This window comes from Ferroplasma sp. (assembly GCF_031200575.1).
Classification (GTDB): Archaea; Thermoplasmatota; Thermoplasmata; order Thermoplasmatales; family Thermoplasmataceae; genus Ferroplasma.
The window spans coordinates 1,495,979-1,726,664 of sequence record NZ_CP133597.1 but is presented as its reverse complement, the minus strand read 5'-3'; the positions used below and the strand labels follow the sequence as shown (position 1 = coordinate 1,726,664).

Below are 230,686 nucleotides of genomic sequence, written 5' to 3'. Positions count from 1 at the left end.
ACCCTCCACGTTGTCATGATGTACGGAAAAAATGCCCATCATATTACCGAAAATATCTTTAAATCACTGGGGACGGCAATGGGAATTGCCATTCAGGAAAATCAGTATTTAAAAAGCACAAAGGGGACAATATGATTGCCATTATAGATACCGGAACAGGAAACCTTTCCACAATAGAAAGGGTTACTGGCGGGAAAATTACATCGAATCAATATGATATTGAACGTGCTGAGAAGATCATATTTCCCGGTGTTGGATCATTCCAGTATGTGGTGGAAACCATAGACCCCCTTAGGGATACACTGATTGACAGGATTATATCGGGAATACCATATCTGGGAATATGCCTCGGCCTGGAAATCTTATTCGATTCCAGTGAGGAAGGCCCCGGAAAAGGTTTTGGAATCATTCCCGGCAGGGTCAGGAAATTTTCAGGGATTAAAACCACACATATGGGATGGAACCAGGTGAGAAATATAATCCATCTTCCAATAATGCAGGGAATACCTGACAATTCATTCTTTTATTTTATGCATTCCTACTATGTGCCTGATATAGAGTACCGGGCAATGGAAACTGATTATATGGGATATTTCACTTCAGGAATAGCATATGAAAATATAATAGGGGTCCAGTTCCACCCGGAAAAGTCAGGCGATACAGGAATCAGACTTCTAAAAAACTTCAGGGTGATTTCATGATAGACATATACCCTGCCATAGACATTTACAGGGGACAGGCAGTGTCTCTTATCCGGGGTGACATATCCACAAGAGAAGAGTATGGAAACCCCCTTCCATTTGCAGAAAAATTCTCGAAAATTTCAGGCAAACTCCATATAATAGACCTTGAAGGTGCATTTACCGGGGTACCTGTAAATATGAATGCGATCAGTGGAATAAGGGCATCAGTGCCGTCCTTCATACAGGCAGGTGGTGGATTCAGAACTCAGGAATCAATAAAAACCGGATATTCTGCTGGTCTCGACAGTGTAATTATAGGAAGTGCAGCACTTGATAGAAAATTTCTGGAAGACATAGCATCAAAATTCAAAAATATCACTGTAAGCATCGACGCGTATAACGGCCTAATCAAATACGGTGGATGGAACAGGGTAACCACCATAGATTACAGGGATTTCTACTCGGAGGTTAGCGGATTGGCAGATCGCTTCATATTTACATCCATTGATAGGGACGGAACAGGGAGCATCAGCAATATACAGAGGTTCTGGGATTCTGGTTATTTTATATATGCCGGGGGTGTGGGTTCTATCCATGACATATACCGGATCGAGAAGGCCGGATTCGATGGCGTAATTATAGGCAAGGCCCTCTATAGAGGGGACATAGATGTTGAGGAATTAATATGCTTGCAAAAAGAATAATTGCTGCACTTGACATAGCTAATGGAAGGGTTGTAAAGGGAGTAAATTTTCAGAACATTCGGGATTCTGGAGATCCTGTTGAACTGGCAAAACGATACGTATATGAGGGCATGGATGAAATCGTGTTCCTTGATATAATGGCAACCAATGACAGAAGGAAAATTTTATCTGATCTTGTAAAAAGTGTGGCTTCTGAGATAAGCATACCCTTCACTGTTGGGGGTGGTTTATCAGACCTGGATGACATGATATCAATTATCAGAAACGGTGCAGATAAGATTTTCATAAATACTTACGCTGTGAAGCATCCTGAGATCATAGGTAATATCTCTGATCGCATAGGGTCAGCCAATACTGTAATAGCAATAGATGCCATGTACAGGAATGGAAAGTACAGTGTATTTATAAATGGCGGTTCTAAAGACACGGGAATGAATGCCCTTGAATGGGGAAAAACTGTGGCATCGCTGGGTGCAGGTGAATTGCTTGTTACATCTATTAACACAGATGGCACAATGAGCGGATTTGATACTAACCTGATAAGGGATATGGCTGCAAATGTGGACATACCCGTAATAGCATCGGGTGGCGCCGGGGGCCCAGAGGATTTCCTTGGTGCATTCAATGCTGGGGCTGATGGCGCGCTGGCAGCCTCAATATTCCACAGAGGAATGTACAGTGCGATGGATATAAAGAAATATTTACGTGAGCATGGTATAAATGTTAGATTATAATTTTAATTTTGATGGGGTAATCCCTGTGATTGTGCAGGATTACAGTACGGGAGAAGTCTTGACATTGGGATATATGAACAGGGAAGCATATCAAAAAAGCATTGAAACAGGATTAATGCATTATTATTCCAGGAGCAAGGGAAGAATAAGAATGAAGGGAGAAGTGAGCGGAAATATCCAGAAAATTCACGATGTTATGGTTGACTGTGACAGCGACTCACTTCTCTTCAGGGTAGATCAGAAGGGAAATGCATGCCATCTTGGAACCAGAAGCTGTTTTAGGAAAATCGGCACCATTGAACAGGGAAAAAATATTGACTACTCCATGGAGGTTCTCCTGGACCTGGAGGAACTTGTAAACCAGACAAAGACCCATCCAAGATCCAATTCATACACAACCGAACTTTTTAACTCTGGCGGTGAGAACATAAGGAAAAAGGTCGGTGAGGAAGCGGTGGAAACTGTGCTGGCACAGGGAAAGGAGAGGATAATTTATGAAACTGCCGACCTGATGTACCATCTTGCTGTATATCTTGCATATGAAGGAATAAAATTTTCTGATATCATGAAGGAACTTTCAAGAAGAAATAAAAAAAGTTTATGATACGGGGTGTCCCTTTCTAGGGGATACTCCTGATTTTTTGACGTGCTTTCCAGATAATGAATCCATGGCCTTCTTCAGGCTATCAAGGAATAGGTCTGCCATATCCCTGCTGAAGCTTTCCCTGACAACCACTCTCATGAGAACTGTTTCAGAAGCATCTGCAGGAAGGGCATATGCAGGAACTATCCATCCATAGCTCCTGATTGCAGAGGACAGTTCAAACAGATCGTACGTATCCCGACTTTTCTGCTTGAATGTAACCACCGGTATGTGATCTGCATTGCTTATAACCTCTAAATTTTTAATTTTCCCCAGATTCTCACCAAGGTATCTTGCATTTGACATCATATTTTCAGCTATGCGCCTGTACCCTGACTTCCCAAGCCTTATAATGTTGTAGTACTGCGGCGCAATATTTGATGAACTTTTAGAGAAATTCAGCGTGTAAGTGGGCATATCATTTCCAAGATAGTTCACATAAAAAACGAGGTCATCAGGCAGATCAGATTTATCCTTGAACAGAAGCCATCCTATTCCGGGGTAGACCAGGCCAAATTTGTGGCCTGATACATTTATGGATTTAACATGGCTCAGCCTGAAATCCCATTTCAGATCAGGTTCAATAAATGGCGTAATAAATCCTGCAGAGGCGGCATCCACGTGTACAGGAACATCTATGCCCTTCTCCTCTTTCAGTTTTTCAAGCAACGCATTGATTTTCCCGACATCGTCAAAGGCACCTGTAAACGTTGTTCCCATAACGGCGCCTACCGCAATAGTATTTTCATCAACCATGGAAACCAGCCTCTCAGGGTCTGCAACCAGTGTCTTAGAGTCAAGTGGAACAACACGGGGCTCCACATCAAAGTACTTTGCAAATTTGTCCCAGACCACGTGCGTGTCGGCACCGAATACTATGTTTGGCCTTGATACATCCTTTTTCTGCTTTTTCATTTTTTCCCTCCAGTTCCATTTATGGGCCAGGAGGGCAAGCATGATTGATTCAGAGGATCCAATAGTAGAAGCTCCTGTAAATTCTGTGTTTTCAGGTGCGTTATAGAGCCGTGAGAGTATATTTACAATTCTAATTTCCTCTTTTTTTATCTGCGGATACTCAAAGCTGTCAATAAAATTTTTGTGTGCATTTTCCATGAATAGTGCCCTTGCCTCCGGTTCCATATAAGTGGTAACAAAAGTGGCAAGATTTAGCTCAGGAATCCCATCAAGATTTAGCTCTTCATGTATCATTTCATATGCGGCCCTGGCAGCCATTCCCTCCTCAGGGAATTCAAATTCTGGAATTGGCCTGTTAAAGTCCCTGTTGCTGTATGTTCCATAAACCTTCCTATCTGGGTTCATTTTTTCAGTTACCATATAAATGGATCGGGGTATACTATAAATAGTCTATTCAACTTCCTCTGGCGCTATTATTTTGTATGTGTTAATTTGAATAGCTGTAATTTTCTGGAAATCTGTATTCCTGGCTTTATGAGAAGCTGTATACTCGCCACTATGAACAGATAAACGCCCAGCATGTAGGTGTTATGGCTTATGAACAGTATGCTTCCTGACAGGAACTCAGATCCTATGGCCATATCATTGGCTATGGCGGCCCAATCATACAGTTTTTTTATTCTCTGCCTGCGAACTTTTCTGTATTCATAACTGGCTATGGCATTGTTTACCATTTTGTCATGCAGAAACTCGTTCATATGAAGCATCATATACTGAATCTTACCGGACTTTATTGATTCCTCCAGTAAATTCAGATAATCAGGATCACCTGTTTCCAGCGGTCCCTGATAAATAACATTATTGTTTTCATTGAGCCTTGCCAGCATAACTATTCTAATAAACCAGTCTTTCTGGAGGTCTATCCGGTAACTGTCCATGGGGATTGAATAAGCATCCAGTGTGGATTTGCAAATATTTTTCAGTGTTTCTGAATAATAAAATTCGGCTGATAGCAGCATTGCCATGGTTATTCTCAGGTTTATATACCTATCTTCAAATCTGTTTACAGTTATATTAAAATTTATGGATTCCATAATCAATATGCCGGTTTTCCGGGATGCGTAAACTGTCTCCATAATTCCCATGGAAAATAAGTCCCGTTTCAGAATATTTACAACACTTCCATATAGTATTTCCCTATCGTATCTTGAAAGGCTAAAACTTATATCATTCAGATTGGTAATTTCTAGAAATTCGTTATCAGAACAGGTTTCAACAATTTCATTTTCAATCAATTTCTGGCAAATTTTATCACCGAATATCCCTGTAAGCAGGCCTTTTATTTCCTTCCATTTGAACTGAATGCCTATCCTGTTGTCCTGCAGCATGTGGAGAAAATAAACCGGAAAACTTAAATTATCAGAATCTGGCATCATGGATTATCAATACAGGTTTAAAATACTTTTTACGGAATATTACAGGGGACTCAGGCATTTATACAGTATCCAAATTGCTGCATTTGTAAAGCCCTGATTATGCATGATAAAAGTAAGCATGGTAACTATATAAAATACGTGCGCAATGTTTATATTTTTTCATAATACAGAAAATGCCCACTGACAGCAGTTCTCACATATGGCATGTGCACAATTTTTAAATAGTACAGTTTTATGAAACTTAAATGAATAGTAATAATTCTGAGAATCAGATGAAAATTCCAGGCAGATCTGTAATTACAACACTCTCTGCCATGGGATATTTTCTGGATGGCTATGATCTGAGTGTGATATCTGTATTCACACTGGTTCTGGTAACCTATAAAATATTTCAGTATAATGCCTTTACTGAATCTTTTGTGACCGGATCTGCCCTTCTGGGTGCATTTGTTGGCGCAGTCCTATTCGGGCATTTTGCTGATAATATTGGGAGAAGATACCTGTATATATTCGATCTTATCTTCTTCGCAGTATTTGCAATACTTTCGGCTGTGTCTACTAATATTTATGAGATGATAATATTCCGGTTCTTTGTTGGATGGGGCGTGGGTGCTGACTATGCCTTGAGCCCTGTATACACAACCGAAATGTATCCTGATAAAAAGAGAGGTGCAGGGTATGGCTGGGTATGGACATTCTGGAGCATAGGGGCTGGAGTTGCATTTGGGATCGGGTACCTGTTCTATCTGATAAATCCGCTGACAGGCTGGAGATGGACACTGGCAATAGGTGCTATACCTGCCATTGTCACCGTTATTCTCAGGACAAGGATGCCTGAATCTGTAAGGTGGGATATTATAGAACCAGGAAAGTCTAAAATATCAGAAAAAAACCTCAATACAGTGGCAGAGAAGATAGGCATAACAAAGGAGGATATAAAAGCAATAATCGCAGAACGGGAGAAGGAGGAGACAATAGCCGCCGGGTCCTTTACTGCCCTATTCAAGGGAGAATACGGAAAGCGTACAGCAATTATATGGTTCCAGTGGATACTCTATGATCTTGCAGGATATGGAATCGGCCTTTATTCTCCTTTAATACTTACAAGCCTTGGAGTTAAGGGTAGCACATCCCTATTATTCTCCCTGATATTCTATATGCCTGTAGGGTTTCTGGGCGCATTCGGGGCGGTTATGCTGAATGACCGTATGGGAAGGAGGCCACTTCAGATTATAGGTTTCGGCGGCATGGGTATTGCCATGGCAATGTTTTTCCTGGCATCCAGTGCTGTTGCCAGCGTAGCAATTGTTGTTGGGATAGCTGCCTTTGTAATAGATTATGGAATAGGAAATCTCGGTCCTGGAGATACAATGGGGCTTTACGCTATTGAGCTTCTTCCAACAAAATTGAGGTCTTCATCCATGGGAGGGGCCACTGGAATAACAAGGATTGCATCCTTCCTCTCTGCATTCCTGTTCCCATTTATAAGTGACACAATAGGAAAACCCTCGTTCTTCTTCATACTCCTGGCTTTAATGGTACTGGCATTCGTGTTTACAATATTCTTCACACCAGAAACCAAGGGATTGACCCTTGAGGAAATTGCAGTGGCTTCCTACAAACACGTTCATGGAATGCCCAGGCTGGTAATGCCAGAGGTGAAAAAGGATTAGTTATATAATAAATCCCATTGATATCCATTTATTAATTTTATTTTTATAACTGTTTATACAGTTAGTTTTTTCAATATCACGGGACCTGTTTTTTATATTATCTATGGAATTTGAAACTTCAATATTCTCTGTTGTTTCCCTGATAATATCCAGTATGGCCACTGCAATGCACTCATATTCTGGCTGTTTGTCAACCCAGTATCCGGGAAATTTGAATTGCAGGATGGTCTTCAATATTCTGGACAGTTTTGGCACTGTAATCTCATTGATTATGGCTGTGTCCCGGCTTTTCATAATAGAATAACGGTCAGGTGGTATAATCAATAAAAAATCCAGAAATCCTATAATGGCATCGGCCAGTTCCCTATCAAGTTTCTTGTAAATAAATCCACTGTTGAATTTTACAGTTATCAGGGCGCCACTTCCAACTAAATTATTAATGTTTTCAACGAAAATTGAATATGCCCCGCTGAGTTTGGGATAGTCCCTGTTTGCCCTGTAATATATTACCTTTCTGTTTATATATAACGTTTTTATTGCCTGTGCAATATTTGATTTCAGAAGGGCAGATGCATTTTCAGTCGGTCGTTTCTTCGTCATTATACGATCTGTGTATCAATAGTCTTTATTAAAACTTTCCAGGTATAAAACCCAAAATTCAATATTATCTGACAAAAACTGTAAAAATCAAGATGTGAAAGTCAGCCATAGATTTAACTATGGCCTTACTGCTTGCTTGCCCTTCTTGCTCTCTTTAATCTTCTTATCTTTTTCTTTCTCCATTTCCAGCGCATGTTTCCTCTTTTCTTCCAGTCTCTTGAACTTCGTTTCACTATGTCACCTCAAGTGTAAATGTATGTTTGGTATTATTTTTTAATATAAATACCTATTTTATAACATGGTTATTATTATAAAGAAATAGAAGCATATTAATTGAAATCCATGGGTATTTTGGAATTTAATGGCAATGCGGTTTATCTTTTAAATTCAGTTATAGTATGGCCGCAGGCAACTGGATACCTGGCATTGCAAAAACTATCTGAAGTAATACTAGATTTAAATAAATTTATATAATCCTTTTGTATCATTTATTATGAAAATTTTGGTTTCATACGATGGATCAGAGGGTGCAAAAGAGGCTCTAAAATATGCTCTCGAACTAAAATGCAATTGTGATGAGTATTATGTATTATACGTTATTCCAACCATAGTTGGTATAAGTGCCAGCTTTGATTCCTATATACCGCAATCCGTGTATGAAGGCCAGGACAAAACAGCCAACGAAATCCTTGAAAAGGCCAAGAAAGTCTTGGAAAAGGAGGACGTAAAATATGAATTAATCAAGGGTAGCTCCAACGGAGAGGAGATCCCGAAAATAATACTTGAAACAGCCACAGAGAAGGGAGTAGATCTGATCGTCACAGGAACAAGGAAACTGCATGGATTCAGCAAGCTCCTCCTGGGTTCTGTGAGCTCTGGAATTATAGCACATGCTGAAATACCTGTAACTGTTGTACCACCTAAATAAAGGTACGTTAAATTTTTATAAACCACGAAAAATGAAATTCTTTATATATCCTTATAAAATAATGTGCCAATGGGAAGCATAAGACCGTCAAATATAAAAAGAATATCAGAAGAATTAGTTGATAATAATAAAGATCTGTTTAATGAGGACTTTAACCATAATAAGGAAATCCTGCACAGTTTCATAGAGAAGACTGTGACCAAGAAAACTGCAAATGCCATAGCAGGTTATATAACAAGGTATATACTGAAGAAAAAATCCAAGGAAAAGAACGAACTTGAACAGCTCGGGCTTGCATAAATAAATATTTTTGCATACAATAAATTATTATAAACTTAGAAATTATTTTTCTTCTGGAAGCTTTTCTGCCCTCCATTTATTCATGCCGCCTTCAAGATGGTATAGCTTTGTATATCCTTTCCTGACAAGCCTGTTGGCCGCAGCACGGCTTCTATGGCCTGTCTTGCATACAAGTATAATCGGTTCCTCCCTGGGGAATTTCTTCTCTATTTCATCTTCATTGCCAAGTTTGTAATGCACTGCCCCCTTAATATGGCCATGCCTGTATTCAAACCCGGTACGCACATCCACCACTGAATACTTCTCCTTCAATTCCAGCAACTGTTCAGGCGAAAGATTTTTCAATTCGTCCGGCTGGTTAAAATAATCAGCACCCCTAAAATAGTCTTTTATCCCCATCTTAAATCACCAGTTCATCTCCATTGTATATGCCTACAAATATTGGTGCTTCATTAATTATCCATTTCCTTGCCATGACCTCTCTCAATTTTTCTGTAACGTGGGACCATGCACTCAGGTCATCAAGCTCGTAGAGCACCACAAATTCCTGGTCCCCCAAACCGAAGGAATATGTTGTATAGGATATTATTCCCGGGCTTTCCTTATCACTTCTTGCTGTGCCTATATGCCCTGCAAGTATCTTTTTTCTTTCCTCATAATTTATGAGATACCATTCGCGATCCTTGCTCATGGGATATGCAACAAAATATTTTTTCGGTTCGGTTTTAAGCGTATCCTCCAGGCTCTTGCTGGCATTTGTATATGGTGAGTGCTCGTAAAGAGAAAACATGCTATATTCTGTTTTCCCATAAATCCCGAAAGCAGAGTTCAGCCCTTCCTTTAATTTTTCCAGTTTAATTGGCTCCTCTGAGGCAGCCCAGAATAATACATCGTTGTCATGCCTTATGGATTTGTAGTACTTTATGCTGATGAGGTTTTTTTTATACCCCTTTATAAAATCTATTATATTGCCGTTGATATTCGCCCTTTCCTCCATGGGAAGTGACCAGAATCTGCCGTTCAGCTTATATGCCAGAACATATGTATATATTGTCATTGATACCGGCTTAATAATCAGTTCACTGGATATAACTTTTATTAATCAAGTGTTTTCTGATTAGTATTTACGACCATATATTTTCTCAGGTCATACTCACTGGCCAGTATATAATTGAGGAGTTTGGTGATGCCTGTCTTGTCGAAGTCTACTGGCTCCAGGAGAACACTGCTTACAGGTATTTTAATATCGGCTTCCCCAAGCTTCTTCACATAATCATTCCTGTACTGGGAATTTATTGTTCTGGTATTTTTAGTGGGGATATTAACGCTGCATCTTTCAAGTTCTCTTGTAAAAATCGGCCTTTCGAATAGATAGTAAAGCACCTGAAGTGCATTATATCCAGCATTTTCTTCATCAAATTTCCTCATGCTGGATCCAACGACGCTGTATATATCGTGCTTGTTCTGCCCTGCTGCAGAAAATATCCTTGCCGGCTTAATCTCCTTCTCCTTCAAAATGCCAAGTTCTACCATGGCATTGAGATATCCGGTGAGCACGAGCCTGTGCATATTTATCCCTTTCTCCTCCAGGGACTTTTGTATGCCGGTTATTGATTTTTCCTCTCCGTTGATTTCGTTCAGTATAAGTTTGTATTTCTGTGTTTCCTCAAAATTTTCAATCATATATTTCACCTAATAGAAATTTTTCAAAATTTTCTGAATTTTTTATTGCATCTTCACAGATTTGCCGAGAACTGCCGGTAAATCCCTTCGGGTCCATGGCATCTTCCAGATCTTTTTCTGAAAGAAACCGGAGTATGCCATTTTTCAACAGCGCCTCTTTGAATGTTAATTTATTTTCGTAGGCAAGCATGGATGATCGCCTTACAAATTCATGGGACTCCTGCCTTGGCATGCCTTTCCTGGTCAGTGCCACGGTTATGCTTTCTGACATTATGAACTGGTCTTCATATGCTCTTTTCCTCATCTCTTCTTTATTAATAAACAGGTGTGAAAATACTCCTGTCATTTTGGTTATTATGTCGTCTAAAAGTATGGAAGCATATGGAATGGTAAACCTTTCAAGGGCACTGTTTGTAAGGTCCCTTTCGTGCCACTGCACACCGGCTTCATATTCAGGTATTATAAAGGACCTGGTCAATCTTGAAAGGCTCACAACGTTCTCTGACACTACCGGATTACGCTTTGATGGCATGGAACTTGAACCTACCTGCTTTTCACTATCAAAATACTCTGAGAGTTCATATATCTCCGGTCTCTGCAGGTTCCTAACCTCAGTTGCAAATTTCTCCATTGACACTGATATATTGTTGATTATTGATAAATATTCTATGTACCTATCCCTGCCTACTATCTGGGTTGATGCAGTTTCATGGGTGATTCCCAGTATATCGCATGCTTTTTCCTGTATTTTAAGTGCCATGGGCCCCAGCGCAGCGCCTGTACCCACCGGGCCAAGAATTTTTCCGGCAATTATTCGCCTTCTGGCCTCCATTATGCGTTCAAGATGCCTGTTGACCTCGGCAAGATAAACCGAAAACTTCAATCCCAGTGTTATGGGTGACGCATGCTGTCCGTGTGTTCTTCCAACCATAATTGTTTCCATGTTCTCCCTTATTATTTTTATCAGGGCCCTGTTGAGGCCTACCAGGTCTGATACAATGATATTTATTGCTCTCTTTATCTGTACTGCTGAAGCAGAGTCATTTATGTCATTTGATGTAACACCGAAGTGGACATAATTCCTCCCCTCTTTGCATTTTTCTGTGAGCGCCTCAACTATGGACATCACATCGTGGTTTATGGAACTCTCAATTTCCTTAACCCTTGAAAGCTGCACTTCATTGGAGTCCACCACTTTTTTAATATCAAGATACGCCTTCTCAGGTATAAGCCCATAATATGATTCTGCCTGTGCAATGGCGCTCTCCACGTTAAGCATTATATTTAATCTTGTTTTCTCTGAAAATATGGATTTTACTTCTTCCCTGCCATATCTGTAATCCAGTGGTGAAACTATCATGTAAGACTATTACATTTAGTTTAAAGTTTTTTTTGTTGCCATGGCGATCTGGTAGAATATACATGTGCCATATCATTAGATAAATAATGAATTCATCTAGGCTTCCGGGAATTTATTTTTCCAAAAAGGATTGTAACCATTGTAATTATAATGCCTGCACCTGTAAGAAGTGCTCCGGCCGCAGCTATATAGCTGGCATCTGTAACATTTCTGATTTCTGAATGCGAAATAAAATTGTAGTCTAATGTGGGCCTGCTGCCAGAAACCACTACATACCTGTAGGATCCATTAAGGTTTTCATACATGGGTTCTCCATCAATCTGCCTTGCGGGCGATACAGTGTAATTATGAATACTGGAAGAGTTAAATTTACCGGCGTCGGCTTTGAAAGCTGTACAGTTGACCAGCCCTGCTGAGGATGTATCAGAAGAAACCATTATGAGAATTTTGTTTTCTGTAAAATTGAATTCAGGCGATGTATAAATATCTCCTGAGTAATGTATTACAGTATTTCCAGATGGCTCTGAAGTAATAACCACAACTCCTGGTATTACCAGTGCTATTCCAGCTATTATTAGAACAATTCCCACCAGGACTTTCCTGCTTACCATTTATTTCACATTTAAGATTGTTATTTAGTCTTTTGTTAGAGCGACAGGTCTATTTTATTCTGATTGATTTCCTCCTCCATCTTCTCCACCCGTTTATTCACTTCATCCTCTGTGAGGCCGCATTCAAGGAGCTCCATGTAGAGTTCATAATTATCCTTTTCCGGATCAATCTCACCGGCGAATATCCTTATTGAGCCACATGCCTTATCCTCATAATTGAGCCTGTAGCTTATTTCCAGAGTCAGGTTTTTTTCCTCCATGAATTTTAATTTATGTATATAATCAGACATAATCCAGTATCGACTAATAGTATTATAAATTTCCATGGATGCTGATGCTACACCATACAACATTCACTTTCATACTTTATGGTCATGGGCATGTGCATCAAATGCAGAAACCAAGCACATAATAGGCATTACAGATTTCTCAGGGCGACAATTATTTTCACGTGGTTCTCATACCTGTGAGATTGAATCTAAAATCAACTTGTTTTGCCTTACCACTGTAATGTACGAAATTTATTTCATAAACGGGTGTTATGCTGAAGCTTAAGTTTATGCTATTATTTCCATACCTGGGCAAATTGAAGCCAATAGGTTGCTGTATGGAATAATTGCAAATATGTGTGGAGCTTATGTAACTGGTTTTATTATTATTTATGTGCATATTTATATTGTTAATAACAATTGATGTATCACTTACAGGAAAATTCAACTTTTGCCCAATTTTATAAGTCGAGATTGTGAGGAATATCTGAACTTTAGGGTGATAGTACCTGCTTGGGATATGTGCTATTATAAGGAATTCAGATTTGATACCGTGCTGCGTAATATTATCATAGAATTTACCCATTATGTATTGATCTACCTCCATAATTTTGGGTATATTATTAGAATTAACCGTCTTTATATTACTTGGTTCTGTGCTTAAATTATATCCTATATAGGTTATAGTAATACTTATTATGATCAATACCGTTAATATTTTCATAAATTTTTTTGTTTTTTTATCAATCAAGCAACCACCTCCAGTTTATAGATTATACACTATCATCTGGAATATTAAATTATTTCTTTATTTAAGTTGGGGAAACATAAGGAAATTGAGGAAATAGATGTAATATATTCATTGCTCTTTCTAGTATACTTTATATTGCCCAAGCTCAAACGCCTCACTTATTTGAATTTCGTACTTACCATTTTCAAATTCTGTCAGCTTTAGGTCACTATCTGTAATTTTGAATGTACTGGAATACTGTATCCAATTGTAAGGGGGATTTTTAATAGTGCCACCCTCATTTTGTTCAAAGTATTGATCAAAGCAGCTTCCAAATTCATGGACATTTTTTAGGTGATATTCCAGTATGAATCCCCATAAAAATGTCCAGTAACCATAAGAGATTGATGGCCGGTATACCCGGGCTTTAGCGCTTGTTACTCTTCCTGCATTTACTGTTATTTCATAGCCATTACTTATTTTATTTGCGGCAGTCTCCTGTGTTGTTGAAAATAACCATGACAGGTTGGGTATTGATATAACTGTTACCGCAAGTATAGTATTAAGGAACAACGTTGTCGCATTAACTGCATTTATCATCTTACTTATACAATTTTTCTGATGATTCTGAAAATAATTTTTATACATTGAATTATAAAATACCTTTCCCTAGGATTAACATCAAACACGTATTCAGTAATATTTACAGTTGCAGCATATGATGGACTTCTAACTACCTGACTACTGCTGCCTGAACCGTTAACAGTAATATTAAATCCTGGTGCTATAAATATTGCTGACATAACTATCCCTAAAATTGCCTTTTTATTTATAATGAAATCATTGCATGACTATATATATTTCGGTAACAATATTAGTGAATATTTTACCGGTTAATTATGTTGATAAGTATTGCACTAATCATCTTTCTCTCAGTATTGTATATTTCATTGGGATACCTGCCATTCCACTCATTCTTATACTAATTGAATTTGGTCATTACCTTTTCTTTCTTGCTAAATTTAAACATTTTACTGTTACACTTATCTATCATTGGCAACTCCTTTTCTTTTATCTTAGTATAAGTTTAAAGTATCTATAACCAATATTACATATTTTATTACCTCCTTGTTGTTCAAAAGAGGTATTTCTACCTGTTATTTAATGATCATTTCATTATTAACAGGGGATTTATATTTACACATAATATAGTACACAACCTTTGTTATGATGGTTTTCAAAAATAACATTATTTTCTACCTATTTATACAAGCTAAAATTGTGAAATTTCTATGTACAATGTAACAATACCCGTTAAAGAAAATTATTTATTATTATAAATCGCTTAATACAATCACAAATATTTATCCAGCCCGGTTTCCCATAACCTCCTCAGTGTTTCAATCTCCTCTGAAAGTATATATCTGCCCTTTTCTTTCAATTTTATTCCATTTTTTGAAGTCCTGCCTATCTTTCTTAATTGTATTCCAGAGAAAGACTTCAGGAATTTTTCCTCCTGTTCTGAGGCCACCTCAATCAGCATTCCTGTGCCCAGTTCTGAAAATAGTTTTTCATTGGTCCTTCCCGGCATTTCGGTAATATCAACATCAATGCCGAATCTACTTCCGAATGCCATTTCCAGCAATGCAACTATTAACCCACCTCCAGATATATCATGCATCGATTTTATATAACCCATTGATTTAATCACACTATCACGCAATGCCATTAGCTCCTTTATATTCGCTTCAGGAAGCATGGTATGTACTGTACCCATTTCATTTGAATACTGGCTTCCGGCAAGGTCCGGTATAACTGTACCTGCAAGATATAGTGGATTTCCTTCCCCTTTAATTTCCACGGTTTTAGAATCCCTGATATCCTTTATTTTACCAAGTAATAGCATATTCGGCGTGGGAAGTATTTCCTTTTCCGCCTCATTGTAAAAACTGACATTGCCTGAAACAAGTGGAATCCCTGTGGCCCTGCAAAAGTCTGATATTGCCCTGAGAGTCTCCATAAATCTGTACATTGTCTCAGGATTTTCAGGATTCCCGAAATTCAGTGCATCAACAATAGAATGTGGAATTCCGCCGCTGCTCAGTATATTTTTATAACCCTCGAAAAGTGTGTGCATTGTTCCGTTGTATGCGTCTATACCCACCATTTCAGGTTTAGACCCTGATGTTATGCACAGTCCCTGGTAGGAGCTTTCCAGTGGCTTGATTATTGTGGCATCGGAATGCGTCTCACTGTTAGGCATGCCAGTAAAGGGTTTAACAATAGTAGACCCCCTGACAGTAAAGTCATACTGCCTGACTATGTTGAATCTGGCACATATATTCGGCTTTGAAAGGAAATCCAGGATAAATTTCCTGTAATTATCGGGCTCCCTATCCATTACGTTTTTTTTCTCTACCTCAGGTTTTTTGAAATTTCTGGCATAAACAGGGCCGCCAGTGAGGAAAGAAAGCTCCATGTCAAGTATTTTTTCATTCCTGTATTTTATTACAAGGTTAGGGCTTTTCACTGTTTTGCCTATTATGGAGTACTCTATTCCCCATTTGTTGAATATAATGTCAAGTTCCTTCAGCCTTGAGGGGTTTATTGCAAGGAACATCCTCTCCTGCGATTCACTTACCCATATCTCCCATGGCTCCATGTTGGTATCCTTAAGAAGTACCCTATCCAGTTCTATAATGCCAGACATTCCACCTGCAAAAAGCATCTCACTTACAGCACTGGATAAGCCACCACCGCCGAGGTCCTTCATTCCGTCTATAATTCCTGCATCGTTAGCCTCCAGTATTGCATGTATAAGTGGCTCCTTTATGATCGGATTCCCCAGCTGCACTGCGTTTCTATTTGATTCGTCACCGGCATTTAGTATTTTAGATGCAAAATTGACACCATGTATCCCATCCCTCCCGGTCCTGCCACCGCAAACAATAAGGAAGTCTCCTTCAATGCCTATCCTGCTCCTGACAACATGGTCTTTCCTTACAATGCCTACACATCCTGCGTTCACCAGCGGAACGCCGTTATATATGCTGTTGAAGTTCACAGAACCTGCAACCGTGGGTATCCCAACCCTGTTTCCATAATCCCTGATGCCGGCTACAACACGGTTGATTATAAAACGTTCAGTAAGCTGCCCTTTCCTGTTATCGGGGTTGCCGAAATAGAGGGAATCTACAAGTGCCACAGGCTGTGCACCCATGCACAGTACATCTCTTATTATGCCCCCAACTCCTGTTGCAGCACCACCGTACGGCTCAATGGCACTTGGGTGGTTATGGCTCTCCATCTTAACCACATATGCATTTTCATCGTCAAAGGATATGACACCTGCATCATCCTCCATGGTTAGTATGGTATAATCGCTTTTCAGCCCGGAAAGATATTTTTTCAGGTAAAGTTTAGATGATTTATAGCATGAATGCTCGCTCCATCCCTGTGCTATTGCCTGAATCTCTATGTCTGTAGGATTTCTGCCAAGGCCTGTAAAATAATTTCTCAGCATAACCATTTCATCGTAGGTTAATCCCAGGCTGGAGGCCATATCCTTAAGTTTTTCCGGTGTACCGTCAATAATACTGTACATTTTATTCACTTATTTCCTCTATCTTATATTCCTGTATCACAGGATTTGTAAGCAGTTTCTCTGTAATTTCCCTTATTTCATCCATGCTATCCTTTTTATCCAGCGTGGTTTCAAATTCATAGGTTTTATATGAATAAACATTCTTTATGCCCCTGTAACCAGTGAGCTCGAGATTTCTCTTAATGCTCAAAGCCTCCGGGTCCTCTACATTTGGAAGGTATCTGATCTGAACCTTGATCCTCATAAAACTGTATTTTAATTATGAAATTAAATTTATTGTTTATCCTCACAAAATATCTTGGGGCAAAGCCTGCACAAAATTTAATATTTCATATCATCTTTAACCTTCATGGCCAGACTGGACAGAAGGGAGGCAGTTAGACTTTTCCGTATAAGGCTTGTTTCGTTCTCGCTTTCACTGGCATTTATAGTAGGATTCTTTATCTTTACATATTTTACCCTTAACACAGGGTATGCGGACAGGCATCTCCATATTTTCATTACGGGATTTACAGTGCTTATAGTGGCAGCACTTGGAACGGGAGTGGAAACTATTATACTTACCAGAACAGCAATATCACTCTTTACCGGGAAAAATATAAATGAGCTGAAGCCGGATGAAGCATCACAGGCCATAGCCAGGCTCAGGATACTCATAAAGAAATAGTTTCATTTCTCCCTGTGGAGTATCAGTATGTGTACCCTTCTTGCTATGTTTATCATGGGTCTTATAAGCAGCTGGGTACTGCCAACAATGAAGAGGTACACCCCAAGAGTGGCGTACTTTGACTCACTGGGAAGGAAAAATATACTTCCTATTACGAATTCGAGACCAACCATTATATCGTTTGCAATTGAAAGCCAGTCATAGAACCGCCTGACCTTTTTCTCCCTCACCGATTTCGAAGCGTAATTAAGAAGAGAATTGTTAACATCCCTGTTGTTCAAAAAAGAATCCAGGTTTACTATGATCTGGGAAAGGTAATCATTTTCCACTATTTCTTTCAGTCCTGATATGAAGGACTCTTCATTATTTTCCATGGCCTTTGAGAAACTGCTGTTGAATGATCCATCCCGCAGTATGATTATCAGGTGGGTAAACCATTCCTTTCCTATATATGGCCTGATTCTATCCATATCCAATTTAAAGTTCTCTATGTATGGTTTGCAGTAGTCAGCAAAAGCGTTTGAGTAATAAAAGTCAGGGGAGTTTATAATAGGGAAATCTGCGTAGAGGGTGAAATCATCCTCAGTTTTTTCTGCATCCTGACTCAATATGTCCATTATGAACTGTGCAATCTTCCTGTCAAGGTACATAACCTTAAGTATGCCTTCAATTAGGCGGTTCTTAACAGCATATCCTATAAATTTATTGAAAAGTGCTTCCTTGTCTGAATCACTTATATTGTACCTCACATCAGGCACATTTATGATCTCCAGAATGTTTTCATCAGAATATGTGCTTATTATCCTGTCATCCAGGAGTTTTTTGTAGATATCATCCCCGAACATGTAGGATACCAGGGGCTTTATGTTTTTCCACTTTAAATTGAATCCATAGGGGCTTCTCTGAATGGCATAAAGAAAATACAGTGGCCTGGCAAGTTCATTATCCATTATTCAGCATTTTCTGCACCCTAATATAATTTAGGTAGAAATGGCAGATGGCAATCTTATAAAATAAAAAATCTATATTGCATTGATAATATCCTTCAGGGCACTATACGGATTTTCATGTTTTTCAACAACTGTGCCTGTAACAATTATGTCTGCACCTGCATCCAGCACAGACCTGGCCTTTTCGTAATCCCTTATGCCTCCGCCTACTATAACCGGGATGTTTACAGCCTCCTTTATTCTGGTTATGACATTACATCCAACAGGTTCTGGAGCCCCTGACCCTGCTTCCAGGTAAAGCAATTTAAAACCAAAAAATTCAGCAGCAACAGCATAGGAAAGTGCAGTGTTCTCATCCTCCCTGCCTATGAGCTTTGCATTTCCAACCCTGCCAACTGTCATGCCCGGCTCAAATACCAGATACCCCATGGGGATTGTCTCTATTCCCAGTTTTTTCAGGACCGATGCTGATCCTATCTGATGGCCTACTATGTAGTCAATATTGGTTGAATTCATCAGCATCATGTAGTATATTGCATCAGCATACCTGCTGATCATGGTCCTTGATCCGGGGAAAATAATAATCTGCTTCTCTGTTTTTGCCCTTATTTTCTCAATGGTTATATCCATTAAATGTGAATTTATGTCTGTTGAACCTCCTATAAGAAAGAAATCGGTGCCAGCCCTGTCTGCTTTCTCCGCCAGGTCTCCTGATTTTTCAGGGGATTGTGCTGCCGGGTCTATCAGCGTCATATGCACTTTTTTGTATTTCAGGATTGACATGATATTCCTGTAAACATTCACTATTATTCACCTTAATTTATCAGTTACAGGTATTGCTATAGTAAACTTACATATAAACTCATCTAAATATTTTTTTAACGTTCAAAACAAAAGGTTTAAAAATTCGTAATTTTGAAAAGAACAATATTTAATAAATTATATGTAATACACCATATAATGTTAGACCCAGCCCGCAAATATTTTCACTGCACAGATAGGGAAAGGGCAATATTCGAGGCGGGCATAAAACTGGGTGGCATATTTCATCAGTATATAGGTGTGCCTGTAAATGAGGGCAATATAAAGGAAATTTCACGGGCAATAGAAAAAAGTGTATCAGTACAGCCCTTTGTTAAGCATGTATCCGTAGAAATTAATTTGGGAGGCCAGAGCACATCGTTCCAGTATACATCTCTCTCAGGAGAAATGATGGATGTAAGGTTGACCGTTGAATATAATGGTCAGGTGGTAAGGGCAGGGATGCATTATGTGCAGGACCTGAATTACCCGCTGATGTATTTGGAGGAATAATAATGGCAATAAAAGTAGGGATAACCGGACCAATCGGTTCTATAAAGACTGAGGCATTGAATAAGATTATGGATATGCTTAGAAACAATGGAAAGTTAATAGAGGGTACGCTTGTATCTGAAAAAATTGAGCACGGAAAGGTTCTTGCCTATTATATTACGGATATTCTTACAAAGAGAAAGGTTGAATTTGCCAGAAGCGATCTTGTATCAAGGGTAAAGGTGGACAAACTTGGTGTGGATACAAAGGCGCTGGAAGAACTCCTGGTTCCTAGCCTCCAGAAATCCAGAGAGGAGGCAGATGTTATAATAATAGATGAGCTTGGGAAAATTGAAAATACAACCAAGCAGATAAAGGCTGAGATAGAGGAAACAATGAAATCTGACAAATCAATAATAGTGACTCTCCATAAAAAATCCAGAAATCCTGTACTGCAGGAATTCCGTGGTTATGAAAGTGTGAGGGTTTTTGATATTACCCCTATTAACAAGAATATACTGCCATTTAAAATTTTAAAGGTATTGAATGGAGAGGAAGAATCAATTTAAGACGTTATCAGAGGGTTCCGTAAGGATAATGGCCCCTGATAATTTTTACATAAAAGGTCCTGGCGCCAGGACTGCAGGTTTTTATAATCTGGACCAGAAACTTAACAGGGATATTACAGTTTCATTTCTAAGGACAGTAAAGCCAAGGGTGGCACTGGATGCTTTCGGCGGTACCGGCATCAGGGGCCTGAGGATTAACAGGGAAGCTGGCATAAAGACCGTTATTTCTGAGATAAATAAAAAATCATTCCAGTATATTAAAATCAACAGGGACCTAAATGGGTCTGATGTTGAGGTATACAACAAAACGTTCCAGGCAGTACTGAACGACTTCCTTTTCGATTACATAGATATAGACCCTTACGGGTCAGTGCTTCCATATATTGATGATGCCATGCTTAATCTCAGGAATAAGGGATACATAGGAATCACCCCCACGGACCTTACTGCCCTTACCGGGTCCATGGAGAGGAAAACATTCAGGCGCTACAGGGCGTCAATAATCAACGATACCTACAGGCACGAATCAGGCATACGCCTGCTAATAGGAGAAATTGTCAGGCGTGCAGCTGCCATGGATAAGGCCGCAGTACCCATGATATCCCTCTGGCACTCCCATTATTACCGGGTCATATTCCAGATAATTTCATCATCTTCCATGGCAGACAGGCAGCTGGAGAAAATAGGCACATTCAACCGGCACACAGGGCTGGCAGCAGAATACCGGGAATCCAGTGAAGGCCCAATATGGCTGGGCAATCTTAATTCGGATGTGGTTAAAAACCTGAATATAATTGAAAATCCTGATAAATTGTTTTTAAAATCACTGGATGCTGTAAAGAACAATGACCTTTCACTGTATTTCGCAGATATGGCAGATTTTGCAAGAATTATACACCGCGATTCCATAGGAGTGGAATCAAGCATGGAAAAACTGGCTGCAAATGGCATACAATGCGGGAGATCCCAGTTTTCAGATACAGGCATAAAAGTTTTAGTCCCGGTAAGCGATGCCCTGCATCTGATTTATTGAGAGTATCCGGAGTTATTTTCCTTCTCTGCCACGAATGAGGATATATCTATTCCTGCATCTGAAAGGACAGTGACCATTGCAGTTTCAAAATCTATAAACTGCATGCCTGATAGCAGATCCCTTGCCTTTATTATAGCCTCCTTTTTTGTCATTTTTCCTGAGGCTGATGCTGCCTCCAGCATTCTGTCTATCAAAGGTTTTTCAGCCGCCTCTGAGAAAAGTTCATCAACATCAACTGAAAAATCCAGCGGCACTATAACCCCTTCAGTGCTGAAATTTGGAACGTACTTTCCATCCTTTTCAACTATGAGTTTCTCATTAAGGGAAGCTTCAATAAAACGTTCCACAACATCTGGGGGAAGCAGAGCACGTTTGAATGACAGTGTATTGATAAAATCTGACCTGCTATAACCTACGGCCTTTTTCATGGCCACCAGGGCTATGAGTTTTCTTGCCATATCCTTATTCATGCCGGTAAATCATTTATTTACTTATAATTATTCTGCATTGCATTTTCCTTTATCTGTTCCAGTATGGAATCAGCCAGTTTTTCTATCTCATCCCTGTTGTTTCCCCATGCAGATACCTCCACCTCAACCCACGGCTCTCCATTCTCATCTACTTTTGGGTGTGTTTTTATGTATGCATTGCTATCATATTTTTTCATAAGGTCGGCTATTAAAGGTGCTATTAGGCTTTCCTTTACACCATACAGGTTTTCAGATCTATCAGTATACTGGAATCCGGGTACTTTTATCCTGTTTCTTATCCCCTCCATGATGGATTTTACCTCCCCGGGAACACCAGGGACTATTATAAATGTCTTACCGGAGATTTCCATGTAAATTCCAGGGGCTGTTCCAGCCCTGTTTTCCAGTGGTTCTGACCCTTCAGGCAGGATGGACATTTTTTCCCTGGCAGGCGTCATATACTCTGTCTTCTTGAGTATCATATCCATAGCTTCCTGATTTTTTACAAGATTCAATCCAAAGCATCTGGAGAATCCCTTCAGTGTCATATCGTCATAGGTGGGTCCCAGGCCACCGGAAGATACAATTATATCGCCTGCCTCAAAAGCCTCCCTGAATGCATTAGATATCTCGTCAAGATTATCCCTGACAATTATCCCTTTTACAACATCGTATCCTGAATACGTGAGCAATTCTCCTATATACGAAAAATTTGTGTTTACAGTCCTGCCCTTCAATATTTCGTTTCCAACTGTAATTATAACGGCTTTCATAATTTAATATAATGCAATAATATAAAAATAATGTGCAATACACCTACTTTCACATGCGAACATATCCGGATATAGATTTAATAATAATCAAACGTTAAAAATGTGATTATATGAAAATTGAAAGCGTACGGGTAATCAGCAGGGAAAAGGTGGAACAGCCAGTTTACAGATATGTCAAACCTACAGATTATTACAAAAGCATACTGGGCGAAGTATCGCCTACTGAGGCCGCCATGATCAACGAGGTTTGCACCCTTGAGATGAGGGCAGGAGATTATGCAGCGTATTATAACACAACATCAGATGTCGCAGATTTCGCAGTTGACCTCTCAAAAAAATTGAATGGGCTAGACGTTTCTGAAATTAATATGGCCTGGGATATGCTTTACAGGCTCTCGCTTCCCCTGGGAAGAGCCGGTGTTATGATGCATGCCCTCAGTGCAATCAACATTCTTATGTATGACCTTTATTCAAGGTATCTCGGCGTTCCGGCTTACCGTATAATGGGTGGACCCACACGGAAAAAAATAAGGGCTTATGCCTCACACCTGCATCCGACAGCCATACCAGAACTGCAGGAAGAGGCCAGGAAGTATGTATCAGAGGGCTATAAAACCATGAAGATGAGATTTATTTCTGGTCCATCCGATATCAATGGGATAGATAAAAACATAGAACTTGTGAGATCCATAAGAGATGCCGTAGGATACGATGTTGAGCTGGCCGGTGACGCCTGGATGTCATGGAATTATAGCTTTGCACTTAAAATGGTAAAGAAGCTTGAAAAATATGATATGGCATGGGTAGAGGAACCATTTATGCCTGATGATTTCGAGTCCATGAAAATGCTAGCACTGAAAACAGATATACCCATATCAGAGGGGGAGCACCATTATCATATATATGATTTTAAAAGATTGCTGGATGCTGGCATAAGGATACTGCAGCCAGATGCTGTCTGGACGGGCGGCATAACACCCATGAAAAAGATAGCCGCGCTTGCCGAAACCTATGGAGCCATAATTGTTCCGCACACGGGAAATGTTTACAACCTCCACTGCATAATATCCGAACCGGAAAGCGTAACTCCTGTTGCAGAGTTTCTGACCAAATACAGGGAGTGGATGGAGCAGGATATGGAAGGCATACCATTCCCTGTAAAGGGTTACATTGAACTTAGTGAAAACCCCGGGTTCGGGATAGAATACAAAAAATCAAATTAATTAAAATATTTCATATTTTTACAGACAAGTAGTAAGTAAACTATGGTGAGACAAATGGCAGAAAATATTTTCAGGGTAAAAATTATTAAAACAGGCGAATCCTGGGTTCCTGGCCCAGAGGTGTACAGAATGACCGGATGGAATTCCTGGGAACTTCTGCATTTCCATATGGTCCTGGCCTACAATGGGGATACCAACTTTTTGATAAATACAGGGCTCCCAGAGGATCTAACGGAGAGAAACAATGCAATGGTGCAATTTGCCGGAGAGCGTGCAAAATTTATCTCACTGGATTCAATTGATATCCTAAAAAAGATGGGATTCCCTCTAGGCAGCATAGAAAATATATCATTTACGCCACTGCAGGACTATACAACCGGAAGAGCAGATATGTTTCCACAGGCAACATACCATATACTGAAAAAAGGCTGGATAGATGATATCGTTGTACCGGGAGAACATAATAAAGAGAGGAATCTCTTTGTGCCTGAAAGGATTCTCCGGTATTTTGAATTTGCGGCCCGCAGTAGGATAAAGTATTTTGATGCAGAATTAATCACCGAACTGGTACCGGGAATAGGTGCATTATGGGTAGGATGCCATCACAGAGCATCCCTTGCATTTGTGATAAATACATCAGCTGGAAAGGTTATATTCACGGATGCAGCATTCAAGGTAGGCAATATCACTAATAAAATTCCCATGGGCATTGCAGAAAATATATTCGAATGCTACCGGGCTTACAGGTTTATGGAACATTATGGAAGGATACTTCCGGCCTATGATCCGGAAATAACAGGTATGGAATTCTGATTCTGTTCCCTTTATATTCAGAGAATTTAAGTTATTTATATTAATAATTATATAATAGATTCACAAAAAATTATTGAGTAAGTACTGGTTAATTATATGGTAATATTCATGCCAGATAGGTTAAGAGAATGGTACGTACCAAGATCGGGGCCACTTCATATACGGGCGGTAATTGGCCTTACATTCTATCCATATACACTTATGGTAAGCTCTCTGGTATTTTTCGGCAGCTTCTTTTCCCATAACATCCATATAATGAGGACTATATATCTGTTCATAACATTTGCCATATGCCTCGGGATTTCTGCCCATTGCTTTGATTCTTCCCTTAAGAAATCTCCCGGCCCATGGGCGAATTATATCCCGCGTAACATATTGATAATTGCAGGGATTGTATCCCTTATTGGGGGGCTTTCCTTTTCCTTTTATTTTGCATTTTTTGTGGTCCATTTTCTAATACTGGCCGGGCTGGTGGAGATTTTCTTTGTATTTGCTTATAACCTCGAACTCTTTGGGGGATTTTTCCATAATAATATATTTCTTGCTTTCTCAACAGGTTCAATGCCAATTGCATCCGGTTATATTGTTCAGGGAGGAAATAATTTCTTAATAATATTGATAATGTTAGCAACAGGATATTCTCTGCTCCAAATACAGATTCAGGCATCAAGGCCCTACAGATCACTGATCCGTGGTGAGCTTATTGATGCCAGCAAACTGGTAAAGTACTATGAGAAGATATTAAAATCTGTAGTGATTTTTTCTTTATTGCTGGCATTGCTGGTAGTGATAACAAATACCGGGCTTTAAATATCCATAATATTTTTATATATTACGCTGGTATGAATTGTTTAAATAGTCCATATACAATATCTACAGCTAAATCTATCATAGAACGTTAAATATTATTAAAATTTTTTTGTACATTTAGATGTGATATATGGAATAGTCTGGAAATTACTATATATACAATAGTAAAGATATATTCAAAGGTGAATTTATGGTTGAAAGCAGGACTTATGATGATGCGGCTCTTTCAGGTACACATTTTAAATGGACGCTGATAGCTTCCCTTGGGGATTTTCTTGATGCAGGCATGCTTGCGGGAACTGGTATTACGCTCCTGGCAATAGGAACCCTTCTAAATTTTACGACACTGGAAGATGGACTTCCCGCACTGATAACACTTCTTGGTGCCGCTTTTGGGGCACTAACTTTCGGAAGGCTTGGTGATAAATTTGGAAGGAAGTTCATTTATCAATTGGATATGCTAATATACGGGGCTTCATCAATACTTTTAGCAATTACCGGGGTCTTTCCATCAAGGATATTCAATATCGTTTGGGCAATGGTTTTCTATGCCATGGTAGGGATCGCTGTTGGAGCTGATGTTCCGACCTCATGGAGTTTAATAACTGAATTCTCGCCTAAAAATTATCGTGGAAGATTGATGAGTATAACTACAATAATGTGGTATGTTGGAGTTTTGGTAGAGCTGGGGATAGCAATTGCCCTATACAATACGGGAATGATACTGTTCAGAACCATATGGATATTCTTGGGTTTACTTGCATTTGTCAGCTGGATATTAAGAAGGGACCTTACGGAATCTCCAAGATTCGATATGATGCGCGGTAATAAAACTGACCTTGAAAAGTCTGCAAAGAAACTGCATATAAACATCAGTGAAGAGGAAAATAAAAAATTTACCATAAAAAAATATAAGGAACTTTTCAGGAATTATGGCTGGTTCATGTTACTTGCCTGGTTTCTTTACCTTATGTGGGGAATTCCTGCATCCACATACGGTGAATTTTTCCCTTATATATTCAGCTCACTCCATCTTGTCAGCCTGAGGGATACTTATGCCTTTGAGGCAGTATATTTTGGAAGTGCCATAGTACCAGGACTTGTTATTTTCTATTACCTATCAGACCGTGTAGGCAGGGTGCCGTTATATCTAACAAGTGCAGTTATGGCAGCAATATCGTTTTTCCTCCTAATATACCCCCCGTTTCTCAAAAACGTTTACGTACTTCTGATTTCATTCCTCCTCTTTGGAATAGGCCAGGGGCTTGGTATATGGCCCACAACAAGATTACTGTCCCTAGAGCATTTTCCCACAAGCCTAAGAAATTCTGGGCAGGGTTTTGTCTGGTTTACTATGAGATTCGAGGCAGGGATATTCGGGCTTTTTACGCCAATGATTGTCGCCTTCGGCATTGGATATATAGGATGGATAGCCGGTATTTTCTTCGTAATGGCATTTGTAGTGGTACTGTTCCTGTATATGTTTAAACCTGAATATGTGAGAACTGAGAGAAAATCTCTTGAGGAAACTTCCCGGGATGAGGTTTTATGAAATTATAAATTTTAATTGTATAGGTACCTTAAATTTCATTTTTTGTTATAGATTATTTTAAATTCTCTGCTCTTAGGTATTGACATTATCAAATCCTGTTATAGCAGGTCGAATTAATGTTTTTGCAAATCATTGCAGATTGACCAGCATTCCACCATCTACAAGGAGTTCAGATCCATTTACATATGTATTTTCATCTGAAACCAGAAACAGTGCAGGTGTGGCAATGTCAGAAGGTGTACCGAGCCTTCCCAGCGGTATCCTCTTTTCCATGTAACTTTTCTTTTCCAGATTAGATAAATCCTCACGGTTTATATCAGTAACAATGGTTCCAGGTTCAAGAGAATTTACCATTATTCCATGCTCCCCTAATACGATTGCCAATGAATGCATTAATCCATTCATTGCAGATTTTGTCGTTGTATAATGTGCCTGGTATTTCCCGCCCACTATGGCACTTATAGAACTGATAAAAAGTATTCTCCCTCTGGTACCTGCCTCAATCATCATTTTCGAAATTTCCTGGGTTATAAAGAAGTGGCTTTCCACATTAACCTTCCATACCATATCGAAGAGTTTCATATCAATATCAAAAAAATCCCTAAATGGGCATATGCCTGCATTGTTAACAAGTATGTCTACTGTGCTGAATTTAGTTTTTATATATTTAATCAATCCATCCAGTTCTTCCATATTGGACTGATCTATTTTGTATTTTTCTCCGGTAACACCCTTACCCCTTATATAATTTAATGTTTCTTCAGCCGCTATATCATTGCTTGCGTATGTAATTATCACATTCGCACCCCGGTCTGCAAGGGCAGTGGCAATAGCACTTCCTATTCCCCTTGACCCGCCTGTTACTACAGCATTTTTATTTCTAAAATCCATCAAAATCACCCATTATACTGTCTAATTCCTGATTTAATAATAACGTTAAAAATATAAGTATTACTCAGGACATGTTTTAATTATAATGTTATTTCTTGAATTTTTTGGATAAAAAGAACCTGTTCTTTTCCGCCCATTCTCTTATAATTTTTCCTGTGGCTTTTCTCATATATTCTTCAAGGGCTGATTTTGAAAGTCCTGTTACAGCAGATAGCTCTGTTAAATACTTCTCACGAGGAATATTGAAGTAACCATTCTGATAGGCCATGTATAGTGCAAAAGCCTCCTGTTCCGTTAGGTTAAACGCACCGTCTATACGCTCTGTCCTCATGGTGTTCTTCATATAGAAATATGGCATCTCCCCAATATCAGAAAGTCTTGTTCTTAGATCCCTCACATTTTCTCCCGGTACTATGGCCATAATATATTCGAAGTTTTCAGAAATAAGGTCATTGTGGTATATAGCACCGTTTTCATAGAGAACTGATGCAATCATACTTTCATATTTTTCCCGGAATGTAACATCATACAGATTTCTTCTGTAAGGGCTAACTGAAACCCTTAGCAGCTCTTTCACTGCCGCAGAATGTTTGAAATTTCTTATAAAATTCTTAAATTCATTCTCGGATTCAGACTTAACCTCTATGGTTCCAAAAATATAGTTTCTATCCCTGTACACACTGCTACTTACAGTATGTATATTCACCTTCAAGTTTTCTGTGACCTCTGTCCAGCATTGTGGATGGTGCATCTGGAAATTCACCTCCACGTATTGTTCACTGCCGTCCTCCATGAGAACCATAATTTATTATGGACAATACTATATTTAAACTTTTCCTATATCTATTAACTCTTATTAAAAGTATATTTCCTAAAAATTACATGTTTTTGAATATGGAATCATATATGTTTTTTATCTCATCCTCTTTCTTTTCCGTATTTGCCAGTTTCTTTATCTTAGCCTTATCAAGATACCACTGGTTAACGCGCCATGTTTTTCCATGCACTATATTTATTTCCTCCCTGAAAGTTGTCACTATGCCGTATTCCTCAAGGTTATAAAACACGTCCCGCTCAGAGGCCGACAGTACATTATCAAGCACATAATCCTCGTACCCGAAAAATGATAGAATAAAATCGCAGAGATCTTCAGAATCCTTAGATGACATACCCTTATTGCCGTATATGTTTGATATGGCCTTCAACAATTCCTCCCTGCTTACAGTCATGCGCTTATTATTAATAACCTGTTATTAAATATTATCACTATATTTTAAATAGTATTATAGTTTTTAGTATTATTCAGCCTATATAACCATTTCTTCTATACTTGAATTCTCGTAGGCTGAAATCCTGCTTCCTGGAGATATATCCATAACAGAACCTGGCTTGTACTTTACCGGTATTTTTCCATCAATGTAACCTGTGCCGGCATCAACCTTGATTATGCTTCCTGATTCTACTTCTATGCTTTCACCCGCCCTTACATAATGCTCTTTTACTAACTTTCCATCTGCACTGTATAGTGTTTTAGAATAACCATATGCAGTATCTTCCCTCCCACTGTAAAGTTCCCTGATGGTTTTCAGGTCCTTCTCACTATCAACGCCCATCCAGAAAGCGTCTTCACAGTATACACCCATCTGGTTATTGCTCACCAGGTATGGAAATGCAGATTTCTCGACGTCTTTTTCCATATATTTCATGAAAAATACAGGAAATGCAGATTTTTTAATGTAATACATGCCCGCATTTATATAGTGATCCAGCAATGGCTTTTCCCTGAAGTTATCCACCTTGTCACCGGAAAACTCAACTATGCCGTAGGGACTCTGCATTTTTGTTACGTACATAATCATGCTGTAATCCCTGGACTGGGAAAAGCTCACAAAGTTTTTGAAATTTATATCTGTCACAGTATCTCCGTTCCTGACAATTACATCCTGATCAATATGGTTCATGAGATTTGAAAGAGAAAAGAGTGTTCCCATGGGTTTTTCCTCTTTGAGGTAATGAATGTTAATATCTTTATAATCTTTATACCGGTCCTCTATTATCTCACTCAGATAACCGGAAAGTATGTAAACATCCGTAATGCCAATGTTTTTAAAATCAAAAAGCTGCCTGTCCATTATTGTATAGTTGTCTTTTATTTCCACAAGGGCCTTCGGTATATGGTCGGTTATTGGTTTCAAGCGTTTGCCGTATCCACCGGCAAGAATAGCACCTATCATAGGAATGTGATTAAAACCTTTTATAATTAATTTTGCGGTATGATTTCATTATAATGTTGTACTTCTAATCGCTTGAATATATTATTCCAGGCATTAAGATTACCACCTTATACATTTATACATTATTCGTTATATATCTATTTAGATGTGTATAAGTTTAAACTATACACAATCATATGTGCCATTTATGTGTATCCGTTCAGTTCGAATTGCCTTCGTATGCCATCTCCATTGAGTGGTTTTTTCTCTTTGAATACATTTTCATGGGAATAATAAAGCATGCCTGCAATATCATTAAATATCTTCTTCTAATATAACTCAGTACTGCCTATTTCAGATGTAAAGCTATTTGAGTTCTGAACTTTGCAAAGAGTTTTTAATTAATTAAATTTTATTCTGCTTAATCGATCCTTATATTTTGCTATTACAATTCCTACCTCATATGCCTTTATTGTTAATATTATAATATGAAGTTATTATTTTTATGTCAATATAAAATTCATTTTAATTCCCAGTTTTCTATTTGAAAGCCTTCCAATGCAGCAATTTCATTGAAATCACTATCGTGTGTAATTAATATTCCTTTGACACCTATTGTATAAGAGGCAGTCAAGATATCTACATCATCTGGACCGTGTTTACTTTTAGGTCTGGATTTCAATTCCTTATATATTTTGGAGCCTATCTCCGATATTTCATAATTTATTGGTCCAATTTTAATACTTTTTCTAAAATATTGTTTTATTTTACTAACAGCAGGGTTGCTAATAACTGAAAGACCTCTTGCAAATTCATAATAGTTTAAGACGGTTGTAATAATAGGATCATCATTAAGGACATGGTTATTGAATCGACGCATAAAATTTTCATTATTTTTTGACAAAGCTATTAAAGCATTGGTATCAAGAATGTATTTTACCAAACTTTGAACCTCTTAATGCTTCATCTTCAATTTTACGCTTTTCCTTTGCATCAATTTTGCTGTACGCATCCTGGATTATTAATATAGAAATCAGTTTAACTAAACGCTTAGAAATTTCCTTATCTGTGAGTCTTGATGCACTATTTATGAATTCTTTATTGTTTGATATATTTTCCATTAGCATCTCAAAGATATTATTTATATTAGAAACGTCGTTGTATTTAGAAATGACGTTCTTTCCTATATTTTTTATGCGTTTAATAATTTCATTATCCTCTAATTTAGAATGGATCTTTGATACCGTATTTATGTTTTGAACAAGGCTAGTTAGATTATCGGTTCTATTCAATGTATTGATTTCATTGTGTGTTTTGAATTGGTAGGTATCATTTCTACCTGTGAACTTTAAATCCTCTACAAATTTATTCGCAATTCGAGGACGTTCATTTATGGATGTAAATGTATTGGTGCGTATTTTATACATTTTTATCACACAGATTTACTTATATTTATATCCCCATTCTTATTTATAGTTATTTTCCATTTAGAGCTGACTTGATATAGTTTTCCATTTTCATATGAAGTTGAAATCGAGACTATGTTTGAGTAGATTTCAGGCGACTCTTTCTGTTCTTCAGTTAGCCTGGCACTTATCTTCTCCGTAATTTCATTGGGGACACCAAAAGTTACCTGACATCTTGGTTTACCCGTAACTAAATCTATAACTCTTTGTACAGATAAAACTTCCACTTCATATTCCATAATGGTTAATGGTTAATTATAGTATAAATATTTACAGTTTGGCATACACTATTGCCATGTCATGATAATAATGGTAACCATACTTAAGAAACTTCGTTGTTGCTGTTTATACACACATGAAATGTTGGTATTACTTCATTTTTTCGGGATACCACAAAAATAAAATAGCACTGCCATATAGTAACATATGGAAATCACCACATTCAACCCCTATACAGGATCAGAGCTCGGGAAATATAAGGTTACAGCTATAGACGGAGTAAAATCTGCCATATCTGAATTGAAGAAGGTCCAGCTGATATGGAGAGATAATTTTGATAACCGGATAGATATGCTAGGGGAATCCAGAAAAAATTTTGAGAAAAATGCAGAAAATCTTGCCAACCTAATGTCTTCAGAAATGGGAAAGCCTCTGAGCCAGAGCCTGGCAGAGGTGAAGAAAACACTCTGGCTCTTTGATTATTACCTTGAAAATGGGAAAAAATTCCTCTCAAATGAATATGTGCAGACAGAGGCAAGAAAATCGTATATTAGATTTGACCCGCTTGGCGTTATTATCATTATCATGCCGTGGAATTTCCCCCTATGGCAGGTGGCAAGGGCAGCCATACCTGCACTTCTGGCCGGGAATTCAGTATTGCTTAAGCATGCGTCAATTGTGAGTGGCACATCACTGAAAATACAGGAGCTGTTTAACCTTGGTGCATTTAAATCAGTTATAACTACAGGAAAAATAATAGATGAGGCAATAAAATACTCGGATGGTGTTTCGTTTACGGGGTCTACTGCTGCGGGGTCAATAATAGCAGCAGAGGCAGCCAGGAATATCAAGAAGTTTGTTATGGAATTAGGTGGTTCAGACCCATACATAGTACTGGATTCTACCAATCTCGATGAGGCAGTTAAGAACAGTGTGTACGCCAGGCTTCAGAATAATGGCCAGAGCTGCATAGCATCCAAGAGATTCCTTGTAAACCAGGATATTTACGATGAGTTTACAAAACGCATGTTCGAGGAATATAGCTCAGTAAAGGTAGGCGATCAGCTGAATAAGGATACGTACATAGGCCCGCTTTCATCAACGTCACAGAAAGAAATTATAGATAAACAGATGGATGATCTCAAAACCATGGGGACAGTGATGGCAACAGGAGAAAATTACGGAAATGTTGTCAGGCCCACCATAATAAAAATGAATAGGGACTATGGCGAGGAGGTTTTTGGGCCTATTGCCATGGTCAGGAGCTTTAAAACCATTGAGGAGGCTATAAAACTTGCAAACGATACACCATACGGACTTGGATGCTCCATCTGGGGCGACTCTGAAAAGGGGGAATACATGGCCCCATACATAGACAGTGGTACGGTATCCATAAACAAAATCGTTGCATCAGATCCCAGGCTTCCATTCGGGGGAACCAAGAAAAGTGGAATAGGGAGGGAACTTTCCCGATACGGAATACTTGAATTCACAAACGTAAAGACTGTATGGGTTAACTGAATTCAGGATTAAAATGAAGGTTCAGAGCTATTTCATTTCGTTTTCAAAAGCATCGAGATCGTTTATACTCTCCATGCTGGCAGTTATAACGCCGTTTTACCTTGCAAAGTTTGTAGATGTATTCGACGTTGGAGTAATAGTGCTATTCAGCATAGCATTCTCAACATTTATCATATACCTGTTTCCGGCCATGAATATTAAAAACAGCTATAAGATGTATATAATCTCTGCTGCTCTGGCCATAGCATTGCTTCTGAATTTTATCTTCTATGACTTTTATGTCTTCATAATATCGCTCATGCTCGGGTCAATATCACTTTCAGGAAGGGATATAAGCCCTAACCAGCCCATAGAACAGTATGCCATGAGCTATTATGAAACGGACCAGAAGAGCAAGGGAAGGGCATTCTCTGTATACAATTTCTTTTCATACGGCGCAACAATAATCGCATCCATATTCCTGTTTCTTTACACCAATATAAATTATCGAATAGTATTCCTCATACTTACAGTTGTGGCACTGTGCCAGTTTATTCTGTATATGTTTATCAGGTTTCCTCAGCATAAAAAAATACCGGCAAAAGACCTCAATCCGGAAACTAGGAAGCATGTCTTTTCATTATCATATCTTTTTTCCATGGATGCCCTGGCCGGCGGATTCGTTACGGTCTCTATGATATCACTGTACTTCAAGTACGTTTATCATATTTCCCTGAGCACCGCCGGGCTTATATTCGTAGGGGTGAACGTCATAACCACCATATCAATACTGATCTCTCCCTTGATATCAGAGAAAATAGGCCTTATCAGGACAATGGTGTACACACATTCCGTTAGCAATATATTCCTTATGCTGGTCCCTGTTATTCATATACTGGCAATAAGCGAAATCTTCCTGTTCCTAAGGCAGACCACAAGCCAGATGGATGTTCCAGCAAGGGATACACTGATAAACACAATAATAGAGCCTGATTACAGGGTAAAAAGCAATTCTATATTCTCGGCTGTGAGGAACGGTTCTATGATACCCGGCCCAGGTATTGTAGGCGCACTTATGTCAATTTTTCCCCCTTTCATGTTCCTGGCCGGAGGCGGATTGAAACTTTCCTACGACATAATATTCTTTATAAAATACAGGAAGATCAGGATCTGACAGTATATTAAAGGCCATCATAACAGATAAATGCCTGTTTAGGTGCAGAAATTGCACATTTCTGGAATTTATTATACGATCCAACCATTTTCATTTATGGGCAGAAAGGATGAAATAAACGGAATCAAATTATCCAGTTTAATGCTTTTATCGCTTTTCATTGATGAATGGAATATATTCTCTGTACCCATGATCAGTATATTCATGGAGCGTAGTTTAAATTTTGGCACCGACTACCTTGGAATAATAACCGGGGCGACAGTTGGGGGAGCAGCATTTGGATCAATTCTTGGTGGGGTTCTCACGGATAGGGCAGGGCGAAGGAAAGTTTTCCTTTTTAACGTTATTTTATTTGCAGTTTCCTCTGTTATGTCTGCACTTTCTCCCAATGTTTTATACCTTTCCATTTTCAGGTTTCTTGCTGGTATTCCGGCAGGTTCAGATATAGCAAACGTGTATTCATATATAATGGAGTCTGTTGAACCCGGAAAGAGGGAGGTTACTGGATCATATAATACACTAATGGCCACCCTGGCAATTCTGGGAATCAATACAGCTGTTATTCTCCTTGCCATATCCGGGTCCACATCATATTACATATGGAAAATAATATTGCTCCTGCCAGTTTTCCCTTCAATAGCATTGCTCTCATATTACAGGCATATTCCGGAATCCACTGCCTGGAAGAGGAGGAAACATACGTATACCGATTTCTTCAGAAAACTGAGAGGAAGCACTGTAACATGGCATACATCCCTGTATTCATGGCTCTCAGGAATAGCAAGTGGCATAGAGGTGGGGACATTTGCATTTTTCATACCATATATTATACTCAGGTTTGGTGTGCCCGGTCTTCTGTATGAAAGATTAGTTATAATAGGAATATACATGATAGGCGTCCCGGCGGGTTATCTAGGGCCCAGGCTTTTGCCCATGCTGGGTATGAGGCGTGTGGGTTATACAGGATTTTCCATGTCCTTAAGCGGTTTAATTCTCTCAGGCATATCCCTCATAATGCATTTTTTCATTTTGCTGCCTGCCGCCATGATGATATTTGTATGGGGCAACCACTGGAACAACCAGCCTATTATTACATCCCAGGCCCTCACTGCAGGCACTGAATTCCGTGGAAAGGCTACAGGGTTCTCAAACTTCCTTTACATGCTTCCATCGTTCCTAACAATCACCGTGTTTCCCCTAATGTTTTCACGGATAGGCATAGGATACTCTACCCTGGTCATTGCACTGGCATCTCTATTCGGGATTGTTATAACACTTAAGTTATTTCATGAAGTATACGGTTATACTGGAGACATGCTGCCTGAAATCTGAACCGCTGAAGCATGATAACTTTAAATGTTTTACTGCAATTATATACAAGGAAAAGCCCGAGGGCAACTGACGCCGAAAGGTGAGGAAAGTCCCCCCTCCACAGCTGGCTGCAACCGGTGAAAGCCGGTATGCCGAGAGGCATGGTAAAGAGACAAGAAATAAACGGCTCCGTGCCAAGGATGATTTGAAAAGATGACGTTTCACGGAGGGCCGATGAGAACTCTCCCTGCAGGGAGCAAGTCTAAATTGAATCGTTGAATACAGCTGCCAGATTCAGGTAAGACGCATAGTCGAATGTTGCCAACCGAAAGGCTAACAGAAGGAGGCTTACTCCGGGCATTTCCACCATTTCAATATAATTATATACAATCTAAAAATCCAATTTTATGGACTGCATGGCTGCTGTGGCACTTATATGGAACAGTAATGAATTTCTTCTGATAAAAAGGGCAGATCAGAAGGGTGATCCCTGGTCAGGCCAGATGGCCCTCCCCGGTGGACACAGGGAGCCAGGTGAGAGCTGCATGGATACTGCAGTCAGGGAAACAATGGAGGAAACCGGCTTACCAATATCAGTTAAAAAATCCCTTGGAATATACCATACCCTGAACGGCCATGTGAGCGTGGCTGCATTTGAATGTACCACCGATCGCAGGGACGTCTCGCCTGACAGTGAGGTTGCAAAGTTTTTCTGGGTATCCCAGAATAGCCTCTCACATGGAGAAGAAAGTTATACATACTCAGGATACGTCATATTTGGATTGACATACAGAATTTTAAAGGATTATTTCCATTGAAATGCATAATTTTCAAGGGCCTTTTCCAGATACTGCCCAGTAGAATTGCCCCAAAAATTCTCATAGACTAGGTTTGAAACTGGTATCCGCTTCTCCCAGCCCTTCTCCTCCAGTTCGGGTATATCATGGTCTTCATTCAGGTAACCCACTGCAAGATATGCAATTATCTTTATATTCTCCGGAATTTTCAGCACGGGTTTGATATCCTCTGGATCGAAAAAACTTATCCATCCCATACCTATCCCCTCTGCCCGGGCAGCCAGCCACATATTCTCTATGGAAAGCACAACACTGTACTCAGATGTTTCCGGAATGGTAGCCCTGCCAAGGATATCGGGCCCCTTCCTGGTGCTGTCACAGGTAACGCATATGTTCAGATCAGACTCCAGTACGCCCTCAATCTTGATATTCCTGAACTTCTCTCTCTTACCATCAGGCAGGGACTCGTAAAATTCTCCCCTTTTGGCTTCCACTATGCTTTTTATTTTCTTCCTCGTTTCTACATCCCTGATTATTATAAAGTTCCATGGCTGTGAAAGGCCTACTGAAGGTGCACGGTTTCCCGCATCAAGAATTCTTGAAAGAACCTCGTTTTCTATATGTTTCCCTGAAAACCATGATCTGACATCTCTCCTCTTTCTTATAGCCTCGTAAACATCCATGGCGACCATAATATCTCTATGGTTAATAATGTTTCATCGTAGCCTGTTAACTGTTATCAATTTTTATTAGTATTTTCGTTATATTTAAATACAAATTACAGTTTTATTCCCATGGAAGATATAAATTCAAAATCAGGGCTTGCCACGAATACCCTGAGTATGTGGCAGGCGCTTGCACAGGGTCTTGGGACGAATGGCCCGGCTGCGGTGACAGCACTGTTTTTTGTTGGAATAGCGGGTGCAGTGGGCGGGTCAATGACGCTTGTAATAGTTCTTGCATTTGTCATTTACTGTGGAATGACACTTATTACCTACGAATGGTCCAAGGAGGTTGCATCGGCATATTCATGGGCAGCGTTTCATAGAAAGGCCTACAAAAAAGCCGGGAGGTTTCTCTCATTTTACGGCGGGATTTCTTATTATTATTACTACCTTCTCGGGTACACAGGATTTGCAATGCTGGGCCTGACTGCATTCCTTTACGCTCTTGACCCTGCACTGGCAGTTGCATATCCATGGATTTGGATTCCACTTACAGTCATAGTTATTGGTGAAACAACTGCACTGAGTTATTTCGGGGTTAAACTGTCATTGAAATACGTCCTGTATACTGGAATGGCTGAGTTTATATTTCTCATGGGAACATCAATAGCACTTATAATAATTGCAGGTCCAAACAACTCTGTTCTGCCGTTTACAGCCTCTGCAGTCCATTTCAACTATACGGACATTGCAGTGGAAATGATTCTGGGAATTGCCACCTTTGGCGGACTCAACTCTGTAGTTCCAGTAGCCGAGGAAACTAAAAATCCAAAGAAGAATATACCCTTAGCACTGGGAATACTTGCAGCAATGATAGGGGCGGTTATAATAATAAGCTCCTATGCACAATCTGTAGTGTATGGATTTGGCAACATGTTCAATTACGCAAATCTTTCGGACCCGGGAATATATGTTTATACAAAATACCTTGGCCTTGCAGTGGCTGCAATCTTTGCATTGTTTATAGTTAACAGTTTCAATTCTTCCGGAGTGGGATTTATGAACAGCACAGTGAGAACTTCATATGCCTATTCCAGGGACAAGCTTCTGTTTCCCGAGGTATTTACAAGGATAAACAAGCATAAAGTTCCGGGAAATCTTGTTATATTCACCGGATTATTCAGCATAACCATTGCAATTGTTTCCGGGCTGATCCTTGGGCCACTCACTGCCAGCCTGTTTCTTATTATAAGCAATTCTATCTTCAGCTTTTCGAACCACGCCATAGCAGGCATTGGCCTTGGATTTTACCATAAACGCAAGGGAACCCTGAAAATAATAAGGCATCTGGTGATTCCATGGGCTGTGGCCATAGCCCTTGTTGTTGCCATAGTTTATGTGGTTTATCCGGCTCCTGCGCCTCCACTTAATTACGCATCATACATATCGGGTCTGTACTTTGTGTTCATAGTTGCATCGTATTTCTACTACAGAGCCAGGAAACCGAAAGTACTGGATGATGTGGGGCAGTTCACACTTTAATTTTTTATGTATATAATTATATACAAATTATTTTCTAATCACATTAAAGAAATCCTGCCTGTAGAAATTTTATGATTTATCTATCAAAGCACGAACAGCTGCTTATCTTTTCCTCTATTTGCTCCTTCGTGACGTTGCCTGTTATGTTTATAACAGTCCTGCCATTGAGCTCATACACACCAACTCTGTTTTCACTGAGAAAAATCAGTAGAACAGCATGAATTTTTACCTGAAGCACATGACCTTATAACATCATTAACTTCTTTAATATCTGTATTTTCGGGCATTATAACTTCCACTCCATTATCTCTCTGTATTACTTCCTTTTCATTCATTTCCCATCAGTTAATGTATGCATCCATCTTATTTATTGACTAATTTGTTCATGTGTACAGCAAGCGCTGGCACTGCCTTCTGCGCACTTATAGCCATTACTGGATTTTGATATGCCACAATCATCATTTATTCTTATCAATACCCTTGAAAGGATTTCCTGATGGAGGCCACTTATTTTCTTGATATCAGAAAATCTAATTTTTTCAGAATCACAGATTATTCTGCAAACAGTTTTTTCTCGTTCAGTGAATTCCATAACTCATATATATTGTTGGAATATTTATTGATTTACATTCCAATATCATACTTTGGTGGTGTGCAATATTTTTTGTAAATATTAGCAATATTAACAATAAAATTATCAGTAAATTCAAAATTATTTTTTATCCAGGTTTTTCACAGCTCCCTCCAGCACCTCCAATCCTCTTTCAACATCTTCAAAATCAGTCCATTCGAGAGGCGCATGGCTCAACCCCTTTATACTGGGCACAAATATCATGCCAGCTTTCGATATTTTTGAAATTGGTATTGTATCGTGGCCGGCACCACTGGGCATGTCCATATAGCTGAATCCAAGTGATTTCACTGATGACCTTATTGCATCCATGACCTCTGTGGACATGATAGATGGCTCTACCTCAGCAACAATAGTATACTTAATATTTATACCGTTATTCGTGGTTTCCAGCTCAGAGATAACATTCTTTTTCATATACGCAAGGCTATTGCTATGCTCACTTCTTAGGTCTATCTTCATTGAAACGTGCCCAGGTATTACATTAAATCTGCCTGGGTCAACAGAAAGCTCACCCACAGTTCCTACACTGTGGTTTTTATATTTAGCCGATGCTTCCCTGGCAGTTCTGTCAACCAATTCAATAATTTCTGCAGCCCTCACAAGAGCATCGCTTCTCATCTCCATTGGAGTTGTGCCGGAATGCCCCTGTATGCCATTTATCTCGACAGATAATACACACTGCCCTGTTATTGATGTAACTATGCCAATCTGTTTTTTCTTTTCCTCAAGCACCGGACCCTGCTCTATATGGTACTCCAGATAATATTCCGGTTTCCCGGGAAATTCAGAATCTCCCAGGTATTCTATCCTCTGCATTGCCGATTTGAAGTCAACCCCATCCCTGTTTTTTATTGCCCATAATTTTTCCCTGGAAATGTTTCCGGTAAAACCATTGCTGCCCAGCATGGGCTGGTGAAATGCAGATCCCTCCTCTCCGGTAAAGGCTGCAACAACAAGTGTTTTCTTATTTTTGTATCCAGATTCCTTTAATCTCAGCAGGACTTCAAGTGAACTGAATACGCCCATGGCCCCATCGAACATTCCTCCATGGACCACAGAATCCAGATGTGATCCCATCATTATAATTCCCGGATCTGTACCCTGAAGTGTCACAAATATATTGCCGAAAACATCCACGAAGGGGTCGAATCCATTTTTTCTGCAGAGTTCAGTGAAATAATCCCTGGTCTTTTTGTCAGGGTCAGTACCGGCAGGCCTTGTAACGCCATCATCTGCCGTCAGGTCAATATATCTGGATATTTTTTTGCCATTTTCCCGACCTATGGAACCCTGTTCTATAAGAATTTCCCTGATTCTTTCTCTGTTTTCCATTCATATCGCCTCCTTGCCAAGAAATTTTCCTCTCCTTCCAGTACCGGTGAAGGTGTCATCCCGGGCAACTATTTCGCCTCCTGCCACTGTTAGGACAGGCCATCCCTGTGTTTTCATATGGCTGTATATAGCTATGTCGGTGCCCATATGGAGGTCTTCAGCCCTTAATCCATGTTCCATATTCTGGTCTATTACTGTTATGTCTGCATCACTGCCAATGGAAATGATTCCCTTTCTGGGATAAAGATTGAATATTCTGGCAGGTGATGTGCTTATTACATTAACGAACTGATCCAGTGTAATTCTTCCTTTCTGGACTCCTTCAGAAAACAGGAGTGGCAATCGTGTTTCAATACCCGGAATTCCATTTGGCACCTTATTAAATGGCAGGTCTTTCTTCTGATCTGAAAGGAAAGGAACATGGTCAGACCCGACTGCCTGTATTTTCCCGGAAGATATAGCCTTCCACATCAATTCATTGTCCTCTTTCTTTCTCAGAGGCGGGCTGCATATGTATTCATTTCCATTCTTCCCCTTTAGGAAACTGTCGTCCAGTATGAGGTACTGTGGGCATGTCTCTCCGTATATGTTAATTCCGTGCTTTCTGGCGTTGTCGATAATTTCCGGGGAATTTCTGGTAGAAAGATGTACACAGTATATCTTTACGCCTGAATCCCCTGCCATTACTGCAGAGTCCGCAACGGCAACATCCTCGCTAACCGGGGGCTTGCTCAGAGCATGATATTCTGGATCTGTCTTCCCCTCTTTCAGCAGCGCCTCCATGTTTCCCTCTAGGAAATCGTTGTTTTCCGCGTGTATCTGCACCATTATACCATGTTTTTTTGCTGTATTCATCCCCTGAAGTATCTGGTAATTATTGGCATACCTACCAAGATTCTTATATGTTGTGAATATTTTTACAGCCATAACTCCAAGCTTCGATAATTCAGAGAAAATGGTTTCCAGCCTCTCAGGGGAACTGAAATCCTCTGTTACCATCATGGGTTTTATTGTAAAATCCAGCGGGCTGCTATCTGAAAACCTCTTTATCTTGGATGCTGCTGCAGCAACAGTATCCTCATTCTTATTAGCCTGTGAAAAGTCAAGCACACTTGTGGTGCCTCCTATGGCGGCTGATTCTGTCCCATTCTTAATGGTACCAGCCCTTGAATATCCCTCTATATGGGTGTGCGGGTCAACACCTCCAGGTATTACTAATTTGCCGGATAGATTAATCTTTTTATCATGGCCAGAAAATTCTGATATGATTCCAATAGCAGCTATCTTACCATCCTTTATTCCTATGGAAGTCCTCCTCAGTTCACCGTCGAGAAAAACGTTTCCATCCTCCAGCACAAGGTCAAAGCTCATGAAAATAAATATGTTATAATTATATAATACTTATTTATAGGAAGCAGTGCAGGTTAGATTTATGTTGTACAATACCGGATAAAATTATTTTTATGTTAAAGCATAAATATTGATAAAAATTCAAAAATAATTTAAACAACGACTAAATATTAAATTATGGCAACTGTGGCAGATATAATCGTAAAAACACTGGTAAATTTCGGAGTAAAAAGAATCTATGCTATACCCGGGGATTCTTTGAATCCTATTGTGGATTCTATCAGAAGGAATCATGACATTGATTATATCCAGGTACGGCACGAGGAAGGCGGGGCACTCAGTGCATCATTTGAGTCTAAATATTCTGGCAGGCTATCTGCATGCATGGGAACCTCAGGGCCAGGGTCTGTGCATCTTTTAAATGGCCTTTACGACGCAAAGATGCAGCATGTACCGGTTATAGCACTAACCGGCCAGATAGAGACAGACCTCCTGGGGCATGAGTACTTTCAGGAAGTGGACCTTGTGAAGCTATTTGATGATGTATCTGTTTTCAATGCACGGATAGTGAACCCAGATAATGCCCAGTTTCTTGTGTGGAAGGCATGCAGGGAGGCAATTATCAGGGGAGGGGTTGGACATATAGACATGCCCGTTGATATCCTTAAGAAGGAATGCAGGGAGGAAGAATTATCCTACTACATAAATCCTGTTTCATATAGTCCCGATGGCATTGAGGAGGCAGAGAAACTGATTAATTCCAGCAACAGGCCTTTAATATTCATAGGTGGAGGATCCAGGCAGTACTCAGATGAAATCAATAAATTTGCGGAAAAAATCGGTGCCCCTATTGTCTATTCGCTGAATGGCAAGGGAACCCTGCCAGATAATGACGAAAAGGTCATGGGGGGAATCGGGCTGCTTGGCACCAAGCCATCTGTAAAGGCCATAAACAATTCTGATCTGATAATATTCCTAGGAACTGTGTTTCCTTATACTGCTTTCCTGAAAAAGGTGAAAAATATACAGGTTAACAATAGAATAGAGGACCTAAACAGAATTATGAAGGCTGATTACTCTTATCTATGCGATATAAAATATTTCCTTGACAAAATAAATGTCCAGGCTAAAGAAGACAAATATTATTCTAAAATGAAGGATGAAAGAGATAAATGGTCCAGGGAGATGCAGAAAAAGGTATCAGACATGAGAAAGCCTCTACGGGCGGAGGTGGTTGCAGATGCCATATCCCGGCGTTTGAAGGATGACGATATCATAATTGGCGATACAGGCAATGTTACGCTGTGGGTCAACAGGTTTATAGAGGCAAAACATAACAATAAATTCTTCTTCTCATCATGGCTGGGCACCATGGGTGCTGGAATTCCCGGATCAATAGGGTTGGCCCTGGCCTCCGGTAAGACAGTATACGGAATAATAGGTGACGGCAGTTTTGCCATGACCTCCATGGAAATTATAACGGCAATGAAGTATAAACTTCCTGTCAAGCTGGTTGTTTTTGATAATAACATACTCGGTATGATCAAGCTTGAGGAAGAGGTTATGGGATACCCTGAATACGGCGTTGCACTCTACAATCCTGACTTTTCTAAACTGGCAGAAGCGTCAGGGGCTACCGGCATAAGGCTGGAAAACCCTGAGGACCTGGAAAGTAAAATGGATGAATTCTTTGTTTCAAAGGGTCCAACAGTGCTTGATGTTATAACAGAGACAGATGAAACTCCCATGCCACCCAAGCTCGAATTCAATGTAGCAGCAAAATACATAACTTCAATACTCAGGGAGAGGCTCAAGCCAAAAGATGACTAAGTTTTCATTATAATTCTCATTATAATAATGTTATTTTTGAACTGTGGCGTAGTTTAATATATTATCTGGCATTATAATTATCATGATTTACATTGATGGAAACAGCCTTAGCATAGAGGATGTAATTGCAGTTGCTGATAACGGGGAAAAGGCAGGGATAGCAGATTCTGCCATGGAACAGATAAGAAAATCCAAGAGATCCTTAATGAAAATACTGGAATCTGGAAAGCCCGTATATGGTGTGAATACTGGGTTCGGGTCGCTTCTGAATGTAAACGTGGAAAAAAATAATACAGTACAGCTTCAGATAAACCTGATCAGGAGCCATTCCGCAGGAACCGGGGAGCCACTGGATGAAAGAACAGTGAAGTCAATTATGCTTATAAGGGCAAACACACTTGTAAAGGGCTATTCTGGCGTATCAGAGGAGCTAATAAATTTCATACTCTTCATGATAAATGAAAGTATAATCCCGGTTGTTCCCAGATATGGGTCTGTGGGTGCAAGTGGGGACCTTGCGCCACTGGCGCATATAGGCCTTGCAATAATGGGGGAAGGCGATGTATTCTACAATGGGAAAAGAATGAATTCAGGTGAGGTGTTCAGGCAGCTTGGGAAAAAGCCATACAGCTATGGAGAGAAGGAAGGTGTGGCACTGATAAATGGCACTTCCGTCATCTGCGGCATACTGGCACTGGAGGTGAAAAAATCTGAGAGATTAATAGGTGAAGCTCTGGGTTCATTTGCCCTCGCCTTTGAAGGCCTTTCTGGTACTGACAGGGCATTCACGGAATGGGCGCTTGCATCCAGGCCCCATGAGGGTCAGCAGCTTGTTGGAAGGGCCCTTAGAAAACTCTTCAGGGGCAGTGCCATAGTTGAAAATGCAAGGAAAGTAAAGGTTCAGGACGCATATTCCCTAAGGTGCACCCCGCAGGTGTACGGAGCGGTATGGGACACAGTAGAATATGTCAGAAAGGTGTTAACCACAGAAATAAATTCCGCAACCGATAACCCGCTGCTCATGGATGATGAGTATATTTCCACCGGAAATTTTCATGGAGAGCCCGTTGCAATGGCATCTGACTTTCTTGCAATAGCCATGACTGATTTCGGGAATATGGTTGAGCGGCGCCTGGCCCGTATTGTGGACACAAACCTCAGCGGGCTTCCCCCGTTCCTGGTCAGGGATTACGGCCTGAACTCAGGGTATATGATACTCCAGTATACGGCAGCCGCCCTGTGCAATGTCAATAAAACCCTGGCACATCCCAATTCGGCTGATACTATACCCACATCAGCAAATCAGGAGGACCATGTGAGCATGGGTACAAATGCGGCATTGAAGCTTGTGGAGATCAACAGAAATGTGGAAACCATAGTTGCAATAGAATACCTTTTAGGTGCACAGGCACTGGAGTTCAGGAAACTTGAACCCTCAAAGGCCACAATGGATATTTATAGCAAAATAAGGGAAATAGTGAAGCCACTGGATCATGACCGCCCCTCAACAGAGGATATAAATGCAATATGCAGCATCATGGAAGCAGAATCTTTCAGGAATTTTATAATAGAAAAAACAGGATTCCATTGAGGTTTTCCTATAATTTAATATCGAACTTTATTATAAATACGCATGAAGCTTGTGGAAATGGTTCCGAATTTCAGTGATGGAAGAAATAAAGATACTATCACCCTTCTAGAAAATGCAGTGAAGGAAACACAGGATGCCAAACTGCTTGACACAGAAATGGATTACGATCACAACAGAAGTGTCATTACTATAGTTGTGACACTTGAAAGGGCTGCTGGGCTAGCCTACCGGCTTATACAAATCGCATCAGAAAATATTGATATGGGCACCCACACAGGGGCCCATCCGAGGTTCGGTGCAACTGACGTTATGCCATTTATCCCGCTGGAAGACACCACAATGGATGAATGTGTAAAAATATCACATGAAGTTGGAAAGCTTGTTGGGGAGAAACTGGGCATCCCTGTTTTCATGTACGCAAATTCTGCACTATCCCCTGAAAGGACAAGCCTTGAAAATATACGTAATAAAAGTTTCCAGATTGAACAGCTTAGGGAATCCATAGGTTCCGGGAGGTATATACCTGACTACGGCCCTTCCATTGTTGGCAGTGCAGGAGCAACCATTATCGGCGCAAGGGATATCCTTGTGGCGTGGAATATATACCTTAACACAGACAACATTCATGTTGGAAGAAAAATTGCATCGGCCATCAGGGGCAGGGACGGTGGCTTTGCATATGTAAAATCACTGGCTCTCTTCATACAGGAGAAGAAAATGGTCCAGATTTCAATGAATCTGGTGAATTACAGAAAAAATCCCCTGTACCGCATCTTCCAGGCCGTTAAGGCTGAAGCATCCAGATATGGAATATCCATAGCGGGGTCAGAATTCATAGGAATGGTACCCAGAGAGGCTCTTGTTGAATCCTTTAACTATTATATGATGTCTGATCTTAAAAATAATAATGTGCTGGATTTTCATGCTGGAAAAATTTAAATTCATTTATTTTTTATATATTCCCTTACTGCGGATATCAGAATGTTGTTTTCCTCAGCAGTCCCAATTGTAATTCTGGACCTGTCCTTTACAAGTGGCAGCTTCCTTATATGTATTCCTTTACCTGCAAGGTAATCATAAAGATCCTTTTTCAGCATGAGAAAGTTTGTATCACTATTGTAGGCTATTTCACCCAATTCACCATACACCCTCTTTCTCTCCCTGACTATATAATTTATCTTTTCCTCTATAAGGCTGTAGTTCTCCATCATAATCTCGGCAAGTTTTGCAGACAGTATATTCATGTAAAAAGGTGCCTGCAATTTTTTCAACCCTACCATGAGGTCTGGCTTTGCCATTCCATAACCCACACGCATTCCGGCCAGGCTGAAGGCCTTGGAGAACGTTCTTAAAATTATCAGATTGTCATATTTCCTTATCAGGTCTGTGTAATCCTCTCCAGAAAATTCATAATAGGCATTGTCCAGAACTGTTGTTACACCGGACTCCAGGACAGCTTTAATGCTGTCTCTCCCTATAAGGTTTCCAGTTGGATTGTTCGGGGAGCAAATAATAACCAGCTTTGCATCCCTGCGCTTTATAATTTCAGGGGCGTTCAATGAAAAATCATCATTCAATGGAACATCAATTGCACTGTGCCCGTAATTGGTTGCATAGAATGAATACATTTCAAAGGTAGGGGAGCTTATTACAATATCACCGGCTGCTCTTTTTATAAGCATGTCAAGAAGCTCGTCACTGCCATTTGCCGCTATTATCCTTTCTGGCCCCAGACCGGTGAACCTCCCAAGGCCCTCAATGAGTGATGGCAGGCCCTTTTCCGGATACCGGTTGAAATCTGCATTTTTCACATAATCTATGAATTTCTCTTTTATGGCGTCCGGTATGTTGAATGGATTCTCATTTTTATCCAGGTATATCTCTTTCATAAACTGATATTTTAAGATAATTATTAAACTTAATCCAGTGTTTTCAGGTATTCGGCAATATCTCTTATTATGGCATTACCATATACCCTTGATGCACCCTTAAACTCAACCCTGGAATTTACCTCATGGACAGTGATCCCGGATTCTGATTCCATGGCATCTATTCCTATTATTCCCGGTCCGAAAAGGTCAGAAACTTTCATTATAATTTCTGTTTCCTCCTTTCCGAGAACTGCTTTTTCAACCCTGCCGCCCAGGTAAAGGTTGGTCTTCCATCCCTCTCCAGAATACCTGTATATGGACGCTGAAATTTTTCCCCCAACCATTATCACCCTTATGTCCCTCGGAGGCCTTTTGACGAAGCTCTGGATATAATATGAATTCTCCGCCACCATATCATTCATGGAAAATACTGTTTCAGCCATGTTTGCATCCCTTATAAGGGAAATCATCCTCCCCCAGCTTCCTGTAGACGGCTTGAACACCACAGGGTATCCCATATCACCTGCTGCATCCATTGCATTGTCATGGGAAAATGACATTACAGTATCAGGAGTATTGATTCCATTTCTGTAAAGAAATGATGTTGTAAATGCTTTGTTTCCGGCAATATTGAACGTATTGAATGAATTTACCGTTTCTATCCCATGGGACTCCAGAATATATGAGTAATACAGTGACCTTTTTGCACTCATGCATCTTATGACGGCTGGGCCGGTAATATCGATATCTCCTGTTAGGCTCAGTGGATGATCCTTTGCATTTATCAGATTGAGTTTTATACCATCACCCTGGAGTTCCTTAATTATCTGTTTTTCCTCCCAGGCTATGGAATCGTAAATGAAATTGAGCATAAGCCATTAATTTTTTGGGATTATTAAATATTTATCGTATAAAATATAATATTATTCAAAATTCATGCAATATTAATTTAATAAATATTAAAATTAATATTATCTCTTATAAAATACTATTATTAGTTCAGCCTATTAGATATGCAGTTTACTGTTCTCTCGATATTCTGTTTCGATATTTCATCTACTTTGTTTTTTCCCATAATTTTTACTATGAGGCCGAAGTCAAAGGAGCTCTTCCAGTGAAGAACAGTGTTTCCATTATCAGTGGCGTAGGCAATCTCTATTGAAAATTTTACCTTAGACCCTGCGATTCTGCCACTTCCCTGGATGTTAAGACCCTCATCCCCGGGTAGATACGTAAAGGTCATTTTTCCCGTCACAGTATTCATTGCAGAAATACCTGCTGCTGATATATCAAGTTTGAGCTTGCATTTTATTTCGTTTCCTTCTATTTCAAAATCATATATCCCCGGCAGGCACGGTGTGATATTTTCTATCTTTGAAAGAAAGATCCTTACATCATTTAAGGTGCTTTTAACAGGTATTTCCCCACTGTATTCCATTTCAGTCACCTACCCTGATGGCCTCATTGAAAATAAAGGCGCTTTCAATCTGGCTAAGATATCCGTAGTCCATGCTATTTCCGTATGAACTTATGTAATTCATGAATCCCATATTTATCTGGTTTCTGTATCTGTCCATGAACCTATCAAAGGTATCGTTCAGCACAATCTTCGACGTGTCCATAGATTTTGAACCAGTAATTTCACTTATTTTCTGTGAAATGGCCTGGCCCATCAGCCTGGAGGTTGTAAACTTTCCTCCTATTATGCTGAAGACATTGTCCATATTCCTGTATATCTTAAAATCCCTGCTGGACCTTGAGTTTTCTTCCCTAACCAGTGGCCTCATGGAGCTGTACAGTTTCTTATATCTATGGGCAGTAAGGGATGGAACCATCTGGGCCACTTCAGAAAGCATTGTATCCAGGTCCTCCGGATCAATGTCATTGTTCTCAACATCCTCTGATATAATTGCAACCGTGCCGGCAACCGACATACTGCCATAGGGAAGGAGTATGTCACCGTCTGAAGGATCTCTCATCCTGTTAAGTATGGAATTGGAGAAAAGGCGGTCAAATGATGCCATATACCCCAGCGTGGGCATTACCTCAAAATCCTTAATGCCGAAGGATTCTAGAAGGTGCCCGGACCATGGCCCGGTTGTGTTTATTATGTAATCAAATTTCTCGCTGAATGTTTTATTCCTGCTGGTATATTTCAGGGATTCTATGGAATTGCCCCTTCTATCCCCGCCTGTTATCTCAGTTTTGAATTTCAGGTTTACTCCAAGCATCTTTGCCTCAACTGCAACTGCAGCTGCAAATGGATGTGCGTAAATTACCTTATCTGGAACGTGCAATGCCCTGGTAATATTTTTGTTTATTCCGGGCTCCACATCCAGCATCTCATTGACAGTCAATTCATCAGTTGGTATCCCATTTTCCCGGTTTTTTGCTATTAACCTATCGCCGTATTCTGCCTCCTCATCATTCAGTGCAAGGTAATATCCGCCGGTATTTTTAATGAAGCTCGACGCGGTTGCTGATAGAAGTTGATTTTCCTGTATGCATTCTTTTGCTGACTGGCTGTCATTCACAGAATACCTTGATCCGCTATGCAGCATCCCATGGAATTTTCCAGAAGTTCCAGATATAATGTAATCCCTGTCAAATAGGGTCACATTATAGCCATCCAGGGCGAGATTCAGGGCAGAGAACAAGCCGGTTATACCGGCACCTATAATGCCTATTTTTTCCATTGGGAGTTTATTTTACTGTTATATATATTTTTATGTGGCAATTCAAATAACCACAATAAATCAGTTTTTGGGCAAATCCTGCCTCAAGGATAAATTTATATGAACTATATACAAATACATAGATAATTTAATAGGTTCAGTCTGTTTATGGAACTGTGAAAATGGAAAATTCCGTTAATAAAACAACAGTACTATCCTCATTTGGGATGTTTCTTGACGGTTACCAGCTAACCGTTATTGCATTCGCTGTAATTCTGATACAGAATTATATACCATTGAGTTCCCTGGAATATGGCCTTATTATAGCATCAGTAATCATAGGCGCAATAATAGGAACAATAATGGTCGGCTACATAAGCGACCTTTTCGGCAGGAGAAGAATATATCTTTCCACCCTTATATTCTTTATAATATTCGATCTTATTTCCGTATTCTCAGTGAATTTTATAATGCTTTTCATATCAAGGGTTCTTCTGGGAATCGTCCTGGGGGCAGAATACCCGGTAGCCAATTCATACATAGCAGAGGTGACTCCAGATGAAAAAAGGGGATTCTACCTTGCAATGGCAACTGTATTTTTCAGCATAGGATCAATCAGCAGCGCCATTGTGGCCATGTTCATGTTCCCGCTGGGAAACCTGGGGTGGAGGATCATGCTGGGCCTGGCCGTCATTCCTGCAATTATAGTCGAATTCATGAGGTTTTCCCTTCCAGAATCAAAGATGTGGGAGCAGAAGAAGGAGAAGACAAAATTCTTTCAGATGTTTTCAAAAAAATATTACAAAAACATTGTTATAGCCGCACTTATATGGTTCCTTTACGATATCGTTGCCTACGGGCTTTCATTGACCCTTCCAACAATACTGAAACTTGGGCATTTTGTAACCAATGTTGACAATGCCATAGTTACCACATTCTTTCTTATTATCGGCATAATATCTGGAATATTTGTGATGATGAAGGTGGATAAATACGGAAGGAAGGGAATACAGATAACCGGATTTATTTTCATGGGTGCACTGTTCCTTGTACTGCCCCATTTTTACTATCTTGCAGGAATCATTGCCATAGTATCATTCCTTGAGCTATTCAATGCCTTTGACGGGGCAACAGTGGGAATAATACCTGCGGAGGTTACTGTAACAGAATTCAGGGGCACCTCCTACGGCTTCTCATCAATGATGGGGAAAATCGGTGCAGTAATAGGCGTAATTGCAATGTCTCTGCTCATACACGGAAAAAATTATTTCAATGCATACTACTTCCTTGCTGCCATCATGGCTGTTGCCATACTGCTCACTCTTCTACTTCCGGAAACGAAAAAAATAGTTTTAAAATAGGATAAAACTATTTGCTGAAGTATGGACTTTTGAATTTAGGTCCATTCTTTATTATTTCCCTGGATGACTCATATCCTGCATCAGCGTGCCTTATCACACCTATTCCAGGATCAGCATTCAGCACACGCTTAATCCTTTTTGCAGCATCATCGGTTCCGTCAGCAACTATTACAAAACCTGAATGGATTGCATTTCCTATTCCTGTTCCCCCGCCGTGATGCACTGACACCCATGATGCACCGGAGACAGCATTCAAAAGTGCGTTGAGTATGGGCCAGTCTGCTATGGCATCGCTCCCATCCTTCATCGCCTCTGTTTCCCTGTACGGGGATGCTACAGACCCGGTGTCATGGTGATCCCTTCCGATTGCAACAGGTGCCTCCAGCTCACCGCTTCTTACCATATCATTTATCATTAATCCGATTTTTTCCCTCTCGCCATATGAGGCGTAGCATATTCTGGCAGGCAATCCCTGGAAGTGCACATACTCCTTTGCAAGCTTTATCCAGTCAGTGAGATGTTTGTCATCAATATTTTTTATTATAGCATCATCTATTTTTCTTATATCTTCTGGATTGCCCGAAAGGGCCAGCCACCGGAACGGGCCAGACCCAACTGCAAACAGGTCTCTTATGTAGGCAGGGACATATCCAAGTATATCGAATGCATTTTCCAGCCCTCCCTCTTTTGCCCTGGTTCTTATATCATTTCCGTAATCAAATACAGAAGAACCCTTTGACTGGAAGTAGAGCATGCATTTTACCTGTTTTACTATGGTTTCATAAACCTTCTTCTTGAATTCCTCCGGATGTTCTGCACGGAATTTCTGGAAGTTTTCTATGCTATAGCCCTCAGGTACATAGCCAAGATTTATGTCATGGGCTGCAGTCTGATCTGAAACAATATCAGGTATAATGCCCCTATCCTGCAATTCCTGGTAAACTGTTGCAGCATTCCCAAGCACGGCAATAGATACAGGGTTCCCGGATTTCAGTGCCTCATCTTTCATTTTGAGAGCATCATCTAAGCTTTCAGCGTATTTATCCAGATACTTATCCCTCAATCTCCTGTTTATTTTCTCCTTATCCACCTCAACTATTATGCTGGTGGCACCATTCATCTTCGCTGCCAATGGCTGTGCACCTCCCATTTCCCCGAGGCCTGCCGACAGGAACCATTTGCCTTTTAGATTATCGGCATGATATACCTTTCTGGCCAGGGCGTATAGTGTTTCGTATGTCCCCTGTAGAACTCCCTGCGTGCCTATGTAAACCCAGGAACCCGCAGTCATCTGGCCGAACATTGTAAGCCCTCTGGCCTCAAGGTCCCAGAAAACATCATCAGTCGCCCAGTGCGGGACTATCTGGGCATTTACTATGAGAACCCTGGGTGCCTCCTTTGTTGTCCTGAAAATGCCAACCGGTTTTCCAGACTGTACCAGCAATGTTTCGTCGTTTTCCAGCGATTTAAGTGATTCTATGATTTTATCATAGGCCTCCCAGTTTCTTGCTGCTTTTCCTTTTCCTCCATAAACTATTAAGTTGTCAGGGTCCTTGGCAACCATCGGGTCAAGATTATTCATAATCAATCTAAGTGCCCCCTCCTGGGACCAGCCCTTTGTATTCAATTTATTGCCGTGCGGCGCATGTATCTCTCTTTTTACCATATTAATATAAAAACAGAGGAATATTTAAATTTTATTTTATGCCATGCATTTTATTAAAGCATGTGGCATAGAAATTCGCTCATGGTATATATTTAAATTTTTTACTGAAAATTATATAATGTTTGAACTAACTGCCATAAATAATACCGGCGTATCATGTTCGAATTAAGGTGCTTTCTAAGATAAAATTTATTATCTTATACATTATATGTATACGATGCCGATATATGAAAATGATGAGCATGAATTCTTAAGCTCAAAAGCTAAAAAAATTGAGAACAACAACTATATTAAAGGATTGCTCTTCCTTACAGATAAGAGGATTATATTTGAAAAAAAGGGCCAGAAATCCTTTTTCCGGGCTTCTCCTGCAGAACTGGACATTAATCTATTTCTTTATAATGTGGAGAATGCCAATTATGCAAAACCTGCATTTCCAATATTTACAAAACAGGTATTAAGTATAGAGTATTACGGCGAGTCTCAGAAATTAAGCCGTGTAGATTTTGCTGTAAAAAAATCAAAGTCATGGGTGGACCAAATTACTAGGCTGGCAACTGTGGCTAAAAGGGACGAATCAAATAGAAAGGAAAAGGAAATGCTGGAAAATAAGAAGCATGAGCTGGATATGGCTAGGGCAAAGGCGCCCAGGGCTAACATAGGCATGGCTGTATTCGGTGATGACAAGAAAAAAAATCCATATGAAAATATCAGGGAAAATATGGCTGAGGACAGCAATAATGAAAATCTGCCAGACACTGCAAAGAGATGCCCACGATGTGGTTTTCCTGTTACAGATGATATGACCTATTGCCCCAACTGTGGATATAAACTAAAATAAAAACTCATTGTATTTTTATCAGCATCAGGCAGTAAGGTGTATAATTCAATACACAAGTTTAACCACAAAAATTCAGCCAATAATTAGTTTAGCCGTGAAATTACAGCATACAGCTCCCCCTTGATCTCGATTTATCATGATTATGATCCTTTGAGTGGCAATAATTGCCATATTTTATCTTATTGTTAGTGAAACTTATCCCTCAAAATTACTACATCCTTAAATGCATCAATCCAACAACTATTTAAATCGTTAAATTATAGGCATAGATTGGAACATAGTAGTGACTAGTGACTCTTTAATGTTAGGCATGGAGATCTATATATCTGCAATTGCCATGTTTATCTCACCGCTCATCTTTTATTCTCTTTTCCACATATTATGCCTGCAAACTCTGTATAAGCAGCGGTACTTTTCTTTGCCCTCTTCAACCTTATAACGCTTTTTTATTTATTCTGAGTAATAGTTATGAACATTATGCATCTTATTATCTGAATAAAAACACTAAAAATGCCTTAAAAAGCTGGTCTACTGTTCTATTTAAATTTTCAATATAGGTGTGGAATTTAATTCCAGTGAAAATAGGTAAATTTTAACCGTAGTGTACATAGTACTCTGTCTTACTTGAATAGAAATAAATTGCCATGCTAGAGTCTAATACTATTATGATTATTACTGAAATTATTATCTTATATGATTTTTAATATTCATAAGTCATCACTACATATTACATAACGGTAGCTGCTTCCACTGGATATTGTTTTATTTCCAATTGTCCCTATTTGTTTCAATGTACTATTTTTTATTGAGTATATTCTGTATCCTGTATCAGGATGGACAAAATAATAATAGTATCCATTATGTACATCTACTATATTCATATGTGAATTGTTTTCGTTTTCCATAATAAACTCGCCATTTACCCTGTCTATATTGTATGTGCCGGTATAATCAACATGGCCGTATACAGCACTCTGTACCTGTGTTGTTATGTAGTATGTATTTGTCAATTTGCCTGATGATACTGTTATAACAGTTCTTGTATCATTAGGATGGAACCCAAACATAATGCCACTAATATTTACATTTCCTGTATTACCTATTAGAATGGAAACGCCCCTGGGGTAATCATTGAAATATTCTTTATTTTTGTATGTAAGGTCTGCACAGAAGTGGTTGGCAGATATTGACACCCTAATATTGCCACTATTTATATTGTGTGTCTTTATATTCATATTGAATGATATCTGTCCCAGTGTACAGGAGGAATAGGAGCGTTCAATCAGGGCTGTTGAATTGAGGTATGATGGTTTTCCATTCCCTACAGAATATGAGGAGACACTGCAGTTGTATTCCCTGTAATCATGTATAACATCAGTACCAGCATAAAGGAAATGGATGCTGTCTCCATTATTATAGTAATGTGTATTATTATGGGGATAGAAGTAAATTGCCATGCTAGAGACTAATATCACAACAATTATAATCGCAATTATCATCTTGTAATGGGATTTTAGATTCATGTGAAATCACTCGTAAATATTATACTGCATTGATTCTATTTTTAATGGAGTGTTAATCAATGTAATATTTTTACCATCATTGTACTTAAACAATGTTAAATTATTATTGTTTAAATAATACATTTTATATAAATCACCAGGAACTGTAAAGAAATAAAACCTCCCATCCCTTATATTTACAATATTGTATCTTCCTGTACTATTGTTGTAAACAAACATAGTGGAGTTAAGTGATGTATCATAATCGTTATTATTATCCGAACATTCAGGTTTTAATCCTACTGTCCCGTATACAGCACTCTCCTTTAATGTATCAATATAGAATACATTATACAATTTACCTGCAGATACCTTAACAGTGAAATTATAAACACCATTCCTTACATAAGCATTCATATCTGAGATGCTGAATTCATATCCATTCAAGTTCTCAGTTGCATTAATCCTTATTACACTGCTGTCACTGGAGGTTTCATATGACGTTGCATTGGAGCCTGCAAAAACATTTGTTTCAAGGTACTGTGTATTATTATCACCTGTTACAGTAACATAAACATACCTTGCATTTATGCCTTTAATATGCATATTCATGGTGAATGAAAACTCATTACCTCCTGGAACATCCGCATAAAATACATTCATCATTGTGGAATTAAGGTATTCTACTTTATTATTATTTATGGAATATGATGATACATTATAGCTATTATTCCTGCAGTATTCATAACTTTCACAGTTGAAGTATCTTACATCAACACTCTTTCCATTGTTGTAGTACTCTGTATCATTATGTGGATAGAAGTATATACTTAGGGATGATACTAATATCACAACAATTATAATCGCAATTATCATCTTGTAATGGGATTTGATGTTAACCATATAAATCACATAAATATATCGGTAGGAACTGAGTCTCCAGGACTGCGAGATTCTACATACGATATTGTTGAACCGGAACTATTTTTAAAATTTTTAAATCCTTCATTGGATTTATCATAATAAAGTAATTCATATTTAGTATTTGGCTCTGCAAAGAATAAATATTTCCCGTCTTTAATAGGAACTTTATAGAAGTTACCACTTTTAACATCCTTTATGTAAATTGTTGAATTAAGTGATGTATCATAATCGTTATTATTATCCGAACATCCGGGTTTTAGTCCCACTGTTCCGTATATAGCAGATGCTGTTACAGCATTCAAAGTCTGTGTAGTTGATGCTGTTTTAAATGGAGTTATTGTGTTACCATCACACATATACTCATTATAATATTTCACCGTTATGGAAAAATTATGGTTAAGGTCCGAATGTGGCACATCTATCTCATCAACGGTGCCTGCACCAAATAGAACATGATCCCCATTAAGGCAGTATTCTATTCCAGCTATTTTATTATCAGTTGTCCCAGGAGGACTGTTTTTAGATGATACTGTACTTATTAAATTAGCTGTTGTGCTTGCAGCACTTATTGCAGTTGCTGCATATCCTGCTACTGGTATGAGTGATAGGCCATCGAGCATTAATGAGCATACATCATGGTCTATTATGGTTCCCCTATTACCTGAATCTGTTGAAATATTGAAACCATTATTATATGCTGTCTGTATATCATTTGTAATTCCGGGTGCTATACTTGATGGAGCATTTGTATTTACATCAATATATTCCTTCCATAAACCGGAATACTCTCCATTAGTGGGCATATAATAATTGCCCTCGCTTATTGATGTAAGGTTAATATTAATCTGCAAAGAGGAATCATAGCATGAATCTCCGTAAGATGTTATGGCCTCTATGGTGCTATCGTTTGATGTACATAAATTAGATGACCTTTTATATACATCATTAGACTTCCCGACTATTTCTATGTTATAAATTTTATAAAAACTACCTGAACCCGTGCTTAAATATATCTTATTGTTCCCTTCATATCCCATATACCTGTGGCAGTCCTGCAGCCATGTTATGTATATGTCTGAATTCCCGAATGTGGAGTATGAATTCCTGAAGAATACCATGGGCCTTCTTTCAGCATAGTGCATAGATGGTTTTTCCATAAATTCTGAACCGGAAAGGTACTCAGCATGGAAGTTTACTGTTGTGTTTGCATATCCAGGTGACCAGTTATATGTATATACGCCTGTCCCATCAACATCTGTTGAATGTATCCTTTTCCCATTGACAACGAAATACATTACTGTTGGCCCGGCGCCTGATGATTCAGAAAATGATGTTACATCTATTTTCAGTGCAACAGTGATCCCTGGGCTTGCAGATGATGGTGCACATGTTCTCCCTGACAGTGACCATGTATTTACAACCTCACCAAATGCAGGGGACAGTTCCCCGGCTGCATTGCTGCTGGTTCTGTCTGCCGTTCCCCTGCCTGATGCAAGCCCCGTTCCCAAAAACATTGCAACCACCACCATGGATATAAAGATTTTAAATCTATTATGCATAATAATAATAATTATAATAATAATTAATATTTAAATATTTCTATGTATTGTATTTTATCTATGATAATGTTAATAAATGGCAGCTTAAATTTTGCATGCAGGTGCACTCAACCATGAATTCAAGGACTTGAGGGTGTGGATAAGGTACAGGAACCTGGATGTTTCACCACTGCACCTCAAGGAGGCAAGGACGCCCGAGGCATGGTTTCCCACAGAGGATGAGATGGAAAGGATAAAGAACTATTTCGTACACAAAATCACAAATGCAGGTGCGGAGGGATCAACTCAAATCACTCATAGAGAAGATGGTCTATGGATTTAGGAGCAGTGGGGCTTTTGAAGACGAGCATATATTTCAGATGCGGTAATTTGCATATTTATCCATTAATCCACATGAAAGTGTAATAGAGGATGAAAAATTTGGATATTTATTTAGTATCTGAATGGTTAAATTGGAAATGTATCAGACTAAACTGTACTGATATTTCCATTCCTGCTATTTATACATGCCAGGTAGATGCATAATTATTTTGAAAATATATAAAAATTATTCTATTTCAGTTCATGAACATTTCCCTCGTGATGAGGAGATTTATGAGTCGGTAATGTCACTTCCTCTAATTTTCCCTTTATATAGAATTCTAGTGCTTCATTTTCATTCATGTTATTTGAAAAATATATCTTTATCTTATCTTTCAGAAAACGTACTCCAGGGGCTCCAATTTCTGATACTATTATGGCATCAACATTTTTTGCCAATACCGATTTTAGCATATGTATACCCCTAGTTGAGGTTGCTTTCAGGGCTGGATTTTCATAACTTTCTATTAATTTATATTTTGTATTCTCAATTTCGTAAATATGCACTTCTGCTCCTTCTCCCGGTCCACTGACGGTGATCCCATCTACAGGTATTCCAATTCTTGTTGTCATAGCAATATATTGCAATCCTGAATTTAAACTATGACTACATTTGAATGATATTTACTGAAATGCAAGACAACTATGTTATCCCGAATTGAGTTCCTTGTATAATGATTTTAACCATAACTCCATTATGGCCATGATCAGGGAGTACTGTGAGTTCCTTGTGGTTTAATCCACTATAAATAGTCTGTATTTACCCTTTTCATATTCATGTATGCTGATATGATATATTGTGTTTAATACACTGATAATAAGCAAGACTGCTAAGAATATGGAAGGATATAACAGGCCAGGAGAGAATATATGATATATATTGGAATAGACATAGCCAAGAGAAAGTTTGATTACTGCATTATAGACAGTGATTTAAACAGGATAAGGTCTGGCATTATATCAAACAACAGTAATGGCTTTAATGAGATGTTAAACATTATAGGAAACTATGGCAATGCAAGGATAGGAATGGAATCAACTAACATATACCATTTAAATTTATACAGCTTTTTAATTGGCCATAACTTTAATCCTTTGCTGTTAAACTCAATAGAGACAAAAATAATAAAGAAATCAAGAATAAGGAAGAACAAGACCGATAAAATAGATTCAGAAGCTATAGCAAGGTATCCTATAATATCAGGGAATAATACTGTTAATATGTTTAATTATCCTGAATTAAAGGAATATGCAAATACATATTTCAGGATAAATAAGAAGATAACAGCAGTTAAGAATGCCTTAATCAGGGATTTAGATTTACTGTATCCGGGAATGCCATCAATAATAGATATAAATGCAAAGTACCTTAATGAAATAATAAGCAATATTGATAATATAAAGAATGGCAATTATAAAATAAAGTACATAGATACAGGAAAGAATGCAATACTGAGCATATCAGGCAATAACAGCAATGCAGTAAAAATATGATATAAAAATAAATATTGATGCAATTGCATTATTGAACAAACAGTTGAATGAAACATTAGCAATAATGGAAGGTATATACAATAATATAGATTCAAAGATAAAGACAATGTCTGGAATAGGAATAATAACAGGTTCAGTTATTTTATCAAATATAGGTGATATAAACGTTTGATAGTGTGGTAAAATTAAGGGCATATACAGGAGTGGTCCCTGTAACTAAACAATCAGGCAGATATAATACATCATCACACATATCTAAGAGTGGCAATTCTATAATAAGGCATACATTATACCTTTCAACTATATCAGCAATAAGGTTTAATCCTGTTGTCAAGAGGTATTATTGCCGTAAAAAGGAAGCAGGAATGAGTGGAAACGAACTAATAATATCCTGTTCCAATAAATTATTGAATATCATATATTCCGTATTGAAGAACAATCAGGAATTTAAGGATCCTGAAGCAAGAAATTAAAACTTCTATAATAATCTATTCGTGATTTGCAATAGCATTAGCTTAAGCTATGGCAATAAAGTAAAATAAATAGAAAATAGTAAAATTAATATGATATACTCTTTAAATACTACTTAAATATAGATAGAAATGCTAGACAACCTTAAAATATAAATATAAAAAATTTATATAATCATATATGGGTGTTTAATATAAAACAGTCAATATTTATTGTATTGATTATAATTATTGCGATAATAATGATAGCCCCTCCATTTCAATTCATTGCAACTCCTGGCATTTATAATGAGAACATTTCGACTTCAAGTACCATGCACGATGAATATAAAATATATGGTACCGCCAATAATAAAAATAACAGTGAGTATGTTAAGTCAACACTTGAAGTGAATAATAATACTTTAATGCCCGGGAATTTTAATGGCCCAAACGCGAAGTGTCCGATTGGCATTGCATATGACAGTTCTAATAACTATCTTTATGTTTCAAGTGAACTTTCAAAAAGTGTTTACATTATGAATGTTAGTAGTGGCACTATTGTAAAATCTATATCTCTTAATATAAGTACATGTCCGATTTTATATGATAATTCTAATAAATATATATATATATAGCCACTGGTTCAAACTCCATATCGGTTATAAATACCACAACCAATAAAATAATAAAGAATATAGGTGTAGGCTTAGATCCAGTTAGCATTGCATACAGTAATTCATCAAATTTTATTTTTGTAGTAAACTATGGTTCCAATAATATCTCCATTATAAACGGAAATACCAATGAAGTTGTTAAGAGCATAAAAGTTAATTATACACCTGTAAGTGTTTCATACACATATGCAAATAATCATGTTTACATTTCTGGCCTGACATCTTGTTCCTCTCACTATGGATGGCTCACAATAATCAATGCCACAACACTTAATGTGATTACTACAATGTCCGTAGAATGTGCTAATGGCCCTGCAGTATATGACCCATCAAACAATTATACTTATGCAATTGGAATGCTTATGGGAGTAGTTGGAGTATACGGTGTAAAGAATCCGTCATTTTGTTTTATACCGATTGACACACCGGTCAGGCAGATTTTCTATGATCCTATAAACCAATATGTTTATATCTCCAGTATTGGAAATAACAATGTCTATATGTTAAAGAATAATGAAATAAAAAATAAGCTCATGGTAGGCGACTGTCCAACTGCTTTTACATATGATCCTCATAATGATCATATATTTGTTGACAATTCCTGGTCCGATAATATCACAGTTTTAAATGGCACAACAAATACAATAATAAAAAGTATAAAGGTTGGGACAGATCCATACAGTATTTCATATAATCCGGAAAACAGAGAAGTTGGTTTTGTAAACGGCACCAATTGTCAGTATTATTTGTTAAACAGTTCAAACGGGGCAATAAGATCCGGAAATATGAACAATCCTTATTCCGCATATGACCCGTCAAATGGATACGTTTATCTTCCTAGGATACATAATAGCTATGTCTCTGTTAGGGAAAAATCTACTAATAAACTGATTAAACACATAACCGTGGAAAATTGCCCTGCAGATGTGGCATATAATCCAATAAACAACTATCTGTATGTTACCCATATGAATTCGGGCAATATCACTGTTATAAATGGTACGACAAATACAATAATAAAGGAAATTCCGGTAGGATCGGCCACTGATGACATAGTTTATGATTCTTTTAACAACTATATCTATGCTCTGGAATTATTTTGTAGGCATGTTGTAGTAATTAATACCACAACTAATAGTGTGGCTAAAAATATATACATGCAATCTATTCCAGATGGAATTGCATATGACCCATTAAACAATTATATATACGTTGGAGAGTCTTCTACAGCGAATGTATCAATAATAGATAGTGCAACAAATAAAATTATAGAAAATATAGGCGTTGGCGAGTCTCCTAATTCAATAGCATATGACCCATTAAACAATTATATATATGTTGCAAATGGTGTTTCTGGTACGATATCCATAATCTATACAGGAACTCCAGCCACGGAAAATTATTCTTTGACGTTTACGGCTACCGGAATTTCTCCTGGAACAGGATGGTTTGTGAATTTAACTTATGGATCAATCTATATCAATTCAGGGGAGACCAAAAACACATCTTATACTTTTCCAGTTTTAAATGGAACGTATGATTTTAATATAGAGGTTGAGAATAATAAGTATTTAGGTTCTCCAGCATCTGGTATAATTGTTGTTCATGGTTCCGATATATCAAAATCTATAAACTTTTTAAAAACATATAAGGTTAATTTCGTAGAATCAGGATTATCATCCAATATAACATGGTATGTTACTGGCAATGGCATATCTAAACATACAGCATCGCCTGAAAACATTACGTTTATTGTTTTAAATGGAACATACACATTTACTGTTACTAATATAAGCAATTATAGAATAATAAAAACTCATTATAAAGTCGTGGTGAATGGTCACAATGTAACTGTTAAATTGAACTACCAGAAAATAAGCAAACCTATATCAATTTCTAGAATTGATTTGTATTCTATAGTGAGTGGCGCAGTTATAGCTTTGTTGACAGCACTGTATTTAATAAGAAGACGTAAAAATAGGTAATATAGCTGTAACTATTATCGCTTTTTTCTCGCTATAGTTTTCATGAATTTAATCATATGGCAAACTATCAGCAATCGCTCTTGATTGGTTTAAAATACTATAAAGCAGTGCAGTTCTTTCAGGAATAGAATAGTTTAGGACATACTCATTAACCGAATGTGCATTACCACCAACTGCGCCAAGCCCATTTACTGGTGATTTCATTGAAACGGGTCCTCACACTAATCAGGTTATAACTTGGAATAGGGCAATCTTACTTTTTTATACATTAATTCTGGAAACTGCATTTCTTTCACACCACAGAATCATCAATCTCATATTCATTTTGAGTGCACGGGATATCCTTGCAAATAACAAAAATAAATCATCAAGTCTGAAATGGCCTCAAGATTAATTATGTATCTGTGAATGGGTCTCAAAATAGCGGGAGTTAGAGATTAATGAAACATGTAGATTCTTGATGCTACAATATTTAGATATTTATATTAGGTTTTTGAATTTTTTGGAAGTTTCCTATAATCGCTAGAATTAATATAATGAATAGTTTATAACTATCTTCCCGGAAATGTCACTAAATTGAAATTTTTAGCAAAATGAATAGTGCAACCTTGCTTGTTTCAATATATTATACGAAATTCTTTAAAATATATAGATTCAATCTAGGCGGTAAAATAGAGTTAAGTCTTCTAGCATAGTGCTAAGTACGGTAATGGTATTACTTCTTTCAACCCTTTCTATTGCTGAAATACTATTAATTATTCTCTCTAAATCCTTTCTTCCTCTAGCTTTTATTACAGCCATAAAATCATAATCTCCGAGGATATAATACAGAGAACATATCCCAGTAATCTGTGAAATTTGCTTACCTATCTCCTCGGCATAACCCGGCCCATATTTTGCCTTTATCATAGATATGGCAGTTGATGTTTCAGGCAATAGATCCTCATTTAATTCTGGAATAAAACCCTTTATTATATGGTCCTCCTCCATTTTTTTTATCCTCTTCTGTACTGAAGATTTTGATATGCCTACCGTATCGGCAATAGTCTGGAGATTATTCGTTTTCAAGGCCATCATGCTTTTTATGATCTCAATATCTTTCATATCCATGGATGAGGATAATTAATGTAAATATATTAATTCTGGCTAATTTTAAATTTTTATATTTTTAAAGATAAATAATATCATAAAATACATAAAATATAATATAATAAATTCATTATACACTATATATTGATATATTATTTACGTATAATAACAAATATTTATATATAAGTTACAATTATAATATTGATCATTGTGAAATCAAGTATAGAAGATATTAAAAGTACAACAGAAAATACCTTTGTGACTTGGAGCAGGCAGAGGGATTGGCATCCGCTAAAAATAGTATCGGCTGAGGGATGTTATTTTAAAGATTCAGGTGGAAATAAATATCTGGATATGTCCTCCCAGTTGATGTGCTCCAATCTGGGCCATGGAAATAAGAGAGTCATAGAAGCAATTAAAAAACAGGCAGATAAACTTGCTTACATTGCGCCATCCTTTGATACTGATATCCGTGAAGAAGTTTCACAGAAACTAAAATCTATAATTCCTGATAATTTGACCAAATTTTTCTATGGAACTTCAGGAACCGAGGCAAATGAAGCCGCAATCAAAATTGCCAGGATGTATAATTCCAAGAAAAATAAGAACAAAATAATATCATTTTATAATTCTTATCATGGGTCAACACTGGGAAGCCTACAACTCACAGGAGATTTCAGACGCAAACTCGTAGATAATTATGAAACTGCTCCAGGATTTGTCAGGGTTGCACCTCAATTCTGCTACCACTGCCCATTCGGACTCAAGTACCCAGAATGCAATCTAGCCTGTGCAGAGAATTTGGAATATATAATAAAGCAGGAAGGCAACATCGCTGCCGTAATTTTTGAACCAGTAACCGGAACTAACGGTGTGGTTGTGCCACCAGACGGATTTGTCAAAAGAATCAGGGAAATAACAGAGGAAAATGATGTCCTGCTAATTGCAGATGAGGTCATGACAGGTTTCTGCCGCACTGGGGAATGGTTTGCTGTTAACCACTGGAATGTAAAACCTGATATTCTTACAGCGGCAAAGGGAATAACTGCAGCATATGCTCCACTGTCGCTGACAGCGGTGGACAGAAAAATATCCGATTACTTTGAGGATAATATTTTCGCCCATGGGCATACATATGAGGCACATCCCTTGATGCTTGCCGCCGCATCAGCGGCCATAGATGAATACAGGGATTATGTTCTAGACAATGTTAAAAAACAGGAATCTTTCTTTGCAAAGAAATTACAGGAACTGAAAGAAAAGCATCCATCTGTTGGAGATGTACGTAGTATAGGTCTTTTCGGGGCTGTAGAACTTAATAAGGATCGTGAAAAACGGATACCATTTACCACTGCAGATGACAAAATTGCAGGAAGGCCACAAATTGTTGCAAAAATTGCGAAATATGCTATGGATCATGGTGTTTACCTAAGTACGTGGATTTCCCATTTTATTGTTGCCCCACCGCTGATTATAAGCAGGGAAGAATTAGAACAAGGTTTCAGTGTTATAGATGAGGCACTGGAAATATCTGATAAGGAGGTTATCAAATGAAAGCAGAAAATATGGAATATGATGTATTTAACTACATCAACGGAAAAAGAGAAGGAAATAGTGGAGATAGCGAATTCGATGTATATAATCCGGCATTTGGCAAGAAGATAGCCACGGTTTATGATACTGAAAAGGAGAACGTTGATAAAGCGGTTGATCAGGCGTATAGTGCATTCTTAAAATGGTCTAAAATACCAATTACAGATAGGATAAAGTTCCTTTTTAGGCTTGAAAATCTTATGCGGGAAAATGCAGATGAACTGGCCAGAATGGTTACAATTGAACATGGAAAAACGTTCAAGGAATCTCAGGGAGAGGTTATGCGGGCGATTGAAAATGTTGAGGCAGCATGTTCTTCAACATACAATATCATGGGAAGAAACAGTAAAAACATTGCCGGAGGGATTGATGAGGAACTTTTCAGGGTGCCCATGGGAGTCTTTGCTGCAATTGCACCATTTAATTTTCCCATAATGGTAGCTTTCTGGTTTATACCATATGCTGTTGGCCTAGGAAATACTATAATTGTCAAGCCCTCAGAGAAAACGCCCCTGACACTTCAAAAAACCATAGATCTTCTCAACCAGGCCGGTTTTCCACCTGGAGTAATTAACATAGTCAATGGGTCTGTTAACACAGTAAATGCAATTCTGAATAATAGAAAGATATCTGGGGTGAGCTTCGTTGGTTCTACAGGAGCTGCCAAGTACATAGTTTCCACCGCTGCGGCAAATCATAAACGTGCACAGGCCGGTGCTTCCGCTAAAAACTATGAGCTGGTCATGCCAGATGCTGATCTGGATAAAGTTGTTCCCCACCTTATCTCATCTTTTTACGGAAATGCAGGTGAACGATGCCTAGCCGGGTCAGTTTTAGTAACCTTGCCGGAAAACCATAAAAAACTAGTAGATAAATTCAAAATGGAAGCAGAAAAGCTTAAGTTAGGTTACGGGTTGGATGATAATGTAACATTGGGCCCATTGATAAGATCGGAACATAGAGACAGAGTTCTGAAATATATTGATTCAGGTGAGAATGAAGGCGCAAATTTAATACTTGATGGGAGAAAGTTTAGCCCGGGAAAATACTCTTCAGGATATTTCCTTGGTCCTTCTATATTCGATAATGCCAATTCTGATATGAAACTTGTCCGGGAAGAAATATTTGGACCGGTGGCGAGCGTAATAGAAGCTAAAAACATAGATGATGCAATTGAGATCATTAATAAAAGCCAGTATGGGAATGCCTCTACAATATTTACAAAATCCGGGGAATACGCGGAAAAATATATAGAAGGAGTACAGGCAGGAAATATAGGGGTGAATATAGGAGTGGCAGCACCTATAGCTTTTTATCCGTTTGCAGGTTACAAAGATTCGTTCTTCGGGGATCTACACGCCCAGGGTGGGCCTGACCATGTAATGTTCTACACGGACAGCAAGGTAGTAATAAAGAGATGGTAACATGTATGAATCCAGCGCAATTAATGATGATATCTTGGAAGGGCGAGGGCTTAAAAAAAAGGCAGTTGGGTTTTGGCATGATGTTTTTCAGGCCGAATCCCACGTAGCTCCGGCGGCAGATGTTGCATTGCTTGTCACTGGTACGGCTGCTATTGCTTTGGGCGCCACTCCGCTTGTAATTTTATTAACTTGGGTGGGTTATTTCGTATTATTAAATACAAATTATCAATTTTCAAAATATCTATCTAGCTCTGCAGGATATTATGGTTTTGCGGCCAATTCCCTTGGAAAAAAATGGGGGATATTAACGGGTTGGCTTTTCATGGGGGATGAACTTCTTGCTTATCCTGCTTTTGGTTTTCTGGGTGCAGCTTCTTTGATTTATTTATTAAGCCCAGATATTTCAACAATTCCATACCTCTGGATAATCCTGATCTTACCATATATGCTATTTGTGTTTCTATTTGAATATAAAGGAATAAAATTATCTTTAAACTATGCCTTAATAGCTGGAATAATCGAAGTTTCATTTTTGATGGTAACAAGTATAATACTTATAATCATGGCAGGATCATCCAACACATTTAATACGTTTACGTTAAAGTTTACAAACGGTAGCATAGCTCCAATATTTTTAGGTTTTATTATAGGAATAACGACCTTATCCGGTTCTGGCTCTGTAGTTGCGCTTGGAGAAGAATCTAAAGAACCGAAGAAATTTATTCCGCGATCAATGGTATGGGTAATGCTCCTAAATTTAAGTATTATCATGATAACTTATGCGCTCACGGTATCATGGGGTGCTTCTAATATGGCTTCTTTTGCAACATCACCTGACCCAGGGATTATAGTGTTTCACCAAAAATTTGGATTTATAGTAGCTATGATTTTCGTTGCGATTATATACAATAGTTATCTAATGTTTGGTCTTGCAATAAATAATTCAGTTTCTAGAACTATGTATGCAATGGCAAGAGACGGAATATTGCCAAAATGGCTTCATGCGACCCATAAAAAGTATAAATCACCACACAGGGTGTTAATACTTATTACAATTGCAGGATTTGCTTTCGCCATCATAAACGGTATATTTTTTGGACCTTTTAATGGAGGAGTATATCCATTCGTGATGATAGGTATAATGCTATTACTGGTTCATTTTATTAATAATATTGGTCTTGGCATATTTATTAGGAAAAATCATCACCATTTCTCTATAGTATATCACTTCTTAATTCCTCTTATCGCGTCAATTTTGATAGCTGTTGCTATATATTATACTGTTATACCATTCCCAGGATTTCCATATGGTGTGTATGCTGTAGTAGCTGCAATATGGATAGTTCTAGGAATCATATACACTGAAATAAGAGCAAAGAAAGTAGGGGATATCGCAACGGTGAATATAGATAAAGATAAAATGTAAACCTGAAATACTTAATATGCTCTTCCCATAAACTCGGGAGGGAGCATTATTCCGAGCATGTACTCGTAAAATGTTTCCTTATAGATCTCTTCATCCTATATACCATCATATCAGAAAATTCATCTATATGTTAAGTCAGTTCAGCTACACAAACTGTTGGAGTCATATTAATATCTTTTCACTTTAATTGTAATTTTGCAGAAGTATTGTTATTGTATATTTTTATTTATAATCCTTAAATCAAGCCTTTTTATTTAATATGTCCATGTCTATGTTCATGTCAGAAATGATCCCATTCGCCTTTCTAGGTATCTCCCCAATGATTTCTCTATTCTGTAAGACACGCCTTTATTCTTGACAATAAATGCAGAACACCCCTTACGCTATATTGCCCATTCATTATCTTGGGTACCTAAAAGTACAGGTATAGTGAAAGAAGGTTTAGGAACACGTATGTGAATATTATATGTTCATCTCATCAGGTATATGGCTTCTCATATAGGTAGTGCATAGGCTTCATTAGCAGTGGCTGTTTATTTCTCAGTGTTGCCATATGATATTATCCTCTCCCACATTGCAGGATATATTTCCTTTAAAGTCGTTATAACGGTCTTACTGGCTAATCCATACAGCATTGCTATATTTCCATAATCCTAGTCCGATCTGACCAGCCCCATTGACCTTGCCTTTACTATTCAACCTGCTTGTCATCTCATATGCATAGTAATTGTTCTCTGCAACCCTTATTTTAACACCCTTTGCCTTGTATTCGCTCACTCAGTCAGGAAGATAAAACAGGAGAATGTGAGTTCATATTACACAAAATACGAAGAGTTAAGGTTATAATGATATAATATCCTATAATATAGAGATAATACGATACATTATTTATGTTTAATACAAAATTATTATATATAATATACAGTTATAAATATTAACATAATCGAAGTAAGATTATGTGAGGAAATTGATAGCTAATGAAAACATTTAATAATATGACATTGGGGGCAAGTCCTGATATAGTGTCTAGTTCTAGAACACAAGAAGAAAATCTTGCCGGGATATATGTTTATAATGCTGTATGGTTATATGCCCAAAATTCGGCAGAAGATAATATTGAAAAAATGAAAACAATGAGACTTGTTAGAATTGGAGGTATATTGAATGTCACAGCTTGAAGTACTTCCGGAACCCATAAAGGCAATGAATGAGGCAAGGTATTCCAGATTCCATGTTACGTTAATCTTTATTATTTCTATAGGAGCTTTCGTGGACCTTTATGTTATAGGAGAACTAGGAGCAAGCACATTCAGTATAATCCCATATTTTCTTTATACGACCTCGGCTTTCTCATATACTGCGGCAATGCTATTTGCCGGTTCCGCCCTAGGTGTTATATTCATCGGTCCTCTTGTAGATAAGTTCGGGAGACGTGCTATGATTATTATACCTCTATTACTAATGACAATTTTTAGCATATCCTCCATTATATCTGCAACGCCACTGGAGCTGAATGTATCCAGATTCATGTTAGGATTCGCCACCGGTACATATTATCCATCAGCCATGGCCATGATAGGCGAATTTATGCCTACAAAATACAGGGGACGTGGAATCTCATATATCTGGGTATCATTTACGATCGGAGGTACAGTAGCATATCTTTTCGGATACTTTGCATATATATTGATCGGGCCAGTACCATATGAGTGGAGGATAGTTCTGGGTTCTGTCCTGGTTCCATCAGTAGTCGGTCTAGCGCTCTCTTTCAAACTCCCAGAATCCACCAGATGGGCAATTGAAAAGAAAAAGTATTCCATAGCAGCAAAGAGCGTAAAACTTGCCACCGGTAGAATGTTCACAGACAAGGATATGGAGACCGCACGGAATGATCTTTTCCAGCCTAAAATGGAAAAAAACATAAGGAAAAATTATTTAACATACGCCTTGATAATTATACCTATTACATTTGCTGTTTTCAGTTTTAATCTAATAACCGGGGCACTCGCTACATTAAATCCTACAATTTTATCTGCACTGGGGATTCAGAAAGCAAGTACATATCTCTTCAGTGCATTATTTCTGTTCGTCCAGGTTATTTCGACATTGGTAATAGCGAGAACCATAGATACTGTGGGTAGACTCAGATGGGGAGTTATAGGCGGTGGATTGGAAACAATATTTTCTTTTGCTGTTATACTGATATACCACAATCCTGTTGCTCTTATTGGCATATTCTCTGGAATATTCTTCTTCTCATACATTGCAATACCGGTAATGAATAATGCCGGTTCGGAGCTGTTTCCCACTGAATTTCGAGGAACTTCTAGTGGAGTTGTTATGTTCGGTAACAGAATTGCCAGCGTTGTTGGCCTCCTCATAACTCCTATTTTATTCCTCGGGCATGATGTATTCAGGCTCTTTGCTGTATATGGTATTATAGGACTATTCGGCACAGTAATGGTACTATTAGGACTGAGAGGAAGGAAGATTGATAAACGTAGTCTTGAAGAGATTCAGTTTGAAATGATGAATAAAAAAAATAATGAGTAGAGAAGGTTTAAAATGTATTATTTATAGAAATCATGGAATACCTTATTTAGCCTTCATTACCTGACCTTATAAACTTTGAGAATTGAGGGTAGCTGTCAACTTACTTGTCCTTCGAGGTCGTTCTAAAGGATATTCACCCTTAGTCTCAATCTCTAACCTTATTTAATGTGTTGAATAGAACTTTGTAGTGTCTTCTATTCTAAATCTCACAGAATTGCTACGAGGCGATTAAACGGTTATAAGCTTGTATGTTTATAAATGCTCAGTATATGCTACGGGTATGGAGGATAATGAAGATATTATTTGCCTAGAGGAATATGGAGAAGGGGGAGAAGCCCAGGACTGTAGGCCTCCCTGACATGGCAATGGATGCCCTGAACAATTATGTAAAAAATTACAGGTATGCAACAAATCCCAAGGCGCTATTCACAACCAAGTCAGGAAGGATATCCTACCCCTATGCAAGAAAGAGGATAAAGGAAATTGGGGCGAAGGCAGGGGTGCCCAGGTTACATGCCCATGCTGCCAGGCATAAGTGCGCAACAATGCTTCTTTTAGGCTATCGCGGAAGCATTCCGGTGGACATCAGGCAGGTGCAAATCCATTTGGGGCATTCGAGCCTGGCGACCACCCAGAGGTACACCCACATCACCAGCGAGGAAGTGGCGCATTCCATAAAAGACGTATACAACAGTGTTTTCAAGCGATGGCAAAAAACGGAAAACGGCCCAGGGGGTTCAAAAATGTTTGTACCCGCACCTGCACCCGATGGGGCTGACCGGATTTGAACCGGTGACCTCCCGGTTATCAGCCGGGTGCTCCAACCAAGCTAAGCTACAACCCCGTAAGACCCCTATTGTTAGAAATTTAATAAATATTTCTATGTTGCCCGTTCAAGATTTCTTATGCTTTCCAGGTCTTCACATACCTCACATACCTCACCGGGGGTAGGTGCGCCACATATTTTGCACTTATTAAGAATCACACTTTCAGTGCTGATATTCTTCTTTATTGCCGGTCTCGTCTCATCAAAAAATTTTACAATGGCAAATTTTGTTCCAGGGGTCTCCCTTTCCAGTTTATCTATAACTTCCCTGAATGTATTCCTCTGCGCCATGCTGTAATAAGGGCACCAGCTGGAATCAAAGTCTATGCCACTGAGCAGGGCATAAAGAACAACCTCCTTTTCTGGTATCTTTCTCAGTGGTAATATTCTGGGAACAAGTCCATCCCGTGTATAAGAATGTGGGGCCATTCTTGCATACCTGGAAACATCTCCCTTTGAAACGTTCATTAATATTGACTGTGAATAATCATCCAGGTTAATCCCAAGCGCAACGTAATCGGAATTTGAATATTCGGATATCTTATTCATGAGCTGTCTCCTCATTGGCCCGCAGTGGGAACAGGATATTGTTTTTTTGTCTATTTTCATTATTTCATCTAAAGTATAGCCATAATTTTCTTTATAAGATATCACATCATGCTTTATTCCCAGATTTTTGCAAAGTTTTTCCGCCTTTTGCAGCCCGGTGCTTCTGTAACCCTCTATCCCCTCATCAACAGTAAAGGCTGTTATCTCAAGGTTTCTCCTGTTAGATAAAATCTTGTTAATCAGGTATAACGTCACAGAGCTATCCTTTCCTCCAGATATTGCAACGGAAATTTTCATGTTTTTTCTGGAAAAATCTACCTGGTTCCTTATTTCACGCTTAACTCTTTTTTCCACATATTCCATGAAGTGCTTTTTGCATAGGGATGAGCCATTGTATTTCACCTCATAAACCGCCTGGGCACCACATATAGAGCATTCCATTGTTTTATAATCGCTTATAAGTATTAATAGTATATTAATGACATTTCTCAAAAATAGGCGGTACTATTTAATAAAACAATTGTAATAACCCTGCATGGATGCACTTATTACTGCTGCTGGACTCGGAACCCGGGCAAATCTCCCCAGGGGCATGAGAAAGGAAATGCTTCCACTGTACGCAGTTAGAAATGGGAAAATTGTGCTCAGGCCTGTTCTGGACTGCATAATGCACAATCTTTCAGATTCTGGTGTTAGAAAATTTTTCGTTGTACTAGACCATAGGGATCACCATACAGCCGATTATCTGTCAACGCTGAGAATGAAGACTGAGTTTATATACCAGAAAAAGCCGGAGGGCTATGGGAAGGCTGTATCGCTTGCCAGGGACTATATTAAGGGTGATTTCATCCTGAATGCCGGGGATGGCATAATAATTGATACCTCGAAAATCAAAAAAATTATAAAACTTTATAAGAAAACCGGTAACAGTGTCCTAACTGTAATGTCTGTTCTGAATCCTGAAAAGTACGGTGTGGCGTACATTACCAGCAGGAACGTTACCAGCGTGGTTGAAAAGCCGGCGAATCCTGAATCAAATTATGCAATGGCTGCATTCTATGTTTTCAGGCGGGATGTCCTTGATCTGGTACGTGGGCCTGAACTTACCCCTGCAATAAACAGATTCATATTAAAGGGCAATACTGTTGAATATTTCAAAATCAGAAAGGATGACTGGATAAGTATAGGGAACAGCGATAATTATTATAGGTTACTGGAGAGGACATACAAATTCTGCAAAAAATCTATCTCCAGTTAGTTGCAGGTTTTATGACATTTTTAAGGCTGTATACTGTATTCATATTTCTCCTGACATCCTTTATCATTACCGGGACCTCATCATCAAGGGATCTCTGGCGTTTATAACCTATTTTTCTGAGATTCTCATTGACCGGGTTATAATAATGATCCTCCAGCTCAACCCTCGGGTTCGGCACATGATCTATGCTGATATCACGGTTGTAAAGGGATTTGTACTGATTTTTTACAGTTTCTGCAAGATAATTAAGTGGATAATATTCATCGAACTGGTTATAAACCCTGTATTCTCTTTCAGGTGGATGGTCAATAATCAAATTGAGGCATTCAACGCTATCCTCCAGGGACAGGAATGCACGTTTCTGGTTGCCTTTCCCGTACACTGTAAGAGGGTATCCTATAACTGCCTGGGAAATGAACCTATTCAATACTGTACCGTAAACCTGGTCTATATCAAATCTTGTAAATAGCTTATACTTTGAAATTTCAGGAGTTCTGGTTCCGTATACCACGCCCTGCATTACATCACTGACATTCATATTCCATATCCTTTCTGCAAGCATCAGGCCGTACGTATCGAATATCTTTGACAGATGGTACCATGACTGCCCCATCCTGGGAAACGGGAGGTTGTCGGATCTTCCATTGTAGCTTACATTGAGAAATCCTTCCGGTATGTCTATGTTCGGAGTGCCATACTCACCCATGGAGCCGAGTTTAACAATGTGTATATCCTTATTTAGGTCCTTTACGGCATATATAATGTTCATGGTACTTTCAATATTCTTATCCAGGGTTTCAATTGCAGTTTTCAGTGAGATCATGGAATAGGGGGCGGATCTCTGCTCTGCAAGATGGACAATTGCATCCGGTTTTGCATCCCTGATAATATCATAAACAAATTTGGAATTGCTTACATCTCCTCTGTAGAATTGAATGGCATTATTCAGTTTTTTATTTCTAGTTGAAAATGAATTAATTTTAATAGCCGATTTTGAACCTACCTTCCGTACCCTGTTTCTGGTATAGAAGTTGTCCGCACCGGAGACTTCATATCCCCTATCCAGCAGGCGCAGCGCCAGTGGAAAACCTATGTATCCATCTATTCCCAGAATAAGTACCTTCATTGTGGTGCCATACAAAAATAATATATGATTTTTTCCATTATTTTAATAGTTTGCACGTTGAATAAAAAATTCAATTTATATACATAATTGCCATACCGTAGCATGACGTTTATTACCGATTTCCTGAAGGTTTTCATGCCACTGCTTGTGGTCATCGACCCATTTGGGAGTTTGGCAATATTCGTTGGAATGGCAGGTTCATTTAACAGGGATACCAGAAGGACCATATCCAAGGATGCCGTGCTTTATGCTGGCATTATAATAATCCTGTTCGCACTTGTTGGTGATATTATAATCGGATTCTTCGGAATATCCATAGAAGCCCTTGAGATAGCAGGCGGCATTATATTGCTTTTAATGGGAATAGAAATGGTCAGGCAGGGTGCCAAGCCAGATACATCAGTGGAGAACACAAAAAATATGGGCATAGTTCCATTCGCCACACCACTCCTAGCGGGTCCCGGCGCAATATCCCTTGTAATCATATTGATGAAGGGTAGCTTTGAAACAAGAGTTCTTACAATAGTATCTGTACTGCTTGTACTGGCAATTGTTTACATATTTTTCATATACTCATCAAAAATTCTGACACTCCTTGGGGACAAAGTCATGACAGCAATTACCAGGATTTTCGGGCTTCTGGTTGCAGGTTTTGCAATACAGTACTTCCTTGATGCACTGGTTGCCTTAAGTGTGATAAAATAAAGGGAATTTATATCAAGCCATATTAAATTTGATAAATATATTTTTTAAGGATTTATATATACAATAACAATGTTCAAGAATCTTTACAACAACCTTTTCAGCCATTACGGGGACCTCAGATGGTGGCCCTCCGAATCTGATGATGAAACGGTAATAGGATGTATATTAACGCAGAACACATCATGGAAAAATGTGGAAAAGGCAATAGCAAAGATGAAGGAATCCGGTATAATTACACTGGACGATATAAGAAACTTGCCCGTTGATAAATTGAGGGAATTGATTCGCAGTTCAGGTTTTTTTAACCAGAAAAGCATATATTTAAAGGAAATTTCAAATGGAATTATCAATAATTACGGTTCAATAGAGTGCATGAAGGGAAGGAATATAAAAGAGATTGAGAATTTTATATCTGGTCTCAAAGGTGTTGGAAATGAGACGAAGGAATCCATTATGCTCTATGCACTTGACTATCCAGTATTTGTGGTGGATGCATATACATTCAGGTTTCTTGAAAGGTATTATGGCAAAAAATTCACCAGAAAGGAAATAAGAAAAATTGCAGAAGAAGAATTTCCTGATGTGAATTTGTTGAAAAATTTCCATGGCATGCTTGTCAATCTTGGAAAAGACTTCTGCAGGAAAAAGCCCTTATGCGATTCCTGCTTTCTGAGAGATTCTTGCAAGACGGGAAAAAAATTATAAAATACCAGTATTATTATCTGTATATTCCTTATATTTTTCATAAGTTTTTATGGATTCACCTATAATTAAACCCAGAGTTATTGCAAGAAGTGCATCCACAGTAAATAATGCTAGAGTATTATTAGGATATATAAACTCCAGAAGGATTCTTATCATGAATGCAACAGCCCAGAATATGGTAATGTATGGGGACCTCTTATAAAATACCATCCCGCTTTTATCAAAGAATGTTACCTGCTGCCCGTATATAATCCCCGGAATCGTACCGGCGAAAATCAATAAAAGGATAATTAGAATATATTCCATGTTCCCCTCAAATTCCGCCATGAAGAATATAAGAAGAAATGAATAGATAATAGGCGTGGTAAACAATCTGTATGTTTTAAACTGTCTTCCCTGGAGCCCGAATTTTAATCTACGGTATATGACCCGGAACAATATAAGTAAAATGACGATAAAAATGAATATATTTGATGTGTTTAAGCCTATCACGGGGAGTTATAATTTTTGGATATATAAAGATAATTCAGCCAAAGCAAATATATAGTAGCTGAGAATAATTTATGATTAATGGATATTGAATGGAAAATAGCCTATGGGTACATAATATTCGGCTCCATCATGCTTGTAATATATCTTTTCACTCATAATTATGAACTTTCTGTTGCAGCCGAAATAGTTTTTATACCGGTTTATTTTTTCCATTCTATAAGGCTTAAAGGCACAAAATATACTGCCATTTTTTTCTCTGTATCATATTCCTTATCATTTATTGTAGAAATTATTGGAGTTCATACAGGAATACCATTTGGGAAATATTCATATTCTACTATTCTGGGCCCTGAGCTGTTGTCGGTCCCTTTCGCGATACCATTTCTATGGTCCTCCCTGCTTTATTTTTCTTCATTGGCCACCAGGGGGCGCATCATGATTCCTGCGATACTGCTCACAGCTCTGGATATATCCTTTGATCCAAGATTTTCCAGGCATCTATGGCACTGGGCAATTCCTGGAATCTATTTCGGAGTCCCTGTGACAAATTTTATCGGCTGGTTAATTACTTCCACTTTTATCTATTCCATACTTTATTTTTTGATAAGAGATGAAAATAAAGCTGATATTAACGGTTTAATATTTTATGTTTTGCTTGGATTCTTTCAGTGCATAGAGGATGCTGTTGTAGGCCTATTTCTTCCTGCGATAATCTCCTCCATTATTTTCGCCTCCATATTTGTTTCCGGATACCTGACGTGGAATAATAAAAACACATACTCATCTCTGAATTTTCCTGACAACAAATAGTTATATAATAATATAATATAATGAATTTGAATGTTCAAGGTTAAACTTACCCTGAAAAAAGCAGAGTATTTGAAGTATCTGGAGGCAATAAAGCCGGAGGTTACTGAAACCTTTGGGAGGTCAACTGTGAGCCTGGATGAGGATGAGTTAAATATCTATATAGTTATAGAAGCGCCAGATCCCTCATCCCTGAGGGCCAGTATTTCTTCAATTACCAGGGTATTGAACGTAACAAAAAAAATAATGGAGGAAGATGTATGGTAGAACCTAATTTAAATGCGTATTTGCAGAACCAGATAAAGCAGGCACAGGATATGCAGGCACAGATTGAGCAGATAGCCAGCCAGAGATACCAGCTGGACATGAAGGTAAAGGAACTTGAAAAAACATTGAAGGAACTTAATGGCATAGGAAAGGATGTGCCTGTATACAAAAATGTCGGCCCGGTTATTTATAAAATTGATGATAAGGAAAAATTGATCTCTGACCTGGATGAGCAGCGTGAGTTGAGCCAGATGAGACTTAAAACACTGGAGAACCAGCAGAAGTCACTTGAGGAGAAATACAAGGAACTGGAACAGGCAATACAGAAAAGATACGAAGAATCAACAAGGTCCCAGAATAACCAGGGAATAAACTAATTTCTCACATAGTTTCTAAAATTTTCTTTCTTATCTTTGATGAGCTGTTGATTATACCATTGTAAGGAGATACCCTTTTTACCTTCGTGTTGAGCCCAAGCTTCCGGCATTCACTTTCTATATATGAATCGTCGAATTTCTGGTCGTAGCCAAGTGTAATTATATCAGGTTTCTGCTCGGCAACTGTCTGGAATATGTTATCATTGCTATGGCCTACAACAGCCTCATCAACAACCCTGAGTTCTGAAACCATCTGTGCCCTTTCCTTTTCGTTGAAAATAAGCTCTTTTCCATGTTTTTCAGCGTAATAATCTGATGCTATGATAACCACCAGATAGTCACCAAAGGATTTTGACTCCTTTAAATAATGTATATGACCTAAATGCAAAATATCAAAAACTCCGGATGCCATCACCTTTATCATTGATAAGTTAAATACTTTGACTTTTATAAATAATTCGATAGTTAATCATGATATTAATCATTGTATGATTTATATTTTTATAGATTTATCTCTTATTTATAATCTCCGCATTCAGAAGCCACATATTTTTCAATAAAATCTTTTGCCCTGCCGGTAAAGTCATCTCTTATCAAATCCATATATTCGCAGTTTAGATATTCCTTTCTTTCCAGCTCCTTCACAGCTTGTTCATAACCTGAATATATGCCGATTGCCACTGATTTTAACAGTGAAAATACATCATTAAGCTCCTCCTCATGCTCAAAATCCAGAAATTTATAAACCTTTGCTTTCTCTGAATTTTCAACAAGCTGGCAGAATAAGGATATTACAATGGACTTATTTCCAGAATCTACTACCATTTTTGCATGTTTCATAGTTTTTTCATAATCTTTTCTGTATAGATAGGACCTGAAATACTGGTAATTCCCTGTGTCCTGTAGTTTTTACTTGAGTTGCCAGTTGCTATAACCTTAAGTTTAAATAATCAATAAGAATAATAAAACATATGCAGAATATAGTTGAAGATGTTTATGAAGAGCTAAAGGCGGCAGTTGAGAAAACTGCAAATCTGCCGTGCGCCATTGCGTATTCAGGCGGTTTAGACAGCTCTCTTCTTCTTGGACTTTCGGGTTACAAATACATACCATATACCCTAGGCTTTTCAGATTCAAGGGATATAGAAAATGCCGATGAGGCATCAATGATTCTAAATATCCATGTAAAGAAAATAATACTGGATGATATTGATATCCAGAGCTATGCAGCACAGCTGAAGCAAATAGATCCAAAAATTACAAGGATGGAAATGGGATATGAGCTTGTCCTTTTCATACTCATGGATTTCATACCTGAGAAATACGTTGTAACAGGCCAGGGAGCGGATGAAATATTCTATGGGTATCGTAGATTTATAGATAATCCCAGGCTGAAAAACGATACATACATGAACAGGCTTTTCAATGTAACTATTCCCAGGGAAAAGAAAATGGCAGAATATTACGGAAAGGAACTTATTACACCTTACCTTTCCCCGGGAATTCTTAGAATGAGGCACAATATAACCAGGGATGACAATATAAGTGATACGAGGAATAAGATAATCCTCCGCGAAATAGCAAAGAAAATTAATATGCCGGACGAAATATATTCCAGGAACAAAACAGCAGCCCAGTATGGATCAGGCATTAATAAATTTCTTTTAAGGCAGGATGATAAAATATTTAGAAATGAATAAATATTATTGTGAGATATAGTAACATATAATTAATGGGATAAACAATGACATACATAGGAATAATAGGAGGCAGTGGCCTTTACAGTATAATGGAAAGCAAGAAAACAATTGATGTTGAAACACCATATGGGAAACCATCAGCTCCCGTTGAAATAGGGGAAATAAACGGGGTAGAAGTTGCATTTTTGCCCAGGCACGGGAAGAAACACACTTTTCCACCACACATGGTAAATTATAAGGCAAATATATACGCAATGCATAAACTAGGCGTTGAGCGTATTATAGGCCTGAATGCTGTTGGGTCCCTCAATGAGGAATACCATCCTGGAGATATAGTTATACCTGATCAGTTTATAGATTTTACAAAACGCAGGGAATTAACATATTACAATGGCCCTGATGTTTACCATATATCAATGGCAGACCCATTCTGCAGCGATATAAGTGCAAAAGCATATGAAACCGGCAAAAAATTATCTTACCCGGTTCACAGAAGCGGTTCTTATCTGTGTATAGAGGGACCCAGATTTTCAACAAGGTCCGAATCAAAGATGTTTAAAAATTTCGCGGATATAATAGGAATGACTCTTGTACCGGAAATTAACCTGGCAGCTGAAATGTCCATGTGTTATGGCATGCTTGCAACAGTTACAGATTACGATGCATGGAAGGATGAGGCAGTGGAAGCCTCAGATGTAATGCAGATTATGAAGGAAAGCGAAGAAAAGGTATCAAAAATGTTATATAATCTAGTTCCACAAATTAACGGTCAAAGGAATTGCAAATGTTCTTTGAGATTAGAAAATGCAAAAGCGTGATATAAAATGAAAATAAAATTTCTCGGCGGAGCCGAAGAAGTCGGAAGACTGGCAATAAAGATAGAGGATAAGCAGAGCAAGATAATGATAGATTACGGCATAGAGCCGGAAAAGCCACCGGAATATCCAATGCCACCTGAAAAGGTGAACGACATATTCCTGACACATGCGCATCTGGACCACACAGGTGCACTCCCAGTGTATTACCATAGTTTCGAGGCAAATTTCCATGCCACGGCGATGACAGCCAACAGCATAAAGCCAATACTTATGGATTCACTGAAAATCATGAGGCTGGAGAACTATACAAAGATGTTCAATGAGGAGGATGTTGACAACCTCTTCAAGTCTATGGTCACTGCAAAGTATGAGCAGCCATTCCAGGTGGACAATCTCACGGCAGTGGCACACAGTGCAGGGCACATTCCAGGTTCATCAATGTGGTGGTTCCAGGATTCTAAATCTTTCATGATCACAGGGGACCTTTACACAAGGGACACAAATCTTTTATACGGGGCAAAGCCTGTGAAAACAGATATACTGATCATGGAAAGCACCTATGCCGGCAGGGATCATGAAGATCGTGATGAGGTTATCCAGAGGCTCAAGGACAGCATAAGGGAAACCATCGAAAACGGCGGAAGAGTAATTTTACCCACATTTGCCATAGGAAGAACCCAGGAAATGATCATGACACTCAGGGATATGGACTACAGAATATATGTGGACGGCATGGGAAACAGGATATCAGGAATATACATGGATACCCCTGGATTCCTAAAGGATCCTAAACTGTTCAGAAAATCAATGGGACGTGTAATACAGGTAAGGAACAACAGAATGAGAAAGGAGGCAATAGAGGAAGCTGATATAATTATAACAACATCCGGAATGCTTGATGGCGGGCCGGTGCTTGGATATATAGACGCCTTCGCTGAAGATCCCAAATCGGCAATATTCCTTACGGGATATCAGGTTGATGGCACAAATGGAAGGAGCCTTATAGAAAACGGGACCATCCAGATTGCCGGTGCAACAATAAAACCTGCAATGAAAGTAGATTTCTTCGATCTTTCTGCACATGCGGGACATTCTGACCTTGTAAAATTCATAAAGGGAGTGGATCCTGAAACCGTTGTATTATGCCACGGCGACCAGAGGGAAAAACTTCAGGAATCATTGCCGGAATACAAATTCATATTACCGTTCAACGGGCATGAATTTGAGGTTCAGTAAATTATCTATAATATTTTTTATATAATTTTTCATAGGCATAATTTATATTTTTCATTTTTTCTGAATATTCCTCCTCATTTTCAGGTGTGGTTAGATCGGGATGGTATAACTTCGCCATTCTCCTGTATGCGTTTTTTATCAATTCTGGATTATCTGTAGGATCAATTTCCAGGATGCTGAACAGGTCCTCATCATTACTGTGTTCTTCCACGGTGTTTGAATCCCTGTAATTCTCGCTGTCTATATATTCATAGAATACATATCCCTCTCTTATGGCCATCCCGTATTTCATGGCCGCATTTACAAGTGTTTCCTGCACTGCTTTCGCAGCTTTTCTCTTCAATCCCGGGTCAATGAATATGTGTGCATATGATTTGTGCCCTTCCCTGTTATGGTAATAACACAGTATCATACCATTATTTATTGAATTTCCAACGCTGAATGACCATCTGGTGTCCCCGAATCTGTCGAAAACGTTCTGCCTGTAAAGGACCTTTCGCTGCAGCAGATTTCCATTTACTGATATTTTAACAGTCTTTTTGCCGCTGTTTACTATGGAATCGTCTGAAATCCAGTAAAGGAATATATACTGATAGACCTTCTTCCCCTGAAATCCGTACAGGTCATTGTCAAAGGAAAGGCGCCCGTTGATTTTTTTAATTTTTTCCGGTTTGCCGAATTCAGAAAATGGTATGTCATCTGGTACAGCCATGGTAACCGGTCATTTGAATAAAGTATAAAAATCTGCACCACAGGGTGACACCATAGAAATACTTATATTATATCCTAAAATATTGGAAGCGGGCTCGTGGCCTAGTATGGATAAGGCACCGTCCTTCTAAGTCGGTGATCGTGGGTCCAAATCCCACCGAGCCCGTATTGAAAAATGTATTTACCTTGCAAATCCCATAGGCTTCCCGGGAGAACAATGCCTCAATCAGTTCCGGTTATGTTGAAATTTTTATATATTCCGGGATACAAAAATACTAAAATAAGCCCGGAAATTCCCAGGATATACCAGGAATATGAGTAATTTGCATTCAATGCTATATATACAAATAATGCCGGCGAAGCCACTGCTATAATCTTCTGCATGAAATTATTGAATCCCAGGGAAAATGACATGCTTCTGCTGTTACGATCTATGGACATAACTGTATAATAGAGCATAGTGAGAAGAGCAACTGTCAATGCACCGATAATCCATACAACGCCCGTCAAAATATACAGATTACTGACAGCTGGAATGGATATAAATAGCAATGATGTAACAATAGCCGTAAATACATAAATAAACGTCTTATGATGGGACATTCCGAAGTGTCTTCCGTATAGGTATCCTCCGAATATTCCCATTATAAAGTAAATGGATACTGTAATACCTGAATCCAGCGGACTCATGATTTTTGTTTTTTCAGAATAATAAACGAACATCTGACCTATAACTGTTTCTGACAGTGCACCGATACCGGCTGAAAATCCCAGCATCCACCTGTATTTATTCATTATAATTTTTTTGAAAGTGACTGGTACGTCCCTGGATTTATACACTGTACCGTTACTTTCTGTGAACCGAAACATAAATGGTATTACAGCAAGTGCCAGAATTCCGGAAATAAACATGGAAATTCTCCATCCTGTGATAGAGTCAATAATGATCCAGCCTGTAATACCAATTCCAGATCCGATCCCGAATAATGCATTATATATCCCAGTTCGCCTTGATACAGTTCTGCTATCCTGGCCATCCGATAAAAGTGCCAGTGCAGGGGATGAAAACAGGGCGCTCCCAATTCCAACAGACATATGTGACATAAAGATTTCCAGGAAGTTTTCCGATTCGCCTGTCAGGATTGAGAATAAACCGATCAGGAACAATCCTATTATTACTATAAACCTAGGAGAAATCCTGGAGGCAAGAATGCCGCCGATAAATTGAAATGGCATGAGTCCGGCAAAGAAACTTGTTGCAACAAATCCTATTTCCAGCTCCGATAGATGGAGCTGGCTTTCTATAAGGATAAATGCCGGGGTTATTGCAAACCAGTTAATTCCATAAATCAATCTTGAGGCGTAAACCGGCAATGCAAAAAAATATTCCTTAACCATATTTCTTTATGAGATTATTTTTTATTATATATTAAATTCCTTATTTATATAAGATTAAGGCAACAAAAACAGTATTTACTCTATCACTTCACGTGTACTTTCTATGGAGTGTAGGTATGGAAGTTATGGTTAATCATCTACATACTTATATTGTTATTTATGAACTTATGCATCATCTTTTTAAAATGCTCTTTTTCTTGACTGACTATTAAATTTCTCTATGATTATTATTTGAATTTAATAATTAGGTTTATACTAGTTAAAATGTTTAACTTATAAACTATTTATTAATATTGTTATATATATTCATGCATTGATATCATTATGAATAAAAGGAGGATAATAATAGGTGTTTTTGTGGCTGTTATGTTTATCATGCTGGCACTGGTTCCAGCAGCAGATAATATGCACGTTTCAAATAAGGCACAGATAGGAGACTTAACTACCGGTCAAAACCAATCGTTGATAAAGACTGAAAATTATACATATCATTTCGGTAGGCAAGAAATTAATATGAACCTCACATTCATCTACAGTGGTAATTACATGCAAAGCCAGCACATAGTTAAAACCGGCAACTATGGTATTGTTTCCGTATATTCAAACGGAAATCGCATATATTTGAATTTGACTGTTAAGCGTACAAAGGATTTCAAGGAAGTTTCTGGGGATTGCATAGGAACCTATTATAAATTCCCTAAAAATCATGAAGCAGTACTTTCGGTGATAAAGATTCCTGCATTATCTCCTGGAACTTCACCTGCTGATATAGTTGCTGTATTCGGGGAAGCAGTAATTGCTGGAAGTAGCAACTTGCTAGGAGCAATTTCTGATTTTCTTGCCGCACTGGCGGATTCAGCACTCGTACCAGTTATTGCAGTTCTTGCTGCAGATTATGTAGCACTTAACATATATGCAGATACACAGCATGACCCCACTGTATATTTTGATCTGGGGGTAAGCTGGGATACACAATGGTGGCATTTTTATGATATAGGTGCATATGGGGAAGAAGGTGCATTTACCGGTTCTCCAGATTCGCATAGTAGCGGGGTCTATGTTCCTCTTGCCATAGGCGGAGGTAAATTCGGTAAAAATCCCTTATTTGCCATGGCACCTCACAAAAGTGTATGGAATCCATTCGAAGAACCTCCATGGTGAGATTTATGGAATTCGGACTGAATGTTATTTTTATAGTATTTCTCGCTGTAATTTTTTTCATTACTTTCGGGGTATTTTATAAATGGTTTCATGATCTTTATCATATAAAATTTATTATATATCCCGGCAAACCACTGCAATTAGACATGAAAAGATCTAAAAGCCTTTTAATCAGGATATCAATATTTTATATAGCAAATAATATAGTGAGTTTTTTCCTTTGGGACAGGACACCATTTATATACGTATTTTTTTATTTGACAACAATATACGAATTTATTGCCATAAATATATATAATAGTTTTAACAAAATAGATGGCAAAATATTAGATAATAAGAGCGATATAAAAAAATATACCAAAAAATATAACAGAATTTTTGAATTATTGTTGGTGCTTTTTTCTATTCTGTTCTTGCCATTCACCTTTTATATGATATATATTTTTATAACCAGATAGGATATAAATAACTACGTTCAGGTTTTTATTTAATAGAGTTTTCAGTCACTTTTTTATAATCACAAAGCCAATCATGTTGGAATCGAATCTGGATATGGAAGAGAATCGTTTTTCAACTATAAAAGGAATTATTCTAAAAAATATATCAGTGCAATGAATGAATCCTGGATAATATCCCATTAAATAGATGGAGGGAACTGTTAGGATAAACACAATTATTATACGAGGTCGATGCTCAATGTCTCATGAAGTGGAAATATTTTTATTTAAGAATCTCTATCCAACATCAGAAGTATGAAATCAACTTTAACTCAAGAGATAAAAAGATCATTCGATGTAATAGCAGTATCCCTGGTTTTTATGAACCGATTGCCATAGCAATTTTTAACTTTTTTCTGGAAAAGAGATTAGACAATGCATCGTATCAGCACCTGTTCATCTATTGGATAATATATCCGCTCTTCTTAGGCCTTTTATTCTTATTTATAAGATTTATTTTTATTATGGCCCATAACAAAATGGATTCATAGCAAAAGCATTCTTCCTGAGATAGAATCGGGATTAACCAATTCATTATTGATTGGCTATGTTCTGCAGCTCATCCAGAAGCTCCTTCTCCACATGGTCTGACCATGCAATTTCTGGAATATCCACAACTATGAATATCTCAGAAATCAGGATAACCTCTATGGCTGTAACAGCCAGATCCCCAAGGAGCCTCCCGACTCCAACCTCTACCTTAATCTGCCCCGAATCCTGTGTAAATACGAACGTAAGTGCCCTGTCAGCAGCAACCAATCCCCTTAGAATGCCAAATTTCTGTGCCTGAAGTATAGCCTTGTCCTGCTGTATGTTGCTCTGCACTCTCCATTTGTTATCGGTAAGATAGGTTGAAAAAGCCCTGACAAGATCATCCATACTTTTAGTGGTTGTTATCATCCTTTCCTTTTTGAAAATTTCCATAGTACAGCAATTGTTATATTCTATTATAGTTTTCTGTGCCTTTCATAATATGGCAAGTATGGTTGCATACCATGGATGCACCATCAAATTATGTCAGTATAACCATGTTGCAATCCTAATAATATACAAATTTATTAAGGGCAGTTTTATCACTATCCATGAAAGCTTACATATTCATCAGGCATGGTGAAAGCGATATTAATGTTGCAAAACTACTGTCTGACGATACTGAAAACAATTCTCTTACAGATCAGGGTAAAAAGCAGGTTGAAAGGACAGCAATGCAACTGCGTGGCCTTAAATTCGACGGTATAGTAAGCAGTCCTATAAAGAGGGCCTATGATACTGCCACCATAATATCCAATTATACCGGCTTGAGCATAAAGATAGACGACCGCCTGAGAGAGGTATATCTGGGAAAGGCAAACGGCCACCGCATTACCGAATTTCAGGATGAGCTGTACCCGAATTCCCATATAACCGGTAAGATGAGGGACAATCTGGAAATGGAGCCCTGGGAACACCTGTGGAAACGTGTGAAGGGATGCATGGATGATAACCGTGGAAGGTACATATTTGTGTCACATTCCGATCCTATCCGGGCAATAGCCTCATACTATCTTGGATTTTCAGAGGCGGATAGTTTCGGCATGGCAATAAAAAATGCGTCAATGACAGTAATAGGGAAGGAACCACTAAGGGTTCTATGCCTGGGTGCAATAAATCTTGATGACAAAATAAAATCTATATTCTCCTGATTATAATTTATATATTTCTTATACAATATTATTTTGCAGCGGTTTTTCTTAATGGCTTCTTTGCTGCCTGAATGTTCATTCTCTTCAGAAATGATCCATTAATGGCAAAATAAAGTATGCCCACCACAAAGCTGCCCAGTGCAATTATGAGCCAGAATATGGCGGTCTGGTTTTCATAGTAGGATAACATATAAAGCCCTACTATGGACCCGGAGAATGACCCGGCACTAATGAATAGATTGTAAATTCCTATGTATGTTCCTTTCATATTCCCCGGGGCTATGGACGTGATTATGGTCTGTGTTGTGGGAGCAACAAAATCCTCTCCGATTGTCATGATTCCCATGGAAATCAGGAAATACAATATGTCCTTTGAAAACATCAATACAATAAAGCCGAGGAAGTAAAATATCATCCCGAATGACCTGAACAGGACAGGATTTGATGACTTATTCATTACCTTGAATATGGGATACTGCAGCAGCACAACAAGTATTCCATTCAGGGAGTATATATAAGCTAAATAGAGAATGGGAAGCCCCTCAAAATCAAATGCGTATAATGTCAGTGATGCACCTCTCTGCCTGAGCATGAATGCCATAAGTATGCCTATAACAATGAAAACTATGAAGAATCTATCTTTATAGGCAAGTTTTATGTCTGATTTTGTAAGGTAAAGTGCCTTAGATGGAAAGTATGTTTCCCTTACATTGAAATAAAGTATGCCTATTTCTATGAAAGTGCTGATTCCGGCCAGCAGGAATATGTACTGGAATCCGTAAACAGATAGAATGGCTCCCAGTATAGGCCCAATGGCTGCACCGGCATTTGCAAGAACCCTTATAATGGTATATCCTGATAGCCTCTGGCTCAGGGATGTAACATCAGCTATGGATGCCTGTATTGCTGGATATTGCAATGCATTTACTATGATGGTAGAATAAAATAGCAGAATCAACAGGATTGCCGGCATTCTGTAGAGTACGGTGAAATACATGGCTATGTATAGCAATCCTGCCGGTATTGGTATAAGTATTAAGAATACGCGCCTGCCTACCCTGTCGGTTAGTATGCCTGAATAATACTGGACTATGGACATTACCAGTATTGCAATGCCCAGCACTATACCAGTTTCCAGGAATGATATATGGTAGATGAACACAAAAATCAGTGGCAGAAATATAAATGTGGATACCCTTCCAGATGCCCTTATAAGACGCGTAAATCCCAGGTACCAGACTCTCCTATCTATGCTATCCATTTCACGCCTTTGCTTTTCCAGCATTATTATACTTATCGGGGCGCCATGATTTTATCATGGTGTAATAAAGTACCCCACCTATAGCCTGCAACGACCCTCCAATCAATAGTGGGAAGGCGAAATTTAAATCCATCAGATAACCGGATGCACCACTTGTGAGCTGCGATGCCCTGCCTGATACCCCCTGTACGGCAGTTGAAGTGCCATAATCCTCCTTGTCAATTCCACGAACATTGATCGCACCCCTCATTGGCGACCCAATGCCGGCAATACCCATCCTTCCCACGTAAATTATTCCAGCAAGGAAGAATAATGGTGTAAATGCAATGACAATGAAAAGTGCTCCCTGCAATATATGTGCTATGGATGCTATTTTCAGGGAATCAAACCTGCCGTTTATGTATTTTCCCGATACATAAGACCCTATTGCGGTCACAGCATACCCTACCGTATATACATACCCGATCATGCTGGGGTCCACATGGTATTTAAGCTCAAACAGCAGTGGAAGCAGTGGCATTGATATCCCGATTGCAGCCGCGTTGATGCTGTTTGGTAAAATAATCCTCATAAGGAACCAGAAACTCTGTTTTTTCATAACCCTTGTTGTTTTTTTCGGCCTTCTGTATTCTTTGAGCCTTGATAATGACACAAGGGATGCGAGTACAAGTATAAAAGAAACAAAGAAAAATGTGCGGTAGAACATAATAACGCCTATTATGTTCTCTATGTATTCATACGAGCTCAGGAATATGCCTCCGAATATTGAAAATGCCGAGGCCGTCGCCAGTAAAAGGGAAAGCCTGCCTACCCTGTTCTTTTCAGCACCGTAATTATTTGCCACGAATGCTGTCATCCCCGGTGAAAAGGCACCACGCATACCGCCTGCCCCTCCGGTTATCCCGGCTATTACTGCACCTGTTCCAATAAAGTATATATTTGTGGATACTGTAATCAACAGCATGCCTACAACAGGAAATATCTCTCCAAGGAATAATATTCTTGAATAGCCTATTTTGTCTCCAAGTCTCCCAAGAATAAGTGTAAGGAAGACGTTGAACAGTGTTATAGGTATATAAAGAAGCCCAATGAATATGGCAGAAAAGTGGAGAAAATGAAGGTAAAGAGGTAATGCCAGTGTAACGAATATCAGGGCTGAACTCCTGGTGGCTCTTGAAATAATGAGGTATTTAAACGATTTGTTTACTTCTTCAGGAGAATCAGAAAACATAATTAACTATATTCTTTATTAGTATATTATTTATTTGTTTAAAGGTATATTACGTTTTTTTCTGGAGTTCATTACCTTTACAACCAGGTATACTATAACAACAACAAAGGCAGCTATGCCTACATAGGAGTATTCATCAAAATACTTAAGGAGCAGTTCCCAGTGAGACCCGAAAAGTATGCCCAGATAAATCAGTACAGCGTTGTAAATCAAATCACCTGTAAGAGTGTAAATGGAAAATTTTTTGAAATCCATTGTGGCTATTCCAGCAGGAATAGAAATAAACGTCCTGAATACTGGCAGGAACCTGGTTGTAAATACAGAAAGGTCTCCATATCTGCTGAACCATGCCTTTGTCCTCTCTATTGTATCGCTCTTCAGGAAGAAGTATTTTCCATAGTGTATTATGAAGGGGTCACCTCCGTACTTGCCTATAGCATAGGCAATCCAGGCACCCACAAGATCTCCCACAGACCCGGCAAGCAGCAGGATTAATACTGATGGATATGGACCCAGAGGATCCATGAGGCCATAAAATGCAAGATAACCGGAAAAGGTCATTACAACCTCAGAAGGAATGGGCAGGAGCATACCCTCCAGCAGCATCAGGAAAAATACACCGGCAAAGCCAAGTTTAATAATAAGGACCTCTACGAATTTTATTAAACTAACTGTAATGGAAGTAATTACGCTCATGTCAATTAACCCCATGAAATATATATAATTAATACTTACGGTCAATGGGAAAAATTCTTTAGCCAAATTATAATAATTATCCATGATGAAGATTCTTGTTACCAGGCAGCTTCCAGGAAATTACCTTGATGGCCATGAAAATTTCGATATACATATTTTTCCTGGCAAGGGGGATATGAGGCAGTGGATCCTATCAAACATAGTGGATGCAGATGGCATCCTGGTAACGCTTAATGAGAAAATCGACAGGGAGATAATTGACTGTGCATCCAGATTAAAGGTAATAAGCACCTACAGCGTTGGATATGACCATATAGATGTTGAATACGCTAAATCCAGAGGAATCACTGTAACATACACCCCGGAAGTACTCACCGAGGCAACTGCTGACCTGATATTTGGAATAATGCTGGCAGCTGCCAGGAACATTGTCGCAGGGGATAGCCTGATACGCCATGATGGGTGGAAATCTGGATGGAAGCCAGGATTCATGCTGGGATCCGAGGTTCACGGGAAAACCCTGGGGATAATAGGCATGGGCCGCATAGGAAATGCCGTGCTGAAAAGATCTAAGGGATTTGATATGAAAGCCATCTATTACAGCAGGTCTATACATAACGTAGATGCAGAATATGTTGATCTCGATTACCTCCTTTCTGAATCAGATTTTGTGGTGATTGCCCTGGACCTCAACGGTGAAACCTTCCATTTCATGAACTACGAAAGAATATCAAAAATGAAGAAATCAGCATTTCTGGTAAACGGCACAAGGGGCAAAGTAGTCAATGAGGATGACCTTGTAAGGGCCCTGGAAAACCATATTATCAGGGGTGCTGCACTGGATGTATTCGAGAATGAGCCGGTTGACAGCGGGAATCCCCTGGCATCAATGGAAAATGTTGTGATGACCCCGCATCTGGGCAGTGCAACATATGAAACCAGGGAGAAAATGGCAGAAACAGCTGTAACAAACCTCTTTAATGTGCTGAATGGAAAAAAGCCTCTCTATAAATTATAATATTACATAAACATAGGGTACCATGGAAGATAAAAGAGCAGTGGTTTTAATATCAGGAGGGCTTGATTCGCCCACGGTTCTTGCCTATGCATTAGATCATGGCTACAGAGTTTTTCCATTGAGCTTTGATTATGGCCAGAGGCATGCCAGGGAAGTGCAGAGCTCTGAAAAAATCTGCAGCTATTACGGCCTTGAACTAAAGAAGGTCAATATAAACCTCAGGCAGATCGGTGGGTCGGCCCTCACAGACGATATTGAAGTCCCGGAGCGTGGCATCGATTCAATAGATGGCAGCATACCCGTTACATATGTGCCTGCAAGGAATACAATATTCATTTCACTTGCAGCGGCCTATGGGGAGGTGATAGGGGCAGGCACCATATTCATAGGCGCAAACGCCATAGATTACTCAGGATACCCCGATTGCAGGCCAGATTTTTATAATGCAATGGAAAGGACGCTGAATTTGGGAACAGAATATGGCATTGAAAAGGGATTTAAGATCAATGTGCCATTGCAGTACCTCACAAAGGCAGATATAGTAAAACTTGGGAGAAAACTGGGAGTGCCCTATAAACTGACATGGTCATGCTATAATGGGAGGGAGAAAGCCTGTGGCAGATGTGATTCATGCATTCTCAGGCTGAAGGGATTCATGGAAGCAGGCGATTTTGATGATATAGAATATGAAGAATACCCGGATTTTTATTTCAAGTATCTGAAATCCCATGGAAAACTTTGAATTGAAAATATTTAATTAGCCTGAAATAATAATTGGGATATGTTCCCTGTTGAAAGATTAAGAAGATACAGATTAAACGGCAATATCAGAAATATGTTCCGGGAGACCAGCATAAATCCTGATAAGCTCATAATGCCGGTCTTTGTTGATGAAACCGAGAAAAGTAAAACGGCTATTAAATCCATGCCAGGCATTTACCGGTACTCCATTTCTGAATATGAAAAATATATAATGCATCTTGAGGAAATTGGCGTCAAGAATATTATAATTTTCGGCATACCGGCGAAAAAAGACTCATGCGGCACATCATCATACGATAGGAACGGCATAGTTCAGAGGGCAATAGCATCCGCAAAGAAAAATACATCCCTGAATACCATTGCAGACCTCTGCCTCTGCGAGTATACAGATACGGGCCACTGCGGTGTAATAGAAAACGGCTATGTAAATAACGATAAGACTCTTGAAATTTATGGCAGGGAGGCTCTAAGCTATGCTGAAGCCGGTGTTGATATGGTTGCACCCTCGGGTATGATGGACGGCCAGGTTGGTGCCATTAGGGATGCCCTGGATAGGGAAGGTTTCGTAAATACACTGATCATGGCATACAGCTCTAAATTTGCATCCAATCTCTACGGGCCATTCAGGGATGCGGCTGATTCAACCCCGCAATTCGGGGACAGGAAGAGCTACCAGATGGATTACCATAACGGAAATGAGGCCATGAGGGAAATAGACCTTGATATACAGGAGGGCGCCGATGTTATAATGGTAAAGCCTGCATTATTCTATCTTGATATGATTTACCGTGCAAAGGAATACTATAACATGCCACTTGCAACATACATGGTAAGCGGAGAATACAGCATGATCAAGAATGCCATAGCCTCTGGCCTTCTCGCACCTGATACCGCAATGGAGGCACTTACATCCCTGTTCAGGGCAGGCTCTGACTTAGTGATAACCTATTTTGCGGAGGATTATATAGCAAATCATGGTAAGCTGTGACATTCCAGTTCGTTACCCTATATGCAGCTGAACCCTGTATAGTGCCATTATAGGCAATTAAATCCAGGGTTGTATTATCCGGTATAACCTCACCTCGGACAGGATAAAGCATTATTGTTGATTTTCCATTATTAATAACATTCCCAGAGTAATTGAACAGCAGGCCATTGTAATTTGTTTCGTTGATTATCCCCCTGAAATACAGGGCCTCCGGTGCACTACCGGTATATGTTACGTTAACCATGATCCCGCTGGCATTTCCATGGTTTAAAACCATATGCACCGAATCTATCCTTACAGGATCATGTGCTGTGGAATTATAATAGGCGCCTATAACCATGACAGCTATCAAAACTGCTACTGCATACACTGCATAACGCTTCAACGCCCTTTTATCGATCCTAAGCTTTCTCTTATAGTCAATATCCTCTATGGAGATCACCGATATTATGGGCCAGAATGCCACATATGTTATAAGTAGCCTGTAGTTGAATATCATAATAAATAGAGGAAAAACAAATAATGTGAATTTCAGCGTATCATAATGCACAATGTACATTGAAAGAAGAAACAGAAATGAAGTAATCAGGAGTGCCGTAAAAAAATCAGGTGGTATATGTATAAGGTTCAGGAAAGATAGCTGTGAGGGGCCGAATCCTATACCAATCAATCCCATGGTTTCAGATGACATTATGTCCCTGAAATACAGTACAGGAGACCTTGCAATGAAATAGCCATTTATGGTCATGAAAAGGATAAATGCTGAAACTGTCCACTTTACCGCCTCTTTCAGTCCATTCTCACGGTAAATCATGTAAAACATGAATGGAAACATGAATGCAGGAAACTGCTTTGCCGACAGGGATAGCCCGAAGAACAGTCCGGAGTAAACCGGCTTTTGCCTCAGGTAATATGAAGCCATGAGGAACACAACCCATACAAGCCCTATCAGTGAGAATGCCGCACTGTAAAGGAATATAACATTAAGTAAAATGGAGAGCATGGCATAAAGTGCTATATTTTTATCCCTGAATTTTAGGTATACAAGTATAAATGGTATAAAGGATATTATAGATATTATTATATTTGCAAACTTTCCAATGTAGACATATGGTATGTAGATCAGAAATGCCAGTGCCGGATATCCCTGCAGTGTAATATCCTTTCCCGACATTGTTGGGGTCACGTTCAGGTCAAGGTTAAACGTTTTAAAATATGAAAAAACCCCTTCTGTTACCGCAGGATTATAGGGATTAAATCCATGTAGAAACTTCATGGCAGAATATAGGTCTATAAGGAATTCATCTGTAGGTTCAAATACAAATATTACAGAAATTGCCGATACTGCTATAAGGAATGCTACTGCGATTATGATGTAAACTGGCCTGACGATGGGTGCCCTATCCTTAAGGAAATCATACATTGTAGGGTTCTTGTAAAATTCATACGACACGAACAGTAATGATGCTGTGGCCAGAGCTTCAAGTATTATTTTCATGGCTGTGCCAGGAATGGCCATGGCGATGGCAAGGTCGACGAGGATCATTACAGAGTAAAGGAATGCTTGCTGGTACAGGATCCGTGATTTTATATGTCCGTTCAAATTTGATACAGCCAGAATTAGCACAGAAACCAGCAGCAGAAATGTTTCAAGGATTATAGCGTATATGTTCAAATAACCGAAAAGCCCGAAAGAAACAAATGCGCAGAGAATAAGGATAGTGGCAGTTTCGTTTAATATTATCCGCTGAAGCCTCTCCTCCCCATATTTTTCCATGTTACCACACTATAAGAGTAGCCGTTGTATAAGTAATTATAAATGCAACCAGTATGCCAAGAAAATCAGCAACATATATATTAGTTTTATAGAACAGTGCAGAATAGTAAACTCCCAGGTTTGCACCGAAGCCTATAAGGTTAAATGCATTGTATTTTGCCAGCCTCATATAGAAATGTCCCCTCCCGCCGAATGTAAACTTATTGTTGAGAATAAAGTTCCAGATAATGGATATCTCAATGGCCGGCAGAATACTCAAATCCCTTCCAATGATGCCGTGGAGCATTAGAAGTATGGCCTCATTCACTATAACGCCTGATATGCCCACAAGGACATATTTGAACATGTTTCCCCTTCTTATGGTTAGGTCAAGGAAATCCCCGAATGTTATGGTGTCCCTGCATATAATGCCGGTATTCACAATATTATACTGAAAACTTCTGTTTTTTAGAAGCATGGCATTTCCAAGAACCATATTCTTCCCGGGCTCCGGGGTCAGATTTTTAGATATAAGATAATCGTAGGCATTTCTGGAATAAACTGTACCGAAAGGAAGCATTTTCCCTCTTTTAACTGACAGTGACAGTTTTATCAGAATTCCATATATGAATGTGAGCAGCCCCTGTTTTCCAAAAAGTAATACAATATCGTCATTCGCTGAATAGGCAGAATTAACAATGGCATCACGCCTATCACCCTCTATCTTGACGTTTGATACCAATATATAATCAAAATCATCATTGTAGGTTGGCTTACCATTGCTATATTTCTGGATCATCTAGGGAGTTAATAATACAATCCTTTTTATTTTTATGGATTGAAAAAATATGCCGGTAATTTTTCTGATGTAACATTGATAAGTGTAATATACACCCTGAGTATTTTAAAATATGTACATACCAGATTACACCGAGGAGCCATTTGAATGGTATAAAAGGATGAGGAACGAATTGCCTGTCGCCAGATCCGGAAATACAATTCATGTTTTCAGATATAAGGATATCACATCGGTACTATCCAATTACCGGATTTTCTCTTCCCAGTTCAGGGACCTGCTTGGAGGGGAAATGGCCGAGATGATGAACCAGAAGACAACTCCAAGCATACTTATACTGGACCCACCCTTACACACAACCCTCAGAAATCTCGTAAGCGATGCGTTCACACCCGCAACAATAGAATCGTACCGGGGTCGTGTAAGAAAAATAGCCTCCGGGCTCATTAAAAATATGAAGAACAATGAATGGCAGGATGCTGTAACAGGGCTTTCCTACCTACTTCCTATTACTGTTATATCAGAGATGCTCGGCGTGCCTCAATCCGATTCTGATCTTTTCAGGAACTGGTCAGATAAGCTTGCCACATCCCTTGGGAGGGGGCCTGATATAGAGACACAGTTTGAGATGGCGGATTACTTTTACGGGAAAATTGATAGGGAGGGAAAGAAGGATAACCTTATAAGCAGGCTTTCACGGGTTGAGATAGATGGCAGGAAGCTCACTGACAGGGAAATAGCTGGATTCGCAATCCTGCTATTAGTTGCAGGAAATGAAACTACCACGAATCTAATCACAAACGCGCTTTTATCAATATATGAATCAGGAGGGGTTTACAGTGAGATGGTAGCCAATCCGGATATCATACCATCTGTGGTTGAGGAAACCCTTAGATACCGGTCTCCTGTGCAGTCAACCAGGCGTTATGCAAAGGTTGATACCGAATTAAGCGGTATAGAAATCCTGAAGGATGACATACTATGCCTGTATATAGGATCAGCCAACAGGGATGAAAGCATATTCCCAGATGGAGAAATATTTAACCCTCACAGGGAGGCAAAACGGCATATAGCCTTTGGCCAGGGGATACACTTCTGCCTCGGCGCACCCCTTGCCAGAATGGAGGCACAGATTGCACTGGAAGAGTTCTCCAGGGAGATAATATCATATGATGTAAAAATTCCCTCACCCCAGGACCGGCTGGACAGCGATATAATGTATGGGTTCAGAAAAATGCTTATAAAACCGGAATTCAGGAATATGTGAGGCATTTTATATTATATAAATTCCAGCACAGGCTTTTAAATTTTGCGCTACAGCCCAATGACTTTATAAAATTGTGTACTGGACTTTCATGAACAAACAGGTTCCGGGCAGAAAGCTCTTTATCCTTTATTCTGTAATATTGATTCTTATGGCCATATCAATGAGAAGCACAAATAATATGGTGGTTACCACTGTGCCACTATATTCAAAATACATACTGGATTTTTCATATATAGGTACAGCACTGGTTACCGCTATAATATATCTCGGAACAGTCCTGGCCACTCTATTTATCAATCCACTCATGGGGTCTGTCCTGAGAAAGAGGATGTTCATAGTTGCAAATTTTGTTTTAACAGCACTTATGATTTCATATTATTTTTCTGGAGATATCAGCGTGTTCATAATCTCATTTGTCATCGGGCTTGCATATGGAATAATTCTGCCCAATATTGTGACATCCGCTACACTGTATCCGGACAAAACAGGCAGGGAGAGGCTTCTTGCAATATACTCAGTAGGATTGAGCTTCAGTCTGGTTTTCGGCCCGAGCCTTGAGACCTACTTACTTACAATAATAAGTTACAGAACATTATTTTTATTTTTTGCACCCCTGGGCCTTATCGGCATATTCACATCATTTTTCATGGAATTCCCTGAGAATAAAAAGGAAACCCATGGCACATTTATAAGAAAGAATAAGGGATTTATTTCCTCCATACTAACAATTACAACTTATAATGTTCCATTTGCAGCACTTACAGTTTTCCTTGCAATATTTGCCCAGACAAGGTTCCACGTCAGCAGCTACATGGCTTATCTGCCATTTGTTTTCTTTTTTGCGGTGTCAATGTTCACAAGGATATATATCAGCATCAGGCCATTCAAAAACCTAAGGCATCCACTTATCTTCGCACCAGCTATCACTGTTTTTGCCCTTATATTATTTCCTTTCCTTCCAGATTATACAGCGTTTGTGGCTGTAATGATGTTACTGGGCATACCCCACGGGTCTATATTCCCTGTATCCACCGTGGAGATTTCAAGGGGTTCATCAATTGAGGAGAGAAACGCTGTTAATTCATATTATTATGCTTATAATATGAGCCTTTTCATGGTAATACCGTTAATATTTGCAGCGATAATACCGTATATAGGTTTTGAAAAAACATTTGCACTGCTGATACTTCCTGTCGTGATCTCTATAATTATTATATACATAAAGTACTGGAAGGATAACGACCTTCTGGGCGTGCCAAAAATAAATACACAGGTATGAATTTTAAAATATCTCGTGGTTTTTGGAGTTAATATAATTATTTTTCTCCAAATTCCATGGTTTTATTGCATCATAAATAAAGTGTTTAAAATCATAACCTCAGTATGATATCCTGAATTGAGTTCCTGTGAAGGTATATATAATATTAAAATTAATATATTAAGAACAAATTAAAAAGCCGGAAGATAAAATACATCATAAAACAAGAAGAAGAGCACCTACTGAACTGTCATTGATAAACCATTGTCAGTAAAGGCCAGGGGAATAAAATATGCTAAAATTGCCATCAGTATGGAGGGAATTGATTATGCAGGAAATGGAAAGAAATATAATAGAATGTAGGAAATTCTTTTAAAAATCAGAAGTGACAAAAACATTATCAGCTTCACTGGCCATAAAGAAATTCCTGTTAAAATACAGGATAAAAATATCAGATAACATTATATCCATAATTGCTTCAAAATATAATATGACAAACGTGGGTTAAATGGAAGGAAGAGGTAAAAATGTAAAGCATGTTAATTAAAATTTTATATATTAAGGTCATAGAATCTTGCCAGATAAAAATTTTTCAGATTTTTTAAAATAACAAGGTTTTCATCATTAAAGTATTTTTCAAATCTCTTGTCCTTTGAAATTTTAACAAAATAATTCAATGCAATCCTTGCCTCCGAGTATGCCTTATAAAGCATTATTGAAGCCTCACCACATTTCTTCAAAATCTCAGGAGTTTCCTTTCTATAATCCTTATATTTTTCAATATCTATTTCACTTAGTATTTTTAAGTTTTTATAATGGTCGTCCGGGAGTATCCATGCTATATCCAGTATGTCATCGTAATGTTCATATTTAGGGTCTAAATTTTTAATTTCGGCGGTCAAAGCAGTAAGGTAATCCATCATTGAAAAATATAAAAACACATCTTGATCGAATCCCATTTCGCTCTTTGTTATCTCGCAAAAGAAATTTTCATTCTTCATTTAATATAATCAGCAATATGGATATAAATGATTTGTTTTATTTATTCTAAGCATAGTTCCAATAAATAGCATTTGATATTCGGAATGGAGTTCTTTTTTGAATTTTCTCTAAATATAGATAAAAATATAGAACAGATGCTAAAGTTTTTCAGGGAATCAAACTTTCCTGGACCTTATAACAGTGAATTTATCATTCAGGTATTTTAAACTATTTTTTCCTATTTCGCTATCAAAATCATGAATAATAGACTTTAAGTCATGTTTTTCCCCAGAAGAAAGACTTCTGTATTCATAATCAGGTATTTGATGTCCTGAATAATATTTTCTGGCATAGATCTGTGCATCTTCCGGCAGCTCTCTAATTATATCGATAAAATTTTCTTTCATCATTTTATTATACTGGGCGTTTTCAATTATGCCGGCAATTTTCAGTGCTTTTAACATCCCTGATTTGATCAGATTCGATGGCTGCACTCCTATATTCTGGCTTTTGACCCTCCCTCTGATAAATATTTTGCCACCAAGCATACCAGATCCGATATACTTTCCAAAATTTCTACTGCTATTAGATAGGACTATAATTGTACCCCCTGCCATATATTCCCCGAGATAATCATCGAATTTTCCATTTATAACAACACAGGGTATAGAACTTCCATATTCTCTCATCTGGATGCATGCTCTATTTCCAACATTCCCCTCCACATATATTCTTCCTCCACTGAGCGCCTGTCCAAGTACATCGCCAGCCTCCCCAAATATTTTTAGCATGCCTCCGCTCATGGAATCACAGCAATCATCAGCCACATTGCCCCTCACGGTTACGTTATTATTCTCATTAAGGTTCATGAGGCAATTTCCTGCATTACCGTACAATGTAATATTGCGGTGTTTATCAGGAAACGTTATGCCTATATGCCTGTGACCTGCCACATTATTTATATGCACACTGTTATCCATAAACCTAATTATCTCACTATCAAGTCTATTATACTCTATATTTCTAGCATCAATTCCCTTTTTCTTTATTTTATGTACTTTCCCTCTAGTTTTCAAATTTTTCCTTCCATATTTTATTATCCCATTTCTCATTGAAGATATAAAAAATGATCCGGGTTCGAGAGTCCATATTTTAGCCTCTGGGCTTATAATTCTTATCTGGCTTTCCTCACTGGCTACAAAAACATTGTTTTCATCCTCGCCGAGTATGGCAGGCCTGAGCTTAGTCCTGTCCGCCATTGCAATCATGTATATATCATGTCCATCATCGTAACCTATTATAAGTGTATAGGGCCCATCCAGCACACATCCCCGTGTTTTATACCTAATCTCCGGGTCATCCATATTTCCTGACATTATTTTTAATGCAGTAATGAGATCATATTCTCCTATCAGCTCCCTAAAAATATGGGCTATCACCTCACTGTCAGTACCAACAAAGCTTGTTACTCCCCTTGATTTCAGGTACTCCCTGTTGGCTCCGAATGAACTTATATCGCCATTGTGCACTATTGCAATATTAAATGTGGAAAATGGATGTGACCAGTAGGGTAAATATCCCGGAGAATTTGTGGGCTGCCTGGTATGGGCCAGCCACATATCTGCATTCTTTTCATTTAAAGCATACTCGTCACCCACCGCATCAGGATATCCGACACCTTTGTACACAAGGAGTGATTTTCCTGCACTGTACAATCTTCCATTACCTTCATTCCACAGTGCTGCATTAACCTCATCCAGGGACCTGCTGTCTTCAAAGGCTATATCATAACAGCAGCTTTTTATTGACCTGCCTTTTTCCATGTATGAACTATTTATCCCTATTCCGTGTTCCTGAAGCAATGTCCGTAGTTTCTCCTCCTCATCATTGTAAAATATTTTAACCGTAAAGCTATTGGTATCGTTTAAGTTAAATGATGCGTATCCAGAACCCTTATCACTACCGCGGTACCTTATATAATCCAGGCATTTCACGGGAATACTCCCGGGAATTTTACCGGATTCTTTTTTTCTCATTATTCCAAAAAGGCCGCAACTTGAAGGTATGTAGTTCATGTTGATCCTGCCTCCGCCACATTTATTTTTTTTGCTATGGTATTATCAAGATTTATGGCTCTAAGTAATTCAGTATTCCCAACAATAGAATACTGTAAATTGGCTATACCCATTGCTCCAGAAATCAGGCTAATTTCTTTTTTCATGCCTAAAAGAAAGTTAACGGCTTTTTCTCTGAGGTTCCTGTAACTGTTATTCAATCCCTCTTCAAATATTTTATATGAAATTATTAAAGAGTCGCAACCAAGAGCAAGATACTTAACTATGTCCCCGGTGTTCCTTAAACGATCAATTTCCGCTATAATATCATAGTTTTCCCGTATACCTCTTCTCTTTAATTCCTGGTCCAGCCCTGCTATACTTATTTCCATATTATCATCCTGCCTGATAACAAAGCCATCAGCCGAATAATAATGTTCATTAACCATGGAGTAACTGTGTTTTTTATATCTGTACACAGTGTTTCCAGTTATGGAAATACTTTTAAATTCTTTCTGGGGCTGATCATCAACAATCATAGTTCCCGTGAACATGGCAGCCCATGAAAGCGCATTTTTTATTTCTACATCCGCGCCACTAACCTTAATAAATACAGGCATCGATATGTTTATTGATCCACCACACAGGGAGAAATTAAGATTTATATCCTCCCTGTAAGGATCTATGGATGGCCTGGTAACCTGTGCGCCATCAAGTCTAAGCCAGTCAATTATCCTGGAGGGCAATTCAACGTCTGGAGGTGCATTGCTTCCCATGCTGCTTATTACCGGTTCTCCCTTAATCATAAGTTCATTAATGTATTTTTTATCCGGATAGAATGCTCCCTGCTTGAAGCCTAAATTTTGAGGTGACGGGGAGCTAATTCCCAGCACCTCTAAGGTGTTTTCAGAAAGTCCTTCACCGTATAAAATATCTGTATTTCCAATCAATTCTTCCATGTTTTTTATTCCGAGACAGGACATCATCTCTGCTATTTCCATTTTAAAGCCATTAACGAAATTAACCAAGTTCTGTATTCCAAAATCCAAATCTATCAAAGTTCTATTATCTGCCTTGTTGGTAAGGGCTGCAGGGCAGTATCCGAGATTGCATTTACGTACCATAACACATCCCATTGCTATCAATGCGGATGTTCCGAGGCTTACCACATCTGCGCCCAGTGCATATAGCTTCATTGCATCTGTGGAATCAGCAACCTGCCCCGCAGCGATTATGCTGAAATTCTTTCTCAGGCCTTCTTTAACAAGAATATTATGGGAGGAGGCCACAGCCATTTCTATAGGTATCCCCAGGCTATCCCGCACTGTTACCGGGGCAGCACCTGTTCCCGCCCCATGTCCATCAATAATAACCCCTGCTGCCCCGGATCTTGCTATTCCTGTTACTATGTAAGGTATATAATTGGTTGCAGCAACCTTCACATAAATGGGTTTATCAGACATTATTTTTAGTGCTTCTATCCGCTGTGCAAGATCCTCTATGGAATATATATCATGATGTGGTGCAGGGGAAATTGCATCAATTCCCTCAGGAATTTTTCTCGCAACTGAAATATCATGGGTTACCTTATTCCCAGGCAAATGCCCACCTATTCCAGGTTTTGCGCCCTGCCCTATCTTGATAACTATGCCTGCACCTGATTTTAACTCATTAGCACTTACCCCGAATCTGGCAGATGCCCACTGGACAAATATTCTCTTTGTATCTGCCACGGATTTATAAAGCCCTCCTTCACCGGTTCCTGCCATGGTTCTGGTTATCTCAGCAGTTTTTGCTATGGCAATATTTGGATTTCCGCTGAGGGCGCCGTATGACATATCACCAAGATAAACAGGAACTGAAAGATTCACTCCAGCCAGCGATGCTTCTGTATTGGCTCCTGATTTTATGGGGCCTTTAGTTATATTATTCCTGAAGCCAATCCTGTCCAGTATTCTTAAACTACCTGGATTTTTCTCAAAAATTTCAGAAGCTTCAGGTGAGTTTGAAAGAGATCTTATATGATTGATTTTTTCTATAGACCAGAAATCTTTAGTGTGTCTCTGTGGTATTTTTATATAATTGGCAATAACTCCACTCATGATGGAATGATAGTTATTGTCTTTCTATATATAATTTTGTAATTGAATTGTATTTATTATTTTTTTAGGTAAAATATGCATTGAGGTAATTTATTTTACTTTTATAGATGAATTGGAATCAGATAATGGAGCTATTCTGATTATGTCAAATATATCAGGATATTTAGATATAAGGCAATGATTATATCTACACGAAAATTTATTTTTCTATTGAAATTTCTAATTAGAGACTATTTGACTTCCATATAATATCTCGTCACATTTAACCTACCAAAGAACTTTTTCCATTATGAATTCGTCATAAAATTTAACATTGACGTTTAATTCCTTAACCAGTGTACCAGAGACCAGAAAACCAAAATTACGGTATAGGTGTATGGCTGTTTCCATAGCACAACAAACACTTAAACTTACTTTTCTTACCTCAGGATTTTTCCTTATCAGGTGAATAGCTTCCTCCATGAGTTTTGACCCAACGCCATTTCCCTGATATTTTTCACTGACATAAAAACTGAATATATCTGCAATGTGTTTTGTTTTTGGTCTAATTCTAATTTTTAAACCCACCATGCCAATAATGGAGTCTCGGTAAATTGCAAATAACATATTTGGCATTCTAGAGCTCCACACTTCTTCCTGGAAAGAATATTCATCCTCATAAGAACTGCCAAATGCTTCTGGAACTGTTTTGAGTGCCTCAAGGCGAAGTGCCTGAAATTCAGACCATCTACAATTATCTATTTTCCTAATTTTGATTTCCTCTAGATTTGTTTTATTATCATTCACCGCAGCGCATCTGAAAAGAATAAATAAGGATTTATAAAACGTTTATTATGGCCTCAACATTTTAATTTATATTATACTTTGAACCAGCTCAGCAAATAGAGTCAAATCAAACGCATCTATTATTTCCGTTTAGAATGCAGTTACCTGCCTGGAGTTATTGGAAATTATGATCAGTCTATTTGTGGGTCTTTGTAACTTTTTACTCATGGTTATTGAATTATCCTTATATCTTCTCATGGTACTAATATTTGAAATCTTCTTATTATCTTAGTTCGTATCAATTGACCAGATCAGAAAAAGGGCAGTTACATTTATCTAACTATTGATATCTTCTTAAAAACCAAACCAGAACATGCAAAGGAAAGAACAAAAATAAATTATATTTCCCATTTTATAACTCAATTTGTAATGTTTGAAAATGAAAGTTGCAATGGGCCCGACCGGATTTGAACCGGTGACCACCGCCTTGTAAGGGCGGTATCATAACCACTAGACTACGAGCCCTTACTGGATAAGTATTTAATAATATAATAACCTTTTTTTCTGCTTTTTCTGTAGGACTAAAATCTACTGCTGCGGTTTAAATATTATTTCAGTATTCATTGAATAGGATGCCTGGCAAAATAATGGTCCCGGCGGACATATTTCTGGACGGGGAAAAAATGGAAAATGCGATTGTATTCATTCATGTAAAGGGTCATGGCAGGGCAAGAGTTACCCATATAGACGTGGAGGACAGAAAATTTAATAGGATATTGCCGCCCAGGCACAGTGATTATCCTGAGGTTGCATGGAATTCAGATAAAGTAAGGATCCCAGTGAAAGGACATGAAATAATTATTGTAAGCAGAGTTCTCGGCAATATTATTAATCTTGAGGGAAAATTATATGTTCGTGGAAAGGGAAAAGGTATATTTTTCGGTCTTCATAAGGAACAGATACAAAAAATTGAGGAATATGCCACACATCTGGGCATACCTCCAAAAAAGCACAAAAAAACTTAGAACAATCCTTTCTTGAATTTCTGGTCAACTTCTATGGCCTGTATTTCCCAGGTTGGCTTCATTGATTTTGCGGTTTCCATCAGATGGTCAAGTGTATCAACGTCCCATCTGCAAACTGCCTCATTTTCTTTCTGCCCAAGGAATAATTCTTCCAGTTTTAGTCCTGCAGGCAACTTCTTTGATTTTGCCATATCCATTATTGTTGTGGCAAATTTCATTACATCGTTTTTCTGCTCATCTTTCCATTTATGTATAACAATTACTTCTGTCATATATAATATATAGTCAAATGGTATATTTAAATATTGCTTAAAATTTTTTTAATTTTCGAATTGTACAAAAGTTAGACACCATTAAAAATATTTATTTAGTATTGTTAATTGTTAGTAGATTACTTTGGTACTCAATTTGATTATTGCAGAGAAGATGGATGCAGGTAGAAGAATTTCCTACATACTTTCTGATAAAACATCCAGGCAGAAGAAGGTCAAAAATATTAGCTACATAGAATTTGAAAGAAATAACGAACAGAATATAATGGTATCACTGAGCGGGCATATACTGGGTGCAGATTTTCCGGAGGAATTCAGGGACTGGGCAAAATCTGACCTGGACCGGCTCATTGACTCCAGTATAATATATAAAGTCACAAATCAGCGTGCCTCCTCGGCCTTAAAATCATTTTCCGGCATAGACAACATTGTAATTGCCACGGATTATGATAGGGAGGGAGAACTAATCGGTGTGGAGGCCCTTAAATTCATAGAACCTGGCTATACCAAAATCAAGAGGGCAAAGTTCAGCGCCCTGACATCGCAGGAGGTAAAGGAGGCATTTGACAACTTACTGGATGTGAATTACGGGTTGGCTGATTCGGCAAAGGCCAGGGAGGAGATTGACCTGCTCTGGGGGGCTGTACTCACCAGATTTTTTTCAGTAACAAGCAATCGCCTGTGGAAGGACTTTATATCAGTAGGCCGTGTGCAGACCCCAACACTTGCCATTCTGGTAAACCGTGAGGAAGAAATCACGAATTTTGTCCCGGAGAAATATTTTGTTATAACTGTAACGTTCAATAAGGGTATAGATTTTCCCGGCACGTATGAAGAAAACATAAAGGATGAGGAAGAAGCAAATAAAATATTCAATTCCATAAATGGTAATAATGGAACAGTAAAATCATATAAGATCGAGAAAAAAGAAGTATACAGGCCACCTCCATTCAGCACAACGGATTTCCTTAGGGAGGCATCCAGAATCGGTGTCACCCCATCAAATGCAATGAAAATTGCTGAAAAGCTATATATGAGTGGGCTCATAAGCTATCCAAGGACAGATAACACTGTTTACCAGCGGTCGATACCATTGAAAAGCATTGTAAAAAAGTTTGAGGGAACCGAATTCGATAATGAGGCAAAGATGGTTCTTTCCCAGGAGAAGATGTACCCATCCAAGGGAAAGGTTGAAACCACGGATCATCCCCCCATATATCCAGTATCATATCCAAAGAAAGCCCTTACCGGGGCATACAAAAATATTTATGAGCTCATAGTCAGGAGATTCCTTGCCACACTCTATAAGAATGCATTGATAAAAAAATCTGATGCAGAGATAGATATCAATGGCTACAATTTCAAATCCTCCGGTGAAAAAATTCTTGATAATGGATGGTTTGACATATACAAATATAGAAAACTCCGGGAAACCAGCCTGCCAGAACTGGTTGTTGGAGAGACTGTTAAGGGAAAGAAATGGGATATGGAGGAAAAATACACGGAACCGCCCCGGAGATATGATGTGGCATCCCTCCTTAAAATTATGGAATCACTGAATCTCGGTACAAAAAGTACCAGGCACGATATTATACAGAAACTTAATGACAGAAATTTTGCAACTGGAAATCCATTGAAACCCACTCCGCTGGGGATCGGATTCATAAAATCCATAACTGTAATAGATTCAGACATAGCGAAGCCGGACATGACTGCAGCCCTGGAAGCAGAAATGGATAAAATAGCAGAAAACAAAAAAAGGATTGATGAAGTGGTAAATGAGTCCAGGCAGATGCTTCATGATGCCTTGAAAGGTTTCAGAATAAACCGTGATGAAATAAAAGAAACCATAACGTCATATGCCAATAAGGGCGATGTAATCGGTAAATGCCCACTGGACGGCGGGGATATATCCCTGATAAAATACAGGAATTTTTCAAAAATTAAATGTTCCAACGAAAATTGCAGGATAAACTTCAATGTAAACGCCACCGGCCTGATACAGATGACCGATAAAAAGTGTGATGTATGCTCACTGCCTATTATAAAGATAATCAGAAAGGGGCAGTCTCCAGAGTACAGATGCATAGACCCAAAATGCGAGTACAACCAGAAAAAGATAACAGTGGGGAAATGCCCCTCTGATGGCGGAGACCTTATCATCAGGCAGTCACGGTACGGCAAAAGATTCCTGGGATGCTCAAATTATCCGAAATGCACTGTTACATATCCACTCCCACAGAAAGGAGTAATAATGAGCACAGGAGAAACCTGCCCCTACTGCAATGCCCCACTGCTTATCATGGTAAATGGAAAACGCAAATGGAAGTTCTGCCCCAATATGAAGTGTGAATACAACGGAAAGGATAAAAGTGAAAAGAGTGAGCAAAAAAATAAACAGTGAGATTTTCGGAATAGTACTTTTCCTTATCTCAACGGCATTTGGACTACTTATATCATCCTATCTTCAGGCAGTTCCGGAGATAGCGAACGAATCCAGTGGCATATCCTTTGTATTCGTTCTTTATTACATTGTCTTTATTGTCATATTCACAGCAGCTGCACTTTACATTGTTAAGAAACATGCAGGCATTATGAAAATTGTGTTTCTTATACTTGTGCTATACATGATATTCCTGGTGGCATCCATAATTGCCAGTATAGTTGCAGTTAACCTAACAGAATATTATCTTATAATAGGCGTAATTACAGTGTTCTTCGCATACATGCTTATATTCAGGAATGAATGGTACGTAACAGATGCAGCAGGCGTAATAATGATATCAGGGGCAGCAGGTATACTGGGGATACTCCTGAGGCCCGAGATAGCAATAACCCTTCTCATTGTTTTTGCTGTTTATGACTATATCTCGGTATATAAAACGAAGCATATGGTAACTCTTGCAAGGGCGGCAGTGGATAACCAGTTCCCGCTTATGTTCATGCTTCCATCCTCAAAAAATCTCAGAATGAAGGATCTTACATTCGAAAATCGTGGGGATCAGGCCATTATAATGCTGGGATTCGGAGATATGGCAATACCTGAAATACTCATAGTGTCATCCTTTATTTATAACCCGGCGCATTCCATATTATTTGCAGTACTGACACTTGCAGGTGCCATCGGGGCTCTCATATTCCTGTTCTTTTTCAGCAGGGGGAAACCCGCACCAGGCCTGCCATTTATCAATACAGGTGCCATACTGGGATTCCTGGTGGCTTTATCAATTATAATGATTTAATGGAGAAACACCCTCTTCCCTGTAAAGTACAGTGGTATCTTATATTCGTTGCAGCGTTTTATGACGTCCTCATCACGGATTGACCCCCCAGGCTGGATAATTCCATCAATTCCATGTTTATAACATTCTATAACAGAATCGTCAAATGGAAGGAATGCATCTGACGCAAGAACAGAGCCCTTAACATTCTCTCCTCCCCTCTCTATGGCAATTCTCAATGATTCTATTCTGGATGTCTGCCCTGCTCCAATACCAACTGTTGTCCTGTTTTTTGCCAGTACCATGGCATTGCTCTTTGTATGTGCAACAACCTTCCAGGCAAATTCCAGATCCCTGTATTTTTCAGGATCCGCCTCTGTGCTGGATTTTAATTCCAGCTTTGGATACTCCCATTTCAGCCTGTCCTGTAAAAGAACCCCGCCGGATACAGATGACACTGCCTTTTCTGGGTCTTTCTCCATGGAACATTTAAGTATCCTCATATTCTTCTTCTTTTTGAACAGTTCCAGAGCCTCGCTGTCGAAATCAGGGGCTATAAGTACCTCAATGAATTTTTTCTGCATTTCCCTGGCAGTTGCCACATCAAGCTTTCTGTTCAGTGCCACAACAAATCCATATGCTGATTCAGGATCTGCATTGTAGGAGTTAACGAAGGCTTCCCTGAGCGTATCCGCGCTTGAAACACCTGACGGGGTTCTGTGCTTTACTATAACTGAGGTTATATCATCGAAATCCTGTACGGTTTCCAGGGCAGCATTTGCATCGAGTATATTATTATATGAAAGTTCCTTTCCACCTATCTGCACAGCGTTGGGTATACCGTATGTTTCACCTGTCTTGAACATGTATGCCTCCTGGTCAGGATTTTCTCCGTATCTCAGGTCAGTTCTTCCATATCCATGTATGAATAGGTCCTCCGGCTGGCTATCATTTAATCTCCTGTAGAGCCTGTTATATATCTGGACATCATAGTCCGCGGATCTTGAAAATGCACGCAAAGCAAGCATTTCCCTGGTTTTCATGTCAATTTCCCCTGATTTTTTCAGGCAATTCTTTACAGTGTCGTAATCAGACGGATCGGATAGGACAGCAACGTTCATGTAATTCTTGGCTGCTGCCCTGATTAGAGAAAGGCCACCTATATCTATATTCTCTATCATTTTAGACAAATCATTTGATTTTGAAGCCTCAACAAATGGGTATAAATTGCAGATCAAAATATCAAAATCCATATAGCCATATTTTTCCAGCTGTTTATTGCTCTCTGTGTCCCTTTTTGAGAGGATCCCGGAAAAAACTGCTGGATGTAGTGTTTTGACCCTGCCTCCCAGCAGGTCATCGAAACCTGTGAGTGTTGATGAGTTTACAGCATCTATGCCATTATCCTTAAGGTATCTGACAGTACCCTCTGTACCGTATATCCCATCCAGCTGGGAGCTGATGGCATTTAAAAAATCTACCAATCCTGTCTTGTTATAAACGCTGATAAAAGCCTTCATGTTACAATATTAAAAAATGTGATAAATATTTATTGCAAATAAATCCCTATGGGATAAAAATTATTAACAGTAATATTTTTGAATAATCAGTAATTTATAGGGTGTAAAGACAAAAGGTTTAAAAACTTATACCCATCTGTGCCTTATGGAATCACAGTTAAAGCAGGAAAGAAATATCCAGGTAGAGGCTATAAAGCAGAGCCCTACCATGAGCAGAGAAGTAGAAATTGTTGAAAGGAAGGGCATTGGCCATCCTGACAGTGTTGCAGATGGAATAGCAGAATCTGTTAGCAGGTCCCTGAGCAAATATTACATTAAGCAGTACGGCAGGATATTGCACCACAATACCGATCAGGTTGAAGTGGTTGGCGGACAGGCAGATCCAAAGTTCAAGGGCGGAAATGTACTGGAGCCCACATATATACTTTTGAGCGGGCGTGCAACAGCAACAGTTGGAGATGAGAGGATACCGGTCAAGTCAATAGCAATAAAATCAGCAAAGGACTATCTTAGAGAGCATTTCCCGGATCTTGATATAGACTCCGATGTAATGATAGATTCAAGGATCGGCAACGGCTCAGTGGATCTGAGAGGACTGTACGACACAAGGAAATTCAAGGCAAACGACACATCTTTTGGTGTTGGTTTTGCGCCATTTACAGACACAGAAAGCATAGTAAAGCTTACTGAAAAATACATCAATGGCGATCTTAAGAAATCCCTTCCCGGGATAGGTTACGATATAAAGGTTATGGGATTTAGGAAGGGCAAGACAATAAACCTAACAGTTGCCGCAGCATATGTAGATAAGTATGTTAAAGACCCCACTGAATACAACTCCATAAAGGAAGAGCTGATTGACAAGATCAAGGACAACGCAATGAAATACACAGATAATGATCTTCAGGTATATGTCAATACAGGGGATGTAAAATCTGATAGTGTGTATTACCTCACCGTTACCGGGCTTTCAATGGAAAACGGGGACGATGGATCGGTTGGAAGGGGCAACAGGGTAAACGGTATTATAACGCCATACAGGCCCATGAGCATGGAAGCAGCTGCGGGCAAGAACCCTGTAACACATGTAGGCAAACTTTACAATGTGCTTTCCAACCAGATCGCCTCAAAGGTTGTAGAGGAAGAAGGAGGAGACATAAAAGAAGTCCTTGTAAGAATAGTATCACAGATAGGCAGGCCTGTGGATGAGCCCCATGTTGCATCACTGCAGCTCATATATGAGGACAATGTTGACCCATCAAAACACAAAAACAACATCAGGGCAATAGCCGATGACAAGCTGGCACATATAGATCAGCTTACGCAGATGTTTGTTGACGGGAAGGCAGAGGTCTTCTGATTTTTATAATTTTTCTAAAATTCCATATTGTACTTTAAATTATTTTCCACATTAAGTATGCATCTGACAGGTCAGAATAATAATTTTTCAGCGTGGATATTATTGAAAAGCCATTCTTTTTATAAAATTTAATTCCATTTTCATTGTCTGTCCTTACCTCCAGCCTTACTGTAGAAAGCCCGGCACCAGTCATTACCTGCAATTCCCTGTTTAATAGGGCCTGTCCCACCCCAGCTTCCCTGAAGGATTTTTTAACTGCAAACAGGAGGATTCTACCCTCAGTCCCGGAATATTTTGCACCTATTATGAATCCTACAACTGAATCGAAATTATCGTACACTATGAAAGCCTGTGGCCACGATCTGTAAAGATCCAGTATCAGTGATTTTGTGTAATATTCAGATAGGGAACATTTAATTATCTCCATTATGCTTTCGCTATCCCTGATCTCGAATCCCCTGGCAAATCCAAAAAATGAATTACCTGCAGCCATATGGCATTGTATTGGTATAAAATATTATAATTTTTCCAATTTTATATAAGAAATCTTGGTACAACAAGCATCGCAAAGAACAGGTTGAAAAGCACTATGGATGCCATTCCCACATAAAGGTAGTTTTTATCATCCAGGAAGGAAATCCATCCTATGAAGACCACTGTTATGGGCGTGAATATGAGAACCCAGAGCCCTACCGTTATGAAATAAAGCCCATCGATTGCTGAAAGACCAGATAAAATTTTATTTAGTGACACAGACCTGGAATCTATTCCGTGTGCAAGTGCATAATTGTAACTGGACATCTGGGAAAGTGTAAACCCATCCCCTCCATTTTTGGCAAACAGTATTATAACACCTGCAATAATAAAAGATACGCTTATAAGAACTCCTGCCCTCAGGAAATAGCTTATAATTACTTCATCATCATGATTTCGCATTTTTTCTCACCCATTCCTTTCTTTTTGAATTATAGAATAGCAAACCTATTAAAACTATAGATATTATCACAGATATAAAGAACTGTATCATCAGTGAAAAGGTTATCAGGAAATTTATCAGGTGCAACCCCTTGAACACCATGCCAAATCCCAGGAAAGATAAAATTGCAAAGAATATCCATCTTATATTTTCATTGGAAATTCTGACCAGAACTTTAGCACCGAAAAAAGCACCTATAAGAACGCCTATTGCCGTGGCTGCTGCAATAAACAGATTTATATATCCCTCATACCAGTATATTGAACTGCCCGTTGCAGCCGTAATTCCTATCATGAAATTGCTGGATGTGGTTGTAACCTTCATTGGAAGATTCATTGCCCAGTCCATTCCCAGAACCTTCAATGCTCCGGATCCAATGCCCAGAAGCCCGGAAACAAATCCCGCAAAGAACATGACTATTTCTCCAAGCCACCATCTGACACCGTGATATTTTATTGTTTTTCTAAGCCTCTCGTCGTAATAAGACCCCGTTAGCTGGAATAACTTAGTGCTCCAGTCCGGTTTCATCTCCGGCGGCACCTCCTTTCCTATTTTCTTGATAGTAGGAATAAGGGAAAACAGAAGAACCAGCCCGAAGATCACATATACAACCCAGATGAGGGCATGCTTATCTATAAAAACAAGAGTCAGGGAGCCTACAATAGCACCTGTGGTTGTTGCTATCTCCAGGCCAATACCTATTTTTATATTCGCAATCTTCTTCTTCGTGTACGCACTTGCCGAACCAGCTGAGGTTGCTATTGTCGATATCAGACTTGCACCTGCTGCGAAGATGAAAGGTATGCCGTAGAAAAGCGTAAGAACTGGCACAAGAACTGTCCCGCCCCCAAGACCAGTAAGGGATCCTATGAATCCAGCAATGATAGAACCAAAGACGATTGTAAGGAATTTGACAATTATCAGAATTAATGTCATTTACACTTTATTACTTAACCATATTTATTATTTATTGATAGATATTATATTTATCTATGGAATAAATTGCCGGCCATCAACTATGCTTTATTCTGTTAAACTGGCTATAAACATTAATACAAAGAATAAATAACACTACGTAAGCCTATGGTAAAACGTATTATGGAGCGGTTTGAAAGTTTGCTGCCATACAGTGAGGCAGTTTCCATATTCGATGCTGTGCCATGGCATTTGCCCGGCCGTGAAAGGGTAAATATTGAGGATGCTGCAGGTAAAATTTCTGCATGCAGTGTATTTTCACCTATGGACATTCCTGATAAGAATAAGGCTGCCATGGATGGTTACGCTGTAAAACACATAAATACATCCAATGCCTCGGATCATAACCCTGCAAGGCTTGAGCTCTCCGGTGTGAATATGGCAGGAGGTGGTGCAGGATACCCGCTTAAGGATGGGCAATGCAGGGAAATCTATACAGGTTCCATCATGCCAGAAGGTGCAGATGCCGTAATCAAGGTTGAAAATTGTGAACAATCTGGCGATTATATTTACATTTACTCGCCGGTACTTGCCGGGGAAAATGTAGCTTCAATAGGGGAGGATATAAGCAGGGGGAGCCTTATACTGGGAGAGAAATCCATAATAAGGCCCCAGAACATTTCATCCATGACTGCGGCAGGCATTAAATCAGCCACCGTGTACCGGAATATTACAATCGGCATTGTAAATACCGGAAGGGAACTGGTAACTGGCCAGATAAATAATTCCACGGGGTCCCTATTAAGATCATTTTACAGGCGGGCATTCATGGATATAATAGATGGTGGCATGGCTGATGACAGTGTGGATTCCATAATAGAAAAGATATCAAATATCAGGAAAAAATGCGATATAATTATAGTAACAGGAGGAAGCAGCCTGGGAAGGAAAGACCTAACCACTGATGCAATATCCAGACTGGGCAAAATGCTGTTTTCAGGTGTTTCCATAAGGCCTGGACGGACTATAGCCCTGTTCAATGTGGATAATATGCCGGTTCTATCAGTGTCAGGCCTTCCTGTAGCTGCCCTTATGTCCTCTCTAATTTTTGTAAACAGATATGTACAGAATGCTTTTGGTCTAGAGATTACAGAAAAAGCCCCGGCAATACTGGAGGAGAGGATACATAACAAAACAGGATTTACAACATTTCAGGTTATGAATGCATTTGTGAAAGGGGGAGAACTGTATGCAAGGCCACTGGAAACAACGGCTTCTGGAAGGATATCCTCGCTTCTCATGGGAAATTCCTTTACCTTAATAGGTGAAAACCTGGAGGGCATGGAGAAGGGTAGCAGAATAATAATCAATGTAATAGGTGATATAAAATGGGAATGATTTTTCATAATCTTATAAAATTTAGGGAAGCTGAAGAAAAGATAAGGATTAATTCTAAAAAGATTTCAGAAACAGAAAGGATAAAGATAGGCGACTCCTGTGGCAGGATATCTGCTGAGGATATATTCAGCGCCAGCAATCTTCCACTTTTTTCCAGATCCCAGGTTGATGGATATGCGGTGATTGCATCTGATCTTGCTTTTGCATCGCGGGATGCTCCCGTATCACTGGAGCTTTCCGGTGAAACCAGTATAGGAGAACCGGCAGTTAAATTCCCCGGGAATGGAAAATGCATAAAGGTACCTACTGGGGGCGTTATTCCGCTGGGCGCCGATGCCATGGTGCCATTTGAGGATACAGAAACAGAGGGAAACCGTATCCTATTCTTCAATAAGATAGGGCGCTTTCACGAGCTTTCCAACTCCGGCATTGATGTAATAAAGGGTGAACGGCTGCTTGGCAGGGGGTCAATCATAGACCCGAGGAGCATTGCTGTGATGGCATCTACAGGAATAGGAACTGTAAATGTAATCCGGAAGATCAGGATAGGCATAGTATCAACAGGGAATGAGCTGCTTTATCCGGGCCAGGAATATGAAGAGGGCAAAATCTATGAGTCAAACAGTATATCTGTGTATTCTGAGCTTAAAAGGCATCCCGGATTTGAAGTCAGGAACTATGGAATCATAAGGGATGACTATTCAGAAATAAAGGATGCTATAGATAGCTCCATAGAAGAGAATGATGTAACCATTACTATCGGTAGCACCTCTGCCGGAGATCATGATATGGTTTACCTTATACTTGGTGATAAAAAACCGGGAATAATCTTCCATGGAATTAGGGTTAAGCCCGGGAAGCCTGCAATATTTGCAAAATCAGGAGATAAATTGATCTTCGGCCTTCCGGGATTTCCGGTATCATCCATGATGATACTTTATTCCCTTGTTATCCCGGCACTATTCTCAATGGCCGGCCATATGTTTTCTTACACTGAAATAAATGCCATATCGGGGGATCGTATTGATCTTCACCAGGGCAATACCGATCTTCTTCTTTTAAAACTGGTCAACCGCGCCGGGTCATATTATGCCTATCAGGTACCCGGCAATTCAGGTTCAATATCAAGAATAAGCAGGGCAGCCGGCTTTTCCATAGTGCATTCAGATTCATCATATCTTCCCCGCCATTCCAGTTTGGGCGTGAAACTATTTACTCCAAAAATCCCAGAGATTTTATTATACGGTCAGTACCTTCCCGCCATGGAGCATATTCCCGGTGGGATACTTGATATATCTACATTTGTTGAGGCGGGAAAGAATGAAATTGTTAGGTCAATGGCATATGGAGATGCAGATGTTTATTTATGGAACTACAGGGAACTGCCTGACATGGCCAATTATTACGATTCAGCAACATTCAAAATCCCATATGGAGTTGCCTACAGGCATGGTAATTATAAAACCATGGCGGTTATGTATCAGGGTTCAGGGCTCTATGAATATTCAGAAGGAATATCAGGGCCTAATGACATAACCTACCTTGACAACCCGGAAATTATCTGTGATTACGTAAGAAACGGAAGATGTGATGCTGGAATAACATACAGGCAATATGCTGAACTTTACTCTCTGGAGTTTGAACAGAAAGGCTGTATGCCATTCCATGTAATTATAAATAAGGACAGCAGGAGATACGAAGACCTGAAAAATGCCTTTGCATCCCTCGCTGGAGCAAATAAATGATAGCAATAGTTTTCGCAAAGAAAAGCCAGAGGCTCATGGGTAAGCACAGAATGGATCTGTGTGGGGAACCGCTAATAGAGAGGGTTTCAAGGATAATTCTCCAATCCAGTTTATTCGATGAAATAATACTTTTTACAAAGGACCCATCGGTATCATCGAAATATTGCAGGACAGAATATGATGCAACTGGCGGCATCCTCATTGATTCTATTCTATATTGCATTGAAAAATACAGGAGATTCCTGGCAGTTGGTGGGGATATGCCATATATAGATGCATCACTGATTCGCAGTATAATTAGCAATTACCATGGAGAAGCTATTGCATGCATATCTGGTGGATTTTACCAGCCTCTCTTTACCATTTACACCGAAAAGCTCTATAAATCCATGAAAGAGTACAGGAATTCTGGCGGTGAAAGTATAAGCAGGTTTCTTAGTATCTCTGGCATAGAAACTATTGATGTCGGTGGCAATCAATTACAGAGCATCAATTATATCTCTGATCTTTATGAGGCAAGAAGGCTTCTCTGTGGTGGCAGTCTTTAAGAGAATATATTAATTTCCAGATTATTGTGCAATAATATCAAGGAGTCTGGCGATTTCTTCAGGGTAGGCGATGCATTCGCCCTTATAGGTGCCGTTGTTGGCTTTTATAATATAATTGTATCCGTATTTTAAATAATCCTCATTGCCGAGGACAAGAAATCTGGTGCCATTTCCATAGTCCCTGAAACCTTCTATAAAAATTATATCATAATCCCTATTTTCATTGATTATTCTGTCAAGTTCCATACGCTCCCTTACCATTCTATATGTTCTTCCTGGCATTAGCCCGTAAGTTGCATGGGCACCGGCGTTTTCCATTATCCATGTATCCTTTCCACTGGTATCCAGTGATATGTTGTCATGGGGGATGTCCTTTATGTAAACTATTTTATACCTTCCGGAAAGGATAGAAATAAGATTTTCAATCACAGTGGTTTTTCCAGATGAAGAGGATCCAAAAAATGTAAAAATTTTCATGTAATTGTATTGTAAATTAATATAAAATTTTAAAGGAACAGGTGGTATCCCAGTGCAAAGTTCAATGTAGCGGCAAAGGTAAGATACATAAGCCATGTGCCTGTAACCAGCTGGAAGAATGCCTTGGCCCTCCCCCATGAAGATGAGTGCATCAGGCTTGCAGGTATATCATTGATATACACAAAGGCAAGAAGTATGAACAGGATCATTACCGGTATATCATGCCCGAGACCAAAGACAAGTGCCCCTATTATTGAAATCCACAGAAAACCCACCGCCATAAATCCATCCACTGTGGTATCTGCATTTTTGTACTTGTTATATCCAAGTGCAAACCAGTGTACACCATAAGCAGTGAATGCGAGCCCGGCCATGTACAGTATTGGTGAAGACCTGAATGCAGTGAATACAGTCAATCCCAGAAATATATATGTTCCGGTAAGGAACTGCATAAATCCAGGCATAAAGATACCCCACAAACCCATGGCATGGTTAATGTTTTCGTTGCTTTCCCTTGGGTATTTGAAAAATGTAGCCCCTCCAAAAACAAAATAACCGATTCCCAGACCGAAGAACCCAACCGCCAGAGGCGGTAAAGCCGCAGCTATCATAATTTTATAATCATTAGTCGTATTTAAGCACTTGTATTTTGTTAAACATATTGCATATATAATGCGGTGAACATAGGAAATTCACTGAAGCCTGTAAATATTATGGACGGTATGACCAAAAACATGAGAAGTAAGAAATCCCCGTACCATAAGATATAAATAATAATGAATCCTTGTATAATTGTGATAACATGGCTGCAGGGAAAATTTCTATTGACGGGATTCAATTCAATGCAGACCGGGATAAAACAGTATTGCAGATAATGATGGAGAATAACATTGATATTCCCCATGTGTGCTACAATCCTGCCCTGGGTGCAATAGAATCCTGTGATACTTGCATAGTAAATGTGGATGGCAAATATTTGAGGGCATGCTCAACAAAGGCCAGGAATGGCATGCATGTGAAGTATAATGATTCTGAAGTTAAGGCAAGGCAGGTAGAGGCAGTCAATAGAATATTGCACAACCATGACCTTTACTGTACTGTCTGTGAAAATAATAACGGAGACTGCGCCCTTCACAGTGCTGTGGATACGCTAAGCGTTACCAGGCAGAAATATCCGTTTACAACCAAGGGATATGAAGTGGATTCAACCAATCCATTTTACCGGTATGACCCTGATCAGTGCATTCTATGCGGAAGATGCGTGGAGGCATGCCAGGATGTAGAGGTTAATGAAACATTGCATATAGACTGGTCCCTTGAAAGGCCTCGTGTTATATGGGACGACGGAAAGGCGATAAATGATTCCTCATGTGTATCGTGCGGCCACTGCGTTACAGTATGCCCGGTAAACGCATTAATGGAAAAATCAATGCTGGAAGAGGCAGGTTATTTTACGTCACTTACCAGAAAGGCAAAATACAATCTAATCGAATTTGGGAAGGACCTTGAAAAGCCCGTGGGAAATGGCTTGATAATGAAAATCAGCAATATTGAGGCAAAAATGAGGGAGGAGCAGATAAAAAAGACCAAGACCGTATGCACGTACTGTGGTGTCGGGTGTTCCTTTACAATGTGGACCAAGGGTAGAAAAATCTTGAAGGTGCAGCCAGAGGTTGAATCACCTGCCAACGGCATATCAACATGCATAAAGGGAAAATTTGGCTGGGGCTTTGTTAACAGTGAAGAACGCCTGCAATATCCACTTATAAGAAAGAACGGTGAGTTCGTCAGGGCATCATGGGATGAGGCCATAAAATTTGCCGCAAAGGGACTGAAAAAGGCTGCAGATAAACACGGAAACGAATCAGTTATGTTTATAGCATCCTCGAAGGGGACTAATGAGGAATCATACTTAATGCAGAAGCTTGCCCGGCAGATATTTCATAACAACAATGTAGACAATTCATCAAGATTCTGCCAGGCGCCTGCCACAACCGGGCTCTGGAGAACGGTTGGCTACGGTGGGGATGCCGGATCTATCCAGGACATATATAAGTCAGAGCTGGTGATGATTGTGGGGGCTAACACTGCAGAGTCACATCCAGTGCTTGCAACCAGGGTAAAGAGGGCACATAAGCTCAATAATCAGAAATTAATAGTTTCTGACCTCAGGAAAAACGAAATGGCGGAAAGGGCAGATATTTATCTCCATCCTATACCCGGTACAGACATAGTGCTTTTATCTGCACTTTCTAAATATATAATAGACAAGGGCTGGTACGACAAAGAGTTCATAGAAAAGAGGGTAAACAACTTCGATGAGTACCGTAAAAGCCTTGAAACATTTACTCTGGAAAACGCATCTAAAATAACAAAAATTCCTGAGGATAAGATCATAAAAACGGCTGAAATGATACACAGTGTAAAAAGCATGTGCATACTGTGGGCAATGGGAATAACCCAGCACTCCGCAGGTTCAGATGAATCAACGGCCATTTCCAACCTGCTTCTAGTAACAGGCAATTATGGCAGGCCAGGAACAGGTGCATATCCACTGAGGGGGCATAACAATGTGCAGGGTGCCAGTGATTTCGGATCAATGCCAACATATCTTCCGGGATACCAGCCAATAAAGGACGAGGAGGCTGTTAAAAAGTTTGAAAAGGCGTGGAATACTGAACTTTCAAGAAAACCCGGCATTGATAATGTATCATGCATAGAAAATATAGACAACGATAAGGTCAAGGCAATGTACGTTATTGGTCAGGAGATTGCATCCACCGGCCCCGACGCCGGAAAGACGAGGGATGCACTGGAAAAACTCGATTTCCTGGTTGTCCAGGACGTATTCTTCTCTGAAACTGCGAAGTATGCAGACGTTGTGCTACCTGCATCGGTGAGCCTTGAAAAGGAGGGAACATTTGTTAACACAGAAAGGCGCATACAGAGAATTTACCAGGTTATGGAACCATACGGTGAAACAAGGCCGGACTGGGAGATTATACAGGGAATAGCCAATTCCCTTGGGGCTGGCTGGCATTACAGCCACCCCTCTGAGATAATGGATGAGGCCTGTTCTCTATCACCCATATTCAATGGGGTAAGCTATGAAAGGCTTGAGGGATTCAAAAGCCTTCAGTGGCCAATGGTGGACGGTAAGGACTCAGAGTACCTGTATTCGGACAGGTTCAATTTCCCAGATGGAAAGGCAAGGCTTTACCCACTTTCATACAGGCCGCCACTTTCCATATCTGAGGAGTATCCACTACATTTGAATAATGGCAGGATGCTGGAGCATTTCCACGAGGGGAATGAAACCTTCAAAACTGAGGGAATAAAAGAAAAGGTTCCGGATACATTCCTGGAAATATCACAGAAACTTGCAGATGAGTATGGAATAAACACAGGAGATTATGTTCGCGTTATTTCAAAATGGGGGAGCATAAAACTCCGCGCCCTCATCACTGAAAGGGTAAGTGGGAATGAGCTTTATATGCCAATGAATGCAGCTTCTGATGATGCTACTGTAAACCTTCTCACATCCTATAACAGGGACCCTGACTCAGACACACCATCATATAAGGAATTGCCCGTGAAAATCAAAAAATTGAAGGGCAATGGTGGAACTCCATTACCTGCTAACAATTCAAGGTACGGGACCCCGCATCCACAGAAGGGGATAATGGTTGGCGAGAAATGGAAGAGATCGGATTATGTAAAATTAACGGATGATTAAAATGTCTAAACCTATAGAATATATTGAGGAAAAGGAAACTGAGGAGGATTCGCTTATACCGGATGAATACAGGGAAAGCCTTGGGTCTTTTCTGAAAACGATCAAGAATCTCAACGATTCTGGGTTTCTTACACTGATTAACGCCATGGCAGCAAATTATAAGTTTATAATGGACACGTTTTCAGACCAGTTTAACTCTGACACAACAAAAAAATCGATTACAAATATTATGAGCATATTTGACCTCCTATCAAAACTTGATCCAGATGTGACTGTTAACCTGATGAATCGCCTGGGTGATTCTATAAATAGTGCCGGCAAGCTTCAGGATAAGGGGCTTATGGATATCATGAGGATGCTCAACGATAAAACTGTTGCAGGATATATAACCCTGATTTTGAAGATACTGTCCGGCCTTCAGGAGAAAAAATGAGCGGATTTATAGAAAGAAAAATATTACGGGTCAATAACGGACTTCCTGAAAAAGAAACCGATACGATCACTGTGGAGGAGCCACTGGAAATTAAAATAATCCATAATGAAATTGAATACAGCGTATCAGTTATAATGCGGACTCCTGTGGACGATTTCTCACTTGCGGCTGGATTTCTATTTACAGAGGGGATAGTGAAGGAGAACAGCATAAAAGAAATTAAATATTCAAATTCAGTAAAAATTTCAGAAAGGAACAATATAGTCCAGGTTGAAGTTTCTGATTTCGAGGAAAATCTTCTGGGCAGGAGGAATTTCTATGTAAATTCCAGCTGTGGTGTCTGCGGCAAAACCAATATAGATGATATATTTGTAAAATCTGGGGAGCTTATAAAAAATAAAAGTGTTCTGAATTATGAGGATATCCTAGAAATGCCAGAAATAATGAAAAGGTCACAGAAAATATTTAACAGCACGGGCGGAATCCATGCGGCTGCTATTATAGACTATTCTGGAAATGTTCTTTCAATGGGTGAGGATATTGGAAGGCATAATGCAGTTGATAAGGCCATAGGGAACATGATCCTGAAGGGAATGAAAAGAAACCCGGAGGCGGTGCTTCAGGTAAGTGGCAGGGCTGGATTTGAGATACTGCAGAAAGCCGCAATGTTCGGCATCCCTGTTGTGAGCTCTGTATCAGCACCATCCTCACTTGCCGTTGAACTGGCCGATGAGTTCAATATTACTCTTCTATCATTTGTCAGGGGAAACAGGTTTAACTTATACACACACGGTGAGCGTATAGAACTTAGAAATGGCTATTCGCAGACTTCATGCAATTGATATATTAAACTAGTAAATATTTCTATTATTTAAGCAGGTCCGCAAGCCTCCTGTAGAGCGTATCATCGCAGGGATAACTTAAATAATCTGAAATGAACTCATCCGGGTTATTTTTATATCTCAGGAATCTGCTGATATATTTTTTTAACTGTTCCAAAGATCTTTTATCTGGCTGCCTGAAGTCTATTCCATTAGAATTTTCACCGGTATTTATTTTTCCCCTCAGGCTGATATAACCTATGGCAATATCGATATTATTTACATCTATGCTATTCTTTATGGCATAAAGTATACGGTAAGCAAGCAGCTGTACCCTGTGATGCGATGATCTCTCAGTTGTTTTGTCTGTTTTATAATCAAGGATTACATACTTCTTTCCGTTCCCGAATACTGCATCAAGTTTTCCATAGAACATTATTGAATCGGGCTCATCAGAGAACTCCGGAAACATCTGATTTACCCTTGCTATGACAGAAACCTCTGATTCTATCTGATCCACACCATATGTGGATTTTATCTGATTTATGACAGCCTCTATATTGTCAAGCACTTTTCTGTCCTTCATGGATAATATTTCCTCCTGGATTTCTCCCTTGTAAAGTGATTCCGCCATCTCATGGGCATTTAACCCATAATAAAGGGCCTCTGTTTTTTCATTCAATTTTAAAATATTATTTTTTAGGAGCCAGTAAGGGTTGTCCAGGCTTATAAGAGAGTAGGATAGGACGTTTTTTGATTTGAAAAATTCATATATTTTTTCCCTGAGCCAGCCATCATTCTGCTTAATAATCTTCTCTGAAGCTTCATGGTTTCCTGAAACAAACTGAAAGTATGCCTCATCATACTTTGTTTTATCGGGCACAGGGGATTTTTCACTGAAAGCCTCATCTATAACCAGATCTGAATATTCAGGTATGAGATAGGTTGGTGCCTCCCTTGTGGACGCGCATATCCACAATTTTTCCCTTGCCCTGGTAAATGCAACAAAATCAATTCTTATACTTTCGTTTTTTAATTCATCGTCTACGTCTATGCCCTTAACTGTTTCTATTATGGATGAAACTATAAGGTCTATATATGCGTCTGATACCCTGGGTTTTTTTGGCAAATATACAACGCGGTCAAATTCCCTGCCCTTGGCCTTATGCACAGTCGTAAGAACCAGTTTTGACCTGCTGGCTTTAACGCCATTTTCTGAGTATGACAAATCAAGGAAGTCGAAGAAGTTTTCTCTTGTATATTCCTTTTCGCCCTGAAAAAACTCATCAATGGAAGACTTAACAGTGGATGCTGTTAAGAAATATTCCGGGCTGATTGATGCTGCCACAGGCAGTATTCTTGTGTCGAATAGTTTTTTTATCCCCTCCCTTGATAGCCCCATGTTCCTCAGTGAAAAAAATGGGTTTCCACGGTCGAACCTGTCTATGGTGCTGTCATCACCCTGCAAAGATTCAGAAATTTCAAATGCCTCCTTGAGAGGTAACCCTGAGAATGGTGTTACCATGGCAGAGAGAATATCATCATTCGCATCATAGAAAATCCCACGTAGAAATAAGGTAATGTCCCTTTTTGCCTCGTTTACCGAATGTACATTTGAATCGCTGGAATAATCAATATTATACTTATCAAGGAGTGTTGAAATCATATCTATCTGGGCGTTTGTCCTTGCAATTATTCCGGTTGTGCCATCATGGCTGGTTATTTCTGATATCCTATTAATAAGGGATTCCTCAGGCGATTCAGACTGTATTATAGTGACTTTATCACCCCTCTCATGCACACCCCTGAAGTTCTCAAGTTCTCCTGCATCTTTTTCGAATTTCATGTAGTAATTTTTGGAATACTTCAGGATTGTATCTGTACTCCTGTAATTTGTTTTCATATTTTCCTTTGCCACGCTTTCATCAGCAAGCAGAGAATTGAATACAGATAGGGCACCACCCTGGAATCCGAAAATAGACTGCTTTCTGTCCCCCACCATGAATTTTATCTCTCCGGAGGATTTTGCAATTGATGCCTCTATATCATTAATATCCTGCAGTTCATCCACGAACACATATTTATAGATCTTCTTTCCACGGAATTTCTGAAACTCAAAAAGCAGGTCATTGAAGTCCAGATTTCCCTTTTTTTCCTCGTAGTATTTGAAAGCCTGGTAAAAATAATCAAATAAATACTGTTCCTCATCACCACTAATATTTCTTACCCTTCCGGTAGAGAATTTTTCCCTTATATTTTCTGATATCTCCTCCCTATGATTTTCTATATCTACCGGAGTAATGCCGAAACTTTTTATGTACCTTATGGCATTTTCCAGCTTGGGAACTATTTCATTAACCACGTAATCACGGCCGTAATTGAAGGCCTTCAGCTCCCTCAATTTTTTATATATAAGATACCTGGCGAGATTGTATGAAATAATGGAATTTTCTGATTTAATACCGGGTAGATGGTTGAATGCCAGTGCGTGGAACGTATATATGTTTATATCATAGGCAGTATATCCTGTAATTTTGGCTGAAAGCAATTTCTTATTTATAGTATCCTGGAGCTGTGCTACCGCATTATTTGTGAATGTAATGCAAAGTATACTGTCCGGTGATACCCCTTCCTCTATGAGATGAACCACCTCATCTGCTATCCTGGTTGTTTTACCTGTGCCTGGATTTGATATTACAAGAGTATCCTTATTTATCATTTAGAATCTAATGTTGTACTGTTTAATAAATTATAAGGTTTTCATGGGTTGCAAATAGATTTTTTAATGAATTATTTGATTAAACTTAATATACGTAAAAATGATACACAAGAGCAGAGGTTACCGAGTTAGGACAAAGGCGCTAGATTAAGGGTCTAGTCTCGAAGGAGTTCGCGGGTTCAAATCCCGTCCTCTGCATAAATATAAAGATTTTGAATGTTGAATATTCCTGTCAAAAATTTAAGAACTAAACTTATTGAAAAAATATGAGATAATCCTCATATGGGCTTATTATCCTTATAAAGAGATTTTTATATTAATCTTAAGCAATATAACATCGATCTGCAGTATTAATAGTAAATAGAAAGAGAGAAATCATCATTTATAAGCAACAGAATAACATATAATATCAATTGATGGAATTAATCCTCATATAGTAGCTGAAAATACTATTATATATTGAAACAATAAATATAAAAATTTAATAATTTTAGTTGAATAATAGTTATCTAACGTGATAATGAATTACACTGTAATTTAAAAAATAAAAAAATTATTTAATATTCTTTTATTGCGGATTTAACCTTCTCAAACAGTTCGGGGGTTATTTCGTTTATTCCATGTGCATTCTTTGCATGTGCCTGTATTACCGGTATTAACTGGTCCACAGAGTCAGCCTTTACGTCAAATCCACAATCCATCCCTATATCCTTGCATTTAAATTCGTATCCCATTTCTATCACATCACTTATTATTCCTTAATATTAAAAATAGGCATATCACATGTGTAATGCATTTATAGATTATTAAAAATGTATTCCTCTATTATCTTTTCTATGCCACGCCTCAATGTTGCCTGTACAGACTTTTTACTTATTCCCAGTTCCTTCGCTATTCCATCAAGGTCTATCTTCCTGTTAAAATCAAAATATCCCATTGAATACGCCGTGTACAATATTTCTTTCTGCCTCAATGTTAATTCCCCCGGCAAATGGTCATCAACTTCATAATACCCATATTTTATACCGGTAATGCTCTCCTGCAAATTCTTTAATGAATTCTTATCTTTTAAAAGAATCTTATACTGTACTTTCTGGTTCTCAAAAATTTTTACTGATATTATCATGGCTCTGGAGATCGCTGATGCTCTGCATATTTCACAGCTTTTTGTTTCCATCCATGTTTTATCCCTCTGATTTTTGTACACTGTTATATTATCATCCTTGAGAATTTCCCGGTTTTTAGAGTAATTCTCAATTCCCAGAAGATGGTTTGTATCCTCTGTTCCGGGATTGATCTGGAATATTCTGGCACTAACGTTAACTGTTGAGAGCTTCTTAAGAACCTCACATGATGGTTTTTCAGCGGTTAGTATAATTTCTATTAGGTTGGCAGGCATTTATATGTTATAAACTATGTGTTAATAAATTATAGTTTTTTGACCGGAAAGCGGTAAGCCCCATACCCTAACTAAGGGAAGCCATCTTCTATGTCTTTCATAATTACCGTTTATCCTATCCATTTCTGTTTTCCAGGTTAAACTCATTAAGAATGCTCCTTACTTTGATATATATATTTTCAGTACACGATACAATAATCTGCCTGTTTTCCATTTCACCTGAAAGTGCCATTGCCATAGAGGAAACATCAGTGATATCCTGTTTTCTGCCACCAAAGTATACTGTAGCATAATTCTTTATTCTGCCCTTGCCTGAAAAATAAAGAGGTGGCACTATATCTAATATATAGTCATGAGGATTGAACGTTTTCAGAGCCTCCTTAACGCATTCCACTTTTTCTTTGGTGTAACTTGCCCTATAAGAAACCTTAAACAGTTCACGGTTCATGATGCGTTTTAACATATATGAGGAATTCCCGACCCTGATTTTCTCCATAAATTCAAAATCATTTAGCTTTATATCCTCCCTGCTTCTGTCTTCCATATCAATATATGCATATCCTAGCATTTTCTGTGCTATTCTGCACGTTTTATGGAAATAGACAGTATTGAACATCAGGATTCTGGTTATTATAATGGATTCAATTGTTGGTATAGATTTTTCAACCCCCACCAGCTTATTATCATCCACCATTACGGTATTGAATAATCTCTTGTAATCGATCTGTCCCATTGTTACGCCACAGAAGAGTGCATCCCTTCTTAGGTAATCTATTTCATCCACATCTATGGGTCCGCTGACCATTTCAGAAAACAGCGGGTAGTTTTTTGATGTGCCTGTAGCAACATCTGCTATATCTTTCGGATCATATCCGTATTTTTTCAATATATCAGGTATATCGCTATCATCATACTGTGCTGATCCTGTAATGATTTTCTCTGTGATATCTTCATGAACCACCCCGTAAAGGCTGTGAAACTCCTCTTCTATTCCATGGCTGAATGGCATATGCCCTATATCGTGGAGCAAAGCAGCAAGGACTGGAATATTGCTTTCAATTCCCAGAGCTTCCATAAGTTCTTTAGCAAGAAACATGGATCCGAGGGAATGTTCAAATCTTGTGTGATTTGCCCCGGGAAATACGGTATTGCATAAACCTAGCTGCTTTATATACCGTAACCTCTGAAAATACTTTGAATCAACTATTTCGTTGAATATCCCCTCTATTTTTATCGGTCCGTTTACAGGATCCTGGATAATCTTGTACATAATAATCATAATACTGGACACGCCTGGTTCAGTCCAGGTGTTTTGGTAGCGTCCTCCACTTCCTCTCCTCCCCGCACCCTCTCAGCATCGATGGTCCAGGATACCGTTGTTCCCTTCCGGGCCTGGCGGGGTTTTCCCGGTAAATTGCATGCATATCTTCCTTTGAAGTTATACATGCAAACCCCCGATCCAAAAGGACAGAGACTCTACGATTCCATGGAGACTGCCAAAGGCCTGGTTGCCCTTGCCAGGCAGTCGCCCCCGCATTTCGGCACGGGTCACAGGGAGGGCCTAGCTCCCCGGTCTAGTCCAGTATAACAGCAATGTAGACATGTTAAAAAAATTTTGCTATTGTTTGAAATATTGCCGTGCCCTTATATAATCATTCGGATAATTAAGATTGAAGAAACTATTATCCTCTATTTCTATGTTAGTATACGATAGCTCCGTATCCTCTGGCCTTTTAAAGAAAATTGATATTCCAGAGAGTTCACCGTTTACCTTCAAGGTTGCTATGTCAGTTCTGACATTATCTGATAATCCAATGAAAATGTTTAAGAGATTTTTTGAAAATATAACATCTGCTGGAAGAATAAGTGCAGGGACAGAACATAAGCCCAGTGAATACCTAAGATCATCAGCGTAGTTTCCAGTGCCAACTATTATATTAGTTCCCTTTATATCTGATAGAAATTCTGTATTTTTTGTGATACAAATATTTATTTTAAAACCAGCATCCTTCAATGAGGCAATAATTCCATATAACACTGGCATGCCGTTAATATTCAGAAGCATTTTTTTAACATTTCCCATTCTGCTTCCCTTTCCGCCAGCCATTATTATTGCATCCACAGACTTTAATGGTTAATATATAATTTAGTTTTTCTTTACATTTCCATGCTTGATATTATAAAGCATACTTATCGGGAGGAATATTGAAATTACGGCAGGAATAATGTAATAAATCTTCATGTGCTGATCTGTTAAAACAGGGACTAAAAAGCTTAGGATAATAAGAAGTATCAACAGATATAGTATATTTTGTATTTTTCTTCCACTATACGTCTCCCTCATGGATAATAGATAAAAAATGCATCTATAAATCCATATTCAATAATAATACCTGGTATAATTACTGTAATTAAGTTAAAAAATGCCCCACTTTTTTCCAGTAAGGCGCCATATTCAGATATCCAATAAAAAAGTAAACCTATAACAAAAATCAAGGCGGCCGATAGTGCAGCCATGTATACATTTATTTGTTTGCGTCTTTTTAAATTTTCCTGTATCATTTTATCACCAAGGCGGAGACACAGAAGGCCATACAGATTGATGCAGCACCAAGCTAATGGCAAATTCTGGGCTTGATTTGGATTCAGACGTTAAAAATGGAAAATACAATGGCGGTCCTGAATATACTAATTTTCCATTGAAATTATACGCCCGATTTGAATACGCCCCAATTTCAGCATAGGCTCCTATATTCCAAGGGTTGTACCAGTTCCCTTCAGAAACACCTATCTCTGCTATGGTAATATTAGAATTCTGGAATGATTCCATGATAGTATTATACTTATCTTCACCGGTCCATATTCTTCCAGGCATTTAGATTACCTCCTTTATATATTTATATAAATTATTCATTATATATATCTCTTTAGATGTGTATAAGTTTAAACTATCCATAACCATCTGTAACTTTTCAATAATATATTATAGACATATTTATAACCAATATTTAATATTGTAAGATATGAAAGATTATTATGCTGATGGTGAGGAAAAATTCGGATACTTTACAACATCATTTTATGACGTTTTTGCATGGCGCATGCTCAAAAAGCTTTACAATTTTACTATTGAGGAGGTAAAAAACATGTCCCCATTATCTATACTTGATATAGGTGCCGGGCCAGGCAGATTATCTGTAATGGTGGCAAAGCAATTCCCCCATGCAGAATTCTACACGGTTGATCCCTCAGAATATATGGTGAGGGTGGAGAATAAAAATTTTGGGAAGGCTGGCATAAAGGCTACATGCAAACTTGGAAGCAGCAGGGAAATACCATTTGATAGAAAATTCGACCTCATATTTACAACACTGTCATTCCATCACTGGGAAAACAGGGATAGCAGTATTTCATATATACTCTCAAAGCTTTCTGATAATGGGACTTTCCTTATCATAGAATTCATGGAAGATAATTATAAGTCACCTGTGTCCCTGCATAAAAAACATTCTATCTCAAAGAAATATGCTGAATCCCTCCATTTTGATGGTTATGAAAAGAAAGTAGACACATCAGGGGAATTCATTGCCCTGAGCTTTACAAAACTTTCCTCCTAGTTCTGTGACTGTTCCAATTTTTTGATTAACTCATCTGCCTTTTTTTCAACATCGGATGACATTGATAGGGTATCCGGCCAGGGCCTATTATAATTTTCTGCAGGGGATTTTCTGGTTGCATCAATGCCCATTTTTGATCCCAGATTGAAGAGCCTTGCTGGATGGTCAAGCGAATCCGTGGGTGTATTAGGAACCATAAAAACATCGTTTACAGGGTCTATCCTTGTGGTCATTGCCCACATGACCTGCTTCATATCATGTACATCCACATCATCATCAACGACAACAACTATTTTAGTGAACATCATCTGCCCTGTTCCCCATATGGCAAACATAACCTTTTTTGCCTGGCCTGGATATCTTTTCCTTATAGATACAACTATCATGTTGCTTACGACGGTTTCTTCAGGTATATTCATATCCACAATTTCCGGTATCTGTATCTGTATAAGTGGCAAAAACATTCTTTCTATTGCCTTGCCTATTTTTACATCCTCATGCCATAATTTTCCAACTATTGTTGTGGAATAAATTGGATTAAGCCTCTGTACAATTTTTTTGATATGGAATACCGGAAACTCCTCTTCCAGTGAGTAATATCCCGTATGATCGCCGAATGGGCCTTCTACCCTTGTCTCACTGGGATCTATGTAACCTTCCAGGACTATCTGTGAGCTTCTAGGGTACTCGAGATTTACTGTTTCCCCCTTTATAAGCTCTAAATGTTTTTTTGCCAGTATGCCCCTGAATGAAAATTCATCTATGCCATTTGGAAGCGGTGCTATGGATGAGAAGAACGTTAAAGGGTCGACTCCTATGGCAACTGCAACATCCATTATTTTTCCCTCCTGTTTATACCTGTCCATGTGTTCTGCCCCACCCTTGTGTATATGCCAGTGCATGCCGGCAGTTTCATCATCATAGACCTGCATTCTGTATGTTCCGACGTTTCTTGTCCCGGTGTCCGGGTCCTTTGTTATCACAACGGGCATTGTTATGTAACGTCCTCCATCCTTTGGCCAGTTTTTTGTTATTGGATACTCAGTTAGGCGTGGGTCAACCACCTCAAACTCCGATCCTTTCCTGTTATATACCTTGGGCTTTATGCCGCTCATTTCCTTTAGCATTTCAAGCCCCCTTGATATCATTGACTCCGTGTCGTCCGGTATCCTGACTATATTTTTCAGTTTAAGGCCTATATTGTATGGAGTATCACCCAGTATTGCCTCTATCTTCTTTTCGGATGAAAATATATTGCCTAAAACAGGCATCTTTGAACCTTTAACATTGTTGAATAGTATGGTTTTTTTCCTGCCTATCCTTTCCTCCTCACTGAGTATGTATGTAAGCTCTAGGTTCGGGTCTACCTCTTCGTTTATCTTTATAATGTCATTATTGCCCTCCTGGTATTTTATGAAATCATTCAAATCGTCAAAAGTCATATGCAATAATGCCTTAATTAAATATAATTTTTATCTCATAAAATGGATTCTAGGTTTTATTACGGAGTTATAAAAATCCATAAGCGATATTATGACTATTAGAATACCTGCAATGAGTGCAAAGATGCCTGCTATAATAAGTATGGCAGATAGTGCATCTCCCAGCCCGGCAGGAAGTGCTGCCAGGTTTGTGGAAACCATTGAGGCGCCTGTTATTATCATGCCTATGGCAAATATGAACAGCCCCAGGGATTTGCCAGATTCAGTGAGAAAATCTGCAACGATCTGTGTTGATTTGAACAGGAATGCAAGTATTAGCAGTATCTCCATAATTATGAATGCCTGAGCCCACAATGCCGAATTCAGGTATGACGTGCCGAATGTGAATATATATGGCATTAAAGGGTATCCTGCCATAGCAATGTAGGCCAGTATGGCCGCTATTATTATCATTACCCGTGACAGTAGCTCATCGCCCTTAAAGTAATAATACATGAATCCAAAGGCAAGGCCAACAAACCCAACTATCCCGGGGAAAAGGCCTGTACCAGCATTTATTTCCAGCATTATTTCAGATATGAATATTATAGCAAATAGGCCAAGGGATAAAAATATCAGCCTGTCTGTAATCTGAAGCTTTCCGGTTTGGTAAATGCTCAGGAGTATTACTGCATAAAATATATCAAACAGTATAATAAACACAAGCCCGGTTTTGAATAAAAGATCATGATGCCCCGTCAGTGTATACAGTGTGTTTATCAGTGAGGCCACTATAAAGAATCCTATGGATATGAATAGAAGCAACCGGGATATCCTGTCTATCTTGGCTATGGAATCGTCACTGCTGTAATACGTCATGCGGTCTATAACAAAAAGTTATTATTTAGACTTTGCCATAGAATATTTAGCCTTGCCGTTCAGTGATTCTATGGCGTCCAGAGGCTTGATCATGGCAACCCCCTTCTCAGTCAGGCTGTATAGGACTCTATGTGGTTTTTCTGATATGGTTACCTTATTGATTATTCCCTCCTGGTAAAGGATCTTCAGGGCCCCTGTAAGTGCCTTGGGTGTTATATTGTCCATTCTGTCATATATGTCCTTGTATCCCGATTTCCCGTTTATGGATAGAAACTTGATTATTACCGGTTCCCATTTTCCCTTAAGCGGCTTTAATGCTATGCTCAGGGGGCATTCATTTGAATTCATTTTCCTCCCTCTGCTGGTATCTGGTGATCATGCCATTTTCCATTATATCCATACTGGCCATGTAATTTTTCCCATTTTTTCTGAATTCAATTTTTGCATTCCACTTCTTCAACCCAGAATAATAAAATATATCCTGGAATTCAATATCATCAATATCTATATTTTCTGTTTTTGCCATATCTTCCATGATCATATTTTTTAAATCTTCCATTTTTCCAATGGTTAATTTAAACTCCATGGATAATAAATGCAACAGGTTATTATAAGCCTTTTTAAATTTTGGAATAACAAACCTGCCAAGTATTTTATACCGTATTTCGATCTGCTTCAATGGATGACCGTGCACGTGCCATTGAATTTATTAGGGAATACATTATGAAAAATTATGCCGGTGTGGATAATATAAGAATACGTGAATTGAATCATGATCAGTACACCGGTAACTGGACATCCCATACAAGTTTCAATGACATTGAAAGAAGTTATGAAATCGCGCTTGTATTCAATGAGGATAAAATAATTTTTGTTAAAGAATTTATATAAATCCAGAGCCATCGGCGAGATTTGAACTCGCGACCTGTTGATTACGAATCAACCACTCTACCTGCTGAGCTACGATGGCCTGCAGTATATTGCAATTCCTGATGGAATTTTTGGATAAAAATATGTTGATTTCTGAGGGAATATCCTGTTCTGCATGGTGAGATTCAGGAAATCATCCTTATGCCATGGAGGTATAAGCACTGCAAATTCGCACTCATGGCTGTCAACAGCGTTTATGGCATCTGTTGTGTTATATATATAACCGATCTTTGTTTCCATCTCCTCCCTGCTTAGTCCGAATGCGTTTTCGAATAGTATTCTGTTTATTATTTCTGTAGAAAGAGGTTTGTTCGCGCCGAATGTCTCATTTATAGCATATTCCTTGGGAATGAGCCTGTAGAACAAACCCCTGCTATAAATCCTTATACAATCGTCATCTTCCATGGTTTTCTCAGTGTAGATATCGAATAAGTTTTTTATCCTGTTCATGTTTTCCTCAAAATTGAGTCTGTAAACAAGCCTGTCAACACCTCCGATCATTAACCCATTTCCATAAATTGATGTTGTATATGCCAGTGCATAATTCCAGAACTTATCTCCTGTCTCTGCCTCCAGGTTCCTTATTGCCTGAGTCCTGTGATGGCCATCAGCCACAATCCCATGAACATTTTCAAGTGATTCCTTTATCCTTGTGATGCGATGAGGGTCATCCAGGAAATAAACATAATTTTCCACGCCGCTGGGCTCCTCAAATTTGAATTTTTCTTCCAGGTCAGATGCATACCTTTTTACCATTTTATCGAAGCTGTTGTCCGGTATGACTATGAATATGGGTTCTGGCTCTGCCTGTAACTCTTGCATAATTCCCTGCCTTTCCCTTACCTGCTTATCAAATGTATTTTCATGTGCACTTATGGTACCGTTGAGTTCCAGCAGCGATATAATACCGTACCTTGATACAGCCTCTTTATTTATGTAAAATATCTGTTTCAGGATTATTATGATGTCCCTGCTGTACTCATAAACAAGGTGATCTTTTAGCCATTTTTCCAGAATTTTTTTAGGACTTACCCCATTGCTCCCAGACTCGGGCATGCTCAGTGCAGTTATATTGCACTTTGCAGAACGCAATTTCTTTTCCTGCTCTGGTGTGATTGTGTCAAATGGTGGAGAAACAACGTCCTTTATGTCACATGAAAATAGATAGGGTTTGAATTCTTTAATGTTCATTACATCACCATTAAATCTCTTAATTTCTGTATATTGGATAAATAGTTTTCATCCCCGCCGGGAGTTTCCATGATCATTGGAATCCCGTTGAATGAACTGTCGTTTATTATATTTTTAAATCCAGCATTCCCGATAAATCCATTTCCTATATTTTCGTGCCTGTCCTTTTTTGATCCCAGTTCAAACATGGAATCATTGATATGCATGGCATAAATGTTTTTCATTACGCCCGACGATTTCAGGCTTTCCATGGACTCACCATATTTATCAACCAGGTCATACCCCTCTGCAAAAAAATGGCAGGTATCAAGGCATATTCCGGTTCTATTCTTTGAACTGTCTATCATGGACTGCATTTCTTCAATTGTGGCAGGAACTGTACTGCCTTTTCCAGATGAATTTTCAATGAGAATCCTTACATTTCCTGTTTCCATTGAATTAATTATTCCCATTATGGATTCAATTGCATGCTTTCTGTCCCTGTTGGATCCGGGATGAATCACGAGATACTCAATGCCTAGACGGTTGCACACGCCTATTTCATACTTCAGGTCATTCACAGACTTTTCTACCAGTTCCTTATTTTCTGAGCCAAGGTTGAGCAGATATGTAGCATGTACCACAGGCTTTTTCATTTTAAATTCCATAACATTATGTTTAAAATTTTCATACTCCTCATCGCTTATTTCCCTGTATTTCCATTGGAGATTGCTTTTTACAAAAATCTGAAATGTATTGAATCCAAAGGAATTCGCCCTTTCAGGTGATAACGCTATGCTCTCTGCTATTGAGACATGCCCGCCCACTAGCTTATTCCTGCTCTCGAAATCACATCTTAATTTCATCGTTCATCATCATATTTATGAACTGCAGTACATGCAGTGAAAGAATAGGGTTATCAGTATATCCGCAGGCATCCAGGTCAGCTCCGGCCAGCATCGCCCTTGAATCATCACTTGCCACATCTGTTGCTATCAGTCCTTCTTTCCTGTAAACTATTGTATTGTGCGGGACCCTCTTATTCGGCGGTGTTATAAAAACAACCTTTACCCCCCTCTTCAAGGCGTTCTCTATGTTTTTCTTCAATTCACTCCGGATCTCCCTTATACGTGGTGTTGCGATAAGGATTTCCCTTTCTGTAAGGTCAAACATCTCGGCCATTTTGCTCATTACCTTTGACCTGCCATAGATGGTAAAGACCAGCTGGGGATCACCTTTTGACGGAAGCACATCCTGTAATTCCTTCAGGTCATCAAATAACTTATTCACACTGTTAATAAAATCTTCCTTTATTTTTGACATGTCCTCGGGCTTGAACATCCTGGGCCTGCCCTCTGTTTCCCTTGCAAATCCACGTGCCACCAGGGATTCCATGACCTTATAAGCAGATGTTCTTGGGATACCCGCCGTGTCTGCAATAGTATCAGCATTTGCCACACCGTGATATACTAATGAGGCAAAGGCCTGGGCTTCATAGGACGAAAGCCCAAGGATTTTGAGCATGTTTGCTGTTTTCATTATGTGTTCTGGATTAGCTTCCATAACTAATAAATGCCTTATTTATTTAAAACATTTTCTATTTTCCAGGTACTACAGGATAATTATATTGTGCCTGAATTCTAGCAATATACTGTTATCCATAACTTTTAACTTAAACAAAAGTCCCTTTAAAAACTGTAATTTTTATACATGGACACATGGTAAGCATTCAATATGTATAAATCAGTATTGGATATGGAATTACAAGCTTCTGTATAAATCATCTGAAATGTTTCATTCATATGCATCCTATAGAGAGAAACCGTAACCTTATGTACGGCAATCACATTTCATTCTATGTATAATAAAAACGATGAGATAACAAAAAAACAACTATCATTTGTAAACGACCTATTAAAAAGAGAAGAGTCAAATCAGAAGATAGTAGACGATTATTTGAAATCATTGAAGAAGGGCTCCCTTGAAGAATTAACAAAAAAAGAGGCATCATCGCTACTGGATCTGCTTCTCAAAAAATAAAAATTAATTAAATAACACTGTATTACCTGCCAATGGACAAACTGGAAATTCTCAAATCAAATACTTCGGAAGTGGTTACTCCCGGAGAGTGTGAAACCCTATTCACCGGAAACGGCCAGGGTTACATAGGATTCGAGCCATCTGGCCTTCCCCACATAGCTATACTGATTTATGTCAATAAAATTAACCAGCTTGTTGAACTGGGCTTTCATATGAAGGTTCTGCTTGCAGACTGGCACGCCAGGGTAAATGATAAACTTGGAGGTGATATAAATCTCATAAGGGAGAGTGGCAACCGTCTAAAAAACAGCATGATCTATGCAGGATTGAGCCCGGAGGTTGAGTTTATCTGGGCATCAGATGTCGTTGCAAATCCGGATTACTGGGAATTGTTGCTCCAGACTGCTAAAAATTCCTCACTTTTAAGAATCAGGAGATCACTTCCCATCATGGGCAGGACAGAGGAGGATGCAGACAAGGACTTCAGTAAATATATTTATCCTCTAATGCAGGTTACGGATGTTTTTTATCTGAATTCCGATCTTGCACTTGGTGGCACAGACCAGAGACATGCGTACATGCTTGCAAGGGACATAGCAGAGAAGATGGGAAGGAAAAAGCCTGTCCTCATGGAGATGCCTCTTATAGCATCATTGAAAGGAAAAGGGAGAATGGATGATTTCAAGAAAATGTCAAAAAGTGATCCGGAATCAGCGTTGTTTTTAACTGACAGGGAAGATGATATAAGGAGGAAAATTAAAAATGCCTTCTGCCCCATGGGCATAGTTGAAAACAATCCCATAATCGATATACTCAGATACCTTATATTTCCATACTACGTTAAGGATCTGGAAATTAAACGTTCAGAGGCCCACGGTGGACCCTACACTATTAAGTCTTTCAGGGAACTGGAGGAAAGGTACCAGAGATCCGAGATTCACCCAATGGACCTTAAAAAAGCGTTGACTGAAATACTCATAAATATTATATTGCCAGTAAGCAATAAGCTTAACAGTGATTAAATGCCATGGATGCCCATAAGAAGCGTAGATAAGCATGTCCACACCATGCTTGCCAAGATGGACAGCAACCACATGCTTATCATAAAGAGCTTCAAGAAAGATAGAATCGTTACAGTTAAAAAAACAGGAGAAAAGTTTACTGTGATAGAGGAAGGATTTAGAAACCAGAGTATGGATGTTGATGAAAAGGATATAAAAAAAGCCATGAAGGATATACTGGAACTGGAATATCCAAGATCCCATCAGGTAATGGTAACAGAGCAGGAAATTAAAAATTAAAAATACTTATCGAGGTTCGACTGGTTTGCACTGGAATAACCCTTTTCCATCTGATCCAGAATCTGGTTAATCCTGTTCTGTGAAAAACTATGTTGATTACATAGATAGTCTATAATTCCATCCCTGTCAGGCGGTTTAAGTTTGATATCATCGCACTCTGCCACCGGCGGGTTATTAAAAAATTCCTTTATTTCTGCAAGGTTTTCTATCTCCTTTCCCTTATATTTTAAAACCTCCTCCACTGTGCCAAATTTTTTAATCAATGACAGGCCTGTCTTGGCACCTATGCCCCTAATCCCCGGGTTGAAATCTGTTCCTACCATTATGCCAATGCCAATTAGCTGATCCTGTGTGATTCCCATATTTTCCAGATTCTCCTTCAAATCTATTATTTCAGGGCTAATGTTAATGAACCTTCCTGTGCCCGATATCCTGCGACGCCCGTACATTGTAAAATTCCTCAGGACTCTTCTGGCACCGAATAAAAGGCAATCATAATCCTGGGAAACAACTGAATCCACCACGCCGGTTTTGCTCATATATGATGCCTGTGCCTCTCCCTCTGTGGGAGCCTGCACCCATGGAACTCCCATCAGGTCCAGGAGTTTTTTTGATTCTGAAACTATATCGGCCGTTATGTAATTGATTCTGGAAGATAGCGTTTTAATCCTTTCTGTATCGTTATTTTTTATGGCGATATCAAGCTCAGCAATATTCTTGTCCTTTATGGCCTTCCTCTCTTTCAGGGTTTCACTTTTGAGGTGATATGGCTTCCCGTCAAATGAGTACACGGGCTTTATGCTATTCTGGAGCAGTGTTGCGGTACGGTAAAAAATCCCGGATAAATGGGATGTAATATTTCCGGAGGAATCCTTCAGGGGCTCGCCGTCTTCGCCTCTTATGCTGCTGAGAAACTGGTATATGATATTGTACGCGTCAACAGAAACTGTACTTCCAGCATTTTCCTTGATAGTTGTTTCATGTTTTACCAGTATTCCTGAAATATCAACTCCCATGTTTACACCTCGCAGGTAATCCCATTATCGGTTATTTTGAATCTTGCGCTGTGGCCCTCTGCAATGGAACGGTGTTTGTCTACAGTCAGGGTCCTGGTACCATCCCTGAATTTTTCCACCCTGTAAATAGCCTTCATTGCATGGTCTATGAAGAAGCCCCCGAAAGGCTCCAGAGAATTATTGTTTACATCTTCATATATCTGATTTGTTATTAGAACGGGTATTTTGTATTTCAGTGCTATTCCGGAAAGTATGCTCAACTGTTTTTCGTATCCCTCCATCCTGGCAGATGGATCCTTGCCTGTTTCCATTCTGAAAAAATTTGTGAAGGAATCCACAACCATTATCCCTATGCTATGTTTTGAATCACGTTTTTCCCCAATAAGTTTATCAGATTTGATAAGGGCTAGGTACTGGTCATCAAGGGACTTAACCCTGTATATGTTCATATGAGGTAAATATTCCGTGCAGCCCTTTGATATGCTCAAAAAACGCTCTGTAGAAAAACCTTCGGTATCAACATATATAACAGAACGTCCGCCCTTAAGCACCGAAAGTGAATATATCATTGCCAGGTTGGATTTTCCGGCACCTCCTTCACCGTACAGTTCGGTTATTATTCCCTGTTCTATTCCACCATCCATCAGGGAGTCAAGGCAGCTATAGCCCGATGAAACCTTCTGCGTTGAATCGTCAAGACTGATCTTTTCCATTTAATTACAGTATCACATAATATAATAAAATGTTTCTAAAAATATACAATATGCGTAATTGAAAAATTGAAATTTTAAGTAAAAATGCAGGATAAAGTTCAGATATCCGGGCATTCTATGGATATTTTCAACATAATTTCCTGATCGGGAATTTTAATAAATTATTTATAATTAATACAGATACATCCAAAATGGCAAACGTTTACCTGGCTATCGGCGTAATATTTCTAATAATGTCAGCCTTATCCTTTGCCGTTGGGCTCTTATTCCTCGGAATACCTCTCCTGATTATTTTCATAGTTTTAATGGGATTTTATTATAAAACTTCATCAATACACGTCAATAAAAGGGTTTCCAGTATTACCTATGACGGGATAGTTAAAACCGGGGTTTCTAAGATAGAGAAAGGGACATTCTACATAGAGAAGGATAAATTCATTGAAGTCATGAATAAGATAGGAGACCTTGTTTCCTCTCAGGGAAGTATGCCAGAGTTCGGTATAGATGCACTATACATAGAGTTCAATGGCCAGGAGAGGGCAGAAAAACTTGCTGATCTCATAAATCAAAGGGGTGTGAAGGCCACAGCCGTACAGGAGCGTTCCATGTGGAAGGTCAAGATAGATTTTACGGAGTGAAGGATAATCTTTTAAATGAGCCTTTGTAATTTCCATATTGACAAGCTTATCAGTTTTTCAGGGTAATCCGGATAATGTGCTATCCACAGTCAGGGAAACTTTAATTGAATTGTCGCGATTACCTATTATGAAGGATTATGTTCATGCAACTTTTGCATCTACAGGGTCCTGGATAGGAAATATATATGATCTCACTCTTGTTACCTATATATATGCTGAACTTGAAAAATCCTATCACATAGGACTCGGTGTTGTATCATTGCTCTTTGCACTTGGACTCATAGGCAGGTTTTTCGGGGGCCTCTATCTCGGAGCACTTACCGACAGGGCCGGTGCCAGGCGTGTCATGGCACTAAGCACTGCTGGATATGCCATATTTGCCGGGATAATGGCATTCTCACCTGATGTTTTTATTTTATTCTCTGCAAGATTCGTGCAGGGCATATTTATGGGAGGTGAATGGACATCTGGTACTGTTCTCGGATATGAATTCTCTCCTGCCGATATAAGATCCACAATATTCGGAATAATACAGAGTGGATACGGGATAGGATATGCGTTAACAGGGGTTGCATACATACTGTTCCTGCCCACCATAGGTGCAACATGGAGGCTTTTCCTCATAACAGGTACCATACCCCTTATTATTGCCCCCTATACACTAATGAAGCTTCCAGGCGATAAGCGGGTAATAAAAAAAGCCAAAAATAAAATACATCTCATGGACTATAAAATTCCACTTATCAAGTCCATGATTATGATGTCTGGCTATTTTTCCGCATATTTCGCCATACTCTCATTTTATCCCACGGTGGCTCCCTCATTTGGACTCCCGGGATCAATTGTGGGGGTTGTGATGATAGCCTCAAGCATTACTGTCGCCATAGGATTTCTGATCTTCGGAAGACTCTCAAACAACTTCAGGAAGAAGCATCTGATTATGGCAGGGTCATTAATTGCCCTGGCCTTTTCATGGGTTGCAATGCCCTATTTTGGATTTTTAAGGCCATTTGCCCTTCCAGGAATGATTATATTCACCTTCGGAGTGGGGTCAATGCCTATAATTCCGCTGCTGCTTATGGATAGAATTGATCCTGCTGTTCGCGGGCTTATATCCGGTATATCATATAATTTTGGGGCACTTTTTGGTGGTCTCATATCTGTGCTTTTGGGGGTTATCGGTGGCATTGTTGGATATACGGGCCTTATACTGATCATTGACCTGACCACCCTCGTATGCCTTCTATCAGTTTTTGCAGTGAGCATTACCATAAAAAAGAAAAAGGAGTCCACATCATATTTATCAGGGCTGTCAGGGGATAACATAAAATAATATAATAGAAAAAATAATATGCTATTTTTATCTAATCTATTATGAATTTTCTCAATGAGTTAAAAAATTTAAAGGAGCAGCTGAAATCCAATGACAAATTCACTGTGGATTTTAATTTTGACAATATAGTCATTTCTGGAATGGGCGGATCGGGAATAGTTGGAAATATATTCCAGGAATACTATACAGAGCGCCCTGTTATCTCTATAGGGGATTACGGAATCCCGTCCTTTGTAAATGAAAAGACGCTTTTCATTGCCGTGAGTTACTCCGGGAACACTGAGGAAACAATAAGTAATGTTGAGGAGGCCAAGAAAAAAGGTGCCCATGTCATGGCTATTACATCCGGTGGAAAACTGGAAACCCTAGTTGAAAATCCTATAATAATACCTTCCGGCCTCCAGCCGAGATCGGCACTGGGCTATATGCTCATGCCTCTTTATAATACATTTTCACCAATAGACGGCGACAAAATTTCTGCAGCATACGATGTTCTCAACGATATGGACAAAAACCACGGTGAAATGAAATCAGAGGCATTCAAAATTTACGAGAATAGCTCAATCCCGATTATATACGGATCAAAACCCTTCAAATCCGTGGCATATAGATGGAAAACACAGTTCAACGAAAATGCAAAGACCTTCGCATTCTACAGTTATTTCCCTGAGCTGAACCATAATGATACCATGCCATTAAAGTCAGCCTACAGAAGGTCTGAGTATCTATTCTATGCATTTGAATCGGACAATGCCAGAATTAATCAGAGGATAAAAATAACACAGGACATAACAGGAGAACAGTTTACAGTAGTTAAATCCCCGTCAAATGATTATTTCGTGAAATTATTCTATCTTATCCATTACGCAGATTATCTCACATACGAGCTTGCACTGGTAAGGAATGTGGACCCAACTGATGTATCCACCATAGAGGAACTCAAGGCTAAATTAAGCTAAGCTTCAGGGTCTCATGAAGTCGTGGATGCTATTTCCTTTGAGCTCTCCACGATGATTGACCCACCGGGAGGAAGTATAGATTCTATTTCTGACCTGTCTATCCCAAGTATTTTGGAAATTTTTTCAGCTGCAGTGGATCTCTTCTCATTTCCAGGTTTTATGATAACATACTTTTCAGATTCTGTTTTCGTTTCTGCCGGTGATATCATTGGCAGCGTATTTCCCTTATAACCTACAAGTGAGATTTTTAACTGCAGGGGCAGGTTGAGTACATAATTTCTTTTTCCGCGGACAATCCATGAACCTTTCGATACAAATTCACCGGATTCAGGGGTTTTGCTTACCTGTGAAGGCTCCACCCAGTAGGCAGTTCCGGAACCTATGCCGGCGGGCCATGCCCTGGACAGTGATACTGCAAATTCGCATGCTTCCCTTATTGTCTCCTCTGTTATGCCGATGCCGTCATTTTTGATTACCGTGCTTGGAGCGCCGTAAAGGTCGGCATGTACATAAATATCATTATCTGACATATGCTTCTTTACCAGCTTTTCATTTGTTTTTGCATCCCTTCCTGACATTACCATATTTCCGGCAGAACTGGTAAACCAGTGGTAGGATTCAAACCAGTATTTTACCCTCTTCTTTTTCCCTGACTTCTGCTTTTCCTTTAAAATAAGCTTTTTTGTTTCCTCTATAGCCCTCTCGGCACCCTCAATCTTGTTCCTGTAATCCTTGGCCGTATTGAACACCCTGTTTATATTATTTCCCGGGGATTCCACATAGCTCAATACTATGTCGGTGCCCTGATAGTTTACCGTAAATGTTCCCCTGGCCGGATTTATGTTGCTGATTTCAAGGTCTGAAAACGTAAAATTTTCACTGTTGTTGTGTTTTACATTGTTATGTACAATGTTGAGCAGTTTCTGCAGTGGCTGGAAATTCATTTTCAGGTAATTCCCGAATTCTGTATATACAAGCATTAATTTATTGAATTCTTCTATGGAACGCTTCTGGGATTCTATCCTTCTCTCAACGCTGGATTTGTTTTTATCCGTTTCCGGGTAGTGCTTTATATAATAGCAGATTCCTTCATTTAAGTCCTCAAATTTGCTGTCCGGGTCTTTATTCAAGGCAGTCAGCACCACAGGCGATAGAAGTTCATCCCCCTCATAATAATATGCCATATTCTTTTTTGATTCTTCCAATATCTCCATTACCGTTCCGTAAAGCCTGTCATAGTCATTTCTTACCTCAGAGGGCATTTTATTTTTCTCTATGTTGCTTCTATAAAGTGCCTCCTCCGCAATTTCCCCCCCCAGGTTGCCCCTTGTTGCCAGTGTTTTCACTATGGATGCCTTGCTGTTGTTAAGTATATCAAAAAATGTTTCCCTGCTTTCCACCGGATTCACGGTTGATGGTGGGATATACTCCTCCCCTATGAGTATCTTCCTTGTTTTGTATACATGCTGGTCCATGGCAAATACAATTTTCCCATTATCAGTGATAATAAGATTTCCACCACTGAAAAGCTCCAGTATTATTTCCTGGCCTGTATGCAGGGTAATTTTAACAACCCTGTCAAAATTGATTTGCTCAATTCCAACTATCCTCTTCTCTGATAATTGCTTTCTGAACAGCATTGATAACTGTGTTGCCTCCTCCGGCTTTTCGGCATCATAGAAGGCTATTCCCTTTGTTAGAGAGATAAAAAAATCCCTCTTCTTCAGGTCTGACCTGTATAGCTGGAATACAAATTCTTTCTGGTTGACCTGGTATATCTTCTTGATGAATGAGTTTAGCATGGCATCTCCATATATGCTTACAAATGCATGGAAATCCAGTGACGATTCCTTGAGTTTCATAATTTCAATTAATGATTGCTCTTATTTTAACATTGTCATATAATCTTTTTGATTTCTTAGTCCTGTCACATCCACGGTAACTTTATTCAAATTAACTCAACTATATAATTATAATAACAATAGATAAATCATGAATACATGGAAGTAAATGAGAATGACATGGAAGTAGGAGGAGTTAATATACATTATATTTCATATACCCGCGGTAGTGGGAGAAACTTTATTCTTCTGCATGACACATCCCAGACATCGGCGTCCTGGGCAGGGATAGATGCCCTGAGAAAGGTAGGGCAGTGGGGATACAATGTTTATGCCCCTGATATGCCAGGATTCGGAAAATCGGACTCCAGTTTCAAATATAACTTTGTTGGGGCTCCATCCAAGGGGGCAGATTTCATAAGGGATTTCTCGGAAAAGCTTTATCTGGAGAATATTGTAGTGGTGGGTCCATCAGCATCGGCCGGAACAGCGCTGAAAAGCTTAATAGATTTTAATGGCATAATTAAGTCAGCCATAATAATAGGCGGCCTTGGAGTTGACCCACTCCTGAATGAGCTTAACCGGATCGACAGCCCTGTGCTTATACTGTGGGGAGGAAAGGATAACATGGTTCCAATTGAACACGGGATAAAATATCACGACCTCATTGCATCATCGACGTTTGTTAAAATCGACGGGGCAGGCCACTGCGTACAGATGGAAAAGCCGGACATATTTTTTAATAATGTTAAGAAATTTTTAGGGGAGCTATAAAATCCGGGGGGCTATAACTATATAGAGCAAAAGGAAGAATACAAACAGACCCAGGGCATAGTATATCTTTGTAACATTTTTTTCATCCCTGAGAAATTTGAATCTTTCCCTCCTGGAAGCTATATTTAGTGTATCCTTGAAGAACTGCCCGCCGTCCAGTATTGAGAGCGGAAGTGCATTCATAATCCCCAGAAGGAAATCTATCCAGAATATCCAGTAAAGGCTGTTTACTATGCCGAAGAATATGTAGGAATTAAAGGGCGTTGAAAACAGGTGGGCCAGGCTTCCCGGTATAGGTGAGAGCCCCAGTATGGGAAGCCCAAGGGTTTCATAAAACTCCGGGCCGGCTATCTGGGCCCCGAATACAAGGCTGTGCATGCTGTCTATGGATGCATAGCCTATTCCCGAATATGATATCTGGACCCCTATGAAGCTTTCGTCTTTGTAGGCAGCACTGTTTGCCGCCGGGTCATCCTTTGCATAGTAGCTGTATGTGGAAACCGTCTTCATTGTGTATGTAGTAAAGTGCTCAGTACTTCCGAAGGTAATTACCGTCATATTTATGGTTGTGCCTGGCGGTATTTTGTCCAGAACATTGCCAAGTGTATCTATGTTGTAAATAATGTGAGAGTTGCCATTATCACTTATATTATAAATTATGGAATCCGTCGGAACCTTGTCTTCTGCAGCGGGGAACCCAGAGAGCAAATCTACTATGGCAACTCCGGTTGGCACGCTTTCAACAGTACTGGTCTTGCCATTGAAAAGTGTAACATTTGCCATTCCGGGGGTAATCATGGAAGTTGTTTCAAGGCTGTTAAGCTGCTTTCCAGACAGATTGCCATAGGATGTGATTTCCATGCCCTTTGGTATTGAATGGCCACTGTAAATGCTTGTAGAATCCTCAACGTAGATACCTGAATGTATGGGTGCAGATGCAGGCATCATTACAAATATGAGCAGGACTATGCATATAATTGCAATGATAAGGTTGATCCCAGGCCCGGCAGCTATTATGCGCCTTCTTACAACAGGATCAGCTGCCATGATTTCCTTCTCATCAGGCTCAACAAAAGCACCAACAGGAATAATAAAGAACAGTGCACCTACACTGGTGACCTTTATGCCGTGCTTTCTGGCCACAATGCCATGGAACATTTCGTGTATCACAACTGCAAATACCAGGCTGGCAGTTCCATATCCAAGCGGTATAAATGGGTTTATTAGTGGCAGGGCAAGATATTCGTTGAGTGGTGGCGCCGCACTTGGTGGCTCATGAATTATTGTCAGAAGCACAGCCTCATAGAGAAGCATGGCAAAGGCCAGAAGGCCACCAAGGACAACAAGTATTGTGGAGAAACGGCTCATTCCCTTTGCAGGTAGATGTTTTGCCACTGCATCAAGCACTCCCTTGTTGCTGGTTGATTTGATCATCAAAGCGGGCCCCATGGTAGAAAAATGCTTTGATTTATTGATTTCTGGCGCCAGCGATATTATTATGATTATCCACGAAAAAACAATAAGTATTATCAGAAATATCTCATTATAGCTCATTTATAAACTCATAGTAAAATATCAATAATAATCTTTTTCCCTGCCGGTTCTATTTCTCAACATTTACCTCTATTTTTTTAAGGAAATTCAGAATGTTGTATTTTTCCTCGTCCGTAAAATTTTTCAGTGAATCATCAATGAATTTGAGGTGTAGTGTCTCTATTTTTTTGAAAAACGCCTTTCCCTTATTTGATACTGAGATATTTATAACCCTTCTATCGGTATCGCTTCTTTCACGCTTTACGTATCCCAATTCTTCAAGTTTATCAACAACTCCTGTTATCCATCCCTGTGTTACCATATTTATGTTGGCAAGTTCAATCATTGGAAGTGAACCTCTTTCTGTCAAATTTTTTAAAATTCTATACTCAACAGTAGATACGCCCATGGAAATCAGATTTTTTTCGGAGGCTTTATACCAGGTTTTCCATGTTCTGAGAAATTCCCTCCAGACATCATAGCTACTGATTTTTTCCATTCTATATCATTTACTGATATGGAAGTCCTATTTTATGGTTTCCATTGAGTAAATAATTGTTCATTAAACGATTTATGGTTAAATATTTTAGGCTTGAAAACCCGTATTTTATGGCAAAACTAACATATTTAAATCAATGCCAAGATATTAATATACAAAAAATTACGTCATCTGGCTAATTATAAATTCCGTAATCATAAAAAAATTTATACGCCACTTACTACTAACTATCAACATGGAAGAAATAATTGTGAGAATAGGAGGGGCTGCTGGAGATGGAGTGCAGTCCGCCGGGTTGACCCTGGCCAAAACATTTTCAAGAAGTGGATTATATATAAGCACATATAATTACTATCAGAGCCTCATAAGAGGGGGTGAAAGCTGGTACCAGATAAGGGCTTCTGATGAAAAGGTCAGGAACCAGGGAAGCGGTTTGGACGTGCTTGTGGCTCTCAATGCCGATTCACTGGAGAGGCATACAAACAGGGATATAAATGAGGGCGGGGCATCCCCACTGAGTGGAATAGCCATATATGATCCTGGAACCATAAAAAATTTCAAGAAATACAGTGAGGTAAAATACTGCCCTGTTCCATTGAGAGATATTGCAATGAAATTCGATGCAAATCCATTGCTGAAAAATACTGTGGCATTGGGTGCAGTAGTTGCTGCGCTTGGACTGGACTTCGAAGTATTTTCTGGAGTTATAGAGAAGGTATTCAACAAGAAAGGAAAGCTTGTTGATGCCAATATAAGCGCTGCAAAGGAAGGATATGAATATTATTTGCAGAACTATTCAGTTTATAGGAAGCTGGATAAATTTGACAGAAAGCTTTATACCATATCTGGAGGAGATGCAGCTGCGCTGGGAGCTATAAACGCAGGAATGCAGATGTATTTCGCGTATCCGATGACTCCAGCTTCATCATTCCTGCAGTTCATAGCCACGCATGGCAAGAAGTATAATGTATTCCTTAAACTAACAGAGGATGAAATAAGTGCCATAAATGCCGCAATAGGGGCAAATTATGCAGGTGTCAGGGCTGCTACCGGATCATCAGGAGGCGGCTTTGCACTAATGACAGAGGGTGTAGGCCTGTCGGGAATGACAGAGGTGCCCCTGGTCATCTATGAAGCACAGAGGCCTGGCCCTTCCACCGGTCTGCCCACAAAAACTGAACAGGGGGACCTGAATCAGGTACTGGGAGCAGGTCAGGGAGATATGCCCAGAATAGTTCTTGCCCCGGGAACAGTTGAGGAAGCCTTCAATCTTACAAAGGAAGCTTTCAACCTTGCAGAGAGGTACCAGCTGCCGGTCTTTGTTGTTACAGATCTCTACCTTGCAGAGCATGATGAAACAGTAAGCTTTGACCTGAGCTACAAGATGGACAGAGGGCTTCTGGCAAAGGACAACGAGCCGGACTATAAGAGGTATGAATTCACAGAAACTGGAATATCCAAGAGGGCATTCCCCGGACAGCCTGGATTAATGCATAATGAGGATTCTGATGAGCACAACGAGTACGGCGCTGTGGTCAGTGATGCAATAACAGATCCAACCCAGAGAAAGCTTTCCATGGAGAAAAGAATGAGGAAGCTGAATGAGTACATAAAAGAAATACCGGCAACAAAAACATACAAAATGGATGATGCCGAGTATGTAATAATTCAGTGGGGATCAACCAGAGGCGCTGTAGAAGAGGCAGTGGACTGCATGAGAAAGAACGGCACAAAAATAGGTGCAGTTGAGATTACCCATGTATTCCCAATGAATCACGACATCCAGAAGCTGATTGCCGGGAAAAAGAAGATAATAGTTGTTGAAAATAACTTCTCAGGGCAGCTTAATGGTCTGATAAGGAAGGAATTCCTTGTGGATACAACATTCATAGGGAAATACGACGGAGAGGCCTTCTTCCCTTCAGACCTTGCTATGCAGCTTGAAGAGGCAATATTCGGAAAGAAAATAAATGTGGAGGAGAAATTATGATACCTGTAGCAGAATATAAGGGAAAGGTGGCACCCGACTGGTGCCCGGGATGTGGGAATTTCTCACAGCTGAGGGCAATTTCAATGGCTCTTTCAGAGCTAGATATAAGGCCAGAGAATGTTGTAATATCATCCGGCATAGGCTGTTCAAGCAATATGCCTGAATTTATCAACACATATGGATACCACGGGCTTCATGGCAGGTCACTGCCTGTAGCAGAGGGAATTAAATGGGCCAACAGAAAGCTTACAGTAATAGCCTATGGCGGAGATGGCGATGGATTCTTCGAGGGCACGCAGCATTTTTATCATGCAGCAAAAAGAAACGTTGACATGACATATATGGTTTCTGATAACCAGGTATTCGGGTTGACAACAGGCCAGGCATCACCAACAACACCCATAGGAAGAATTACAAAAAGCACGCCGGACGGCAACATAGAGCCGCCTTTCAATCCAATGCACTATGCACTTACCGCCGGTGCCACATTTGTCGCACGTGGGCTTTCCGGGGACATAAAGCAATTAAAGGAAATTACCAAGGCCGCGATTCAGCACAAAGGTTTCTCATTCATTGACGTCTTCAGTCCCTGTGTAACATACAATAAAATTGAAGGTTACGATTTCTTCAGGAAAACAACTTACGAGCTTCAGGGAAATAACAGAAAGGATTTCTTTGAGGCATTCAAACACGCATCTGAGTGGGGAGAGGAGGCACATACAATACCCATAGGCATATTCTATGATGTGGATGCCCCGGTTTACGAAGACGTAGACGAAACCCTATCAAAATACAATCTGAAGGATAAAGAGCCTTATAAATTAACCGAAGCAGACCTTGAAGAATTTTATTGAATTATATTATTTAATATTTTATTTTTATATAACCCTAATTTAAATCAATATTTTTATACGATGTTAATATTATTAATGATGGGACTAGGAAAAAGAGATTTGAATAGAAAAAAGAAAAGCATCGAAATGAAAATTGAGGAACTTGAGCAGAAGGCAAGAAAAAATCCTATGGATAAGTCTATACAGGCAGAAATTAATGAATTAAAGAAAAAGCTTGATAAATAAACAGGCAAATAATTAACTTTGAAAAACACAATACCTTACGGCATGTAATAACAATGCAGGGCATAATTTTTGTGTCCAAAGACCTTATATAATATTTAAATTGTAGACTGGATTTTTCATGAACATTTTTATACTATGATTAAGTTATATTGTTATGGCAGTTGCAGGACTTATTTCAGAGGATTTAAGAAAGCTACCGGTGACAGTTAATTATACATGGTATGATCGTTCACAGGGCATTATCCAGTGGAATTTTGAAAACAGGAGCAGCACAACAAAATCATTTATACTGATACGTGGAGTTTCACAGAACGGAAAGGTTTCAGAAATTTATGCCTTCGGGGATGCGTTTTATCCACTTTATTACCATAATTTTAACGTGGATTTTGTAACACACCCGGAAAGCCTGAAAAACGTAAATGTAAAAACTAACAGTGCACCCCTTGCAATTATAGAAAATTCAGATTCAGAAATGCTCGTTGCCTTTCTTTATACACTTTCCGGCGGTGAGTCCTATTCAGTGCTTGAAGGAGGATGGAATGGCATCGAGCCTGGAGGAATAAGCATCGCAATTGCTAAATTTAAGGGCGTTAAAAGTTTCAGAATTGACTATGAGAAAAAGCAGTGCACACTTTATAATGAAGAATCAAACACGGATTATAAATGCCCTCCAGATCCATTTACAGTCAGAAGCGGGATATTTTTAGTGGACAGCAGCATAAAAGAGCTATTCAAGGATCATATATCACCTGTTGAAAACGGCAACTGCCAGGAGAAACTTCGGAACGCAATGAAAACAGGAAATTTTAATGATTATTACAGTGCAATTGAATGCCTGATGGAGAATTATTCTGAAAATTTTAGATAAAAACTAAATATAATAGTCGTATATAAAAACACTATGATTTTAGTTACAAATGACGATGGATATAATGCAGTGGGCATAAAAGAGCTGTATAAAAATGCCTCCCTGATTGATGAGGCTGTTATGGTTGCACCCGACAGTATGAGAAGTGCTTCTGGCATGACTATTACCTTTACAAGGCCAATGAGGATACAGTCGCTTAAAAATTACGGGATTAATGGCTACTCCATATCAGGCTATCCTGCCGATACAATAACAATAGCACAGAATGTCATACTTCCGGGCAGGAAAATTGATCTTGTGGCAAGCGGCATAAACCTCGGGTCCAATATATCACTGAGATCCATTTACGCCAGCGGGACTATATCAGCTGCAATGGCTGCTGCACTGAAGGGAATTAAATCCATGGCCTTTTCCATGGTTACTGATAAAATCAACGCAAATGAGGACTCAGATTTTTCCAGGGCAGGCGTATATTCCCGGTATATAATGGAGGAAAGCCTCCAGAATGGATTCCCGGAAAATGCTGATGTGCTAAATATAAATTTTCCAGAAAATATAACAGATGATACAGAAATTAAAGTCGTTCCAATGGCCTCCAGCGTTTTCCATGATTATCTGGTGCATAATAAGGACCCAAATGGAAAGGACTATTACTGGCTCGGGAATGAGATAGAAATGCAGGAAGATAAAAATACTGATTATTATGTCCTCATGGAGGAGAAAAATATCTCAGTAACTCCGCTTTCCATACATGGCCACAACGTTACCAACTATAAACCAACAGAGAAATTTTTTGAAAGGGTGCAGGGTAGAATAATGGAAAATCAGGGGAGAATTGCCTAATCAATTAACAGTATCTATATTTTTATTATGAAGATAAATTAATTATATATCCTGAAATTTTCCTTCTCTTTCAGGGTAATTATAACAAGTAGATATTAAAATATATAAGCATTGAGTTCATGAAGCCAGATGATTCAGATACAGGGGCTTAGCAAAGAATATGGAAAAAGGCAGAAAGCTCTGGATTCTATTTCCCAGAATCTGGATAATGGGATTATATCTATTATAGGAAAAAATGGCGCTGGAAAAACCACCCTTCTAAGGATACTGTCCACCCAGTTAAAGGCTACCTCCGGAGACGCACTTATAGATGGGCTGAGCATAACAAAGGATACACGCCAGATACGGGAGAGAATTGTAAGCATTCCCCAGGAGGCTGCCCCCATAGGCATCCTAACTGCATATGAACAGGTATTCATGTACCTCACTGGAAAGGGTTTTTCATTTCATTCTGCCAGGCATGAGTCCATAAGAGCACTGAAAAGTGTGGGGCTCAGTGATAAAATGCATGTTCCCACTGATGAGCTGTCAGGTGGCATGAAGAGAAAGATGTTTGTAGCCATGGCCCTGGGTTCAAATGCAGATACAGTTTTTCTTGATGAGCCCACAACAGGCCTTGACCCACTGTCCAGAATGGAAACATGGAGTGCCATAAAGGAGCTCACCGGAAACGTTGTATTAACAACGCATTACATGGAGGAGGCAACAGAGCTTTCAGAAAAAATATACATGATGGATTCAGGAAGCTTTATAGGTTCAGGAACAGCAGATCAGCTTTTACATGACCTGAAGGATAAGGTAAGGGTTGAATCCCGGGATCCTATGCCCAATTCATATCATGTTGGCAATATGTATATTAAATATGTTAACAGGGGTGATCTTTCAAAATATGAAAATGTATATTATTCCCTTAAAAAAATCTCAATAGAAGACCTTTTCATAATAAGAGGTGTTGATCTTGAATCTTAAGTTTATACTCACAATGGCGTGGTATTACGGTGTTAAAACTATAGTACGGGGCCCTTCATATTTGTTCGCCTCATTAGCTACGCCATTGACACTTTTATTTCTTGTATTCGTATTGAGCCATGGAGCGCTTGTTAAATTCGCAATCGTCGGAGGGCTTATAGCATTCGTTGGTTCTGTGGGGCTTTCAGGGGCAGGGGATTCAGCGTTTTTCAGGCTGCAGCTCAGGATACAGGATCTCTATGTTCCCAGTCGGGTATCGCCATTTGACTACATGGCCGCGTTCACAATGAGCTATCTGGTTTTTTCTGTACCAGGAATAGTGTTATACATCTATCTGGGTTCTGTGTACCATCTGTTTACTGTATATGATTCCCTGGTAATGATCCTCATCATGGTGCTCTTGATTATTTCTACAACATCAATTTCCTTTATTATCTCAGGGTCAATAAAGCATCTGAGGAATATCTGGGGAATTACAGGCATACTCACCATCATAACAAGCATACTTCCACCAACTTTCTATCCATATTCATATGTTCCCAGGGTTTTTCTGTATCTTATTGCGCTGTCCCCAACAACCCCTGCTGCAGTGCTTGCCCAGGGAGCATTCGGGCTTTCACCAGAACTGAATATAATGCTCTATGTACTTATTATTGAAACAGCTGTTTACGCAATACTGGCAAGGATTCTGGTAAGATGGAGGGAGAACTGATTTTTCCTTATTATTTATCCATTATTTGAAACAGTATACAAAGAAATGCTTATATAGATTTCCTGCAATATGTGAGTATATGTTAAACACTGTGGATTCCGAAATGCTTTATGATAAATTCGGCAGACCGGTTAACAGCCTTAGAATTCAGTTAAATGCCATTTGCAATTTCAACTGCATATTCTGCCATATGGAAGGAACAGAAAGAAGCATGCAGTACATGACCCCGGAACAGATTGAGAAAGTTGTTGCTGTTGCCGCAAGCCATGGTGTAAATAAAATCAAATTTACCGGTGGGGAGCCACTTCTGCGTGAGGATATACTGGACATTGTCAGAAGGACAAGAAAACACATTACCGGGAACATATCCCTGACAACAAATGGGGTTGAGCTGCCGAAGCTTGCTTCTGGTCTCAAAAAGGCAGGGCTTGACCGTGTCAATATATCCATGCACGCAATAGATGAGTACAACTTCCATTTTATAACCGATACTAAGAAGAACTTCCTCCCCATGGTAAAACAGGGCATAGAAGCAGCAAAGAATGCCGGGCTGGGCCCCATAAAAATAAACTTTGTCCTGATGAAGAATATCAATGAGAATCAGGTAGATGGCATGATAAAATTCTGCGCTGAGAATGATTGCACCCTTCAGTTGATTGAATTCGAGGCAAACAGGGAGAAGGAGCACAGTGAGGAATACATAAAATACCATGTGCCACTGGATGCAATTGAAAATAAAATCAGGAAACAGGCTGAGGGAATAGAATACAACCCCCTTCACAACAGGGAACGATACACCGTGAATACTGACTCTGGCGTGGTCAAAATAGAATTTGTAAAGCCCATGAGAAACACGGATTTCTGCAAACACTGCACCAGATTGCGGATAACCGCAGATGGGCAGTTTAAGACCTGCCTGCTACGTGAAAATGACTATTTCAATATAAAGGATGTACTTGAAAACAGCGAGGAAATAGATAAGGTATACAGAAAGGCGGTAGCTGCAAGGGTGCCTTACTGGAGGTAAACAATGAGGATAACAGTACTTTATTTTGCCCATGTCAGGGATATAACAGGTAAAACCCAGGAGTCTGTGGAAATAGGCTCAGGTGGCATGGATGAGCTAAGGGAAACCCTGTTTTCAATGTACCCCGGGCTTAGAAATTTAAGTAATCTTCTCATATCAGTCAATAATGAATACTATTCCGGGCTTCCCTTAAAGAATGGAGACAGGGTGGCTTTTTTTCCTCCAGTAAGCGGGGGATAGTAATTATGTGAAATATTTTCCCTTCATGTATAGCAACAGACCATCACCCCTGGGATCTATCCCTCTATCTGCATCTTTTCCAGTAGTAATTCCCTGCGCATGCCCCATCATATCGTTGAGATCATCCACCGGTTCGTAGTGGTCAAGCCTCAGAGAGCTCTCATAATAAATTTTTGAGTCCCCGTATATTGAGGCCGGATACCCGAATCTGGGATATGCAATTGCATCCTGTATGGTGTACCCAAGATCAATAATTCTTGAGAGAATCTGCACATTCACCTGTGGCTGTACATCTCCGCCCATGCTACCCAGCATAATATCCTTCTTACCAGATGCAATAATGCTCATCAGTGTATGAAATGTTTTCTTTCCGGGCTTCAGTGAGTTTTTGTTATCACTATCAAGTGAAAAGTAGCTTCCCCTGTTGTTCATATTTATGCCTGTGCCCCTAATAGTGTGCCCTGATCCAAATCCCATATAATTGCTCTGTATGGCACTGATTTCAATATTACCATCGTATACAGAATACGCAGTGGTATCGGACAGATCGGATTTCCCACTGACATTCTGTGTACCATCAGGTTTTAAGTTATCAATATTTTCAGGCAATTTAACCCCGTCGTAGATGTAATTTCTCCTTATATTATAGGCATCATACATAGTTTTAATCAGTGTATCATAGTACTTCTGGTGTTCCATGCCAGAAAGTTCGTATTTGTTCAGGTCTCTTAACCATACAGCGGCTGTTAGTCCCTGACTTACAGGTGGGTTTGTATAAATACTGTAATCCCTGTATTTTACCCTTATAGGGTCAACTATCTCAGCCCTGTATTTAGCCAGGTCATCCATTGTTATTAATCCGCCTTTCTCCTCCATGTCCTTTTCAATCTTCCCGGCTATTTCTCCTGTGTAAAAAGATTCCAGCCCATTATTCACAAGATATTCTAATGTATTTCCCAGATCTTTCTGCACAAGCCATTTCTCTGTATCTTTATATATGCTGTTGAAGTCCTCATCTCCACCATCGAATTTATTGATTGCCTTAACGAGCTTTCTACTGGGTTCGAAGCCGGTTTCTGCGAACTGTATGGCCCTTTTAAAATCCTCTTTAAGTGGTAGATTGGCCTTTTCACTGGCAATAATCCATGCGGATACAAGCCCGGGTATGGAAAAAGATGATAATGGCCCCCTCTTTGGTATCTCCTTAAGGCCTTTTTGATTGTAAAAATCTATGCTGGCGTCTGCCGCGGCATATCCACTTGCATTGATACAGTAATATTTATTATCATTTATCGTTGCAAATAAATCTCCCCCAAGGCCATTGAAATGGGGCTGAACCACAACTAGGGCAGATGACGCTGCGAGCATGGCATCGTATGCATTACCGCCCTTTTCCAGCACTTCTATTCCTGCCTGCGAGCTTAACGGATGGCTGGTAGCCACATTATATTTCATAAAATAAATATTTACTCCATGTATTTAAATGATTTCAATATAATAATTATTCTGTAAGAAAACATTTTGCCTGTAATAATAATTGTAAAACTTTAAATATAAATTTTTCGAATATAGTTTATGAAATCGAATAAATTAATGTCGGTAATCGTGATAGTAATAATAGTGGCAGTTGTTGCCGGTGGAGGCTATTATGCCTACCATTACGAAACAACCGGAAAATTGAAGGTCAGTGCAGCAGATACCCCAACTGGTCTCAGTGGGGTTATGGATGTAAATGTGACATTCTCTGCTATTGCACTGCATTCTGATAAAGCATCTTCAAATTCCACAGGATGGACAAACTACTCACTGCATGATAAGACTGTTAACATAATGAATCTAACCGCAAGCGATGCAGCCTTCCTATCAAATCTTTCAGTACATGCAGGAAGCTATAATCTGATGAAAATATACATAAGCAACGTTTCAGTATACATTGAAGCTGGATTCCTTGGATTTTCTAGTTCAACAAGCGTTAGTCTTCATCTGGCACACGCATTTGCACTTGTTGTCTTTGTCCATCCGCTCACAGTAGCCGCACATACCACCACATCCATGGTAACTGATTTCAACCTATCTAATAATATCCACATGAGCTCCAAGACATTCAACATGAGCGCATCAGTTATAATAAATTAAATTTTAAAATTTTGAATATTTTTTATCCACAAAAACTTTATTTTTCATATAATGCTAATGTACAATGAATCCTTTTGAAAAAGGCACAATAGGAAATGTTGAGCTTAAGAATAGATTTGTCATGGCACCCATGATATCAAATTTATGCAATATTGATGGCACAACAAATGAGAATCACATTGCATATCTAAATGAACGTGCAAGAGGGGGGTTTGGTCTCATAATAACAGAGTATGCATACGTGGATTCTTCAAATGGAAAAGGTTCCCCCAATGAGATGGGGGTTTTTAAGAGAGAACAGATTCCAAAACTTTCAAGACTAACTGAAAGAATTCACGCATCAGGCTCTAAAATATTTGTGCAGCTTGTTCATGCCGGCGGAAAGGCCAATCCACATTATAACAGTGGTAGTGTGTTTGCACCGTCCAGTGTTGATTACATGGGGAATATTCCGGATGAAATGACCTTTGAGGATATTAGAAGCGTTGAAGATAAATTCCTGAATGCGGCCGAACTCTCAGCCAGGGCAGGATTCGATGGCATAGAGCTGCACGGGGCACATGGTTACCTCTTCCAGGAGTTTATATCTCCCGCACTGAACCACAGAACTGATGAATATGGCGGTTCCATGGAAAATAGGGTGAGGATTATCAATGAAATCGCATCACAGATAAGAAAAAAAGTTGATATTCCCGTGGGGATCAGGCTGAGCCTTTATGAGGACGACCAGGATGGTTATAATGCAGATTACGGTATAAAGATAGCATCTGCACTGAATAATATTGACTATGTGCATTTCTCTGCTGGCAGATTTGCACCGCCAGGGTCTTCAGCATCATTTTACTACGACCATGTGCATATAGGGGAAAAACTCAGAAAAAAGCTTGATAGAAATATTATGCTTGTGGGTTCCATAAATTCAATGAAAGATGCACAGAAAGCACTGGAAGTTTCAGATTTTGTGGTTCTCGGGAGGCAGGCACTTGCTGATCCTTACACGCCATTCAAGCTGCAGAATGGAATTCCATACAGGCCCTGCATTAGATGCAACCAGGCATGCAGAAACCTGTCCAATGCGGAGGTAAGATGCACTGTAAATCCATATACAGGCCTAGAGAACATTGGATACCGTGACAGGAAATACATGGGGGAGGTTGTAATAGTCGGGGCAGGCATAAAAGGGCTCGAAGCATCGATTTACGCAGCCAGTCTCGGTTTAAAGCCAGTAGTATACGAGAAGATCCAGGTTGGCGGTCAGTTCAATGAAATCGTGGATAAATACAAGAGGCGTGATTTCATGCCTCTAATAGATTATTACAGTGTGATGCTGAATAGATATGGCATAGATGTGAGGCATGAATCAGTGGAAAATGGAATAATGTGCATACCAGACAGGGTTTATCCTGACATCAGGGGCAATGGAGACATTAGCATTGATACTAATATATACAGGTACTTCGATGATGTTTTAAGCATAGCAGCCAGGAATCATGTGATAATGAGCAATGATTCATTAAACACTCTTGAGCGGTCAAGGGTATCCGGATACAGGAAATTGGCCGAAAAGGCAGGCGTTGAATTTAAAAACCTTGATTCCTACGATATAAAATTATATGATAAAAATCAGTACGATATCCTGGAGGCCATGAAGAGCGGAAGAAGATCTGTTGATGAGTATATATTAAAAAACGAAAGTTGCTTCCTTTAATTTTTGAAAATTTTTATAACTATTGCTTCCATAATCCATTATGAAAGTGGCAGTAATCATGGGCAGCAAATCGGATTTTCCTGTAATGGAGGCAGCTGTAGACGAATTAAAGAATTTTGGCATTGAGGTTGAGTACAGGGTTGTTTCGGCACACAGAACCCCGGAATTCATGCTTCAGTATGCGCATGATGCTATTAAAAACAACATTGAGGTGATAATAGCCGGTGCCGGCGGGGCAGCACACCTGCCTGGCATGGTGGCAGCAATGACAACACTTCCTGTTATAGGGGTTCCGGTTCAATCAAAATCTCTGAATGGCCTGGATTCAATGCTTTCTATTGTTCAGATGCCACCCGGGGTTCCGGTGGCTACTGTTTCAATAAATGGCGCCAGGAATGCGGCTTTGCTTGCTGTGAGAATTCTTTCAATAAAGTATCCCAAGATCAGGGAAATGCTGGATGATTTCGTGGCAAAGCAGAGGGATTCGGTACTGGGTGATAAGCTATGAAAATCGGGATTATCGGTTCAGGACAGCTGGGATACATGATGATAAATACCATGCGCAGGTATCCCATAGAATTTTATGTGATAGATGATAACAGGGGCCCCTCCTCGGAAATAGCTGATAAATTCTATGATGTTTCCGAATATAAGGAATTTGTTGATGCCTGTGATTACGTTACATACGAGTTTGAACATATAAGCAGTGAAATCCTTAACTATGCTGATGAGATGGGAAAATTGCGCCCATCCAGGAAAGCTGTGGAGTTAAAGAAGGACAGGTCACTGGAAAAAAAATTTCTTAAGGATCATAATTTCCCCATAGCAGATTACCAGTACGCTGAAACCTACCGGGATGCGTTCAACATGGCAAAATCATTCCAAAAAGCTGTAATAAAAAGTTGCATGGGGGGATATGACGGAAAAAACCAGTACTATATAAATCAGGATACGCAATATGAAAGCCATCCAGATATGCCCTATGTAATAGAGAAATTCATAGATTATGATTACGAAGCATCCATTATCGCCGTCCGGGACGAAAAGGGAAAATTCTTCAATTTTGAGCCCTCCTTTAACTATAACCAGAACGGCATTCTCATATACAACATCTCGCCTGTGAAAAATACCCTTGAAATGATTGACATAGCAAAGAGGCTAATGGAATCCCTGGATTATATTGGTGTTATGGGGATTGAATATTATGTAAAGGATGGAGATGTAATAATAAATGAATATGCGCCAAGAGTACACAACACGGGTCATCATACACTGACAGGGAGTTCAATTTCCCAGTTCGAGGAACATATACTGGCGGTCTCAGGAATGGATGCTGTAAGGCCAGATCTCTTTGTGCCATCCGGAATTGTTAACATAATAGGCACAGATATAGAAAGGCACATACCAAAAATACTGGAACTGGGCAAAACAAACATATACTGGTACCACAAGAATGAGGTAAGGCGCAAGAGAAAAATGGGGCACGTTAACGTTTATGGTGATACCTATGAGGAGGTCCGGGAAAAGATAAAGGATGTAATGGAAATAATATATGGTGACAACCTGGAAAAGTTTATTTAAAGCAGGAGAACAGCCTTTACACCGTTAACCTTTTTTATTTCATTTAGTACACTTCCACTTATTGTTTCAGTTGTCACTATTATTGCCCTGGGATTATCTATCAGGTCCGGGTCATCAGTAATTACCTGCCTTACTGATATCCCATTATCCGCAAGGAGTTTCATAACTCCTGCGATAATGCCCGGCTTTCCCGCATCCACCGGAATAATTTCTATAACCCCGAAGCCAATTTTTGATCCTGAATTTTCAAAATTGGAAACAGGGGAAAGGTTGCTGAAAAAATCATAAAGCCGCTTGTCGCTTATTACTTTCTGAATAAGATTGACAATGACCCGCCTGTCCACATTATATGCCCTTGCAATGGAATTGGGCTTAATCTCAATGGCATCACAGAACAATTTTGGCTCATCGTATACAATCTTGACTGATATACCGACCTTTGTCATTTTCTGTATGACCTTCATTTCTGCAGGGTATCCCTGAAATATTTGATTGATGTAGTCCCACATAAAACCTCTAATGTAATTTGAGTATTTAATAATTCAATATAACAAATTAAAATAATTTAATATTCTAGCAGTTCTCATCTCACTGTGTAGAATATTTTTTAACAAGCCTCACAAATTCACTGTAATCCCCTGGCTTGTGTACATTTAAATCAGAATTCTTCATGGTGTTTATAACGAACTCAGGAGGAAATTGCATGGGCAGATGTGAAATAATGAATTTCGCTGCTTCCTCTGGCTTTTCCTTCAGTATTTTGATTCCAAGGTTGTATGCATCAACGAAATCTTTTTCCTTGCCGTACACAGTGGCACCACAGCTTCCAGGTATTGCAACATTATTTTTCTTGAAATATTCCTCTATGCTGACTCCGGCATTGTCCATTGCCGGTACAACAACTGTATCAACCTTATTTGCGTTCATTGCCTCCATGAGCTCTCCCATGCTCTCGAAATACTGGATTTCCACATCCTTTTTTGTTTCTCCAACGTATGCCCTGAATAAAACATCGGAGGCACCACCCTTTCTTGTCATGCCTATTTTGTATCCGAGCTTCGGTGCGACTCTGGAAAGATTCTCAATAGTTACATAATCAATGGGCAATCCGCTTTTTACCAGAGAAACCGTGGAATCCAGGACAACGTCTGGCTTGTCCTTTCCAATATCAGAGGATTTTTTGAATTCTACATCTATATCTTTCCTTTCCATCATTGCTGCCACAAGAGGGTAGCAAACCGGTCCAGGTGCTGCTATAACTTTCATGAGTAGTTTATTAAAAAAGTGTTTATTAACTTAATGTTATTGTATGTACCAGTAATGTACTAAATATGACCATGTTTTATTCAAACATCAAAAAATGGATAATCCCCAAAAAGAATGATGCATAATGTGGAATAATTATAAAACATAATGAAAAATAATATATTGGATGTTGAGATTAGGTTTTTTAAGGTTTAAATGAAAAGATACTTGTTACTTGAGGACGGGACATCATATGAGGGCTATGGCTACGGCTATGATGGGGAGGCCAGCGGGGAGATCGTTTTTACAACATCAATGTCCGGGTATGTGGAAACTATAACTGACCCATCATACGCTGGAGAGATACTGATTTTTGCCTTTCCCGAGATTGCAAATTACAGTATAAGCATGGAGCATATGGAATCTGATAAAATTCAGGTCTCCGGAATAATCACAAGGGATGCACATGCCTTCCTGAACGGCGGCGACCCGGGGAAAGGGTTCAATGAATTTTTGAAGGCAAATAAAATACCTGCAATAGATGGCATAGATACCAGGGAGCTGGTTGAGAAGATAAGGCAGAATGGCACTGTGAGGGCTTATATCGGCAATAAGAACGAATTCCCGGGCAGCTTCCCGGATCCAATGAAGCTTAACCTTGTGGGAACTGTATCCAGAAAGAATTACCAGTACTATAATTCCGGCAGAAAAAAGGAGATTTTATTCGTGGATGTGGGAACCAAAAACAGCTTGGTCAAGCGCATCAGTGAAACTGCCTCGCTCCATATTGTTCCATACAATTATGATTTTGATTCAATCAAATTCCATTATGATGCCATATTCCTGCCAAATGGGCCGGGAGACCCTGATCACGAATCCCTTGAGCCCCTGAGGGGTTTTATAAGGGAAAAATCATCTGAAATGCCTGTAATCGGGGTATGCCTCGGCAACCAGCTGATAGCACTTTCCCTGGGAGGTAAAACGGAAAAAATGAAATACGGCCACCGTGGCATAAATCATGCTGTGCTTATAGATGGCAGGGTATACATTACATCCCATAATCACGGCTATGCGGTCAACGGCAATTCACTTGGTGGTACCGGCCTGGAAGTCGCAGGCAGGGATATCAACGATGGCACTGTTGAAATGATCAGGCACAGGGAACTGCCTGTATTTTCAGTGCAGTTTCATCCTGAAGCATATCCTGGCCCTTACGACAGCACATGGTTTTTCAATATGGTAAGGAACACAGTTGGTGAGTAAAAATGAATACAGATATAAAGTGCACACTTGTTATAGGGTCAGGGCCCATAGTTATTGGCCAGGCAGCAGAATTTGATTATTCGGGATCACAGGCATGCCTGGCACTGAAAGAGGAGGGTGTCCGCACTGTACTCCTGAATTCAAATCCTGCAACAATACAGACAGACCATGAAATAGCCGACAGGGTATACATAGAGCCGGTTGACCCGGAAAGTGTATTAGAAATTATAAAAAAGGAAAAAATAGATTCCATTTTGCCCTCAACAGGGGGGCAGGTGGGACTTAACCTGGTAATTTTGCTTGACAAACTTGGAATACTAAAATCAAATGGGATAAAGGTCCTGGGCACACCAGTAACATCCATAGAAATTGCAGAGGACAGAAAGAAGTTTTTTAACCTCATGAGGCAGATAGGTGAACCTATAATAGAGTCATATACGCTGGTCAGGGAGGATTATAAAGACATGATTGACCGCATTAAAAAATACCCACTGATACTGAGAACCGGTTTTTCCCTGGGCGGATCAGGTGGGGTTGTAATTAAAAACCGGGATGAATTAATTTCATACTGTGATGACTATTTTTCTGTGCATGATGATACTGTGGAACTGGACGAATCGCTTCTTGGACTCAAGGAAATAGAGTACGAAATGATGAGGGACAATGCAGGAAACTGCATTTCCATATGCAATATGGAGAATCTGGACCCCATGGGGGTTCATACTGGAGAAAGCATAGTAACAACACCATCCCTTACACTGACCAACGATGATTACCAGAAATTAAGGACCTCTGCCATTCATATTGTGAATGAGATAGGTGTGATAGGGTCATGCAATATACAGTTCGCCCTTAACCAGGCAACAAACGAATACTACGTGGTTGAGGTCAATCCAAGAACATCCAGGTCATCTGCACTTGCCTCAAAGGCATCCGGGTATCCAATAGCACGTATCTCAACTAAAATTGCAATGGGGTACAATATAAATGAGATAAAAAACCCGGTAACCAAAAATACATATGCAGCCTTTGAACCGTCTATGGATTACATAACCGTGAAAATCCCCAGGTGGCCCTTTGATAAATTTTCGGTAAAAAGAGAAATTGGAATAGAAATGAAATCTATTGGAGAGGCCATGGGCATTGGCAGGACATTCGAAGAAGCCCTAATGAAATCAATCTCATCGCTGGATATCAAGCAGGCAGTTCCCATGAGGCTGTTCACATCTCCCGAGAAGGCACGTGAACTCATGAAAATTCCCAATGACCAGAGAATATTTGCCATTTTTGATGCCCTATTTCAGGGTATTTCCTCTGCTGAAATATCGGAACTGTCCGGTTACGATGAATTCTTTGTTGAGAAAATGAGGAACATAGCCGGTGGCATATCATCAATAAAACCAGGAAAAATACCTGAAAACATGGAATACCTGAAACTTCTTGGGATATCAGATGAAACCATTTCATATTATTCCAAAATAGGTGTACCCGAAATTATAAAATACAGGCTGGATAAGAATATAATCCCGGTTTATAAAAGCATAGATACCTGCTCTGCCGAGTTTGAGTCAGATACGTCCTATATGTATTCATCATATGACAGATACAGCGATAATAAAATAGCACAGAGAAAAAAAGTTATTGTAATAGGATCGGGGCCAAACAGGATTTCCCAGGGTGTAGAATTTGATTACGGAGCAGTAAAATCTATACTCTCACTGAGAAAAATGGGTTTTGAGGCAATAATGGTTAACAGCAATCCTGAGACGGTATCAACAGATTTTGATATATCTGACAAGCTGTATTTTGAGCCCATAACGCTGGAGCATATATCAAATATAGTATCTGTGGAAAAACCACAGGGCATTATAATCCAGTTCTCGGGACAGACAGGTCAGAACATGGCGGATGGTCTTTCTAAAATATTCAGGGATACGGTGATAGGAACGCAGCCAGCAGATATATTCAGAATAGAGGAGAGGACAAAATTCTCTGCAGCCCTTAAGGACCTGGGCATAAAGCAGCCTGATTTTATTGAAGCTTCCAATATGAATGAGCTGGAAGAAAAGATAGGAAGTATCAAACTACCGGTTATAATCAGGTCAAGCTTCATTATTGGGGGCAGGGCAATGGATATAATATACGACTATGGAATACTTCAGGATCGTGTCCGTGAACTGTTCATAGAGAGGCCGGGATCTCCAGTACTTGTAAGCAAATACCTGCAGAATGCCACAGAAATTGATGTAGATTTTATATCATCAAAGAAAAAATCGGTAATAGCCGGCATATCAGTGCACATAGAGGAGGCAGGCACACATTCAGGCGATGCCACAATGGTTCTGGGCCCGCACCTGCTGGAAACCTCCACAGTGGAAAAAATTCAGGACATTGTGGAGAAACTGAGGGTGAATTTTAATCTTCTGGGCCTATCAAACCTGCAGATTGCAATAAAGGATGGAGAAATATATGTCATAGAGCTGAATGCCCGTTCATCCAGGTCAGTACCCTTTGTTGCCAAGGCAACAGGCATAAACTGGGTAGATTACGGTATAAAGGCCATGATGGGCATGGACCCTGATATAAAATATACCGAACCGAAATCATATTTCATCAAGGTTCCTGTATTTCCATTCAAGAGGTTCAGGGATATGGATGTTATACTTGGTCCCGAAATGAAGTCGACCGGAGAGGCTATGTGCTGTGGTGAAACCTTCCACGAGGCAATGTCCAAGGTTATACGGATAATGAAGCGCAACTTCCAGCTGAAATCTGTTATAATAACTGTAAACGATCCTGACAAGCCTAAAGCAATTGAAATAGCAAGAAAACTAAGCCAGAATGGGGTACAGATTTATGCAACACCGGGCACTTACAGCAGCCTCCATGCTGCAGGCATCGGGTCAACGGTAGTTTACCGGGTAAAGGATCTCAGGCTTCCCGGCCTGAGTGATATTATCAGGAATGAAAACATATCAATGATAATCAATACTCCCTCTGAATCTTACGGATCCATTCGTGATGGCTTTTCCATAAGGAACCTGGGAATCAAAAAGGATATACCTCTGATTACAAACATAAAATTTGCAGGAGAGCTTGTTGATTCTATACTATCCGGAAAAAAGGCAGGTATAAGAGAGCTTGGGGATTACTATTAAATATATTTTATAAAATTTATCATAGTTTTATTAATAATTATATCATTGGGTTTACATGAAAGATTTTGAAAAGATTTATCAGAAGATAAAATCGGTTTCCCCGGAACATCATTTTGAGTTTACTGACTCACCTTTCTGGATACTTATAACAACCATACTCTCACACCGCACAAAGGATATTGTAACTGACGCAGCCGCCAGAGGGCTTTACAATAAATACCACGATTCATATGGCCTGGAGAATGCCGACCCCTCTGATGTTAAGGCAATTATAAAATATGTGGGCTTCAGCAACGTAAAATCACAGAGGATTATTGATATTGCCAGAATAATAAACCATGAATACGGTGGAAGGGTGCCAGACAACCATGACGAACTGGTCAAACTTCCGGGGACAGGAAGTAAAACAGCCAACATCGTCCTGACGCAGGGATTCGGCATACCGGCTATAGCGGTAGACACCCACGTTTTCAGGATTTGCAACAGGATTGGAATTATAAATGCAAAGGACCCTGATAGGGCAGAAGCCGCACTTAAGGAAATCGTGCCGGAAAAATTACAGGTGGAATTCAACCCGGTTATGGTAGAATTCGGAAAAAATATCTGCAAACCTGTATCCCCTAAATGTAATATATGCCCAGTATCATCATACTGTGACTATTATTCTAGTGTATACACAAAAAAGACGGTAAAAACTAAGGTGAAAGGAAAAAATGACCTATTATAAATTTATTGCCCTGCCCAGCATCCAGTTGCATAACTCATCTAGCCAGGTTAATATAAAATTTTTATGGCAATATACCTATCACTTTCTACTTAAATCTTTATATATGGCGAAAGGCCCGGGGTTATTACAAAAGAAATAATGTTAACGGTTTATTTCTGCAATCAGTGTAATAAATTAGTGGAGAAATATTAACTATTCAACTTGTTCCCTGACGAAACAGTAATTAAGAATAACTCCATTATTTGTTAAGATCAGAAATGCGCAATTAAGCGTATATCTGAATAGAGAGGTAGAAATAATGGAAAAGTATATTATTGCCAGGAACTATTTTGATGGTTACAGTACACATAATTCAGATCATGTTTTTGTTATAAACGATGGCATGATATCAGAAAATTATGACATAAACGGGGATAAGGTAAAAGAACTGCTTAAAAAGGATAATGCAGTGGATTACCGTGATAAATTTGTTACTCCTGGTCTTATAGACTCCCATAACCATTTTACACTTACATCATTAAAATTGAAATATCAGGTAAATTTTTCCAGTGTCCGATCATTTTCCCAATTTTTAGAAATGCTTGAAAATAACAGGGATAAAGTTATACATAGGTGGTTCCAGGGATATGCTATCAACGAATATGATATGGAGGAAAAACAGCTCCCTGACAGGCTGGTTATTGATACAGTATTTCCAGATACGCCGGTGTTTATTACTCAGATGACTGAACATTATGGTATATGCAACTCCAAAGCACTGGAGCTAGCAGGAGTATCTAAGGAGACTGAATCCCCACCCAATGGAAAAATTGGAAGGTATGAAAACGGAGAACCCAACGGCATACTTTATGAGGCCAATGCCATGGATCTTGTTAAAAAAATGATTCCTGAATATGATATAAACGATTATATGGAAGCTATTAAGTTCGGTGCTGGTAAATATAAAGAAGCCGGAATATCCACTGTGAAGGACATGGGCGGTACTGGAAAGGACGTTAATGAGGATACCCGTGTTGCCGCATTGAATAGATTATCCGATGAAGGATGTCTGGAATTAAGGGTAGCTCTCGTATTGCCGGTATATTCACTGGAGGATGTTAAGAGAAAAATAGAATTATGGAAAAAGGTACATGAAAGTAGCAGATTGAAATTTTCGGGATTCAAAATGTTCATGGATGGAAGTATACTTTCAAGAACTGCATGGATGAGAAATAATTACGCCAAACCTGAAAATACTGATAACAAAGGAATCCCATTATGGGATATAGAGAATTTCAGAAAGGCCCTGGGACTATTATCACAAACGGGGCAGCATATAAGCATACATACCATAGGCGATCGGGCAATTGTAACCGCACTTGATGCCATAGAGGAAGTCAAAAAATATGGGAAATCTTCAACTTATAGTCTTGTACACTGTTATAAACTGGATAAGGATATAATTAAAAGAATTAAAACATTAAATGTTGGTGTTGAAACCCAGCTGGCATTTATATACTTTATAGGTGATGGCCTTACAGAAAATATTGGAAAGGAGCAGTCAAGATGCCTGTTTCCTGTAAAAACATTGATGATGAACAGTATACCGGTATCAAACGGATCGGATAGTCCGGTAACACCGTTCAATCCGGTATACGGGCTGTACTCCTCTATATTCAGAAAAACATATACAGGAAATCACAGTGAAATTTATAGCGGAAGGGAAGAGCTTACCCTGGAAGAAACCTTGAAAACATACACATCACAGAGCTCCCTGACTGTAGAATGGGATAACATCGGAGTTCTTGGCAATAATCATTTTTCTGATTTTTCCATATGGGATAAAAATCCATCAGACCTGGGCAATAAATTGAATCCATGGTTAAACATGAAAATTAATGCCATTTCGGTACATTAATAAAAATCATAAGTGGCTATCTCTGTTCCCGATATATGAAAATATGTAATGTCTCCCAGATAATTCCGGCCAATTTTTGTTATATATAGAACATACATTCTGCCTTACTACTCAACTCTTATATGGACACCGTGAATTCCCTCTTCAGAATCCCAAGGAATTACATTATGTGATTAAATTGGAATTAGTTTGGGTGTACATAAGAATTTCCTATACAGTATGGTAATTGAGGATAATATTATGAAAGATATTTGTACCAAAACTCTATATATAACTATGTGTTATATTTTATATGAAGCAAAAGTATATTATAGGACTATCCATAATTATAGCGCTTTTGTTTGTCATGATGGCATTTTCAGATAATGTTGACCATAATAATTCTGATATTATAAATAACCATACTGTCACTACCAAATATGTTAAAATAGGCAATATAACATACATGAACAACTTCAACATCTCACAGTCAGGTAATATACAGTATGGAGGAATAAGCAGCAAATAAATAAACAGTGTAAGGGCATATGAGAACAGGGACATAAAAAACAATACACTCAAGGCATCGGGATACAGCTATAAAGGAACAAACAATACAAATTATCTTCTACAGTGCTATAACAATTCAGATATAAAGTATACAATAGCATTCACAGATACATTCAAGAATTATAAGGTTGAAATAGGCGATATAATATACAGCAGTAATTCAGAAAACATCTCATACATATATGCAAACATAGTACCAATCAATTCATCTAAAATACTCCTCGGCAATGAGTTTACACTTGACTATAAATCAACATATAATAATGAAATGAAAAACTTAATAAACAGTATAAAATTAATATCAATCAATTATATGTTCTCAACAAATAATACAATGCACAAATTCGGTATAGAATACTCATACATAGCAACAGGAATGAGTAATATGTTAAAGTCTACAGATAATAATGTAAAGAATAAGGAGATAAATCAAACAGTAGGGATAGCTATAGACTGGAACTGGCTTCCATTATCTCTAATATTTGCTGGTGGCATTAGTTTCGAAATAGGTTTAATTGCGTTTTTGATCATAGGTGGGCCAGTTGCAATTACCATCGTATTACTTGGCTTAGCTCTATTTGCTGTTGTTGGGGGCTTAACAGAATGTATATACTGTTAGGGGGGTTATATGAATAATAAAAATAAAATTTTTATATTTATATTTGAACTTGTCCTTGGAGAATTTGTGGCTCTATTAGGTATTCTAGATTTTTTAACGCTATATAATGTTCAACATAAAATTTTTTCTTTATATTTTACTATAATATTTTTAGTATTTGCAATATTATTGCCTGTTATTACTATAATATACTGGAGGCGCGGAATATTTAAAAAGTATTTAAACTAGGAATCATCAATATAATAATGAAATGAAAAACTTAATAAACAGTATAAAATTAATATCAATCAATTATATGTTCTCAACAAATAATACAATGCACAAATTCGGTATAGAATACTCATACATAGCAACAGGAATGAGTAATATGTTAAAGTCTACAGATAATAATGTAAAGAATAAGGAGATAAATCAAACAGTAGGGATAGCTATAGACTGGAATTGGATGTGTACTGTTTCTTTAGTGGGACTTGTTGCTGGGGTGCTGATGCTATTATTGTCTGGCGTGGGACTGGTATTCGACACTATGTTAGTATTCTGGATTTATAATGGATTATTTATAGCTGCGAGTGGCTCATCCATAATTGGGACTTTATGGGGTTGCTTTTAAAGGGATTTAAAATGGATGAATACAAATATCTAAAGATATACTCAATTATCGATGTTGCTTTCATTATAATTTTCAGTTTACTTTATGTATTTACATTGAAGGATTCCTTTATACTATTTATCGTCTCCTTTTCATTATTATTTTTAATGTTAATTTTCGTATATTATAGTGCTAAAAAAGGTACGATACATTTTGTAAAAGAGAATAGGCAAATTGTATATAATAAAATAGTGTATATCTTAGACATTATAATATTAACATTCTCCTTATTTGCTGTATTTGAAATAACAGATAAGAAAATCATAAGAATTTTATCGATAATTATAGGGGTAATATTCCTATCTCTGATATCATATAACTACAATAAAAAATCTATAACCCAAAAAAATAAAGCAACAAAAACTTAATAAACAGTATAAAATTAATATCAATCAATTATATGTTCTCGACAAATAATACAATGCACAAATTCGGTATAGAATACTCATACATAGCAACAGGAATGAGTAATATGTTAAAGTCTACAGATAATAATGTAAAGAATATGGAGATAAATCAAACAGTAGGGATAGCTATAGACAATAACTGGTGGTGTGCAGTACAGATAATATTTTACGCATTAGCATGGATTGGATTCGGTTTGGCACTTTTAGCGACATGGGGTGTAATTGTATTTGCAGGTATTGCACTTATTGGTGTAACGGCGTCGGTAGCGCATAGTTGTTTTAACAACTTTGATCTTTAAAGGCGACAAAAATGGCTAATAGGAATATTTTAATTATCATCTATTTAATAATTCTAAGTTTGGGCGAGTTAATAGTTTCAATATATACAAGTTATAAACTCGGTATAATTTTGTTTTTGTTACTTTTTATCGGTCTTCTTATAAGTTTAGTGTATAACACAATAAAATTGCATAAAAGTAGAAATACAGAATAATTTTAAATATTATAATATAGATTTTATAACTTATAAGATGATGACATGGATAATTACGAATTTAAGGCCTTTATCACGAATTTTTATTATTTTATTTATAGTTTTTATTCTATATAATATAAACACGTACAACTATAAATTATATTATACTAAAAGCGAATAAAAAGTATCCAAAAATTATTAATAAATTAATATTTAAGGGATTATGCATATCTCAGGGCTATGCCTTTTCCGAAGCGGGGATAATTCCAGTCAATGTTTTCATAGGGGCAGGCAATCCTAGATGCACCGCATTCCACACAGTTTTCGTAACCTATTACTATTCTATTGTTCTGCCATGAAAACACATTTGCCGGGCATATGGAAACACAGGGCTGTGGTTCACCGTACTTAGCAGTGCACTCCAGACACGTGTTTACATCCTTGATTGCAAGATGCGATTTGTCGTCCTTCTTATATCTCAACGTGTATAATTTTTCTTCTGTTCTCATTTATCTCATCCTCATAACAAAAGTCATCAGGTCAGGTATTAGATTTCTATAATTGCTGACCATGGTGTTCCTTATTCCCATCAGATCTCCTGAAGCCCAGCCTTCCAGCATAGATGATACCATATTTATGTATTCACCAGCCTTATTGCCGGTCATGAAATCTGTTTCCAGTTTCCTCTCCTTTGCAATCTTTGAAATTTCTGGATTCTTCATAAGGTTGTATCTGTAGATCTCCTTATCGTAATTGTAGACTGCGGCTTCTCCTGCTATTGTTCCTGATGCTATTGCCGGGGTAATTCCATCAAATGTCAAAGGATCTACAAGCCCAATTGCATCCCCGCAGAGGTAAACATTGCCCTTTGCAACATTGATATCAGGGAATCCACCCTCAGGTATAATCTTGGCCGAATACTCCCTGAGGGAATATCCCTTTACCTTCTCAGCAATGCCTGTCATTTCAAGGAAATCATCAAGAAGTTTTTCCGGCCTTATCTTTCTGTCGACAAGTTCTTTAATCGGAGAACCAATTCCAACTGCAAGGCTATCCTTGTATGTGTACATGAACCCTGCCACCAGCGGATCTGATGTAATCATTCTCCACGACATGCCGGTATTATCATCGGGCAAATTGAACAATGTATTCAGATCTCCTTTCTTTATGGAATAGACCATCTTTACAGCCTGTACAGAGTTTTCAGGCGTCCAGTCGCCATTGATTCCCGATTCCATGGAAACCAGTGAATTGACTCCCTCTGCCAGAACAAAGGATTTGGCAGATACCTCTCCCCTGTCTGTTGTAAGTGATTTTGCAACGCCATTCTCCCAGTTAAGCTTCAATGCAGTTGTCTTGGGAATGACCATGGCGCCCGCCTTTTCAGAAATAGATGATAGCCATTTATCAAATTTTAACCTGCCTGTTGTAACAAGGCCATCTGGATGGAATTCTATATCTACCGGTTTATTACCATTGTAAAGAGAAACTTTGATAGTTTCAACTTTTCTCTCAAATGGCATATCCTCTCCGAAGATAGACGTTACATAATCCTTTCTTATCATGGCGCCGGAAACGTTTTTTGATCCGGGTTCCGGACCCCTCTCTATCACAAGTACCTTCTTCCCCTCTGAGGCTGCCTTAAGTGCAGCGGCCGAACCTGCTGGGCCTGCTCCCACCACTACTATATCATAATCAAGCATTTACATCACCAATTTTTTTAATGAGTTCCGGGACTATCTGGAAAACATCCCCTATAACTCCGTAATCACAATTTTCAAATATCTGCGCTTCTGGATCGCTGTTTATTGCAATTATTCTCTTCGATCCCTGGATTCCAACAAGATGCTGTATAGCTCCTGATATTCCCAGGGCTATGTAAAGATTTGGTCTTATTGTTGTACCTGTCTGCCCGACCTGTCTGTCATGAGGGTACCAGTTTGCATCAGCAAGTGGCTTGCTCACACCGACTATTCCTCCTATTTTGTCTGCAAGCTCCTCGGCGAGCTTCAGGTTATCCTTATTTACCAGCCCCCTGCCTGCTCCAACAACCACCTGTGCAGCAGCAAGAACATTGGTTTTCTCTATATTTTTGTAATCGGTTATTTTGAATCTTGTGTCAGCCTTTTTCATTTTTTCCCGTATAACTTTTCCCTTGAAGTCCCTTTCAGGAAGTGCAGAAAACACTCCTGCCCTGGTAGTTACCATTATGGGCTTGTTGTTCGGGCATATGATTGTTGATGTTTCCTTGCCGCCGAAATCGGGCCTTGTTGCCTGCAGCTGTCCCTTTTCATCCACATCGAATATAATGCAATCTGCTATAAGCCCTGTATTGACCTTTATCGCTGTTGTTGATGCCAGTTCCCTTGAATTTGAGGTTCCAGGGAAGAATATTGAGTTTGGCTTGTATTTATTAATCATCATTTCAAGGGCAGCAGTGTATATATCGTTGTCATATCTTCCAGCATTTTCAGCCTCGCAGTAATAAACTTCATCTGCACCGTATTTGAATGATGTGTCTATAAGCTTTTCATCCTTGTCTCCTATAATAACTGCACCGAGCTTCGTATCCATGAGGTCTGCAACCCTCCTTGCAGCACCGAGAATTTCCAGTGATGTTTTATTAAGCTCACCATCGAAATGATCGATATAAACCCATATATTGTCTTCTACATTTGTTACAGGCTCTGGCTTTTCATAGGCATTTTCCATAGATTTCATTCCCTTCAGGGATTCCTTGATCTTGGCCACGAGAAAATCCACAGTTTTGTTCAAATCCTCATTCTTAATAATTTCAGGATTTCTCATCTTGGGCGGCGGCCTTACCCTTATAACCTTTGTGGGAGATGCAGCCAGGCCGATCTTTTTAGGATCTGCCTTTATGTCATCCTTCGAAAGCCTTGTAACCTGATAGGTCATTGATTTGATCATGCCCTCAAGGGTTGCCTCCCTTGGGTTATTTGAATTCTCTGTTATGGTTGCAACAAAGGGCATCTTTACCTCAACTGTTTCAGTATCAAACTCCGTTGTTCTCTGGAGTTTTGCAACCCCTGTTTCCATATTTATATCCAGTATTTTATCTGTATATGCTATTTCCGGAATGCCCAGCCACATAGCTGTCTGCGGCCCAACCTGCTGGGTTTCCCCATCCAGGGCACGCCTCCCGAATAATATTATATCTGGCTTCCCTATCTTGTCTATTCCTCTTGAAACGGTGTATGATGTTGCCCATGTATCTGATCCAACCATTGCTGCGTCTGTTATGAGATATATGTTATCTGCGCCCATTGCCACGGCATCCCTTAATGTAAGGTCGCCCTTGGGTGGGCCCATTGAAACAATAGAAACTGTTCCGCCATATTTTTCTTTTATCCTGAGTGCCTCTTCTATGGCATGCAGGTCAGGAGGGTTTATAATTGCGGGTACTCCCTCTCTGACAAGGTTATTGGTTACCGGGTCAATTCTCAAATCATCGGCATCCGGAACCTGCTTCACAGCAACAACAATATTAATGCCTTTCATGGGAGTATATGCAAAGTGCTATTAAAAATCTTTTCGAAGGGAAATAACAATAAATTTCACAGTATAAAAAGCAATATAACCGGTACTGCCATAATGCCGGAAAAATAGCAGATCACTGAGTCCTGAAGGAAATGCGATATTTTCTTATCATGTAAATAAACACTCCTAACATCAGTGCAATGGACACCATGCTTATGGTTATTTCATTCAGGGTACTTCCATAAATCTGGTCAAGGTATACATTACTCAGGAAGGGGCTTGCACCTATTATTATACCAAAAAAGGTTCCTGTTGCACATGCGGGGCAAACCCCCACAGCACCAATAATTGACATTGGTGTGGCCTTTTTAAGTTTCATGCCCTTTATGGAATAAGAAAATATAGCGCTACCTGTGATGGCTGCAGCTATTAGAGAAATGATCTGGAAAGGATACAGGTATACCCCAATAAAATGTGAATAGTAGACAAGAAAATCCGGTGTAAACATGGGGAGCCCGTAGAAAAAGGAGACATAATGAGGATAATGATATCCTGAAGGCATTATATGTATCATTCCACCGGCTATGGCAAGAATTACAGTATAAATTGCAAGAATCGGATAGAAATGGTTCAACACAGGCAGAGTATACCTGCTTTTTAGTGCCCTGTAAACTGCAAATCCTATGAGGGCCGCACCGGCTATAATTATTGCATCATCCAGTGATGTATAGAATCTGGCAGTGGCAGCGGTAACAGAATAATTAAAGGGCGATGGATAAAATAGGTTTCCGAACCGTGAATATATTTCATATCCATTAAGAATGAGTAAGATGCCCACCATAGTAATTATAATATTGCCGTTTTTCATTGTATTTGCAATATATGCAAATTACATAACTGTTTTCATTTTGTGCATATTTCATTAATTGACGTATTTTAATTGAGATATTTTCATCTTAAAGGGCTATTTTTCCCAAACATAATCTTTAAATTAAATCGAACTATATTACAAGCATGGCTCTTGAAATCAAAAATATCATGCAGAAACAGCCTATATACATGGATGAAAATGCAACTGTATATGATGGCGCAAAGAAAATGTCAGAGGCAAATAAAGGCTCCATACTTCTTGGTGAGCCAACATCTCTGAGGGGGATTATTACAGAACGCAACATCATAAAGGCAATTGCCGAAGGCAAAAAGCTGGACACTTCTCTGGGAAATGTGGCTACAAAGGAGAACCTCATATTTATTCATGAGGATGACTCCATTACCAAGGCTGCAGTGCTTATGAGCAAACACAATATAAGGCACCTTATTGTTAAATCCAGCACCGGAGCTGTTTCAGGCATTCTTTCAACCAGGGACCTAATGAGAGAGAGCCAGACGTTGAAGGAACTTGCAAATGTAAAGAATTCAGATTGGTTCGGAAGTGATTAAAATGGCAGTGAGTTTGGGACTCGAGGATGTATTCATAAAATACACAGGATTAACATATATAGATGGCAATGCGGGGGTTTTAAGATACCGCGGATATGATGTCAATGATCTGGTAGAGCATACCAGTTTCGAGGAGGTCTGCTACTTAATGACCCGGGGAGAATTACCCAGCAAAAAGCAGCTTGAAGAATTTAAGGCGTCCATAAAAGAACATTATGCACTTCCAGAGCATGTTCTCGATCTTATTTCAGTGCTCCCCAGGGATGCAGATACACTGACAATGATGGAGACAGCCTTTGCATCCCTTTCATCAGGTGATTATAAATGGAGCAAGGAAAATGATAGCAAACAGGTACCGGTAATACTGGGAGAAAATCTCGGGATAATTTCAAATATTTACAGGCATAAAATGGGTATGGAACTCAAGAATCCTGACCCTAAATACGATTACGCAGAGGCATTTCTCATGAACTGTTTCGGAAAAGCCGATGAAAAGAAAATAATGGCAATGAATGCTGCACTGGTTATTTACGTTGACCACGAGGTTCCAGCATCCACCACAGCAGCCCTGGTTGCATCATCAACACTTTCAGATATGTACTCCTGCATAACGGCTGCAACTGCAGCACTTAAGGGCCCACTTCATGGTGGTGCTGCGGAGGCCGCATATAAGCAGCTGCTGGATATAGGCACCCCAGATAATGTGGAGAACTGGTTTAAAACCAACATACTGGATGGCAAAAAGAGGCTCATGGGATTCGGGCACAGGGTTTACAGGACATATGACCCGAGAATGAAGATTTTCAAGAGGCTTGCCACGGAACTTGATCAGAACGAGGAGCAGAAAAAATATTTTGAAATAGCCAAAAGGCTTGAAGATCTCGGTGTTAAAGAATTCGGCGCCAAGGGAATATATCCAAACACAGATTATTACTCTGGGATAGTTTTCAATGAAATCGGTTTTCCCATATATATGTTTACCACCCTGTTTGGCTTTTCAAGGGTCCTTGGATGGCTTGCCCACGTAACAGAATATGTAGAAGAGGAGGAAAGGCTGATCAGGCCGAGGGCAGTTTACACAGGGCCTGATAAAAGGGATTTCATAAAAATAGAGGACAGGAAATAAATTTATTATTATAATGATTTATTATAATTATTGCCATAATTTGCTATATGTTAAATATCTGGTCCTAGTCAAATATTCTATGTTTTAAACAGGACAAATATGGATAGAAAGTATCCATTCCAAATATTAATTATGATAAATGTAATCTAGATACATGTCATTATTAACTGAAATCGCAGCAGATTCAAATAAAATCGGAATAGGGAACACACCACTTTTCAGGCTCGGAAACAGTGGAATTTATTCAAAACTGGAGTACCTTAATCGCTTCCATTCAATCAAGGACCGGGCAGCATTCTTCATGCTGGATTATGCAATGAAAACCGGCAGGCTGAAAAAAGGAATGACCATTATAGAGGGTTCTTCCGGGAATACTGGAATTGCCCTTGCCGGAATTTCAAATCTCCTTGGATTTCACAGCGAGATAGTTGTCCCGGAATCTGCCCCGTATGAAACAGTAAGGACACTGAAAGAATATGGTGCAGATGTTATCATAACACCTGGAAACAGTACAGAAAATTCTATCAATTATGCCATAGAAAAGGCTCGTGGCAACCCGGATAAATATTACCGCCCGGGTCAGCATGAAAATGAAATGAACTCAAATGCCCATTACTATGGCACAGGTCCGGAAATAGCAAGGGAAATTCCAGATCCTGATCATCTGGTCATAGGAATAGGTACAGGTGGAACCATTACAGGATTATCGAGATTCTTCAAGGATCATGGCAATACAACGGTGACAGGGATAATCCCCGAGGAGGGTTCACACATCACCGGCCTCCGCAACCCGTTCAAATCCGATTATAGGTCAATAATAGAAAAATACAGTAATTATATAGATGAAATTATAACAGTATCACAGGATGATGCATACAGGGGTGTCAGGGAGATCCAGGAAAAATATAATTTATTTTGTCGGCCCTTCATCGGGTGCTAATTATGCCGGGGCTTTGAGGTCATCGGGCAAATATGCCACAACTGTAACTGTGTTTCCAGACGATTACACTAAATATGTAGATATCTACACAAAAATGCAGTTAATTAAATGATTTATTTTTTGAATCTCTATATCTTTCAAGAGGGTACCAGTTAAAACCTTTTAGCTCCACGGTGTTACCATGAAGTGAAAAGACAGATATTGAGCAGTTTCCTATTTCCAGTTTAGTCAGTGGCATACCCTCAGTGGTGGTCGCTATTGAAAACATGGCCCTTATTGGTTCCAGATGGGTACCAATTAAAACTCTCCGGTAATCACGATCCGATATTGATGATGTAAATTCCTGCATCCTTCTCTTCACGCTGGAGAATTTCTCCACGTGGTACCTGTTTTCAACCCCATCCTGAAATGTTGCGTACCATTCAGGGTCTATCGCTGTTACATCGGCCATCTTTTTACCTGTAAGGTCCCCTGTACCAACATCCCGCAGCAGTGCAGTGGTTGTATACTCTTCGAAACCCATTATTTTAAGAGTATTCTGCACCCTGGATATAGGGCTGCTGAAAACTGAATCAAATTCTATGTCTTTCAAGTATTTTCCGGTCTGGATGGCTTCCCTTTTACCATTTTCCGTAAGTTCTGTATCATCCAGTGGAAATACTGCCTCAACATTATTATAGGTCTCACCATGCCTCACAAAATAAAGCAACATATCACGATATTTTACCTTCATAAATAATATTTTAGATAATATATACTTCAAATTGCCATGAAAAACTTCAGGACTAAATAATTATTAAATATAAGCATACAATGGTTAATAAATGAGCCGAAATGTTGGGTTGTTTGTTATAGTTCTGGGACTAATGATGACCGGTATTGACACTACCGCAGTAATACTTGCCCTGCCGGATATAACACTGGATTTGCACTCAAATCTGGATACAACCATCTGGGTTATTATTATTTATCTGCTGATAATAGCAGTTATGACTACCCAGCTTGGAAGATTCGGCGATTCATTCGGCAGATCAAAAATATATAATTCCGGGTTTGTGGTTTTTACTGTGGGTTCTGCGCTTGCTGGAACATCATTCAATATTTATGAACTCATAGGATTCAGGGCATTACAGGCCTTCGGGGGAGCCCTGATGCAGGCAAATAGTGGGGCCCTGATAGCGGACCTTTATCCCCCAAATGAGAGGGGCAGGGCATACGGTTATACATCTATTGGATATACAACAGGTGCAACTTTAGGAATACTTGTTGGGGGAATAATTACAACTTTCATTGGATGGGAGTATATATTTTATATAAATATTCCAATAGGGATTGCTGCAACCATACTTGGAATCAAAAACATAACAGGTGGAAAAACAACAAAAACATATTTTGATATTCCGGGGTTAATTTCACTTCTGGCAGCCCTAACGCTTACAACATATGGTGCCGCAAACATCACCGGCGTTGGGGTTGATACTTTCAATATATCACTGATAATAACTGGCCTCATCATACTCGGAGTATTTATCTCCGTGGAAAAAAGGGTAAAAAACCCCATAATAAACATGAAAGTTTTTACAAACCGGGTATTCAACTTTTCACTTTTTGCCTCATTTTTTGAGAGTATGGGTTATTTATCCGTTATTTTTATAATAATAATGTATCTGCAGGGGATACGTGGTTTGAGCCCGCTGGATGCTTCCCTGCTGCTGGTGCCGGGTTATGTTATCGGAGCCTGCATTGCACCTTTTGCCGGCAGGCTAACAGATAAAATAGGGGCCAGGATTCCTGCCACATCAGGATTATTCCTTATGCTTGCCGGCATACTGGTTTACATTACATTTTCCGTTACGACGCCCCTGTATTTTGTAATAATCGCATCAATTCTAGGTGGCAGCGGCTCATCGCTCTTTTATCCTGCTAATAACAGTGCTGTAATGGCTAATGCACCTCCTGGCTATTATGGATTATCATCTGGCCTTCTGCGTACATTTGCAAATATCGGTACGCTCATAAGCTATGTTCTCGCCATTACCATAGCATCCATTACAGTACCCCGGTACGTGGCATTCGAAGTATTCCTGGGGCTCCATAATATAATTGGGTCGCTGGCTGCTAAGTTTATGACAGGTATCCGATCCGCCCTAATAATGTCCTTCATTATCATATTTGTAGCAATATTATTATCACTCTTCAGGGGGAAGGAGAACAGATCGGTTGCCAGGAATTCCAGATGAAAATATATCGTGAAAAATTCTATGAGCATCCCATGTTTCAGTTCATAGGATAAAATTATATCCGTATTAACTATTTACAGGCATGGAGCTCCTAAGAAAAGGCAAGGTTAAGGATGTTTATGATGATGGAGAAACACTTATATTCAAATTCTCTGACAGAATTTCTGTATTTGATAAAATTATTCCATCAGCCATACCACACAAGGGGGAATCACTCTGCAGGACCTCAAGCTACTGGTACAATGTTGCATCATCAATCGGGGTCGACACAGATCTGGTAGGCCTTATATCTGACTCGGAAATGAGGGTGAAAAAATACAGGCAGCTGGATCATGGATACTCATTTTTGTCCAATTTCATGGTTCCACTGGAATTTATCACACGTTATTATCTTGCCGGGTCCCTATTTGATAGAATCAAGTCAGGCGAAATTGATTACCATTCCTTAGGATTTAAGAATATGCCCGTATACGGGGATAGGCTTCCTGACCCATTCTTTGAGGTTTCCACGAAATTTGAAAAATTTGACAGGTATCTTAATATCAGTGAGGCACTGGAGATATCCGGGCTGAAGCTCAGTGAACTTTATGAAATAAGGGAAATAATTTTTAAAATAGATAGAAGAATAAATAGTTCCGTGGAATCCAGAGGGCTTGTGCATGCCGATGGGAAGAAGGAATTTGCCCTTGGAACAGGAAGAAACCCTGTAATTATTGATACATTTGGAACACTGGATGAGGACAGGTTCTGGGATAAAAATGACTATGATAACGGGCAGATAAATGAATTGAGTAAGGAAATGGTAAGGCAGTATTACCGTGAATCCGGGTATCATAAAAAACTAATGGATGCCAGGGAAAAGCATGAAAAAGAACCGGACATAGAACCGCTGCCGGAGAATATGGTAAAAACAGTCTCTGACCTTTATATCCATATGTATGAGAAAATCACCGGCCTAAAATGGTAATATATCGTAATTATACACTTTATTAATTAGATGTTTCCGGACGCTTAAATTTCGTGCTCACAGGAAACTTATTAAGTTTATTATCCATGTTTGTTAAACTGGAATTAAACTCATTAAATTTATGGAGATGATAATACGGAATCCTTAAAAAATGCAAACAGTCTTGATGAAATACTTATAAAATCATATCCACCTGGCATAAGCAGGCACATAGAAATCCCTGAAACAGGCATATACCAGGCGTTTTCCAGGTCTGCTGAAAGGTATAGCAGGAATGTATCGATTGACTTTATGGGGAAGGAAATAACCTACAGTGAACTTAAGAAGGAAGTAGAGGAAGCATCCACATTTCTTAACAGCCTGGGGATAAAGCATAAAGACCGTTTAACAATAATGCTGCCCAATTTACCGCAGTACATTATTTTTTTCATGGCTGCAATGAAGCTTGGAATTACAGTGGTTCAGATGAACCCGTTGTATACAACCTCTGAAATAGAATATGAGCTTAGGGACTCAGGGTCAAAAAGTATTGTGTTAATGGCAGCCTCTCTTGAAAAGGTTCTGCCATTAAGAAAAAAACTGCTTAATACCATAATTGTTGTTGGCGTTGATGATTATCTGCCACCTGTGAAATCCTTCTTTTTCAGGCTAATGGACAGGAATAGCAGGGCGCATCTGCCAGCGGAACCGGGAATTATCAGATATAAGCACGAAAGTGTCAAAACACAAATTGAAGATGCAAAAATAGATCCATACACTGATGCAGCACTCCTGCAGTACACAGGGGGAACAACGGGCGTCCCAAAGGCTGCTACTTTAACGCATAGAAACCTGATTGCAAATGCAAACCAGTTAATAGAATGGTTTCCCGAAGATTTTAAGCATGAAATATCATATCTTGCTTCAATACCCTATTTTCATGTTTATGGTATGATGACGGCGATGCTAACACCTCTGCTACAGGGTTCCAGGCTCATAATTATACCGGATCCCAGAAACCAGAAAATGATACTGAATGCCATTCATAAAAAGAAACCCACTGCATTCCCCGGGATTCCAACAATGTACCACAGCATTATTAACCATCCAGATGTAAAAAAATACGGCATAGATAATATAAAACTGTGCATATCAGGTGCCATGCCACTTCCACAGGAGTTGCAAAAAAAATTTGAGGATATTACAGGTGGAACACTGGTAGAGGGCTATGGTTTAAGTGAATGCTCCCCTGTAACAAATATATCTCCCCTGCTGCCGGAATGGAAGGATAAAAGAAGGCCGGGATCTATAGGGCTCCCACTTCCTGGCACCTATGAAAAAATAGTAGATATAAATGACGGGGAAACAGAGCTCGAGCCCGGGATGGAGGGTGAATTGCTTATTAAGGGGCCGCAGGTAATGATGGGTTACTGGAACAGACCTGAGGAAAATAAAAAAGTTTTAGAGAACGGGTGGCTACACACTGGTGATATTGCGAGAATGGATCGTGATGGCTATTTTTATATAGTGGACAGAAAGAAGGATTTAATTATTGCAGGAGGTTACAATATATATCCACGTGAAATAGAGGAGGTTCTTTATCAAAATCCTAAAATCTCAGAGTGTGCCGTTATAGGTGTTCCAGACCCTCACAGGGGAGAAACCGTAAAAGCCTTTATTGTTCCCTCAGATAAAACACTTACAGAGGATGAGTTAAAAGAATATTGTAAACAGAAGCTATCTATTTACAAAATACCAAAAATAATAGAATTCAGGGATAGCCTTCCACTTACCCAGGTGGGAAAAATAGATAAGAAGGCATTGAAGAAAGAGTGAATATTTGTATTCCTTCTAAATCCCATGCTATTAGTTTTTATAATCAATTCTTGCTTTAATTCCCAGGAATCCTATTTCACACAAATTTATATTCTATGTATTTAAATAATAATAGAAAGTATAATATATTAAATTTCAATGTTAAACTGTGGAATATACATATAAGGACGGTAAGATATACCAGGATGATACGGAGGTTTACGAAGTAAAGGCGAATTCATCCAATTTAGGTGCCAAATCCATAGAAATTACAAGTACTTCCGGTCTTCAGAATGTTTACATAGACAAGGCACCTGGCGGTTACAAAATCAGTCAGGGGTCCATGGAAATGGGAACAATTTCACGAAATCTTTCAATGAACTATAATGGAAGAAATTATTCTCTCAGCAGGCCCTACCAGGATGGGGATTCAAGGAAGATGGATATCAAATCAGATGATTCTAAGGTGGGAACACTAACATTCGGGTCGGGGTCACTTACAGGCATATATGATTTTATGAACGATGAGGTTCCGGTTGTGGTATATATGAGCGTTATGTCACCATATATAAGAACTGCATACGGGAATCCCAGTGCACAGGGAACATCTGCAGCACAGAGAAGAAACATGTATAGGATGCCCCGTATATACGCCATTCTATCCAATGTTGTGTTCCTTATAGCCATAGTTCTCATACTTTTTTCCAGCTATCTGGGAATACCTGCAGATTACGACTTCCTCATACTGATACTGGTAATAGTATTCTCATTTGTAATAAGGTCCATAGGGCGCAGAAAATACATAGAGCAGCATAAAAATGACGATGAAAACGGAATGAATAAAAATTTATAATTATAAGCAATTATCTTTTACATGGATTTTTATGAGGAAATTACCTCTGAAATAGTTAATGGCACAATTAAGAATAAGGATCAGCTTCAGAAAGAGAAGTTGTTATTATCAAAAAAATTTAATCTGGACGTTGTTCCCAGTGATGTGGAAATTCTAAATTATGGGGACAACAGAAAGTATGTTCAGCTCTTGCGCAAAAAACCCACCAGAACTGTGTCAGGGGTTGCGGTTGTAGCAGCCATGACATCACCTGAGGCATGCCCCCATGGGAAATGCATATTCTGCCCGGGAGGTGTTGATTCAAATTCTCCCCAGTCCTATACAGGCTATGAACCCTCAGCTCTCAGGGGTAAAAATAACTATTACGATTCTTATAATATAACGTTCAACAGATTAAAGCAACTTGAAACCATAGGCCATGATACAAGCAAGGTTGATCTGATTGTTATGGGCGGAACTTTCACAGCCAGAAGCAGGGAGTATCAGGAAACCTTTGTCAAGGGATGCATAGATGGCATGAATAAGAAGGTATCTGGCAGCCTTGAAGAATCAATAATGGAAAATGAGTTTTCTGAACGTAGATGTATAGGCATGACTATTGAAACCAAGCCTGACTGGTTTAATGAGAGGGAAATAGACGAGGCCCTATCATATGGAACAACAAAGGTGGAGCTTGGTGTGCAGGTTCTTAATGACGCTGTCCTCAGGCTGAACAGAAGGGGGCACGGCATTCCGGAAATAGTCAGATCCACCCAGCTGGCAAAAGATGCAGGATTCAAAATCTTATATCATTTAATGCCTGGCATGTACGGCTCCTCGTACAAGGAAGATATAAAAAGTTTTGATATGGTTATAAATGACGAAAGATTCAAACCGGACATGCTTAAAATATATCCTACCCTTGTTGTTAAAAATACCGCTCTCTATATGTACTGGAAGGAGGGAAAATTTGTGCCCTTCGATACAGAAAAGGTTGACCGGATGGCAACATATTTTATGAAAAATATGCCACCGTGGATCCGGGTTATGAGGATGCAGAGAGATATACCGGTTAACTTTATAGAGGCAGGTGTAAAGAGGAGCGACCTGCATAACCTGGTTGACAACCGCCTGAAGGAGATGGGGATAAAAACCATGGAAATCAGGAGCAGGGAAGTTGGGATTGCCAGGGATTCTTTCGGAAGCGATTATGAACTGGTTAGAAGGAATTACAGGGCCTCCAATGGCGATGAGATATTCCTTTCCTTCGAAAATTCAAAGCGTGATATTATCGGCTACCTGAGGCTAAGGATGCCATCTGATCTGGCGCACAGAAAGGAAATACTGAATTCCTCTGTTATACGGGAAATAAAGGTAATGGGGAATATTGTTCCAATAGGGGAAGAATCATCAGAAAACTGGCAGCACCACGGATTTGGGAAAAAGCTCTTGGATGAGGCAGAACGGATCTCACTGGAAGAATATGACAAAAAGAGAATTATTGTTATAAGCGGAATAGGAGTAAGGAATTATTTCAGAAAGTATGGATATGAAAGGCTGGGCCCATATATGGCAAAGCAGCTTGCATAATAGATGAAATGGTTTTCTACCCACAGTTTAAAAATTATTTCCAGTTTTTCCACTGGTTAAGATAGGCCTCAGACATGCCCCTTAATTTTTTTACATCCTGGTCTGGCAGGACATTTACCGTTCCTGACATTTTTGCCATAATGAATATGTGGGATGATTTTTCCAGTACCTGGGCGGCTGTTACAGCCCTATCCATATCGCTTCCTACTGCCACTGCCCCATGATTTTTCATTATAGTCGCATTATTTGTGCCAAGGCCTCTTACAACGTTGTCTGCAAGCTCCTGGGATCCAGTAATTGCATATTCCGATACCTCAACACCGTCCCCCAGGATCATGGCAGTATCCTCTGTAACAGGGGGTATTCTATGATCTATTACGGAAAGAACAGATGAGTATATTGAATGTGTATGTACAATGGCCATAACATCTGGCCTATTTTTATATATGGCATAATGCATCAACCTTTCACTGGATGGGCTCATTCTGCCACTTACTATATTTCCGGACATATCTGTTACAACCATATCCTCAGGCCTGCTCTTCTCATAATTTGTGCCGCTGGGCGTAATAACCATATTACCATCATCACATCTCAGGCTTATATTCCCCCAGGAGCCAACAGTTAAATTGCTTCTGACCATTTCCCTGCAGGCATTTAAAACAGTATTTCTTTCCAGCTCGTATTCCATTTTAATTAATTGCCATAACTTATAAAATCTTTATTCGCCTATTTCTTCACAAGAATTGTATCAATGTCCGGGTCCTTTATAAGAAGCTTTATGTCAGATGTCATGCGGTAGTTCTGTGATTTTCTCGTGCCCACAAATACACAATCCGGGCGCTCTGCTTCTATGTAGCTGCCCAGTTCCTCCTTAATTCCCCTGTTATCACCAGCCTTTATAATTGTAATATCCAGTTTATCCTCAGATAGCATTCCTGGATTGTCCATGAGCATTTTGAATCTGTGCGTGGGGGCCCTGTCGTATTTCCTCAGGTCATAGATTGTAATGCCTGAACCGTAGATTCTGCCTATCTGCATTGCAAGGAATACAGCAGCCCTTGTATTTATGGATTCTGCCAGGGGGATAAGTATGTTATTATAACCTCTTTCCATATCCCCCGAGCTCAGTATTGCTGTTGGCAAGGTGGAATTCTTCAATATATAATCTCCTATATTCCCGAACACAGAACTTGAAAGCAGGGATCGTTTCCTGGTTGACAGGAATAAAAGGTCATAGTAATGGCCGGAAGTCTCAGCTATAATACCCTTCTTTGCATCCTCGAAAGTCTGTATTTTTGGAACAACCTTTATGCCGGCCTTTTTTCCATCATTGTAGGCAGCAGTAACCAGGTTCAACCGTCCATAGGCATCCACATTCGCCTTTTTTTCCCTTATTGTTATGGCAGTAATTTCAGAATGGAAAAATTTAGCCATGTCATATGATATCTTAAGTGCCTTTCTGGAGTTTGTTCCCCTAAACATAGGCACAATAATATGGTCCGTCTTCAAAAAATATGATCTTGAGGATTCAAACATGCCTTTATTTATTCAAGTAAAGAATATAATAATTTCTATTTTTTCCTGGAGTTCACATTATAAAAATTATTTTCACAGTTCCATCGGTGGTTTTATTCATTTTTTTCTGTAAAAGAATCACCCCTGTGGTGCCTTTCATTTAATCTTTTCTCTATATATGCCAATAGCTCTGCCCTTGTTTTTAATCCTGCTATATTGCTTTCCCTGCCAAGGCGGTTATCCCTTATAAAACCCCTTAGATTCTCTATATTCTGTCTTTTAAGCATCCTCAAAAGATCAGCGTCATCCCTGTATCCTGTTATCTTTATTTTATCAGGTGCTTCCTTTTTTTCTTTTATCCTTACATCTATGTGTATATTTTCCATTAGCTCCGGATTGCGCTCAATTCTGTCGGCAAGGTATCTAAGGATTTCAGGCAGTTCTCTGGATTTAGACTTATTCAACATATTTTATAATCTCCCTGACAAGTTTTGTGTATCTATCTGCAAGTTCATATCCGTATTTCTGCCCAAGAGTTGCAGCACCTGTCTGGAATTCCGCTGCCTCTGAAACCCTCACGCTAAGAGGTATATATGGTTCAAAAATTCTCGGGTAGTCACCCTTCCTTTCCCTGTATTTCAGGGAATCAATTATTGAATCATGAAGCCTGTTGTTGGACCTGTACATGGATATAACAATTCCAAGAGGCTTTATTGGAATGCCCGTATCCTTTTTGAATGAGTTTATTCTGGTTAGAATCTGCGGTATCCCGTACGTCGAAAGTATATCTGGCACTGTAGGTATTATATAATAATCAGAGATGTATATGCCTGCAAGGGTAATTAGCCCCAGATTGGGAGGGCAGTCTATCATAACATAGTCATAATTTTCCAGTATGCTTCCCAGTGAATCCTTCAAAATTGTAATAGGGGTCTTTACAAAATATCCCGAATTTGATACCAGCGGAAGTTTATCCTGTATATCTATGAGCCTCAGGCTGGAGGGAAGCAGATCCAGGTTCTGAATCCCTGAATCTATATTGGATACATTTTTGACAATGGATGAATTAATGTCGAATACCTCAGTGCCATAAACCTTATCACTGAAAAGCTGAAATATGGTGTTTCCCTTTTTATCCATGTTAAGCCAGCGGGTCTCATCCATTAGTGAAACTGTGGCATTTGTCTGTGGATCAAGATCAATAATAAGTACTCTCTTGCCAAAGCTGGATGCCAGGAATTCAGATATGGCAATTGTGGTCTGCGTTTTGCCAACCCCGCCCTTTAGATTAATGGTGCTTATAACATATGCCATTAGAGGTAAAATGCCAGTTTGTATTTAAATTATTTCACAGGTTTTAAATGCCCGGGAAGTTCTGAAAATATTTTGGAAACGATAAATAACCTAATATGGCGGCATGGGTTTGAGAACTGTACCCTCTTTGTTCATGAGGGTTTTATATTTCCCAAGGTTGATCTGTACATACCTTACAGGTTTCTGCTCGTTCTTCATTAAGAATCTCTCTATAGAATCGTTATTTTCATTGGCCTTTTTGCATACGTCACTGACCTCGTCAGGCGTTAACTCCCTATCTGTATCATCCATATAACGTATATTGATGCTCTTGATTTCCTCACATCTGTACATATAATCATAAAAGCTTTTGCATTAATTAATCTTATTATGCAGCATTTAGTATTAACAGCAACATGAGACAAATTGAAATTCAGAGGAGAGAACAAATTTCATGCAGTAAATGCCATTATGCATTATTTATCTTTGATAGTATGGAGGTAATATCACAGAATACCGATTCTAAGTCTCTGGATTTTTCCTCGATAATAAATATATGCCCCGCTGGGAGCCTGTCCAATGCCTCATAATATATGGTCTGGGCACGCTGCGCATCCAGGTTTTCATTTATTTTCTCCGTACTGTATCCTCTCAGTTCCATCCTTCTGCGCAGCACATCTTCGTCCTCAACAAGGATTATTACATGGCTGCAGTTCATAAAATGGGAATAGTGTGATTCCACTACATCTGACTCTATGTGTACAGTAGCCAGGCGGTCAACATCAACAACACCCTTAGATATCAAACCAGATCTTTCAGCTATTTCATTTAGTCCGGTGCATTTTATTCCATTAAGATTTAGCATCCTGCAGAAGGACGTTTTCCCGGTCCCTGGTATTCCAGTTATGCAGATCAATTCACATAACCCCATCGTGTATTCCGGAACCATAAAAATAGTTGTTCAGTTTTACAGGCATTGCCAGATGCCTTCTGGCTATAACCGGAACCTCGTAGAATCCCTCACTTACATTGCGATTTATTTCCCTGTAAACAGGGGTTTTATACCTTCTGTGGCAGGAAGGGCACCTGAAGTCTGCCTTCCCCTTTGATTTTGTCCTGACATTGCATACCGGGCAAAGAGGATTCTCACGCGAATAGAGCGTGGCTATCTTCCTTATCCTGATTTTTTCTAATTTTAGCGTGCCGGCCATGTATGAACCGTATGCCGTTACTATGTCACCGGGCACCAGCGATAGTAAAATTTTCCTGAACTCCTTTGTGGGTTCAAAGGCTGCAAGTTTAATCTCCCTATTTTTATAATTGAGGCTTACAAATGAATGCCCGCCTTCAATGGTATAGGGATTTCCTGATATTACCCCGGTAACAGCATAGGAACCCATATCAGAGATGTAATCCGGGTTGTTTATTATATGATCGTCTGTTCCCTGGTTTGTCCTGTATATTATATACCCATCATCCTGGATTTTATGGAAATTTTGTATTTCCTCATAAATGTTTATAAGGTCATTTTTTACAATTCCTCTAATTCCCATAACAACAGGGGTTTTTGGCTTTGGGAATATTGCCGGATAACCGTTAACAGTATCTATGTTGTTGAATGTTGATGCATATTTTTCAGGAATTTTACTAATTTCCATCTTTTCTTCATGTGTTAGTCCGGTATAATGTGGATATCTGTAATCCAGCAATTCATATGTATAACGCTGCCCTTTCCATGCCAGTGACGCTGCTGACCCTATTATGCCGTGGCCGGTCTTGAATTTTTTATACACAGCCCTTCCCCTGAGGTAATTCTCGATGAACTCTATATTTATATCCTCCTGCAGTGCAGTGGAATACAGTTCTTCATTAAATTTGGTTCTTGATATGACTATGCCGGGGTTTGTTTTATCATCGTCCCTAACATAAAATTCATCCACTATGGAGGAAACATAATCCATCAATTGGTTCACATCCGGCTCCTCCTCTATTCTGGAGTATGAATAAACATATTTGCCTGATATTTTTCCTATGATGTTTGTTTTGCCACTGCCCTTTCCAAGGCAAATATTCAATGCACCGTTTCCTCTAGTTTTATAGCCTATATTAGGGTTTAGCCTCACAAGCTGTGGCTCATCAATGATATCATAACGGCCATCAGCAATTATCCTGTATATGAGATATGTAGTACACATCCTGTCCTGGCTGTCAGTATCATCTATTGCCACAAACATTATTTCCCGTACCTCCTCTTCCTGGACTGGTATGAATAAATAGCCCTCAAAAAGTCCAGCTTTTTAAGCTCAGGCCAGTTAACATCGGAAAAATAGAGTTCTGAGTATGCAGATTGCCATAAAAGAAAATTTGAAATTCTTTCCTCCCCGCTGGTTCTCAGTATGAGATCAGGGTCAGTAAGCGTATTATCATAGAGATAGTTCCTGAAAAGATCTTCATTAATATCATCCAGTTTTACTATCCCATTCACCACATCCGATGCTATGTTTTTAACAGCACTTATTATTTCCTGCCTGCCACCATAACCAATAGCAAGGTTGAACCTGAACTTTTTGAAATTTTCTGTGGATTTCTCCACCTCATTTATGGTATTTATGAGATACTCCGGTAACCCCCTGAAATCTCCTATGACCTTGACCTTTATCTCATTTTTATATATTCTGTCATCGTGAAGAAGGTCACGCAATGAATCGTTTATTAAATTAAATAAAAACCTGACCTCGTCGGTTTCCCTCTTGAAATTTTCTGTGGAAAATCCATATACTGTTACAATTTTAATTCCAACTTCCATTGCCCAGTCCAGTACCTCCTCGAGTTTATCCTTTCCCCTGACATGCCCCTCATTTGGTGAGATGCCTATCTGCCTGGCATATCTTCTGTTTCCATCAGTTATAATTCCCAGATGGTGGGGAACTTTGCTTTTACGGATTTCCTCCATCAACGCCTGTTCGTATACCCCGGAGGCTATGTTACCGATTTTATTGGCAATGCTCATTATACATAATGTATATACATTATTTATTAATAAATCAATCTATAAAGTTAAGATTTATCGTAGATGGAAATTCTGAGAGTCAATAATATACCCCATTAAGCAGATAAATTATTTTGGGACAAATAGCTGTAGTTTTCCCCTATAATATTCCATAAACAGCAGCCATGTATAAATATTCTCAATTCTGGAAAATAAATAAAATTCATGCAAGAGCATCCAGAGATTAAACCTGAATTCAACGCTTCTTAAGCTCTATGGAATACATATTCAGGTATTTAGAAAACCCATGAACTATCCTCTTATAAACTATTTCTAGCCCAAGGTCTCTGAATTCCTCCATTCTCGATTCCAGGGTATCCAGATCACATATCTCATAATAATTTATCAATCCTCCTGATACAATAGCATCTATGGCTATAGGCAGAAATTTTATGGAATCATGTGGCAGGTTCATTATAATCCTGTCAAATCCTGAATATCCTGATACCAGAATTCCAGAATCCCCGGCAATGGCTGTAATATGTCCTCTCATCCTGTTTAAACCTATATTTTTATCGAGAAGTTCTATGGCAGCAGGATTTTTGTCAATAGCAATAATATTGCACAGCTTATTTTTGGCTATTAGAATGGAAAAAGGGCCTATGCCTGCGAACATATCTATTATATTTTCACCATCCCTTACCTCCTTTGCTATACGTAGACGCTCGCTGGCAAGCCTAGGTGAAAAATATGCCCTGCCAACATCAACGTTCATTCTTATGCCATTTTCATGATAAATTGTTCTATATACAGGGTCACCGGATAATAGTGTCAGATTTCTTGTCCTGAATTCCCCCTCAATGCCGCTATCAAGGTATACCGTTTTGATGTTTTTTCGCTCAGTCAGGAATCTGGCAAGATACATGGATTCCTCAACGCTCTTCCCCTTTATTATCGCTATGCTTCCTATGATGTCGTAGGAAAAAGATACCCTTTCAGGTTCTATCCTGGAAGATTTCAGGGCTTCCCTTTCCACTGTCTTGTAGCCATCCGGTTTTCCTGTAACCGGTATATAAATATAGGTATCATCACTGGATATTTTATAATTATTATCCAGTAGTCTCAGGCTTTTCAATTTATTTATGGTTTCCTGACCGCATTTCTTTTCAATTTTTACATGTAACATGTTCACTGCCTTCACAATTATAATCTTCTTTAAACATATGATCCAGCCTTTAAATTTATTATCTTCCTAAAGCTCCCGGATAGGGGTATTTTGATCATGCCTCATTACATTTAAATTCATAACATTGCCTCTTTTATTACACTTTCTTTTATTAAGATCGCCATTTAACAATGCTTTACCATTATATTAAAGGAAATCTATTAATTCTGATTTCAAGGCTCACTAACCGGTATTTTCTATTTTATAGATCCCTATCACAGGTTTATTTTCTAGCTTAATAATACCTATTATTGATTTTTTTTGCATTCTCTATGATATCGCTGGCGAGTTTTACAGAGAAACCAAAGATTTTTGATATGTCCTCTACCCTTGCCCCGGCAATGGCTTCAAGAGAATTGAAGCCATTATTATACAGCCTCCTGGCCCTTACCCTGCCTACCTGAGGTATCTCTATAATACGTATTATATCCTCCTTTATGCCCTCCTTGATTCTTATGTTCAGGTGCATTAACTTATTTTCATGTTCGGGGGCAAACATTCTGGAAATCCTGTAAAGTGAATATGAAATCCAGTCCGCAGATGACGCCCTTGCCTGGATATCCCCGGGGCCTATTCCAAAAGTTTCGGCTATGGTACCTACAGGCACCTCATTAATCCATTCATTTAGTATTATGGCAGTTTTTGCGGCCTTCATTGATTCATCGCTGAAATCACTTATATTGTGCCGGTCAAGAAACTCTTCAATGTAAACATAATCGCTATCCCTGAAATTAAATGTAAGTATGTCCGGTGTTTTTGAAATAAAGTAAAGATAAAGTTCCTCAGAATATTCAAATTCCAGTGCCTGCTTCAGTATAAGTGCTGTAACCGGGTCAATGTACAGATCCGATGTAAGCCTTCCGAACTTTGTTGCTGAATATTTTCCATTTTCCTCCTGTACGAATTCGTTTTCCTTCAGAAAGTATATGGCGCTTTCAAATGCCAGATCCATATCTTCAATATCTTTCTGGATTGCCAGCAGTGTTTTTCCATAGAAGGCATTAATGCCTTCAAAGTCATTTCCCACCCCTGATGCTATGAGGGCCAGGATATTAAATCTAATAAGGCTGTTAGAATCCATCTTCGAAATTACGGGCTCAAGCTTTCCACTTAAATAGCCTTCGGCCACCTTGAGCATGGAAGGAGAAGCCACGTATATATATCCATAACCCTTTTTATCATATTTCGGCCTTCCTGCCCTGCCTATCATCTGCTGAATTTCTATCCCAGATATAGGTTTGCTGTATCCATCTGCATACCTTGTTATATCCCTTATTATAACTGTCCTTGCCGGTAGATTGACCCCTGCTGCCAGTGTAGGTGTTGCGGCTAGAACCCTTATGTACCCTTCCCTAAAAAGCCTCTCTATCTCAGCACGCTGATCGTTTGACAGACCTGCATGATGAAACATAACACCATGCGATATCATATTGCTCTGTACCTCGTTAAATACATCAGCAGGCACATTCATGTCAGCAACATCATTCTTAAAGTCGAATTTAGCCGCCATTGACATTGCATATTTTTCTGCGTTTCTTCTCGAGTTCCTGAATACCAGGGCCTGTCCTCCAGATTCAATGCTTTCACTTATGAGATAGATCTCATCCTCATTTCCAATGTATTTTTTATCGCTCCCCTGAATGAGGTTATGCTTGAATAATATCCCGGTTTCCAGTGGTACAGCCCTAAAATTTGATATAACCGTATCAGCATTCATCCACTCCGCAAGCTCCTCTATATTGGAAACGGTTGCTGAGAGCCCCAGGATCAGGATGTCAGGATTAAGGTAAAGAACCGTTGATATCACTGTTTCCAGCCTTGGGCCCCTGCTCTGATCAGATATCATATGAATTTCATCCACTATGATTAGCCCGAAATAATTTAGAATATCGGGATCTCTGTGAAGCATGGAATCTGCCCTTTCTGAGGTTGCAATAATAACATCATAATTTCTAACAAAGGATGGGGGAATATCATAATCTCCAATGGACATTGTTACTTTTAGTCCGAGATTTCTGAGAGTTGACAGCTCAGAAAATTTTTCCATGGCCAGTGATCTCAATGGAACTATGTACATTGATTTCTTTCCCCTTAAATATGTATCATAAATGGAAATATACCCTATAAGTGTTTTACCGGAGGCTGTTGGCACTGATACTATCACATTCCTGTTTTTCCTTATTTTTTCCACTGCCTCTTCCTGATGTTTATAAAGTGTAAAATCATTGTTTTCAGTTACCTTGAGAAACTCATCCGAGGTAGCCTCGCTTAATTTCATGACAGAATATTATTAGATGTTTTAAATAACTATCTGTGCCTATAAATTCATAAAGCATGATTTATCTTCGGTATTTTCTCTATCACATCCCGGGTGCAGAAGGCATAATTCTCACTGTTATTTTATTAGTGTCTTATTAACAGGATTTATGTTCACTCAGAATATTCTAAATAATCTAACCATCCTATCATGGATAATTTTTATATATACTGTGGCATAACATCCTGATGATTGTAATAACCTTCGTTATACCGGCCAGCATTGAGTTTAACGGTGGCATTGAAAAAACAATTTCACATTACTACAGATACAAGGCAGATGGATTCCAAAAATTCATTCTTCAGGGTACAGGAATGCAGGAAGAAAACATATATTCAATAAAATCAATATATTCAAAATTAATAATAAGGACCTCAGGAATACCCAATTTTATCATACGCATGTTTGCCCCGGTAATACTTTCATTTGACAGGCTTATTAATTTAAAGACCGTAAAGCATATAGAAAAAATATCTGATATTATATACCTAACAAACAATGACTATTATTATTTATTTCGGCATGGCAAATTTATTGTGTGGAGTGAGCACGGAAATATTCCATCCAACTACACCGGCGTGGGCATTGTTAATTCTGCTGTGACATCCATGGTGCGAAATAAATTGATATTCAGGAAAATAAATGCCGTGCATCTGATAAACTGTTATAACAGCAAATTAATTCCAATGAAAAATATATTCTGTGTTCCAAATGGCGTAAACTCCTCTGGATTTACACCCGGGGAGAGGCAGCCTGGGAGGCCGAAATTACTGTATGTGGGCAGGCTGGAAAAGTCAAAGGGCATAGACAAGGTACTTAATGTATTTAAAAACCATAATCTGGATATTGATCTTACTGTTGTTGGTTCAGGCATCCTTGAAAATATATTACAGGATATTCCTGAAAATGTAAGGCACAGAAAAAATATACCTGATTCAGAACTTCAGGAAATTTATAGAAGTTCAGATGCTTTAATTTTTCCTTCCACCCTTGAAAATTTTGGAAATGTTGTTCTCGAGGCACTCTCATCAGGACTTTACGTAATAACATCCCGGGAGTTGAAGCCGAGGTTCGACGATGCAGAAAAGATGGGATTCCTGGAATATATTGATGCTACCGAAGCCGGGATATTAAATGCCCTGAAGGATATCAGGGAAAAGATAAAATATACCGGAATTTTCAGCAATAAAGTTAAGATGCATGATTATATAGAAAAAACATACGACTGGAATAATGTTGTGGGGCAATTTTACTCTGCCCTTGCTGAAGCATATAAAAATAAATGAAAAAATTTTATACCATTTAGCAATAAAATATATATGACAACAGAAATTATATGGCACGGCCATGCAGGATTCAGCATAAAAGGCAGTACGGAAGTGCTTGTCGATCCATTCTTTAGCGGGAATCCACTTGCCAAGGAGAAAGCTGAGGACATGAATCCTGATATTATAGCTGTTACGCATGGGCATTTTGACCATGCTGGAGACGCAGTAGCAATTTCCAGGAAAAACAATATTCCCATTTTATGTTCATTTGAGCTTTCAGAAATCCTCAAAAAGGAAAATGCACAGACAATTGATATAAATCCTGGAGGAACAGTAGAATTCCAGAACCTTAAAATAAGTGCGGTCCCTGCAATACACTCATCCAGCTACAATGGGCTTTATGCAGGCGCTTCCATGGGGTACATTATTGACAACGGGGATGTTAAAATTTACCACGCTGGAGATACAACCTACTTTAAGGATATGGAACTCATTGGCAGCGTTTTCAAGCCGGATATTGCAATGCTTCCAATAGGCGGGCATTATACCATGGATATTGATGGCGCAGTTGAGGCGATAAAACTGCTGGGTGTAAAAAAGGTTATACCGATGCATTACAACACATTCCCACCAATAAAGGCCGATGCCTCTGAATTCAAGGAGAAAGCGGAGCTGGCAGGTGCAAAGGTTACCATCCCTGAACCCGGGAAAAGTTTTACATTTTGAGTTTAAAACTTTGGCCCTTTTCCTCTGGTTGTGTAAAAGGCCTTTACCATGCTATTGCTACTTATAATTACCCAAATCCCCAATAATTTTCAATTTTCTTATGAGCGTGCCTGTAGAATAAAAACACTCTGAATAATCGAAATTGCTTCCACCTGCAAGTGCTGATGGGTCGATATTGTAGCCAAGGAAAAGCTTGTTTTTAATTTTTTCGCGCTGCCTGAATATAAAATAATTCATTGAGTTCCTGAGTATTGATTCAGAATAATTGTTAAGGTAATAGTCATCAACATTCTGGGTAACTGTAATAAGGGATATCATGTTATGCCTCCCATTTCTGGCGAGCATATCAACAATTTCTGCATTTTTCTTATCCTTTAGAAAAAGATGAGATTCATCTATTACAATGAATTTATTTCCCTCACTTCCCTCGGCCAGATGCACGGCAAGAGTAAGGCAAAGCCTGAAGAACATATCACGTAGATGGCTATTGGCATAATCAAACCTGAATACAACCCTCTTTCCAGATAATTTTACTGGGGTCTCAAAAATTTTTCCCGCAAGTGATGTAAAAGTAATTGAATGCCGTTTTTCGTAATTTATAATTTCAGATATTAAGTTGCTAAACAGGAGATCTCCGTACTTTTTCTCCGCGTTTTCTATTATTATTGTGACTTTCTCATCCGGTATTCCTGTAATAGCCTCTATGGCATCCTTTACTGCATGATTTATTCCTGTTGTGCCCATGATAAAATCAGGATACTCCCCGGATCCCAGCTGTACAATTTGATCGCCTGTATATTCCATTAAGGGGTCTATAATGTATACCTGTGAAGAATTGCCCAGGCTGCCAAGCAGCATTTCTGTAAAATAGGATTTTCCAGATCCTGTTTCACCTGTTATTGCGATATTGTATGATGAACCTCTGAACAGGTTCAGATATACTGTTTTACCCGTAATTATGTTGGTACCAACAGGCTGCATGCGGGACTCCGGTATGGCCGTGAAACCGCAGGGGAAAATTGATGATAATGATTCAGCATCCATCATATATTTTTTCCCCTGTGATGAATATGCCAGAGGATCAAATGAATCCCTGCCAAAAAAATGAAATTGATTAATTTTGAAGCCTGTGGATTCCATAACCCTGAGAAACTGATCACTGCTTTTCCTGAGTTCAGCAGGATGGTCCGAGAGCAACGAAAATCTGATGGAAACATTATAAAGTTTATCCTGCCTGGACAGGGCTTCAAGCGAACTTAACTGTTTTTTCAGCAGAGATGCATAATGCCCTGTTTTTGCATATGAAAGCTCTGCCTTTCTGGAGGCAATCAGCCTCTTCATGAATAAGTTGTTTCTCATAAGTGGTTTTACATCTATATACAATTCCACCATGAATCCAAATTTTTCTATTATAGACTGATAGAGATAGTCTCCTGAATAGTCCATATCTACAATATCATAGCATGAACCGTAAAATCCATCCTTTTTAAAGTAATTTGAGAAGGTTCTTACATTTCTAGGGAAGATAGATGAAACAGTATCCTCATCATCAACGAGCCTTGCACCAACTCCGCCTCCGGAAATAAATGCAGTTATATTTTCCCTAATAGTGTCCACAGCGCTGTTGAAATTTCCTGCATTAGCCTTTAATAATACAAATGTTCTGTAATATATAGAATTCTCATGCTCCTCCGGTTTTGATACAATAGTGTAGCCACATGTAAGTTTTTCCAGGGCACGGGCTATGCCGAGGATCTTTACATTCTTGGCGCTGTCTGTGTATAGTTCCCGGTTTTCTATCTCAAGGGCAGTAAAGGCAAATTTCCCGGAAATTCCATACAACTCACCATTTTGGATAAACTTTATTTCATAGGTTGAACCATGAAAGTATAATTTTCTCATTAAGTATACATTTCCCGGGTCGAACCTCAGAATAAGCATGATGGTGAAATAGGTCACCCCTATTATTAGTGCAGCAAGGAGAGATATGGTAAAAACAGTTGCTATAATGGATATTCCGGCAATTATTATAATAAATTTTTCCAGTGGTAATCCATAAATATAGGATTTGAAATTATATACGTTGGCCGGCATCTTAATGAATATCACCACCGGTGCCAGTTATCCCTGGAATAAGATCCTCAGATATATCAGGAATTGCAGCTTCCAGTGTAAAATTTCCATTTAGCATAGATTCTGGCGTGATACCTTCCATTGATGAGGATATATCTGACATGATTGCATCGGATTCCAGGAAGTTAAAGCTTCCCTGAAAGTATCTGTATACCTCTGTAACAAAAAACAGGGGTGCCGTGGCTGCCACGTATATCAGCCCGATATCCAGGAATGGATTGTTAAACATGCCGACAAGATACAGTATTATTACAGTAAAAAATGGAAAGAAGGCGATTTCAAAAAATATCCTGTAAAACTTGATTACATGCTTCTCACTGCCTGGAATCATGAACAGTATGGAAATGACTGGAATAAACAGTATAAAGAAAAATATAAGGGCCTGCCTTATTATGAGTATTCCGAAAAGGAGTATAATGGCAAGTATATAAGAACCGTTTAGCAGTATTGATATAAGGGTATTTTCCGGTGAAAGTCCAGATATTACAGTACTGTACCAGTCGGGTTTCAGTGTATACACGGCATTATAAAAAGCCAGTGAAACCTCCAGAAACAGCATAGAAATCCTGTAAGATTCTATAAAAAGCACAGAGGAAACAGCCATCTTAATTATAAGCCTTGTAGCCGGATATGGTTTGATGAAAGAATTATATACAAGCATGATTACTGCTGAGAATATCATGACAGCAACAACAATGTCTGTATAAATGCTGTTGAACAGATAATGATAAAATGATAGAAAGGCTGGGTTTCCATCTATAAACTGTATATATGAATACCTGGGAGCAAGTCCATAATTTACAGTAAGGTGCCACAGTATTATCACAGACGGTCTTGCAAGATCAACAAGGGTGTCCGCGAGTTCCTTCAGAATTATCTCCAAATTCATGCTTTCCCGGTAACCACATAATTAAATACTGCATACAGGACCCCGCTTACAGCCAGAATGTATATTACTGTTCCTATGGTGGCGTTTTTCAGCCTATCCCTTGCCATATATTTTTTGTTCTCATCAGTGCTAAAGAAGCTCAGTGCAACCGGAATCCATAAAAGTGTAATCAATACAGCAGAAACAGAGATGGCAATATCATCTATCCTGCCCAGCATTGTGTTTATGGATGCTATTACATATTCAAATAACATTTTTGGTAATAGAAAGGCAGTATAAAATATTATTTATAACGTAGTAAATATAATATACACTTAATACATATCTAAAACAGTTTCTTCTGCCTCTCACCAAGTGTTGCAGCATTTTCAGAAAGGCCAATCCTGTTTCTGATATATTTTACTGTTTCGGGGGAGAACCCTTCATAATGGTTGTTTGCATAGATGTAAATAGTGGCCATTCCGTGGCTGTTTTCAATGATTTTCCCGGTCCACGAATCTATCTCCTTACGGCGGTTGATTCTCATCTCTCCCAGCATGTTTTTTGTGAGCGATTTATTCCCAAGGAATCTTATGTAAAGGTTCCTGGTAGTTTTTACCTCAGGCGGCCTGATGTAATCGAGCACAGGCCATACCATGGTTATGTTGAATTTTTTTAGCATTGAATACACATCATCCCTGAACCATGACGTATGCCTGAATTCAACGGCGAATTTTATATCTCCCGGGAGGGTTTCAAGAAAATTTTCAAATATTGCTATACTGTATGCGAAATCAGGTGGCAGCTGGATTAGAATCATTCCAAGCTTTTCCCTTAGCAGTGAAATATTACTTAGAAAGAAATCCAGGTCTTTTTCACAATTCTGCAATCTGTATTCATGTGTTATTTTTCTGGGCATCTTCGGGGAAAAGAGAAATCCATCTGGCACAGAACTGTACCATTTGTTTACAGTATCCCGGCCCTGTGCAGCATAAAAAGTTGAATCTATTTCAACGGTATCAAAGAGTTTTGAGTAAATCTTCAAAAAATTACCAGGTGCTTCACGGAAATCATAGATTTTCCCACGCCAGAAATCATAACTCCACCCTGAGCACCCTGTCCTGTATTCCATATATCAATAATTCCGTAACATATAATAAATTTATAGAGTTACCACCCGGGTTATCCGGTAATTTACCTCATCTTTGCAGCAACAACATTTGTATAGAAGGCTATTTTCCTGGATTGGGTCTTGCCAGGCTTGCCGTTCTGGTTTGCTTCTTCCCTTATAAAGGACGGTTTGCCAAAAACTTTCACAGGTAGGGCATCTGATGCATTGAAATTCATTGCATATTTTCCATCTAAAGACATCACACTGCTTCCAAGATCCATAAAATCACCTTCAGTAAAATTGTGCACATACCAGTTTTTGCCGGGGTAGGGCGGATCCAGATAAAAAAAGGTTTCAGGCGAATCGTACTTTTCTATTATGCTCCTGAAATCCATATTCTCTATTTTCATCCTGCCAATAGCATGTGATGCTTTAATCAGGTTTGAGACGTTTTTTCTGTAACCCCCGAAAAGTGATTTATCCTTTTTTCCATAGGTTTCCCCCATTCCCCCGAAACCGGTGTTGAAATTAAAGAAAATGGAAAATGCCCTTTCAATTTCCGGATTTTCAGCATCCATAACTATTCTCCTATCATAATAATCGAAGAATAGCTTACGATCCATTGCGAGGGCATTTGCGGCCCTGTAAAACTGGGCAAAATGTTTTTGCAGTACTGTGAACAGGGCATACAGGTCCCTGTTAATGTCATTGTAAATTATATTTCTGGAATCTATATTCAGGGATACAGACCCTGAACCCCCGAAAACATCCACAAAGGTTCTGCACCCGGATCGATCATAAAGTGCCTGGATATCCTTAATAACACCTATTTTGGACCCGGGATATTTCATTATTCTGTTCATTTTCAACTGTTAAACTATATGCCTCCGTAATATATAAGAAAAACTAAACTATAATTAAATCCATTTCCATATTTTTATATACTGCAAGCACTTTATTTCTTATGGATGATACGTATTCTTATATATCTAACATTTATGGGAAGAACCATTATGATATAGACCTTCCATTCCAGGCAATCGTTGAATTTTACGCAGGAAAGAGGCTCAATCTCAGCCCACTGGGAGCATATACTGGAAAACAGCTTTACGAAATTACCGATTATATAGATAAAATATCACCGCCAGTGCTGAAAATGTGGGGAATTGATGGAGAAAGAATAGATAGTGTTCTTATAAATTCTGTGGAAAAACATACGCTTGATAAACTCATAAAAGAGTTTGGAATAAACAGGCCCTATTTCCATGGAAAATCTATACTGGATCATTATGCCATGGGCTATCTTGTGGCAGATCCTGGCATCTACTGTATAATTACACTAACACATCAGACAGCATATGCACTGCACAAGTATGGTTCTGATAACTTCAGGGATTACGTTTCAGGATTAACCGGGGACTCCAGTGATTTGTTACTGGGTGCAACATGGTTTACAGAAATACAGGGTGGCAGCGATCTCGGTGCAAATAAAACAGTAGCAGAACCGGGAAATAATTTATGGTACCTGACCGGCGATAAATATTTTGCCAGCAATGCAGGCCTTGCCGATGTCTCACTGACATCTGCCTTTCATAATAATAACCATGGAGCCAAGGGATTATCGTTGTTTGTGCTCCCAAGGAGAAATGGCGAAGGCAATTTAAACTATAGAATAAGAAGACTCAAAGAAAAAAGCGCCACAAAGAGTGTTCCATCCGGAGAAGTGGAACTGGAAAATTCAGAGGCGCAGATGCTTGGCGATGCTGGAAAGGCAATTTACTATATAACAGAAGACCTCATGGTTTCAAGGCTCGACAATGCCGCAGCGGCATGTGGAATTGCAAGAAAGGCATATCTTGAAGCCTATTATTATTCAATGAAGAGGAAAACATTCGGCTCACTACTTTTAGATCATCCCGGAATAAAAAGGGATTTGCTGGATATGGAAGTACTTCTCGAAGGGTCAATTGCACTAACATTTAAAACTATTGATCTTTTCAATGCTTCCATAAAATCAAAGCCACCATACGATGATGATTATAATTATACCAGGCTGATGACTCATATCGTAAAAAATATCACGGCAGAATCTTCCTCAATAGTAACTCAAATGGCTACAGAGCTTCACGGTGGGATAGGTTTTCTCTCAGAATTCCCGATAGAGCGCTGGCACAGGGAAGCCCTGATAACACCTATATGGGAAGGGGCAAGCAACATTCAGGCCCTGGATATGCTTGAAGCAATAATGAGAAAGAGGGCACACATCAAAATGCTCCGGGACTTTCAGAATACTGTTTCAGAAATCAGGGATGGTAGAGAAATTGCAGACTCTTGCTATAATCTTATCAGGGAAAGTATAGATAAAATCCTTTCCATGGATGCTACTGAAGCACAGTTCCATGCTAAGTACCTAATGGATATAATGGGAAATTCCATGGCATCAATCCTGCTCCTGCATATAGGCAACAAAACAGGAAATGAAGATTTTATAAAAGCGGGGAAACTTTACTTTAAACGGTATGTGAAAAAGGAGGATTATGATACAGACACAATGGGATTTTCAGAGTCCCTGATACATGTTGAAAGGCAGGAAAGGAGCCTGAAAAATTAGGTGGCAATATGGGAGAGGGATTTACTGTAATTAAAACTTTAAGACGTGCAGCGATTCTATTTCCACAAAGTAAAATAATCGCCGAGAGAACATTGACATACAGGGAAATGTATGATGAGGTTTCAAAAATATCCACATCAATGAATAAAATGGGGATTTCAAGAGGGACTGTGTTTGCAGTTGCTGATTATAATTCCATTGAATTTATGGAACTACTTTTCGCAGCCAGCATGACAGGTTCAATAATTTACCCTGTAAATATCAAACTTCCATGGAATATGGCTATGGAGACTTTAAGGGAATCCGGTGCGGAGTATATATTTGCATCAGGGGATTTCCTTAATGCCGGTATAGGAAAAGAATTTAGGGAAGATCATGTAATTTCTATGGGATCTAATAATAGATATACAAAATTTGATGAAATGCTTGTCAGCGATAAGCACCGTGAAGAAATTACCTCCGGGCCTGACAATTATTCTATACTTTTCACATCCGGAACCACAGGAAAACCAAAGGAGGTTTTATACACCAACGAAAAGACCGTTAATGGTGGTCTCAGCATCCTGTACCAGCTTGGAATGTTTCAATCCCCAGCATCGCTGAGATATAACGATACCATACTTTCCCTGATCCCATTCTATCACTTATGGTCATGGGGATCTGCCTTTCATGCTGCCTATCTTGGTGCAAATTATGTAATAACTGGTAAATATAATCCGTTAAATGTAGTTTCCAGCATAAAGAAGCATAAGGCCACATGGATAAATGCTGTACCAACAATGGTTTACGATCTGCTTGCACATGACACGGATAATCAATTAAACGGCATTAAAATGTTGATAGGGGGTTCTCCCATCAGCAGTGGCATAGCCAGAAAACTTAAAAACAAGCACATCAAATTCTCCACCATATATGGAGGAACAGATATGCTGGCAACATCCATATCCATAGGAAGCGAAGAAGATATAGAGTCATTGCGTTCTGTAACACACCCTGTTCCCATGGTTAACGTATCTATAAGAGACGATTCAGGGAACATCCTTGGAAATAATACTATAGGTGAATTATGGATTAATGCCCCATGGCTGCCGGGCAAATACCTTAATAGAAAGGATGGCAATGAATATGAAGGTGGATGGTTTAAAACAGGTGATGTTGCACTTTTGACAGATGATGGGGGAATTAAAATACTGGACAGAATTAAGGATGTGGTTAAATGTGGGGGTGAATGGATACCCACATCAATTATTGAATCCATGATATCTGAATTTCCGGGAGTCGAGATATGTGCTGTAACCGCTATACCTGATGAAAAATGGGGAGAGCTGCCTGTAGCCTGGATTAAAGCTTCGGAAAACATCAATATTGGGAAATTAAGAGAATTTATGCATTCTAGGGTAGATTCTGGGCACATCAAGAAATGGTGGATTCCCGTGGATTTCCGTATTATTGAGGAAATGCCCATGACAAGCGTTGGAAAAATTGATAAAGCTGTTCTGAGAGCCTTAAAATACTAAAATTTTATCTTTATTAATGGAATTAATACAATAATAATCGATATTAAGGCAATAAATGTGAAAGCCAGCCTGAAGTTGCCATATAGGGAGAAGAAATATCCAATAATAAGGGGAGACACAGTGCCGCCAACCTGGGAACTAAAATTCAGAATGCTGCTTGCTGATGCAAGGTTATGATCGCCGCCACTAAAATCTGATGCCATTCCCATCGAGGGTCCTGCATAAAGCCCATAGAGCATTCCGGAAAGAAATGAAATGCCGAATACAGCCGCAACTGGAGCATAGTTAATGTATATCACTATTGACCCAAGGGCTATTACTGGAATTATGGAAACCAGTGATTTCCCACGTTTTACTTTTGAAGATATAAATCCACCAAAGGGTGACGTAATTATGCCTCCAACTGCAGGTATCCATGCATAGAGATAGGCTGTTGAATATGGTATTATGTGATCGAAAACTATGAACGTTGTAAACAGTGTAATGAATCCAATATACAGGAAACCGGCAGAAAACCTTATCATGGCAACATAAAGAATTTTTTTGTCTATTCTGGTGCGCTTCCTGCGTTCTTTCACTGGTGGTTCCTTTATGAACAGAAAATTCATAACTGCAGCAATAGCCAGTACCAACATTATTGAAATATAAAGAAACTCAAAACTGATGTCCAGTGCCCTGAGAATAAAATATTCGCCCAGTGAGGCACCTATAAAAAACCCTGTCTGGTAAATTCCAACAAATGTTGACCTGCCAGTTGCAGGAATCCATTTCTGTATTACAGATGTGTCAGAGACGTAAACTGTTGCTGAAAAACATCCAAGGAAAAATTGAATGATGATAATTTCTACATATGAATTTTTCACGAAATAAAAAAAAGAAAAAACCAGTGCCATCAAAAGAAATGAAAGTCGGGCTACCCTTGCCACGCCCATACGATCCGCAATAATGCCTGATGGAATCTGAAATAGTGTATATCCAATCCAGTAGGAAGTTATGAATAATGATGCCATATAAACAGATATATTTAGGGAAGCGACGAGCAATGGTATCAGTACCGGGATAAAAAATCTCAGGGTAGAATTCATGGAAAATGAGAATATTGAAGCTCCCATTATATGCCTTAATTGTTTTGCCCTGATGTTACCCGTATCATTCTGCATTTAACTGTTAAATGTAAAATACCATTAATAATTTATCAATGAAATATATATTGCAAAAATAAATATCGGACATATATTATCCATATGTAATAATTAATTACCATCCCTGCAATAAACCAGTATGAATTCTATTGAAAAAATTACTGTTCCCATAGAAATCAGGGCCCTAAAAACTGCAAATATTTACCATATCTCGGGCAATGCAGATTACATTGTGGATACAGGCATGTCAGAAAACAGCTACAATGAACTAAAAAAATCTGTGAACCTGTGCAAGATAGATTTCTGCATTATAACACATTTACACATAGATCACATAGGAGGGGCACTATATCTTACAAAAAATCATGGAATCCCTGTTTATATATCCAGAAATGATTATGATGCAATTAAATATATCACAGATAACAGGAATGAATATTTCAATGATTACAGGGAGCTAATGATTTCTAATGGAGTTCCAGAGGGCCTTTTTACCAGAATACTTGAGGGAAACCCCATAATGCAGTTTATAAATTATTACTCATCACTGGACCTTAATATACTGGATAATATGAATCTGGTGGATACTGAAATTATAGATGTCCCTGGGCATTCTCCAGGGTCAGTTGCCATATACCTTAAAGATATCCAGGCAATGATTACCGGTGACCATGTTCTGAAGAACATATCGCCTAATATCAGCGTGTACAGCAATGGAGCGGATTACCTTGGAATGTATATTGAAAGCCTGAAGAAAATTAGAAAATACGATGTTAAAATAGGATATCCAGGCCACAGGGATAATATAGATGACTTTACCGGAAGGATAGATGAAATTATACAGCATCATATGAAAAGAATCCAGGCAATGACAAAGGGCCTTAAACACCAGGAAACTGCCTTCAGTCTGGCCTCCTCAATAGAATGGAGCAATGGGCGCAAATTAACGGGCATGAATTATATGGAGCAAAATTTTGCCATTATGGAAACCATAGCCCATCTTAAATATATGGAAAATAATGGAATTATAGAAAAGAAATATATAAATGGTGTAGATATGTATATTTCTACGAATTAATTCAAATATTGTTCCTTTATACAAATATATAAAGGATTAAGCTTGTTTAAACCTGTACATTTCATAAATGTGAAGAAAATGTAATGAAAACATTTTTATCAGTTGAATATATGTTAAAATGATAAAAATGGAAGATATAATTACAATAGCTAAAATGAATCCTGAAAAGAGAAAGGAAGCAATGCAGAAACTATTTACACAGATGTTCAAGGAAGACGATGCTGCCAAAGTTAAAATGATTAAGGGCCTTATAACCGAAATAAATAAGGCAGATGATGAAACGTATATCGGTCTCTGCACAACAAACATGGGCATTGCATCAGAACTCAGTGATGACCAGTTGAAGGGATTCGTGGCACTGAGGATGAAGGCCAATTCTGAACTTCCACCAGAACTGCAGAAAAGAGATATGAAGATGATCCAGGCAACGATGCAGAAAATGCCCCCGGCTGTTGTTCAGAAAATATCAAAATTCATGTAATTTAGAATTTATTTTTAATCCACGGGGGGATTCCTGTGATATTTAAGTAATCCTGCTATTCATTAGATTTTTTCATTTCTGAGTTGTTTTTTGTCTATTTTTCCCACCAGGGTCAATGGAAGGCTATCCCTGAACTCCACTATCCTGGGGATTTTATAAACCGCAAGCCGTTCCCTGCAAAAATCTATAACCTCCTGTTCAGTCAGTGTGCTGTCTTTTTTCACAATTACTGCCTTAACGTTTTCACCTCTATGTTCGTCTGGAACCCCTATCACGGCACATTCAGAAACTTTCGGGTTCTCATATAATACATCCTCAACCTCCCTTGGATATATATTGTAACCGCCTGCTATGATTAAGTCCTTTTTTCTGTCCACAATATAGACATACCCATCATTATCAATCCTGGCAATATCACCGGTGTGAAGCCATCCATTATCTAAGACTTTTTTATTTTCTTCAGGTCTGTTCCAGTAACCCATCATTACCTGCGGCCCCTTAATCAGCAATTCTCCCTGCTCCCCCACAGGCACATCGGAAATTCCATCTTCCAGGGAAACTATCCTTTCATAAGTATCCGGGGCTGGAAGTCCCACAGATCCAAATCTTCTGTATTTTTCTCTTTCCTCCTCCACAAGTGGTGTGATGTTTGCAACCGGGGAGCACTCACTCAATCCGTAACCTTCTACCAGTATTGATCCTGTAAGTTTTTCGAACTGCTTCTGGAGTTCAACGGGAAGCGACGATGCACCTGATATGCATATTTTTACATTTTTCAAGTTATATTTGTTTATGTTGTTATAGTTAACCAGTGAATGGTACATCGCCGGGATTCCAGGAAATGCGGTGGGTCTTTTCTTTTCTATAAGTGATAAAATCATTTTGGTATTTCTGGGGTCTGGTACCAGAATTATTGTGGAACCCTGGATTATGGGAGTCAGCATAGCCGTCATCATCCCATATACATGAAAAAATGGAATTGCAGAAAGGTATGTTGTTTTTTCTTTATAGGTTTCAGGTAGTGACTCTATTACCTGATAGGCATTTGAAATAAGATTTCTATGGCTCAGTACTGCCCCCTTGGCCTCACCGGTAGTTCCTCCTGTGTACTGTATAAGGGCAGCATCATCTTTTGGGCTTATCTGGGCTACTTTACCTGTGTCTCCTACACTTCCAGGTCTTTTGGATACAATGATATTTTTATCTGCCACAACTTTTGTATTTTTTCTTATGGTACTCAATGCATATATGTTGGAAATCAGTGGCGGCAGGTAGTCCTTAACCCGTACCACTATAATTTTACTGATAATAGATGGATATAGAGGCATAGCTTTTTGAACGAATTCATCCAAGGTGACAATTACATTAGACCCCGAATCCTCCATTTCATATTTTAATTCCCTGGTCGTATAAAGTGGATTTACCTGGACAATAATGCCTCCCAATTTAAGCACGGCAAAAAAATAAGTGATATATTGTGGAATATTGGGAAGCATTATGGCTACCTTATCACCCTTTTTTACTCCAATTCCTTCCAGGTCAGAAGCAATAGCATCAACCTCTCCTTTTAAAGTTTTATAGGATATTTTTGTGTTCATGAAATCAATTGCTGTACGTTCCGAATATTTTAAGGAGGAATTTACCAGTGCCTGATATATGCTTATATCGGGAATCTCAACATGCCTGTGTACCCATGGTGGATAACTTTTTTGCAATATTTCATCCATATTTTGTTCATTTATATATTCCATAATTTCCCCTCACAAACCTATCTAAATTCAGTACTTTGATCTGGAACAGCCAATCATAAAATTTGAAACTATAATGCTCAATATACCGGATTCCCTGCCTTTAACCTTATAGATACTCATACTTGAAGGATAATTGGTACAATGTATATTGCCCTCCACATTATAACCGGATTTTATATTATCTAAAAACATTCCATTCACCTTAAATATACACAGATGTTGTATATAAATTTTGATAAATGGAGATTAGTATACGCTCCCAGAAAAATAATTATAATAAGTGTCCTTACGGAACTTAGATAATTTTAATTTTGCAAAACCTCTCTAAATGGAACATTCGGTGAATACCTGGCAATCAATAACACATACCATGCTCTTATCTAATTTTTGCATTTTCCCTACCATTACATTATGGCAATGATATGTTTAAGCGAATTTTCCAGACTGTTATTTCGCAGGTACACCATATTTTATACACAATACTTTTAGAACGACAAGTTTGGGTTCTATCTATGATTGTGTCCCGTGCTTATGAATTAAAAATAGCCTGTTGCATTCTATATGGCATATAAATATAGTACCCTGCCAATAGTCTCCACAATATTTACTATTCCTGCAGGAATACTTATGCGTTGGTCAATGGAATATTCACAAAATATTTAAATTAAATCGATAACTATACTATCATTTCCTGTAATGGGATAAATGGGATTTTCAAGTCCCGCTGCAGTGACCCGACTGCGTGAAGTGATTCGATGAATAAGCAATCGGAATATAAAAACCGCACATTTATTTTAATTAGCGTTTTGATAGGAATGTTAATGTCTGCAATCGATACAACCATAGTTTTGCTTGCACTTCCAACAATGACTGTGGATTTGAAGGCTCCGTTCCTGGATACTATATGGGTAATTCTTGTATACTTGCTGGTACTGGCCACATTAACAACCCAGATGGGCAAGCTTGGCGATATATTCGGTAGGGGAAGGATATTTAACGCAGGTTTTCTTATATTTATAGTTGGATCAGCCATGGCCGGAGCATCACCTAACGTTGATTTTCTTATTATATCGAGAATTGTTCAGGGTTTCGGTGCAGTGCTTCTGCAGGCAAACAGTAACGCCATTATAGCCGATTACTTTACAGCGGGAGAGCGTGGACGGGCATTCGGAATTACCAGTATGGGATGGAGTATAGGCGGTGTCCTGGGAATAATCCTTGGTGGGGTTATAACAACATTCATCGGCTGGAGGTACATATTTTATATCAATGTACCTATAGGCTTGATAGGATTCTATATGGCTGAAAAGTATATTAAAGACAACAAAAAATCCACCGTAAAAATAGATTATGTTGGCACTGTACTGATTATTGCTATACTGGGATTAATATCCTATGGTGCTGTGGAGGTAGCATCGGTGGGTGCAAATATAACAAATATTTCCATGGTTATAGCCGGACTTATAATCTTAGTTCCCTTTGCCATCATTGAAAAGCGTTCTAAAAGCCCGGTTATTGATACAAGGGCATTTAAAAACAGAAAATTATCCCTGTCACTAATGGCAGCGACACTGCAGGCAATAGGCTTCCTTTCTGTTCTATTTATATTAATAATGTATCTTCAGGGGGTTAGGGGTTTCTCCCCCTTTGACGCCTCCCTGATACTTGTGCCAGGGTACCTGTTATCCAGTCTTCTATCACCCAGAATGGGAAGACTCTCTGATAAAATCCCACCAGGCATAATCGCGGGTACCGGAATTTTGATAATGGCGATGGGAATTGTAGTCTACCTATTCCTGGGTGTAACCAGCCCCATATATCTGGTAATTGTCGGGTCTATAATTACTGGATTAGGAGGTTCTATGTTCTGGCCCTCCAACACGAGTTCTGTTATGTCCAATTCACCAAGGGAACTTTATGGCTCTTCCTCCGGGCTTCTCAGGACACTTACCAATATTGGCACACTTCTCAGCTATGTAATAGCAATTACGGTTGCAGCGTCCACAGTCCCAAGATACGTAACATTTGAAGTATTTCTCGGTCTGGATAAATTGGAGGGCAATGTATCCTCAAAATTTGTTGTGGGGCTTCACTCTGCGCTTCTTGTTTCCATGATAGTACTTGTTATAGGCGCAATAATGTCATACATAACAGGTATTAAAAGCAAAAAAGCTGTTGTTCTGGATTCTGAAAAAAATAGTATGAAATAAAAATACATTGTATATAAATTAGATATCATTATTTTTATGTTTATATTCAGTATTCAATATTAAATAAAAATGTATATTCAAATTATAAGATTCCCAATAATATTTGATGGAATGATAACATAATATTATTAATTCTTGTAATATATTGTTTATATATACATATTCATAGGAGTTTTTTTGATTAACATTATAGATTATATAAAATTAGATAACTATTTTGGTTATAATGTTATTTTTTTAGTAAGATAATATACTACTATCATAAATTAAACAATCTATTTAAAAATATAAATTTAAATATAAGAAATAAATTGCTGTTATGGATAAAATTATAAATAATAATTTATTCAATAAATTTATACGACTTTTATATGTTGCAACTGCTATTGGTGCATTTACTGATATATTTGACACAAGTGTAGTTGGCGGAGCCTCTGCGAGTATAATTTCGTCACTTAAAATTACTACACCAGAATTCGGGCTTTTAGGTTCAATGACATTTGTTGGCGGATTATTCGGTGCAATTTCCTTCGGATTTCTATCTGATAAAATTGGGAGAAAACGAAGTTTCATTTTAACTCTGTTGCTGTTTATTATATTCGAACTTCTTTCAGGACTTGCCCCGAATTACGATTCATTGTTAATATTCAGAATTATTGTCGGTTTTGCAATAGGTGCTGACTATGTGCCGGCAATTACTCTCCTATCGGAGTTTGTAGAGCCAGATAAGCGTGGCTCATCATTTGATTTCTTCTGGATTATAGCAAATGTAGGTGCTTTAGTTGCATATATAATCGCATTTTTGCTTGTCCCACTGGGTGCATTACAGTGGAGGATTTTATTTATATTCGGTGTAATTCCCCCGGTGATGGGACTGGTACTTAGATCCAAATTACCAGAAACCCCAAGATGGTTAGCAGTTCATGGCAAAATTGCTGAGGCAGAAAAGGCCATTGATGAAATAGGGCTTTCAAGGGATAATTTACCAAAATATGAAAAATATATAGAACCAGAAAGTAAACTCATGAAGCCATATATATGGGGTGTTACTATACCTCTATTTCTTGTTATGCTATTAAATATCCCGGCTTCCGGCCTTCTTGAACTGACGCCGGTTTTACTATTATCCCTACATATCCCAAAATCAAACACGCTTTTATTTACGGCCGGTGCCTGGGTAACTCCTGTGATAATAGGGAATATTGTAGCTTTCAAATTAATTGATATGCTTGGAAGGATAAAAATGATAGTTATAGGAGCGGTAGGACTTGGATTATCGTTGATCTCTATGGTAATATTTTCTTCGCATGCGTATTTTAATGTTCCACTCATGCTCATATCTCTTGCAATTGGCGGTTTTATACAATCATTTTACATTCCGGTAATATACTCACTTTCTACAGAACTGTATCCAACCGAAATCAGAGGTATCGGACAGGGAATCAGTGTTGGAGGCATAAGGGTAGCCGGTATTATAGGAATATTGGGTGGGGCTTTATTATTGACCTATTACAAAGTACCAGGCATGCTCCTGACATATGCAGCTATTTGTTTTGGTGCAACAATTGTAACTGTATTCTGGATGGGGAAGAAAACTGAAACAAACAAAAAAGAACTGGAGGATATTTCTGCGATTTTTGTTAAAGAATAAATTAATAAAAGTTGTTTAATTTAAAATTTTTATTTATATTGATTTTTTCTTTCCTTATCCTGTAATTTTTTCCAGTCAATTTTACCTGATGCGGTTTTAGGCAATGTATCCGTGTATTCTATTATGTGTGGATATTTATAACCACCGATGTTTTCTTTTGCCCAGGCAATTATTTCCATTTCATTTATATTCCTGTCTTTCCCGGAGTTTTTCAGCACAATATATGCCTTAACCTCCTCACCGACCCTGGGATCAGGTGTTCCTACAGTACATACTTCCAGTATGTCCGGATGACGCAGCATAAGGCTATCAATTTCTGCAGGCCAGACCTTGAACCCGGCACGGTTAATCATTCTTTTTACCCTATCCACCACAAAAAATGATCCATCATCATCCATATAACCTATATCGCCTGTCCTTAGGAATTTCATGCCTTCTATGGTGATAAATGCTTTTTCTGTATCTTCAGGCTTATTAAGGTAGCCTTTAAATAAGCTGGGTCCGGAAACTACAATTTCGCCTGTTTCATCCTTAACAACTTTTCCTGTTTCAGTTGAGACTATCTTTGCGTCGTAACCAAACTGTGGAATTCCAATACACTGTAGTTTTCTATGTTCCGGCGGATTTATGTGGGTCTGCCCCATGGCCTCTGTCATTCCGTAGCCCTCCACAAATGGTATATGGAACAATTCCTCCATTCTTTCCGCCAGTACTTTTGGCATTGCGGCTCCTCCACCCCCTATGAATCTCATAGAAGAGAAATCCCTTTCTGCTAAATCCTTCTGATTCAAAAGGTCCACTATCATCGGCGCAACTGAAACAAAGTGCGTTACTTTATATTTCTCTATGGCCTGAATTGCTGCTTCACTATTCCATCTGGTTAAAATTGTAACAGTGGCTCCTGAGTATACAGGCGATAGCATTGAAAATGCCAGGCCGGTTACATGGAAAAACGGGGCAGCCCCAAGTTCGTTAGCAGAGGATGTAAGTCTTCTCCATATGGAAGCGCCAATAGCATTTGCTATCACCGATTTATTTGTATGTATGCAGCCTTTTGGTATACCCGTTGTACCGGATGTGTATGCTATTAAGGCCTCATCATCCATATTTGAAGCAACACTGATTTCGCCTGTTCTCTCTTTTATAGCCTCGTTCCACGGGGTTCCAAAGGTCGGGTAATTACCCATTATAAAATCTGGAACAGGAATATCCGGTTTTTTGATATAGTCACTGAGTGACCCGCATATAACAGGTATTTTAAATTCATCATGCAATTTTTCTGGAACTTTTGCCAGTTCAGAGGTTGTTATTATCAGTTTCATACCGGTTTCTTTTAAAATATAGGAAGCAGTGTCATAATCCAGGGCAGGGCTCATTAAAACTATTGTTGCACCGGCACGTGCAATGGCAAAGAAGGATATAATAAATTGTGGGGAATTCTGCATCATTATTCCGATTCTGTCTCCCTTACAAATTTCCATGGAGTTTATGAACAGTGATAAATTTTTAATAGCTTTATTAATTTCGCCATATTTTATGTGATTCCCATAGTATATTATTGCATCTCTGGAACCATATAACGTTGAGGAAATCTCCATTAGTTTCCATATATTCATCTGCGGATAATCTATAGTATAAGGGAGATAATTTGGCCAGATTTTAAACCATTCATATTTTTCCATAAAGAAATAAAATACAGTGATATATAAATTTATTTAGTATTACAATGATAAACGGATGGATGCTGGATATTTAATTTCCAATACGAAAATTAAATAATGGTAATATATTAAATGTTTATGGTTATAAAAGCAGAAGATTATCTCAGGAGCCTTAACGACGGAAGGGTAGTTTATTATCGTGGGAAATCTGTTAAAAACGTTGCAGAACATTTTGCATTGAAAGTTCCAGTTGATCATGCATCTTCTATATACAAACTCCAGTTGGACCCGGAATACGGGAAATTAACCTGTTACAGTGATCCAGGATTGGGTGAAATAAGTTCATTTTACAGGATACCAGAAAATACTGAGGACCTAATGCACCGCCATGACCTGATATATGAAACCACCAGACTTGGTAGGGGGCAGTTCAACATTGTTAAGGCAATAGGAACGGATGCCATATTAGCCCTTATGTATGTGGCAAAAAGGGTAGATGACAAATATCATACAAATTATTATGAAAACGTGCTGAAATTCTATAATTTCTCTGCAAAAAATGATTTAAGCCTTGCACTTGCCCAGACCGATGTAAAGGGAAACAGATCATTAAAACCATCAGAACAGAGCGATCCTGATATGTATGTGCATATAGTCAAAAGAGATGAAAAGGGGATATATGTATCAGGAGCCAAGGCACATACAACACAATCGATAGCTGCCAATGAAATTATAGTAATCCCTACCCGGAATATGGGACCCGAGGATAAGGATTATGCTGTGGCCTTTGCAATTCCCGCATCTACACCGGGGATTACAATGTTTGCAAGGCCGCTGAAGGAAGTAGAAACAGTTAAAAATGACACACTTTCAATCATAGGGAGAAAAAATGTTGAGGTAGAGACAGTTACGGTATTTGATAACGTGTTCATACCGAATGACAGAATATTTTTAAATGGTGAATATGATTTTGCAGGGTTTCTGGCCATGATGTTCCCAACTTTCCATAGATTCACAGCTCTTTCCTACCGGGCCGCCATGGCTGATTTCCTTATAGGCATAGGAAAGCTATTGGCAGAATACAACGGAGTTGCAGATAGGTCAAACATAAGGAGAAATCTATCAGTGCTGGTTGAATACAAGGAAACACTCAGGGCAAATGCAATAGCAGCAGCATACAGATGCAGTTATGACAAATCGTCAAAACTGGCGATACCGAATATAATTTATACAAATGTTGGAAAGCTGTTTGCCAATCAGAATTATACAGATGTAATAAAGAATATAGTTGACATTGCCGGTGGAATGGTCGCGACACTCCCATCATATGAGGATTTCGAAAACCCGGCAGAGGGAGGAACATTATTGAAATATCTCACAGGGAGGAATAGGGATGAAACACTCAACCGGATTAGGCTATTTCAAACTCTTAGGGAATTTATCTCATCATTCGGGGCACTTTACCTTGCAGGCATGATACACGCTGAGGGCTCCATAGAGGCAAGCATTCTGGAGCTGAACAGGTCATACGATTATTCCGGTAGCATAGCCCTTGGCAGGTATGCTTCTGGGATAGACGATCACTTAAAGCAATAAATATTATTTTTTACTTCAAGGCTTTACCTTTGTATTTAGGTTTAATCACTTTATTTCCTGTTTCCATGCCTGCCGGACCCTGACAGGAATCTCTCTGCACCCTCTTTCACAACTCCACTTTCTATTGTTTTTTTTCCAAACTCTGCCTCCACTCTTAATCCATCATCAAGAGTACCTGAAATTCCCTGTATTAGTGCAAGCCTATCGTTCACTACAGTAGTCCAAGGGAATGAATCAATAAGCATGGCAATCTCTACTGCTTTTTCAAGTGCCTTGCCCCCCTCAGCGAGATAATTTATAAGCCCTATACGATGTGCCTCATCTGCCGAAATAATTTTTCCTGTGAGGATGAGATCCAGTGCCCTGCCCATGCCTATTATACGTGGAAGCCGCTGTGTACCTCCATCTATTAAAGGGACCCCGAACCGCCTTTCCAGGAAACCAAGCTTTGCATTTTTGCCTGCAACTCTTATATCCGCGGCCAGCGCCATTTCCAAGCCACCGGCAACACAGTACCCTTCTACTGCTGCTATCACTGGCTTTTGAAAGTCCATCCTTGAGAATCCCATAGGACCATTTTTATTTAACACCTCACCGCCCATTTTCTCTGCATCCGAAAGATCAGCACCTGCAGAAAAATTGCCTCCTGTTCCTGTTATAATGGCTATATGCTGGATACTGTCAGAATTAAACTCCAGCATGGCATTCTCCAGCATTTTAGATGTTTTATAATTTACAGCATTCCTAACATCCGGCCTGTTTATAGTTATTATGGTTATCCTATCCTTCCTGGTTATAAGCACCTCATCCATAAAAATCATAAGATTAAATGCGATATTAAGTTAATCATGTTATTCGGGACGGTGCCTGCAATTATCTGAATACTCTAGTTACAAGTAAATACCATGCAATTGAAAATATTTTTATATAATATAATACTTAATTTGAAAAATGTCTAAATATATTTCTGTGGCAATTGCCATAATATTAACTCTTTTAATGGTAACCGTAATTTATGCCGGGACCCCCGGACACCAGGAAAGTGATATTTTGCCTGCCACAGTATCACCCAGTGCTTATTATCACAATGAACCTGCTCCAATGGGGATAGCCGATTATGGCATAAACTCCAGCAGCAATGGTTTCTATTTCAACAGTACTTCTTTTGAAGGCGGGGTTATAATTACCAATCTAACAACTTACAATTCCTCCATAAGTTCATGCCCATCAAATGCAGGAACACAGCTAAATTTAATCTACAGGTTCAGCCTGAACGGGCAAAATTATACGTACTGGGTTCAGAATGTTGCCATCCTGAATACCAGCAGCAGGCAGGTAGCATTTATAGATAATGTATGGAACTTTACCTCAGCAAATTCAGAAATGCATCATAGTTCCATAGTAGGGAACGGCACAGTATATAAATCAAGTTCTGGAGTTCTATATTATTATAGAGCTAACGGTGGATATTTCGAATCATTCAGTTATAAACAGCTTCAGCTGAGAAGCGTATCATTCATAAAATCTGGATTCCCCCATATTTACATGGAATACAATAGTGGAAATGGATGGGTTACCTATGATACATTAAACTTCACTTTTGCAGGAAATATGGCAGCAGATTATGGTTTCATAGTTAATGGAAACCAGCTTAATAATAACAATCTTCCAATAGACGCCGGATTAATTATCGGTGGTCCAGGCGATGGTGCTGACACCAGGGCTATAAATGTAAACGTAATAATGTATCTTGAATGCTGGAACGGCCATAACTACCAGGCAGTTGAAGATGCATACAATCACGGTTCAGACACTGCCGAAGGAATATGCAATATAACAGAGAACTATGTATCATACAATAATATTCCTGCCGTTGATATTAGATCAGGAAATGGCAGCCCGGGTGAACTATACACATCATCCAGTATTTCTATTCTGAATTTTAATCCGGGAATATCCTCCGGTTATGTTTCACTGAACCGGGTTATGTTTAATTTTACAGGCAGTGCAATAGATCTATCCCTATTTCCGGGGCATTATAACTTTAGCCTGTACACAGAAAACGGGCAGAAAATATTCCAGGATAAATTTAACCTCAGTGCCGGCAAGTCCTATACTATGAGTACAAGGCAAACATACTATGTAGCATTTAATGAAACCGGGCTTGAAAACGGAACATCATGGTCTGTATCAGTCGATGGGTCTATCCTGAGTTCCAATAACCACAGCATTGTATTCACACTTTACAATGGAACCTATAATTACAGTGTTGCCGCAGTCAGTGGTTATAGCACTTCTAACAATAATGGAACAGTAGTGGTTAATGGCACTTCCCCAACCGTAAATGTTACATTCACAAAAATACCGGCAGTTGTTAATAAAACCCTGGCACCGGATTATGGATATAAGCTTCTAATAACATTAATTATAGTTGGAATCGTAATTATCGGTATAATGTCAGTATTCTTAAGAAGAAGACCAAAATAAAAACAATAATTGTTATGCATGTCTAATTTGAAAATCAATAAAAGTTGATATATAAACAGGATATCCTGAGCCATGGAGTTCAGAAGAGAAATTGAAGTTAACTCAGATAAGGGCAGGATATGGGAACTCATAAACGATTATAAGAGGATACCGGAATTCTGGCATGGAACCAGGAGCATTGAAAAAGATGGAGATACATATCTTGTTCAATTTGCCTTTCCTGGCAAGGGGAAAATGAAGCTGGAGAAGGACGATGCAAATTTCAGATTGACTGAGAAATATTTTAAGGGGCCATTTACAGGAGAGAAGATAACCGATCTTGAGGGGGATAATCCGGTGAAAATAGTATCAATATGGAACATAAGGCTTTCTCCAATGTTGCGGGCATTTTCAAATAAACTGCAGGGGCATTTTGAGCAGGGTACTGAGGATGCCCTTAAGAGAATAAAGGATTATTTTGAATCATGATCAATATTAAAATTCAACTCGTATTGGTGCCTGATGAATCCCTGGCAGCAGTCAAGGAATATTGTATGCCCGCAGACCGGGCACGCTGAATTATGGCGGTAATTATAACATTTGATACACTGGCACGCCTCATCCATACAATCTTCACACATAAATTGCAATTATAGCGTATTATTAAAATCTTATTATTATTGAAATATTAGTAATAATTATGTATAATGAAAATATTATATTATTGTAATAAGTATAAATTAATAATTATATTAATTTGTATATGTAAGTTTTATTTCCGCATAAAATTTTGTGGCTGGATGGCCATCCAGAACTATTATAATGCATAAAAGTTGAATTTCTAAGCCTAACTAATGATGTGGCATTGAAGCCCCTCCATAATATTAGGCGATCTAATAAGCACAATTTTCATTTTTGTTATACAGTTAAATATTAAAAATCTCTTAACTGTTAAATTTGACAATTTCTCATACACAAGTGTTAAATATGATATTTCAATCAATCAATTGCATGAATACAAATTTACTGTTGTATATTGTTAGAAGGGCAATTTACGCAGTTGTCACTTTAATATTTATTATAGTGATTGTATATTTCCTTATACATTTAATTGCCCCTACGCCTCAGGCTATGGCCGGTATATATGCTGGTTCCGGACATCACACCAAGGCTGAAATTAATGCTATTATTACAAAGTATCATTTAAATGCCCCACTTTACACACAGGTGCTGTTATATATAGGCAATGTGTTTAGGGGAAATCTAGGTTATGACCCGGTTTTCCACGTTCCCGAGATAGACCTTATAGGAACATTCCTTCCAAGGACACTTGAGCTTGTTATACCTGCTATAATAATCTCCACACTGCTTGGATTATATACAGGATCCTTTGGTGCTTCCCACCGCAGAAAAGTACAGGATCAGGCTGTCAAAGGGGTTTACCTGGTTACGTGGGCTTCACCGCCATTCTTTATAGCAATTGTGATACAGCTGTTCCTGGCTTACGATCTTGGGTTGCTGCCCTCAACGGGCATGGTTAATCCCGTATTAACAGCTCCACCTGATGTGGCAGCTTTTCCTCTGTTAAACGCACTAATTGCAGGAGATTTGCCTTACTTTGTAAGCTTAATACATCATATGATACTGCCGGTTATGGCCATAGCGCTTTTGAGTTTCGGTGTAATTACAAGATTACCCGGTCGTCCATGCTTGATGCAATGGAATCTGACTATTTCAAGCTGGAGCTAATGAAGGGTGTGGGCCGGAAAGCTGCAGTATACGGCGCGGCATTGAGAAATGCGTCAATACCTATAGTTACGCTGCTTGCCCTGACCTTCGGGTATGCAGTGGCAGGTGCAGTAGTTGTTGAGGATATTTTCGACTATCATGGAATGGGGTGGTTTATAGTTCATTCCATTTATACACTTGATTATATAGCCATATTATCAACAACGGTAATAATTGCAATTTCAATTATTATAGCAAATCTGGCAGCGGATATACTTTATGGATTGATAGACCCGAGGGTGAGGATAAAATGATAGATGAAAATGCATATCAGGACAAAATAGAATTCAAGAAGGTGAGTTACCTTGGATCTTTCATCAGGGATAAATCAGCAATTCTGGGACTTATCATAGTTGGATGGTTCCTTATCTGGTCTTTAATTCAGGGGATACTTGAGGAAGTTGCGAGTATAACCAGTGATTCAAAACTGGGATACCTGCTACTGCCATCGAATCCGTTCCATGTGAATTTTGCCGCGTCGCTGGAGGGCCCATCCACAAAGTCCCTATCACTGTTATTCGGTACCAATGCACTGGGTGAATCCATACTGTCAAGGATGCTATATTCTATGCCCAGGGATGCCATGGTAGCACTGATAGTGGTATTTTCCGCCATTATAATCGGGTCACTTCTGGGGATAATATCTGGCTGGAAGGGTGGATGGCTGGAAAATGTAATAATGAGGTTGACAGACTCCTTCCTGTCAATACCGGCTCTTATACTGGTAATAGCAATTTCCATTCCATTAAAGGCAGGATTCAACGCAGTGATTATAGCCCTGAGTATTGTATGGTGGCCGACATATGCAAGGTTCTTCAGGGGTCAGACGCTAAAGATCAAGAACATGGACTATATGCAGGCTGCAAAAATAAACGGCGTCAAAAGAATAAGCCTGTTTTTCAGGTATTTATTCTTAAACAGCATCGATCCTGTGATTGCCTATGCTGCCCTTGACTTCGGGAACGTTATACTGACATACGCAACACTTGCATTCCTTGGAATCGGGCTTACCATACCCATACCTGAGCTTGGTGCCATGGCCTCAAACGGACTTGGGTACCTTCCTGCAGACTGGTGGTATGCAGTGTTCCCAAGTGTCGCCATACTGATAATTGTTGCAGGATTCGTTCTGGTGGGAGACAGATATCAGGACATTATAAATAACAGAATAGATTACTGAGGTGCAAAGATTGTTTCTAGAAATTAAAGAACTTAAGGTGGCATACAAAACTGTAAATGGAAAATCAATAGTCCTGAACAACTTTGAGCTGAATCTGGATAAGGGAGATTCAATATCCATAGTCGGTGAGTCAGGTTCTGGGAAAAGTACTCTTGGCGGGGCGATCACCAGGTTGCTCCCTCCGTCCGGGGAAGAATCAGGAGAGATTTTGCTTAACGGCAAAAATTTACTCGATCTCACTGAGGATGAAATGACGTTAATAAGGGGCACTGAAATATTCATGATATTCCAGAACCCGCTTAACAGCCTGAACCCGGTCAAGACTGTTGGTTTTCAGCTTATGGAAGCCGCAAGAATCAAGGCTATTAGGGACGGTACCCAGGAACCGAATGACTCTGATCTGGAAAAAGTTGTTCTTAATGCACTTGCATCTGTAAGACTGCCTGATCCGGAGCAGATAATGAAAAGGTACCCCCATGAGCTTTCAGGAGGGCAGGTGCAGAGGGTTGTTATATCAATGGCGCTTATATTGAGGCCAAAGCTGCTTATAGCTGATGAACCGACTACTGCACTTGACGTCACAATTCAGGCCCAGGTTATAAACCTGTTAAAGCAGTTAAATAAAGAATATGGAATGTCAATTATATTCATTACCCATGATCTAAGCCTTGCATATGTTATTTCCAATAAGATAATGGTTATGTATGCCGGGACAATAATGGAATTCAACGAATCAAAAACAATAGTTAAAAACCCCAGACATCCGTATACCATTGGACTTTTAAGAAGCGTTCCAACAGATTATAAAACTAATTCCCGCCTTTATTATATCAATGGTTCACCTCCATCTTTTTTCAATCTTCCGAAGGGATGCAGGTTCAGCCCTAGATGCGACAAAGCCTTCGGAAAATGCCATGAGGTTGAACCCCCACTGATATCAGAAGGCGGGGAATATAAAGTGAGGTGCTGGCTCTTTGAATGAAATTGTTAAACTTGAAAATATAAAAAAATACTACCTAACCCAGGAAATGCAGTTGCTCGATATACTTTTCAGAAGAAAGCCGGTATATGTCAAGGCAATGGACAACATATCCATTGAGGTAGAAAAGGGCACAATACTTGGAGTTGTAGGAGAATCTGGTTCAGGCAAAACAACCATGGGGAAAATAATATCAACCATCGAGACTCCAACTGAGGGCAAGCTTTATTTCAATGGTGAGGAAATAACCAAGAAAAATCTTACCACAATCAGGAAGCATACTTCAATGGTATTCCAGAACCCATATACATCTGTAAATCCACGTATGAAAATAAAGCAGCTTGTATCAGAGCCACTGGGCAAATTTGATCCAAAAAAAGTTGCAGAGGTGCTTTCCCTTGTGGGACTGGATTATGAGGAAGTAAAGAATAAGGAGCCAAGGGAACTTTCAGGCGGGCAGATTCAGAGAATTGCCATAGCCAGGGCCCTAATTAAGGCACCTGATCTATTAATACTTGATGAACCCACGTCTGCCCTGGATGAGTCAATACAGGCTCAGATACTGGATCTTCTCCTTGACATACAGAAACAGTACAACCTGACCTATATATTCATTACCCATAACATGGGTGTGGCAAAGTATATAACTGACAGGGTTGCTGTAACATATGCAGGAAAGGTCGTAGAATATGGCCCCACACATAAGATCATGGAAAGCCCCAAGCATCCGTATACACAGCTGTTAATAGCCTCTGTTCCTGATTTTGAGAAAAAGGAACTGCAATCACCTGTTGGAGACGTTCCAAGTCTTATTAATGTACCTGCTGGATGCAGATTTGCCAATAGATGCCCCAAGGTTATGGACATATGCAAAACTACAGAACCTGAATTCAGGGATGTAGACGGTGTTAAGGTATTATGCTGGCTCTATGGGTAAAATCAATAGAAAAAACTCTGCTGAAGATAACCATACTTGTGGTTATATTCTCAATATTTCTGGAGATAAGTTATAAAACCCTGATAAATTATCTCATATTTCTTGGAATAATATACCTGATCAGCATTCTTTACATACTCTTCAAGATGAGCTACAGGGTTGAAGTATACGATGATCATGTATTCATCAAGAATCTGTTCACATCACATAATGTTGTTTACAGTAATTTTGCAGATTTTTTTATTACGGAGGGATACCTTCAGAGAAAATTCAATCTGCATTCAATATACATTATTACCAAAACCAAAAATTACCTTCTTAAGGATCTGCCTGATGCAGAAAGAATCTACAATAATATAAAGATACAGCTGGACAACAAAAATATTGTCCCCTCTAATCTAGTCCCGAAAGAACAGAACTCAGATTAAATATCATTTTCCCTATAATATAATTATTCTGTTCTATTCCTTTATACCGCACATATTTGTATCCGGCGGCAATACATAAAAATGGCAAAAAAGGTTTTGATTATAATACTTTCAGGTGAAAGAGACAAAGGCAAGGCTATAATGGCACTTAACCTGGCAAATCATCTGGGTCCTGACACAAGAGTAATTTTCTTCGGGGAAAGTGAAAAACTTGCGGCATCCGGCGATTCAGAGATATCCAATCTTGTCACACAGCTTCAGGAGAGGGGAATTATACCGGTTGCGTGTATCAACTACGCTGAAAAAAGTGGGATAGGTACAAAACTCATGGAGTTAAAATACGATTTAAAGCCTGTATCCACTGTTATAACTGATTACCTGGAACAGGGATATGTCCCAATAACATTTTAAATTTATAATATTTGCAGCGTGACGGGCTTAGAAATTTTTTTAATTCTGAATGTACAATACCATTGATTGTAAATTTTGATTATACGAATAATATGTTAAGGATAATTTGAATATATTCATTAAAACAAATACAGATTAATAATTTAATGTATTTTATTTTCATGAATGCTTCCAAATTTTTTGATTATGCCGATTTCCTAGACGCATTTAAAAATGGTATGTTAAATAATATATACCTTGTTAAAACTGGCTCTATGACATATTCTGGCATTGTAAGGTCTGTGGATTCTGATTCAATAATTATGGATCTTCCCTTGAAATTTTATTCTGGAAATAATGTTATGTATACTCCTGTAATTATAGGAAAGTCCGAGATAGAGCAAATAAAGGAAATTCCCGTGGAAGGTCACATTATTGTGACTACAAAAAATGAAGGGGTTATTTCCGGGGATATAGAGAAGGCATTTTCAAACCGGATGTTAATAGAGAGTGAAGATGAAACATATACGGTGTATTATCAGGATATGGTTATGGTAGACTAAAACTATCTAATGGAATTTTTTGCATTTTTTCCTCTCCTGTTTTTTGAGGTATACAACTTTGCTTTTTTAACACTCTTTGAAGCCTTTCTCCAGTCAGATGAAAATGTATTTTTCAGTCTTGATACCGGAAAGTACCCCTTTATTATTATTCCTGTCTCCCTGTTTCTGTTGAGGCTTGACTTTGTAAAGTTTTCAGAACCTATAAATGCCCTGCTCCCTGCTATCATTTTTGCATGCATATACAGTTTTGCCGCTGGCATGTATTTTATTTTAACTCCATGTTTTTTCAGCAATTTAAGGTTGGATGCATCAGTTGATGACACTGTATCCGGAACTATGATTCTTGCCCTTTTGCCTTTCTCCATTAATGCCTGTAGTGTTTCCTTATCGTCACCCATCTCCTCAGTTTCCACAACTATTTTCCTTTCCCTCAAAATAAATTCCTTCAATGCAGGTTCCGATCCAGGGGAAACAATCAGATATTTTCTGGGCATCTCCCCGGCACTTTTATCATCAAAATCAGATAGAAATATCTGTTTGAGTGCCTTTATTATGTTCCGGTTCCTGGTAATGGTAAAGTATTCCCTGTTCTTTGAAAACCCTGCCTCAGTAAAATTTGGGGTGCCGACCTCGGCAAACTTTTCTGTTACCATGTACTTGGCATGATCAAAAACATTGGGCTTTTCAAATCTATCCGGAGCAATTTTAACCTTTGCCCCAGTTTTTTTCAGATCATTTATCTCGGCATGGGTGCCATCATCGCCATTGATTCCGTACGGCCGGCCATCTACCATTAACCTCACATCAACTTTCCGCTTTACTGCATCTTTTACTGCCTCCAGTATCCTTGGATCATCAAGCAAATATGAATTTATGTAAACAAAATGCCTTGATTTGTTTATCACCCTGATTAAGGGCTTTATTCCGTCCCGGGGTTCCACGTATATTCTGTATGCCATATGTCTGCTATACAAATACAGTTTAATTAATATTTGCCTTTCGTTTTAACTCTGGGACTAAAGCTATTAAATAAATTATATTTGCCTTTGAACCGTCCATATGTAAAGACCCATGACCTATGTTGATACGTTTATAATTTCCATATTGAAAATTCGAGGGTAGTTTCCAGTAATTTATGGGTACCTGGAACATATAAACCATCTACTCTCGTCCATCTGGCGGGTATATCATACAGGGCGAAGGATTTCCTGCGTCATTAATCGAAATATTGTGGTTATGGTTAAATCATGTAAATGACCTTCATGCTAAACACCGGTTTAGCATTCCGTGATATGGGGATAATAAAGGATTGTTTTCAGGATCGCTCCTAAAAAAATTATAATAATGAAATGGGATACACATCAATGGATACAGCTGATCTCATTGAAAAATATAATACTTACAGAAATAACACACTGAATCTACAGGCATCTGAAAACGTTCTTAGTCCACACGCCAGGGCAGCGCTTTCATCTGACATGGCATCAAGATACTCTTTAAATATTGGCGAATACAATGCATACGGCGGTACAGGATATTACGACAGCATTCTGGATCTTCTGGAAAAGAATACAAAAAAACTTTTTGGAAGCAAATATTCGGAGTCAAGGCCCTTGAGTGGCCACATTGCAGCAGAAATATCCCTGCTCTCTGTGCTGGGGCACAACAGAAATGTCATGGCAGTATCTGAGGAAGATGGAGGATACCCCGGGTATTCCAGGGAACATCTTGACCGTGTGCTTGGATACAGGCTCCATGATGCACCGTACAAAAACTTTGATCTTGATTACGATGCCCTGGAAGCAAAAATAAGGGAAACCGGTACCGGAATTCTCATACTGGGGCAGTCAATGTTCATAAAACCGTATAATATGAAAATAATAAATGAAATTAAGGAGAGAACAGGAATAAAAGTTTTATATGACGCATCACATGTGATGGGGCTCCTTGCAGGGAAGGCCTTCCAGCCAGATGCATTGAAGTATTCTGATATAGTATATGGTTCCACCCACAAAACATTTTTCGGCCCCCAGGGAGGAATAATAATTACAAATGAAGAAGACATTGCCGGTAACATCAATGAAAACACCATATTCAATACAATGGACAATGTCAACCTGTCACGTGTTGCATCACTTTCCATTGCTGTGGAGGAAATGATAAAATATGGGGAGCAGTACGCAAAAAAGGTTGTTGAGAATACGAAGAATCTCTCCACTTATCTGAGGGAAGCCGGGTTCAATCTGCTGCCCGGGACAGAGGAAAGTAAAACCCACCAGCTGCTGCTGGATGAACAATTCCTAAGGAAAAAAGGATTTGATAATCATTCATTTTCCGTGGAACTGGAAAATAACAGGATAATTATAGACAGGTTTGGAAGGATTGGAACCCAGGAAATCACACGGTGGGGCATAAACAGTATGGATGTAGTTGCAGATGCCCTTTCAGGCATATCCAATAAATTAAATAAGACAGAAGAGATTAACACGTTGATAACAGAAAAAAAGCTTAGATTCTGGTGATACAATGAATGTTGGAGAAATCATGAAGAAGGACCTTATTGTTATAGATAGCGATGCCAAGATATCAGAGGCAATTTCAAAGATGAAGGATAATGACATACAGCAGCTCCCTGTAATGTCCGGTGGGAAATATGTGAGCATGCTTACATACAAAAATATACTGAGGCGTGGAAGCGTTAGGACAAATTCCAGGGTGTATAACTTTTCTATAAATGCCCCAAAGCTTGATGAAAAAGCGGATGTAATGGATGCCGTGAAACTTTTAAAAGAAAGTGGATTAAATGCCCTTCCAGTATTCCAGAAAGAAAAGCTTACCGGGCTTGTAACAAGGATGGATTTAATCAGGCACCTGTCTGAGATAGATCCCAGAGCAGATAGAACAAAAAATTTTGAAATAATGACAGCTGATGCCATATCAGTGGATGTTAACGATGAAATAGAGGAATCAGCACAGAAAATCAGAACTCTTGACGAGTATGAAATACCTGTAACATCTAAGGGTAAACTGGCCGGAATTCTCAGGCTGAAGGAAATAATCAACAATGTGATAATGGACAAGCAGAAAATAAGCTACGGTGAATATACCTCAGGGAAGTCTAAAGTTGAAATAGTTGCATCATCACTTATGGACAACCCTGTCAGCAGCAGTGAAGATTCTGTCATAACAGATACTGCGTCACTGATGATTAAGAACCACCTGCATGTCATACCCATAGTCGATAAGGACTCCAGGCTCACAGGGGTTGTTGGAATTACAGATATTCTGAATTCCATAGAAACCGGCAATGAGGAAGGTTTCTACATTGAGATCTCCGGTTTAAATGAGCAGGACAGGGACCTGTACGATATAACATACTTCATGGCAGATAAATTCATAACAAACATCTCAAGAATTGTTGGAAACAATGGTAAACTCCTTTTCAATGTCAGGAAATACAAAACAGAGGGAAAGGGCAAATATTCAGTCAGGACAAAACTCATAACCCCAAAACTTCATATGGAGGATGATGGCTCCGGTTACAACTACGGCAAATGCATAAGGGCAATACTGGACAACTATGAAAGCAGGATAAAGGGAAAGTAAAAATGGATTATACCGGGGATATACTGGAATATCTTTCCGGCAGGGCAGTATTTGCAGATGTCCGGCACATGGATAGCACCGGGAAATCATACTCCTATAGAAATGGCCAGTTCGACGGCCAGAACACATCCATGAGTTCAGGTTATGCTGTCCGGTGTGTCAATAATTCTATTGCCATGGCATTTTTCAATGATCAGGATTTTTCTTCTATCAGAGGAAAGCTGGAAAGGCTTGTTGAAAAATCCATGAAAGCAGGAAAGAATAAAATAGACATGTCAGGGGGAATAAAAAAATCATGGAAAGAACTTGGAAAGATAAAAGTTATGGATGTGCCCGATAGCCAGAAAATAGAATTTATAAAGGATATGGACAGCATCATGGGGGAAAACGGTGCAAGCATACGGTTCACAAATCTTTCAGAGGATACTGTCATGGAATCATATGCAAATACTTCAGGTACCCTTATTGAAGGTGAATACTCCAGAATCTATTTTGTTTACATGGCTGGAATCAGGGATTCCGGATCCTTTGAGGAATCATCAGAGGAATACGGTTCAACGTCCGGCTATGAATATCTGGATTCACTTGATTTTCCATATCTCGTGGGCAATGACATTAAAAAATTGAGGAAATCATTGCATGCAGGCAGGGCATCTCCGGGAAGGTATGACCTGGTTGTTGGCCCTTCTATATCAGGAATAGTTGCACATGAATCTGGTGGGCATCCCATGGAGTATGATAGAATAATTGGCAGAGAAGCCGCCCAGGCAGGGGGTTCATTTATTGGTGCAGGGGACGGAAAAACGAGAATAGGCTCTGAGTATGTAAATCTAATAGACGATCCATCCATCAGGGGCAGCTTTGGATACTATGAATACGATGATGAGGGAATAAAATCTGGTAAACGCTACCTTTACAGAAATGGATATACGGACAGTTATATACTCAACAGGGAGAGTGCGGCAATTTCTGGAATGCCTGCCAACGGTGGCGGCAGGTCATCGGACTGGGATATGGAGCCCCTGGCCCGCATGAGCACAACCTACATAGAGCCGGGAAATATTTCACCTGAGGAACTTATTGAGGATGTAAGGCACGGCATTTACATGAAAAACTTCACGGAATGGAACATAGATGATACAAGGTTTTATGAGAAATATGT

At 39.0% G+C, this 230,686-nt stretch carries 235 protein-coding genes, 5 tRNA genes, 2 other RNA genes and 2 pseudogenes (2 of these 244 cut by a window edge); 128 read left to right on the top strand and 116 right to left on the bottom strand.

Going from position 1 to position 230,686, the window contains the following annotated elements; genetic code table 11:
- The 5 genes in view from hisB to hisIE are tightly spaced (each overlapping or abutting the next) and all read left to right on the top strand, a layout consistent with a single transcriptional unit that may run on beyond the window.
- Positions 1-135, top strand: the end of a protein-coding gene (hisB, locus tag RE471_RS09130; RefSeq protein ID WP_309214556.1) for an imidazoleglycerol-phosphate dehydratase HisB. The gene continues 396 nt to the left of window position 1, outside the view; the window shows 135 of its 531 coding nt (coding positions 397-531); the start codon falls outside the window, past its left edge; its stop codon occupies positions 133-135.
- Positions 132-701 carry an imidazole glycerol phosphate synthase subunit HisH gene (hisH, locus tag RE471_RS09125; RefSeq protein WP_309214555.1) on the top strand — a complete coding sequence of 190 codons (570 nt, stop codon included), beginning with the start codon at positions 132-134 and terminating at the stop codon, positions 699-701. The genes hisB and hisH overlap by 4 nt, the downstream gene beginning before the upstream one ends.
- A complete protein-coding gene (locus RE471_RS09120; protein ID WP_309214554.1) occupies positions 698-1,387 on the top strand; it encodes a HisA/HisF-related TIM barrel protein in 690 nt (229 codons plus the stop codon). The genes hisH and RE471_RS09120 overlap by 4 nt, the downstream gene beginning before the upstream one ends.
- Positions 1,369-2,121, top strand: a complete 753-nt coding sequence (gene hisF, locus RE471_RS09115) for an imidazole glycerol phosphate synthase subunit HisF (RefSeq protein ID WP_309214553.1) — start codon at positions 1,369-1,371, stop codon at positions 2,119-2,121. The genes RE471_RS09120 and hisF overlap by 19 nt, the downstream gene beginning before the upstream one ends.
- Positions 2,108-2,725 (top strand): bifunctional phosphoribosyl-AMP cyclohydrolase/phosphoribosyl-ATP diphosphatase HisIE, encoded by a 618-nt coding sequence (hisIE, locus tag RE471_RS09110; RefSeq protein ID WP_309214552.1) that lies wholly within the window; start codon positions 2,108-2,110, stop codon positions 2,723-2,725. The genes hisF and hisIE overlap by 14 nt, the downstream gene beginning before the upstream one ends.
- Here the strand turns inward: hisIE and RE471_RS09105 are convergent.
- Together RE471_RS09105 and RE471_RS09100 are read right to left on the bottom strand one after the other, a co-directional pair.
- Positions 2,720-4,099: a glutamate decarboxylase gene (locus RE471_RS09105; RefSeq protein WP_309214550.1), complete on the bottom strand. Its 1,380-nt coding sequence runs from the start codon at positions 4,097-4,099 to the stop codon at positions 2,720-2,722. The two genes, hisIE and RE471_RS09105, sit on opposite strands and share 6 nt — an antisense overlap.
- A 53-nt stretch (positions 4,100-4,152) precedes the next feature.
- Positions 4,153-5,112, bottom strand: a complete 960-nt coding sequence (locus tag RE471_RS09100; protein WP_309214549.1) for a YrhK family protein — start codon at positions 5,110-5,112, stop codon at positions 4,153-4,155.
- Positions 5,113-5,360: 248 nt separating this feature from the next.
- Here RE471_RS09100 and RE471_RS09095 point away from each other — a divergent pair, with 248 nt between their 5' ends.
- Complete coding sequence (locus tag RE471_RS09095) at positions 5,361-6,788, top strand: MFS transporter (protein ID WP_309214547.1); 1,428 nt, start codon at positions 5,361-5,363, stop codon at positions 6,786-6,788.
- On the opposite strand, the gene RE471_RS09090 is transcribed toward RE471_RS09095, so the two are convergent.
- Positions 6,789-7,388, bottom strand: a complete 600-nt coding sequence (locus tag RE471_RS09090; protein ID WP_309214546.1) for a hypothetical protein — start codon at positions 7,386-7,388, stop codon at positions 6,789-6,791.
- A gap of 493 nt (positions 7,389-7,881) precedes the next feature.
- On the opposite strand from RE471_RS09090, the gene RE471_RS09085 reads away from it, so the two are divergent.
- Together RE471_RS09085 and RE471_RS09080 are read left to right on the top strand one after the other, a co-directional pair.
- Positions 7,882-8,316, top strand: a complete 435-nt coding sequence (locus RE471_RS09085; protein WP_309214544.1) for a universal stress protein — start codon at positions 7,882-7,884, stop codon at positions 8,314-8,316.
- 69 nt (positions 8,317-8,385) lie between these two features.
- Complete coding sequence (locus RE471_RS09080) at positions 8,386-8,616, top strand: 30S ribosomal protein S17e (protein ID WP_009886546.1); 231 nt, start codon at positions 8,386-8,388, stop codon at positions 8,614-8,616.
- A 42-nt stretch (positions 8,617-8,658) separates the two neighbouring features.
- Here the strand turns inward: RE471_RS09080 and RE471_RS09075 are convergent, their stop codons facing one another.
- From RE471_RS09075 to purS, 11 genes are all read right to left on the bottom strand, one after another.
- Complete coding sequence (locus RE471_RS09075; protein WP_309214542.1) at positions 8,659-9,015, bottom strand: rhodanese-like domain-containing protein; 357 nt, start codon at positions 9,013-9,015, stop codon at positions 8,659-8,661.
- A gap of 1 nt (position 9,016) precedes the next feature.
- The gene (locus RE471_RS09070) at positions 9,017-9,673 is read right to left on the bottom strand and encodes a chlorite dismutase family protein (RefSeq protein WP_309214541.1); all 657 of its coding nucleotides are present in this window, start codon (positions 9,671-9,673) and stop codon (positions 9,017-9,019) included.
- Positions 9,674-9,714: 41 nt separating this feature from the next.
- Positions 9,715-10,299, bottom strand: coding sequence for a hypothetical protein (locus RE471_RS09065; protein ID WP_309214540.1), 585 nt, complete (start codon positions 10,297-10,299; stop codon positions 9,715-9,717).
- On the bottom strand, positions 10,292-11,659 hold the full coding sequence (gene purB / locus RE471_RS09060) for an adenylosuccinate lyase (protein WP_309214539.1): 1,368 nt from the start codon (positions 11,657-11,659) through the stop codon (positions 10,292-10,294). Before purB ends, RE471_RS09065 begins: the two co-directional genes overlap by 8 nt.
- A gap of 92 nt (positions 11,660-11,751) precedes the next feature.
- Positions 11,752-12,270 carry a hypothetical protein gene (locus tag RE471_RS09055; protein WP_309214538.1) on the bottom strand — a complete coding sequence of 173 codons (519 nt, stop codon included), beginning with the start codon at positions 12,268-12,270 and terminating at the stop codon, positions 11,752-11,754.
- 35 nt (positions 12,271-12,305) lie between these two features.
- The gene (locus tag RE471_RS09050) at positions 12,306-12,560 is read right to left on the bottom strand and encodes a hypothetical protein (RefSeq protein WP_309214537.1); all 255 of its coding nucleotides are present in this window, start codon (positions 12,558-12,560) and stop codon (positions 12,306-12,308) included.
- 157 nt (positions 12,561-12,717) lie between these two features.
- On the bottom strand, positions 12,718-13,290 hold the full coding sequence (locus RE471_RS09045) for a hypothetical protein (RefSeq protein ID WP_309214536.1): 573 nt from the start codon (positions 13,288-13,290) through the stop codon (positions 12,718-12,720).
- A gap of 120 nt (positions 13,291-13,410) precedes the next feature.
- Positions 13,411-13,869: a hypothetical protein gene (locus RE471_RS09040; RefSeq protein ID WP_309214535.1), complete on the bottom strand. Its 459-nt coding sequence runs from the start codon at positions 13,867-13,869 to the stop codon at positions 13,411-13,413.
- A 5-nt stretch (positions 13,870-13,874) separates the two neighbouring features.
- Entirely contained in the window at positions 13,875-14,072 is a 198-nt protein-coding gene (locus tag RE471_RS09035; protein ID WP_309214534.1) for a hypothetical protein, read from the bottom strand.
- 551 nt (positions 14,073-14,623) lie between these two features.
- Positions 14,624-16,873 (bottom strand): phosphoribosylformylglycinamidine synthase subunit PurL, encoded by a 2,250-nt coding sequence (gene purL / locus RE471_RS09030; RefSeq protein ID WP_309214533.1) that lies wholly within the window; start codon positions 16,871-16,873, stop codon positions 14,624-14,626.
- 1 nt (position 16,874) lies between these two features.
- On the bottom strand, positions 16,875-17,117 hold the full coding sequence (purS, locus tag RE471_RS09025) for a phosphoribosylformylglycinamidine synthase subunit PurS (RefSeq protein WP_309214532.1): 243 nt from the start codon (positions 17,115-17,117) through the stop codon (positions 16,875-16,877).
- Positions 17,118-17,222: 105 nt separating this feature from the next.
- On the opposite strand from purS, the gene RE471_RS09020 reads away from it, so the two are divergent.
- Positions 17,223-17,540: a hypothetical protein gene (locus RE471_RS09020; protein WP_309214531.1), complete on the top strand. Its 318-nt coding sequence runs from the start codon at positions 17,223-17,225 to the stop codon at positions 17,538-17,540.
- Between the two features lie 2 nt (positions 17,541-17,542).
- Here the strand turns inward: RE471_RS09020 and RE471_RS09015 are convergent, their stop codons facing one another.
- Together RE471_RS09015 and RE471_RS09010 are read right to left on the bottom strand one after the other, a co-directional pair.
- Positions 17,543-18,490, bottom strand: coding sequence for a YrhK family protein (locus RE471_RS09015; protein WP_309214530.1), 948 nt, complete (start codon positions 18,488-18,490; stop codon positions 17,543-17,545).
- A gap of 72 nt (positions 18,491-18,562) precedes the next feature.
- The gene (locus tag RE471_RS09010) at positions 18,563-19,294 is read right to left on the bottom strand and encodes a geranylgeranylglyceryl/heptaprenylglyceryl phosphate synthase (RefSeq protein WP_309214529.1); all 732 of its coding nucleotides are present in this window, start codon (positions 19,292-19,294) and stop codon (positions 18,563-18,565) included.
- A gap of 156 nt (positions 19,295-19,450) precedes the next feature.
- Here RE471_RS09010 and RE471_RS09005 point away from each other — a divergent pair, with 156 nt between their 5' ends.
- Genes RE471_RS09005 through RE471_RS08995 form a run of 3 tightly spaced genes read left to right on the top strand, consistent with a single transcriptional unit; the run spans position 19,451 to position 21,385 of the window.
- On the top strand, positions 19,451-19,804 hold the full coding sequence (locus RE471_RS09005; protein WP_309214528.1) for a dihydroneopterin aldolase family protein: 354 nt from the start codon (positions 19,451-19,453) through the stop codon (positions 19,802-19,804).
- A 2-nt stretch (positions 19,805-19,806) separates the two neighbouring features.
- Positions 19,807-20,352, top strand: a complete 546-nt coding sequence (locus RE471_RS09000; protein WP_309214527.1) for an NTPase — start codon at positions 19,807-19,809, stop codon at positions 20,350-20,352.
- Positions 20,330-21,385 (top strand): N2,N2-dimethylguanosine tRNA methyltransferase, encoded by a 1,056-nt coding sequence (locus tag RE471_RS08995; RefSeq protein WP_309214526.1) that lies wholly within the window; start codon positions 20,330-20,332, stop codon positions 21,383-21,385. The genes RE471_RS09000 and RE471_RS08995 overlap by 23 nt, the downstream gene beginning before the upstream one ends.
- On the opposite strand, the gene RE471_RS08990 is transcribed toward RE471_RS08995, so the two are convergent.
- Complete coding sequence (locus tag RE471_RS08990) at positions 21,379-21,855, bottom strand: DUF2240 family protein (RefSeq protein WP_309214525.1); 477 nt, start codon at positions 21,853-21,855, stop codon at positions 21,379-21,381. The two genes, RE471_RS08995 and RE471_RS08990, sit on opposite strands and share 7 nt — an antisense overlap.
- 17 nt (positions 21,856-21,872) lie before the next feature.
- Complete coding sequence (locus RE471_RS08985) at positions 21,873-22,628, bottom strand: molybdopterin-binding protein (protein WP_309214523.1); 756 nt, start codon at positions 22,626-22,628, stop codon at positions 21,873-21,875.
- A gap of 110 nt (positions 22,629-22,738) precedes the next feature.
- On the opposite strand from RE471_RS08985, the gene RE471_RS08980 reads away from it, so the two are divergent.
- From RE471_RS08980 to RE471_RS08965, 4 genes are all read left to right on the top strand, one after another.
- Positions 22,739-23,851: an enolase C-terminal domain-like protein gene (locus RE471_RS08980; RefSeq protein ID WP_309214522.1), complete on the top strand. Its 1,113-nt coding sequence runs from the start codon at positions 22,739-22,741 to the stop codon at positions 23,849-23,851.
- Between the two features lie 54 nt (positions 23,852-23,905).
- The gene (locus RE471_RS08975) at positions 23,906-24,664 is read left to right on the top strand and encodes a hypothetical protein (RefSeq protein ID WP_309214521.1); all 759 of its coding nucleotides are present in this window, start codon (positions 23,906-23,908) and stop codon (positions 24,662-24,664) included.
- A gap of 96 nt (positions 24,665-24,760) precedes the next feature.
- Positions 24,761-25,474, top strand: a complete 714-nt coding sequence (locus RE471_RS08970; protein ID WP_309214519.1) for a hypothetical protein — start codon at positions 24,761-24,763, stop codon at positions 25,472-25,474.
- Positions 25,475-25,664: 190 nt separating this feature from the next.
- Positions 25,665-27,026: an MFS transporter gene (locus tag RE471_RS08965; protein WP_309214517.1), complete on the top strand. Its 1,362-nt coding sequence runs from the start codon at positions 25,665-25,667 to the stop codon at positions 27,024-27,026.
- A 129-nt stretch (positions 27,027-27,155) separates the two neighbouring features.
- Here the strand turns inward: RE471_RS08965 and rhaD are convergent, their stop codons facing one another.
- From rhaD to RE471_RS08930, 7 genes are all read right to left on the bottom strand, one after another.
- Entirely contained in the window at positions 27,156-27,917 is a 762-nt protein-coding gene (rhaD, locus tag RE471_RS08960) for an L-rhamnose 1-dehydrogenase (protein ID WP_309214516.1), read from the bottom strand.
- Between the two features lie 88 nt (positions 27,918-28,005).
- Positions 28,006-28,719 (bottom strand): helix-turn-helix domain-containing protein, encoded by a 714-nt coding sequence (locus RE471_RS08955; RefSeq protein WP_309214515.1) that lies wholly within the window; start codon positions 28,717-28,719, stop codon positions 28,006-28,008.
- 76 nt (positions 28,720-28,795) lie between these two features.
- The gene (locus RE471_RS08950) at positions 28,796-29,146 is read right to left on the bottom strand and encodes a DUF6015 family protein (RefSeq protein WP_309214514.1); all 351 of its coding nucleotides are present in this window, start codon (positions 29,144-29,146) and stop codon (positions 28,796-28,798) included.
- Between the two features lie 78 nt (positions 29,147-29,224).
- The gene (locus tag RE471_RS08945; protein ID WP_309214513.1) at positions 29,225-30,151 is read right to left on the bottom strand and encodes a nucleotidyltransferase family protein; all 927 of its coding nucleotides are present in this window, start codon (positions 30,149-30,151) and stop codon (positions 29,225-29,227) included.
- 499 nt (positions 30,152-30,650) lie between these two features.
- Entirely contained in the window at positions 30,651-31,073 is a 423-nt protein-coding gene (locus RE471_RS08940) for a PIN domain-containing protein (protein WP_309214512.1), read from the bottom strand.
- On the bottom strand, positions 31,054-31,557 hold the full coding sequence (locus RE471_RS08935) for a hypothetical protein (RefSeq protein WP_309214511.1): 504 nt from the start codon (positions 31,555-31,557) through the stop codon (positions 31,054-31,056). Before RE471_RS08935 ends, RE471_RS08940 begins: the two co-directional genes overlap by 20 nt.
- 5 nt (positions 31,558-31,562) lie before the next feature.
- Positions 31,563-31,835: a hypothetical protein gene (locus tag RE471_RS08930; RefSeq protein WP_309214510.1), complete on the bottom strand. Its 273-nt coding sequence runs from the start codon at positions 31,833-31,835 to the stop codon at positions 31,563-31,565.
- Between the two features lie 187 nt (positions 31,836-32,022).
- On the opposite strand from RE471_RS08930, the gene RE471_RS08925 reads away from it, so the two are divergent.
- The 5 genes from RE471_RS08925 (at position 32,023) to RE471_RS08905 (ending at position 36,618) form a co-directional block, all read left to right on the top strand.
- Entirely contained in the window at positions 32,023-33,336 is a 1,314-nt protein-coding gene (locus RE471_RS08925; protein ID WP_309214509.1) for an aldehyde dehydrogenase family protein, read from the top strand.
- Between the two features lie 13 nt (positions 33,337-33,349).
- Positions 33,350-34,489 carry an MFS transporter gene (locus RE471_RS08920; RefSeq protein WP_309214508.1) on the top strand — a complete coding sequence of 380 codons (1,140 nt, stop codon included), beginning with the start codon at positions 33,350-33,352 and terminating at the stop codon, positions 34,487-34,489.
- 96 nt (positions 34,490-34,585) lie between these two features.
- The gene (locus tag RE471_RS08915) at positions 34,586-35,821 is read left to right on the top strand and encodes an MFS transporter (RefSeq protein WP_309214507.1); all 1,236 of its coding nucleotides are present in this window, start codon (positions 34,586-34,588) and stop codon (positions 35,819-35,821) included.
- 50 nt (positions 35,822-35,871) lie between these two features.
- Positions 35,872-36,163, top strand: an RNA gene (rnpB, locus tag RE471_RS08910) — RNase P RNA component.
- 44 nt (positions 36,164-36,207) lie between these two features.
- The gene (locus RE471_RS08905) at positions 36,208-36,618 is read left to right on the top strand and encodes an NUDIX hydrolase (RefSeq protein WP_309214506.1); all 411 of its coding nucleotides are present in this window, start codon (positions 36,208-36,210) and stop codon (positions 36,616-36,618) included.
- Here RE471_RS08905 and bluB read toward each other — a convergent pair.
- Positions 36,606-37,280 (bottom strand): 5,6-dimethylbenzimidazole synthase, encoded by a 675-nt coding sequence (bluB, locus tag RE471_RS08900; RefSeq protein ID WP_309214505.1) that lies wholly within the window; start codon positions 37,278-37,280, stop codon positions 36,606-36,608. The two genes, RE471_RS08905 and bluB, sit on opposite strands and share 13 nt — an antisense overlap.
- Before the next feature lie 111 nt (positions 37,281-37,391).
- Between bluB and RE471_RS08895 the strand changes: the two genes are divergently transcribed.
- Entirely contained in the window at positions 37,392-38,804 is a 1,413-nt protein-coding gene (locus tag RE471_RS08895) for an APC family permease (RefSeq protein ID WP_309214504.1), read from the top strand.
- 191 nt (positions 38,805-38,995) lie between these two features.
- Here the strand turns inward: RE471_RS08895 and RE471_RS08890 are convergent, their stop codons facing one another.
- From RE471_RS08890 to hydA, 3 genes are all read right to left on the bottom strand, one after another.
- Complete coding sequence (locus RE471_RS08890) at positions 38,996-39,139, bottom strand: hypothetical protein (protein WP_309214503.1); 144 nt, start codon at positions 39,137-39,139, stop codon at positions 38,996-38,998.
- A gap of 377 nt (positions 39,140-39,516) precedes the next feature.
- Positions 39,517-40,770, bottom strand: a complete 1,254-nt coding sequence (locus RE471_RS08885; protein WP_309214502.1) for a M20 family metallo-hydrolase — start codon at positions 40,768-40,770, stop codon at positions 39,517-39,519.
- Complete coding sequence (gene hydA, locus RE471_RS08880) at positions 40,771-42,141, bottom strand: dihydropyrimidinase (protein ID WP_309214501.1); 1,371 nt, start codon at positions 42,139-42,141, stop codon at positions 40,771-40,773.
- A 156-nt stretch (positions 42,142-42,297) separates the two neighbouring features.
- Here hydA and RE471_RS08875 point away from each other — a divergent pair, with 156 nt between their 5' ends.
- The 3 genes from RE471_RS08875 to ftcD all read left to right on the top strand — a co-directional run bounded on the left by RE471_RS08875 (position 42,298) and on the right by ftcD (position 46,480).
- Positions 42,298-43,950, top strand: a complete 1,653-nt coding sequence (locus RE471_RS08875) for a thiamine pyrophosphate-dependent enzyme (protein WP_309214500.1) — start codon at positions 42,298-42,300, stop codon at positions 43,948-43,950.
- A gap of 82 nt (positions 43,951-44,032) precedes the next feature.
- Complete coding sequence (hutH, locus tag RE471_RS08870) at positions 44,033-45,541, top strand: histidine ammonia-lyase (RefSeq protein WP_309214499.1); 1,509 nt, start codon at positions 44,033-44,035, stop codon at positions 45,539-45,541.
- Positions 45,542-45,583: 42 nt separating this feature from the next.
- Positions 45,584-46,480, top strand: coding sequence for a glutamate formimidoyltransferase (gene ftcD, locus RE471_RS08865; RefSeq protein ID WP_309214498.1), 897 nt, complete (start codon positions 45,584-45,586; stop codon positions 46,478-46,480).
- Positions 46,481-46,482: 2 nt separating this feature from the next.
- On the opposite strand, the gene hisC is transcribed toward ftcD, so the two are convergent.
- From hisC to RE471_RS08845, 4 genes are all read right to left on the bottom strand, one after another.
- Positions 46,483-47,430, bottom strand: coding sequence for a histidinol-phosphate transaminase (gene hisC / locus RE471_RS08860; RefSeq protein WP_309214497.1), 948 nt, complete (start codon positions 47,428-47,430; stop codon positions 46,483-46,485).
- Between the two features lie 29 nt (positions 47,431-47,459).
- Positions 47,460-48,284, bottom strand: a complete 825-nt coding sequence (locus RE471_RS08855) for a RimK family alpha-L-glutamate ligase (RefSeq protein ID WP_309214496.1) — start codon at positions 48,282-48,284, stop codon at positions 47,460-47,462.
- 122 nt (positions 48,285-48,406) lie between these two features.
- Positions 48,407-48,850, bottom strand: coding sequence for an SRPBCC domain-containing protein (locus RE471_RS08850; protein ID WP_309214495.1), 444 nt, complete (start codon positions 48,848-48,850; stop codon positions 48,407-48,409).
- Between the two features lies 1 nt (position 48,851).
- Entirely contained in the window at positions 48,852-50,108 is a 1,257-nt protein-coding gene (locus tag RE471_RS08845; RefSeq protein WP_309214494.1) for an FAD-dependent oxidoreductase, read from the bottom strand.
- Between the two features lie 161 nt (positions 50,109-50,269).
- Here RE471_RS08845 and RE471_RS08840 point away from each other — a divergent pair, with 161 nt between their 5' ends.
- A complete protein-coding gene (locus RE471_RS08840; RefSeq protein WP_309214493.1) occupies positions 50,270-51,448 on the top strand; it encodes an MFS transporter in 1,179 nt (392 codons plus the stop codon).
- A 7-nt stretch (positions 51,449-51,455) separates the two neighbouring features.
- Here the strand turns inward: RE471_RS08840 and hutU are convergent, their stop codons facing one another.
- On the bottom strand, positions 51,456-53,114 hold the full coding sequence (hutU, locus tag RE471_RS08835) for a urocanate hydratase (RefSeq protein WP_309214492.1): 1,659 nt from the start codon (positions 53,112-53,114) through the stop codon (positions 51,456-51,458).
- Between the two features lie 217 nt (positions 53,115-53,331).
- On the opposite strand from hutU, the gene RE471_RS08830 reads away from it, so the two are divergent.
- Positions 53,332-53,955, top strand: a complete 624-nt coding sequence (locus tag RE471_RS08830) for a zinc ribbon domain-containing protein (RefSeq protein ID WP_309214491.1) — start codon at positions 53,332-53,334, stop codon at positions 53,953-53,955.
- Positions 53,956-54,662: 707 nt separating this feature from the next.
- Here the strand turns inward: RE471_RS08830 and RE471_RS08825 are convergent.
- The 3 genes from RE471_RS08825 to RE471_RS08815 are packed head-to-tail and all read right to left on the bottom strand — an operon-like array spanning position 54,663 to position 57,940.
- Positions 54,663-55,478: a hypothetical protein gene (locus RE471_RS08825; RefSeq protein WP_309214490.1), complete on the bottom strand. Its 816-nt coding sequence runs from the start codon at positions 55,476-55,478 to the stop codon at positions 54,663-54,665.
- 6 nt (positions 55,479-55,484) lie between these two features.
- Positions 55,485-56,360, bottom strand: a complete 876-nt coding sequence (locus RE471_RS08820) for a hypothetical protein (RefSeq protein WP_309214489.1) — start codon at positions 56,358-56,360, stop codon at positions 55,485-55,487.
- A 5-nt stretch (positions 56,361-56,365) separates the two neighbouring features.
- A complete protein-coding gene (locus RE471_RS08815) occupies positions 56,366-57,940 on the bottom strand; it encodes a hypothetical protein (protein ID WP_309214488.1) in 1,575 nt (524 codons plus the stop codon).
- Positions 57,941-58,031: 91 nt separating this feature from the next.
- On the opposite strand from RE471_RS08815, the gene RE471_RS08810 reads away from it, so the two are divergent.
- Positions 58,032-58,262: a hypothetical protein gene (locus tag RE471_RS08810; RefSeq protein ID WP_309214487.1), complete on the top strand. Its 231-nt coding sequence runs from the start codon at positions 58,032-58,034 to the stop codon at positions 58,260-58,262.
- A gap of 230 nt (positions 58,263-58,492) precedes the next feature.
- Here the strand turns inward: RE471_RS08810 and RE471_RS08805 are convergent, their stop codons facing one another.
- A complete protein-coding gene (locus tag RE471_RS08805; protein ID WP_309214486.1) occupies positions 58,493-58,873 on the bottom strand; it encodes a NifB/NifX family molybdenum-iron cluster-binding protein in 381 nt (126 codons plus the stop codon).
- A 297-nt stretch (positions 58,874-59,170) separates the two neighbouring features.
- Here RE471_RS08805 and RE471_RS08800 point away from each other — a divergent pair, with 297 nt between their 5' ends.
- The 5 genes and pseudogenes from RE471_RS08800 (at position 59,171) to RE471_RS08785 (ending at position 62,905) form a co-directional block, all read left to right on the top strand.
- Complete coding sequence (locus tag RE471_RS08800; RefSeq protein ID WP_309214485.1) at positions 59,171-59,794, top strand: IS110 family transposase; 624 nt, start codon at positions 59,171-59,173, stop codon at positions 59,792-59,794.
- A 43-nt stretch (positions 59,795-59,837) separates the two neighbouring features.
- Complete coding sequence (locus tag RE471_RS08795; RefSeq protein WP_309214277.1) at positions 59,838-59,966, top strand: hypothetical protein; 129 nt, start codon at positions 59,838-59,840, stop codon at positions 59,964-59,966.
- 4 nt (positions 59,967-59,970) lie between these two features.
- The gene (locus tag RE471_RS08790; RefSeq protein ID WP_309214276.1) at positions 59,971-60,267 is read left to right on the top strand and encodes a transposase; all 297 of its coding nucleotides are present in this window, start codon (positions 59,971-59,973) and stop codon (positions 60,265-60,267) included.
- A gap of 598 nt (positions 60,268-60,865) precedes the next feature.
- Positions 60,866-60,967, top strand: a pseudogene (locus RE471_RS09970) (hypothetical protein); the annotation flags it as partial.
- A gap of 240 nt (positions 60,968-61,207) precedes the next feature.
- On the top strand, positions 61,208-62,905 hold the full coding sequence (locus tag RE471_RS08785; RefSeq protein ID WP_309214484.1) for a YncE family protein: 1,698 nt from the start codon (positions 61,208-61,210) through the stop codon (positions 62,903-62,905).
- Positions 62,906-63,559: 654 nt separating this feature from the next.
- Here RE471_RS08785 and RE471_RS08780 read toward each other — a convergent pair.
- Positions 63,560-64,009 carry an Lrp/AsnC family transcriptional regulator gene (locus RE471_RS08780; RefSeq protein WP_309214483.1) on the bottom strand — a complete coding sequence of 150 codons (450 nt, stop codon included), beginning with the start codon at positions 64,007-64,009 and terminating at the stop codon, positions 63,560-63,562.
- A 195-nt stretch (positions 64,010-64,204) separates the two neighbouring features.
- On the opposite strand from RE471_RS08780, the gene RE471_RS08775 reads away from it, so the two are divergent.
- From RE471_RS08775 to RE471_RS08765, 3 genes are read left to right on the top strand one after another with little or no spacing between them, the layout of a single operon-like run.
- Positions 64,205-65,548, top strand: a complete 1,344-nt coding sequence (locus RE471_RS08775) for an aspartate aminotransferase family protein (RefSeq protein WP_309214481.1) — start codon at positions 64,205-64,207, stop codon at positions 65,546-65,548.
- On the top strand, positions 65,545-67,011 hold the full coding sequence (locus RE471_RS08770) for a CoA-acylating methylmalonate-semialdehyde dehydrogenase (RefSeq protein ID WP_309214480.1): 1,467 nt from the start codon (positions 65,545-65,547) through the stop codon (positions 67,009-67,011). Before RE471_RS08775 ends, RE471_RS08770 begins: the two co-directional genes overlap by 4 nt.
- 1 nt (position 67,012) lies before the next feature.
- Entirely contained in the window at positions 67,013-68,437 is a 1,425-nt protein-coding gene (locus tag RE471_RS08765) for an APC family permease (protein ID WP_309214478.1), read from the top strand.
- A gap of 612 nt (positions 68,438-69,049) precedes the next feature.
- Here RE471_RS08765 and RE471_RS08760 read toward each other — a convergent pair.
- Positions 69,050-69,214, bottom strand: a complete 165-nt coding sequence (locus RE471_RS08760; protein ID WP_309214477.1) for a hypothetical protein — start codon at positions 69,212-69,214, stop codon at positions 69,050-69,052.
- A gap of 200 nt (positions 69,215-69,414) precedes the next feature.
- Between RE471_RS08760 and RE471_RS08755 the strand changes: the two genes are divergently transcribed.
- The 3 genes from RE471_RS08755 to RE471_RS08745 all read left to right on the top strand — a co-directional run bounded on the left by RE471_RS08755 (position 69,415) and on the right by RE471_RS08745 (position 71,778).
- Positions 69,415-69,615 carry a hypothetical protein gene (locus tag RE471_RS08755; protein ID WP_309214476.1) on the top strand — a complete coding sequence of 67 codons (201 nt, stop codon included), beginning with the start codon at positions 69,415-69,417 and terminating at the stop codon, positions 69,613-69,615.
- Positions 69,602-70,990: an MFS transporter gene (locus tag RE471_RS08750; RefSeq protein WP_309214475.1), complete on the top strand. Its 1,389-nt coding sequence runs from the start codon at positions 69,602-69,604 to the stop codon at positions 70,988-70,990. Before RE471_RS08755 ends, RE471_RS08750 begins: the two co-directional genes overlap by 14 nt.
- A 317-nt stretch (positions 70,991-71,307) precedes the next feature.
- Positions 71,308-71,778, top strand: coding sequence for a tyrosine-type recombinase/integrase (locus RE471_RS08745; RefSeq protein WP_309214474.1), 471 nt, complete (start codon positions 71,308-71,310; stop codon positions 71,776-71,778).
- Here the strand turns inward: RE471_RS08745 and RE471_RS08740 are convergent.
- A tRNA-Ile gene (locus tag RE471_RS08740) sits at positions 71,760-71,834 on the bottom strand. The two genes, RE471_RS08745 and RE471_RS08740, sit on opposite strands and share 19 nt — an antisense overlap.
- A gap of 36 nt (positions 71,835-71,870) precedes the next feature.
- Positions 71,871-72,806 (bottom strand): TIGR00269 family protein, encoded by a 936-nt coding sequence (locus RE471_RS08735; protein ID WP_309214472.1) that lies wholly within the window; start codon positions 72,804-72,806, stop codon positions 71,871-71,873.
- Between the two features lie 94 nt (positions 72,807-72,900).
- Between RE471_RS08735 and RE471_RS08730 the strand changes: the two genes are divergently transcribed.
- On the top strand, positions 72,901-73,623 hold the full coding sequence (locus RE471_RS08730; RefSeq protein WP_309214471.1) for a sugar phosphate nucleotidyltransferase: 723 nt from the start codon (positions 72,901-72,903) through the stop codon (positions 73,621-73,623).
- Here RE471_RS08730 and agl3 read toward each other — a convergent pair.
- On the bottom strand, positions 73,610-74,749 hold the full coding sequence (gene agl3 / locus RE471_RS08725; protein WP_309214470.1) for a UDP-sulfoquinovose synthase: 1,140 nt from the start codon (positions 74,747-74,749) through the stop codon (positions 73,610-73,612). The genes RE471_RS08730 and agl3 overlap by 14 nt on opposite strands.
- 102 nt (positions 74,750-74,851) lie before the next feature.
- On the opposite strand from agl3, the gene RE471_RS08720 reads away from it, so the two are divergent.
- Entirely contained in the window at positions 74,852-75,454 is a 603-nt protein-coding gene (locus tag RE471_RS08720) for a MarC family protein (protein ID WP_309214469.1), read from the top strand.
- A 69-nt stretch (positions 75,455-75,523) separates the two neighbouring features.
- The gene (locus RE471_RS08715; RefSeq protein ID WP_309214468.1) at positions 75,524-76,159 is read left to right on the top strand and encodes an endonuclease III domain-containing protein; all 636 of its coding nucleotides are present in this window, start codon (positions 75,524-75,526) and stop codon (positions 76,157-76,159) included.
- On the opposite strand, the gene RE471_RS08710 is transcribed toward RE471_RS08715, so the two are convergent.
- Positions 76,154-76,651, bottom strand: coding sequence for a hypothetical protein (locus RE471_RS08710; protein WP_309214466.1), 498 nt, complete (start codon positions 76,649-76,651; stop codon positions 76,154-76,156). The genes RE471_RS08715 and RE471_RS08710 overlap by 6 nt on opposite strands.
- 78 nt (positions 76,652-76,729) lie before the next feature.
- Here RE471_RS08710 and RE471_RS08705 point away from each other — a divergent pair, with 78 nt between their 5' ends.
- From RE471_RS08705 to RE471_RS08695, 3 genes are read left to right on the top strand one after another with little or no spacing between them, the layout of a single operon-like run.
- On the top strand, positions 76,730-77,461 hold the full coding sequence (locus RE471_RS08705) for a carotenoid biosynthesis protein (RefSeq protein WP_309214465.1): 732 nt from the start codon (positions 76,730-76,732) through the stop codon (positions 77,459-77,461).
- Between the two features lie 30 nt (positions 77,462-77,491).
- Positions 77,492-77,725: a KEOPS complex subunit Pcc1 gene (locus tag RE471_RS08700; RefSeq protein ID WP_309214464.1), complete on the top strand. Its 234-nt coding sequence runs from the start codon at positions 77,492-77,494 to the stop codon at positions 77,723-77,725.
- A complete protein-coding gene (locus tag RE471_RS08695) occupies positions 77,719-78,102 on the top strand; it encodes a prefoldin subunit beta (protein ID WP_309214462.1) in 384 nt (127 codons plus the stop codon). Before RE471_RS08700 ends, RE471_RS08695 begins: the two co-directional genes overlap by 7 nt.
- A gap of 4 nt (positions 78,103-78,106) precedes the next feature.
- Here RE471_RS08695 and RE471_RS08690 read toward each other — a convergent pair whose 3' ends face one another.
- Positions 78,107-78,526, bottom strand: a complete 420-nt coding sequence (locus RE471_RS08690) for an adenylyltransferase/cytidyltransferase family protein (protein ID WP_309214461.1) — start codon at positions 78,524-78,526, stop codon at positions 78,107-78,109.
- A 92-nt stretch (positions 78,527-78,618) separates the two neighbouring features.
- On the bottom strand, positions 78,619-78,927 hold the full coding sequence (locus tag RE471_RS08685; protein ID WP_309214460.1) for a hypothetical protein: 309 nt from the start codon (positions 78,925-78,927) through the stop codon (positions 78,619-78,621).
- Between the two features lie 146 nt (positions 78,928-79,073).
- Between RE471_RS08685 and RE471_RS08680 the strand changes: the two genes are divergently transcribed.
- From RE471_RS08680 to RE471_RS08670, 3 genes are read left to right on the top strand one after another with little or no spacing between them, the layout of a single operon-like run.
- Positions 79,074-79,802, top strand: a complete 729-nt coding sequence (locus RE471_RS08680) for an asparagine synthase-related protein (RefSeq protein ID WP_309214459.1) — start codon at positions 79,074-79,076, stop codon at positions 79,800-79,802.
- A gap of 44 nt (positions 79,803-79,846) precedes the next feature.
- The gene (locus RE471_RS08675; protein WP_309214458.1) at positions 79,847-80,620 is read left to right on the top strand and encodes an S-methyl-5'-thioadenosine phosphorylase; all 774 of its coding nucleotides are present in this window, start codon (positions 79,847-79,849) and stop codon (positions 80,618-80,620) included.
- 6 nt (positions 80,621-80,626) lie between these two features.
- Positions 80,627-81,856, top strand: a complete 1,230-nt coding sequence (locus tag RE471_RS08670) for an MBL fold metallo-hydrolase (RefSeq protein WP_309214457.1) — start codon at positions 80,627-80,629, stop codon at positions 81,854-81,856.
- A 1-nt stretch (position 81,857) separates the two neighbouring features.
- On the opposite strand, the gene RE471_RS08665 is transcribed toward RE471_RS08670, so the two are convergent.
- Positions 81,858-82,568 carry a J domain-containing protein gene (locus tag RE471_RS08665; protein WP_309214456.1) on the bottom strand — a complete coding sequence of 237 codons (711 nt, stop codon included), beginning with the start codon at positions 82,566-82,568 and terminating at the stop codon, positions 81,858-81,860.
- Between the two features lie 90 nt (positions 82,569-82,658).
- Between RE471_RS08665 and RE471_RS08660 the strand changes: the two genes are divergently transcribed.
- A tRNA-Arg gene (locus tag RE471_RS08660) sits at positions 82,659-82,733 on the top strand.
- Between the two features lie 56 nt (positions 82,734-82,789).
- On the opposite strand, the gene RE471_RS08655 is transcribed toward RE471_RS08660, so the two are convergent.
- Complete coding sequence (locus RE471_RS08655; RefSeq protein WP_309214454.1) at positions 82,790-83,965, bottom strand: MFS transporter; 1,176 nt, start codon at positions 83,963-83,965, stop codon at positions 82,790-82,792.
- Between the two features lie 324 nt (positions 83,966-84,289).
- Between RE471_RS08655 and RE471_RS08650 the strand changes: the two genes are divergently transcribed.
- Complete coding sequence (locus RE471_RS08650; protein ID WP_309214453.1) at positions 84,290-85,126, top strand: hypothetical protein; 837 nt, start codon at positions 84,290-84,292, stop codon at positions 85,124-85,126.
- Between the two features lie 1,031 nt (positions 85,127-86,157).
- On the opposite strand, the gene RE471_RS08645 is transcribed toward RE471_RS08650, so the two are convergent.
- Positions 86,158-86,547: a hypothetical protein gene (locus RE471_RS08645; protein ID WP_309214451.1), complete on the bottom strand. Its 390-nt coding sequence runs from the start codon at positions 86,545-86,547 to the stop codon at positions 86,158-86,160.
- Between the two features lie 158 nt (positions 86,548-86,705).
- Between RE471_RS08645 and RE471_RS08640 the strand changes: the two genes are divergently transcribed.
- Positions 86,706-87,305 (top strand): 2,3-diphosphoglycerate-dependent phosphoglycerate mutase, encoded by a 600-nt coding sequence (locus RE471_RS08640; RefSeq protein WP_309214450.1) that lies wholly within the window; start codon positions 86,706-86,708, stop codon positions 87,303-87,305.
- Between the two features lie 28 nt (positions 87,306-87,333).
- Here the strand turns inward: RE471_RS08640 and RE471_RS08635 are convergent, their stop codons facing one another.
- The 3 genes from RE471_RS08635 to RE471_RS08625 are packed head-to-tail and all read right to left on the bottom strand — an operon-like array spanning position 87,334 to position 90,493.
- Positions 87,334-88,566, bottom strand: coding sequence for an MFS transporter (locus tag RE471_RS08635; RefSeq protein WP_309214448.1), 1,233 nt, complete (start codon positions 88,564-88,566; stop codon positions 87,334-87,336).
- 1 nt (position 88,567) lies between these two features.
- Positions 88,568-89,797 carry an MFS transporter gene (locus tag RE471_RS08630; RefSeq protein ID WP_309214447.1) on the bottom strand — a complete coding sequence of 410 codons (1,230 nt, stop codon included), beginning with the start codon at positions 89,795-89,797 and terminating at the stop codon, positions 88,568-88,570.
- Between the two features lie 30 nt (positions 89,798-89,827).
- On the bottom strand, positions 89,828-90,493 hold the full coding sequence (locus RE471_RS08625; RefSeq protein WP_309214446.1) for a DedA family protein: 666 nt from the start codon (positions 90,491-90,493) through the stop codon (positions 89,828-89,830).
- Between the two features lie 82 nt (positions 90,494-90,575).
- On the opposite strand from RE471_RS08625, the gene RE471_RS08620 reads away from it, so the two are divergent.
- Genes RE471_RS08620 through hemB form a run of 3 tightly spaced genes read left to right on the top strand, consistent with a single transcriptional unit; the run spans position 90,576 to position 93,261 of the window.
- The gene (locus RE471_RS08620; RefSeq protein ID WP_309214444.1) at positions 90,576-91,511 is read left to right on the top strand and encodes a D-glycerate dehydrogenase; all 936 of its coding nucleotides are present in this window, start codon (positions 90,576-90,578) and stop codon (positions 91,509-91,511) included.
- A gap of 22 nt (positions 91,512-91,533) precedes the next feature.
- The gene (gene queC, locus RE471_RS08615; RefSeq protein ID WP_309214443.1) at positions 91,534-92,253 is read left to right on the top strand and encodes a 7-cyano-7-deazaguanine synthase QueC; all 720 of its coding nucleotides are present in this window, start codon (positions 91,534-91,536) and stop codon (positions 92,251-92,253) included.
- A gap of 39 nt (positions 92,254-92,292) precedes the next feature.
- Positions 92,293-93,261: a porphobilinogen synthase gene (hemB, locus tag RE471_RS08610; protein ID WP_309214441.1), complete on the top strand. Its 969-nt coding sequence runs from the start codon at positions 92,293-92,295 to the stop codon at positions 93,259-93,261.
- Here hemB and RE471_RS08605 read toward each other — a convergent pair.
- Together RE471_RS08605 and RE471_RS08600 are read right to left on the bottom strand one after the other, a co-directional pair.
- The gene (locus RE471_RS08605; protein ID WP_309214440.1) at positions 93,191-95,038 is read right to left on the bottom strand and encodes a hypothetical protein; all 1,848 of its coding nucleotides are present in this window, start codon (positions 95,036-95,038) and stop codon (positions 93,191-93,193) included. The two genes, hemB and RE471_RS08605, sit on opposite strands and share 71 nt — an antisense overlap.
- Position 95,039: 1 nt before the next feature.
- Positions 95,040-95,816 (bottom strand): GtrA family protein, encoded by a 777-nt coding sequence (locus RE471_RS08600; protein WP_309214439.1) that lies wholly within the window; start codon positions 95,814-95,816, stop codon positions 95,040-95,042.
- 112 nt (positions 95,817-95,928) lie between these two features.
- On the opposite strand from RE471_RS08600, the gene RE471_RS08595 reads away from it, so the two are divergent.
- Both RE471_RS08595 and RE471_RS08590 read left to right on the top strand, forming a co-directional pair.
- Positions 95,929-97,080 (top strand): cytochrome P450, encoded by a 1,152-nt coding sequence (locus tag RE471_RS08595; protein ID WP_309214438.1) that lies wholly within the window; start codon positions 95,929-95,931, stop codon positions 97,078-97,080.
- A gap of 88 nt (positions 97,081-97,168) precedes the next feature.
- Positions 97,169-98,359 (top strand): MFS transporter, encoded by a 1,191-nt coding sequence (locus RE471_RS08590; protein ID WP_309214437.1) that lies wholly within the window; start codon positions 97,169-97,171, stop codon positions 98,357-98,359.
- 530 nt (positions 98,360-98,889) lie between these two features.
- Here RE471_RS08590 and RE471_RS08585 read toward each other — a convergent pair.
- The 5 genes from RE471_RS08585 to RE471_RS08565 all read right to left on the bottom strand — a co-directional run bounded on the left by RE471_RS08585 (position 98,890) and on the right by RE471_RS08565 (position 104,765).
- The gene (locus RE471_RS08585; RefSeq protein WP_309214436.1) at positions 98,890-99,339 is read right to left on the bottom strand and encodes a hypothetical protein; all 450 of its coding nucleotides are present in this window, start codon (positions 99,337-99,339) and stop codon (positions 98,890-98,892) included.
- Positions 99,340-99,495: 156 nt separating this feature from the next.
- A complete protein-coding gene (locus RE471_RS08580) occupies positions 99,496-101,394 on the bottom strand; it encodes a hypothetical protein (RefSeq protein WP_309214435.1) in 1,899 nt (632 codons plus the stop codon).
- Positions 101,391-103,475, bottom strand: coding sequence for a glutamate synthase-related protein (locus tag RE471_RS08575; protein ID WP_309214434.1), 2,085 nt, complete (start codon positions 103,473-103,475; stop codon positions 101,391-101,393). Before RE471_RS08575 ends, RE471_RS08580 begins: the two co-directional genes overlap by 4 nt.
- 267 nt (positions 103,476-103,742) lie before the next feature.
- A complete protein-coding gene (locus RE471_RS08570) occupies positions 103,743-104,261 on the bottom strand; it encodes a GNAT family N-acetyltransferase (RefSeq protein WP_309214433.1) in 519 nt (172 codons plus the stop codon).
- A gap of 431 nt (positions 104,262-104,692) precedes the next feature.
- Positions 104,693-104,765: transfer RNA gene (locus tag RE471_RS08565), tRNA-Val, on the bottom strand.
- Positions 104,766-104,872: 107 nt separating this feature from the next.
- Between RE471_RS08565 and RE471_RS08560 the strand changes: the two genes are divergently transcribed.
- The gene (locus tag RE471_RS08560; RefSeq protein ID WP_309214432.1) at positions 104,873-105,265 is read left to right on the top strand and encodes a transferase; all 393 of its coding nucleotides are present in this window, start codon (positions 104,873-104,875) and stop codon (positions 105,263-105,265) included.
- On the opposite strand, the gene RE471_RS08555 is transcribed toward RE471_RS08560, so the two are convergent.
- Positions 105,262-105,537, bottom strand: coding sequence for a hypothetical protein (locus RE471_RS08555; protein ID WP_309214431.1), 276 nt, complete (start codon positions 105,535-105,537; stop codon positions 105,262-105,264). The two genes, RE471_RS08560 and RE471_RS08555, sit on opposite strands and share 4 nt — an antisense overlap.
- Positions 105,538-105,661: 124 nt before the next feature.
- On the opposite strand from RE471_RS08555, the gene RE471_RS08550 reads away from it, so the two are divergent.
- Positions 105,662-107,941, top strand: a complete 2,280-nt coding sequence (locus RE471_RS08550) for a DNA topoisomerase I (protein ID WP_309214430.1) — start codon at positions 105,662-105,664, stop codon at positions 107,939-107,941.
- Positions 107,919-108,779 carry a presenilin family intramembrane aspartyl protease PSH gene (locus RE471_RS08545; RefSeq protein ID WP_309214429.1) on the top strand — a complete coding sequence of 287 codons (861 nt, stop codon included), beginning with the start codon at positions 107,919-107,921 and terminating at the stop codon, positions 108,777-108,779. The genes RE471_RS08550 and RE471_RS08545 overlap by 23 nt, the downstream gene beginning before the upstream one ends.
- Here the strand turns inward: RE471_RS08545 and purH are convergent.
- Positions 108,776-110,278: a bifunctional phosphoribosylaminoimidazolecarboxamide formyltransferase/IMP cyclohydrolase gene (gene purH / locus RE471_RS08540; protein ID WP_309214428.1), complete on the bottom strand. Its 1,503-nt coding sequence runs from the start codon at positions 110,276-110,278 to the stop codon at positions 108,776-108,778. The two genes, RE471_RS08545 and purH, sit on opposite strands and share 4 nt — an antisense overlap.
- Positions 110,279-110,423: 145 nt before the next feature.
- Between purH and RE471_RS08535 the strand changes: the two genes are divergently transcribed.
- On the top strand, positions 110,424-111,638 hold the full coding sequence (locus RE471_RS08535) for a methionine adenosyltransferase (protein WP_309214427.1): 1,215 nt from the start codon (positions 110,424-110,426) through the stop codon (positions 111,636-111,638).
- Positions 111,639-111,672: 34 nt separating this feature from the next.
- Here RE471_RS08535 and RE471_RS08530 read toward each other — a convergent pair whose 3' ends face one another.
- Genes RE471_RS08530 through RE471_RS08520 form a run of 3 tightly spaced genes read right to left on the bottom strand, consistent with a single transcriptional unit; the run spans position 111,673 to position 113,550 of the window.
- Positions 111,673-112,131, bottom strand: a complete 459-nt coding sequence (locus RE471_RS08530) for an N-acetyltransferase (RefSeq protein ID WP_309214426.1) — start codon at positions 112,129-112,131, stop codon at positions 111,673-111,675.
- 41 nt (positions 112,132-112,172) lie between these two features.
- Positions 112,173-112,574, bottom strand: a complete 402-nt coding sequence (locus tag RE471_RS08525; RefSeq protein ID WP_309214425.1) for a DUF1634 domain-containing protein — start codon at positions 112,572-112,574, stop codon at positions 112,173-112,175.
- Positions 112,561-113,550: a sulfite exporter TauE/SafE family protein gene (locus tag RE471_RS08520; RefSeq protein WP_309214424.1), complete on the bottom strand. Its 990-nt coding sequence runs from the start codon at positions 113,548-113,550 to the stop codon at positions 112,561-112,563. Before RE471_RS08520 ends, RE471_RS08525 begins: the two co-directional genes overlap by 14 nt.
- Before the next feature lie 147 nt (positions 113,551-113,697).
- On the opposite strand from RE471_RS08520, the gene RE471_RS08515 reads away from it, so the two are divergent.
- Genes RE471_RS08515 through RE471_RS08505 form a run of 3 tightly spaced genes read left to right on the top strand, consistent with a single transcriptional unit; the run spans position 113,698 to position 117,220 of the window.
- Positions 113,698-114,927, top strand: coding sequence for a molybdopterin molybdotransferase MoeA (locus RE471_RS08515; protein ID WP_309214423.1), 1,230 nt, complete (start codon positions 113,698-113,700; stop codon positions 114,925-114,927).
- The gene (locus tag RE471_RS08510) at positions 114,918-116,672 is read left to right on the top strand and encodes a molybdopterin molybdotransferase MoeA (protein ID WP_309214422.1); all 1,755 of its coding nucleotides are present in this window, start codon (positions 114,918-114,920) and stop codon (positions 116,670-116,672) included. The genes RE471_RS08515 and RE471_RS08510 overlap by 10 nt, the downstream gene beginning before the upstream one ends.
- Positions 116,669-117,220 (top strand): NTP transferase domain-containing protein, encoded by a 552-nt coding sequence (locus tag RE471_RS08505; protein WP_309214421.1) that lies wholly within the window; start codon positions 116,669-116,671, stop codon positions 117,218-117,220. The genes RE471_RS08510 and RE471_RS08505 overlap by 4 nt, the downstream gene beginning before the upstream one ends.
- Positions 117,221-117,241: 21 nt before the next feature.
- On the opposite strand, the gene RE471_RS08500 is transcribed toward RE471_RS08505, so the two are convergent.
- Together RE471_RS08500 and RE471_RS08495 are read right to left on the bottom strand one after the other, a co-directional pair.
- Complete coding sequence (locus RE471_RS08500; protein WP_309214420.1) at positions 117,242-117,697, bottom strand: molybdopterin-guanine dinucleotide biosynthesis protein B; 456 nt, start codon at positions 117,695-117,697, stop codon at positions 117,242-117,244.
- A 29-nt stretch (positions 117,698-117,726) separates the two neighbouring features.
- Positions 117,727-118,308, bottom strand: coding sequence for a hypothetical protein (locus RE471_RS08495; RefSeq protein WP_309214419.1), 582 nt, complete (start codon positions 118,306-118,308; stop codon positions 117,727-117,729).
- A 191-nt stretch (positions 118,309-118,499) separates the two neighbouring features.
- Here RE471_RS08495 and fdhF point away from each other — a divergent pair, with 191 nt between their 5' ends.
- Genes fdhF through fdhD form a run of 3 tightly spaced genes read left to right on the top strand, consistent with a single transcriptional unit; the run spans position 118,500 to position 122,708 of the window.
- Positions 118,500-121,433 carry a formate dehydrogenase subunit alpha gene (fdhF, locus tag RE471_RS08490; RefSeq protein WP_375379274.1) on the top strand — a complete coding sequence of 978 codons (2,934 nt, stop codon included), beginning with the start codon at positions 118,500-118,502 and terminating at the stop codon, positions 121,431-121,433.
- Between the two features lies 1 nt (position 121,434).
- Complete coding sequence (locus RE471_RS08485; RefSeq protein ID WP_309214417.1) at positions 121,435-121,866, top strand: hypothetical protein; 432 nt, start codon at positions 121,435-121,437, stop codon at positions 121,864-121,866.
- On the top strand, positions 121,863-122,708 hold the full coding sequence (gene fdhD / locus RE471_RS08480; RefSeq protein WP_309214416.1) for a formate dehydrogenase accessory sulfurtransferase FdhD: 846 nt from the start codon (positions 121,863-121,865) through the stop codon (positions 122,706-122,708). Before RE471_RS08485 ends, fdhD begins: the two co-directional genes overlap by 4 nt.
- Positions 122,709-122,733: 25 nt before the next feature.
- Here the strand turns inward: fdhD and RE471_RS08475 are convergent, their stop codons facing one another.
- Positions 122,734-125,406, bottom strand: a complete 2,673-nt coding sequence (locus RE471_RS08475; RefSeq protein ID WP_309214415.1) for an ATP-dependent DNA helicase — start codon at positions 125,404-125,406, stop codon at positions 122,734-122,736.
- Positions 125,407-125,519: 113 nt separating this feature from the next.
- Between RE471_RS08475 and RE471_RS08470 the strand changes: the two genes are divergently transcribed.
- Positions 125,520-125,604 (top strand) — tRNA-Leu (locus RE471_RS08470).
- A 359-nt stretch (positions 125,605-125,963) separates the two neighbouring features.
- Here the strand turns inward: RE471_RS08470 and RE471_RS08465 are convergent.
- The 7 genes from RE471_RS08465 to RE471_RS08435 form a co-directional block, all read right to left on the bottom strand.
- Positions 125,964-126,140, bottom strand: a complete 177-nt coding sequence (locus RE471_RS08465) for a DUF1059 domain-containing protein (protein ID WP_309214414.1) — start codon at positions 126,138-126,140, stop codon at positions 125,964-125,966.
- A gap of 62 nt (positions 126,141-126,202) precedes the next feature.
- A complete protein-coding gene (locus RE471_RS08460) occupies positions 126,203-126,805 on the bottom strand; it encodes a helix-turn-helix domain-containing protein (RefSeq protein WP_309214413.1) in 603 nt (200 codons plus the stop codon).
- Between the two features lie 115 nt (positions 126,806-126,920).
- Positions 126,921-128,084, bottom strand: coding sequence for an HD domain-containing protein (locus RE471_RS08455; protein ID WP_309214412.1), 1,164 nt, complete (start codon positions 128,082-128,084; stop codon positions 126,921-126,923).
- A 2-nt stretch (positions 128,085-128,086) separates the two neighbouring features.
- An RNA gene (gene ffs / locus RE471_RS08450) (signal recognition particle sRNA) lies at positions 128,087-128,390 on the bottom strand.
- 33 nt (positions 128,391-128,423) lie between these two features.
- Positions 128,424-128,927, bottom strand: coding sequence for an NTP transferase domain-containing protein (locus RE471_RS08445; RefSeq protein WP_309214411.1), 504 nt, complete (start codon positions 128,925-128,927; stop codon positions 128,424-128,426).
- A 218-nt stretch (positions 128,928-129,145) separates the two neighbouring features.
- A complete protein-coding gene (locus RE471_RS08440; RefSeq protein ID WP_309214410.1) occupies positions 129,146-129,367 on the bottom strand; it encodes a hypothetical protein in 222 nt (73 codons plus the stop codon).
- 4 nt (positions 129,368-129,371) lie between these two features.
- The gene (locus RE471_RS08435) at positions 129,372-129,680 is read right to left on the bottom strand and encodes a hypothetical protein (protein ID WP_309214409.1); all 309 of its coding nucleotides are present in this window, start codon (positions 129,678-129,680) and stop codon (positions 129,372-129,374) included.
- A 148-nt stretch (positions 129,681-129,828) separates the two neighbouring features.
- On the opposite strand from RE471_RS08435, the gene RE471_RS08430 reads away from it, so the two are divergent.
- Positions 129,829-130,422 (top strand): class I SAM-dependent methyltransferase, encoded by a 594-nt coding sequence (locus tag RE471_RS08430; protein WP_309214408.1) that lies wholly within the window; start codon positions 129,829-129,831, stop codon positions 130,420-130,422.
- Here the strand turns inward: RE471_RS08430 and RE471_RS08425 are convergent.
- The 4 genes from RE471_RS08425 to RE471_RS08410 are packed head-to-tail and all read right to left on the bottom strand — an operon-like array spanning position 130,419 to position 133,308.
- The gene (locus RE471_RS08425) at positions 130,419-131,864 is read right to left on the bottom strand and encodes a menaquinone biosynthesis decarboxylase (protein WP_309214406.1); all 1,446 of its coding nucleotides are present in this window, start codon (positions 131,862-131,864) and stop codon (positions 130,419-130,421) included. The two genes, RE471_RS08430 and RE471_RS08425, sit on opposite strands and share 4 nt — an antisense overlap.
- Positions 131,865-131,894: 30 nt before the next feature.
- On the bottom strand, positions 131,895-132,722 hold the full coding sequence (locus tag RE471_RS08420) for a hypothetical protein (protein WP_309214405.1): 828 nt from the start codon (positions 132,720-132,722) through the stop codon (positions 131,895-131,897).
- Between the two features lie 21 nt (positions 132,723-132,743).
- Positions 132,744-133,070 carry a helix-turn-helix domain-containing protein gene (locus tag RE471_RS08415; protein WP_309214404.1) on the bottom strand — a complete coding sequence of 109 codons (327 nt, stop codon included), beginning with the start codon at positions 133,068-133,070 and terminating at the stop codon, positions 132,744-132,746.
- Positions 133,057-133,308, bottom strand: coding sequence for a hypothetical protein (locus RE471_RS08410; RefSeq protein ID WP_309214403.1), 252 nt, complete (start codon positions 133,306-133,308; stop codon positions 133,057-133,059). The genes RE471_RS08415 and RE471_RS08410 overlap by 14 nt, the downstream gene beginning before the upstream one ends.
- A 92-nt stretch (positions 133,309-133,400) precedes the next feature.
- On the opposite strand from RE471_RS08410, the gene RE471_RS08405 reads away from it, so the two are divergent.
- Positions 133,401-133,613 carry a hypothetical protein gene (locus tag RE471_RS08405; protein WP_309214402.1) on the top strand — a complete coding sequence of 71 codons (213 nt, stop codon included), beginning with the start codon at positions 133,401-133,403 and terminating at the stop codon, positions 133,611-133,613.
- A gap of 6 nt (positions 133,614-133,619) precedes the next feature.
- Here RE471_RS08405 and RE471_RS08400 read toward each other — a convergent pair.
- From RE471_RS08400 to RE471_RS08385, 4 genes are all read right to left on the bottom strand, one after another.
- Positions 133,620-133,692: transfer RNA gene (locus RE471_RS08400), tRNA-Thr, on the bottom strand.
- Positions 133,683-134,843 carry a DUF1015 family protein gene (locus RE471_RS08395; RefSeq protein ID WP_309214401.1) on the bottom strand — a complete coding sequence of 387 codons (1,161 nt, stop codon included), beginning with the start codon at positions 134,841-134,843 and terminating at the stop codon, positions 133,683-133,685. The genes RE471_RS08400 and RE471_RS08395 overlap by 10 nt, the downstream gene beginning before the upstream one ends.
- Positions 134,843-135,688 (bottom strand): deoxyribonuclease IV, encoded by an 846-nt coding sequence (locus RE471_RS08390; RefSeq protein ID WP_309214400.1) that lies wholly within the window; start codon positions 135,686-135,688, stop codon positions 134,843-134,845. Before RE471_RS08390 ends, RE471_RS08395 begins: the two co-directional genes overlap by 1 nt.
- Positions 135,672-136,385, bottom strand: a complete 714-nt coding sequence (locus RE471_RS08385) for a TrmB family transcriptional regulator (protein ID WP_309214398.1) — start codon at positions 136,383-136,385, stop codon at positions 135,672-135,674. Before RE471_RS08385 ends, RE471_RS08390 begins: the two co-directional genes overlap by 17 nt.
- 294 nt (positions 136,386-136,679) lie before the next feature.
- Here RE471_RS08385 and RE471_RS08380 point away from each other — a divergent pair, with 294 nt between their 5' ends.
- From RE471_RS08380 to RE471_RS08370, 3 genes are read left to right on the top strand one after another with little or no spacing between them, the layout of a single operon-like run.
- Positions 136,680-136,862 (top strand): hypothetical protein, encoded by a 183-nt coding sequence (locus RE471_RS08380; RefSeq protein WP_309214397.1) that lies wholly within the window; start codon positions 136,680-136,682, stop codon positions 136,860-136,862.
- Between the two features lie 32 nt (positions 136,863-136,894).
- Positions 136,895-137,884: a tyrosine--tRNA ligase gene (locus RE471_RS08375; RefSeq protein WP_309214396.1), complete on the top strand. Its 990-nt coding sequence runs from the start codon at positions 136,895-136,897 to the stop codon at positions 137,882-137,884.
- The gene (locus tag RE471_RS08370; protein ID WP_309214395.1) at positions 137,885-138,163 is read left to right on the top strand and encodes a hypothetical protein; all 279 of its coding nucleotides are present in this window, start codon (positions 137,885-137,887) and stop codon (positions 138,161-138,163) included.
- Here RE471_RS08370 and fen read toward each other — a convergent pair.
- Positions 138,160-139,179, bottom strand: a complete 1,020-nt coding sequence (gene fen, locus RE471_RS08365) for a flap endonuclease-1 (RefSeq protein ID WP_309214394.1) — start codon at positions 139,177-139,179, stop codon at positions 138,160-138,162. The genes RE471_RS08370 and fen overlap by 4 nt on opposite strands.
- Before the next feature lie 2 nt (positions 139,180-139,181).
- On the bottom strand, positions 139,182-139,892 hold the full coding sequence (gene radB / locus RE471_RS08360) for a DNA repair and recombination protein RadB (RefSeq protein WP_309214393.1): 711 nt from the start codon (positions 139,890-139,892) through the stop codon (positions 139,182-139,184).
- A 191-nt stretch (positions 139,893-140,083) separates the two neighbouring features.
- Between radB and RE471_RS08355 the strand changes: the two genes are divergently transcribed.
- The 3 genes from RE471_RS08355 to RE471_RS08345 all read left to right on the top strand — a co-directional run bounded on the left by RE471_RS08355 (position 140,084) and on the right by RE471_RS08345 (position 142,822).
- Entirely contained in the window at positions 140,084-140,530 is a 447-nt protein-coding gene (locus RE471_RS08355; protein ID WP_309214392.1) for a hypothetical protein, read from the top strand.
- A gap of 127 nt (positions 140,531-140,657) precedes the next feature.
- On the top strand, positions 140,658-141,863 hold the full coding sequence (locus tag RE471_RS08350) for an MFS transporter (RefSeq protein WP_309214391.1): 1,206 nt from the start codon (positions 140,658-140,660) through the stop codon (positions 141,861-141,863).
- 41 nt (positions 141,864-141,904) lie between these two features.
- Positions 141,905-142,822 (top strand): bifunctional phosphoglucose/phosphomannose isomerase, encoded by a 918-nt coding sequence (locus RE471_RS08345; protein ID WP_309214390.1) that lies wholly within the window; start codon positions 141,905-141,907, stop codon positions 142,820-142,822.
- Between the two features lie 11 nt (positions 142,823-142,833).
- Here the strand turns inward: RE471_RS08345 and rqcH are convergent, their stop codons facing one another.
- Positions 142,834-144,684, bottom strand: a complete 1,851-nt coding sequence (rqcH, locus tag RE471_RS08340) for a ribosome rescue protein RqcH (RefSeq protein ID WP_309214389.1) — start codon at positions 144,682-144,684, stop codon at positions 142,834-142,836.
- Between the two features lie 138 nt (positions 144,685-144,822).
- Between rqcH and RE471_RS08335 the strand changes: the two genes are divergently transcribed.
- Entirely contained in the window at positions 144,823-145,437 is a 615-nt protein-coding gene (locus RE471_RS08335; RefSeq protein WP_309214388.1) for an alpha/beta hydrolase, read from the top strand.
- On the opposite strand, the gene RE471_RS08330 is transcribed toward RE471_RS08335, so the two are convergent.
- Together RE471_RS08330 and RE471_RS08325 are read right to left on the bottom strand one after the other, a co-directional pair.
- Entirely contained in the window at positions 145,432-146,991 is a 1,560-nt protein-coding gene (locus RE471_RS08330; protein WP_309214387.1) for a site-2 protease family protein, read from the bottom strand. The genes RE471_RS08335 and RE471_RS08330 overlap by 6 nt on opposite strands.
- Before the next feature lie 49 nt (positions 146,992-147,040).
- A complete protein-coding gene (locus tag RE471_RS08325) occupies positions 147,041-147,469 on the bottom strand; it encodes a MarR family winged helix-turn-helix transcriptional regulator (RefSeq protein WP_298276097.1) in 429 nt (142 codons plus the stop codon).
- A 235-nt stretch (positions 147,470-147,704) separates the two neighbouring features.
- Between RE471_RS08325 and RE471_RS08320 the strand changes: the two genes are divergently transcribed.
- The 9 genes from RE471_RS08320 (at position 147,705) to RE471_RS08280 (ending at position 155,197) form a co-directional block, all read left to right on the top strand.
- Complete coding sequence (locus RE471_RS08320) at positions 147,705-149,459, top strand: 2-oxoacid:acceptor oxidoreductase subunit alpha (RefSeq protein ID WP_309214385.1); 1,755 nt, start codon at positions 147,705-147,707, stop codon at positions 149,457-149,459.
- A complete protein-coding gene (locus tag RE471_RS08315; protein WP_309214384.1) occupies positions 149,456-150,313 on the top strand; it encodes a thiamine pyrophosphate-dependent enzyme in 858 nt (285 codons plus the stop codon). Before RE471_RS08320 ends, RE471_RS08315 begins: the two co-directional genes overlap by 4 nt.
- Positions 150,314-150,391: 78 nt before the next feature.
- Positions 150,392-150,538: a hypothetical protein gene (locus tag RE471_RS08310; RefSeq protein WP_309214383.1), complete on the top strand. Its 147-nt coding sequence runs from the start codon at positions 150,392-150,394 to the stop codon at positions 150,536-150,538.
- 154 nt (positions 150,539-150,692) lie between these two features.
- Positions 150,693-151,406, top strand: coding sequence for a hypothetical protein (locus tag RE471_RS08305; protein WP_309214382.1), 714 nt, complete (start codon positions 150,693-150,695; stop codon positions 151,404-151,406).
- A gap of 33 nt (positions 151,407-151,439) precedes the next feature.
- Positions 151,440-152,249: a 5'/3'-nucleotidase SurE gene (surE, locus tag RE471_RS08300; protein ID WP_309214381.1), complete on the top strand. Its 810-nt coding sequence runs from the start codon at positions 151,440-151,442 to the stop codon at positions 152,247-152,249.
- Between the two features lie 129 nt (positions 152,250-152,378).
- On the top strand, positions 152,379-153,218 hold the full coding sequence (locus tag RE471_RS08295; RefSeq protein ID WP_309214380.1) for an ABC transporter ATP-binding protein: 840 nt from the start codon (positions 152,379-152,381) through the stop codon (positions 153,216-153,218).
- The gene (locus tag RE471_RS08290) at positions 153,208-153,930 is read left to right on the top strand and encodes an ABC transporter permease (protein ID WP_309214379.1); all 723 of its coding nucleotides are present in this window, start codon (positions 153,208-153,210) and stop codon (positions 153,928-153,930) included. The genes RE471_RS08295 and RE471_RS08290 overlap by 11 nt, the downstream gene beginning before the upstream one ends.
- Before the next feature lie 79 nt (positions 153,931-154,009).
- Positions 154,010-154,957: a GTP 3',8-cyclase MoaA gene (gene moaA / locus RE471_RS08285; RefSeq protein WP_309214378.1), complete on the top strand. Its 948-nt coding sequence runs from the start codon at positions 154,010-154,012 to the stop codon at positions 154,955-154,957.
- A 3-nt stretch (positions 154,958-154,960) separates the two neighbouring features.
- A complete protein-coding gene (locus tag RE471_RS08280; RefSeq protein ID WP_309214377.1) occupies positions 154,961-155,197 on the top strand; it encodes a MoaD/ThiS family protein in 237 nt (78 codons plus the stop codon).
- 3 nt (positions 155,198-155,200) lie between these two features.
- Here the strand turns inward: RE471_RS08280 and RE471_RS08275 are convergent, their stop codons facing one another.
- On the bottom strand, positions 155,201-156,652 hold the full coding sequence (locus tag RE471_RS08275; protein WP_309214376.1) for a gamma-glutamyltransferase: 1,452 nt from the start codon (positions 156,650-156,652) through the stop codon (positions 155,201-155,203).
- 120 nt (positions 156,653-156,772) lie between these two features.
- Here RE471_RS08275 and RE471_RS08270 point away from each other — a divergent pair, with 120 nt between their 5' ends.
- From RE471_RS08270 to RE471_RS08255, 4 genes are all read left to right on the top strand, one after another.
- On the top strand, positions 156,773-157,333 hold the full coding sequence (locus tag RE471_RS08270; RefSeq protein ID WP_309214375.1) for a DUF4382 domain-containing protein: 561 nt from the start codon (positions 156,773-156,775) through the stop codon (positions 157,331-157,333).
- A gap of 64 nt (positions 157,334-157,397) precedes the next feature.
- On the top strand, positions 157,398-159,041 hold the full coding sequence (locus RE471_RS08265) for an NADH:flavin oxidoreductase (protein WP_309214374.1): 1,644 nt from the start codon (positions 157,398-157,400) through the stop codon (positions 159,039-159,041).
- Between the two features lie 37 nt (positions 159,042-159,078).
- Positions 159,079-159,549 carry a 5-(carboxyamino)imidazole ribonucleotide mutase gene (purE, locus tag RE471_RS08260; protein WP_375379273.1) on the top strand — a complete coding sequence of 157 codons (471 nt, stop codon included), beginning with the start codon at positions 159,079-159,081 and terminating at the stop codon, positions 159,547-159,549.
- On the top strand, positions 159,546-160,622 hold the full coding sequence (locus RE471_RS08255; protein WP_309214372.1) for a 5-(carboxyamino)imidazole ribonucleotide synthase: 1,077 nt from the start codon (positions 159,546-159,548) through the stop codon (positions 160,620-160,622). The genes purE and RE471_RS08255 overlap by 4 nt, the downstream gene beginning before the upstream one ends.
- On the opposite strand, the gene RE471_RS08250 is transcribed toward RE471_RS08255, so the two are convergent.
- Together RE471_RS08250 and RE471_RS08245 are read right to left on the bottom strand one after the other, a co-directional pair.
- On the bottom strand, positions 160,619-161,131 hold the full coding sequence (locus tag RE471_RS08250; protein WP_309214371.1) for a regulator: 513 nt from the start codon (positions 161,129-161,131) through the stop codon (positions 160,619-160,621). The genes RE471_RS08255 and RE471_RS08250 overlap by 4 nt on opposite strands.
- Before the next feature lie 79 nt (positions 161,132-161,210).
- Positions 161,211-161,888 (bottom strand): DUF3834 domain-containing protein, encoded by a 678-nt coding sequence (locus RE471_RS08245; protein ID WP_309214370.1) that lies wholly within the window; start codon positions 161,886-161,888, stop codon positions 161,211-161,213.
- A 195-nt stretch (positions 161,889-162,083) separates the two neighbouring features.
- Between RE471_RS08245 and carA the strand changes: the two genes are divergently transcribed.
- The 10 genes from carA (at position 162,084) to RE471_RS08195 (ending at position 171,435) form a co-directional block, all read left to right on the top strand.
- A complete protein-coding gene (carA, locus tag RE471_RS08240; protein WP_309214369.1) occupies positions 162,084-163,130 on the top strand; it encodes a glutamine-hydrolyzing carbamoyl-phosphate synthase small subunit in 1,047 nt (348 codons plus the stop codon).
- A gap of 2 nt (positions 163,131-163,132) precedes the next feature.
- Positions 163,133-166,288 (top strand): carbamoyl-phosphate synthase (glutamine-hydrolyzing) large subunit, encoded by a 3,156-nt coding sequence (gene carB / locus RE471_RS08235; RefSeq protein ID WP_309214368.1) that lies wholly within the window; start codon positions 163,133-163,135, stop codon positions 166,286-166,288.
- Positions 166,289-166,343: 55 nt separating this feature from the next.
- On the top strand, positions 166,344-167,015 hold the full coding sequence (nth, locus tag RE471_RS08230) for an endonuclease III (protein ID WP_309214367.1): 672 nt from the start codon (positions 166,344-166,346) through the stop codon (positions 167,013-167,015).
- Positions 167,016-167,313: 298 nt separating this feature from the next.
- The gene (locus tag RE471_RS08225) at positions 167,314-168,912 is read left to right on the top strand and encodes an amidohydrolase family protein (protein WP_309214366.1); all 1,599 of its coding nucleotides are present in this window, start codon (positions 167,314-167,316) and stop codon (positions 168,910-168,912) included.
- Between the two features lie 292 nt (positions 168,913-169,204).
- Entirely contained in the window at positions 169,205-169,420 is a 216-nt protein-coding gene (locus RE471_RS08220) for a hypothetical protein (protein WP_309214365.1), read from the top strand.
- 375 nt (positions 169,421-169,795) lie between these two features.
- Positions 169,796-170,080: a hypothetical protein gene (locus tag RE471_RS08215; RefSeq protein WP_309214364.1), complete on the top strand. Its 285-nt coding sequence runs from the start codon at positions 169,796-169,798 to the stop codon at positions 170,078-170,080.
- A gap of 9 nt (positions 170,081-170,089) precedes the next feature.
- The gene (locus tag RE471_RS08210) at positions 170,090-170,308 is read left to right on the top strand and encodes a hypothetical protein (protein ID WP_309214363.1); all 219 of its coding nucleotides are present in this window, start codon (positions 170,090-170,092) and stop codon (positions 170,306-170,308) included.
- Positions 170,309-170,330: 22 nt separating this feature from the next.
- On the top strand, positions 170,331-170,690 hold the full coding sequence (locus RE471_RS08205; protein WP_309214362.1) for a hypothetical protein: 360 nt from the start codon (positions 170,331-170,333) through the stop codon (positions 170,688-170,690).
- 11 nt (positions 170,691-170,701) lie between these two features.
- The gene (locus tag RE471_RS08200) at positions 170,702-171,097 is read left to right on the top strand and encodes a hypothetical protein (RefSeq protein ID WP_309214361.1); all 396 of its coding nucleotides are present in this window, start codon (positions 170,702-170,704) and stop codon (positions 171,095-171,097) included.
- Between the two features lie 32 nt (positions 171,098-171,129).
- A complete protein-coding gene (locus tag RE471_RS08195; RefSeq protein WP_309214360.1) occupies positions 171,130-171,435 on the top strand; it encodes a hypothetical protein in 306 nt (101 codons plus the stop codon).
- Between the two features lie 397 nt (positions 171,436-171,832).
- Here the strand turns inward: RE471_RS08195 and RE471_RS08190 are convergent, their stop codons facing one another.
- From RE471_RS08190 to RE471_RS08175, 4 genes are all read right to left on the bottom strand, one after another.
- Positions 171,833-172,120 (bottom strand): 4Fe-4S dicluster domain-containing protein, encoded by a 288-nt coding sequence (locus RE471_RS08190; protein WP_309214359.1) that lies wholly within the window; start codon positions 172,118-172,120, stop codon positions 171,833-171,835.
- Positions 172,121-173,314 carry an NAD(P)/FAD-dependent oxidoreductase gene (locus tag RE471_RS08185; protein WP_309214358.1) on the bottom strand — a complete coding sequence of 398 codons (1,194 nt, stop codon included), beginning with the start codon at positions 173,312-173,314 and terminating at the stop codon, positions 172,121-172,123.
- Positions 173,307-175,133, bottom strand: coding sequence for an FAD-binding protein (locus tag RE471_RS08180; protein ID WP_309214357.1), 1,827 nt, complete (start codon positions 175,131-175,133; stop codon positions 173,307-173,309). Before RE471_RS08180 ends, RE471_RS08185 begins: the two co-directional genes overlap by 8 nt.
- A gap of 112 nt (positions 175,134-175,245) precedes the next feature.
- Positions 175,246-175,980, bottom strand: a complete 735-nt coding sequence (locus tag RE471_RS08175) for a hypothetical protein (RefSeq protein WP_309214356.1) — start codon at positions 175,978-175,980, stop codon at positions 175,246-175,248.
- A gap of 146 nt (positions 175,981-176,126) precedes the next feature.
- Between RE471_RS08175 and RE471_RS08170 the strand changes: the two genes are divergently transcribed.
- The 3 genes from RE471_RS08170 to RE471_RS08160 all read left to right on the top strand — a co-directional run bounded on the left by RE471_RS08170 (position 176,127) and on the right by RE471_RS08160 (position 178,618).
- On the top strand, positions 176,127-176,552 hold the full coding sequence (locus RE471_RS08170; RefSeq protein WP_309214355.1) for a CBS domain-containing protein: 426 nt from the start codon (positions 176,127-176,129) through the stop codon (positions 176,550-176,552).
- Position 176,553: 1 nt separating this feature from the next.
- Positions 176,554-177,678, top strand: coding sequence for a citrate synthase (gltA, locus tag RE471_RS08165; protein WP_309214354.1), 1,125 nt, complete (start codon positions 176,554-176,556; stop codon positions 177,676-177,678).
- Between the two features lie 154 nt (positions 177,679-177,832).
- Positions 177,833-178,618, top strand: a complete 786-nt coding sequence (locus RE471_RS08160; RefSeq protein ID WP_309214353.1) for a pyridoxal-phosphate dependent enzyme — start codon at positions 177,833-177,835, stop codon at positions 178,616-178,618.
- A 100-nt stretch (positions 178,619-178,718) separates the two neighbouring features.
- Here the strand turns inward: RE471_RS08160 and RE471_RS08155 are convergent, their stop codons facing one another.
- On the bottom strand, positions 178,719-179,330 hold the full coding sequence (locus tag RE471_RS08155; RefSeq protein WP_309214352.1) for a histidine phosphatase family protein: 612 nt from the start codon (positions 179,328-179,330) through the stop codon (positions 178,719-178,721).
- Between the two features lie 112 nt (positions 179,331-179,442).
- On the opposite strand from RE471_RS08155, the gene RE471_RS08150 reads away from it, so the two are divergent.
- The 5 genes from RE471_RS08150 (at position 179,443) to RE471_RS08130 (ending at position 186,041) form a co-directional block, all read left to right on the top strand.
- Positions 179,443-180,858 (top strand): MFS transporter, encoded by a 1,416-nt coding sequence (locus RE471_RS08150; RefSeq protein WP_309214351.1) that lies wholly within the window; start codon positions 179,443-179,445, stop codon positions 180,856-180,858.
- Positions 180,859-180,940: 82 nt separating this feature from the next.
- Positions 180,941-181,825 carry a phosphoribosylaminoimidazolesuccinocarboxamide synthase gene (locus tag RE471_RS08145; protein WP_309214350.1) on the top strand — a complete coding sequence of 295 codons (885 nt, stop codon included), beginning with the start codon at positions 180,941-180,943 and terminating at the stop codon, positions 181,823-181,825.
- Between the two features lie 117 nt (positions 181,826-181,942).
- Positions 181,943-183,640, top strand: a complete 1,698-nt coding sequence (locus RE471_RS08140) for a long-chain fatty acid--CoA ligase (RefSeq protein ID WP_309215756.1) — start codon at positions 181,943-181,945, stop codon at positions 183,638-183,640.
- A gap of 148 nt (positions 183,641-183,788) precedes the next feature.
- The gene (locus RE471_RS08135; protein WP_309214349.1) at positions 183,789-184,472 is read left to right on the top strand and encodes a hypothetical protein; all 684 of its coding nucleotides are present in this window, start codon (positions 183,789-183,791) and stop codon (positions 184,470-184,472) included.
- 21 nt (positions 184,473-184,493) lie between these two features.
- Entirely contained in the window at positions 184,494-186,041 is a 1,548-nt protein-coding gene (locus RE471_RS08130) for a tRNA uridine(34) 5-carboxymethylaminomethyl modification radical SAM/GNAT enzyme Elp3 (RefSeq protein ID WP_309214348.1), read from the top strand.
- Between the two features lie 34 nt (positions 186,042-186,075).
- Here RE471_RS08130 and RE471_RS08125 read toward each other — a convergent pair whose 3' ends face one another.
- The 10 genes from RE471_RS08125 to RE471_RS08080 all read right to left on the bottom strand — a co-directional run bounded on the left by RE471_RS08125 (position 186,076) and on the right by RE471_RS08080 (position 195,344).
- Positions 186,076-186,732 (bottom strand): class II aldolase/adducin family protein, encoded by a 657-nt coding sequence (locus RE471_RS08125; RefSeq protein ID WP_309214347.1) that lies wholly within the window; start codon positions 186,730-186,732, stop codon positions 186,076-186,078.
- Positions 186,733-186,770: 38 nt separating this feature from the next.
- Positions 186,771-187,580, bottom strand: coding sequence for a universal stress protein (locus tag RE471_RS08120; protein WP_309214346.1), 810 nt, complete (start codon positions 187,578-187,580; stop codon positions 186,771-186,773).
- 92 nt (positions 187,581-187,672) lie between these two features.
- Positions 187,673-188,026, bottom strand: coding sequence for a hypothetical protein (locus RE471_RS08115; RefSeq protein WP_309214344.1), 354 nt, complete (start codon positions 188,024-188,026; stop codon positions 187,673-187,675).
- Positions 188,016-188,873: an AAA family ATPase gene (locus RE471_RS08110; RefSeq protein ID WP_309214343.1), complete on the bottom strand. Its 858-nt coding sequence runs from the start codon at positions 188,871-188,873 to the stop codon at positions 188,016-188,018. Before RE471_RS08110 ends, RE471_RS08115 begins: the two co-directional genes overlap by 11 nt.
- Before the next feature lie 90 nt (positions 188,874-188,963).
- Entirely contained in the window at positions 188,964-189,206 is a 243-nt protein-coding gene (locus RE471_RS08105; protein WP_298278526.1) for a hypothetical protein, read from the bottom strand.
- 115 nt (positions 189,207-189,321) lie between these two features.
- Positions 189,322-189,768: an AAA family ATPase gene (locus tag RE471_RS08100; protein WP_309214342.1), complete on the bottom strand. Its 447-nt coding sequence runs from the start codon at positions 189,766-189,768 to the stop codon at positions 189,322-189,324.
- Between the two features lies 1 nt (position 189,769).
- Positions 189,770-191,086: a tRNA(Ile)(2)-agmatinylcytidine synthase gene (locus RE471_RS08095; RefSeq protein WP_309214341.1), complete on the bottom strand. Its 1,317-nt coding sequence runs from the start codon at positions 191,084-191,086 to the stop codon at positions 189,770-189,772.
- Positions 191,086-191,862 carry a polyprenyl diphosphate synthase gene (gene uppS, locus RE471_RS08090; RefSeq protein WP_298278519.1) on the bottom strand — a complete coding sequence of 259 codons (777 nt, stop codon included), beginning with the start codon at positions 191,860-191,862 and terminating at the stop codon, positions 191,086-191,088. The genes RE471_RS08095 and uppS overlap by 1 nt, the downstream gene beginning before the upstream one ends.
- A 235-nt stretch (positions 191,863-192,097) precedes the next feature.
- The gene (locus RE471_RS08085) at positions 192,098-193,027 is read right to left on the bottom strand and encodes a class I SAM-dependent methyltransferase family protein (RefSeq protein WP_309214340.1); all 930 of its coding nucleotides are present in this window, start codon (positions 193,025-193,027) and stop codon (positions 192,098-192,100) included.
- 274 nt (positions 193,028-193,301) lie between these two features.
- Complete coding sequence (locus tag RE471_RS08080) at positions 193,302-195,344, bottom strand: ATP-dependent DNA helicase (RefSeq protein WP_309214339.1); 2,043 nt, start codon at positions 195,342-195,344, stop codon at positions 193,302-193,304.
- 227 nt (positions 195,345-195,571) lie between these two features.
- On the opposite strand from RE471_RS08080, the gene RE471_RS08075 reads away from it, so the two are divergent.
- Together RE471_RS08075 and RE471_RS08070 are read left to right on the top strand one after the other, a co-directional pair.
- Entirely contained in the window at positions 195,572-196,669 is a 1,098-nt protein-coding gene (locus RE471_RS08075; protein WP_309214338.1) for a glycosyltransferase family 4 protein, read from the top strand.
- A gap of 33 nt (positions 196,670-196,702) precedes the next feature.
- Entirely contained in the window at positions 196,703-197,377 is a 675-nt protein-coding gene (locus tag RE471_RS08070; protein WP_309214337.1) for a metal-dependent hydrolase, read from the top strand.
- Between the two features lie 57 nt (positions 197,378-197,434).
- Here RE471_RS08070 and RE471_RS08065 read toward each other — a convergent pair whose 3' ends face one another.
- From RE471_RS08065 to RE471_RS08045, 5 genes are all read right to left on the bottom strand, one after another.
- The gene (locus RE471_RS08065; RefSeq protein ID WP_309214336.1) at positions 197,435-199,471 is read right to left on the bottom strand and encodes a helicase HerA domain-containing protein; all 2,037 of its coding nucleotides are present in this window, start codon (positions 199,469-199,471) and stop codon (positions 197,435-197,437) included.
- 1 nt (position 199,472) lies between these two features.
- Positions 199,473-200,399: a hypothetical protein gene (locus RE471_RS08060; protein ID WP_309214335.1), complete on the bottom strand. Its 927-nt coding sequence runs from the start codon at positions 200,397-200,399 to the stop codon at positions 199,473-199,475.
- The gene (locus tag RE471_RS08055; protein WP_309214334.1) at positions 200,396-200,653 is read right to left on the bottom strand and encodes a hypothetical protein; all 258 of its coding nucleotides are present in this window, start codon (positions 200,651-200,653) and stop codon (positions 200,396-200,398) included. Before RE471_RS08055 ends, RE471_RS08060 begins: the two co-directional genes overlap by 4 nt.
- A gap of 71 nt (positions 200,654-200,724) precedes the next feature.
- Positions 200,725-201,510: a DUF72 domain-containing protein gene (locus RE471_RS08050; protein WP_309214333.1), complete on the bottom strand. Its 786-nt coding sequence runs from the start codon at positions 201,508-201,510 to the stop codon at positions 200,725-200,727.
- Between the two features lie 62 nt (positions 201,511-201,572).
- Positions 201,573-202,352, bottom strand: coding sequence for a DNA adenine methylase (locus RE471_RS08045; RefSeq protein ID WP_309214332.1), 780 nt, complete (start codon positions 202,350-202,352; stop codon positions 201,573-201,575).
- Positions 202,353-202,453: 101 nt separating this feature from the next.
- Between RE471_RS08045 and RE471_RS08040 the strand changes: the two genes are divergently transcribed.
- Together RE471_RS08040 and RE471_RS08035 are read left to right on the top strand one after the other, a co-directional pair.
- The gene (locus tag RE471_RS08040; RefSeq protein WP_309214331.1) at positions 202,454-204,100 is read left to right on the top strand and encodes an acyl-CoA dehydrogenase family protein; all 1,647 of its coding nucleotides are present in this window, start codon (positions 202,454-202,456) and stop codon (positions 204,098-204,100) included.
- 8 nt (positions 204,101-204,108) lie between these two features.
- Complete coding sequence (locus RE471_RS08035) at positions 204,109-205,617, top strand: AMP-binding protein (RefSeq protein ID WP_309214330.1); 1,509 nt, start codon at positions 204,109-204,111, stop codon at positions 205,615-205,617.
- Here RE471_RS08035 and RE471_RS08030 read toward each other — a convergent pair.
- Positions 205,614-206,777 carry an MFS transporter gene (locus tag RE471_RS08030; RefSeq protein WP_309214328.1) on the bottom strand — a complete coding sequence of 388 codons (1,164 nt, stop codon included), beginning with the start codon at positions 206,775-206,777 and terminating at the stop codon, positions 205,614-205,616. The genes RE471_RS08035 and RE471_RS08030 overlap by 4 nt on opposite strands.
- A gap of 121 nt (positions 206,778-206,898) precedes the next feature.
- On the opposite strand from RE471_RS08030, the gene RE471_RS08025 reads away from it, so the two are divergent.
- Entirely contained in the window at positions 206,899-207,837 is a 939-nt protein-coding gene (locus tag RE471_RS08025) for an MBL fold metallo-hydrolase (RefSeq protein ID WP_309214327.1), read from the top strand.
- A gap of 118 nt (positions 207,838-207,955) precedes the next feature.
- Positions 207,956-208,318 (top strand): hypothetical protein, encoded by a 363-nt coding sequence (locus RE471_RS08020; RefSeq protein ID WP_309214326.1) that lies wholly within the window; start codon positions 207,956-207,958, stop codon positions 208,316-208,318.
- A gap of 62 nt (positions 208,319-208,380) precedes the next feature.
- On the opposite strand, the gene RE471_RS08015 is transcribed toward RE471_RS08020, so the two are convergent.
- A complete protein-coding gene (locus RE471_RS08015; RefSeq protein ID WP_309214325.1) occupies positions 208,381-210,069 on the bottom strand; it encodes a long-chain fatty acid--CoA ligase in 1,689 nt (562 codons plus the stop codon).
- 755 nt (positions 210,070-210,824) lie between these two features.
- Between RE471_RS08015 and RE471_RS08010 the strand changes: the two genes are divergently transcribed.
- Complete coding sequence (locus RE471_RS08010; RefSeq protein ID WP_309214324.1) at positions 210,825-212,279, top strand: MFS transporter; 1,455 nt, start codon at positions 210,825-210,827, stop codon at positions 212,277-212,279.
- A 319-nt stretch (positions 212,280-212,598) separates the two neighbouring features.
- A complete protein-coding gene (locus RE471_RS08005; RefSeq protein WP_309214323.1) occupies positions 212,599-213,930 on the top strand; it encodes an MFS transporter in 1,332 nt (443 codons plus the stop codon).
- A 29-nt stretch (positions 213,931-213,959) separates the two neighbouring features.
- Here the strand turns inward: RE471_RS08005 and RE471_RS08000 are convergent, their stop codons facing one another.
- Positions 213,960-215,612, bottom strand: a complete 1,653-nt coding sequence (locus RE471_RS08000) for an AMP-binding protein (protein ID WP_309214322.1) — start codon at positions 215,610-215,612, stop codon at positions 213,960-213,962.
- Between the two features lie 117 nt (positions 215,613-215,729).
- Between RE471_RS08000 and RE471_RS07995 the strand changes: the two genes are divergently transcribed.
- Positions 215,730-217,187, top strand: coding sequence for a 4-hydroxyphenylacetate 3-hydroxylase N-terminal domain-containing protein (locus RE471_RS07995; protein WP_309214321.1), 1,458 nt, complete (start codon positions 215,730-215,732; stop codon positions 217,185-217,187).
- Between the two features lie 50 nt (positions 217,188-217,237).
- Here RE471_RS07995 and RE471_RS07990 read toward each other — a convergent pair whose 3' ends face one another.
- Entirely contained in the window at positions 217,238-217,999 is a 762-nt protein-coding gene (locus RE471_RS07990; RefSeq protein WP_309214320.1) for a crotonase/enoyl-CoA hydratase family protein, read from the bottom strand.
- Between the two features lie 139 nt (positions 218,000-218,138).
- Here RE471_RS07990 and RE471_RS07985 point away from each other — a divergent pair, with 139 nt between their 5' ends.
- Entirely contained in the window at positions 218,139-219,674 is a 1,536-nt protein-coding gene (locus RE471_RS07985; protein WP_309214319.1) for a thermopsin, read from the top strand.
- Positions 219,675-219,746: 72 nt separating this feature from the next.
- Positions 219,747-220,142 carry an SRPBCC family protein gene (locus tag RE471_RS07980; RefSeq protein WP_309214318.1) on the top strand — a complete coding sequence of 132 codons (396 nt, stop codon included), beginning with the start codon at positions 219,747-219,749 and terminating at the stop codon, positions 220,140-220,142.
- A gap of 13 nt (positions 220,143-220,155) precedes the next feature.
- Here the strand turns inward: RE471_RS07980 and RE471_RS07975 are convergent, their stop codons facing one another.
- Positions 220,156-220,290 carry a hypothetical protein gene (locus RE471_RS07975; RefSeq protein ID WP_309214317.1) on the bottom strand — a complete coding sequence of 45 codons (135 nt, stop codon included), beginning with the start codon at positions 220,288-220,290 and terminating at the stop codon, positions 220,156-220,158.
- Between the two features lie 350 nt (positions 220,291-220,640).
- On the opposite strand from RE471_RS07975, the pseudogene RE471_RS07970 reads away from it, so the two are divergent.
- From RE471_RS07970 to RE471_RS07935, 7 genes and pseudogenes are all read left to right on the top strand, one after another.
- Positions 220,641-221,695: pseudogene (locus tag RE471_RS07970) on the top strand (ABC transporter permease).
- Positions 221,692-222,621, top strand: a complete 930-nt coding sequence (locus RE471_RS07960) for an ABC transporter permease (protein WP_309214314.1) — start codon at positions 221,692-221,694, stop codon at positions 222,619-222,621. Before RE471_RS07970 ends, RE471_RS07960 begins: the two are co-directional and overlap by 4 nt.
- A 10-nt stretch (positions 222,622-222,631) precedes the next feature.
- A complete protein-coding gene (locus RE471_RS07955; protein WP_309214313.1) occupies positions 222,632-223,603 on the top strand; it encodes an ABC transporter ATP-binding protein in 972 nt (323 codons plus the stop codon).
- A 46-nt stretch (positions 223,604-223,649) separates the two neighbouring features.
- A complete protein-coding gene (locus RE471_RS07950; RefSeq protein ID WP_375379272.1) occupies positions 223,650-224,537 on the top strand; it encodes an ABC transporter ATP-binding protein in 888 nt (295 codons plus the stop codon).
- On the top strand, positions 224,519-224,965 hold the full coding sequence (locus tag RE471_RS07945) for a hypothetical protein (RefSeq protein ID WP_309214311.1): 447 nt from the start codon (positions 224,519-224,521) through the stop codon (positions 224,963-224,965). The genes RE471_RS07950 and RE471_RS07945 overlap by 19 nt, the downstream gene beginning before the upstream one ends.
- A gap of 81 nt (positions 224,966-225,046) precedes the next feature.
- The gene (locus RE471_RS07940; RefSeq protein WP_309214310.1) at positions 225,047-225,376 is read left to right on the top strand and encodes a hypothetical protein; all 330 of its coding nucleotides are present in this window, start codon (positions 225,047-225,049) and stop codon (positions 225,374-225,376) included.
- Positions 225,377-225,537: 161 nt separating this feature from the next.
- A complete protein-coding gene (locus tag RE471_RS07935) occupies positions 225,538-225,918 on the top strand; it encodes a hypothetical protein (protein WP_309214309.1) in 381 nt (126 codons plus the stop codon).
- Between the two features lie 2 nt (positions 225,919-225,920).
- On the opposite strand, the gene RE471_RS07930 is transcribed toward RE471_RS07935, so the two are convergent.
- The gene (locus RE471_RS07930; RefSeq protein ID WP_309214308.1) at positions 225,921-226,877 is read right to left on the bottom strand and encodes a phospholipase D-like domain-containing protein; all 957 of its coding nucleotides are present in this window, start codon (positions 226,875-226,877) and stop codon (positions 225,921-225,923) included.
- Positions 226,878-227,282: 405 nt separating this feature from the next.
- Between RE471_RS07930 and RE471_RS07925 the strand changes: the two genes are divergently transcribed.
- The 3 genes in view from RE471_RS07925 to RE471_RS07915 are tightly spaced (at most 4 nt apart) and all read left to right on the top strand, a layout consistent with a single transcriptional unit that may run on beyond the window.
- Positions 227,283-228,440 (top strand): beta-eliminating lyase-related protein, encoded by a 1,158-nt coding sequence (locus RE471_RS07925; RefSeq protein WP_309214307.1) that lies wholly within the window; start codon positions 227,283-227,285, stop codon positions 228,438-228,440.
- A 4-nt stretch (positions 228,441-228,444) separates the two neighbouring features.
- Complete coding sequence (locus RE471_RS07920) at positions 228,445-229,524, top strand: CBS domain-containing protein (protein ID WP_309214306.1); 1,080 nt, start codon at positions 228,445-228,447, stop codon at positions 229,522-229,524.
- A 2-nt stretch (positions 229,525-229,526) separates the two neighbouring features.
- Positions 229,527-230,686, top strand: partial view of a TldD/PmbA family protein gene (locus RE471_RS07915; protein ID WP_309214305.1) — the 5' portion only. It continues 220 nt past the right edge of the window; 1,160 of the gene's 1,380 nt are visible here — the first part of the coding sequence; its start codon is at positions 229,527-229,529; the stop codon falls past the right edge of the window.

Coding starts and splice junctions, on each gene's coding strand:
- hisH (WP_309214555.1), top strand. CDS start 132: ATGATTGCCATTATAGATACCGGAACAGGAAACCTTTCCACAATAGAA.
- RE471_RS09120 (WP_309214554.1), top strand. CDS start 698: ATGATAGACATATACCCTGCCATAGACATTTACAGGGGACAGGCAGTG.
- hisF (WP_309214553.1), top strand. CDS start 1,369: ATGCTTGCAAAAAGAATAATTGCTGCACTTGACATAGCTAATGGAAGG.
- hisIE (WP_309214552.1), top strand. CDS start 2,108: ATGTTAGATTATAATTTTAATTTTGATGGGGTAATCCCTGTGATTGTG.
- RE471_RS09105 (WP_309214550.1), bottom strand. CDS start 4,099: ATGGTAACTGAAAAAATGAACCCAGATAGGAAGGTTTATGGAACATAC.
- RE471_RS09100 (WP_309214549.1), bottom strand. CDS start 5,112: ATGCCAGATTCTGATAATTTAAGTTTTCCGGTTTATTTTCTCCACATG.
- RE471_RS09095 (WP_309214547.1), top strand. CDS start 5,361: ATGAATAGTAATAATTCTGAGAATCAGATGAAAATTCCAGGCAGATCT.
- RE471_RS09090 (WP_309214546.1), bottom strand. CDS start 7,388: ATGACGAAGAAACGACCGACTGAAAATGCATCTGCCCTTCTGAAATCA.
- RE471_RS09085 (WP_309214544.1), top strand. CDS start 7,882: ATGAAAATTTTGGTTTCATACGATGGATCAGAGGGTGCAAAAGAGGCT.
- RE471_RS09080 (WP_009886546.1), top strand. CDS start 8,386: ATGGGAAGCATAAGACCGTCAAATATAAAAAGAATATCAGAAGAATTA.
- RE471_RS09075 (WP_309214542.1), bottom strand. CDS start 9,015: ATGGGGATAAAAGACTATTTTAGGGGTGCTGATTATTTTAACCAGCCG.
- RE471_RS09070 (WP_309214541.1), bottom strand. CDS start 9,673: ATGACAATATATACATATGTTCTGGCATATAAGCTGAACGGCAGATTC.
- RE471_RS09065 (WP_309214540.1), bottom strand. CDS start 10,299: ATGATTGAAAATTTTGAGGAAACACAGAAATACAAACTTATACTGAAC.
- purB (WP_309214539.1), bottom strand. CDS start 11,659: ATGATAGTTTCACCACTGGATTACAGATATGGCAGGGAAGAAGTAAAA.
- RE471_RS09055 (WP_309214538.1), bottom strand. CDS start 12,270: ATGGTAAGCAGGAAAGTCCTGGTGGGAATTGTTCTAATAATAGCTGGA.
- RE471_RS09050 (WP_309214537.1), bottom strand. CDS start 12,560: ATGTCTGATTATATACATAAATTAAAATTCATGGAGGAAAAAAACCTG.
- RE471_RS09040 (WP_309214535.1), bottom strand. CDS start 13,869: ATGATAAATGCAGTTAATGCGACAACGTTGTTCCTTAATACTATACTT.
- RE471_RS09035 (WP_309214534.1), bottom strand. CDS start 14,072: ATGTCAGCAATATTTATAGCACCAGGATTTAATATTACTGTTAACGGT.
- purL (WP_309214533.1), bottom strand. CDS start 16,873: ATGTACAGTATTATTGACGGTACACCGGAAAAACTTAAGGATATGGCC.
- purS (WP_309214532.1), bottom strand. CDS start 17,117: ATGAGGATCAAGGTTCAGATCAGATACCTTCCAAATGTAGAGGACCCG.
- RE471_RS09020 (WP_309214531.1), top strand. CDS start 17,223: ATGGCCAGACTGGACAGAAGGGAGGCAGTTAGACTTTTCCGTATAAGG.
- RE471_RS09015 (WP_309214530.1), bottom strand. CDS start 18,490: ATGGATAATGAACTTGCCAGGCCACTGTATTTTCTTTATGCCATTCAG.
- RE471_RS09005 (WP_309214528.1), top strand. CDS start 19,451: ATGTTAGACCCAGCCCGCAAATATTTTCACTGCACAGATAGGGAAAGG.
- RE471_RS09000 (WP_309214527.1), top strand. CDS start 19,807: ATGGCAATAAAAGTAGGGATAACCGGACCAATCGGTTCTATAAAGACT.
- RE471_RS08995 (WP_309214526.1), top strand. CDS start 20,330: ATGGAGAGGAAGAATCAATTTAAGACGTTATCAGAGGGTTCCGTAAGG.
- RE471_RS08990 (WP_309214525.1), bottom strand. CDS start 21,855: ATGAATAAGGATATGGCAAGAAAACTCATAGCCCTGGTGGCCATGAAA.
- RE471_RS08985 (WP_309214523.1), bottom strand. CDS start 22,628: ATGAAAGCCGTTATAATTACAGTTGGAAACGAAATATTGAAGGGCAGG.
- RE471_RS08980 (WP_309214522.1), top strand. CDS start 22,739: ATGAAAATTGAAAGCGTACGGGTAATCAGCAGGGAAAAGGTGGAACAG.
- RE471_RS08975 (WP_309214521.1), top strand. CDS start 23,906: ATGGCAGAAAATATTTTCAGGGTAAAAATTATTAAAACAGGCGAATCC.
- RE471_RS08970 (WP_309214519.1), top strand. CDS start 24,761: ATGGTAATATTCATGCCAGATAGGTTAAGAGAATGGTACGTACCAAGA.
- RE471_RS08965 (WP_309214517.1), top strand. CDS start 25,665: ATGGTTGAAAGCAGGACTTATGATGATGCGGCTCTTTCAGGTACACAT.
- rhaD (WP_309214516.1), bottom strand. CDS start 27,917: ATGGATTTTAGAAATAAAAATGCTGTAGTAACAGGCGGGTCAAGGGGA.
- RE471_RS08955 (WP_309214515.1), bottom strand. CDS start 28,719: ATGGTTCTCATGGAGGACGGCAGTGAACAATACGTGGAGGTGAATTTC.
- RE471_RS08950 (WP_309214514.1), bottom strand. CDS start 29,146: ATGACTGTAAGCAGGGAGGAATTGTTGAAGGCCATATCAAACATATAC.
- RE471_RS08945 (WP_309214513.1), bottom strand. CDS start 30,151: ATGATAGGTGCTATTCTTGCCGGTGGATACGGCAAACGCTTGAAACCA.
- RE471_RS08935 (WP_309214511.1), bottom strand. CDS start 31,557: ATGTATAAAATACGCACCAATACATTTACATCCATAAATGAACGTCCT.
- RE471_RS08930 (WP_309214510.1), bottom strand. CDS start 31,835: ATGGAATATGAAGTGGAAGTTTTATCTGTACAAAGAGTTATAGATTTA.
- RE471_RS08925 (WP_309214509.1), top strand. CDS start 32,023: ATGGAAATCACCACATTCAACCCCTATACAGGATCAGAGCTCGGGAAA.
- RE471_RS08920 (WP_309214508.1), top strand. CDS start 33,350: ATGAAGGTTCAGAGCTATTTCATTTCGTTTTCAAAAGCATCGAGATCG.
- RE471_RS08915 (WP_309214507.1), top strand. CDS start 34,586: ATGGGCAGAAAGGATGAAATAAACGGAATCAAATTATCCAGTTTAATG.
- RE471_RS08905 (WP_309214506.1), top strand. CDS start 36,208: ATGGACTGCATGGCTGCTGTGGCACTTATATGGAACAGTAATGAATTT.
- bluB (WP_309214505.1), bottom strand. CDS start 37,280: ATGGATGTTTACGAGGCTATAAGAAAGAGGAGAGATGTCAGATCATGG.
- RE471_RS08895 (WP_309214504.1), top strand. CDS start 37,392: ATGGAAGATATAAATTCAAAATCAGGGCTTGCCACGAATACCCTGAGT.
- RE471_RS08890 (WP_309214503.1), bottom strand. CDS start 39,139: ATGAATGAAAAGGAAGTAATACAGAGAGATAATGGAGTGGAAGTTATA.
- RE471_RS08885 (WP_309214502.1), bottom strand. CDS start 40,770: ATGGAAAACAGAGAAAGAATCAGGGAAATTCTTATAGAACAGGGTTCC.
- hydA (WP_309214501.1), bottom strand. CDS start 42,141: ATGAGCTTTGACCTTGTGCTGGAGGATGGAAACGTTTTTCTCGACGGT.
- RE471_RS08875 (WP_309214500.1), top strand. CDS start 42,298: ATGGCAACTGTGGCAGATATAATCGTAAAAACACTGGTAAATTTCGGA.
- hutH (WP_309214499.1), top strand. CDS start 44,033: ATGATTTACATTGATGGAAACAGCCTTAGCATAGAGGATGTAATTGCA.
- ftcD (WP_309214498.1), top strand. CDS start 45,584: ATGAAGCTTGTGGAAATGGTTCCGAATTTCAGTGATGGAAGAAATAAA.
- hisC (WP_309214497.1), bottom strand. CDS start 47,430: ATGAAAGAGATATACCTGGATAAAAATGAGAATCCATTCAACATACCG.
- RE471_RS08855 (WP_309214496.1), bottom strand. CDS start 48,284: ATGCTCAATTTCATTTACGATTCCATAGCCTGGGAGGAAAAACAGATA.
- RE471_RS08850 (WP_309214495.1), bottom strand. CDS start 48,850: ATGGAATACAGTGGGGAAATACCTGTTAAAAGCACCTTAAATGATGTA.
- RE471_RS08845 (WP_309214494.1), bottom strand. CDS start 50,108: ATGGAAAAAATAGGCATTATAGGTGCCGGTATAACCGGCTTGTTCTCT.
- RE471_RS08840 (WP_309214493.1), top strand. CDS start 50,270: ATGGAAAATTCCGTTAATAAAACAACAGTACTATCCTCATTTGGGATG.
- hutU (WP_309214492.1), bottom strand. CDS start 53,114: ATGGTAAAAAGAGAGATACATGCGCCGCACGGCAATAAATTGAATACA.
- RE471_RS08830 (WP_309214491.1), top strand. CDS start 53,332: ATGCCGATATATGAAAATGATGAGCATGAATTCTTAAGCTCAAAAGCT.
- RE471_RS08825 (WP_309214490.1), bottom strand. CDS start 55,478: ATGAATCTAAAATCCCATTACAAGATGATAATTGCGATTATAATTGTT.
- RE471_RS08820 (WP_309214489.1), bottom strand. CDS start 56,360: ATGGTTAACATCAAATCCCATTACAAGATGATAATTGCGATTATAATT.
- RE471_RS08815 (WP_309214488.1), bottom strand. CDS start 57,940: ATGCATAATAGATTTAAAATCTTTATATCCATGGTGGTGGTTGCAATG.
- RE471_RS08805 (WP_309214486.1), bottom strand. CDS start 58,873: ATGACAACAAGAATTGGAATACCTGTAGATGGGATCACCGTCAGTGGA.
- RE471_RS08800 (WP_309214485.1), top strand. CDS start 59,171: ATGATATATATTGGAATAGACATAGCCAAGAGAAAGTTTGATTACTGC.
- RE471_RS08785 (WP_309214484.1), top strand. CDS start 61,208: ATGTCCGTAGAATGTGCTAATGGCCCTGCAGTATATGACCCATCAAAC.
- RE471_RS08780 (WP_309214483.1), bottom strand. CDS start 64,009: ATGAAAGATATTGAGATCATAAAAAGCATGATGGCCTTGAAAACGAAT.
- RE471_RS08770 (WP_309214480.1), top strand. CDS start 65,545: ATGAAAGCAGAAAATATGGAATATGATGTATTTAACTACATCAACGGA.
- RE471_RS08765 (WP_309214478.1), top strand. CDS start 67,013: ATGTATGAATCCAGCGCAATTAATGATGATATCTTGGAAGGGCGAGGG.
- RE471_RS08755 (WP_309214476.1), top strand. CDS start 69,415: ATGAAAACATTTAATAATATGACATTGGGGGCAAGTCCTGATATAGTG.
- RE471_RS08750 (WP_309214475.1), top strand. CDS start 69,602: ATGTCACAGCTTGAAGTACTTCCGGAACCCATAAAGGCAATGAATGAG.
- RE471_RS08745 (WP_309214474.1), top strand. CDS start 71,308: ATGGAGAAGGGGGAGAAGCCCAGGACTGTAGGCCTCCCTGACATGGCA.
- RE471_RS08735 (WP_309214472.1), bottom strand. CDS start 72,806: ATGGAATGCTCTATATGTGGTGCCCAGGCGGTTTATGAGGTGAAATAC.
- RE471_RS08730 (WP_309214471.1), top strand. CDS start 72,901: ATGGATGCACTTATTACTGCTGCTGGACTCGGAACCCGGGCAAATCTC.
- agl3 (WP_309214470.1), bottom strand. CDS start 74,749: ATGAAGGTACTTATTCTGGGAATAGATGGATACATAGGTTTTCCACTG.
- RE471_RS08720 (WP_309214469.1), top strand. CDS start 74,852: ATGACGTTTATTACCGATTTCCTGAAGGTTTTCATGCCACTGCTTGTG.
- RE471_RS08715 (WP_309214468.1), top strand. CDS start 75,524: ATGTTCAAGAATCTTTACAACAACCTTTTCAGCCATTACGGGGACCTC.
- RE471_RS08705 (WP_309214465.1), top strand. CDS start 76,730: ATGGATATTGAATGGAAAATAGCCTATGGGTACATAATATTCGGCTCC.
- RE471_RS08700 (WP_309214464.1), top strand. CDS start 77,492: ATGTTCAAGGTTAAACTTACCCTGAAAAAAGCAGAGTATTTGAAGTAT.
- RE471_RS08695 (WP_309214462.1), top strand. CDS start 77,719: ATGGTAGAACCTAATTTAAATGCGTATTTGCAGAACCAGATAAAGCAG.
- RE471_RS08690 (WP_309214461.1), bottom strand. CDS start 78,526: ATGATAAAGGTGATGGCATCCGGAGTTTTTGATATTTTGCATTTAGGT.
- RE471_RS08685 (WP_309214460.1), bottom strand. CDS start 78,927: ATGGTAGTAGATTCTGGAAATAAGTCCATTGTAATATCCTTATTCTGC.
- RE471_RS08680 (WP_309214459.1), top strand. CDS start 79,074: ATGCAGAATATAGTTGAAGATGTTTATGAAGAGCTAAAGGCGGCAGTT.
- RE471_RS08675 (WP_309214458.1), top strand. CDS start 79,847: ATGACATACATAGGAATAATAGGAGGCAGTGGCCTTTACAGTATAATG.
- RE471_RS08670 (WP_309214457.1), top strand. CDS start 80,627: ATGAAAATAAAATTTCTCGGCGGAGCCGAAGAAGTCGGAAGACTGGCA.
- RE471_RS08665 (WP_309214456.1), bottom strand. CDS start 82,568: ATGGCTGTACCAGATGACATACCATTTTCTGAATTCGGCAAACCGGAA.
- RE471_RS08655 (WP_309214454.1), bottom strand. CDS start 83,965: ATGGTTAAGGAATATTTTTTTGCATTGCCGGTTTACGCCTCAAGATTG.
- RE471_RS08650 (WP_309214453.1), top strand. CDS start 84,290: ATGAATAAAAGGAGGATAATAATAGGTGTTTTTGTGGCTGTTATGTTT.
- RE471_RS08645 (WP_309214451.1), bottom strand. CDS start 86,547: ATGGAAATTTTCAAAAAGGAAAGGATGATAACAACCACTAAAAGTATG.
- RE471_RS08640 (WP_309214450.1), top strand. CDS start 86,706: ATGAAAGCTTACATATTCATCAGGCATGGTGAAAGCGATATTAATGTT.
- RE471_RS08635 (WP_309214448.1), bottom strand. CDS start 88,566: ATGGATAGCATAGATAGGAGAGTCTGGTACCTGGGATTTACGCGTCTT.
- RE471_RS08630 (WP_309214447.1), bottom strand. CDS start 89,797: ATGTTTTCTGATTCTCCTGAAGAAGTAAACAAATCGTTTAAATACCTC.
- RE471_RS08625 (WP_309214446.1), bottom strand. CDS start 90,493: ATGAGCGTAATTACTTCCATTACAGTTAGTTTAATAAAATTCGTAGAG.
- RE471_RS08620 (WP_309214444.1), top strand. CDS start 90,576: ATGATGAAGATTCTTGTTACCAGGCAGCTTCCAGGAAATTACCTTGAT.
- queC (WP_309214443.1), top strand. CDS start 91,534: ATGGAAGATAAAAGAGCAGTGGTTTTAATATCAGGAGGGCTTGATTCG.
- hemB (WP_309214441.1), top strand. CDS start 92,293: ATGTTCCCTGTTGAAAGATTAAGAAGATACAGATTAAACGGCAATATC.
- RE471_RS08605 (WP_309214440.1), bottom strand. CDS start 95,038: ATGGAAAAATATGGGGAGGAGAGGCTTCAGCGGATAATATTAAACGAA.
- RE471_RS08600 (WP_309214439.1), bottom strand. CDS start 95,816: ATGATCCAGAAATATAGCAATGGTAAGCCAACCTACAATGATGATTTT.
- RE471_RS08595 (WP_309214438.1), top strand. CDS start 95,929: ATGTACATACCAGATTACACCGAGGAGCCATTTGAATGGTATAAAAGG.
- RE471_RS08590 (WP_309214437.1), top strand. CDS start 97,169: ATGAACAAACAGGTTCCGGGCAGAAAGCTCTTTATCCTTTATTCTGTA.
- RE471_RS08585 (WP_309214436.1), bottom strand. CDS start 99,339: ATGAAGAATGAAAATTTCTTTTGCGAGATAACAAAGAGCGAAATGGGA.
- RE471_RS08580 (WP_309214435.1), bottom strand. CDS start 101,394: ATGAACTACATACCTTCAAGTTGCGGCCTTTTTGGAATAATGAGAAAA.
- RE471_RS08575 (WP_309214434.1), bottom strand. CDS start 103,475: ATGAGTGGAGTTATTGCCAATTATATAAAAATACCACAGAGACACACT.
- RE471_RS08560 (WP_309214432.1), top strand. CDS start 104,873: ATGCCTGGCAAAATAATGGTCCCGGCGGACATATTTCTGGACGGGGAA.
- RE471_RS08555 (WP_309214431.1), bottom strand. CDS start 105,537: ATGACAGAAGTAATTGTTATACATAAATGGAAAGATGAGCAGAAAAAC.
- purH (WP_309214428.1), bottom strand. CDS start 110,278: ATGAAGGCTTTTATCAGCGTTTATAACAAGACAGGATTGGTAGATTTT.
- RE471_RS08535 (WP_309214427.1), top strand. CDS start 110,424: ATGGAATCACAGTTAAAGCAGGAAAGAAATATCCAGGTAGAGGCTATA.
- RE471_RS08530 (WP_309214426.1), bottom strand. CDS start 112,131: ATGGCTGCAGGTAATTCATTTTTTGGATTTGCCAGGGGATTCGAGATC.
- RE471_RS08525 (WP_309214425.1), bottom strand. CDS start 112,574: ATGCGAAATCATGATGATGAAGTAATTATAAGCTATTTCCTGAGGGCA.
- RE471_RS08520 (WP_309214424.1), bottom strand. CDS start 113,550: ATGACATTAATTCTGATAATTGTCAAATTCCTTACAATCGTCTTTGGT.
- RE471_RS08515 (WP_309214423.1), top strand. CDS start 113,698: ATGGTAAAACGTATTATGGAGCGGTTTGAAAGTTTGCTGCCATACAGT.
- RE471_RS08510 (WP_309214422.1), top strand. CDS start 114,918: ATGGGAATGATTTTTCATAATCTTATAAAATTTAGGGAAGCTGAAGAA.
- RE471_RS08505 (WP_309214421.1), top strand. CDS start 116,669: ATGATAGCAATAGTTTTCGCAAAGAAAAGCCAGAGGCTCATGGGTAAG.
- RE471_RS08500 (WP_309214420.1), bottom strand. CDS start 117,697: ATGAAAATTTTTACATTTTTTGGATCCTCTTCATCTGGAAAAACCACT.
- RE471_RS08495 (WP_309214419.1), bottom strand. CDS start 118,308: ATGATAGCTGCGGCTTTACCGCCTCTGGCGGTTGGGTTCTTCGGTCTG.
- fdhF (WP_375379274.1), top strand. CDS start 118,500: ATGGCTGCAGGGAAAATTTCTATTGACGGGATTCAATTCAATGCAGAC.
- RE471_RS08485 (WP_309214417.1), top strand. CDS start 121,435: ATGTCTAAACCTATAGAATATATTGAGGAAAAGGAAACTGAGGAGGAT.
- fdhD (WP_309214416.1), top strand. CDS start 121,863: ATGAGCGGATTTATAGAAAGAAAAATATTACGGGTCAATAACGGACTT.
- RE471_RS08475 (WP_309214415.1), bottom strand. CDS start 125,406: ATGATAAATAAGGATACTCTTGTAATATCAAATCCAGGCACAGGTAAA.
- RE471_RS08465 (WP_309214414.1), bottom strand. CDS start 126,140: ATGGGATACGAATTTAAATGCAAGGATATAGGGATGGATTGTGGATTT.
- RE471_RS08460 (WP_309214413.1), bottom strand. CDS start 126,805: ATGCCTGCCAACCTAATAGAAATTATACTAACCGCTGAAAAACCATCA.
- RE471_RS08455 (WP_309214412.1), bottom strand. CDS start 128,084: ATGATTATTATGTACAAGATTATCCAGGATCCTGTAAACGGACCGATA.
- RE471_RS08440 (WP_309214410.1), bottom strand. CDS start 129,367: ATGATACAGGAAAATTTAAAAAGACGCAAACAAATAAATGTATACATG.
- RE471_RS08435 (WP_309214409.1), bottom strand. CDS start 129,680: ATGCCTGGAAGAATATGGACCGGTGAAGATAAGTATAATACTATCATG.
- RE471_RS08430 (WP_309214408.1), top strand. CDS start 129,829: ATGAAAGATTATTATGCTGATGGTGAGGAAAAATTCGGATACTTTACA.
- RE471_RS08425 (WP_309214406.1), bottom strand. CDS start 131,864: ATGACTTTTGACGATTTGAATGATTTCATAAAATACCAGGAGGGCAAT.
- RE471_RS08420 (WP_309214405.1), bottom strand. CDS start 132,722: ATGACGTATTACAGCAGTGACGATTCCATAGCCAAGATAGACAGGATA.
- RE471_RS08415 (WP_309214404.1), bottom strand. CDS start 133,070: ATGAATTCAAATGAATGCCCCCTGAGCATAGCATTAAAGCCGCTTAAG.
- RE471_RS08410 (WP_309214403.1), bottom strand. CDS start 133,308: ATGGAGTTTAAATTAACCATTGGAAAAATGGAAGATTTAAAAAATATG.
- RE471_RS08405 (WP_309214402.1), top strand. CDS start 133,401: ATGGATGACCGTGCACGTGCCATTGAATTTATTAGGGAATACATTATG.
- RE471_RS08395 (WP_309214401.1), bottom strand. CDS start 134,843: ATGAACATTAAAGAATTCAAACCCTATCTATTTTCATGTGACATAAAG.
- RE471_RS08390 (WP_309214400.1), bottom strand. CDS start 135,688: ATGAAATTAAGATGTGATTTCGAGAGCAGGAATAAGCTAGTGGGCGGG.
- RE471_RS08385 (WP_309214398.1), bottom strand. CDS start 136,385: ATGGAAGCTAATCCAGAACACATAATGAAAACAGCAAACATGCTCAAA.
- RE471_RS08380 (WP_309214397.1), top strand. CDS start 136,680: ATGTATAATAAAAACGATGAGATAACAAAAAAACAACTATCATTTGTA.
- RE471_RS08375 (WP_309214396.1), top strand. CDS start 136,895: ATGGACAAACTGGAAATTCTCAAATCAAATACTTCGGAAGTGGTTACT.
- RE471_RS08370 (WP_309214395.1), top strand. CDS start 137,885: ATGCCATGGATGCCCATAAGAAGCGTAGATAAGCATGTCCACACCATG.
- fen (WP_309214394.1), bottom strand. CDS start 139,179: ATGGGAGTTGATATTTCAGGAATACTGGTAAAACATGAAACAACTATC.
- radB (WP_309214393.1), bottom strand. CDS start 139,892: ATGGAAAAGATCAGTCTTGACGATTCAACGCAGAAGGTTTCATCGGGC.
- RE471_RS08355 (WP_309214392.1), top strand. CDS start 140,084: ATGGCAAACGTTTACCTGGCTATCGGCGTAATATTTCTAATAATGTCA.
- RE471_RS08350 (WP_309214391.1), top strand. CDS start 140,658: ATGAAGGATTATGTTCATGCAACTTTTGCATCTACAGGGTCCTGGATA.
- RE471_RS08345 (WP_309214390.1), top strand. CDS start 141,905: ATGAATTTTCTCAATGAGTTAAAAAATTTAAAGGAGCAGCTGAAATCC.
- rqcH (WP_309214389.1), bottom strand. CDS start 144,684: ATGAAACTCAAGGAATCGTCACTGGATTTCCATGCATTTGTAAGCATA.
- RE471_RS08335 (WP_309214388.1), top strand. CDS start 144,823: ATGGAAGTAAATGAGAATGACATGGAAGTAGGAGGAGTTAATATACAT.
- RE471_RS08330 (WP_309214387.1), bottom strand. CDS start 146,991: ATGAGCTATAATGAGATATTTCTGATAATACTTATTGTTTTTTCGTGG.
- RE471_RS08325 (WP_298276097.1), bottom strand. CDS start 147,469: ATGGAAAAAATCAGTAGCTATGATGTCTGGAGGGAATTTCTCAGAACA.
- RE471_RS08320 (WP_309214385.1), top strand. CDS start 147,705: ATGGAAGAAATAATTGTGAGAATAGGAGGGGCTGCTGGAGATGGAGTG.
- RE471_RS08315 (WP_309214384.1), top strand. CDS start 149,456: ATGATACCTGTAGCAGAATATAAGGGAAAGGTGGCACCCGACTGGTGC.
- RE471_RS08310 (WP_309214383.1), top strand. CDS start 150,392: ATGGGACTAGGAAAAAGAGATTTGAATAGAAAAAAGAAAAGCATCGAA.
- RE471_RS08305 (WP_309214382.1), top strand. CDS start 150,693: ATGGCAGTTGCAGGACTTATTTCAGAGGATTTAAGAAAGCTACCGGTG.
- surE (WP_309214381.1), top strand. CDS start 151,440: ATGATTTTAGTTACAAATGACGATGGATATAATGCAGTGGGCATAAAA.
- RE471_RS08295 (WP_309214380.1), top strand. CDS start 152,379: ATGATTCAGATACAGGGGCTTAGCAAAGAATATGGAAAAAGGCAGAAA.
- moaA (WP_309214378.1), top strand. CDS start 154,010: ATGTTAAACACTGTGGATTCCGAAATGCTTTATGATAAATTCGGCAGA.
- RE471_RS08280 (WP_309214377.1), top strand. CDS start 154,961: ATGAGGATAACAGTACTTTATTTTGCCCATGTCAGGGATATAACAGGT.
- RE471_RS08275 (WP_309214376.1), bottom strand. CDS start 156,652: ATGAAATATAATGTGGCTACCAGCCATCCGTTAAGCTCGCAGGCAGGA.
- RE471_RS08270 (WP_309214375.1), top strand. CDS start 156,773: ATGAAATCGAATAAATTAATGTCGGTAATCGTGATAGTAATAATAGTG.
- RE471_RS08265 (WP_309214374.1), top strand. CDS start 157,398: ATGAATCCTTTTGAAAAAGGCACAATAGGAAATGTTGAGCTTAAGAAT.
- RE471_RS08255 (WP_309214372.1), top strand. CDS start 159,546: ATGAAAATCGGGATTATCGGTTCAGGACAGCTGGGATACATGATGATA.
- RE471_RS08250 (WP_309214371.1), bottom strand. CDS start 161,131: ATGTGGGACTACATCAATCAAATATTTCAGGGATACCCTGCAGAAATG.
- RE471_RS08245 (WP_309214370.1), bottom strand. CDS start 161,888: ATGAAAGTTATAGCAGCACCTGGACCGGTTTGCTACCCTCTTGTGGCA.
- carA (WP_309214369.1), top strand. CDS start 162,084: ATGAAAAGATACTTGTTACTTGAGGACGGGACATCATATGAGGGCTAT.
- carB (WP_309214368.1), top strand. CDS start 163,133: ATGAATACAGATATAAAGTGCACACTTGTTATAGGGTCAGGGCCCATA.
- nth (WP_309214367.1), top strand. CDS start 166,344: ATGAAAGATTTTGAAAAGATTTATCAGAAGATAAAATCGGTTTCCCCG.
- RE471_RS08225 (WP_309214366.1), top strand. CDS start 167,314: ATGGAAAAGTATATTATTGCCAGGAACTATTTTGATGGTTACAGTACA.
- RE471_RS08220 (WP_309214365.1), top strand. CDS start 169,205: ATGAAGCAAAAGTATATTATAGGACTATCCATAATTATAGCGCTTTTG.
- RE471_RS08215 (WP_309214364.1), top strand. CDS start 169,796: ATGCACAAATTCGGTATAGAATACTCATACATAGCAACAGGAATGAGT.
- RE471_RS08210 (WP_309214363.1), top strand. CDS start 170,090: ATGAATAATAAAAATAAAATTTTTATATTTATATTTGAACTTGTCCTT.
- RE471_RS08205 (WP_309214362.1), top strand. CDS start 170,331: ATGAAAAACTTAATAAACAGTATAAAATTAATATCAATCAATTATATG.
- RE471_RS08200 (WP_309214361.1), top strand. CDS start 170,702: ATGGATGAATACAAATATCTAAAGATATACTCAATTATCGATGTTGCT.
- RE471_RS08195 (WP_309214360.1), top strand. CDS start 171,130: ATGTTCTCGACAAATAATACAATGCACAAATTCGGTATAGAATACTCA.
- RE471_RS08190 (WP_309214359.1), bottom strand. CDS start 172,120: ATGAGAACAGAAGAAAAATTATACACGTTGAGATATAAGAAGGACGAC.
- RE471_RS08185 (WP_309214358.1), bottom strand. CDS start 173,314: ATGCTTGATTATGATATAGTAGTGGTGGGAGCAGGCCCAGCAGGTTCG.
- RE471_RS08180 (WP_309214357.1), bottom strand. CDS start 175,133: ATGAAAGGCATTAATATTGTTGTTGCTGTGAAGCAGGTTCCGGATGCC.
- RE471_RS08175 (WP_309214356.1), bottom strand. CDS start 175,980: ATGAAAAACGGCAATATTATAATTACTATGGTGGGCATCTTACTCATT.
- RE471_RS08170 (WP_309214355.1), top strand. CDS start 176,127: ATGGCTCTTGAAATCAAAAATATCATGCAGAAACAGCCTATATACATG.
- gltA (WP_309214354.1), top strand. CDS start 176,554: ATGGCAGTGAGTTTGGGACTCGAGGATGTATTCATAAAATACACAGGA.
- RE471_RS08160 (WP_309214353.1), top strand. CDS start 177,833: ATGTCATTATTAACTGAAATCGCAGCAGATTCAAATAAAATCGGAATA.
- RE471_RS08155 (WP_309214352.1), bottom strand. CDS start 179,330: ATGTTGCTTTATTTTGTGAGGCATGGTGAGACCTATAATAATGTTGAG.
- RE471_RS08150 (WP_309214351.1), top strand. CDS start 179,443: ATGAGCCGAAATGTTGGGTTGTTTGTTATAGTTCTGGGACTAATGATG.
- RE471_RS08145 (WP_309214350.1), top strand. CDS start 180,941: ATGGAGCTCCTAAGAAAAGGCAAGGTTAAGGATGTTTATGATGATGGA.
- RE471_RS08130 (WP_309214348.1), top strand. CDS start 184,494: ATGGATTTTTATGAGGAAATTACCTCTGAAATAGTTAATGGCACAATT.
- RE471_RS08125 (WP_309214347.1), bottom strand. CDS start 186,732: ATGGAATACGAGCTGGAAAGAAATACTGTTTTAAATGCCTGCAGGGAA.
- RE471_RS08120 (WP_309214346.1), bottom strand. CDS start 187,580: ATGTTTGAATCCTCAAGATCATATTTTTTGAAGACGGACCATATTATT.
- RE471_RS08115 (WP_309214344.1), bottom strand. CDS start 188,026: ATGTTGAATAAGTCTAAATCCAGAGAACTGCCTGAAATCCTTAGATAC.
- RE471_RS08110 (WP_309214343.1), bottom strand. CDS start 188,873: ATGGCATATGTTATAAGCACCATTAATCTAAAGGGCGGGGTTGGCAAA.
- RE471_RS08105 (WP_298278526.1), bottom strand. CDS start 189,206: ATGTACAGATGTGAGGAAATCAAGAGCATCAATATACGTTATATGGAT.
- RE471_RS08095 (WP_309214341.1), bottom strand. CDS start 191,086: ATGTTTGTGGCAATAGATGATACTGACAGCCAGGACAGGATGTGTACT.
- uppS (WP_298278519.1), bottom strand. CDS start 191,862: ATGAGCATTGCCAATAAAATCGGTAACATAGCCTCCGGGGTATACGAA.
- RE471_RS08085 (WP_309214340.1), bottom strand. CDS start 193,027: ATGTTACATGTAAAAATTGAAAAGAAATGCGGTCAGGAAACCATAAAT.
- RE471_RS08080 (WP_309214339.1), bottom strand. CDS start 195,344: ATGAAATTAAGCGAGGCTACCTCGGATGAGTTTCTCAAGGTAACTGAA.
- RE471_RS08075 (WP_309214338.1), top strand. CDS start 195,572: ATGATTGTAATAACCTTCGTTATACCGGCCAGCATTGAGTTTAACGGT.
- RE471_RS08070 (WP_309214337.1), top strand. CDS start 196,703: ATGACAACAGAAATTATATGGCACGGCCATGCAGGATTCAGCATAAAA.
- RE471_RS08065 (WP_309214336.1), bottom strand. CDS start 199,471: ATGCCGGCCAACGTATATAATTTCAAATCCTATATTTATGGATTACCA.
- RE471_RS08060 (WP_309214335.1), bottom strand. CDS start 200,399: ATGAATTTGGAGATAATTCTGAAGGAACTCGCGGACACCCTTGTTGAT.
- RE471_RS08055 (WP_309214334.1), bottom strand. CDS start 200,653: ATGTTATTTGAATATGTAATAGCATCCATAAACACAATGCTGGGCAGG.
- RE471_RS08050 (WP_309214333.1), bottom strand. CDS start 201,510: ATGGAATACAGGACAGGGTGCTCAGGGTGGAGTTATGATTTCTGGCGT.
- RE471_RS08045 (WP_309214332.1), bottom strand. CDS start 202,352: ATGAACAGAATAATGAAATATCCCGGGTCCAAAATAGGTGTTATTAAG.
- RE471_RS08040 (WP_309214331.1), top strand. CDS start 202,454: ATGGATGATACGTATTCTTATATATCTAACATTTATGGGAAGAACCAT.
- RE471_RS08035 (WP_309214330.1), top strand. CDS start 204,109: ATGGGAGAGGGATTTACTGTAATTAAAACTTTAAGACGTGCAGCGATT.
- RE471_RS08030 (WP_309214328.1), bottom strand. CDS start 206,777: ATGCAGAATGATACGGGTAACATCAGGGCAAAACAATTAAGGCATATA.
- RE471_RS08025 (WP_309214327.1), top strand. CDS start 206,899: ATGAATTCTATTGAAAAAATTACTGTTCCCATAGAAATCAGGGCCCTA.
- RE471_RS08020 (WP_309214326.1), top strand. CDS start 207,956: ATGATAAAAATGGAAGATATAATTACAATAGCTAAAATGAATCCTGAA.
- RE471_RS08015 (WP_309214325.1), bottom strand. CDS start 210,069: ATGGAATATATAAATGAACAAAATATGGATGAAATATTGCAAAAAAGT.
- RE471_RS08010 (WP_309214324.1), top strand. CDS start 210,825: ATGAATAAGCAATCGGAATATAAAAACCGCACATTTATTTTAATTAGC.
- RE471_RS08005 (WP_309214323.1), top strand. CDS start 212,599: ATGGATAAAATTATAAATAATAATTTATTCAATAAATTTATACGACTT.
- RE471_RS08000 (WP_309214322.1), bottom strand. CDS start 215,612: ATGGAAAAATATGAATGGTTTAAAATCTGGCCAAATTATCTCCCTTAT.
- RE471_RS07995 (WP_309214321.1), top strand. CDS start 215,730: ATGGTTATAAAAGCAGAAGATTATCTCAGGAGCCTTAACGACGGAAGG.
- RE471_RS07990 (WP_309214320.1), bottom strand. CDS start 217,999: ATGGATGAGGTGCTTATAACCAGGAAGGATAGGATAACCATAATAACT.
- RE471_RS07985 (WP_309214319.1), top strand. CDS start 218,139: ATGTCTAAATATATTTCTGTGGCAATTGCCATAATATTAACTCTTTTA.
- RE471_RS07980 (WP_309214318.1), top strand. CDS start 219,747: ATGGAGTTCAGAAGAGAAATTGAAGTTAACTCAGATAAGGGCAGGATA.
- RE471_RS07960 (WP_309214314.1), top strand. CDS start 221,692: ATGATAGATGAAAATGCATATCAGGACAAAATAGAATTCAAGAAGGTG.
- RE471_RS07950 (WP_375379272.1), top strand. CDS start 223,650: ATGCAGTTGCTCGATATACTTTTCAGAAGAAAGCCGGTATATGTCAAG.
- RE471_RS07945 (WP_309214311.1), top strand. CDS start 224,519: ATGCTGGCTCTATGGGTAAAATCAATAGAAAAAACTCTGCTGAAGATA.
- RE471_RS07940 (WP_309214310.1), top strand. CDS start 225,047: ATGGCAAAAAAGGTTTTGATTATAATACTTTCAGGTGAAAGAGACAAA.
- RE471_RS07935 (WP_309214309.1), top strand. CDS start 225,538: ATGAATGCTTCCAAATTTTTTGATTATGCCGATTTCCTAGACGCATTT.
- RE471_RS07930 (WP_309214308.1), bottom strand. CDS start 226,877: ATGGCATACAGAATATACGTGGAACCCCGGGACGGAATAAAGCCCTTA.
- RE471_RS07925 (WP_309214307.1), top strand. CDS start 227,283: ATGGATACAGCTGATCTCATTGAAAAATATAATACTTACAGAAATAAC.
- RE471_RS07920 (WP_309214306.1), top strand. CDS start 228,445: ATGAATGTTGGAGAAATCATGAAGAAGGACCTTATTGTTATAGATAGC.